Here is a 200226-nt window from a genome sequence, read left to right as displayed (position 1 = left end):
TTCAGATTCTACGGTTTCTTTCTTTTCTTCTTTTTCCGTAATTCGATTTTGTCCGCACCCTGTAAAAACAATAAGAACTATCAATATCATCGCAAATATCTTACATATGTAATAATTTCCCATAAAAATTTTTTTATTCTTCAAAATACTCATCCAATACTGTTGCATCTTTTTTAACAACATAACCACTTCCACCGATTCCTTTCACATTCTCAACCATACTGATAAGAAGAATTGGTTTGTCCACGCTTTTATCTGCCGTAAACACCGAAAACCACCCGATTTCTTTGCCAGAAGTATCTTCTTTCGTTGCCTTCAACTCGGCTGTCCCTGTTTTTCCAGCCAGCAAAATATCGTCACGATGTGCAGCATATCCGGTTCCTTCCGGATCATTTACAACACCTTCCACCCCTTGCATAATTTCTTCTACATTTTCTTTGCTAAACGCATTTTCTATCCATGTTTCACCGGATGCTTCTTCTTTGTATTTCAAATACGGTTTTATCATATTCCCTTCATTTAAAAATGAAGTATAAATACTTGCCAGATGTAATGGATTTACAAGAATCTGCCCTTGCCCATAACCACTATCTGCCAATTGTATTTCTGTTTCTATTTTATCTGTATTGGAATATGTTGATTCCTGCATCGCAATCTCAAACGGCATATCCTGATTAAATCCTATTTCATTTAAAGTATTCATAAAATTCTCACTACCAATTTTAAGAGCTGCCTTTGCAAAATAAATATTATCAGAATAGATAATTGCATTTTTCATAATAACCGGTTCATATTCATGAAGTGTTGTCACTTGATAAGATCCCCAAGACGAATCTTTCTGCCATGCCAAACCTTCATTTCCAAAATCTTCTTTTGGATCTATGCTTTCCGTTTTCAACCCAATTCCTGCCACAACTGGTTTAAATGTTGAACCAGGACACCATACTTGACGAAAACGATTATATAATGGCTTCTTTTCGTCTTCGTTTAATGATGTCCATTTCTCTGATGATAAGCCCCGTATAAATTCATTATTATCATAAGATGGGGTACTTACCAAAGCCAATACTTCTCCCGTATAAGGATTCATTGCGACAGAACACCCCGGATCTTCTTTAAACTGCTCGTATAATGATTTTTGCAAATCGGAATCTATCGTTAATCTTATATCCATACCATCTTCTTTAAAAATACTTGCAAGAACCTCTTTTACTTCCCCATCACTATCCAAAATCTTTATATCACAACCATCTTTTCCTTTTAATTGCTTTTCGTATAACTTTTCCACCCCAGATCTTCCGATTACACTTTCAGCTGAATATCCTTCCCCTGGATGATTTTCCAAATCTTCTGCTGTTACAGACTGTACATAACCAATTAAATGAGCTGCTGCTTCCCCTAACTCATAGGTTCTAACTTCCACATCTGATAGCATAACCCCTGGAATTTCCAAAAGTTTATTCTGACAATCCTGCTCCTCAAGTGTCTTTTCTTCTGGCTGTATTTTCATTAAATCTATTTCTTCTACTTTCGGAATAGTTTCAATTGGTACAAAAGAATCTTCTTTTACCCACTTTGCTGTGAGTTTGTTATTTATTGTTTCTACATCTATCTCTAATAACTCCGCTATTTTTTCAATAGATACATTCCTGTCTTCCAGCTTTCCCGGTATAATGCCAACTGATGTTGCTACTCCTTTTCCTGCAAGCATTTTACCATCTCGGTCTAATATTTCTCCTCTCTCCGCTTTTGATGTAGTAACACTTATTTTATCATCACTCTCTAAATCTGGAAAAATCAGGCTATCCTGCCATACTAATTTATATCCCTGTTTCGTCTTCTTCAGTTCCGCCATATTGTCAAATTGTATTGTTCCGGCAATTGTATTACATGATGTTTCATACGAAAGCGTAACTGTATCTGCTTTTTTCTCTTTCACAGCTATATGACTGATTTTAATGTCACTGACCTCTATTCCTTCGTATATCTTAGAATTTCGTTGTATGTATTCTTCTTTTGTCAGATAAACTTTTTCATCTGAATCTATCATAGTATACATTACTTCATATTCCTTTTTTTCAATATGGTTCATATATTCCACAAGTGTGTCTTCTGGTGATTCCGTTATCGTCCTTTTTAATAAAACACCTCCTGAAACAGCAATTACTGTTATAGCTACTATCAGCCCAAAAATCTTACAAGCGTAAGATTTTTGGATATTTTGCTTTTTTCGTCTATTTTTCATAGATATTCCTTTCTTCTAATTTTTTTGTTTCTTAAATCTTACGCTTGTAATATTTAAAAGTCAAGTCTATTTTCAGGAATTGTATACTCCAGATTCACCATTAGACTATCACACTTTTTCTCCTGCCTTTTAATATGCCGGGACACCGTATCCATAGATATTACTGCTTCCGATACGGTAACTCCGTCTTGCCACTTTATCCCCACTGTTGCCTTCTATGGTATTGACGGTTCCACCGCTGACACTCTCTACAATTCCAACGTGGTCAATCGTCCCATTATTTCCCCAGTCAAAGAAAATAATATCTCCTGCCACCGGGGTATAACTTCCGTCACGGAACCTACCTTTGCTTTCAAACCACTTCACACCGTCCGAACAAAGAGAAAATTTCGGAATGACTCCACTCTGAATATAACCGCTCTGGTCTGCACACCAGGACACAAAGCAGGCACACCACTCTACCCTGCCTCCAAATCCATACCATCTCCAATAAGTCGTTCCGCCTTTTCCTTCCTGCGATGCTGCCACCTGAACGATTGCCTGATTGCCGATACCTGTCGGGATTCTTCCAAATGCATAATACTGAAGCACATGTGGTACATACTGCTTGTCCCCATAACTGCTCCACCCCATTCTCTGTGCCATCATATCAGAAAATTCTGCTGCATTGGCAAGGGTATATCCACCTCTAGCTTTCGCCCATTCCAGATATCCATTTCCATAATTGTAGCTTTGCAATGCCAGTTTAATATTTTCCATATCCAGAGGATTTTTTACTCCTGCACGTTCCAGACAGCTTTTTATTTCCTGCACTCCGCAAGAAATCGAATACTCCGGATCTGTGATTCCATTCGGCTGTTTGGGATATTTTGTATTAAAACTGCCCTCTGAACACTGCATCGGGTCAAGTCCTCTCCCACCTGATTCCTGCATCATAATGGCTTTGATCAGTTCCACATACTCTCCAATGCCATATTGATTTGCATACTGTCGGATTAGTAGTTCGTGCATCGTACATTTTCATCAGTTGCCATACATTCTTCACTTGCCGGACAATACTTTTGACAACTTTCACACTGCTCCGTACAGCTTTCTTCTGACACTTTTTCAGCAATAATTCCAAGTAATTCACTCTGTTCTTTTTCCTCTTTCAACTGTGTTTCCAGAAAAATCTTCAACAGATCTTCGCTGTCTACATCGTCTTCCATCATCAAAATCAGTTCTTTCTTATACACAACCTTCAGCTCATATCTTGCAATTTTCATATCTTTTTTCACCTTCTATCTCTCATATTTTTCATGACCAGACATAATCTTTTTCTTGCTTTTTTCTCTCTTTGTAATTGCCAGATTTAACTTGATGCAGAGCAGATCGTTGTAATCTTTTCCTTGTTTTGGTGGTACATCTTTTATCTGATATTGCTTCGGAAGTACTGTAGAAATTGCTTTTGTGGCAAGTCTTCCAATACGGTCATTGTCCAAATGCAGAACGATTGTCTTCACCTCTGGATGCATTTTTAATGTCCTGGCCAACGCTGCAGGGACTTTACTTTTTTCAATTTCTTTTGCTGGCTGATAGACACCTGCCAGTGACAATAAATGTTCTCTCCTCCACTCTTTCCCGTCTAATTTCTGCAACGTCGCATAAGATAACAAATCAATGGCTGACTCAAACAGATGCACCGTATCATTGGATTTCTCTGCAAAAATGGAAAAAGAATAATTCTTATCCATTTCCCATTTGATATTTTCAAACTATCGTGTGTTCTGGTAGTGTAGGTGTTACCGGAAAAGTGAACTAATTCGTATGGCTCATAATTTTTCAGGTATGTGAGCAAGTCCATCCGCTTGACCTCCTGCACAACTGATGGTGGTATATATGGCATAATTTTTATCTCCTTTCCTGCCTTAGATTGATATTATTGGGGATAATATCCGGGCATGAAAATAGCCAGGCGATTCCTTGAGTTGGAACCATCTGGCTATGTAGATTTTATTTCTATTTTTTTACTATTTCTTCGACCAAAACTTCTATTCTATGTCTTGACATATTATCACAATCTTCTTTTATTTTTTCACAATACTGCAAGAATTTTTCAGCATCTGAATGATACAAAACATACATAATATTATAACACGTATGATATCTATCCTCATCCACATTGTCTACTGGAAAAGAAATTTTATTATACAAATTGTCTATCTCTGATATGATAATATCATGATAATAACTACTATCAAAATTATTTCTAAGTTTATATGAATACTCATAAGCCTTTTTCCCATGAGTTGTTTTTTTCAAATATCCCACATATGTCTCTATTAAAAATTTCATCATTTCTTTATTTTCTTCTTGATATATTCTTTTTGTCTTTTCCGATGACATGTGAAACAAATCATATGAATACGATAGCATTTCCTCTTTCCCATCTAAGACAGTTTTTTCCAGCATTTCTTCTAAAATATTTCTATATTCTGATAAAACACTTTCATTATTTTCCTCTAAAACATCACTCCAAACAACATACGCATCTGCAAATTCATTTAATTCTGCCAAACTCTTTGCTTCAAGCATTTTCTCTCTTAAAATAGGTAATACACTCCTTATTTCCTCATCTGACTTATAATAGTTAGGCTTATCTCCTAAATTAAGAAATAACTTGTATTCAGCCTCCAATTGTTCTACATTTAGTACCCCTTCCTCATAATATTTCAGTATCATTTCTACCAAATTTGTACTACACTTTATTCCATAAAGATATCTGCCAATTCTATGCTGAAGCATATTTCCAATCGTATTTGTCATTTTTTCTACAGAATCAGTATTATCAGAATCAATTTCTTTATAGTACAAGTTTTCTACACTCTCCACAACAACAGCAAAGCATATTAACTTTAATTCTTCTTTAAATTGCTCACTCATGTCACTATTACAAAACAATTTTACATCTTCAAAAAAACGTTGCGCCTTTTCGAGCGTCCGTAAATTTTTGACTTTATGGATTTCCAAGAATTTTTCAACAAAGTCTGCATGGATATTCATTTTACTCCATGTCACTTTCTCTGCACGTTCTGTAATATGATATATTCTTTCAATGACCTTTTCATTATACTTTTCAAATACAACTTTTTTGTCCGATTGTATTTCATCTGTATTCGCAATCACAATAACTTTTACATAATTACATTGCTTGAGTTCTTCTATAATTCCAAATATATCTTCCAAATTTATGTCATCACTCATTCTTTCCAAGTCATCTATTACAATAATATGAACAGAAGTAAACTCTTTTGACAATAATAGAAACATTTCTCTTTCATTGACTATACTTTGTACTGCTTCCTTTGCCTGACCAACTTTATCCCAGATTTTTGATGCGCCATCTAAAATATTATTAGCTATTTCACCTATTTTCCCACCAATATTATTCTTTAAAGCCAATTGAAATAAAGCTTCATGATATATTTGCCTAGTGTCTTTCAAACCAAACATTGATATTTTACAAACATTGGGATTTGCTTCTAATGCCTCATTTACCGCATAAGATTTTCCAATTCCCCATGTTCCATCAAATAAAATTGCTCTATACGGTAGATGATCTATGTCACTGATTATATTTTTTATATTATCTGCTTTCATACTGTATCTTTCCACCCCTATTTTTCATCTAACAACTTATCTTCCATCATCCTTCCGAATCTCATCAATAATCCGACCTATATTACACGTAATCTGTCCCTTACACTGATGAATATCCTCATTGATTTTCTTTTCCTGTTCAATAGCAATCTCTATATTTTTCGCCAGTTCTCCAATCGCAGCATTTTTCTTCGGATTGATTCCTGTTCTGGCAAGTAACAACTTATAGATAAATGTCTGATGTCCATCTTTTTCATTCTGGATAATCTGTTCAGCATTTGGCTCAATATCATCTTCGTATGAATTTTCATAATGTAACAACAGAAATAATTCAAATGCCGGATTACTAACCGCTAATATATTCTTCTTTTCACCTTCAGCTACCAATTCATCATAATCAAGTACCTTCTCTTCAAAAATGTCTCCATCAAATACAACAATCATCTTATCCCGTTCTTTATCAAACGCTATTTCTGGATTTTCTTTCTGATTTTCTGCAAACTCAATCAAACGTCTTGGAAATGAAATGTCCCTGTCTCCCTCTGTTTTTTCAAGTAACCGGATATCGATCAATGGATGAATATTTAACTCTTTTCGGATATCAATTAACTTTTTGAAATACCATGTTTCAGTATTTGCACCCTCACATATGAAAAAGTACTTACGATAAGGCTCAATCTGTTCTTCTTCATCTGTAGTTCTACTATTCCAATTCGTATAACTTCTTACTGGAGCCAAGGCTACTCCTCCTCTCTAAAGTCAAATGTTGAAAATACTGGTATCGCACCATACCTGCCTTCCAGATATGCCTTGCTCAACACTTTATCGTATCTCTCCTTGAAACGATCTAAGGAATAAATAGAGCTTGCATTTTCTGCGTTACGTTCTACAAACCAGATTTCATCCCTTCTAAAAATAGCCTGATCCATAATAGATGATTCATGTGTAGTGAACAATAGCTGCATACGCTGCTCATCATGTAGCTGCATAAACAATTGCAAAAATCGTTCTGTCAATTTCGGATGTAAGCTTCTCTCCAATTCATCCACAACATAAAGAACATCTTCTCGTTTATTCAACAGCATATCCATCAAATCGAATAATCTTCTTGTTCCATCAGACTCTTCATCAAAACCGAACTCATAAAATGACTTATTATGATGCAACCGGATTGTTGTAACCTTCGGTTCAGAATGTCCTTCAACTTCGATATTAAAGAAAGTTTCCTTCGACCTCATCGTCATTCTGAATGATGGTTCTTCCTGCTCTTCCATCCTATTTTTTACATGCTGTATCATCTTATCAAATACTGATTTCGGCAATGCATTTGATAACTCATCCAATGTAATTTCTTCAATTTTTACCTGGCTGATACCCGTATCAAATGTTTTAATCAATTTGTTAATCAGCTTCAGCGAATTATCATCATAATAATATTCCAAATCAATCAATGGCGTATCCGGTGTGATAATCGAAATATGATTCTGAATCCAATCATATACATCCCGGAAGAACAATAATTTAGATCGTGTGCTATATTTTTTTCCACGATTCATTTCTGTCAGGAACAAAGATGTTTCATTTCCTTCAAAATCATCTGCATAGGTTTCAAATTTATTTTTTTCTGTGTTTGTCAGCGTAATACCATCATTTAACACCGGACGTTTACTTCCTTCTCGTTCAAAGAGACATTTTGCTGAACCATTCTGATATAATTCATATAACCATTCTCTGGTTACTTTTCGTCTGCTTAAAACTGCGGAAAAACCATAGGCGTAAAATTTGTCACCTACAGTAATCTGAATTTCAAAACTACTTTCTCGTTCCTTATTCTCCTGCCGATTCTTACAAAACATCTGTGTAGCTTCTATCGGAATACCATTGCAGACACTATCTTTAAAAAATTTAAAGAACAATGCCAAATTGGTCTTTCCAGATGCATTTGCTCCATAAACTACTGCATATTTTAATAACTGGGTGCTTTTTATCTTTAACCTGTGATTTGCATTTGTTCGTATTTTATTTGAGGAAATCATTGTCAGCTCTGCTGCTTTATCAAAAGATTTAAAATTTTCAACACTTACTTTTACTAACATTCTTATACACCTCCACCTTTATTATATGTTTTACTCTTCTCTCAGTCAATGTAAATTTTCTTATTTAGAGAATCTTTCGTTATATATTGCCTTCTATTTTTATTTTTAACAATTTTATTTTGAGTTATGCATATAATATCAATGTATAAGTCAGCTTTTTGTAGCGACACTATTTTACTAATGCCGCTACATGAAATATTACAATAAATAAAAACTTCTAATTCTTTTTTCTTCTATCTTTCCCAATCCATCCTTCCTGTCACATTCAACATCTTTTCTTCTCGGAAACTGAGCATCTTTCCATTAGTTCCGCCGACAATGATATGATCCAGAAATTCTATCCCCAGTAGCTGTCCGCACTTCTGCAGCTTCCTCGTAACGATCATATCCTCTTTTGACGGTTTCACATTACCACTGGGATGATTATGAAGTCCAATGATTGCAGAAGCATTTGCCAGAATACTGCTCTTAAAGACTTCCCTCGGAATTACCAGCGAGACATTGATTGTTCCAACACTGACCAGATTCATATTGATTACCTGTCCATTATTTTTTATATTCAAGATGCAAAATACCTCTCTGTCATATTGGGATAGCTCCTTCGCCATTAATTCTACAACAGCCTGTGGACTGTCCAATGTCTGCTCACTATAAAGAGATGGTTCTTTTACCAAACGGATATTCACAACTTTCAATTCATTCTCCATTGTTCTGATCTCCTTTTGGAAATTCTACAACCAGAAGAACCTTACTCTCTGAAGATTCCACATATGATTTCAATTGTGATAATGTCATTTCCAAATATTTAGGTTGTTCCACCATAATCTGCTCCTTTCGTTTCTTCCCTTGCTTCTGTTTTCTTTGACAAATAGCTTATCACTTTGTTTGTCTTAATGCTTTTCTGTAACTCACTGATAATACACAGATCTGCTACATTCACTCCTGGCAAAGCAAGCATCTCATCCATCGTCATATTGACAATCTCTTTTTCCGTTCCATACCCAGCATCAAATAAACGCTGTAATACTTTTACTGCTTTCTGATTTTTTCCCATTTCATCATCAAAGGGCAGTTTATCGCTGCCCTTTGTTTTACTCCTCCTCTTCTTTCTTTTCTTCAATTCCTAATCGCTTAACCTGCTTCTTTTTATTCCAGATACGAACTCCGGTGATTCCGGCTGCCGATAATACCAGAATGGCTATCCATAAAGCTACATTTTCCGTATCTCCTGTTTTCGGAGGGTTACTGGTCTTTGTAGTAGTACCCGGTGTCTCTGGGGTTGGTGTTTCCGGTACTTCTTTGATAGTTACAGTCTGACCTTCATCGTTGATGTCCTTATGCTCTGTTACCTTTTTCGGTTCTTCCGGATTTGTCATATCATACAGTTCTTCAAAGGTTACAAGCTGCTTTCCTCCAAGAGTGCTGCCATCGAAAGTAAACTCAATCTGCACTTCCATGTTTTCCTTGTCCGCTGTAAATTCATAATCATTGGTAACTTCTTTGCCATCAATGAGCAGCTTTGCATTTTCTTCCTTAATCATCTGCCAACCGGACAACTTGTAGTTCGTACCGATTTCCAGACCTTCTAAAGTAACCGTATCCACAATTGTCAGATCTTTTCCGGCTTCGATTTCTTTCTTACCATTCTTATCAGTTGCTGTGGTATGAATCAAAATCTTTCGCTCGGTAATCAGGACTGTCTGACCTTCATCATCAATGTCCTTATGCTCTGCAACTTTTACAGGTTCTTCCGGATTCTTCAGATCGTATAATTCTTCAAATGTAACCAGATTCTGTCCGCCAAGTTCTGATGCATCAAACATATAAGAAATTTCTACTTTCATTTTTTCATTGTCAGCAACAAAGGTATAATCACTCTCCACACGCTTTCCATCAATGAGCAGTTCTGCATTTTCCTCTTTCAGCATCTGCCAGCCTTTTAACTGATATTTTCTTCCTTCTTCCAGACCGTCCAGCGTAACCGTATCTACAATCGTTACTTTCTTTCCTGCAACAATTATTTTTTCGCCCGTTTCTTTATCCGTTGCTGTGGTATGAATGGTAATCTCTTTTTCATACTCATCGGTCAGTGTTCCAAGGTCGATTGTTACTTTATTTCTGCTGACAACAACTTCAAATGCTGGAATCAATTTCATACCTTTGTTGGATTCACAAGCTAACTCCTCAATCTCATAAGTGTCATAAAGTAATGCACCTTTACTGTCATCCGGCTCAGAAGTTCCAAACCAGATACCGTCCTCACTTGTTTTCCCGACATTTGTATTTTTCTTATGAGACGCCCAATCGGAAACGGTTGAAAACTGACCATTTTTATCTGTCACTACGATATGGCTCTCACCGGTTGTCTTGCTAGTAATTTTGAATGGTACATTAGCCAGTCTCTTATGTGTGCCTACTCCAATCTTGACTCCTTCCAGATCTCCACGTTTAATCTGGTTGTAAATGGAATGGCTTTCATCGGTTAAATCCTCGATTTTTCCATTTTCTGTAACGGAAAATTCAATCGGTTTTGTCCCGGCAGTCAGATAACCTTCTGGTGCTTTGGTTTCTTCCAGTTTGTATTTACCATACGGAAGTAAATCTGCCGTCGTTGTTGCAATTCCGTCAATCCCTGTCTGAATCGTCTTAACTGTCTCGTTCTTTTTGTATAGCTTTCCTTCTACCAGAACTGAATTTTCGTTCAAAGAAATAATCGCAAATGCAGTATCTTTTAATGTGGCACTTCCTTGTGCTTTGGTTTCTTTTGTCTCCAAATCACGTTTCTGAATCTTCACACCACCTCGGATTACCTGATCAGATACGGAATACTGATTGCTTCCGGAAAGAACTGCAAGTTCTCCGTCCTCTGTGATCTGTGTCAGATACATTCCTTTTATCTGTTCTGTACTGTCTCCTGCCTGCATATAAGCTCCGTCCAGTAAATATCCGTTTGGTGCTTTTGTTTCTTCAACAGCCAGTGTTCCAAGTGGTAATACGCTTTTTTCATTCTGAGTGTAAAATGCATCTCCGGATACTTTGTAGGCATCTGCCAGTTTTGTCACATAATGAATGGTTCCGTCACTGTCTTTTTCTGCTACCGTCTTTGTAACCCAGGTACGTGTTGCTTTCTCCGGTAAGTTGTCTTTTGTATAAAGTCCGTCATAATAATGCCAGGTAAACTCTGCTCCTGCCAGTGCTGCATTTCCCTGTGCAGTTGCTTTTCCTATCTCCATATCAATCTTGAACAGGTCTACCAATGTTTCTGTCACTTTCGGAACATCTGAAACATTTAATACGGCTGTTTTTCCGGCTTCAACTTTCAGACTGCGTACTGTCGTATCCAGCTTATATCCCTTCGGTGCAGAAAGCTCTTTGATATAAACAGTCCCGGCAGTTACTTCCACCTCGTTCGTATCGCCATTTTCATTTGTGGTAAGTGTTCCAATCTGATTACTGCAATTCTGATCTGAGAATATACCAAAAGTTGCCCCTGCAATGGAATACATCGCATTTCCATTTGTGACAATCTCATTGGCGGTTGTCTTCTTTACTTTTGCATTTCCGACATTCAGTTCTGCCCAAAACTGTCCGATATCCTGTCCTTCTCCGGTGTAAATGTAACCGCCACATTTATATCGTCCCTTATTTGCCTTCACAAATGATTTTGCTCCTGCATACACCTCATTCTGAATATCCTGTGAAATCTCGGAATAGACTGCCCGGACATTATCGCACTGCCAGCCTAAATGCTCACTTAAACACTGCCACACAAGGCACTGTTCTAAGAGATATGCCTGATTTGCACTCAGGTTACTGTGACTGACTGCATACTGTTTCATATACTCAAGCGATAATGCCACATCTTCAATCTGATCCGCACTCATACTGGCACTTGCATCATGCCTGGTCTTATATCCATTTTTGAATCCGGTGTTAATATCTACACAATAGGCAGTTTCACCCTCTACTCGCATGTGTCCTTCGTTGAAAGTGCTTTTAATTGTTCCGTCATTCATCAAATGTTCTACATGTCCAACTCTCTCTGCGGATTCTGTCCAATACTGTGTTTCCGCTGCTTGAACCGATGTGATCGGTAATGCAGTTAAAATCGTGGTCAGGGCAAGAATCCCTGTACACACTCGTTTCCATATCTTCTTCATTTTCTACAATTCCTTTCTTTTCAATCAAAAAAAGACGTCCGTCTGGAACGCCTGCTGTTGCTTTATGCTGTTTGCTCCCTGTTGTCATGCAGGGTATTGGAATCTCCGACCTGCCGAAAGAGAAGAAGTTCCCGGCTCCTTATTGTCTTTTCGGCTGGTAATCTGCTGGTAAACCAAAGGGGTAGGGTGTGGGGAGGGGAAAACAGGAAAAAGCTGATTTCTCATTGACCGCCAACGGATAGACTTCTCCCCTGGTGTCAAAATGTCTAGCGTTCCCTGCTTTTTTCCTGTCTTCGGTATAATTCCAGTGCTTTGACAATGGTTTCTTCCATTTTCTGCTGTGAAGTTCCCGATGGGAAATATTTTTTCAGTATGTTCTTCGGAATTTTCCACTGTTCTACCTGATTTGGCTTTTCTTCTGCCATAATCGACAGTAACACATCTTCATTCAATCTGCCTTCTGCTGAGAATTTTCGGATTTTGATTGCCTGTGCATGACTTGGGGTACAAGCCTCCGACTCCATGGTGTCGTACAATATCTCCTGTTCCTCTTTCGGCAAATAAGACAGCTCTACCGCCGGACGCATGGCAATTTTCTTTTCATCAACCATTTCAAGGATTTCCGGGATAAGTTCTGTAAGGCGGATATATCGGCGGATTGTTTCTCGACTTTCTCCTGCTTCTTGTGCCAAAATTTCATTTGTCCGAAACTTTGACACCAGTGGTGTCGAAGTTAAATCTGTTCTCTTGCCTTGTCTATTCATTGCTTCTAATTTCATTTTATAAGCAAATGCTTTCTCTGATGGTAAGATTTCTTCTCTTTGAAGATTGCTGTCAACCATGACAATAACTGCTTCATCATCACTGAGATTCCTTACTATACAAGGCATATTCTCAAATCCTGCCAGTTCACTCGCCATTTTTCTACGGTGTCCGGAAATCATTTCATACCCACCTGTTGGCTTCTCTCTGACAAGTGCTGGAAGCAATACACCATGTTCTCGAACACTCTCGATAGTTTCCACCATCTTAGCGTCCATTCTTACCTTAAATGGGTGATTCGGAAAATCAGTAATATCAAAAAGAGAAATATTTTTTACATATTCCTGATTCTTCTGGTCTCTTTCTTCCTGTGTGGTAAAAAGGTCATCGGCTGAGGGAAGATTCATGTTTATTTCTCTGCTTTTCGCCACACTGAATCACCTCCCTCGTAAATTCTGCATACGCCTTTGCAACAGTTCCTTTTTTGTCATACTTATAAATGCTCTGTCCTGCTGCACTGCTTTCTGCTGCTGTGATAGCCACTGGAATAACCGTTTTAAATATCCGAATATACCTTCCATAATTCTCTCTAAGGCTATTTTCTGTTTCCCTTGCAAGATTCGTCCGCATATCTGCAAGCGTCAGCAATACTCCATCAATCTTCAGATTAGGATTTAGCTGTCTCTGTACCTTACCGATTGTTTTCATGAGCTGTGTCATACCTTTTGCCGGAAGATAATGAGCCTGCACCGGAACGATTACACTGTCTGCGGCAGCTAATGCATTGATGGTCAACATACCAAGACTAGGTATACAATCAATCAGGATATACTCATAATCCTTTTTCAAATCTGTCAGATACAGCTTTAGTGTCTGCTCTCTGCTCATGGCATTTACCAGTGATATTTCCATGCCCGATAACTCGATGTTGGTCGGAATAATGTCTACTCCTTCTTCATGGTGTAAAATGCCTTCATTGTACACAAACGGTTCATCTTGTAGTATTTTCTTCATTTGTGTATCCAACGTAATTGGAAAATTATCTGCATCAGTCCACCCTAAAGCGGTTGTTAAGTCTCCCTGTGGATCAGCATCAACCAATAATACTTTCCGCCCCTGATGTGCAAGACCGATTCCCAAATTCAATGTTGTTGTGGTCTTGGCTGTTCCTCCCTTCTGATTTGCAAGGGCGATTACTTTACACTTGGTCATATAGTTTCCTCCTTCCTCGAAAAATTTAATAGCCAATCCGTTTTGCGGGACTGGCTATGTATAAAAATGAGCATGAAAAAAGCCGACTGACTCGTAATTTGAATCAATCGGTTTTTCATTATTTGAAATTTTTATATAAACTAAATATCTTTTAAAAGTGCAAAAATTTCCTCTATATATTTTTTATGTGTTTCATACGTTTTGTTATTTAACAATTTCTTCTTTTCTGTTAATACAGTAACTTTTGCAGAACATTTCATATCTTCTTCAAAATCATTATAATCCATTGTAGCCAAAATAACTTGTGGAAGCATATTCATTTCAAATATCAATTTCAATATTTCTTTACTACTCGTATGACTTGCTTCTTTTGCTCTTGGCGAATCTACTACAAACGGAAATCTTATTGTACTACTATTTAAAGCATCCATTGTTTGGAATAGTCCTGCAACTTGAGCCAAAATAATTTTATTTTCAAGTGTTCCTTGTGCTTTAATTGGATTAAGTAATTTTATTTTTCCATCATATGCCGCATTCCATGCATCTAATTTAATAATATCTAGTCTTACTTCTTCTATATATTTTTCTTCTATTTCTTTTTTGTTAGGAAGTTTTCTCAATTTCTTATCAATTTCCTTAACTTGCTTTTCGCATTGTTTCTGTTGATATACATTATCACCCAATTGTTCATTAAAATGATTTACAGAATCCTTCAGTCCTCTTTGCCTAATATATACTTCATACGAATCCTGTGATTCATCATATATCTTTTCTTGCTTTTCTAATTCAGCCATAGATTTAACGTATTTTTCTTTATATTTCTCCAGTTCTGAGGATATAGAATTAATAATTAACTGGATTTGCTGGCACATATATGTTTCATTATGCACATTATAATTCGAGCGAACAATATCATATATTTCTTCATCAAACATATATCCACATTTAGGACATGTATGTAATATCATTTGTTTATTTTCTATTTCTGTATTAATTTTAATTTTTTTATATTCCTGTATGATTTCCAGTTGATGTTCATGTTGTGCCATTGTTGTTTCCAATGTTTGTATTTTATTACGCAAATTTCCAAGTTCTAATACCAATATAGAAATATTTTCTTTTGGAATTTGCAAATTTCTTTCCAATTCATCAAGATTATCTGCCGGTAACAAATTTTGTGTTTCTTCTAACAAAGCTTGTAATGTAATTCGGATTTTTTCTTCTTTTTCTTTAAGTTCCTCCTTTTTTTCTTTTATTCTATCTCTTTTTGCCATCAATTCTATTGTTTCGCGATTATATATATTCAAGTGATAATATAATGATTTTATACGATCGTTCTTCTTATATTGATTAAGATTTGAAAAGCTATCATACAATCCACTCCATCCCTTATCTTGATCTATATAATACGGCAAAAAAGTAAATACCGGAGGTGCTAACTCTATTTTCTTAGTTTCTTTATTCGGTAAATAAACCGCAAAAGAAAACAATTCTTCATATTTCTTAGGCAGTTCATACGAAGCACTTTTAGTTAACAATATCAAATTATTTTCTTCAAATAATGCATACCCCTTTTGAAATCTCGCTATTGTATAATTTTTTTCGTTTATACATATATTTACAATATAAACTTTCGTATTTTTATCCCATATATTGTCATAATCAATTTCTGCTCCCATTGCATAATAAAGGGATTTCAGCATCGAAGACTTGCCAACATGATTTTCTTGGCTAGTTATTACATTAAATCCCTTTTTAAACTTTTGAAAACGTGCCGTTTTTTCTTTTATGTCGGCTATTAATATGCTTTTAAAATACATCTCATTCATTACAATTTCCTCATTTCATTTATCACAATACATATAATTAATATTCTTATATAAAATTGATTGTAGATAATTTTAACTTTTGGATTTTCTATATACAATTTATCACATATCTCTCCTGTATATTCCCAAGCAGTCATTCCTGACTCTATTTCATTTTCTTCAACTAATGTACGAACTTTTAGAAAAATACTTTTAAATGATTCTGACCTTCCTTGTGAATCAGTCATAATTCTAGTATATTCGTATGATGCCTTATATTTTTCCTCATCGTTTAATCCTACTATCTGCTGTACTTCATCAAACGGTGGAATAGAAATAATCATTGCTTCATCAATTACTCTCGCAAAATCATTTTTAGAAATTCCTTTTTTACATCGTACATCATTATATTCAGCTTGTTCAGGCAACAACTCGTATTGTTGTCTTCTAGTTAAAAGATCTATCATTGTATTAAATATCGTTTTCACAGAATCCATTGTAATTTTAGGATATTTCTTATGTAAAAAAGTTCCCATTTCTTGTTCAACGATTTCTTTATGGCTAGGTATAGATAAAATTGTTCTCATATGAACAAACTTCGATAAATCTATATCTTCTTTCCTAATTCCCTTTTTATTTGCAATATCTTTTTTTATTTCTTCTATTGTAATCGGATTAAATTGATTAAAAGCCGTTTTTTCTGCTGTATATGATTTTGTCTCTCTCTTGTTTTTTCCATTTTCTCCTTTCATTGAGACCGATACTTTTAATGGACAATTTGTGATCAATCCCAATTCTTTTACAATCCATTCCGGTCTCTCCAATTGTGCATATAATTTTGTCAGCCAATCCTCTCTAATTGCCGTACTGATACTAATGGATTCTTCATTCGTTTTCATTTGATAATAACTTACTATTTCAGGATTACTTTCGTTCTCAAACAATGTTATATCATCATAATAATCCAAAACTAAAAGGTAATCTAAATTATCAAAAAACTCAATTGCCATATGAAGTGTCTGACTTACTTGCATTTCAAGGCGATTATAGGACATGCTTCCTGAACCGGTATCTACTGTAATATCATTTTTTATCAGAGCAGTGTTATTTGTAGGTTTTTTCTGACTATCTTTTCCATTTTTCATATGTTTCACTCCTACAATTATATATGTTTTATATTTTTATCTTATCATATATACTACTCATTTTCCATGAATCCAACGAATTTATTACATACCACTGTAGACTTACAAAAAGTTGAGAGTTCTCACACTACCACACACCGCAAATTAGGAAGTTACACTACTCCCCAACAAAATAAAACAGGCAATCTCCGCCTACTTATTTCAGAAGAATGAGGCGAAGTTTCACACGCCAGTTGGGGAATTGAAAGTCCCCAACTCACTCCCCAACTTTTACCCAATTCCATGCATAAATAGCGATAATTTACGATAAGTCAAAATTTATTCCCCAACACGCAAAAAAACCTTGAATCATCCCATTTTCATAGGAAATTCAAGGTTTTTCGTTGATTTACATGATAATAATACGGTTCAAATTCTTATGTGAACTGTAAGATTATGCGTTCATCTGAGCTGCAACTTCAGCTGCGAAGTCTTCGTTCTTCTTCTCAAGACCTTCACCTGTCTCGAAACGAACGAACTTCTTAACTGTCAGGTTAGCACCTGTCTCTTTTGCAACTTTCTCTACATACTTAGCAACTGTAAGATCTCCGTCCTGAACGTATACCTGATCCAGCAGACAAATCTCTTTCATCTCTTTATTAAGACGTCCGATCAGCATCTTCTCGATGATGTTATCTGGCTTGTTAGCATTCTTAGGATCGTTCTTAGCCTGAGCAAGAAGAATCTCTTTCTCTTTGTCAAGGAACTCCTGAGATACTTCATCACGAGATACATACTTCGGAGACATAGCTGCAACCTGCATAGCTACGTTCTTCAGGCATGTCTTAATCTCATCGTTGACAACATCTGTATCAGCCTCTACGAGAACACCGATACGTCCGCCACCGTGAATATAAGCAACGATACATCCGTCAGACTCAAGCTTCTCGAATCTTCTGATGTTAAGGTTCTCACCGATTACAGCGATCTTCTCTGTCAGAGCATCTTTAACTGTCTTAGATGCATCCTCATTCCAAGCCTCAGCCATGAATGAATCCATATCTTTAGAATCAGAACCGATTGCCTGATTAACAACAGCCTTAACAAATCCCTGGAACTCAGCATTCTTTGCTACGAAGTCTGTCTCAGAGTTAACTTCAACGATTGCTGCTGTCTTGTCATCACGAACTTCAGCCATAACAATACCTTCTGCTGCGATACGTCCAGCTTTTTTAACAGCCTTAGCTTCTCCGTTCTTTCTCAGAAACTCGATTGCTTCTTCCATGTTACCGTTTGTCTCGTTCAGAGCCTTCTTACAGTCCATCATTCCGGCACCGGTCAGTTCTCTTAACTCTTTTACCATACTAGCTGTGATTGCCATCTTTCATTTCCTCCTGTCGCTTGATACTTATTACTCTTCAACTGCCTCTGCAGCTTCTTCTACGTTCTCTTCGTATCCTGCTTCACCCTGTCTTGCTTCAATAACAGCATCTGCCATCTTAGAAACAATCAGTTTTACAGCACGGATAGCGTCATCGTTTCCAGGAATTACATAGTCCAGTTCTTCCGGATCACAGTTAGTATCTGCGATTCCGATAAGCGGAATACCAAGTGTGTGTGCTTCCTGAACACAGATTCTTTCTTTCTTAGGATCTACGATAAAGATAGCATCTGGGAGCTTCTTCATATCTTTGATACCGCCAAGGTTCTTCTCAAGTTTCTCCCACTCTTTCTTAAGCTGGATAACTTCTTTCTTAGGCAGTACATCGAATGTTCCGTCTTCAGACATTCTCTCGATATCTTTCAGGCGTGCGATTCTGCTCTTGATTGTCTTGAAGTTTGTAAGCATACCTCCAAGCCATCTCTCATTTACATAAAACATTCCGCAACGTTCAGCTTCTACTTTGATAGCATCCTGAGCCTGTTTCTTAGTTCCTACAAAAAGAATGTTTCCACCCTCTGCTGCGATATCAGCTACTGCTTTGTATGCATCGTCAACCATTCCTACTGATTTCTGCAGGTCGATGATGTAGATACCGTTACGCTCTGTGTAGATATACGGAGCCATTTTAGGATTCCATCTTCTTGTCTGATGTCCGAAATGAACACCTGCTTCTAAAAGTTGCTTCATTGAAATAACGCTCATGTTTCTTTCCTCCATTTGGTTTTTTACTTCCGCGCCTCTCATGTCCTATGAAACCGGTTTTTTTCGAAAACTTAGGCACCTTCACAGGTATCGTTGCGCGTGTTTTTTTGCGACCTTTGAATTTTATCATAAAAAATGCGTAAATGCAAGGTATTTCCTGCATTTACGCAACTTTTATGCAACATTCTGCATTTGTTAATTTTCACTATTCCTATATCTGTCTTACAGCACTCTTCGAACACACCTCAACGTACGATACTGGCAGTTAGAAAATTCTACAATACCTACACCTGGTGAAGAGGCATGGATAATACCGCCTGATCCGTTATATATACCAACATGACCGTAATAACACAGAAGGTCTCCCGCCTTTGCCTGCGATAACGGAATCTCTACACCACACAATGCCTGTTCGGAATCTACTCTTGGAAGTGATACTCCAAATGCTGCATAGATCTGCTGAGTGAATCCGGAACAGTCAATTCCATTCGTCAGGCTGTTACCACCGTATACATACGGATTACCGATAAACTGCCTTGCATACGCCACTACTGCTGCTCCGTCTCTTCCCTGTGGCGGCACATAACTGCTGTTATTAGACGATGAATTGTTGGAACTATTATTTCCACTGTTGCCGGAATTATTATTGGAATTCGAATTCGAATTACCTGAATTACTATTGCTGTTCGAATTATTATTACTCTGCTGTGTATTATTCTGAGTCGTATTCGTCTGTGTATTCGGAGCAGCCGCTGCTGCCTGCGCAGCTTCTTCCTGCGCTTTCCGCTCAGCTTCCTGTCTTGCAGCTATCGCATCCTGAATACTCTGATCCAACTGTGCGATCTCAGACTGCTTATCTTCCAGTGTAGCTGTAAGAGAGGCTTTCTCGCCCTCCAACTCAGTCTGCATCGTCTGCATCTGCTCATATTCATCCTGCAGATCATTCTTCATCGTCTCGACCTGCTTGGTGGTTGCCTCGTATTCACTGAGCTTATCCCTGTCATAGGAATGTACTTCTGCCACATATTCTGCTTTATTCAAAAGATCTGTAAAACTGGTGGATGAAAATAATGTCTCAAGCAGACTGCTATTCCCCTCTTCGTACATATACTTAATACGAAGCTTCATTGACTCATACTGCTCAGTCTGCTTTGCAGCAGCTTCCTCTAAATCATCTCCCGCCTTTTCAACCTCTTCCTGCTTCTTATCCAGATCAGCTTCAAGTGTATCAATCTTATCCAGAGTCTGTGTCAACTGTTCCTGAAGAGAACCAGCTTCCGTCTCTGCCTGATCTTTGTTCTTTTGCATATCTTCCAATGTAGTAGCAAAAACAGGTGACACGATCATGGAACTGATCAACAACGCGGTTAACAACGCCTGTACAATTCTATTCTTCATATCTATCCCTCTTATTCTGTTCTTATACTTAAATTACCCCTACTATACTTTTATAGCATACTACATTTTGCAGGTCATTTCAATGTATATTTCGTGTTTTGTAATACTTTTGTAACATTTTTATTAAGATATTTCTTTGTTCTCACTATATCCCGTCGGTTTTTCATCAATCTGCTTGATCTGCAAATAAATAATTGCCGCAATTGTTGCCGCTCCTACCGTAACCATACCGATCACACGAATATCTGCCATCATGCGGTCAAATACCTGATACTTCGTGGCAAAAAGTGCAAGCAGATTCGCCGTAACATGGGCAACAATCGGCGCAAGCACGGAACCGTATTTTTCACATAGCCATGCAAACATCAGTCCCATCAGGAATCCATATAACATCTGTACAAAATTGCCGTGAAAAATGCCAAATACTACTGATGTATAGATGATTGCTAGCTTCGCACCAGTATCTTCCCGCATTCTTCGGAACATCAGGCCACGAAACACCAACTCTTCAGCAATCGGTGATAAAATTGCAAGGCATACAATCTGTACTGCAAACGGCGCACTGTACATTGATGTAGCTGTAGTCTCATACGTAGCACTCAATGCACTCAGATTACCGATCAAAATCAAATTATTCAGCGCAAGGCTTGCGCCTCCTGCAAATACTACTACCAGCACGTATTTCCAAAGCGGTGCTTTCTTATTCGTTGCAACTCCATAGTATTTTTCACGGTTTCTGTCACGATGATACAGAAACAGCATCACCGGTATTACAACCAATGCTGTTACACCACTAATGATGGTTGTGTATTTCTGCATCATATTCATTAATTTCGTAGCAAACTGCATCATAGCTGCCTGATTCTCATATGCTGCCACCACTTCCTTCGTATGTGCATTCATATACTGGTACATCACTACCACTGCCGCCGCCATACTAACAGCAATCTGAATGCCCCATTCTATAATGAAAGGGCCCCATATGCGCCAGAACCTCTGGCCATAACTGAGGCGTGGCATATGCCCCGGTCTCTGTTGATTATTCTGATTATCCATAATGTATCTCTCTTTCTAAGCTGTTCTTTTATAAACATCTTTATCAAACTCTTCTTATTCTACTTCGCATAGCACAAATGTGCAATTAAAAATTTATAAACTCTTCATTGCTTTACATTCCCTGACATCTGAAATATAATAAAATAAAACGGCAGTAAAGGAGTATACAGTTATGGAAAATCAAAAGCAACGCGTATATGACGCATTAGACAAACTTGGTATTAAATATGAAGTCGTAGAGCATGAACCCGTTCACACCATGGAGGATATGGACAGACTCGGACTACCTGAAAAAGGAACCCTCTGTAAGAATCTGTTTCTCCGCGATTCCAAAGGCAAGCGCCACTTCTTAGTGACCGCTGATGAAAAGACTAAGATTGATCTCAAAGCACTGGGTCGTACCCTTGGAGCAGGAACTTTAAGTTTTGCTTCTGAAGAACGTCTGGAAAAATATCTCGGACTAAAACAGGGCAGTGTATCTCCTTTTGGACTGATGAACGATACTGATCATGCAGTAGAATTCTTCATTGACAAGAGCCTGAGCCGTTGCAAGAGCCTCGGTATCCATCCTTTGGAGAATACAGCTACCGTATTTCTGTCATTTAAAGATCTCGACAAGTTCCTCTGGAATTTTGATGTAGATGTAATTAAAATAAAGCTTTAATTTCCATTTCGGTGCCTGTGAGGCTTCCCTGAACCATTTCCGGTTTACCACCTCCGCGAGCACCGAATTTTTCTTTCAACTTCTGATTGAGCAGTCTCACATCTTCCGTTTTGCTTCCGATTACATATCGATAGCCATCCTGATCCGTTCCACCAAATGCGCCACACACAGATGCACCTCTTTCTAGCAACAGATTCACTATCTCTCTCAGGTCATCCCCGACAAGCTTCTCGTCAAAAACGCATACCGCACCGTCACCAACCTCTACTTCTGCTGCTTTATACTGAAGCCGCTCTTTTTGCATAGATGCCAGTTCCAGTTTCAGACCACTCTGTTCTGTCTTCAGCCGTTCCACGCCTTCTGCTATCTTTTCTTCTTTCTCACACAGCAGTGCACTGATCTGTTTTACAGACTGATGTTTTCTCTGATAATCTGCAAGTGCTCTTGCTCCACTCAGCATATGAATGCGCTCTCCACCTTTATAATTTGCCATGCCGACCAGCTTGATCAGGCCAATCTGTCCAGTGTATGCCACATGCGGTGCACAGCACGCGCAGAGATCCACACCCGGGATCTCAATAATGCGCACCTGTCCCTCAATCTCAATCTTGCTGCGATAATCCAGTTCATGCAATTCTTCTTTTGCAGGATACAGCACATTTACCGGAAAATTATGGAATATTGCCTGATTGGCTTCATTCTCAATCTCAAGAAGCTGTTCTTTTGTGATTGGTCCATTAAAGTCCATCGCACAGTAGTCGTCCGCCAGATGGAATCCCACATTGTTATATCCAAATCTGTGATGTACAATTCCTGACACAATGTGCTCACCACTATGCTGCTGCATCCGGTCAAACCGCTTCTCCCAATCCAGTTTACCATGTGCACTTTTTCCAGCTTCTATTGGTGCATCTATTATATGGAATATCACTCCATCTTTCTCTTTTGTATCTGTAACCCGGATCTCATCAAGATATCCGGTATCTCCATATTGTCCGCCGCCCTCAGGAAAAAAGGCAGTTCTGTCAAGAACCGCCTTGTATCCGTCTTTATATGGTTCACAGGACAATACTGTTGCATCAAACTCTGCCATAAAAGCATCTTCGTAAAACAATTTCACAGTATTTTCCATCATCTTCTCCTACCTTTTTCTTACATACGCTCCGGTGCTTCAAATCCCAGCACATCAATACAAGACTCCAGCACTTCCTTTGTAAGTGTTAACAGTGCAATATAACCTGCTTTCTTAGCCTCATCCTCTTCCGCAAGAATCTTGGTCTCATGATAGAAACGGTTAAATACATTGGCCAGATCATAAATGTATGCACAAATCTTGTGCGGAGCAGTCTCCATAGCGGCTGTCTTCATCACTGCATTATATTTGCCAACTTCCAGCATAAGTGCTTTTTCACAGTCTGCTGATGGAATATTGCAATGAATATCTTCCGTCACACCACCATTTTCTTTATATTTGTTCAGAATTGATTTAATACGAACGATGGTATACAGAATATACGGTCCTGTATTTCCTTCAAACGAAGTAAATCTGTCGATATCAAACACATAATCCTTGCCGGCCTGGTTAGACAGATCACCATACTTCAGCGCAGCAAGTCCCACTTTCTGTGCTGCTTCTTCAGCTTCCGCTCCCTCGATGGTGCGGTTATCTGTGATCTTCTGATACATTTTCTGATTAATCTCTGCAATCAGATTCTCCAGACGCATAACTCCACCTTCTCTGGTCTTAAACGGCTTACCGTCTTTACCGTTCATCGTACCAAATCCGATAAACTTAAGCTCTGTTGAAGCTGGAACAATACCAGTCTTCTTAGCGGCACGGAATACCTGTGTAAAATGCATCTCCTGACGCTTATCAGCAAGATAGACTACGCGGTTCGGCTTGTAATCTTCTTCTCTCTGGATCAAAGTTGCAAGGTCTGTTGTTCCGTACAGTGATGCTCCGTCCGATTTCTGGATCAGACATGGTGGAATCTCTTTGGTATCAGTCTCTTCTTTGACATCAATAACCAGGGCTCCATCATCTAAGCGTGCGAATCCATCTTTCTTGAACTGCTCCAACATATCCGGAATATACTTCTGCGCATCAGACTCACCTTTCCAGAGATCAAACTCTACATTCAGTCTCTGATAATTCTTCTTAATATCGGCAACGGAAATATTAACAATATGATTCCAGAGTGCACGATATCCTCTATGTCCATTCTGAAGCAGATAGGTCGCATGAAGCGCTTCTTCACGGTAATCTTCATGTTCTTTTGCATATCCGCTGGCTGTCGGATAGATCTCTTCCAGCTCACTGATGGTAAATGGTGCTTCTTCCGGATAATCTCCTGTATAAGACTCATCATAATACGGCAGCTCAGGTTTGCGCTTTTTAAGCTCAGTAATGATCAGACCCATCTGATATCCCCAGTCACCCAGATGAATATCGCCAAGCACCTTATGTCCCATCTTACGAAACATACGCTTTACACTTTCACCGATAACTGCTGAACGCAGATGTCCTACGTGAAGTGGCTTCGCTACATTAGGTCCGCCATAATCGATCACGATCATCTCCGGATTCTCTGCCTGTTCCAGTCCAAGATCATCATCCTCAGCCATCTGATTCACGTAATCGGCCACAAATTCTTCCTTAAGATTCAGATTGATGAATCCCGGCTTAACTGCCTCTGCTTTTGCAAAGCAGTCACTGCCCTGAAGATGTGCTACCACATCTTCTGCAATCATGATTGGTGCTTTATGATAAGTCTTGGCTCCCGCCATAGCGCCGTTGCACTGATATTCACACAGATCCGGACGGTTAGAAATGGTAACTTTTGCAAGTTCTTTTCCATATCCAGCCTGTTCAAATGCTTTCGCAATTTCCAATTCAATGAGCTCTATTATCTGCTTCATTCCTTTTCCTCCATTCGTATCGTCTAACTCTTCATATCATACCCACAATATCCCCGAAAGTCAAGGTGTGCACATTTCTCCGTTGCATTTTCCGAATGAATGTGCTAATATACTAGATGTCTCTGTAGCTCAGTGGATAGAGCGCCGCCCTCCGGAGGCGGGTGCGCCAGTTCGATTCTGGTCAGAGACGGTTTACAGGTATCGCATATGCGGTACCTGTTTTATTCTACAATCACATCACACATTTTCTCACTCTGTCATAATAATACGCATGATCCGACAGATATTCCTCTGCATTTACCTGGCTTCCATTAATTTCCTGAATCACGGCATTCAGTTCTTCTTTCGGAAGTGCTCCGCTCTCTGGCAATATGATCATCTCATGAACGCTGCTCGGCAAAATATAGAAGTTCTCTTTCAGATACAACGCAAGCATCTCCAGACGTCCTGGATATAACACTGCTGCCGCTCCAAAACTTCGCATTTGATTCGTCAACACATACATGCTTTCTTCTGCTGTCAGATGATCTTCTATCTCCTCCACACCAAGCATTTCCGTAAGCAATGCATACATATTGGTCAACTCATACGGCAATAACTTTTCTGTATTAAGCATTGCATTCTGATACAGATCTTCTGTACTTGTATTCCACCACTCAAGCTGTTCTTTTTTAATCAGCATCGCTGCCTGCTGCATCTGATGTTCATCCATTTCCAGCAACAAATAAAATACGATTGCCAGATCCTTCCACGGCATATACGGAACCTCACTGAGAAGCTTTTTGTTCTTCTCACGATTGATCAGACGATATACGATTTTATTTTTCACACCAGGAAATTCATAGATCCAGTCTTCTTTCCACGAATGCTCAATGCGTACCTTCTGATAGATCTTCATGATCTGCTCCGCTAATGTATGCATATCAGTCCCATATTGATACTTTTCATAAAATTCTTCCAGATAAATGGTTGGGGATATATTGATATTCTTCTCAGACAAACGGATACCACATCTTAAATATCCGTTATTCTTCAGAGTCTTCTGGACCGATACCAGCAGATTATCACTCACAAGACTCTTTAGTTCCAGTTCCATTCCGCTCACAAACTCTTCGTATGACATACAAACTCCTTTCACCCTGTTCCAGGCAGATTGCGCCATAATCATGGACTGCATTGTTCTACGCGAAATCGACTGTATAGATTTGAACAGCCGGCGATGCCGGCAAAATATTATGGTAAACTGATTATAAAAAAGCCCTGCACAAAATGCAAGGCTTTTTTTGATTCTTTTTTAATTAGTTAGCACGTGACAGATATTCACCTGTACGAGTATCGATCTTAATTTTTTCTCCCTGATCTACGAACAGCGGTACCATAACCTGAGCTCCTGTCTCTACAATAGCCGGCTTCGTAGCTCCTGTAGCTGTGTTACCCTTAACACCCGGCTCAGATTCTGTGATCACAAGCTCTACGGTGATCGGTGGCTCGATTGCAAATGCATTACCCTGGTAGAAGCTTACTGTAACTTCTTCGTTCTCCTTAACGAACTTCATAGAATCTCCGGCTTCCTCAGCGCTGATCATAATCTGCTCATATGTCTCATTGTCCATGTAGTTATAGAACTCACCGTCATTGTACAGGTACTGCATTTTCTTTCTCTCGATGTGAGCCTGCTCAAATGTCTCTGTAGGACGGAATGTTGTCTCTACTACACCACCGTTAATGATATCTTTCATCTTAACACGAACAAATGCTGCTCCTTTACCCGGTTTAACATGCATAAAGTCGATAACCTGACATACCTTTCCATTCACTTCAATAGTAATACCATTACGGATATCTCCTGCTGATACTTTAGCCATTACATAATCCTCCTTAAATTGCGCACTGCGCTTACGTTCTCAATCTTTTACCATTTTATAATACATATCATCATTTTTCAACCTTTTTTTCCCTAGCAAGGCTACGCTTGTAGAAAAAGAGCACAATCCTTTCAAGATATCGCTTTAAAACGATCTGTATCTCTTCCTTGGGGTTCATTGGTTTAACTAAAATGCTCGGAATACCGCTACGTTTTGCACCCCACACATCTGTAAATAACTGATCTCCAATAAATACAGTTGAAGAACGATCTGTTCCCATGATCTCCATTGCCTTAATGTAATTCTTCTTAGACGGCTTATGTGCATTATACACATAAGCTACCTGAATCTTTTCATTAAACATCTTTACACGCGGTTCCTTATTATTGGAAATCAGACAACACTGAAAACCAATCTTTTTCAATCGTTCAAACAGTCGGATTGCTCGATCATCTGCCGGTGCTCCATGCGGTACCAGCGTATTATCAATGTCGAAAATCAGACCTCTGTATCCTTTTTTATATAATTCTTCAAAATCGATTACATATGCAGAAACCATATATCGATCTGGATAAAATGCACGAAACATACTTATATCTCCGCTCTTGTCAGCTTCTGAACCAGTTCTTCACAAATTGTAAGCACATCCTTATCATCTGTATTCACTACGATATCAGCTGCTGCCTCATATTTTTCTCTGCGCTGTTCCATCAATTCAGATATACCAGCTACATTCTTACGCCCCTGCAAAACCGGACGATCATTGTTATCCTTTACACGCTCATAAATTGTTTCCGGACTCGCTGTAAGAAGAACCACCTTGCCATTCTTCTTCATTTCCTCAACATTGCGCTCGCGCATTGCTACACCACCGCCACAGGAAATGACCACATTTTTCTTATCCTGCATCTCGATCAGAAGATCTGTCTCGAGATTACGGAAATATTCTTCACCATAAGTAGCAAAAATATCCGGAATACTCATCTCTTCTCTGTCAGCGATTAACTGATCCATCTCAACGATTTCCATATCGAATACAGTGCTGAGGTAATCTGAAATTGTGGTCTTACCTGCTCCCATGAATCCAATCAGCACGATATTATAATCAAAAAGCTTTCTTGCCTGAATACGCTTACTGTTACGGCGAATACGACGGAATACATCTTCAATCTCATCACTGTATTTGTTGCCATCCAGCTTAATCGCAAGCTGTCTTTCCTGCTTTTCTTCCTGCTTTGGCTGTATGATAGACATGCCATACTCTTCCTTGTACGCCATGATCTTTTCTATGATTGAATTTCTCTCAACCAAAGCGTCAATGATCTTATCATCGCACAATGCAAGCTGCTCTCTGTATAATTCCAAATCATTCATTGCTGCTATGTCTCCTCCTGTTATTTTCTCTTTCGTCTAAAAGTCTGAATTTTCAGTTTTTAATTATATCAATTTTGCCACTGATACGCAACAAAAACTTACTCCTTATCCATTTCAAGAGCTGAATCATCAACAGATTTGCAAACGCAAGCACGCACATCCATGTTAAACACTTTGGATTCAGTGATACTGTCTGAAACATTCCGGATAATCCCGGTACATAGATTACTGCCAGAAGCATTACACTTCCCAACACAAACGCACCTGTAAGAAATGGATTATTCCAAAATCTTTTCGTAAATATTACAGTGTGGTCAGATTTACAATTGTATCCATGTACTAGCCGTCCAAGGCACAGTGTACCGAAAGCCAATGTTTTTGCGAGGATTACATTACCTGTTCCTGTTGTATTTTCACCTAGTCCAATTGTAAATGCAATAGATGTCATCACACCAATACATAAGCCTTCTACACCGATTTTCAACAAATTCTCCCCCTCCAGCAATGAGTTACTGCGCTTCTCCGGTTTCATTTTCATCGATGCCGGATCCTGCGGTTCCAGTCCAAGTGCGATAGCTGGAAGACTGTCCGTTAGCAGATTGATAAATAACAGGTGCACCGGAGCAAATGGTACCGGAAGTCCGGCAAGCGATGCGTAAAGTACCGTTAATATAGCACCTAAATTTCCTGAAAGCAGGAATCCAATGGAATGGCGTATATTTTCAAAAATACTACGCCCACGTTCCACAGCCTTTATGATAGTAGCAAAATTATCATCCGCAAGTACGATAGCCGCCGCTTCTTTCGCCACATCTGTTCCTGTAATTCCCATTGCCACACCAACATCCGCCTGTTTAAGTGCCGGGGCATCATTCACGCCATCACCTGTCATAGCTACAATATTGCCTTTCCGCTGCCATGCTTTTACAATTCGAATCTTGTGTTCAGGTGCCACTCTGGCATAGACTGATACTCGTTCCACATATTCTTCCAGATCTTCATCTGACATTCCATCAATATCTGCGCCTTCACACACCAGATCACCTTCCTGTAAAATGCCAATTCGCTTAGCGATTGCTGCTGCTGTAATTTTATGGTCACCGGTAATCATTACCGGACGGATACCTGCTTCGATACAGGACTGTACCGCCGCTTTCGATTCTTCTCTAGGTGGATCCATCATCGCTGTCATCCCCAGGAACACCAGATTCTCTTCTTCATTCTCATCCAGATCAGAATTCGAGTCTAATATACGATACCCAAACGCCAGTACTCGCAAACCATTTTCAGCATATGTCTGATTCTGCTGTTCAATTTTTCTTCTATCTGACTCTGAAATTTTATATTCCATTCCATCACGTGCAATTTTTTTCATAAGTGGCAGCATTCTGTCAACTGCGCCCTTTACAATCATTACCCGCTCTGCACCAGTATCATGAACTGTGGTCATCATTTTACGCGTACTGTCGAATGGTCTCTCACCAATTCGCGGATTCTGCCTTCTCACAGTCTCCGCATCTATGCCTGCTTTTGCTGCCATATTAATTAAGGAAGTCTCCGTTGGATCCCCAAGTTCTTTTTCCTCTGTACAGACCGCATCATTACATAACACACTATATATCATTAATTTTTGAAATTCCGGCAGCTGTCTGGTCTTCTCATATTCTAATGACATATCTTTTCCATCTGCATAGCAGGCTTCTACCGTCATTTTATTCTGGGTAAGTGTTCCTGTTTTGTCTGAACAGATTACAGATACTCTGCCAAGACCTTCTACTGCATGAAGTTTTCGGACAATGGCATGTTCTTTTGCCATCTCGCCTGTTCCCATGGATAACACAATTGTCACAATAGAACTTAACGCTTCCGGTATCGCAGCCACTGCCAATGCTACTGCAAAAAGAAATGCGTCTGCAATCCCCTCACCACGCCATACACTGACGCCAAACAAGATGCCACAGAACACAAGAATTACTACAGACAGCTTCTTTCCAAATTCATCAAGACTTTTCTGCAACGGACTTTTTTTCTCTGCCGCTTCATCCAAAAGTCCTGCAATCTTTCCCATTTCAGTCTGCATACCGATTCCTGTCACCAGAAATGTTCCTCTTCCAGCTGTAACAAAACTTCCGGCAAATACACGATCGGTCTGATCTCCCAGTGAATTTCCAATCGCAGCTTTATCCAGAGTTTTTTCTGCCGGAAGACTTTCTCCCGTCAACATACTCTCATCAATCTTCAGATCCATGCATCTCAGAAGTCTTCCGTCTGCCGGAACTCTGTCACCAGCCTCCAAAATCACCTCGTCCTCCATTGTTACTTCCGACGCTGGAATTTTGTTTACCTCACCGTCCCGAAAAACAGTTGCCTCTGGTGCAGAAAGTTCAGCAAGGCTATTGATTGACTGTTCTGCTTTGATTGTCTGTACAGTTCCCAGAATCGCATTCATTGTAATCACCACGAGAATCACGATACTGCTCTTAATATCACCCAGAAGTCCTGATATAGCTGCAGATACGATCAGAATGATTACCAGAAAATCTTTATACTGTTCCAGAAACACTCGCGGAATACTAAGTTTCTTTTTTTCTCTGATTTCGTTCATACCATACCTTTTCTGATTTTCCTGTGCTTGTTTTGATGTAAGCATAGTCTGTCTCCTTTCTCTGTCTGTCCAAAGCATGTGCATCCTCACAAAGATTTAAACACTTCTCTTGTAAACTCGCCATAATAATCGAGTAGGTACGATTCATGGCGGTTTATTGTACAAAAAAAGAGACTTTTATTGCACAACAACTGTACAATAAAAGTCTCACTATTTCATTGCGATACGGATGCTCTGCATCGTACTGACGACATCGCAAACATATCTGTCATAACAACTACTGCAACAAACAGATATGTCAGTTACTCCCTTTTACATATTTTCAGTATATCCTTTGTCAGGCTTATTTGTCAAGAACGGCTTTGATATCTTTCCGAAATGTCTTCCACGCATCTTCATTTTCTACAAAATATTTTGGACAATTCTTTCCTGTCACATCATAATGTCGGATCACATCATTCTCATTCAAGTCAAATTTCAAACATAACCACGCACAGAGCTGAACCATAGAGCGATATGTCGCATCATTGAACTTTCCTGTATCATCCGGATGACAGCACTCAATCGATACCGTATCATGATTCCTGGAGTTAGACGCATACGCTACTTCCCAGGTAGGCACACACTGTACAATCTCACCATCCAGTCCTACCACAAAATTACTACTTGCTTTCGTAATATGACTGTCCTTCAGTCCTTCAAAATAATTACGGTTATCCATTGCAGTAGATCCCGGATTAGCCGTATAGTGCACCACAATTCCCGTAATCTGGTCTGTTGCAGTGCCTGGTCGGGAATAAGGGTTCTCTGTAAGAAGTTCCACATCTATATCAGGCTTCACTGCTTCAATATCCTCTCCCGCATTTTCACTATAAGCTCTTTTGAATGGATTTACGCCTGTAACCCGCAGTACAACCAATGCCACGCAGAGGATGCCAAGTACTGCCATCCCCAGTTTCATATACTTTCTGAGACGGTTCTGCCTCTGTCTCGGAGTACACTGACGTTTCTTATAACTTCTCTTTCGTCTCTTAAACTTCATGTTTCTTCTCCTGTATACTCATAGTAACACATGTTTCGAAACATTTTATAAATTACTGCTTATGATTTTCTTATCTTTTACGTTCTCTACATAGCACCACAAGCTGTTATCTTATAAAAAACGATACATCGATGATGTTTTTAAAACCTCACCTTTCAAAAGCACCGGGTTTGGAAATTCACTGTGATGAATGGCATCCGGATAATTCTGTGTTTCAAAACAGATGCCACTTCGCTTACCGTAGATTGCTCCCGCTTTTCCCTGCTCATCATTCAGGTAATTACCTGCATATACCTGCACTCCCGGACGATCTGTATAGACTTCCATCGTAATTCCACTCTCATTACCGGTAAGTTCTGCCGCTTTGCGAAAACCGTCACCATTAATCGTCCAATTGTGATCATATCCATTGCCATCAACCAATGCTTTATAATTTTCTTCAATATCTCGCCCAATTACCTTTTTTACACGAAAATCCATCGGAGTTCCTTCCACTGGAATGATTCTTCCAGTCGGAATGGATCCCTTGTCTGTTTCTGTATATCCATCCGCATTTACCAGAAGTTCATGTGCAAGAATCGTGCCTGACTCATGACCGTTCAAATTAAAATATGCATGATTAGTCATATTCCAGATAGTGTCAGCATCACTCTCTGCACAATAAGAGATATAGAGACCATTATCCTCTTTCAGTTCATAAGTCACTCTCACGTTCATAGCTCCCGGATATCCCTGATCTCCATCTGGGCTATGCAATTCAAAAACGACATGTCTGTCATCCGCTTCCAAGGTCTTCCAGAGGCGTTTCTGGTACACATCAGGACCGCTATGAAGATTATCATTTCCCTTGTTTTTGCTGAGATGATATACATTTCCATTTAATTCAAATTCTGCTCCACCGATACGGTTTGCTACTCGACCTACGGTTGCGCCAATGGCTTCACCGCCAGCCTCATAGCCTGCCGCATTATCATATCCCAACAGAACATCTCTGATCTTTCCATTGGTATCCGGAACCAGTGCCGCTACCCAGGACGCACCATAATCAGACACATGCATCTCCAACCCATTATCATTCTTCAATACATATAATGACGTACTTTTACCATCTTTTATTACTCCAAAATCCTTTTTCATACTTTTCTCCTAATATTCGTAATATTAAAGAAACGGTGGGAATATCCCACCGTTTCCTGTAATCTGATTCTTATGCATCCACGCTGTAGTTTGGTGCTTCTTTTGTAATATGAATATCATGTGGATGACTTTCTTTCAGGGATGCCGCTGAAATCTTCACGAACTGCCCGTTCTGTTTCAGTGCTTCGATGGTAGGCGCTCCGCAATATCCCATACCAGAACGCAGACCACCGAGCAGCTGGAATACAGTATCTTCTACAGATCCCTTATATGCCACACGACCTTCTACACCTTCCGGTACCAGCTTTTTCGCATCTGTCTGGAAGTAACGGTCTTTGCTTCCATTCTCCATAGCTGCTATGGATCCCATACCACGATATACTTTGTACTTTCTTCCCTGATAAAGTTCGAATGTTCCAGGGCTCTCATCGCATCCGGCAAACATGCTTCCCATCATACATGCGTTGGCACCTGCTGCGATTGCCTTCGTGATATCGCCTGAGAACTTGATACCTCCATCCGCAATAATCGGGATGCCATATTTATCAGCCACTTCATAGCAATTCATGATTGCTGAAATCTGTGGTACACCGATACCTGCTACGATACGTGTTGTACAGATAGAGCCAGGTCCGATACCAACCTTGACCGCATCTACGCCTGCCTTAATCAGTGCTTCAGCAGCTGCGCCTGTTGCCACATTACCGGCAATAACCTGAAGATCCGGGAACTTAGACTTAACCATATCAACAGTACGGATAACATTTGCAGAATGCCCATGTGCGGAATCCATAACCACTACATCAACCTTTGCATTCACAAGTTCCTGTGCACGCTCCAGACAATTTGCAGTAATACCAATAGCCGCTCCGCAGAGCAGACGTCCCTGATCATCCTTTGCAGAATCCGGATATTTAATCTGCTTCTCAATATCTTTAATCGTAATGAGACCTTTTAACTTAAAGTTGTCATCAACGATCGGAAGCTTCTCCTTTCTTGCCTTTGCAAGAATCTTCTTAGCTTCTTCAAGAGTAATGCCTTCTTTGGCTGTAATCAGTCCTTCAGACGTCATAGACTCTTTGATCTTCTTAGAAAAGTCTTCTTCAAATTTCAAATCACGGTTCGTAATAATACCAACTAACTTGCCATTCTCTGTGATCGGAACTCCGGAAATACGGAACTTGGCCATCAGATCATTGGCATCTGCCAATGTATGCTCTGGTGACAGATAAAATGGGTCTGTAATAACTCCATTCTCTGATCGCTTAACCTTATCTACTTCCTCTGCCTGTTCCTGAATAGACATATTCTTATGAATGATTCCGATACCGCCCTGACGTGCCATAGCAATTGCCATACGGTGTTCTGTAACTGTGTCCATACCAGCACTCATCATCGGAATATTCAGACGAATCTTCTTAGTCAGGTATGTGGACAAATCCACTTGGTTTGGAATCACCTCTGAATATGCAGGCACAAGTAACACATCATCAAATGTAATCCCTTCTCCAATAATTGTTCCCATGATTAAACCTCACTTTCTCTTTATGTGTTAACAGTCATATTACAAAAAACATGACCAATTTGTCAACTACTTTTGCAAAAAAGTACAATCTGACTGAGATTTTATTGTTTCACTACCTTTCCCGGTACCTGTGATGCAATTCCGGCTAACATCTCTTCTCCCGGCTCAAACAATACTTTCTTCATTATGCCTTCCTCGGAAAATATCATGCCATATACTGGTTCATTAGAATATCCACTGGTAAAGTCACAAACTTTTACATTAGAATATCTCTTCAATACTTCTGCTGATTCCGGAGCCAGTATCACCAGATTCACCATATTTGCCTCAAATATATTCTTTCTGTGCTCTTTGTGAAAAATCTTGTCCACGTCAAAATATCCGTTAATATACTGATATTCATATTCCACATCGCAGATCCTCATCACCAGAAGTCCCAGCAACACAAACAGCAATACTAAAGCCAGAAATATCGGACTTTGCAAACTCATCACAGCTGAAAATACAACAAGCAGAACACAGAGTGCAATCCTGGCAAAATCCTTTCCGTCTCGTTTCTTTTTAACCATTTTTTCTACAAATATGTCTGCCATTTATTTCCTCCTGTCAGGTACTCTATCACAAGACATATAGAAAATCTTGAATAATTAGTTATATTCTACCACGTTATATATAAAAAGAAAACTCCCCTAAGGGAGTTTTCCTCACACAGAATCATCCGTGATTACATCATACCCATTCCGCCAGGTGCTGCCGGCATAGCCGGAGTATCTTCTTTGATGTTAGCTACAACAGATTCTGTTGTCAGCAGTGTAGATGCTACACTTGTAGCATTCTGCAAAGCACTTCTTGTAACCTTAGCCGGATCAAGGATTCCTTCCTTAACCATATCTACATACTCTTCTTTGTATGCATCGAATCCAATACCTGGCTCCTGCTCTCTTACTTTATTAATAATAACCGCGCCTTCGAGTCCTGCATTAGCAGAAATATGGAACAAAGGTGCTTCCAGAGCTTTCAGGATAATGTTAGCTCCTGTCTTCTCATCACCAGCCAGAGTCTCAGCAAGCTTAGCAACCTTCTTAGAAGCGTGAATGTAAGCAGATCCACCACCTGCGATAATTCCTTCTTCTACTGCCGCCTTTGTAGCTGCAAGAGCATCTTCCATACGAAGCTTAGCTTCTTTCATCTCTGTTTCTGTAGCAGCTCCAACACGGATAACAGCTACGCCACCTGCAAGTTTTGCAAGTCTTTCCTGTAATTTTTCTCTGTCGAAATCAGATGTAGTCTCTTCAATCTGAGTTCTGATCTGAGCAACTCGAGCCTCAATTGCATCTTTCTCGCCCATACCATCTACAATAACTGTGCTTTCCTTTTCAACCTTAACAGACTTAGCGCGACCAAGCTGATCGATCGTAGCATCTTTCAGATCAAGTCCTAATTCTTCAGAAATCACCTGACCACCTGTCAGTGTAGCGATATCTTTCAGCATCTCTTTTCTTCTGTCACCATAACCCGGAGCCTTAACACCTACAACGCTGAATGTACCACGCAGTTTGTTAACGATCAGAGTTGTAAGAGCCTCTCCTTCGATATCTTCTGCGATGATAAGCAGTTTAGCACCAGACTGTACGATCTGCTCAAGTAATGGTAAAATATCCTGAATGTTTGTAATCTTCTTATCTGTAATCAGAATGTATGGATCATCCAGTGTAGCAATCATTTTCTCCATATCATTAGCCATGTAAGCTGAAATATATCCACGATCGAACTGCATACCTTCTACCAGGTCAAGCTCTGTATGCATTGTCTTAGACTCTTCAATTGTGATAACGCCATCGTTAGATACCTTTTCCATAGCGTCTGCAACCATCTGTCCTACTTCATCATCACAAGAAGAAACAGCTGCAACTCTCGCAATCTGCTGCTTATCTGTAACCTTGCTTGACATCTCTTTGATAGCTTCTACTGCTACATCAGTTGCTTTCTTCATACCTTTACGAAGTACGATCGGATTAGCACCTGCTGCCAGGTTCTTCATACCTTCGTTAACCATTGCCTGTGCAAGTACAGTAGCTGTAGTAGTACCGTCACCTGCTACGTCATTAGTCTTAGATGCGACTTCACGAATGAGCTGCGCACCCATGTTCTCGAATTCATCTTCCAGTTCAATATCTTTTGCGATCGTAACACCATCATTTGTAATGAGCGGCGCGCCAAAAGACTTACCAAGTACTACGTTACGTCCTTTTGGTCCTAATGTTACTCTTACTGTATCAGCCAGCTGATTCACACCAGCTTCCAGTGCCGTTCTGGCGTCATGTCCATATTTGATTTCCTTTGCCATGATTAATTCCTCCTTATTCTACAATTGCAAGAATATCGCTCTGTTTAACGATAATATATGTTTCTTCATCTACTTCTACATCTGTGCCTGCATATTTAGAATAAATAACCTTCTGTCCAGGCTCTACATGCATCTCAACTTCTTTGCCATCTATAACTCCACCAGGTCCTACTGCAATAATCTCTGCCTGCTGCGGTTTCTCTTTTGTCTGTCCCGGTAATACAATACCTGACTTTGTAGTCTCTTCTGCAACCAGCTGCTTCAACACAACTCTGTCTCCTAATGGTACTAACTTCATTTTATATTCCTCCTTCAATAAAGTTCATTTATCTGTTAGCACTCACAAAAAGAGAGTGCTAAAAACTTTCTAGATATAAAATAGCACTCTCTCTTTATTTTGTCAACACACTTTATTTAGTTTAGACTATTTTTATAAAATCCATTTTCAATCTGAAATATCAGAATATTCCCTTCATCCCCCAGATAGCGTTCCAGGACCATGCCATCGCATTCTTCTACATTCTCACCATCGGTCAGCTTGCAGTTATATACTGCATCCAGAGAAATCACATCTACCTCTTCGCCTCGGAGAAGCATCTTTAACGTCTCCTGATCTTCATTACCGAATAATACTTTACAGTAATGTATCCGATCTTCCATCACTCCGTCTTCGAGGATCATCTGCTTCATCTGGAGCTCTGCTGAGCATCCTTCACACATCTCTCTGCCGCCTCCTTTTCCAGAAACAGTAAAAGGTATCAGTTGCCCGATACCCTTATACTTATTTTTCTTTTTCAGCTTTTATACGTTCCAGTTCTGAAAATACATGATCATTCACAACTTTGATGTAAGTACCTTTCATACCTGATGAACGAGACTCGATCACGCCCGCACTTTCAAACTTACGAAGTGCATTAACGATAACTGATCTGGTAATCCCCACTCTGTCAGCAATCTTACTTGCTACCAGAATACCTTCGGTTCCATCCAATTCTTCAAAAATATGAATAATAGCTTCCAGTTCCGAGAAAGACAGTGTACTGATCGCAGACTGTACAATCTGTTCCTTTCTGCTTTCCTCTGCACTCTCCTCATTTACAGAACGGAGCATCTCCAAACCTACAACTGTAGTACCATACTCACTGAGAATAATGTCATCAATCTCATACTCTGATTCCTGTTTGTATATAAACAGGGTTCCAAGTCTCTCACCGGCAATTTCGATTGGTGTGATCAATGCCTGATAACTCTTCGCCACTTCTTCAGAAAATCCAAGAGTCTCCAGATTGACATTCTCTTTGGTAGACAGAATGCCTAGAAGTCTCTCATTCAGCATCTCGTCAATAAACGCTCCCACTTCTCCGCGAAGAAGCTCCGTGATGATACCAACACCCTTGCAACATCCGATACCAAGCACTTTGCCCTTTTTACTGATTACCAGTGCATTGGAATCCAGAATATCTGTCAATACGCGGCAGATATCATTAAAGACCACTTTACTGGAGTTATTATTGTGCAGTAATTTGTTAATCTTTCTAGTTTTATCTAGCAATTGCACGCCCATTCATATCACCTTCCTTATATTGGATATAGTAGCACACAATTGTATCAATTTCAACTATAAAGAGTTGTAATTTGTATATTTTTCTGAATTTTCGGAATTAAACTAAAGTCTACTGAAAATTACTAGTTATCACTACTTTTTTGTTCTACATAGCCGCACTGTTCATCCGCACAGACAAGCTTATTGCCTTTTTCCAGCATGTACCCTCCACACTTCGGACATTTTTTCTCAGATGGTTTCTGCCATGACATAAAATCGCATTCTGGATAACCTTCGCATCCGTAATATCGTCTGCCCTTTTTTGTCTTGCGGTATACAATCTCCTTACCACATTTCGGACATGCAACACCCACCTTTTCCAGATAAGGTTTCGTATTGCGGCAGTCCGGGAATCCAGGACACGCCAAAAATTTACCGTGTGGCCCATATTTAACTACCATATTACGACCACATTCTTCACAGATTACATCCGTAACTTCATCCTCTATCTTGACGCTTTCCAGTTCCTTTTCAGCCTTCTTAACGGCTGCTTCCAGATCTGGATAGAAATTCTCGATAACAGATTTCCATTCCACTTTTCCTTCAGCCACGCAGTCCAACAGACCTTCCATATTGGCTGTGAAATTCACATCCACAATTGCCGGGAAGGACTCTTTCATAATATTATTGACCACTTCACCAATCTCTGTCATATACAGATTCTTACCTTCTTTTGCCACATATCTTCTGGCAATAATGGTAGAAATTGTCGGCGCATAGGTACTTGGGCGTCCGATACCAAGTTCTTCCAGCTTGCGCACCAGGGATGCCTCTGTATAATGTGCCGGCGGCTGTGTGAAATGCTGCTTCTTATCAAAATGATCACAAGACAGCTCTGAATCCTTATCTAATGACTTGAGCAGTACATTATTTTCAGGTTTCTCTTCTCCGGACTCTACATATACCGAACGGAATCCTTCAAACACGATCCGAGACGCAGCTACCGTAAACCGATATTTCCCTGCGCCAATCTTAACCGAAGTAGTTTCATATTTTGCTGCCTTCATGCGGCTTGCCACAAATCGTTTCCAGATCAGCTGATAAAGTCGGAACTGGTCTCTTGACAATGACTCTTTTACCATAGCAGGTGTTCTGGTAATATCTGTTGGTCGGATAGCCTCATGTGCATCCTGAATCTTCTTATCATCTTTTGCTGTTGTGTTGCCGCTTCCAACATATTCTTCTCCGTAATTCTCAGCAATATAAGACTTTGCAAGTGCATCTGCCTCTTCTGAAATACGGGTAGAATCCGTACGAAGATATGTGATCAGACCTACGGTTCCACTGCCTTTGATCGTAATACCTTCGTATAGCTGCTGTGCAATGCGCATGGTCTTCTGAGTGGCAAAGTTCAACGCATTCGAAGCTTCCTGCTGCATCGTACTTGTGGTAAACGGAACCGGTGCTTTCTTCAGACGTTCTCCCTTTTTAACATTTTCCACATAATAATCTTCATGTTCAAGCTCCGCAAGGATCTGATTCACTTCTTTTTCCGAATGAATGGTCATCTTCTCATCAGCAGTGCCATAGAACTTGGCTGTCAGCGGCTTACGCTCGCCTTTCACCTTAAGACAGGCATCAAGACTCCAGTACTCTTCCGGGATAAATGCGTTAATCTCTTCCTCACGATCGGCAATGATACGAAGTGCAACTGACTGCACACGTCCCGCACTCAAGCCCCTTTTCACCTTTGCCCACAGAAGCGGACTGATGCGGTAACCTACCACACGGTCAAGAGCACGGCGTGCCTGCTGTGCATCTACCAGATTCATATCAATCTCACGTGCATTCTTAATAGAAGACTTAACCGCATTTTTCGTAATCTCATTAAATGTAATACGATATGTCTTTTTATTCTCTAATTTCAGCGCATGCATTAGATGCCATGAAATAGCTTCTCCCTCGCGGTCCGGGTCAGTTGCGAGATATACTTTATCTGCTTTCTTTACTTCTTTACGAAGCTCTGCCAATATCTCCCCCTTACCACGGATTGTAATATACTTCGGCTCATAGTCATGCTCCACATCAATACCAAGCTGACTTTTTGGCAGGTCTCTTACATGTCCGTTTGATGCCATAACTGTATAATTGCTTCCAAGGAATTTTTTAATTGTTTTAACCTTTGTAGGCGACTCCACAATTACCAAATAATGCGCCATATTATCTATACTCCTTTAATTTCATGCGTTCAGAACGCTTTTATGCTTTTACAAAATGATTTCTGGATATCTCTCTGATATATCCTTTCATTTCCAAAGACACAAGGGCATGAACCATATCTGTTCGTTTCATCCCGCTTTCCGCCTGCAATGTATCCAGGCTCTTTGGAAACAAACCAACGGTAGCATACAACAATTTTTCTGGACTTTCAAGCACTTTTTCATTTTTCACCCGATCAGAAGGTGAATTTGTATGATTTTTTAACAATTTAAGGTCTTCCTGTTCCAACAGGTATTTCGGGCTCAGAAGCGGAACTGCACCGTCACTGATGATCCTGTTACACCCCTTACTGAGCTCACTGGTAACCGGTCCCGGAAGTGCATAAATCGTCTTTCCCTGATCCAATGCAAATGTTGCCGTGATAAGAGATCCGCTCTTTTCTTTTGCCTCCATTACCAATATCATGTCCGCAAGCCCGCTGATCATGCGATTTCTGGCTGGAAAATATTCCCGCAGCGGTGCTGTCCCCGGTGGAAGCTCCGACAGAATGCCCCCATGCTTCTGCAGATCTATGTAAAGTCCTTTATTCTCTTTCGGATAGCATACGTCCACGCCGCATCCAAGCACGCCATAAGACTCTCCCCCTGCCTCAATGGCTGCACGTTGCGAGATGCTGTCTACTCCCCTTGCCATACCGCTGATCACCTGCACTCCGGCAAGCGCCAGATTCTCTGCATGGATGATTGACAATTCTTCCCCATAAGGCGTACATCTCCTGGCACCCACGATGGCTGCTGTCGGTCTGTCTTCCGCCGGTAGTTTTCCCTTTACGTAGATCCCATAAGGCATCTTGATCAGATTTTTGAGTCTCTTCGGATACGCTTCATCAAACCAGGTAACAAGGCGTACTCCAAGTCTCTGACCCTGTTCATAAAGTTTCTCTACATCCTGTGTTCTTGCCCAGTTCTGCAAACGATCAATCTCCTCTGCCTTCAAAAAATGAAGCTGTTTTTTCTGTCTTTCTTCTATATAATATATCCCATTATACACTTCTCTGGCACTGCCCCAATGTTCCACCAGCGCACGCTTCTTATCATCCGTTAACGGGCGCATTCCAGCAAGCCACCATTCATACTTATATTCTTCCGTATCTCTCATACTCTTCCCCAATACTTCTTATCCATACTTCGATAAACAAGTGCCTCCTGCAAATGCGCTATCCCTATGCGTTCTTCTCCTTCCAAATCTGCAATTGTACGTGCCACCTTTAATACTTTATGATAGGTTCTCGCATTTAATGAAAATCTGTCATAAGCCTGTCGCATCATTCTTTTTTCTGCCCTTCCAAGTTCACAGTCTCTGATCAGACGTTCCCCTGAGAGTTCTGCATTATAGACAAACTCTCCGTTCTCCGCTCGATCCATCTGACGTTTTCTTGCTTTTTCAATCCTTCGTCGAATAGCTGCTGAGCTTTCTGCCAGTTCTTCCCTCTCCAGATCTTCATAAGCCACACCCTGTACCTCTGCACAGATATCCATCCTACCAAGGAACGGATAGCTGATTTTCCCCTGATACTGTCGAATCTGGGATATCGTACATGTGCACTTATTCAGGTCAGAAAAATATCCGCAGGGACACGGATTCATGGCTGCCACCAGCATCACATCTGCCGGATAAATGATCACGCCATGATTTCTGACAATCCGCACTTCCCGTTCCTCCAATGGCTGACGCAGCACCTCAAGTACAGATCGCTTAAATTCCGCCAGCTCATCCAAAAACAGCACACCTCCACTGGCGAGTGTAAGTTCACCGGGTTTGGGCCAGGCTCCTCCCCCTAACAATGCCGCCTTTGTCACTGTCTGATTCACCTCACGAAACGGACGTTCCATGACCAATGGCTGCTCTGACTTAATCATCCCCGCCACACTATATACTTTGGTAATCCTAAGGCTCTCTTCTCTGGTAAGAGCCGGAAATATCGTAGGAATCCTTTTGGCTATCATAGACTTGCCACTGCCCGGTGGTCCCACCATCAACAGATTATGTCTGCCGGCCACCGCAATCTCTGCAGCGCGCTTCATGCCAGACTGTCCGGAAATGTCCGCAAAATCTCCCTGTCCTGCAACCACTTCTCTCTCGAATAGTGTATCTGTCTTTTTGATACATCCAATGGTTTCACCTTGAAGCAATTGTCGAAATATCTCGCCCAGAGATTTAATACCACAGACGCGCACTCCTTCCACAAGCCTTGCTTCCCGTTCATTGGCAGACGGAACAACCAGACATCTCACCTGCTGTTCCTTCGCCTTTGCAGCAATTGCAAGCACCCCAGGAATCCCCTGCACACTGCCGTCTAAGCCCAGTTCACCCACTGCCATCACTTGTTCCAGACATTCCTGCTGTAATAAACCTGCCGCAGCTAACACCGCCAGTGCGATCGGCAGATCATACGATGTCCCACGCTTTCTCACATTGCCCGGCGACAGATTAATCACCATTCGTTTGGGTGGCAAAGCAGCACAGGCATTCTGGATTGCTGTACGTACACGCTCCTCTGCTTCTCGCACTTCCGCTCCCAGATAACCGACCATATGAAACAACGGCAGTCCGTTACTCACGTCAGCCTCTACCTGCACCGGTATGACTTCCATGCCACACATTGCCGCCGATAATACTCTACTGAAACTCAATCGCATCTCTCCTTCTATATTTTACCATTTTTCGAGTTGTCATAATCAGTATTCGTAGTTACATTTATACTATTCTTACGTTAACTCGTCAATATGATTTTTAGAAAAAACAAAATTTCAGTAGATTTGCATAATAAATCGTCCCACGGCAACCTGGTCAGGTCACCACAGAGCGATTTATTTTATCTCGTATTTTTCTAAAATGCTTCAAATGCCGTTAATACATTCTCTAAAGAATTATACTCAGATATTCCAATTTCACATACATAATCATCTTTCACGCAATAGATACATGTATACACGCTCCTAATAACAGCTTTCCTTTAGCAAAATATTCTACACCACTTATCTTTTTATGGAAAAGCACAAATCCTCCCATTTCCACATAAACTGTAAGTAAAAATGCGGTCAGGTGCTCACTGTGAAATCTTTTCCTCCTCCCCTAACAGCTGCCGAAGAACAGTATTATCTGCAAAAATATACCGAAGGAGACCTTGAAGCCAAGCACATCCTGATCGAGCATAATCTCCGGCTGGTTGCGCATATCGTCAAAAAGTATCAGACGCTTGGCGAAGACACCGAAGATCTTCTATCCATCGGCACAATCGGTCTGATCAAATCTGTGGTTACCTTCAATTCCGACAAAAATGTCAGGCTTGGAACCTACGCTGCAAGGTGTATCGAAAATGAAATTCTGATGCATCTTAGAAGCAAGAAGAAATACTTTCGTGACATTTCTCTGTATGAGCCAATCGGTATCGACCGGGAAGGTAATGAAATCCGTATCTTTGATATTATCGATTCTCATACCGATGATGCTTACAAAAAAGCCGTCCTCAAGGACGATATCAAACTTCTTTATTCCAAGCTGGAATCTCAGCTTTCTCCCAGAGAACGGACAGTACTGAAAATGCGCTATGGACTCTATAATGAGGCTGAATACACCCAGCGGGAAATTGCTGCAGAGCTTGGCATCTCCCGCTCCTACGTCTCCCGTATTGAAAAAAGCGCAATAGAAAAGCTGCGGCCCTATTTCTAGGACCGCAGCGTTATCTGCGTTAGTCTTCTTTTCTTCTCAAAATGTCATACTGGTCAGCATGACCTCCCAGATCAATATACAGCACCTGCTTTGGATGTGGTGCGCTCTCCTGCTCATTGCCATCCTCGTCTACGATCTTCTTCACCGTCACTTCGATGTTATCTCCGTTTGGCTTCATCAACTCGATTGTCTCTCCTACCGAGAACTTATTGCGCTGTTCGATGCGGTACATGCCGTCACGCTCTCCACCGATGATACCCAGATACGTATACTCTCTTACATAGGTATTGCTATCGTAAATTTGTGCTTCATCATCCGGTCTGCCAAAGTAGAATCCAGTTGTGAACTGCCTGTACGTACAATTACTGATCTGATCCAGATACCATGGCATATTCTTGCGGTAAAGTTCCGGATCTTCCAGATAATCATCAATCGCTTTGCGATAAGTTCTCGCAACAGTCGCCACATAAAGAGCTGTCTTCATACGACCTTCAATCTTAAAGCTATCGATTCCTGCATCGATCAATTCCGGAATGTGTTCGATCATGCACAAGTCCTTGGAATTGAAAATGTAGGTGCCTCGTTCATTTTCATAGACAGGCATATATTCACCAGGTCTTGTCTCTTCTACGACCGCATATTTCCAGCGGCATGGATGAGTACAGGCTCCCTGGTTGGCATCCCTTCCGGTAAAGTAATTACTCAGCAGGCATCTTCCGGAATAGGAAATGCACATTGCTCCATGAATAAAGCTTTCAATCTCCATCTCTTCTGGGATATTGGCACGGATCTCTTTGATCTCTGCCAGCGACAGTTCTCTGGCAGATACCACACGCTTTGCTCCCTGCTTCCACCAGAACTGATAAGTGCCATAGTTCGTATTATTCGCCTGTGTACTGACATGTCGCTCAATCTCAGGGCAGATCTCCTTTGCCATCTCAAAAATTGCCGGATCGGCAATAATCAATGCATCCGGTCCTAACTCTTTCAGTTCTTTCAAATATTCCCGCACGCCTTCAAGATCCCGGTTATGTGCCAGAATATTGACCGTTACATGGACACGCACGCCATGCTCGTGTGCAAATGCGATTCCTTCTTTCATATCGTCATGGCTGAAATTCTTCGCCTTAGCACGCAGTCCAAAGACTTCTCCGCCGATATATACCGCATCAGCACCAAATATAACTGCTGTTTTTAATACTTCCAGACTGCTGGCTGGAATCAATAATTCCGGATGTCTGCTCATTTTTCTTTCCTCACTGTACTATCTGTATCTGTTACTTCTCGGACGTTCTGCGCTTTACGCTAAGTGCAATTCCATCTCCCAACGGAAGGATAGATGTCTCATAGATATCACTGTGTTTCAGCTCAAATAAATACTCCCGCATACGGCTGTGGATCGTCCGGTTTCTGCGTTCGACCGCATATCTGGACTCAATCACATCTCCGTCCTGAAGTACATTGTCAGAGACCAGCACGCCGCCCTCCGAAAGAAGTCTTGTGACCTCTGGGAGATAATGGATATACTGTCCCTTTGCCGCATCCATAAATACAAAGTCATAGGGGCCCGCAAGCCCCTTCATAACTTCCAGCGCATCCCCCTCTAACAGAGTAATGTCCGATTCTTTCCCTGCCCTCTTAAAATTCTCGCGGGCAATCGGGATTCGTTTATCATAATTCTCAATTGTAGTAATCTTACATCCTGCCGGAGCATATTCACTCATAACAAGTGCCGAAAAACCAACCGCCGTACCGACTTCCAATATGTTCATCGGACGGTTCATGGTAATCAATGTCTTCAAAAAGCTCTTGGTCTCTTTCCGGATAATCGGCACATAGGTATCCAGTGCCTCTTTTTCAATCTCCTCCAGCAGAGAATTTTCCGGCGTCTCCAGCGAATGGATATAAGTCACCATTCTTTCATCTACTATCATTTCTATACATCCATAATGATCGGAAGGATCATCGGTCTTCTCTTGGTACGCTTCCAGATAAATTCATTCATCGTATCGCGGACAACAAGCTTGATCTTGCTCCAGTCTGCATTCTTCTGACGTCCCAGATAATTGCCAAGCGCTTCTTCCAATACGTGTCTGGCGTCTTCCATCAGACCTTCTGATTCTCTTACATATACGAAACCTCTGGATACAATATCCGGGCCTGCAAGCAACTGATTGGTACCCTTTTCCAGCGTCATCACAACAATCAGGATACCATCTTCTGCCAGATGCTGACGATCACGCAGTACGATATTACCAACATCACCGACTCCAAGTCCGTCTACCAGAACCTCGCCTGTGTGTACCTTATCTACAACCTTAGCCTCTTCTTCGCTTACCTCCAGTACATCACCGGACTGCAGCATGAAGATGTTCTCCTTCGGAATGCCAAGCGACTCAGCCAGTTTGGCATTCGCCTTTCTGTGACGGTATTCACCATGGATCGGTACTGCATATTTCGGTTTTACCAGAGAGTAGATCAACTTCAGTTCTTCCTGGCAGGCATGTCCGGATACATGTGCATCCTGGAAAATGACATTCGCGCCTTTTTCTGACAGTTCGTTGATGACACGGGAAACGGATTTTTCATTACCCGGTATCGGATTGGAACTGAAGATAACTGTATCATTCGGCATAATGGTAATCTTGCGGTGAATATCCGCTGCCATTCTGGACAGTGCGGCCATAGACTCTCCCTGACTTCCCGTCGTGATCAGTACTGTCTTCTCCGGCGGGTAATTCTTAAGCTGATCGATCTCGATCAAAGTTCTGTCCGGAACCTTGAGATAGCCAAGTTCCTGTGCCGTAGCAATAATATTAACCATGCTTCGTCCTTCAACTACAACCTTACGTCCGTATTTGTAAGCAGAGTTGATGATCTGCTGCACACGGTCTACGTTAGATGCAAATGTTGCAATAATAATACGGGTATCCTTGTACTCCGCAAATAAATGATCAAAGGTATATCCCACGGTACGCTCAGACTGCGTGAAGCCCTTTCGCTCTGCATTGGTACTGTCTGACATGAGTGCCAGTACACCTTTCTTACCAATCTCAGCAAAACGCTGCAGATCAATCGCATCACCAAATACCGGTGTGTAGTCTACCTTAAAGTCTCCTGTGTGAATCACAATACCTGCCGGCGAATAGATTGCAAGTGCTGATGCATCCTGAATACTGTGGTTTGTCTTAATAAATTCAATACGAAACTGTCCCAACATGATAGACTGTCCATGCTTTACTACCTTTCTGCGGGTAGAGCGGAGCAGATTATGCTCAGCCAGCTTCTTTTCGATAATACCCATCGTAAGCTTTGTCGCATAGATTGGCAGGTTAATTTCCTTCAATACATACGACAATGCGCCAATATGGTCTTCGTGTCCATGGGTAATCACAAAGCCCTTAACTTTCTTAATGTTGTCTTTCAGATAAGTAATATCCGGGATTACCAGATCGATCCCCAGCATATCGTCCTCTGGGAATGCCAGTCCGCAATCCACAACAACAATACTGTCTCCGAATTCGAAGGCAGTGATGTTCATTCCGATCTTCTCAAGACCTCCGAGCGGAATGATTCGCAATTTTCCGTTTTTCCCTTTCTTCAAACTTTACACCTCCATGTGTTATTACATCTGATCCTGATCTTTCTTCAGACATTCTTTACACTGGCCGTAAAATTTTAATTCATGATCTAACACATGGAATCCCGTTTCTTCCTCAATCTGACGCTCCAAATCGTCCAAAAGGTCATGTCGAAACGGAAGAACCTTTCCACATATATTACATATCAGATGATGATGGTGATGCTTTAATTCCCCGTTCAGCTGGTCACCAATCTCATACCTGATACACCCATCATCCAAATTAATACGATCCACTAACTGCATATTCAGCAGCAACTGTAATGTCCGGTAGATTGTTGCAAGACCAATCTCCGGATAGTCTTCCTTTACCAGGTCATAAATGTCCTCTGCAGTCATATGAGTGTCACGATGATCCGCAAGTACTTCTAATACAAGCAACCTCTGATTGGTCACTTTTAACCCTTTTTCTTTCAGTAGTTTCTTAAACTCTTCCTGACTTATCGCCATAGCACGCTACCTTTCGATGTCTACGTCCTCCAACAACTCCTCGAATATCTTAAATACAGCGTTCATTTCCACGTCGTCTTCTACAAATTCAAACACGCAGTCCTTATCCTCTGCATCGGATGTATCCTTTAATATCGTACATTCCGCATCCCCATATTCAGAATCTGTCACCAGAATGTATGTCACTCCATTAACCTTTGTCTGTTCCAGTACATAAAATTCCAGTTCTTCTCCATTCTCATCTGATAACATCGTAATCTTTTCCATCCGACACTTCACCTCTGTTCTAATTATCTTATCGAAAATTATCCAATCGAATCCAGGTATCCCTGCAAAATAAAAACCGCGGCAATCTTATCAATATACTGCTTACGGTTCTCACGTCTTACATTATTCTCGATCAAAGTACGCTCTGCTTCTACTGTCGTGAGACGCTCGTCCCACATCACGACTTCCAGCCCTGTACGGCGCTTCACCATCTCTCCGAACGCGAGAGCCTTCTGTGCTCTCTCTCCCAGATCATTATTCATGTGCTTCGGAAGTCCGAGAACAATCCTCTCCACCTCATACTCACTGATCAGTTCTTCAATCCGCGCACAGGTTTTGCGCAACTTATTCTCGTCCTTCCTCCAGATCGTCTCGACCGCCTGTGCCGTGATTCCAAGCGGATCGCTCATAGCGACACCGACCGTCTTCGATCCGTAATCAAGCCCCATAATTCTCATATACTATTCTTCCCATCCGAAATGCTTGATATACGTCTTCAGCATCTCTTCTACTAACTCGTCCCGCTCCATCTTCATAATCAGGCTTCTGGCTCCATTATAACTTGTGATATAAGTAGGATCTCCTGACATAATATATCCTACGATCTGATTCACAGGATTATAGCCTTTCTCGCTCAGTGCTTCATACACGATCTCAAGAATATCTTTTGCCTGAATCTGCGGACCGCTTTCTACCTGAAAAAACTGTGTGTTGGTTAAATCTTTCATATACTCACGTCCTCTCGAAATACTTCAACTTTATTCTACATGAATCCATTATAAAATTCAATCAATTATTTGCGAACGATTTTCGATTTCTACATTTATTAACTGATTTGCAAGATTTTCTTCCGTTTTTCGTCCAACTTTCACATACTCTCTCGTATGTCCGATCTGCCACGTCTCACTGTCGCGCTGAATCTCCTCTTCCATAAGGACTTCTACTGTCTGTCCGATCAGGCGGTCTTCAAATGCCTTTTTATTTACCTTGCCAAGAGCGATCAGCTGATTGCTGCGCTCAGTTTTCACAGGCTCCGGTACCTGATCCTTCATCTCGGCTGCCTTAGTGCCCTGACGTCTGGAATATTTGAAAATGTGTGTCTCATAGAAGTTCACTTTCTCCAGAAATGCCTTTGACTCCCGGAACTCTTCTTCCGTCTCACCCGGGAATCCTACGATCACATCAGTTGTAAGCGCAGGATGATCAAAAACCTCTCTCAACAGTTCGCATTTCTCATAGTATTCTTCTGCTGTATATCTGCGGTTCATCCGCTTCAAGGTTGTATTACATCCACTCTGCAAAGACAGATGGAAATGCGGACACATCTTCGGAAGTGCCGCTATCCCCTCTGCGAATTCTCTGGTAATAATACGCGGCTCCAACGAACCCAGACGAATACGCAGGATACCTTCCACCTGATGTACGGCACGGATCAGTTCCAGCAGATTTTCCCCGGTATCAATACCGTAAGAACTGAGATGGATTCCGGTCAATACGATCTCCTGATACCCATTGGACGCCAGTGTGTGCACCTCCGCAAGCACGTCCTCCATTTTACGGCTGCGCACCCGTCCTCTGGCATACGGGATAATGCAGTAAGAACAGAACTGGTTGCATCCGTCCTGTACCTTTACATTGGCTCTGGTATGTTCTGCCTGTCTGGACACACGCATTTCCTCATATTCATGGGTATGTGCAATGTCAATCAACTCTACCTGTGGTTCTTTTTCTTCTATTTTAGCAAAATGCTCATCCAGGATTGCGATGAGATCTTTCTTTTTATTATTACCGATGATAATGTCAATGCAGTCATCCGCTTTCGCACCCTGCGCCTGCACATAACAACCCGCAGCTACGACTACTGCATTCGGATTCATTTTTCTGGCTCTGTGGAGCATCTGTCTGGATTTGCGGTCAGCCATATTGGTAACCGTACAGGTATTGATCACATACACATCTGCGCCCTCTGCAAAAGGCACGATCTCATAACCGTTCTGCTCCAGCATCTCCTGCATTGCCTCGGTTTCATAAGCATTCACCTTGCATCCAAGGTTATGAAGTGCTGCTTTTCTCATAATTAGTTTCTCCTTGACTTTTCTACTGACGCCTTTTAATATGTTTATAGAATGTCAGATGCCACAGATAAGACATATATGACATTTTTTCGACATTTCCACATACAAAAGGAGGTAACAAGAATGAAAACTGTACAGATTTCTTTCGATACAGATACTCTTGCAAAGGTGAAATCATTTGTCAATGAAGTCACCAAGTTTGATAATGAATTCGATCTGGTTTCCGGAAGATATGTCGTTGACGCTAAATCTATCATGGGTATCTTCAGTTTGGACTTAACCAAGCCGATCACACTGAACATCCACACAGATGAGAACGTGGACAAGATCCTCGACACTCTGAAAGATTATCTCATCTAATCCATTATCATGTTGTTATAATAATATTATAATTAATAATGCCTGCGGATTGCTACATGCTTCACGCTCTCGCAACCATGGCATTTTTAAGAAGTGCGCCGTCTAAGAACGACGCACTTCTATTACTTCTACAGTATCAATTGCCGTCTGAACAAGCTCATCGATCTTCTCAGCAAGCTTCTCCTCTGACTTCTTGATAATATTGATATTCGGTTTGGTTACCGGATGTTTCGCCACAAAGATAGTACAACAGTCCTCGAACGGCTGGATCGATGTCTCATAAGTTCCAATCTTCTCAGACACTTCTACAATCTCCTGTTTATCAAATCCGATCAGCGGACGGTATACCGGCATCGTACATACTTCATTGGTAGCCGCAAGACTCTGCATGGTCTGGCTTGCCACCTGACCGATACTCTCACCTGTGATCAGTCCCAGACATCCGCTTTCTTCTGCAAAATGCTGCGCGATCTTCATCATATAACGACGCATGATAATGGTCAGCTCATCATGTGGACACTGATCGTAAATATATAACTGAATATCCGTAAAGTTAACCACATTCAGTTTGATCGGTCCGGCATATCTTGCCACGATTGCTGCCAGGTCTACAACCTTCTGCTTTGCGCGTTCACTGGTGTACGGCGGTGCATGGAAATAAGTTGCCTCCAGACCTACGCCTCGTTTTGAGATCATATATCCTGCTACCGGACTGTCGATTCCACCAGATAACAGAAGCATTGCTTTTCCATTGGTTCCAACCGGCATTCCACCAGGTCCCGGAATGATCTGTGAATAAATATAGATTTCATTGCGCACTTCAATGTGAAGCAGTACATCTGGCTTGTGTACATCCACGCGGATCTCCGGAAATGCATCCAGCACCGCTTCTCCTGCTTTGCAGTTAATCTCCATAGAGTTCAACGGATAACTCTTTCTGCTTCTTCTCGCTTCTACCTTAAATGTGATATTCTTGTCCGGATACATCTCATCCATGAATGCAACCACATCTTTTTTCAACTGATCAAATCCCTGATCTGGCTTGCGCACGACCGGACAGATCCCTACCAGTCCGAATACTGTCTGCAGACGTTCGATCACTTCATCACTATCGTACGCGCCTTCACAATCTACATAAATCCTTGCCTGTGACTTGTGTACTTCAAATTCTCCGTCCAGATCCTTGAGTGCGTAACGCACCTGACGCACCAACGCATCCTCAAAGAGATGACGGTTCTTACCTTTAATTCCAATTTCTCCGTATTTTAATAAAAATGTCTGAAATGTCATAGTATTTCCTTTCTCTTAATGTCTCGTATATCTTCTAAGCATCGGCACCAGTTCCTGCAGTGCCTGAAGTGTATAGTCCATCTCTTCTTTCGTCGTCATCTCTGACATACTGAAGCGGATCGTCGCATCCAGATATTCTTTCTTCGCACCAATTCCTTTCAGCACTCCGCTGATAGCAGGATGGTTTGATGCACACGCAGAGCCCGCGGATACGCAGATACCTTTGTCTTCCAGTGCATGCAGAAGCACTTCACTTCTTACGCCTGCAAATCCTACACTGATAATGTGTGGTGCACTAGTCTCATCATAGAGGCCATGAACGACTGTATCAGGAAGCTTCAGTACTTCTTCTACAAAATGCGACTTTATCTGACGCATATACTCCACCTTTTCTTCCAGATGATCGTAGCACATGGATGCCGCCAGCGCCATGCCTGCGATTCCCGGGACATTGTCTGTACCGGAGCGCATATTCTTCTGCTGTCCTCCGCCGTATATGATCGGACGAATCTTCACATGCTCATCAATGTACAAGAAGCCCACACCTTTCGGGCCATGGATCTTATGACCACTGACCGAAAGCATATCGACTTTTAACTTTTTCGGATAAATGCGGTATTTTCCAAATCCCTGTACTGCATCCACATGGAACAGAATATCTTTATTATAAGCCTTTACAATACTTGCTGCTTCCTGGATCGGCTGTACAGATCCAACTTCGTTATTCACATACATAATAGATACCAGGATGGTCTCCGGACACAATGCCTCCTGCAATGCATCCAGCTTCACTCTTCCGTAAGCATCCACCGGAAGATAAGTCACACGATATCCTTCCTCTTCTTCCAGAAAACGCAGTGTATTAAGAATCGCCGGGTGTTCTATAGACGACGCAATCAGATGCTTTCCTGCTCGTTTGTTAGCTCTTGCAGCCCCAATCAGCGCCCAGTTATCACTCTCTGTTCCTCCTGAAGTAAAGAAAATCTCTTTTTGCTGTACTTTCAGAATCTTCGCTAACGTATCTTTTGCTTCTTTTATATATTGTTCCGATTCCACTCCACGGTAATGCATGGAAGATGGATTACCGAAATCTTCACACAACACTTTGCGTACAAGATCGCCAACTTCATCATACGCTTTGGTAGTACCCGAATTATCCAGATATACTTTCATGATCTGTTCCTTTCCATATAATCTTCTACTATATAAAATATGATTACTTTTCTAAATGGTACATCAGGATCGATAATGCAGTAAGCCCGGCGGTCTCTGTCCGAAGGATGCGTTTGCCAAGTGTAATCTCACTTGCACCTGCCTCTTTTGCCTGCTCTACTTCCTCTTTTTCAAAACCGCCTTCCGGTCCGATAAAGATGCCTACTGACTGTCCCGGTTTCACGGATTCCATGATCTGTTTCGTCTGTTCCATACCTTCTGCCAGTTCATAAGGAATCATGACTACATCCAGCTCTTTGGATAGCATCAGTGCTTCATCGTATTTCAATAAGCCTCCGACCTTCGGTACAATACCTCTTCCTGACTGCTTCGCTGCACTTCTCGCAATCTCACCCCAACGCTCTACCTTTTTCGCTGCTTTCTTATCATCCAGACGTACAACACAGCGCTTCATCGCTACCGGAACGATCTTATATACACCAAGTTCTACTGCTTTCTGCACGATCAGTTCCATCTTGTCCCCCTTTGGCAGACCCTGGAACAGATAGATCTTAGACGGCAATTCCGTATCTACACTCTCCTCCTCCAGAATCGTGAGAACTGCCTGTGCATCCTCGTATTTTTCCACCTGACAGATATAATGGTGATTATTACCATCACTGATGCCAAGCTTCTCACCCGGACGCATCCGAAGCACATTCTTCATATGGTTAACGTCAGTTCCTTCTATGTAAATCTGATTTTCCTGTACCTGATCCGCTGTCACAAAAAACTGCTGCATGACTTCCTCCTGCTCTCCGCCTGTATGATTAATTCTTTCTGGCGGTTACTGATACCCATTCACCCTGATGGTTTACTTCCAGTACTTCAAGACCTGCTGCCTTCACTGCTTCTACCACAGTCTCTTCCTTCTCTTCGATAATACCGCTTGTAATATAAATCCCACCAGTCTTCAGATGATTCAGGATAACCGGAGTCAGTGGAACCAATACATCTGCAAGGATATTAGCAGCCACGATATCATAACGGTCATATCCAACCTGATCCTGTACCTCTTTGTCATCGATAATATTACCGATCATAACACGGTACTGGTCACGGCTTATTCCATTTACGTCCATATTCTCATGTGTCGCATCGATTGCACACGGATCCAGGTCTGTACCTGTTGAATGCTTCGCACCAAACTTCAATGCCAGCATACCAAGAATACCACTTCCGCATCCCACATCCAGAATCTCTGTATCTTCTGTTACGTATTTTTTTATCTGACGGATGCAGAGCTGTGTCGTCTCATGCATACCTGTACCAAATGCTGTACCCGGATCGATATGAATGATCATCTTATCCTCATCCTCCGGCTGTACATCTTCCCAAGAAGGGATAATCAGTACATCATCAATAGTAAACTGATGGAAATACTGCTTCCAGTTATTTACCCAGTCTACATCTTCCGTCTGAGACTCTTCGATCTCCATACTTCCGACATTCACATAGGTACCGATCTCTTTCAGTTCCTCACGGACTGCCTGAAGCATCTTCTCCTTGTCCTCATCCTCTTCCAGATAGAAGCTGATATAAGCCACGCCGTCATCCACATCGATCTCCGGCAGGATGTCCACAAACATCTGCTCCTTCTCTCTCTGGGTAAGCGGAATCTTGTCTTCCACTTCCACACCCTGGATTCCCAGATCCATCAGACTGCTGCAGACAATATCCTCTGCTTCTGTCGTTGTTTTAATTCTAAATTTATTCCATTTCATATGCTCTTCCACCTTTTCATACATATACGCAAACTGTTTTAATAGTAACATATTCTTTACAAATGTGTAAATACACCCTGCATATATTTAGCTACATTTCATAAAATCATCTACAAAAACCAGAGGTTCATGTCCACATTTCCATCGATCCCGGGCACCTGTCCGGTCTCTGTGTACTGCCACATGGAGATTTCATACGGACACTGCGGAAGTGGTTCATAATCTGCATACCATTTCTCGTAGTCAGTAAGCCTCGTAAGATCCAATGTAAATGCCATCCATTTCATATTGGCATAGATCATCGTCTCATAACCTGCCGCTTTCACCGCATCGCAGAATGTAATACAATGATCGGTAAATGCTTTGCCGTCCAGATTATCCGTTCTTGCCGTGTCATTCTTAATCTCTTCTGTATCATATACCACAGGCCCTTTGATGTCGTAATCCCGTATCCGCTCCAGCACAAACTGCGCCTCTTCTTCAGCTTCTGCCTGATTGACTGCCTGCGAGAAGAAATACACACCCACATCCAGTCCCGCTGCCAGTGCACCTTCCGCGTGGCTCCGGAACATACTATCCTCCACCAGTTTCCCTGCTTCTCCATATCCACGATATCCCAGGCGCACGATCACAAAATCTACGCCATAATCTTTCACCTGCTGCCAGTCCACTTCCGATTGATACTCTGATACATCAATTCCTAATCTGGACGCTATCTCTCCATCCTCATCCAGATAGATTTTCTTGCCATCCTGATCTTCGATCCTCGTCAGATCCAGTGTAATCGGCGGAATATCCAGAAGCTCAGCTTCGTATTCATTCCCCAGCACATCCACAAATCTGTAAGTATCTGTATCTTCTTCTATCTCCACGCCCTCGACTTTTTGCTCGTTATTCTGCTCTTCTTTTGTACTACAGCCACATATCAATGCGACTGTCAACAACATTATCAGTAATATCTGCATTTCACGCTTTTTTCTCATTATTCTTCCTACACTCTCTATTGCACACTGCACACACGCAGACATCCATCCGCTACCCGGAACCGGATCCGCATGCCTGCATAATCCATACCATAGATACGCTCCGGATCTTCCTGATAAGACGGTCTTGGATCCTGCGCAAGAATCTGCCTCAGCACTGCCCTTTGTTCTGCCGGCACGCGCATTTCAAGATCTCCGTCAAATGTTACCGTTAATCCATCATTTTTGTGCTGCTCCGCAAATCCACCTGCGGCATCCACCTTACAATCCACATAAGGAAGATACGGCTTCACATCATAAATTGGTGTGCCATTCATCATATCCACGCCCTCTACAAGTAATACGCTTCCTTCTTTTTCCGTATCACAGATTTCCACCAGACGAACGCAGGACAAACCGATTGGATTTGGTCGAAACGGAGATCTTGTGGCAAATACGCCCATACGAGTATTTCCTCCCAGTCTCGGTGGACGCACTGTCGCATGCCAATTCTTCTGCCTCACTTCCGAAAATCCCCAGAGCAGCCACAGATGACTGTAATCTTCCAGTCCACGCAGTGCCTCCTTTGAACGATATTCCGGTTCAAAAACAATCTTGCCTCTGGTCTCTGCCAGGCCGCTTTGTCTTGGCAAACCGAATTTTTCCGGAAAGTCTGTACGGATCACGGCAATCTTCTTTAATGTCAAATCTTCTGAATGTTTCTGCATAACGCTCTCCTGCTCTATCTTTCTTCTGCCATTCGTTTCCGTATCATGGCAATTTCTTCCTTATGACCGGCATCGTCAAACGGAGTTTCCAGGTAAAATGGCAGATCACGAAGTCTGGGATGCCTTAAGACATTCAACAATGACTCCATGCCAATCTCACCTTCTCCGATCGGTGCATGGCGATCCTTACGAGAACCAAACGGCATCATGCTATCATTCAGATGAACGGCACGTAAAAGATCCAGTCCGAGCACCTGGTCAAATTTCTCCAGCACACCTTCCAGATCATTTACAATATCATATCCGGCCGCAAATACATGACAGGTATCCAGACAGATTCCAATCTTTTCCGGATACTTTACTCCATCACGGATTGCTTTCAATTCCTCAAATGTCACACCAATCTCTGTACCTTTTCCACTCATAGTTTCCAGAAGCACGTGAATATTCTGGTCTGCCGTCACTGCCTGATCCAGTCCCCGGATAATATTCTGAATTCCGGCATCTGTACCAATCCCCGTATGGCTTCCCGGATGAAACACCAGATTCTCAATCCCCAGTTCATCCATGCGTTGAATATCCTCTCTGATTACCATACTGGCAAATTCATAAGTTTTCTCCGTTGCGCTTGCCAGATTCATAGTATATGGCGCATGGGCAAGAATCGGTCCAAAGTGATGTTCTGTTCTTATACTCTGAAACTTTTCTATCTCTTCTGATGTATATGTTTTATAATTTGATCCCCTCGGATTACGACTGAAGATCTGCATGGTATTCGCTTCCATCTTCACCACGTTTTCAGCAGTCTTCGCAATCCCTCCGGCAATCGACATATGTGTTCCTATTGTAAGCATTGTCTTTTCCTCCTACTTATTACAATAACATTTTTAGTATCCGGTTGCCACAAAATCATCGGAAATACAAACGAAAAAAGGAACCACAGATTTGTGATTCCTCGCAAGAATTTCTAACATTTTTCTATTATTTATTCGCAACATATACAATTCCGAATGCACCCGGTCCGATATGGCTGCCAATCGTCGGTCCGATCTCTCTGGTCTTGATCGTACCAAAATCCAACCCATTTTTCTGCAATGTCTGGATAAATGAAATACAGTTCTTCTTGTCCGCTGAATACAGAAAATATACCGAATAATTCTCATCCGGCATATCAGCCTCGACATATTTTATAATCTGGCGGAACACATTTTTATTACCACGCTGTTTTCCACATACTGCTACCTTTCCTTCTTCATCAATGGTTATGATTGGTTTGATACCCGCCAGTCTTCCGATACTTGCTGCTGTCTTAGAAATCCGACCGCCTTTCTGCAGATATTCCAGCGTATCCAGTCCTGCAAAAAGACGTACTCTCGCTTTTAACTCATCCAACGCTTCTGCAATCTCTTTTGCACTCTTTCCCTGATCGCGCATTCTTACTGCACGGTCTACTAACAGCCGGATTCCAAGTGTGGCTGACTTGCTGTCTACAATATATACGCCATCATGCTCTGCTATATCTTTCGCGATTGTGGCACTCTGCACCGTACCACTGAGCGCACCGGAAACCAGAATTGCTACAACGTCATCTCCATTCTCTTTTGCCTCTTCAAAACAATCTGCAAACTTTGCCGGAGACGGCTGTGATGTCTTAGGAAATTCCTTTTCATTCGTCAGTTTCACAAAAAATTCTTCTTTCGTAAGATCTACTCCATCGATATACTGCTCATTTCCGAATGTTACAGTCATCGGAATACAGGTAATCTGTCTCTTCTCAATTTCTTTCGCTGAAAAATCAGCCGTAGAATCTACAATAATCTGAACTGCCATAATCATCCTCTTTTCTTAATCTGTTTTTTTCTCAGTCGAGAAGACTCCCACCTTTTCAGGTGGTGAGTAATAGCAAATTTGTCTCAGTGGGAGTCCAATCTCTGACTGAGATAAACGCTCCGCGAGGATGCGCAGTGATTCTGATAGGAATATGTCAGCTTCGCTGACCAGAATCACGCGCCAAGTCTCACGGACGTTCGACTTGAATATTAATCTCATTCAAAGTTTCTCTCAAAATAGATGTTGAAATATCAACATGACTATGCTACTATAGCAGATAGTTGTTGATAAATCAACTATTTTTAATACGAAACGAGGAATTATTATGACCGATAGTTTTGAACTGCTGACCGGAGGTATAACCAGCGTCTATAAAAGTATACAGAAAATCAAGAAACTCTCCATGAGCGAAATCGGTCTGAAGGGTGTCCATGCCATGTGTATCTACTATTTATATACTACGCCAGATGGTCTGACCGCCGCAGAGCTGTGCATTCGCTGCCGGGAAGACAAGGCTGCGATTTCCCGCATTCTGTCGGAGCTGGAAAGCTTTGAAATGATCACCTACCAACAGGCAGGTCCGCAGGAAGGCAGAAAATACCGGGCAAAAGCTGTACTTACTGACAAGGGACGTGCCTATGCAGGTCAGGTCTCTGAACTGATCCGCCAGGCAGTAGATGCCGGACGCAATGGACTTACTATGGAAGAAACTAAGACATTTTACCGGGTACTCTATCACATTTCCGATAATCTGGAACAATTGATCTCTGTACTCGAAGAGAAAGGACAAGAAAACTCATGAATATATTCAAAAAGATATACTGCCGCGTATTTCAGACAGCATTCCGTCTGGCACTGCCAGTACTTCCTTATCGCAAACCGCAGATTGTAGGCAGTGTCCGGGAACTTCCGGATGTGATCCGCGGCAATCATTGCTCCTGTGTACTGATCGTTACTGACTCCTCCATTCGGAGCCTGGGACTGACCAAACGCCTGGAACATACATTAGAACGTGCCGCTATTCCATTTGTCATTTATGACGGAACCGTTGCAAATCCTACTACAATTAATGTGGCAGAAGCTCTGGAACTGTACCGCGATCATGCATGTGATGCAATCATCGGTTTCGGCGGGGGATCCAGCATGGACTGTGCCAAGGCTGTTGGCGCCTGTATCGCCCGTCCGAAAAAAACACTGGCGCAGATGAAAGGCATCTTGAAAGTACGTAAAAAACTTCCGTTGCTCATTGCCATTCCAACGACTGCCGGAACCGGAAGTGAGACAACCCTTGCCGCTGTCATCACCGATGCCGAGACGCGGCACAAATATGCGATCAACGACTTTCCATTGATTCCAAAGTATGCCGTATTAGATCCGAAAGTGACTTTAAGCCTTCCACCGTCAATTACAGCAACAACCGGAATGGATGCTCTGACTCATGCCGTGGAAGCATATATTGGGCGTTCCACTACTTATCACACCAGACGGGATGCGTTGCACGCTGTACAACTGATCTTTGAAAATATTGATACAGTCTACGCTGATGGCAGAAACGTCAATGCACGTCGTGATATGCTTCACGCATCATTCTATGCCGGCTGTGCATTTACCAAATCCTACGTAGGCTATGTCCATGCTGTTGCCCATTCTCTGGGCGGTGAATACAATGTTCCTCATGGGCTGGCCAATGCAATAATCCTGCCAATGATACTGGAATCTTATGGTAAATGCATTCACAAAAAATTACATAAACTTGCCATTGCCGCCGGCATCGCCGACAAAAAAATGTCAGACGCTGAAGCTGCTGAACGTTTCATAAGCGCCATCAAAGATATGAAACACCGGTTTGACATTCCTGACACAATCCCGGAGATTAAACAGGAAGACATACCTCGTCTTGCCAGGTACGCAGACAAGGAGGCCAACCCATTATACCCGGTTCCAGTGCTGATGAACGCCTCAGAACTTGAACTATTTTATGAATCATTGATGCAAATAAACTAAATTGTATTTTTTTATTGCGCAGAACCCTCTCTTCCTTTATAGTAGATAAATACGTGTATTGTATATTTATATCGCATATTAAGGAAGAGAGGGTTTATTTATGAGTAACAATTCACATCATCATAAGCGTGGCAACTTTACCGGCTCGCTGGGCTTTGTTATGGCCGCAGCCGGAAGTGCTGTAGGTCTTGGAAACATTTGGCGTTTTCCTTATCTGGCAGCTAAGAATGGAGGAGGTACCTTTATCTTCGTATACATCATTCTTGCACTGACCTTTGGTTTTACCCTGCTTATCACGGAGATTTCCATGGGACGCAAGACCAAACAGGGACCGCTTACCGCTTACGGCATGCTGAATAAAAAGTTCGCACCGACCGGATTCCTTGCATGGATGGTGCCTGTCATCATTCTGCCTTACTACTGCACCATCGGTGGGTGGGTACTCAAGTATCTGTTCGCATTCCTCACCGGAGACGGTGTAAATGCTGCAGCCGACGGCTATTTTACCGGTCATATTACCAGCCAGTGGTCACCGATCATCTGGATGATCATTTACATGGGATTGACCGCATTTGTTGTAATCAGTGGTGTTAACAAAGGTATTGAGAAATACAGCCGTATTTTGATGCCAATCCTGGTCATACTGATCATCGGTATTTCTTTCTTCTCATTGACACTGCATAACACCGATGCAGATGGTATCACACGTACCGGATTAGAAGGACTTAAGATTTATCTGATACCGAACTTTGAAGGTATGACAATCAAAGGATTTTTCCTGCTTCTGATGGATGCTATCGGACAGTTGTTCTTCTCCATCAGTGTTGCCATGGGTATCATGATCACCTACGGTTCTTATGTAAAAGACGATGTTAACCTGATGTCATCTATTAATCAGATTGAATTCTTTGATACACTGGTTGCCCTCCTTGCAGGACTGATGATTATTCCGGCAATCTACACTTTCTCCGGTATCGAAGGTATGTCGGCCGGACCGGGACTGATGTTTGTATCCCTGCCAAAGGTATTTGCTGCTATGGGTAAAGCAGGCATCGCAATCGGTATCCTGTTCTTTGTAACCGTTACCTTTGCCGCGATCACATCATCTGTATCCGTCATGGAAGCAATCGTATCCGGTCTGATGGATAAATGGAAGATTTCCCGTAATAAAAGTGTAGCCCTGTCACTGATCTACGCAATTGTCGTAGGTATCATCGTATGCCTTGGTTACAACGTATTCTACTTTGAACTTCCGCTACCGAACGGATCTGTAGCCCAGGTTCTGGATGTACTGGATTACCTCAGCAACATGATTATGATGCCGATCGTTGCAATTTCAACCTGCATTATGGTCGGATGGGTACTGGGAACGGATACTATTATCAACGAAGTTACCAAGAGCGGTGCCAAGTTCAGCCGTAAAGGACTGTACATCGTTATGGTAAAATACGTAACCCCGATTTTGCTGTTCTTCTTATTACTGCAGTCTTTGGGCATTCTGTAAAAACGATTATAATCAAAAAAGGAAGACATCACCGTTTTCACTGTGATATCTTCCTTTTTTTCATGACCTTATACACCTTCCAACGTAAATGGCGGGATGAAGCTCTCTTCTGCCGTATCTCCTTCCTGGATATACGCACATTCCACACCCAGATCTATGGCATAATCTACAAGCGCATCGTATTCCTTTTCCGTTACTTTTCTTCCAAGTTCCGGATACCTCACAGTATCCAGAGTCTCTAACGGCGTATACTGATTCATCAGGCTCATATAGACAGAATCGCCATACGTCTCATAGAGATACTGCACAATCCTTTTCGCCGCCTTAAGTTCTCCCGGAAGCAACAGATGACGTACGATCACACCCTTCTGAATCTTTCCGTCCATATCAAATCTGCATGCACCGGTCTGCCGGTACATCTCACGAATTGCTTTTTTCACAGTCTCCGGATAATCCTCTGCCCTGGAATACCGCAATGCCTGCTCACTATCCCAGTATTTAAAATCCGGCAGATAAGCATCGACCCATCCATCCAGCATAGCAAGCGTCTCTTCTGACTCGTATCCTCCGGTATTGTATATAACAGGCAGATGTAATCCCCGAACTTTGGCACATTTCAATGCCTCGATAATCTGCGGTACAAAATGTGTCGGCGTCACCAGATTGATATTATTTGCCCCCTTTTGCTGCAATTCCAAAAATATCTCTGCAAGCCTTGATATAGTAATCTCTTTCCCCGTTACGCTTCTTGACAGATCATAATTCTGACAGTACACACATCTGAGATTACAACCTGTAAAAAATACTGTCCCCGATCCTTCTTCTCCAGAGATGCAAGGTTCTTCCCACATATGTAAGGCGGCTCTCGCCACACGCAGATGATTCGTCTCCCGGCAGAATCCTTTTTCTCCATTATCCCGCATCACCATGCAGTGACGCGGACACAATACACATCCACTCATATTACTTTTTACAGCACTTCTTCATATATACAACACTGGCTGCCAGAGATACGATTACAACAACCAGATAAATCACAAATCCCATCTGTGTCTTCACACGCATGCTGACAGCAGATGCTGCACCGATCACAATAAAAGCAACTCCATATCCTTTCTGTGCCTTCTTCATATCATACAGCTTATTCCGCTGAGCAGCATCCTTATCATTCAAAAGGACATCTCCTCTTCCTGTCAGCATCATAAATCCAACGATCAGACAACCGATTGTAATAATCAGATCAAATGTTTCCATACTTTTCATCCTTTCATCTCATATCTAATTCCATAATATTTTCATGATACCTAATGCGCTTTCATTTGTCAAATGATGCAATAATTACAATTAATTTGTCATTCAATTATTTTGATCATCAAATCTATTGACGTAGTATCAGTTACCACTTATAATGTTTCTAGTTTCTAAATATTACAGCTATGTGAAAGGAGATTCTCATGAATCCTATTATAATCGTCGCTGAGACCGGTTCTGACATAACACCGGAATTAGCCGCTAAATACAATATTACTTTAGTACCGATGCACGTTACCTTTGACAGCCATACTATGGATGACGGTTCTTTCCCGGTTCAGAAAATCTGTGATTATTATAAAGAAACCGGTAAGCTTCCAAGAACAAGCGGATGTTCTCCGGATGACTTCATGCTGGTATTTGATGCCATCCACACCGCGCATCCGAATGCCCAGATTCTTTATCTGGCTTATTCTGCTGTCACCACCTGTTCTTACCAAAGCGCTGTAATCGCATCTGAGGATCGGGATTATGTGACAATGTTAGATACCAAACAGGTATCCATCGGACAGGCAGCCATCGTAATCGCCATTGCCGAATTATTGCAGAAGAATCCACACATGACTCTTTCTGAAGCTGTGTCTGCTTCAAAAGCACTCTCTGCCCGCACCAGAATGTGCTTTCTTCCAGACAACCTGGAATTTTTGAAAGCAGGCGGCCGTGTTAGTAATGCTGTCTGCCTGGGAAGCCGTATTCTACACATCCATCCATGCATTGAAATCCAGGACGGTAAACTGGTTGCTACTAAAAAGTACCGTGGCAAAATGAAAAAAATTGCCCGACAGCTGATCTTAGACTATATAGAGGATTATAACCTTGACCGCAGCATTCTGTGGTTTGTCCGTACTGTCGGTCTCTCCGATGATATACGGATAATTGCAGAAGAGACTGCAAAAGAATGTGGTTTTCAAAAGATTCAATGGCTTCAGGCGAATGGCGTTATCACAACTCATGGCGGACCAGCCGCCTTTGGATTGGCAGGATTTACAGAATAATAATTGCACATTGTTCCGAATAGGCGTAAACTGAATCTTATACATGATTTTACTCAAGGAGGATTCTTTTATGAGCTTAAATAATACGCCATCCGGCGAACGCATACATATTGGTCTGTTTGGAAGACGGAACGCCGGGAAATCCAGCATTATCAATGCAATCACCGGACAGAATCTGGCAATCGTCTCCGATATCGAAGGCACCACCACCGACCCTGTCATAAAGTCCATGGAATTACTGCCGCTTGGTCCGGTTGTTGTTATCGATACCCCAGGTCTGGATGATGTAGGTGAGCTAGGCGCACTTCGCATCCGCAAAGCATATCAGATGCTGAATAAGACGGATATTGCTCTGCTGATCATCGACAGCGGTTACGGTGTTACGGATGAAGACCTACGTATTTTAAAGCAGATTCAGAAGAAAAATATTCCTTATCTTGTTGTCTTGAACAAATGCGAACTAACAGAAGATCTTAATGCTCTGACAAATGCACTCGCTGTCTGTCAGGCTGATTCTGAACATATTATTCCGGTAAGTGCTGAGAAAAGAATTCATATTCAGGAATTAAAAGACCGCATCGCCAGTCTCGCCCCGGATCAGGATTCTGACCGCAGAATCGTTGGCGACCTGATTCATCCGTCTGACTTCATCGTGCTAGTCGTGCCTGTAGATAAAGCTGCGCCGAAAGGTCGTTTAATTCTTCCACAACAACAGACTATCCGAGATATCCTGGATTCCAGAGCAATATCCATTGTTGTTCAGGATACGGAATTAAAAGAGACCTTAGATTCTCTTGGACGAAAGCCTTCTCTCGTCATTACTGACAGTCAGGTATTCGGTCGCGTTGCCAAAGACACACCTCATGACATACCGATGACTTCTTTCTCCATTCTTTTCGCCAGATATAAGGGCAATCTAAAAAGTCTGGTAAATGGCGCACAGGCAATCGATACTTTGGAAGACGGTGACAAAGTCCTGATCTCTGAAGGCTGTACCCATCACAGACAATGCGGTGACATCGGTACAGAAAAGCTGCCGAACTGGCTGAAACAGCACACCGGAAAGAACCTCACTTATGAATTCACCAGCGGAACTGAATTCCCACTGGAACTCGACCAGTATAAGCTGATCATCCACTGTGGAGGCTGCATGCTAAATGAACGTGAAATGAAATATCGCATGAAATGTGCTGAGGATGCAGGCATCCCAATGACCAATTACGGAACAGCTATCGCACATATGCATGGAATACTGGAAAGAAGTCTGGAGGTATTTAATTATAATCTGTAGCATCAAATAATGGTTGTCGGTTAATACCGCTTTTTAGCTCCTGACACACAGGAAAGAGATAATCCCAGAGAATTCAGTCTTCTTAAGAACTGAATTCTCCAGTGGACTGTCTCTTCTCTTTTGTAACTCTTATTACAGGACGCAAACTCCCCTTGTTTGGATTTCTTGAAGCTCACCCTTCGTTAAATGGTTTTCTGCTCCTTTTCCCTTCGTATTTCTCAATCTCATAATGTAAAAAGCGATGGTATTTCATGATATTCCTGCCAATCGCATACAGCATGAATTCTTTATATACTTTTTCCTCTGACCGGTAGTTAAAATGCCAGAAGTTTTCATTCTCCTTGATATCTTCAAGGTGCCCCTCCATCTGGATTGACCTCTTCTTTCGTTTCAGGATTCTTTCTTCAATCTGGATATTCGTGTTGGATTCTTTAACATAGTTCCATTATAAAGCTATCTTTTTCTCTTTTCAGAGGATAAATTTCAGGGGCAGGAGTGACTCATGCGAGTCACGCTGCCCCTGTTTGGAACTATCATTTCTCGACAGCCCCTGTCTCTTCTTTATAGTATATATATTTTTTATTTACCATCAAATACTAACATTGCTCTCTTAATGTCTTCTTTCATTGCATCCATTGCTTTCAGGCGCAATGCTGAATAAAAGTATGGCTTGCCTTCTTCTACAGATGCGATATATTCTGCCGCTGCATTTCCGGCTGCCTTGTCCATATAAGTAAAGTAGTTGATCTTACGGACACCTGCTACGATTGCCTGATGGTAGTCCGCTTCACTTACACCGGATCCCCCATGCATGACTACCGGGATACCATCTGCCTTGGCACGTACATCTTTTACGATATCAAAGTTCAGCTTTGGCTCAGTAAGATAGATACCATGTGTGGTTCCGAATGAGCAAGCCAGTGCTGCGATACCTGTCTTAGCCACAAAGTCTTTTGCCATATCTGGATTCGTGTAGATCTTCGCACCATCTTCTTCCCCTGGCGTACCTTCACCAAATTCACTTTTCCCCATGCTTCCGAACTCTGCCTCTACGTCTGCTCCATAAGATGCCGCAAGCTTTACTGCTTCACAGGTAGTCTTAACATTTTCCTCATATGGAGTTGTAGATCCATCATACATAACTGCTGTGAATCCCATTTCCAGAGATCGCTTCAGATAATCTAGATCCTCACCGTGATCCAACATTACACATACCGGAACTCTAGCTTTCTTAGCGCGTTCTACCATGATAGGTCCGATTACATCAAGCGGGCACAATTCTTCATGGCACTGTGCATGCATTATAATAGTAGGAAGCTCCACTTCCTCTGCTGCTGCGATTGCTGCACAAAGGCTTTCAAGGTTCGGTGTGTCAAATGCTCCGATCGCAATTTTTTTATCTTCTGCTTCCTGCAGTACTTCTTTTAATGTTGCTAACATACTATACCCTCCTAATTATATCTCCATTCCTGGTAAGTTCGAAATACCCTTGTTCGATACCATAACAGTCGTTGCGCCATCGTTTCATTAGTAATCAACGTATGAATCAAATTATAGATTCCTTATTTTTATGCTTATTGCTTCTTTTATATTATTTGCTTCTTTTAGCCAGTTTCGACTGAATAATTTCGACATAAGCAGCAATAATTATTACAACGCCTGTTGCAACATATTGCCAGAAAGTATCTACTCCCGAAGTTATTAATCCAACCTTTAATGCTGAGAATAAGATTGCACCTATCACAGTTCCCGCTATTGTACCACGTCCTCCTGACATACTTGTTCCACCAATACATGCTGCGGCAATTGCATTCAATTCATATCCGTTACCGGCTGTAGGTTCACCACTTGCAAGCTTCGCAATTAATATCATAGCTGCTAGTCCTGACCCTACTCCGCATATAATATAAGCAACAACTCTATTTCTATCCACCCTAACTCCAGAAAGCTTCGTTGCTTCTTCATTACCTCCCATAGCATATACATAATTTCCAAATCTTGTGTATTTCAGCAAAACATGCGCAATTATTGCGAATACAATCAAAACAACAACCGAAGATCTTAAACCAACTGCAATTTTTCCATAAAATAAACTTCTAAAAGATGAAGCTACCCCTGAAACCGGAAAACCATCTGTAACAATATAAGAAATACCTCTATAGATCGACATTGATCCCATCGTTGCAATAAATGGCTGTAATTTCATATAAGAAACCATAAATCCATTGACAAGTCCTAATACAGCCCCAAGCAGAGCAGAGATAACAACTACACCCACAACGTTCATACCACCTGACGATAGTTTGGCTGCAGTTACGGCAACTAATGCCAAAATCGATCCCACAGACAAATCAATTCCACCCGTAATAATCACAAATGTCATTCCTATTCCCATCAATCCAAAAATAACCGACTGTTCAATAATATCGCTGATATTTAATACAGATATGTAAATTGGGTTAATAACTGTAAAAACTATCACAATCACTGCCAATGCTGCTAAAAGTGTTAATTCTCTTTCCATTTTTTTGAATTTATTTTTCATACCTTACACCTCATTTTCCTCTAATGCACATGTCAGAATCATTTGCTCATTAAATTCGTTACGATCAATTTCTGCTGTAATTTTTCCATCTTTCATTACATATATGCGATCGCTCATTCCCATAACTTCTGTCAGTTCTGAAGAAACCATAATTATTGACTTACCTTGCTCCAAGAGTTCCTCCATAAGTGCATATATTTCGGCTTTTGCTCCAACATCAATTCCTTTTGTCGGTTCGTCAAAAATCATAATGTCACCTGACGCAGACAACCACTTACCAAGAACAACTTTCTGCTGATTACCACCAGACAGATTAGCCGTCATAAAGTTAGGATCATTTGGTTTCAAATTAATACTCCCTAATAGTTTTGTTGCTTGATCTAGTTTTTTACGATGATTAATCAATCCATATTTTGTAAAATTCCCCAATGAAGCCAATGCCATATTCTCTCCATTACTCAAGTTGTAATTAAATCCTTGCCTCTTACGGTCTTCCGGAATCAACGCAATGCCTGACTTCACCGCATCTGTGGGATTTTTAATATTCACTTCTTTACCATGAATACTAATAGAACCTGTTTTTTTCTTGGAAGCCCCAAACACTGTGCGCATCACATCTGTCCTTCCAGCTCCAACCAATCCAAAAAATCCAAGTATCTCTCCTTTATATAAATTAAAATCTACATTTTTCACCATACCATCGTCAGAAAGATTATCAACACGCATAACTTCAACCCCTCTATCCACTCTGGATGGTTTTTGACGTGTCGCAAACATTTCAACATCACGCCCTACCATATTGTAAATCAATTTTTCCTTTGTCATATCTTTCATTTCAAATGTGCCAATATACTTTCCATCTCGCATAACTGTAGCACGATCTGCTATACGAAAAATTTCATCTAAACGATGACTGATATACAAGATAGTAATACCCTTTTCTTTCAACTCTTCTATTATTTCAAATAGTATTTCTGTTTCTTGTGTACTAAGTGATGCTGTTGGCTCATCCAAAGATAACACTTTCGAATTCAAATATAACGCTTTTGCAATCTGCAAGATCTGCATTTCACCATTAGTCAAATCACCCGTTTTATCAGTTGGCTTAATTGTGCAGTGTAATCGCTGTAATACTTTTTCAACATCCTTATTTAATTTCTTAAAATCAATTATTCCAAATTTTTTCGGTTCATTGCCCAATGCAATATTCTGTGCAACTGTCATCTCAGGAACCATATTAATTTCTTGATGTACCTTTGCTATTCCATATCGTATTGCGTCATTTGCCGTATCAAATGACATTTTTTCTCCATCAATCAACAATTCCCCATCTGTAGGCTGATAAATTCCATGTAAAATATTCAAAAGTGTTGATTTTCCAGCTCCATTCTCACCCAGAATTGCATGTGTTTCACCTTTTTTGATCGTGAAATTAATATCATTCAAAGCTTTTACACCTGGGAATTCTTTGGATATATGTCTGAACTCAATATATTGTTCCTTACTCATACTGTCCGCTCCTTCAATAACTTTTATCATTTTCAAATGCAAAAGGGCAGCCAATAATAGACTGCCCCGTCTTGCTGTTATTGGTAATTACTTACTGTATTCAGATACCCATTCAAGATCTTTCCATCCTACAATGTCAGCCTCCGGTGTATCAATATTATCACTTGACATACCAGCTACAGGAGTTGTAATATTCTCCGGAAGATTTTCACCAGCCAATGTACGAATAGCCTCTACAAGTGCAATTTTTCCTACATAATGTGGAAAATTATTTGTAGTATAATCCAAATCTCCTTCTTTTATAGAGGTAAGAGCCTCGGAAATAGCATCTGTACCACCAACGATGACTTCATCCATTTTATCCGCACCTCTAACTGCCTCTACAACTCCCATTGCCATAGTATCATTATTACAATAAATACCCTTCAGATCTGGATATGCTTTTAGCATAGTATCTGCAACATCCTTCGCCTTTGAACGATCCCAATCGCCATTCTGCACATCAACAACTTCAATATTCAGATCATTTTTTTCGAAGTATTCTGAAAATCCATTGGTTCTTTCTGGTGTGATTGGGTTGCTTGCAATACCAGTTATAACTGCAACCTGTCCACCTTCATCGCCTATCTTTTCAGCAAAATATTCCGCTGCTGCCTGACCTTCCGCATACGCATTAGAGCCAACACAAATATTTACATACGGATCATCTTTAAACTCTACCCATACTGGGATAACCGGAATACCTGCTTCCTGTGCACGTTCAATGCCAGGAACACAGTTAGAATCCGTGATAGGTCCTACAATAATCGCATCATATCCCTTATTTACCATATCAGTCATAATCGATAACTGGCCCTCATAATCTGTTTCCCCCTGCGGAGATACCGTATCCAATGTCACGTCAAAACCAGCTTCATTCATCTTATCAACTTCTTCTTGGATTCCGTCATCAACCATCTGCCAAAATTCATTTTCCAATGCTTTTGGAATAAATCCAATCGTCAGTTTTTTATCTGGAACTAACACTTCAGAACCCCAGAGTTTGTCAACCAATTCCATGTAATCTACTTTCTCTTCCATAGATCCATAATCCCATTGTTTCGCTTCCGTTTTGGTTGAATTGTCATTTGATTTTGCATCTGTGTCCGAACTATTGCTTCCACATCCTGCCATCGATGCAACCATTGCAACACATGTAACCAGCGCCATCAGAGTTACTAATCTTTTTTTCATGTTTACATCCTCCTTGATTTAATTTTTATAAGTTGCGACTCTCTACGCAGCTTCATTTGCCCGCAGCAAATAAAACTCTTACTTAACCTGACAAATCGTCCATCAAGAGGAATGTATAACCATTAAATTCCCAGACGGTCTGCCATTTCTATCACATCGACTATTGTCTTTTGATCCGTAATCAATGTGTCTAAATATCCACCATTGAGTGCCCCCAGAATAGAAGCAACTTTATGATCTCCATTTGCAATTCCAACAACATTTTTATGTTTTTGAATTTCATCCAAGCCAGTTTTTACAAAACGATCACACAATGGGTTATTACATATATTTCCATATATATCATAAAAATTAGAGCATATATCCCCGCACACATTACTGTTCTTTAATTCTCGAATTGTCTCCATATCATAGCGCATACTGGATTTACTGGCAGCTGTATTTGGCGTAGGACCGATTCCTACCAGCGTCAAATCTGAACTTCTGGCTTTATCTACTATAGAAGTAAATGACTTATCACTCATAATACTTTGAGCTGTCTCTGCCTTTTCGCATACAAACGGAGCGTTCATTACATATCCTGTCCCTTTGTATTTCCGAAGCAAATTCTGGGCAATCGTATTCGGCTGCATCTGCATTCCAATTGTTCCCTGCGCTCCTAACAAGGTATATACCTCAATATCCTTAATAAAATTACTGCCAGTGAGATAGTCCACCAAAATTTCCAGTGTTGCGCCCCAGGTAAGCGATATTTTAATTCCGTCAAACATTAAACTATCTACCATGCGAGCAGCTGCATATGCCACATCATGACATGTTCCCGAAAAAGAAGGAGCAATTTCTATATCTTTTAGATGAAATCTTTCTTTAGCCATCTCTTCCAGTTCAAGAATACCAATTGTATTATCGTGATCGACGATATCAATCCTCACTATCCCTTCATCCAGAGCTTCCTTTAATAATTTATTCAATGTTACTCTGGATACATTTAACGTATCTGCGATGTCAGCTAATTTCATATCTTTTTTATAGTAATAATATGCTGCCTTAACCTTTAAATCATGTTTATAATCTTGCGATAATGCCATAACACCCTCCTATATCTGCTGATTCTTATCAACTTCACTCTTGAATAATTTAATATATCGAATACATATAATTAAACCTTAATGCCGGGTGTTCAAAAAGTCAATATACATTCTGCTTTTCCTTTGTCAATTCGCATTATATGATTTATGTTTCATCTATTTTGTTTTTTCTTTTCTACGCACTGTACATTTGTAAACTTGATTTACGTTTATTATATATCTTTTTCTTTCATTGTCAATACTTTTTCACAATTTTACTATAAGTTTTCGTTTTATTGTTGCTTTGATTATTTGTATTATATGATTTTAGCTTTATTTCTCGACTATTTTTATGCATTTTGACACATCATACCATTTCAAGGAATAATATACTTTATATTTTTAACCATCTTGTATAGTGTAAATTGAATCAAATATTTATATATTGACTTTTCACTTTTATTGATATATTATTCATTTGTAAAGCAGTTTACTATTTTAAACTTTTTTAAAGGAGAGATGAAAGAAATGTATAAAACTTATAAAGAATGCACTTTATCCAACAAACAGTTAAAACGTATTAATCAATTAAAAAAAGAATCTCTCGATGTAGAGCAGGAAGTCTGCGTACAAAGAGCTCGTTATTTAACCGAGGCCTATCAGGAGCACACAGACGAACCTCTCATCAAACGACGTGCTTATGCTTTTAAAAATATTTTAGACAATATAGATCTATTTATTGAGCCAGGTCAACTGTTGGCTGGTAATCATGCTGCATCTCTACGAGCAGCATCTATCTTTCCTGAATATTGTGTTAACTGGATTTTTGAAGAAATTGACCAATTAGATAAACGTCCTGGGGATCGCTTTCAGGTTAGTCCAGATACTCGAAAAGAACTATTAGAAATAGCAGGATGGTGGAAAGGCAAAACTCTTGAAGACAGATGTCAGGCAACCTTACCTGCTTCTGTTAAAGACGCTTATCAAGCTTCTGTTTTATCAGCAAATGGAAACATGACTTCCGGTGATGGACATATTATGTTGGATTTCGAAAAGATTCTTCATTATGGTGCTCAGGGAATCATTGACGAAGCCAAAGATAATTTAGATGCCCTCGACCTAACAGTTCCAGGCAATCATTATAAACGTATTTTTTATGAATCTGTCATTATCACTTACGAAGGCATGATCGACTACGCTAAACGATATGTTGCATTAGCAAAAGAACTGGCTGCACAAGCAACAGCATCCGAAGAAAAAGCCAACTACTTACATATCGCTGATGTTTGCAGCCATGTACCACAATACCCGGCAAGAACATTCGCAGAAGGCGTACAATGTGTCTGGTTTGCACATCTTCTTTCACAAATAGAAAGCAATGGGCATTCTATGTCATTCGGTCGTCTGGATCAATATTTGTATCCATATTATAAGAACGATATCGAAACCGAAAAATGCACACAAGAAAAAGCCACCGAGCTCCTTGCATGCTTATGGATAAAAGCTTTTGGTGTTGTAAAAATCAGACCATGGAGCCATACTCGCTTTTCAGGCGGTGATCCAACCTATCAGAATTTGACGTTAGGAGGCATCACTCCTGAAGGAGATGATGCCGTAAACGATCTCACTATGATCTGTCTGGACAGCGTCAGTCTGACACGTTTAACCCAACCTAACGTTTCTGCACGTTTTAACGAAAAGAATCCACAGTCATATTTAGAAAAATGTGTAGAAGTAATCCGACTCGGCTTTGGTATGCCAGCAATGCATGGTGACCATGTTATGATTCCTTCTCTCATCAATCGTGGAGTTGCTCCAGCTGACGCTAATAACTATGCAATTGTCGGCTGCATCGAACCTATCATTCCAGGAAAATTTGGTTATCGTAGTGCCGGCATGAGTTTTACGAACTTTGCAAAAGTACTGGAAATCACATTGAACGGAGGTACTGATCCGCGAACTGGAATTACACTTTTAAAACAGGATAAAGATTTTGCTTCAATGACATCCACCGAAGAACTCCGCAAATATTATGATGCCCAAATGGCTTATGTTGTCAAAACACGCGTAATCGGTGAACACTGTATCGACTATGCCATCGAAGAGCTTGTCCCTGACGCATTTTGCTCAGGTCTGATTCAAGATTGTTTAAAACGAGGAAAGAACGCAAAAGAAGGTGGCAGTGTATATGATATGGTTACTGGTCCTGAAACAGGAATCACAAACGTTGCCAACAGCATAGCCGCTATAAAGAAAATCGTCTTTGAAGAGAAAAAACTTACACCAGCAGAACTGTTAAATGTTTTACACACAAACTTCGAAGGTGAAACTGGCGAAAACATACGTAGAATGCTCCTTAATAAAGCTCCAAAATTCGGCAATGACGATGATTATGTGGATAAGATTAGTTCCAGTGTTTACCTGTCTTTTATGAAGGAACAAGACAGATACCCAACAACACGAATTGGACGTGGACCGATTGGATGTTTAAGCTACCCATGTACAGCAACCATTTCGGGAAATGTTCCATCTGGACTTCCTGTAGGGGCATCTCCTGATGGACGAAAATCCGGTGAACCATTATCAGAGGGTTGCTCACCGTATCACGGAACAGATAAGCTTGGTCCAACAGCTGTACTAAATTCCATCGCCAAAATGCCAAACCACTTGATTACAGGTGGAAATCTGTTAAACATCCGATTAGCACCATCTGTAATGGTCTCTCACGACGGAATCAAAAAAGTTATGGGACTTATTCAGGCTTTCTTTGCAATGGATGGATGGCATGTTCAGTTTAATGTAACCTCTACCGAAACATTACTTGACGCAAAGAAAAATCCAGAAAATTATAAAGATCTGGTAGTACGAGTTGCTGGATATAGTGCTCTTTTTAATGATCTTGAAGAAAAAACAAAAGACGACATCATTGCAAGAACTGAACATGAACTATAATAACCGAGGTGATATATTGAACAATTCAATCAAAGGAATAATAAGCGAAATAGAAAGATATGCCGTTAAAGATGGACCAGGCATAAGAACTGTTGTTTTCTTTAAAGGATGTCCTCTCAAATGCATCTGGTGTGCTAATCCAGAAACTCAAAAGAATACTCATCAATTGATGTACTGGCCTACTCGCTGTATTGGTTGTAAAAAATGTATTCAGATTTGTCCCCAAAAAGCACTAAGCTGGAATACTACAGGTATAATGATCAATCGTTCCAACTGCATTTCCTGCAACGTGTGTACAAACACTTGCAATAGTCAGGCACTTACCATGTCAGGTGAACTAAAAAATGTAGAAGAAGTACTTGATACAATAAAAAAAGACAACTCTTTTTATCAGGTTTCCGGCGGTGGCGTCACTTTTTCTGGTGGCGAAGCAACATATCAGAAAGATTTTCTCATTCAACTTGCTCAAAGATGTAAAGATGAAGGTATCTCTACCTGTATTGAAACCTGCGGATATGCATCACAAGAAGTATATCAAGATCTTCTTCCATACATTGACTACTTTTTCTATGATCTTAAATTGATAAACGAAAAAAAACACACAAAGTATACTGGTGTGTCAAATAAACTAATTTTAAGTAATTTCTGTTATTTGCAAGATGCTGGTGCTGATGTAACCGTTAGAATCCCCATCATACCTGGCATCAACAACACCGAGTCCAACATCAATGATTCGATACACTTCCTTCTGGAGCATGCTCCAGGCTGTCATGTCAGTTTGCTTCCTTATCATCGTTTAGGAGCATCCAAATACGGCAAACTCGATATGCATTACAGCCTGGAGGAGTTAGCTCCTCCATCAGATGAAGAAATGCAATCGCTAAAAGATCTGTTTGTAAAGCATGGGTTTTATGTAACAATCGGAGAATAAGTTTCAGCAAAATATTGGAGGTAATTCTATGATTTTAGAAGTTGGTACAATTAATTTAGATCACATTATAACCTGTCAACATCTTCCAGAACCTAAAGAAAGTATTTTATGCAAGGATGTTACTCTAATGCTTGGCGGCAAGGGTGCTAACCAAATTGCTGCCGCCGGGAGGTTAGGTGCTGAGACGATATTGATCAGTATGATCGGTGAAAATGACCCTAATAATACAATTCTATTTCACGATTTGAACTGGGCAGGAGTAAATACTGATTTTATAGGCATTGCATCTGATATGTCCAGTGGATCCGCATTCGTATGTGTTGAAGACTCAGGGCAAAATGCAATCATCATAAACGTTGGTGCCAATGCAGCAATTACACCTGCGATTATCGATCAAAACAAAGCTTGTTTCGAAAAATCCGACGTATGTATCACTGAGTTTTCCGTACCAATTGATACTTGCGAATATGCCATAAAAATTGCAAAAGGAAATAACAATTTAACAATTGTAAACCCTGCCCCATATGCTGAAATATCAAATAACTTTTTCAAAAATATCGACATTATCACGCCAAACGAAATGGAGGCAGCTGATTTTTGTGGTTTTCCTGTAACAGATGAATCAAGTGCTTCTGAAGCATGTTACTTCTTCCATAGTAAAGGTGTTAAAAATGTTGTAATTACAATGGGACATCAAGGTGCTTTTGTTTCCGATGGACATTCTCAACTCATGATACCAAGTTATAAAGTCAACGCCATCGACACAAGCGGTGCAGGCGACTCTTTTAATGGTGGTCTCGCTTATGCCTGCTCTCTCAAAAAAGATATTTTTACAGCTGCCAAATTCGGCAATGCAGTAGCTTCTCTCAGTGTACAAAAAAAAGGAACAGCTCGCTCGATGCCAACCTTAGCAGAAGCCCTCTCTGTATACCACATCTAAAAAAGATTGCGCTTTATGCGCAATCTTTTTACCTGTCATATGCATTTACATATACAAATTCTTCGTTTTCTCTCTCCATCTGATATTCTTCATCAAGAATCGCATCTACAAAGTCCTGTCCACCAGGTTCGATTGCTGTCAGATGTACTTCTAATGCTTTTTCCACCTGCTGCACCGTCATATCATCCAGGAACACTTCTTCGCCTGTACGTAACATGTTAGACGGAATCAGAAGTGTCTCACCAAGATCCACCCCCTGTTCTTTATATTCCAACAGTTGTGTTACCAGATCCTGTCCCGTAATCAGACCGGATACGGTAATCGTCTCTCCAAAGAAATCATTGCGGATTGCATATACATGAACCACGAGACCCGGATATAGCTTCATCAGCTGCTCTGCAAACTGACAAATCGTCGGATACGTCAGCTTACCGGTAGCAATAGTCAGCGTACGTTCCATTGGCTTTCCTTCCAGATGCCTCACCGCCTCTTCAAACTCTTCGATAAAGAGACGCATCATGCCTACACCATTTTCCAGCTGAATGTACCCGTCATACCGCTCTTCTTCCGGAAAATCACGTTCTGCGGTAATATACCATTCATCACTGGCGTGAATAAAATGAAGTCCGTATTCTTCATAGAACTTCTTCTGATAGCTCTCGATCAGGTCAATAACCGCTCCCGCCTCTTCTTTGGTATATAACTCCAATGGATATAACCCATCCCGGTATTTGGTAATACCTGCCGGAACGGCCGACACACTCCGCATAAATGGCAGATACTTTGACAGATCCTCAATACTTCTTCTCAGTTCATCCCCATCGTTAACGCCCTTACAGCATACAATCTGACCATTCATCTCCACATGTCCTTCATACAGCTGATCCAGATATTTTAATTTATCACCTGCGAACCGATTGTGAAGCATCTTACAGCGAAGTTCCGGATTGGTACTCTGCACCGATATATTGATCGGCGCAAGCTGCATATGAATAATGCGCTCTACATCTTTCTCCGACATATTGGTAAGCGTGATATAGTTTCCTTGCAGAAATGACAGTCTGGAATCGTCATCTTTAAAATACAGGGTCTCACGCATACCCGGGGGCATCTGATCGATAAAGCAGAAAATGCATTTATTACTACAAGATCTGTAATCGCTCATCAGCCCATTGTCAAACTCAATTCCCAGATCATCATCGTAATCCTTATCAATCTCCAGCAGCCATTCTTCTCCATCTGCCTTGCGGATCAGCACTTCGATATAATCATCTTTTATATAGTAACGATAATCAAATACATCTCCGATTTCCTGCTTATTAATCCGAAGCAGCACATCGCCCGGTTCAATTCCCATCTCCTCGGCAATTGAACCCGGATAGACTTCTTTGATCAAATGTTCATTCTTCTTCAACTTATTCTCCTTGCTTAATCGCATTGATAATGCGGTTCACCAGTCCCACTCTATGGAATGGTGTCATCAGATAAAATCCATCTGCAGCCCCACGCAGTGCTTCTGCAATATCCAGGCAAAGCGCTACTGCTGTATCCTCCGCCTCTTCACGGCTCATTTCTGGATCATATCGGTTCAGAATCTCATCATTTACATGAATGCCCGGCATCTCATTCTTCATAAATAGTGCATTTCTGTAGCTGACTAACGGCATCAGACCACAGATAATCTTCGCACCCGTCATCTCTTTCAGCTCGATCACTCTCTGTACATCTTCCTCTGAGAATATCGGCTGTGTCAGGAAATATGCACATCCTGCTTCCATCTTTTTACGCATTCTGCCGGAAATTGCCCGGATATTATTACCTGCATAATTAAGCGCACCGCCATAATACACCGGCTGATCCGGGAATATCTCTTCATTCATGTGCTGCAGATATTCCATAAAACGGATAGAGTTTACATCAAATACACCGGTAATCTTGCCACGGTTATCCGGTCCCACCGGATCTCCCGTGATCACGAGAAAATCGCGTATACCATTCGCATGTGCACCCAATATTTCTGAGCGAAGACCAATCAGGTTGCGGTCACGCATTGCCACATGCGGCATCACAGAAATGTCTGTCAGACGCTTTGCATAAACAGCCAAAAGTGCTGCATCTGCCCTGGATCTTGCCAATGGTGAATCCGATACCGTTATCATATCCACTCCATTTTCCTTTAATGCATAAACTCCCTTACTGAATTTATCCATCTGCGCATCAAACGGCGCATCCAGTTCAACTACAAACACCTTCTCGCCACGATCTAACTTGCTGATAAAATCAGTCGGTGCTGCATTACTTACACTCTCTCCATCCGCATTTTCCTCTACAACCTCTTTTGGTTGAGGTGCCTGTCCACCAAGTACTTTTTTCAATGCAGCAATATGTTCCGGTGTAGTACCACAACATCCACCTGCAATATTAATTCCCAGTGGGATCATGCGTTCCATCTGCTTCGCATAATACTCCGGATCATCTCCATAATGCATTCTGCCGCGGAGCTCCTGCTGATATCCGGCATTCGGAAGCACACTTAACATACATTCCTTTGGAAATGTCTGCTTCTCCAAAAGTTTCCGAAGATGTGCAGCACCTACGCCACAGTTAAATCCAAAGACATCGACCGTCTCCATCTGACACAACTTATCAATAATCTCTTTCATTCCGAATCCATACTGGGTATACCCGGATGGATTCAAAGAAAACTGAACGATCACGACGGACTCTTCACACTGACTCTTACAATATTCTGATAATGGTTGAACCCATTTTAATTCCAACATCGTCTCAAGTACAAAAATGTGAATGCCTTCTGCCAGCATCGAATTTATAAGGAACTGATATTCCTTTATCGTATTCTCATCATCTTCTGTCACCGTCTGGCGGATTGGTCCGATCGATGCAGCAATTTCCACTTCACGACTGGATTCTGCTACCGCCTGTCTCGCACAGGCAATCGCTGCATGAATCGCTCTCTTGCATTCCTCCTGCTTCGGAAACATCAGATGATTCACTGCAAAGGTATTCGTTCTGATCAGTTCTGCTCCTGCCTTAATGTATGCCTTATGTATTGCAGTAATCTCCTCCGGATGCACAAGATTCGCTTCCTCTGCCTCCAGTTCTGTACCATACTGCTGATTATAATAAGTGCCCATTGCACCATCCATCAATAAAATGTGATCTTTTATCTTGTCCAATAATCTCATAATGCTCTCCTCTTCTGTCACATTATATGTTATAATAACATACTTTCTGACTGTTCACCAGATAATTAACAATGGATTTATTCAATCATCCGATACTAAACAAAAAGCTGTGCACCATTTTTGTACACAGCTCTTTCTTAACAAATTTTTCTAGAACCCTATTTAAGAATCCTTTCCTTCTCCTGCAAAATATTCTTTTGTCATCTTCACTACCGTACCAGACAGCAGGAATACTGCAATCAAGTTCGGAATCGCCATCAGTCCGTTAAATGTCTCCGCGATACTCCACAAAAGACCCAACTCAACAGTAGCACCAAGAATCGCCACCAACGAATATGCCACCATAAATGGCTTGATTACCTTTGCGTCAAACAAAAACTCAATACATCTTGCCCCATACAATCCCCATCCGAGAATTGTAGAAAATGCAAAACAGCACATTGCCACTGCAGTAAAAATAGATACCCAGTTACCATATGTTGCTGTGAATCCTGCAATCGTAAGCTCCGCTCCTGCTGCTTCACCATACGGAACAGACACACCGCTACACAGGATAACTAATGCTGTCAGTGTACAGATCACGATAGTGTCTGCAAACACTTCAAAGATACCGAAAAGTCCCTGCTTTACAGGCTTCCTGGTATCTGCACAGGCGTGTGCAATGGAACCTGTACCAAGACCTGCCTCATTAGAAAAGATACCTCTGGATACACCTTTCTTCATACTTAAGAAGAAACTTCCGATCACACCACCGGTTACTGCTGATGGATGGAACGCACCTTCAAAGATTGAAGCAAATACAGCCGGGATATTCTGAAAATGAAATACAACAACGCCAAGTGCAAGCACAATATAAAACACTGCCATAAATGGCACCAGACGCTCTGTAACCTGTCCAATCCTCTTCACCCCGCCAAGCAGGATCAAACCAACCAGAAACGTAATCGCAATACCAATAATCCAGTTCATTACAGGTACTGCATCTGTTGAAATCACATGATAATTCAAAAGTGCAGAATCAATTGCTGTCGTAATCGTATTCACCTGTGTGGCATTACCGGTTCCAAATACCGTCAGCACGCCAAATCCTGCAAACAGATACGCCAACCATCGCCAATTTTTCCCAAGTCCGTTCTTAATATAGTACATCGGGCCACCGACAAGGTCTCCCTCTGCATTGCGCTCTCTGAAATGTACTGCCAGCGTAACCTCAAAAAATTTGGTACACATACCGAGAATCGCTGATATCCACATCCAAAACACCGCTCCTGGTCCGCCGATAGCAATTGCTCCGGCTACACCTGCAATATTACCGGTACCGACCGTTGCTGCAAGTGCTGTACAAACTGCCTGAAACGGCGTCAGTGCTCCATCGGATGCCTCCTTTTTACGAAACATTCTTCCGATCGTTGTCTGAATCGCATATCCAAACTTACGAATCTGAAGAAATCCGGTACGTATACTCAAATACAGTCCCACACCAATGATACAAATCATTGCAGGAACTCCCCAGATAAAATCGTTAATCACACTGTTGACTGATTCAATTGTATGTAGCATCTTTTCAACCTCTTCCACTCTCATATAAACTATACGTTCATTTTTTTGTTATCATAATAGCATACGAAAGTAGAAAAGTAAATTTAGTCTTTTAATTAACCAGTCTGATACTTTCTTAACTTTTCATGGATAAAAGAAAAGGTCATACGCTATTGTTCACGCACAACCTTTTCTTCTCATTCATTTAATTCTTCATCCGTAAGTATTCGCTGCAGATGCATTGCCAAATATCCGATCTCTACTTTTGAGAACTGACAACGCATATCTTTTCCAAGCTTCTCACAGATCTGTGCTGCCATCTGAAACTCTTCCGGAAACTTCTGCCCCATATAATCATTCATATCCAGCTTCAGTACTTCGCCGCTCATCTGTCTCGCCACCATATAACGGACGTGATTCATCAAACGATTATAAGATAGGGACATGACATTCAGCTTCTTATCCAATACATTTTCCACATAAGACACACAGTCTCTGACCGCCTGCGCGATCTGCATTGCCTGGGATAATTCTTCTTTTTCGATTGCCGTATGGACATGAAGCGCAATATATCCCACTTCATGCTCATCCATATCAATACCCATTCTTTTCTTTAAGATCGGCACTACAGTCAGTGCCACTTTATATTCCGAATAAAACAGCAGGCGGATATCCTCTGTCAGCGGATTACTGATCGTCTCACCGGACTGGATACGTTTTACCGCATATTCAATATGATCTGCCATAGGAAATAATACGCTTTGATCAATCTTCCCAAAGACTCTCTCAGCTTCCTGCAACACCAGGTCTGCCACTTCCAGATATTCCGGCGGAATACTTCTGGCAAGCTTACTGGCACTGCCACGCCTGGTCGTCTCCTTCAGCGAATACATCGATACTTCATCCGGAAGCTCTACACGTTCCGTAACCTTCTTTCCAAATCCGATTCCTTTCGCCATGATCAGATATTCCTGGTGATCTTCCTCCTGGATTCCGATGATGGTATTGTGATTCAATACCTTGCTGATTCTGTACATCCGTTCTGCCCTCATTCTCTCCGGAGCTTCCTGCCTACTCGTAAATATTTACTGCAAACAGCGGTTCTCCCTTTTCAATCTCTCCTTCTTTCAACAGAGAAATCTTCTGATTGTCCGTCAATTCCGTACACAATATCGGTGACATCACTGACGGTGCATGTTCCTTCAGATAATCCAGATCCAGGCGCATGATCGGGTCTCCTTTTTTCAGCTTCGCACCCTGCTCTGTTAATATCTCAAATCCTTTTCCTTCTAGTTTTACCGTATCAATACCCACGTGGATCAATACGCTAATACCGTTATCCATAGCATATCCTACTGCGTGCTTTGTGTCAAATATAAAAAGTACTTCTCCATCTTCCGGGGCACACACAACCGGGTCTGTCGGAAGAACTGCTGCGCCGTCTCCCATCATGCGTTCTGCAAATGCTTCGTCCGGCACTTCTGACAGATCTGCTGCCACACCTTTGATCGGGCTTCCTATTGTAATACTCTTTACAAGCTTTTTCTCATTTGTCTTCTCTTCTACAGCCTTTGTCTCTTCCTGAGTTACTTCATGAGTTGCCACATCGTCCTCATCATCATTATTACCACATCTCTCCAGATAATCTTCCAGATCAGACTTGATCAGTGTAACTTTCGGTCCGTAAATAACCTGAACACCTTCGCCCTTACGTACCACGCCGGATGCACCGCTGGCTTTCAGTGTCTCTTCATTTACCAGAGACGGATCATAAACTGTGCAGCGAAGTCTCGTGATACAGCAATCTACATCAGAGATATTCTTCTTACCGCCAAGTCCTTTACAGATCATACGTGAGATAGTATCATCTTTTTCGCCTTTTTCAGAAGCACCTGCTCCACCATTCTTGCGGGCTTCTACATCACTTCTGCGATACAGTTTCACTTCTTCATCATCATTTCTTCCCGGTGTCTTCAGATCCATCTTGCGAATCATAAATCCAAACAGGAAATAATATACTACAAAATAAACCACACCTACGATTACGATCCAGATCCAGTTGGTCTTCGCATTACCCTGTAAAATACCAAACAGGAACATATCGATCAGTCCGCCGGAGAATGTCATACCGACACCAACTTTAAAGATATGCATCAACATATAAGCAGCTCCGGCCAGTACACAGTGTACACCATACAGAGCCGGTGCCACAAAGAGGAATGTAAATTCCAGAGGTTCTGTGATACCTGTCAGCATAGATGTAAGTGCTGCAGATAATAACAGACCACCAACTGCCTTTTTGTTTTCCGGTTTTGCTGCTTTATACATTGCAAGTGCTGCTCCCGGAAGGCCAAAGATCATCAGCGGGAATTTACCGGACATGAATCTTGTCGCTGATACTGCAAATTTTGTTGTAGATGGATCTGCTAACTGAGCAAAGAAAATGTTCTGTGCTCCTTCAATAACCTTACCGCCGACTTCCATAGTTCCGCCAAGTCCTGTCTGCCAGAATGGAAGGTAGAATACGTGATGAAGTCCAAACGGAATCAGCAGACGCTCCATGAATCCATATACCCAGGTTCCCGCATAACCGGAATTAAGTACCAGATTACCAACTGCATAGATACCGCTCTGAATTACCGGCCATACAAAGAACATCACGATACCGACACCTGTATACACCAATGCAGAGATAATCGGCACGAATCTTGTACCGCCAAAGAATGACAGTACCTGTGGAAGCTGGATCTTGTAATATTTGTTATGGAGAGCTGCTACTCCAAGTCCTACCAGGATACCACCGAACACACCCATCTGCAGGGATGTTATACCGCACACATCAGTCGTTGCACCACTGAGCATCTTATCGGCACCACCATTCAGGCTGATCATTGCGCTGATAGACGCATGCATAATGAAGAATGAGATTGCTGCTGCCAATGCTGCAACTTCTTTCTCTTTCTTCGCCATACCAATTGCCACGCCCATTGCAAATATGATCGGTAAATTTGCGAATACAATATTACCTGCTTCTGACATTACCTCAAAAATCGCATGGAAGACTGTTCCAGGTCCCATCAATCCAACCAGATGATAGGTCTCCAGCATGGTTTCATTCGTAAAGGAACCGCCGAATCCTAACAGAAGTCCTGCCACCGGAAGGATAGCAATCGGGAGCATAAAACTGCGCCCTACTCGTTGCAACACGCCAAAAATTTTGTCTTTCATTTCTTTCTTCTCCTCACTTTCAGATGACTGAAATCTGTGAAGGCTGCCTGACTTCCTGCATCCTGCGGATAAGTCATCTTGCTTCTTACATGCAAGCATGACGAAGCAATTCGATTTATCCACAAGGGTTCTGCATAATCACTTTTTGGTACAAAAAAAGGCACTAACCCTACACAAATTCCATTAAAATTTATGTATAGTTAATGCCTCGTTTTCACAAGTTACATACTATCTATTTGTTAAATTACCATACATAGTCTGACTTGTCAACACATTTATCTGTGAAACAGACCTTTTTTTACATACGCTTCACTTGATACGGATACCAGTTCATATCCGGTTGGCTCGATAACTTTGCGGATTTGATCTTCCGGAAGTTCCTCTTCGCTGATGATCACGGTCTCATTCTTTGAGTGAGAAGAATTCACTTTTTTCACTTTAAATGCATTGCGGATTGCTTCATTTACGTGAGATTCGCACATACCGCATGCCATACCGTTGATCTGTAATGTTGTTTTTACCATGATGTATTCCTCCTTACCGATAGCATCCAGATACTACTGGATCGAGGTTACTTTGTAATCCTGATCTTCTACTGTTTTCTTCAATACTTCATCCTGCACATCACTGTTCAGTGTTACCACTGCTGTGCCTGCTTCGTGGCTGACTTCTGCGCTGTCTACTTCTGCCAGTGCTTCCAATACCTTCTTCACTCTTGCCTCACAGTGTCCACACATCATACCTTCGATTTTCATTGTCTTTGTCATAGTAGTTCCTTCCTTTCCTGATTCCATTTCTGATTCTTCTTGAGAATCGGTATTCATTATTGTATCTTTAATTATTGCAGACTTGATCTTTTTATCCCTTGACGCATCATGCAGCCTGCAGAAGTTCAGCCGCAGTGCATTGGATACGACGCAGAAGCTTGACAGGCTCATTGCCGCCGCTCCAAACATCGGATTTAACGTCAGTCCAAAGTGTACCCATGCCCCCGCTGCCAACGGTATGCCGATAATATTATAAATAAATGCCCAGAACAGGTTCTCATGAATATTGCGGAGCGTTGCACGGCTCAGACGGATTGCTGCCGCTACATCACGCAGCGAACTCTTCATCAATACGACGTCTGCAGCATCGATTGCTACATCCGCTCCGGCACCGATTGCGATACCCATATCTGCTCTGGTAAGTGCCGGCGCATCATTGATACCGTCTCCAACCATAGCGGTCTTCCCCTGCTCCTTCAGCTTACGGATCACGCTTTCCTTACCATCCGGAAGAACCCCTGCGATCACTTCATCCACACCTGCCTCCGCACCAATGGCACGGGCAGTACGCTCATTGTCTCCGGTCAGCATGACTACATGGATTCCCATGTTCTTCAGCTGACGGATTGCTTCACGGCTGTCTTTCTTAATGGTATCCGCTACAGCAATCACACCGATCAGTTTATCATCTAATGTAAATAATAACGGTGTCTTACCTTCCTGCGCCAGACGATTGCAGATCTCCTGCATTGCCTCTGAAAGACCGCTCTTCTCTTTGATAAAAGTCATGCTTCCGCCGACGATCCTCTGACCGTCAAGTACAGCTGACAGACCATTTCCCGGAAGTGCGGTAAAGTCCTGCACCTCCAATTTATCTACTGACCGCTCCTGACCGCGCTTGATCACTGCTTTTGCCAGTGGATGCTCACTCTTCTGCTCCAGTGCATACGCTACTGTCAGTAGTTCGGTCTCGGAGATACCCTCCACCGGTATCAGATCCGTCACTACCGGCTCACCTTCCGTAATCGTCCCGGTCTTATCCAGTGCAACAATCTGCATCTTACCTGTCTCTTCCAACGATACCGCTGTCTTAAAGAGAATACCGTTCTTTGCTCCCAGTCCATTGCCAACCATGATGGCCACCGGTGTAGCCAGTCCAAGCGCACATGGACAACTGATTACCAGTACAGAAATACCTCTGGCCAGCGCATATGCAAATTCTCTTCCAAGTAATAGCCACACGACTGTTGTAATACATGCAACGGTAATAACTACCGGCACAAACACACCCGATACTTTATCCGCGATCTTGGCAATCGGTGCCTTGGTCGCAGCCGCATCACTGACCATACGGATGATCTGTGACAATGTGGTATCCTCACCGACACGGGATGCCTCACAGCGGATATAACCAGACTGGTTCATCGTTGCTGCTGATACCAGATCACCTTCTGCCTTATCCACCGGAATACTTTCTCCGGTCAACGCTGCCTCATTAACTGCACTTGCGCCTTCTAGCACAATACCATCTACGGGTATATTTTCACCCGGACGAACCACGAAAATATCTCCTTTTTTCACCTGTTCGACCGGTACGGTTACTTCCTCACCATTCTGCACCAGTACTGCTGTCTTTGGTGCCAGCTTCATCAGACTCTTCAACGCATCTGTCGTCTTGCCCTTAGATCTTGCTTCCAGCATCTTACCCACTGTGATCAGTGTCAGGATCATAGCTGCTGATTCAAAATAGAACTCATCCATATACTTCATCACGCCCGCCATGTCTCCATGCACTTCTGCATCCGTCATCAGGAATAACGCAAACACGCTCCACACATAAGACGCCATTGATCCGAGTGCTACCAGTGTGTCCATGTTCGGCGATCTGTGCCACAGGCTTTTAAATCCATTAACAAAAAACTTCTGGTTAATAACCATAATGATTCCTGCAAGAATCATCTGCACAAGCCCCATCGCAACATGATTCCCTTCAAACCAGGACGGCAGCGGCCAGCCCCACATCATATGTCCCATAGAGAAATACATCAGCACTGCGAGGAATCCGATCGATATGATCAGACGCCGTTTCAGCACCGGTGTCTCTCTGTCTTTTAATGCGTCTTCGTCCGCAGAAGCACTTCTGCTCTCAGCTTCTGCACCTTTCAGAGAAGCCCCGTAACCGGCTTCCGTTACCGCGGCAACAATACTGTCCGCGGATGCCGTGCCTTCTACTCCCATGGAATTAGTCAACAGACTCACGGAGCAGGATGTAACTCCCGGCACCTTCGAAACAGCCTTTTCCACACGCGTACTGCACGCCGCACAGCTCATACCCGTCACTGTATACTGTTCCATTTCTATCCTCCTGTCTTCTTTGTGCTACCTATTTCATCAGTTTTTGAATCGTGGCGATCAGTTCATCCACTACTTCATCCTTGCCATCCCGGATATCCCGTACCACACAACTGTGAATATGTGCAGCCAGAAGTTCCCTGTTGAATCCGTTCATCGCAGCGCTCACCGCCGATGACTGGATCAGGATGTCATTGCAATATGCATCATTCTCTATCATTGTCTGAAGTCCTCGTACCTGTCCTTCGATCCTCTTTAATCTGTTCAGAAGCTTTTTCTTCTGTTCCTCTGATCTGCTGGTGGTCTTGGCACGACAACATTTCTTTTCTTCCATATCAGTATTCTCCCTCGTTTATCAGCTGATTATAAGTTGTCCAACATCATTTCATGAAAGCATTACATTTTCTCCAATCAAATATACCCCCCGTGGGTATATACACATGATATACCTACAGGGGGTATCTGTCAATACATTTATTGACGATTTATTCTCTTTACTGATCGCAGTCTTTCATGGTCTTACCCTCGCCGGTCAGACCTTCAAAGTCTTTTACAAATGCATCAACCGCTGCTGTGATTGCTACGTTATTGACAAATCCATCAATCACAGACGGTGCAACGGTTGCCGCTTCTATACCATATTCACACAGTTCCAACACCTGCTGTGAATTCTTAAAGCTTGCCGCCAGTATGCCACAGTCCAGTCCATGAATCTCAAAAATATCCTGAATCTCCTTTGCCACACCAACACCGTTATATCCCATATTATCGATACGATTCACATAAGGTGCTGTGTAAGATGCTCCGCTTTTTGCTGCAAGATATGCCTGCATCGCTGTGTAAATCGCAGTTCCTGTAGTACGGATGCCCTCTTTCTTAAGTGCCTTCATCGCTTTGAAGCCTTCTGGAATACAAGGAATCTTCACATATGTGTTTTGTCCCAATTCCTTTACAATACGATGTGCATCTTCGATCATGCCTTCTGCATCTTTCGCAATCACCTGCACGTGAAGATCAGCTTCCTCGCCGATAAACTCTCGGATCTCTTTTAATACGTCATATGGCTGTCTGCCTGACTTCGCCAGAATCGATGGATTCGTTGTCACTCCATCAATCGGGTACAGATCATATAATCTGCGAATCTCATCAATATTTGCATCATCAATCAGTAATTTCATTTCACTCTTCCTCACTCTACCTTGTCAGTATCAACATGCTGCACAGTCAGTATAGCACAATTACGCAGTCAATCGAAACCCTTTTCCAAAAGTTTCACTGCTCTTAGTGATCATGATGAATGCAGAATCATCTGTCTGACGGATAAATCTCTGCAGGATCACTGCCTGACGGCGATCCAGCGCACATAAGATAACCTTTTTATTTTCATGAGAATAGCCGCCCTCTGCATTGTAAAGAGTGGTACTTCTGTTTAATACATTCTGAATAAAATCGCAGATTGGTTCCGGATCGGAACTGATGATCGTAAAATACTTGCACAGACGCATCTGATCCATCGTACGATCTACGAAGATTGATTTTGCCAGCAATCCACATACAGAGAATAAACCTGTACGTACATCAAATGCGATAAATGAAAGTGCTACGATTGCAACATCAGAGATCAGCAGCGCGGTTCCGATATCAATTGTCGTATATTTCTTCAGTATCATCGCAACAATATCCGTACCACCACCGGATGCATCTACGTAAAACAGCATTGCCGCTGCAACTGCCGGAAGAGCAATCGCATAGGCAAGCTCCAGCATCGGCTGATTGGTAAGCGGTGCGCTGATCGGCATCATCTTCTCCATCAGGCTCAGCACTACGGAGGACAATACAGTAGCATAAGCCGTCTTCAGTCCAAAGCTTTTGCCGAGCACCGCAAACCCAATTACCAGCAGTGCCAGATTAATCACCAGGTTAATCTGAGCTGCTGAGATTCCAAGAATCTCATTTAACACTACCGCAAGACCGGAAACTCCTCCAAACGAGAAATGATTTGGGAATTTAAATGCATAAATCCCCAAATCCATAATGATCACTGCCAGTGTTATTACTATATAATCTTTAAAAAGTTTGATTGCTTTATTACTCATAACCGTTCCACCTCTCTGGAATCCATACTTTCTCTTCCTATATACTAGAGTAATACACATTCTTTCTATTGTGAAACAGTTTTATCCTAGTCCACGCTACAACATTTTTATTGTAGATGGATCATATTGCTTTCTGACCTCTTTTTTCATAATTTGAATCAGTTCATGCATTGCCTTCGTCACGTATTTTCCCTTGCGGTATACTACGGATACTTCCATATGTGTCCATGGATATTTCAGCCTAAAAAGCTGCAGTTCTCCGAGACTGTTATCCATAAGCAGCGTATGAAGAAGTGACGTCGGATAAAATGCAACACCGATGCCCGCCGCACACATTTCACCTACCGTCTCAATATTCTCCGTCTCTACCACTGTATGCGGTTTCATATTTTCCTCTTTGAAGATCTCATCTGCAACATCTCTGGAAATGTTGCCTTCTTTATTTAACAAAAAGGACATATCTTTCAGACAGCTGATCTTACCTGTCTGGATCAGGGTATTCCGAATGTAATCTGCTTTCTCCTTTGCCAGCTTCTTGAACAGATCCTCGGAGATAGCAAGCACCACATCCTCTTCCGCCAGTTCCGTGAATACCATATCTTTAGCATCTTCTGTGCATGGTCCTACCGCCATATCAATCGTCTCATCCCGCAGTGCCTCCCACAGTTCCCTGGTATTGCCCTCCAGAATATGCACCTCAATTAACGGATACTGCTCCATGAACTCCGGTAATACTTTCGGCAGGATCAGCCGGCCTCTGGTGTGCGAAATACCGATGGTCAGCTCGCCACGCTTTTCTTCCTTAACTTCGCTGATCTCCTGCAACATTGCCTGATAGCTGTCCTCCATCTGAACCGCATATTTATAGAAGATCTCTCCCGCTGCTGTAAGCTTCATCGGAGTCTTCCGGTCAATCAGAGAGATCCCTACATCCTTCTCCAGCGAAGCAATATGATTACTCAATGCCTGCTGGCTGATAAATAACTTCTCTGCCGCCCTGGTAAAATTCAATTCTCTTGCCGCTGTAATAAAATACACCAGATTCAAATGATTGATCATAAGGATAGTTCTCCTTTTTTCTTCTTCGTCTCATAGTCTTTCAACGATGCGATCGCTTCCTTCGATAATGGGAATAACGCTATCATATTAAATATTGTCATAAGACCGATTCCCACATCGCCAAGATCCCATACAAAGGTATAGGCTGCCTGACATCCGACGAACAGCATCACCAGTGCCAAAATCTTATACAATGTCTGGGACAGCCAATTATCGCCAAACAGATACGCCACATTACTGCGCGCATAAAACAGAATTCCAATAAAGGTTGAAAAGCTGAACAGCAACAGCATCACGGCAATAAATACAACCCCGGCCTGTCCCATATGATATTCCATAGCAGACTGCAGCAGATCCATACCTGCCAGTCCGCTTACGGTCTCTTCCGGTGCCAGAAGCATCAGCATGGCTGAGCAGCTGCAGATCACCAATGTATCAATAAACACGCCCAATGCCTGCAACAATCCTTCCTTTGTCGGATGATCGATATCTGCCGCTGCCGCCGCGCAAGGTGCCGAACCGGATCCTGCTTCATTTGAAAACAGTCCACGTTTAACTCCATTCATGATCACAGCACCAAAGCCGCCCGCTGCTACCTGACGAATACCAAATGCCTCTGCAAAGATCCGTTCAAAGATTGCCGGAAGCTGTCCCACATTTTTCAAAATGATAAATACCGTTACAAAGAAATAGCATCCAGCCATAATCGGAACTACCACATCCAGTACTTTTACCGTCGCATTCTTCCGAAGTACGATCACCGCTGACACTATAGTCAATGCAACGGCTGTCCAAAGTGTCGGAATATGAAATGCATTTTTCAATGAAGTGGATACCGAATTACCGATCACCTGACTGATCCCACACCAGCAGATCAATCCGGAAATAGCAAACAGTACGGCCAGTACAGATCGTTTCAGCTTCTTTCCCCGTACACGTTCTGCAAGAGAATGCAGAAAATATGCCGGGCCTCCCCTATAACCGCCATAAAGCGGATCTTTTTCTTTGTATATCTGTGCCAACGTTGCCTCAATAAATGCGGTAGCCGAACCTACAATTGCAGTTACCCACATCCAGAATACGGCACCGGCACCTCCTGCTGACACAGCCGCTACAACACCTACCAGATTTCCCATGCCGACTCTGGTGGCTGTTGATACGATCAATGCCTGCAGTCCGGAGAGTCCATCCGATTTCTTCTCCGTGGATACGGTAATCTTAATCATATCCGGGAAAAGACGGATCGGCAGAAACCTTGTCCTTATCATAAAGAAGATTCCAGCTGGAACAAGAATCAGTACCAGCAGAGACAGCGCCACTGAATTTCCTCCGGGAAGCGGGATCTTCACCAGGTCTCCCCATAGGAAATTATATATCCAATACACTATTTTCATTATACAAACCTCTCTCTTTCACATATATATATCAATACTTTACACTATTAAAGCGATAATATCAACACCAATTATTGACAACCCCAGTACAGCACAGATATAATAAGATTTAGGCATTTTAATTGTACTTTTTTTCTGAAAGGAATTTAATAATTATGAAACAGGTTATCTTAACAGGAGACCGTCCGACCGGGCGTCTCCATGTAGGACACTATGTAGGTTCACTGAAAGAACGTGTCAAGCTTCAGAACTCAGGAAAGTTCGATGAGATTTACATCATGATCGCCGACGCACAGGCTCTGACAGACAACGCTGAGCATCCGGAGAAAGTTCGCCAGAATATTCTTCAGGTTGCACTGGATTATCTGGCATGCGGTATTGATCCTGAGAAGGCTACTATTTTCATCCAGTCCATGGTTCCGGAGCTTACAGAGCTTAGTTTTTATTATATGAACCTGGTGACTGTATCCCGTGTACAGCGTAACCCTACGGTAAAGGCTGAGATCCAGCAGCGTAACTTTGAAGCCAGCATTCCGGTTGGTTTCTTCTGCTATCCGATCAGTCAGGCAGCCGATATTACTGCATTCCGTGCAACTGCTGTTCCGGTTGGTGAAGACCAGATGCCAATGATCGAGCAGTGTAAGGAAATCGTTCACAAATTCAACAGCGTATACGGCGAAACTCTGACAGATCCTAAGATCGTACTTCCGGACAATCAGGCATGTCTCCGTCTGCCAGGTATCGATGGCAAAGCCAAGATGAGCAAATCTCTCGGCAACTGCATCTATCTGTCTGACGAAGCGGATGACATCCGTAAGAAGGTCATGTCCATGTTCACAGATCCGAACCACCTTCGTGTCGAAGATCCGGGACAGGTAGAAGGCAATCCGGTATTTATCTATCTGGATGCATTCAGCCGCCCAGAGCATTTTGCAGAGTTTCTGCCAGAGTATCAGAATCTGGACGAGCTTAAGGCTCACTACTCCAGAGGTGGACTTGGTGATGTTAAAGTCAAGAAGTTCCTGAATAACGTTCTTCAGGCTGAGCTTGCTCCGATCCGTGAGCGCCGTAAGATGTGGGAGTCACGCATTGAAGATGTATATGATCTTCTGAGAGTCGGCAGTGAAAAAGCCCGCGAAACTGCAGCTTCTACACTTCATGATGTACGTCACGCTATGAAGATCGACTACTTTGAGGACAGTAACTTACTGAAATAAATTCAAAAGTACTTATAAAAGCCATCGGCATTCAATAGAATCTGCCGATGGCTTTCGTAATCTCTTACCGTATAAAATTGGTCGGTGTCTTCGGCTCTGTCTCCGGCAGTCCGAACTTCTCTTTTCCAAGCTGGATACTCTTCATCAAGAATGTCATATTCCGTGCAAGTACGCGCATGGTCTGCATTCCTTCCAGATCCCTGCTTGCCTCTCCCGGTGCTGCACCATGTACACTGTTCCAGTACTGGCTGGACGCAACCGGCATACCTGAGATGGTAAAATACTTATTCAGCTCATCGAATGTTGCTGATAATCCACCTCGTCTTGCTACTACTACGCCGGCCCCCACCTTCATGGTTTTGGCAAACCCGGTGCTGTGGAACAAACGGTCAAGAACCGCAACCAGAGATGCATTGGCAGATGCATAATACACCGGACTTCCTACAACCAGTCCGTCTGCCTCCTCAAACTTCGGTGCAATCTCATTTACCAGATCGTCATATACACATTTACCAAGCTTACGACAGGCTCCACAGGCAACGCATCCGCGAATGGCATCATTACCAATATTCACGATCTCTGCCGCAACTCCCTCCTGCTCGAATACTTTCTTCATTTCCTGCAGCGCTGTGGCTGTATTGCCCTCTTTGTGCGGGCTTCCGTTGATCATTAATACTTTCATCTATATTGCCTCCTTTATGTAATATCTATCCTCTATTCTTCTGAATCCGTCTGAAATCTGGACAAATGCTCATACGGCAGAATCAAACGTCCCCGATACAGTCCGCATCCGTCATTTACATGGCTGTTATCCGTGGCTGCAAACATATTCACATCGAGATCTTTCATTTGAAGATTCAGAAGTTTCATGCCACGTTCGTAAGCATCATCAAAATACCTGCATTCACCTTCCGGGATCGCCTCTCTTCTGGATCGGTCTTTCTCCTGAGCCTTTTCATAGAGTCTGTGATTCGCCGAACCGATCTCCGCCACATCGTCCATTTCCTTCGTCCGGAGCTGCACCTCCACATAACTTCTGGAACTGTTATCATAGAATGTAATATGCAGCGACTGGTACTCATTGACCCCATTATGAGAAATATAATCCCGATAGTAAGGATGGACCTCCTCTTTTAAAAACGGTGAAGTACTCTCCATGATTCCCCCTGTAGGCTCCGCAGTAAATCCACGTTCTTCCAGAAACTCCGGCAGAATATTGGCAATCTGATATAGATACTCTAATTCCCGTTTTTTCCTGTCTTCCTCTGAATCCGTATAACATTTCGGTAACGAAATGACAATACGATAAGCAATAAAATCCCGGAAACAACTCAGTCTGTCTTTCAGCTGAGCCACAGATGGATAACTGCCGTATTTTTCATAATAATCATAGATATATTCCACAATATACCCATTAAACTTCTCTTCTGCCCGGATCAGAGATTTGATCCGCCCCCGGAAAGTAAATGCAAGAAATGGATATTCCTTCGCCATATATCGATAAAATTCCCGTATTTTCTGAGACTGCGCAGTCAGGAAATCATTATGCTCCAGCATTTCCTGGATATGAATCAGAAAATTACTGTGAACCAGATCAATCTCATTATGATTAACTTTGGCATCTTTTCTCAGATCCCTGATGTAATTATTCAATATCCGAAAAATGGTACTTCCGGAATAGAGATAATCATTCAATGTTACCATCTTATCACCTTCCGTCTTCTGTTACTCCACTTTCAGTGCATTCGGGTAAATGCGCTGAAGTCTGGCATCATCAAATCGCTCATCCATCGTCTGCTGCCAGCTGTATGTGGCTTTCACATCATGTGCTCTCTGATCACTTCGTACTAACGCCATGATCGAAACTATCATATTACAACACATAAATACAATCAATATCCAGGTCAGAATTTTACCGATTTTCATCGGTATTTTCTCAATCCAACCGGAAATAACCGGATATAAAAGTTTCAGCCACACGACTGCCGCAATGCCCCAGAAAAAGCAATACAGCAGATTGATCCTGCCGCCCAGATTGAACGGAATATCGCTGTAATCCCAGAACACCTTACCAAATACGATCTCTGAGAACACGCTACACAGATACTCATATGCTCCTCCCAAAAAAGTGCCTGCCATAAATATGTATCGATCTGATCTGTCACGATACCGGTAAAGCAGCATCGTTGCGCCCGCAATACCAAGTCCCCAGACTACACTGAACGGTCCCCAGACCACACTGCTCCTGCTCATCCAGACACCTCCGGTGATCCTGCAAAATATCGTCTCTACGATGTCTCCTAAAAATGCACCGATCAGAAACAGCCAGACAATCTTATAAAATCCGCAGCCATAAGCAAATACAGTCGAAGACATCTCATCTCGCTCTGCCTTTTCAGCCAGAATCTCCGCACGTTTACCTTCTTTCTCCGGATAAGCTCTGCGGATACGGCGGTCGATCCATCCATAGATCTTCCTCTCCAGATTAGAGCTGATACCAGTAAGCCACGAGTCAACTGCTTCCCACTGTTCCATCCTGCGGCTTCGTCCTGACAGAATAATCAGCGTCGCTGCCATATCAAGTACCAGCACACCCACCAGCACCCACAGCACTATCCTACCGACTGTATATGGCAACAGATGGTAGATGTCTTCCAGCAGCGGATTCCCCCAACGCATCATAACCGCACCAAGTGCTCCCCACAATACAGATGCAGACAGACAGATATATCCATCCAGATTCCATTTACGATTTGAATAATCCCACCATCTCTCATGGTACATTCGCTCAATCATATGACCTGCCACCCATTCAATCACGGTAGCCAGAATCATACACTCAGCAAACAGCCAGAAACCCTGCAGTTCCTGGCAGAAAACTGTTATCACCGTCAATGCCACACCGTAGATGATACAAAACGGTGCATTGACAATACCTCTGTTTGTAAATTTTCTCCGACTCAGTGCTGCCGAAGCAGTCTCCAGTACCCAGCCAAGGAAGCTGGCACTGAAAAAGAGCCAGAGAAGCTCATATCCTGTGTACATTTATTCTTTTCCTTTATTCTCTTTCTTCTCACGAATCTCCCGAATCGCTTCCCGCACTGCCTCTTCTTCCTCTTCCTTGGCAATCTTACCAGCCAGCGATACCGTGCTTACTACATTACAGATCAATATTAATGCCAGCGGCACCAGAATCATCGGGATAAACATCAACGGATTCGCAGCCAGTCTCGACAGCTTGCCGATCAATGTTGAAGAACCGACCACCTTTCCGACCAGATATCTGGAATCCGCCGGATAGGCATCGATGACATTATTGCCATCTCCTTTGGTCTCATAGATATAATGGTCATCCTCCTGCTGAATCGACACTACGCGATGTGTATTAACTGCCCCATCCAGTGCCGGGTCTGATGAATAAAATGAGATCACATCTCCTTCTTTAATCTCAGAGGAATCTGTCTTTTTCACCAGAATCATCGTATCAACACCATACGTTGGCTCCATACTTCCCGTTGTAATGCGAAGCGCCGAATATCCTGCAATATTCGGTGCTTCTCCTGGTTTCGTCAATAATACAATAATTAATACAACAACTGCCAATGCAATGACCAGTACGGAAATAAGATTCATCAGAGCAAAAAATGCTTTCTTTATCTTCATTTCTCATCATCCTCTTTGGTCTGCTTACGGTCACGTCGTTCCTGAAGTGTCTGTACAATATAGCGTGACAGACTGTTTGCTTCAGCCTTGGCAATTGCCTTTTCTTTTTCTTTCTCCGCAGCCAGCATACGCTGTACAGCATCTGCCGTCTCCTGCTTCGCACGTTCAATTTCATGCTCTGCGTCTTTACAGATGGCTGCAATCTGCTGCTCTGCGTCTTTATGTATGACCGCAATCTGCTGCTCTGCATCCTTGCGCACAGCTTCAACTTCCTGTGCAGCTTCTGCCTTCACTGCCTGAATCTCAGCATCCGTCACATCCTTTGCTGCCTGTGAGCGAATATCCCTTATTGCCCTGGCTGTCTGGTCTCTTCTGTCTCTTTTCTTGCAGCAAACCTTTTCATGTTTCTCAATTGAGCATACATATTTTATTATAAAAAATTATTCTTTCATACGCAACTATTTGAAACGGTGTTTTTTGTTTTCATAACAAAAAATAGCAAAAAAACAGACAGTCACTACTGCGACTGTCTGCCATAAATAATACTATCGCCCATTGAATTAACTGATAACTTAATGTGTTTTCCGAGAAACTAGATTATAAATTCTGCCCCCCCCCCGAAATTCACTGACTTTTCATACAATTTTTTAATTCCCTGTCCTTCTTTATCCTTGGAATCGAACATCTCATTGCCTTCTGCGTATACAGTGTTATAGATGTCATCCTGTATATCCTTGAGGCACTCCAGAAGCAACGGATTAAATATGCCACATTCTCCATTAAAGATCATCTTCATCGCTGTCTCATGCGAGAAACTCTTCTTGTATACACGCTTACTTACCAGTGCATCATATACATCCGCAAGTGATACCACCTGTGCCGAAATCGGAATCTCTTCCCCTTTTAGACCATCCGGATAGCCTCTTCCGTCATAACGCTCATGATGCCATCTGCACACCCGATATGCAGTCTTAACCAAAGGCTCATCCTGATACATGGTCAGTTCTTCCAGGATTGAAGCTCCGATCACAGTATGCTGCTTCATGATCTCAAATTCTTCATCTGTCAGCTTGCCACGCTTGTTCAGAATCTTATCATCAATACCGATCTTACCAATATCGTGAAGGGATGATGCCATCACGATTGTCTCGCGATCCTGCCAGGTCAGATCATACTTATCCGTCTTCTGCACAAGTCTGCTCAGGAGCATCTTAGTCAGTACGTTGATATGCTGTACATGTGCTCCGCTTTCTCCGTTACGAAACTCAACGATGTGGCTCAGAATACCGACCATGATCTGACGGTTCTGCTCCTTGTCTTTCATCTGCTCTGACAAAATGGATGTCAGACGCCTCTGCTTTGCATACAGCTTGATCGTATTATACACACGTCTGCGCACAATCATAGCATCATACGGACGTCTGATATAATCGGATACTCCCATCTCATATGCTGTTCTGATAAAGGTATTCGAATCCTCACTGGATATCATGATAACCGGAATATCATCGATAATCCCTTTACTATTCATCTTCTCCAGCACTTCAAATCCATCCATAACAGGCATCACAACATCCAGAAGAACCAGTGAGATCCGCCGGCCGTACCTGGACAGCATATCCAGTGCCTCTTCGCCATTCTCTGCCTCCAGTGTATCAAAATTATCCTTCAGCATCTCACACAGAATGGCTCGGTTCATCTCCGAATCATCTACGACCAGGATACACTGATCAGACTTCTTCTTACCTGCAGACAGCACTGCATGCTCTGGCATCTCTATAATTCCCCATTCCGTCGAAATCGAATTCTTATGTGTCTTTGCCTGATACATATATCTATCTGCTCTTGCCGCGACGTCGCAAATCGCCTCATTCTTCGCCATGACGCCGCCGATGCTAACCGTTATCTGCTGATTATGGCTGTTCGATACTTCTGCAGATGAGATCAGTCTTCGGATCTCTCTGAGCTTTCCATCGAAGTTATCCTGAGAAATGCCAGGCATCACCAACAGAAATTCATCGCCGCCGATACGCACCAACGAATCTGTCTTACGGATCAGATTCAGGATCACAGATACCTCTGTCTTTAAAATCCGATCTCCGATATCATGTCCGTATGTATCATTCGCCAGCTTAAAATCATCCAGATCAAATATTGCAACACCGGCAGACAAGACACGTTTTTTCAAGTGCTCCTCATAATAGCGTCTGTTATATGCTCCGGTCAGCGCATCTGTGTACAAGGCTTTATAAAACACTTCTGCGTCCTGACTCTCCTGACTGTCGATTGCATTCTCCATATTGCTGTCTGAATCATCAAGAGTCTGGATCAGTTCCATAACATACGGCTTACCATCAATCTCCAGATATCTGGCAGTCACTTCATAAAGCTCTGAGCCTATATATTTAAGCTTCGTCTTCTGTCTATGTTCTTCTATTGACATCACAGACACACAGTCTTGGCAGTACTCACCACCGCCAAGGCATGACTCACGCCAACATGCATCATCTGAATTATCCACGCACAGCTCATCTCTGCTCAGTAAACGCACTTTACTATATACTTTTGAAAGGATGTCCATCTCCATCCTTGCCTGTTCCATCGTTCTCTTGATGTCTGTCCTCATTGTCTATCCTCTGTTCTCGTTCTGCCATCTGCGAATTGCATTCTCTGTTCTCTGATATTCTCTGTCAACTGCCGCCTGAGATGCTTCACTTCCTTCGATCACGCGCCCCCGCAGATCCTCTGTAAGCTGCGCACTCACTTCATACAGTGAACTAAAACCCAGATTCAGACAGACACCTTTTAATGTATGTGCGCCGCGGAATGCCGTCTCTGCATCTCCGGCTGCAATACCATCTTTTATCATCTGATAACTTTTATCATCCAAAAAGCGCAGTGTAAAACGTTCTACCAGGCTGTCACTGCCCATACGCCGAAGTACATCTTCATAATCTGCGCCCATTTCTTTGTAACATTCTTTAATATCCATTTCTTCCTCCTGTATTCCCGATAACTCAAGAAGTATGATGATAAAAGTCTAACTACCGAGAATGTGTGTAAATCTCAATTTTTATTATAGTCTATCGCAAAAGCTATCACAAGTACAACTTTCGCAATGTTCAGCCAATGATCAAGCTGATCATTTTTCCGCCTTTTTAGGCAAAGATAATATCACTACAGCACCAATAATACCGACAAATCCAAGCAAATCCATCACCGAAAATGCCACACCCATAAATAATACAGATGCGATCGTTGCCGTCAACGGCTCTACAGATGCAAACAGACTCGCTCTGGATCCGCCGATCAGGCGCACTCCTTCCATGTAGAATCCGAAAGAAAGTACTGTTCCTACAATAATAACCACACCTGTACAGAGAAACGTCTGCCAGTCCCAAGTAATAAGCGGTGTGGTATTCCACGGTCTCACAAACGGAAGCAGGGCGATGCCGCTGACCAGCATACCCCATCCTACGATTGCAAACGTACTGTACTCATCCATCAGATTACCCGGAAGCAGGTTATAGAATACCGTTGCCACTGCTGACATAAGTCCGAGCACCAGGGTTGTCTTAGAAATGCTGAGTTCTGTTAGGTGTCCATGCGTTGCAAGCAGGATAATTCCGCCAAAAGCAAGAATCAGAGCCACGCGCTCTGACAGCTCCGGAAGCTTTCGATTACGGATGGACAGATATATCATGATCATAACCGGTGCCGTATATTGAAGCACTGTTGCGATGCCCGCATTGGAATCGTCCACTGCCATATAATAAGTCATCTGGCAGGCAGCAATACCGATCACGCCATACAGGATCATACGAATCGTATGGCGGGCATTCTTCCACACCCGAAAAGTATCTTTTTTCTGCTTCATATAGACAGTTGTTAACAGTATCAGTCCGGCAATGATCAGCCGGACATTAACCAGCCACTGCGCCGTCATCCCTTTATGTTCAAATGAATACTTGCCAAAGACGCCTGCAAGTCCCCAGAACACGCCGCCCATCAATGTAAGTGCTGTTCCCCGCATGGTCTCACGCCGCCTCATTTTCTCTGACATTTCTATATTAGTATTTTCCACTTTAACCCTCTCACTCTCTTTTGTAATTACACACTGCATTTATTGTAGCAAAAACGTATCTGGAATCCAACCCTCATTTTCGACGCGTTTTCATACTTTCTGTCATTGACAAGCCTTCATCCTTCTACTATAGTTAAATAAATATGCATTTTTTACATCTGCATGGATTATAGAAAAGAAAACGAGGTCATTGTATGAATCTGTTAAAAGAAATTCTTATATTAGTGATCGGCTTTGTACTGCTGATTAAAGGTGCTGATTATTTTGTGGAAGGGAGCTCTTCCGTTGCCAGACGTCTGAAAGTACCGTCTCTCATCATCGGTATGACGATCGTAGCAATGGGTACCAGTCTCCCGGAATGCGCAGTCAGCGTAACTGCTTCCCTGGCAGGCAATAACACTCTGGCTGTCAGCAATGTAGTCGGTTCTAATATATTCAATCTGATGGTTGTCTGCGGAGTCTGTACACTGTTTGCTCCACTGACTATTAAAAAGGATACATTACAGAAAGAATTCCCACTTTCCATCCTCTGTGCCATCCTGCTGATGTTTCTCGGATACTTCGGCATGACACTGGGACACGTAGAAGGTGTGATTCTCCTGATCATCTTTGTCGGATATCTCCTGTGGATGATCCAGGCTGCCAGAACTGCCCGTAAAAAGCATATAAAAGAACGTCTGATGACCGAAGAAGTGGAATTTACTGAAGATGATATTGATATTCTTCCGGTCTGGAAATGTCTGATCTTCATCGTCGGTGGTATGATCGCCATCAAATACGGCGGTGACTTTGTTGTAGATGGTGCATCTGTGATTGCAGCAGGGCTCGGTCTCAGCCAGACACTGATCGGCCTTACTATCGTAGCTACCGGAACTAGCCTTCCGGAACTTGTCACTTCCATTGTTGCAGCGCGCAAGAATGAAGTAGACATGGCACTTGGTAATGTCATCGGTTCCAACATTTTCAACATCTTATTTGTACTCGGCATCGCAGCATCCATCAGTCCGGTTGCGTTTCTGTTGGAGAATATCATCGACATTATTATCCTGGTAATCATGAGTCTGATCGTCATGGCCTTTGCATGGACTTCCCAGACGATCAAACGTAACGAAGGCATCATCATGCTGGTGCTTTATGCTGTTTATCTCGTGTACATCTGTATACGATAATAATACTTTGCTTATTCACCATTATCTGAGCATATATTCATTCAACTGACTTCTCTTGTCGATATTTAACTTCGTATACACTGTAGACAGATGTTGTTTGACTGTACGCTCGGATAACCGCATATGCTCCGCAATCTCTGCATTGCTCCATCCTCTGCTCGCCAACATGGCAATGGTGAATTCTGTTGTTGTCAGATTATCCGCCACTTCTTCATTGGTATCTGAATTATGGATCCTGCGCCATCCATAACTGAACCGGTATGTAATCTCGATAATTCTCTTATAATCTTCCGGCCAGTCATCCCGCATACAGGTCTCGATCAATCCCTGCAATAACCCATGATGTTCTCCGATACCCTCAATCAGATCGTCTGGTCTGGCTGTCTCCCATGCATCCATAAAATACTTTTTAGCAAGCTCGGTTTTTCGAAGATTCATGGCATCCATAGCTCCCATCAGATCCAGATAGATCCGTGCGATCGGATAGGTCTTTGTGCTCATACTCTGACAGGCCTGTACTATTCCTAAGGACTGTCCATATTCCTGCTTCAGGTACGCTTCATGCGCCATTACGTAGCATCCCCAGAACCGCATTCCTTCCGGAAGGAAACGGATGCTCTCTGCCATGTTCGGAAGTCCGTCTGTCGGCAGATGAAGAAGCACCCTCGATGCACCGCCTATAAATGCCAGCAACGCCTTATTCGCCTGATCTGCATGTTCATACTGTGCCAAGCTCTCCTGCAGGCGGTCCAGCCCTCGCCTCGCATCACGGATATGATTAAGCGACAGATTCGCAAAGGAACAGATCAGACAGGCAGACATCCGAACCATCGCATTCTCGTGATTCAGATATGGGCTGGCATATTCTACCGCCTTCTCATGCTGTCCACTGAAATAATAATACTCCGCATATGCCATTTTCTTCACATCCGGATCTGTCAAGGACTCTATAAACTCCATACATGTTCCCGGTTCAAATGCAGTATTCATCAGAAGCATAGGAATGTATTCCTGAACTGTCATCGTCATTGGTACTGCAGTCATTTCCTCTGCTGTAACGTTCTTCATCTCGTTCCACCCCCTTGTATATTATAATTATAACATATTTTTTCCTGCTCACCTGTGCAAATCGTCCGTTTTCGTCTGATTAACCGTCCCCTTCCGGTAATGCGGCGGTGCATAGATCACGGAAAGTTTCAGCGGTATCTTGCCAATATTAATGATATTGTGCCAGTTTCCCGATGGTACAAACACTGCATCTCCGCGGCACATACTCTCCTGCAGATCCATACATTTTCTGCGTCTGCCAACCTTCACGATCGCATTGCCCTGCTCCACTCTGATATACTGATCCATGTCTTTATGAAACTCAGGTCCTGTCTCTTCGCAGGCAGAAATACTCATTACCGTCATCTGCAGATAACATCCTGTCCATACAGCTCTCCGATAATTCCGGTTCTGTATCGTGCACTGCTCCGCATTAACTACATACGGATTCATGCCATAATCTCTCTGCTCTGCACATTTCTCACAGTTCATGCCATGCCTCACATTTTTCTTCTCAATTTAAGTATATGTATCTCACTGGAAAATGTGTCCGCGAAGGGCAAATGCTTTAAATTCTTCAATAAATTTCTTCATGTTCTCTTCCTTGTACCTTATGATAAGTTTTCCTTAATACACAGTGTATCTCACAACAGATACATTTTCAACTTCTTCATTCCGGTTGACTCATACTGATATTTTCAGTATAATCCAATAGAACTTTACAACACACGGAGGATAATAAATATGGATTTTCGTCAGATTGCTATGATACAGAAATTAAAATCCGATGTGAACCTCTTTCGGGCTAATCATCCGAAATTTCCGATGTTCCTGAAAGCGGTATCGCAGGATGCTATAGAGGAAGGTTCGATCATCGAGATCAACGTCACTACGCCAGAAGGTAAAAAGTACTGTACCAATGTCAAGCTGAAAGCAGACGACATTGCACTGTTTGAATCACTGAAATCAATACAACAGTAAGAAAATAGGAGGAATTTCCCGTTTAAGTGAAATTCCTCCGTTTAATCACAGACATACTTTCTTTTTTCCTTTACTCATCTTCTCCGCCTTCCTCTCGCGCCGGAATCCCCACTACATATACGAAACCTGCTCTATATATTCCTCCAATGTTGGAAATGACAGATCTTCTCCCATGCACACTGCCAACATATCATCACGCAATGCCTTTGCCTCCATTGATTCCATATGCTCAAGCTCCTGCATAACATCCTGACTCTTTTTCAGCAGATTCTCTGGAACATTATCCCATTTTTCATGGAATCTCCTGCACCGACAGTATAATTCCTTATCTGCAAGATATGACCGCATGGCCTCTACCATATACTTCGGGCACCCATTCATATCCATATGCCGGATCACATTTTTCAGATCAATCGCATCCGATAATGCATCATGACATACCTCATTGCCCAGTCCGCACAAATATTTCAAGTTCGCAATTCCAATACTGCGCAGTTTCAGTTTTCGGGAATAAATCACTTCGATATCCTTCATCATACGAAGCATACGATTTACGATTTTTCTGGACTTTTTTGAAATCATCTCCCGATACTCCATAAGATCTCTCTGAATCACGATCTTGTCCGGTCCCCATACGAAGATATGCTCCACCTCATGCTCGTCCAGCTTTTTACCAACTTGTTCCATCACTTTTTCATAAGATGGCGCATGCCTAAGATCCTTTTCTGTAATTCCTGTAAGCTCCCGGAATTTATCATGCAATTCGCCTTCCATATGAATGTATGAATGAAATCTGTCCACTTCCTCAAAACCACCGCGACAGATTACCATTCCAACAGATACCAGCTTCGCCGGGCGTCCATGTTTCTGCTGTGTTGTTACATATTCTGTATCCAGAAATGCAACTGTTTCATTCTTTAATATATCCCATACAACCAGAGTCTCTTTGGGCTGCTCTTTTCTATATGTTCTCTTTTTATGCTTCATCTTTGTCACCGCAAAGTCCTCCCAGTATATAATCTCGTATCACTTTATATGCCTCATACAATTCCTCATAATGAACACGGCAATTCGCCGGACTGGTCGATGGCAGACAGATAATCTCCCGCCCGGTCTCTTCCTGACAATACCTTTTATATAATTGTGCCGCTTTCTGCCCGGTTGCAAATATTGCCTGAATATCAGCTTCTTTTAATATCCGGTTCATATCATTCGGCTCCGGGTTACGGATACTACTGTCGTCCGCACCATGTATCTCACAGCCTGCCAGCACATCCCATACCGCAATATGATTCCGCAGTGCAAATGCAATCTTCTCTTCCTTTGTCTCTGGTAAAGCCTCTCCGCACACATCCGAAACAACTTTCCAAAAACGATTCCTCGGATGGCCATAATAGAATCCCACTTCTCTGGACTTTGGCGATGGCATGGTGCCAAGCATCAATACTTTGGAATCCTTATCATATATCGGTTGAAATTCATGTGTCACATGTTCCATTTCGTTCATTTTCTTCTGCCCTCATAGTCTTTTATCTGCCTGTTTTCTTCTCCATCTTCGACAGACTCCCATACATGGTTCCTGGTGCAAGCACAATCTCTCCATCAGTAAGTTCTTTTACCTTTCTATGTATCGTAGTTCGATATACAAAGCATATCGCACTGCGATATAATTATCAATAGTCTTTAGTTGTTTTTGATTGTTAACCAATCACGCGTATGTGGTTGACAATCTGTTTTTCACGTGCTAAAGTAACATAAGAATAATAAAAACGAAACGGAGAATGAAAATGAATCTTAACAATACTCAGGAATTACAAAAGAATAAAACCTATGCCTTGACAGCAACCGCTCTAATGACTGCTGTCACCTGCATTCTCGCACCATTATCTGTTCCAATCGGTCCGGTGCCAATATCACTTACCAATTTTGTAATTTTCCTGTCTCTCTATTTGTTGAACTGGAAAAAAGGAACTTTAAGCCTTCTGATTTATCTGTTACTCGGACTTGCCGGTCTTCCTGTTTTCTCCGGATTTGCCGGTGGAATCGCTAAACTCGCCGGTCCGACAGGCGGATATATCATCGGCTTTATCCCAATGGCAATTGTTGCTGGTATAATCATTGACAAATTTCATCAGAGATGGATTCAGATACTTGCTATGATTATCGGAACAGCAATCTGCTATGCATTCGGAACCGTGTGGTTCTGCTTCCAGTCCGGATATACCGTAGCTGCTGCTCTTGCAGTCTGCGTCATTCCATTTATCCCGGCTGACCTGATTAAGATTGTTATTGTAACAGTAATCGGACCAATGATACGGAAAAGATTAGGAACTGTAATTGAATAATCCCCCCTTATAGAAAAGGTGGATCTGCCGAATATTCAGCAAATCCACCTTTTCTTGTTATTATCACTTTGTATTTTCATCATTCGTAATAGTCTGCTCTAGATACAACAGCCGCCAAAATAACAGCCATGCCAACTATCTTTTTCATATTTTTGCCCATTCCTTTAAAACTCCTGTGCTTTTGTTTCTATCTTTCCATTATTTCTTACTTTATTTTTTCTTCCCACTCAGCTTCTTTGAACCCTGTAACGACAAGATCATCACCCACTACCAACGGACGTTTTACCAGCATTCCATTGCTAGCTAAAAGCTTCAACTGCTCGTCCTCACTCATAGTCGGGAGCTTATCTTTCAGCTTCATCTCTTTGTAAATCATACCGCTGGTATTGAAAAACTTCTTAAGCGGCATGCCGCTCTTCTGATACCATTCTTTTAATTCTTCATATGTTGGATTCTCCTCAACAATATGACGTTCCGTATATTCAATCTCGTGACTGTCCAACCATTTCTTTGCTTTCTGGCAGGTTGAACACTTAGGATACCAAATAAATAACATATCAATTTCCTCCAATCCGTAAATCACTTTGTATTTTCATCATCATTTCTCAGGAAGATAATGTCATCTTCGCCATAATTTTCTCTGCCGGTATACGTCACCGTCAAATTCACATAAAACTTTTCTTTCTCTTCCTCGGTCATTTCATCTATACGGTCATCAACATTTTTCTCGTAATATTCCGCTCTGTCATTGATGTCTGTAGTCTCAGACTCAAGCTGCTCTACATCCAGGGGCTGAAACGCCGAATCCGTATCCGTAGCTTGACTACAACCTGTAATTGCAGATACAACGGTCATAGAAATAATCGCCATGGCAGCTATCTTTTTAAAATTGTAACCCATTCCTTTAAAACCGCCTTACTTTTTCTGCTACTATCACCTTAAAAATCAAATTAACAACTAATTCTTCGGCATCTTCTCTTTTTCCACATAATGAATAAATGCTTCGATTTTATCAAATATTATATCCGAGCACATCCGATCATGAAGAATATCATGAGTTGCATCATTCATACAATAAATCTTTGTATTTTCATTATTTTTATGATATGCATGATACACCTTAGCAATACCCTTACCGAATCCGGCAACCGGATCTTTTTCTCCATAGATAAAAAATGTTGGTATCGTACTGTTATTTGATATCATTGCCTATAACTGCATACCCTTTGCTTGTAAAATATACATCACTCGCATGATGGAAACTGTCCTATCATCATTATCTACAATATATAGAACGCAATAATCATCTACTGGAACAATATGAAGTCCACGACTTTTCCACGGTTCTCTATCATAAAAACGATAGCGCTCTGGCATATCGTCAAGACTCATAATACACCTTTCGATTCTGTCCAACTGACCACTGGCATTCTCCGGTGACTGCAGTTCGTAGGCAATATATTCATATATGTTACGAATATCATTATCAGCCTGATCTGTAATTTCAACAGTGTAAATCATAGGTTATAATCCTTACGGATGTCTGCAAAAACTGCACTTGCTTCTCTTGTTCTTCCTGCTTTGATATCCGCATATCCTTTCTCAAGTTCTGCATTCAGTTCTGCTTCTGATAAAGCCGACATATCTACAGGACGAGAAGATGGAATTTTCACTTCAAAAGGAAGTCCTCTCTGAAGAATTATCTGTTTATAAAACATATTGATAGCATTGGATGCAGGAATACCAAGTGTGGACAAAATGCTTTCCGCCTTTTCTTTTACCTCTGGTTCAATACGAACATAAAGATTCGCTGATTTTGCTGCCATATAAAACACCACCTTTCCGATATTTTTATATTCATATTATAATCGATTGTGCGTACAACAGCAATACTACCTTCAAAATTTACAATCTGTTCATCAAAACTTATCAAAGTCCTCCTTACTGCATTTCCACCCAATTCTATTAGGAAACTGCTGAATAACTCGCCTCCAAATCTCCCGAACATTCAATCATGCATAAAATGATGAATAAATTATCAAGGAGCACATGCAAAAGCTGAAAAACAGCCACTCAAGCACCGCCTGAGCCGTTTTTCATTCCCATTGAGGGGAATTACCCTCAAATGGGCATCGCTTCAACCTTGTCCGTTCTTTCTACAAAAACAGGTCAACGGCTATTTTTAGACCTAACTAATGGTCCAGTTTCCATGCACTCGGCCTTTTTATGTTGGGAAATTCGCATTAAACAGAGAAGTAATTCTATTACTTCTTCGCATTCTCCTCCAATTCCAGCATGTACTTATCAAAGTCGGACATAAACAATCTGTCCTGAATAACACGATATTTTTCAAATTCGGTCTCGGCTTTTGCCTTGGCAATCTCTACTGTGATCTTGCCTGCATCCTGAAGAACCTCTCTGTCATCAGCCATCAGAAATAGATCCAGACGCTTTGCCCAGTCCTCCATTGTCATAGGAATATGACGTTCTGCACGGTCCTCCGCCAGATCCAGATAAGCTGAAACAATACGCTCTAGTGAACGCATTTCCTGCTCAGAAAGATAATTCTTCGCAACACTCACATCACTTTTTACAATCTTGCCTTCCGGTGCTGCTGCCGTATGTCCGTGAACTGCATAATGCAATATCCGTTATCTTCTGATAGAATCTACGCTCAGACAAACGGATCTCACGAATCTGCTCAAGCAAACGGTCAAAGTATTCTGTTGTGAGCACAGAACCACCATTTTTCAAGCGCTCGTCATCCATAACCCGTCCTTTGATGGTATAGTCCTTTGCAATTTGATTAACCCATTTGCGAAACTGTACTGCACGCTCAGAGTTAACCTTAAAGCCAACTGCAATGATCATCTCTAAGGAATAGTGATTTGTGCCATAGCTTTTTCCGTCAGCGTCAGTTATTCAAAATTTTCGAATAACTGAATCCTCCTGTAGTTCGCTATCCTCAAATATTTTCTTAGCCATCTCTCTTTCAGCTTCATTACCGTCATCCATAAACTGTGGATATAAAAGATGAGGTGTTACCGGGATAGCATTTTCATCAACAGCGAATCTGCTGTATCGTTTTGCATTTTTTACATTGGTTTTAACATCACCTGCATACGGACTGCACACATACACCAAAGGAAGATGGGCAGCCTTTTTATCAGCTGCCATTTCCTCACGGTGGATGTTGGTAAGAGCCTCGTATGTGGTCGGGTCAAAGTACCCTTCGTGATTAAACTTATCAACACCCATATCTTTTAATCCTCCTGTTCAATAACTGGTAAGATACCTTCATTCTTCAAAAGATCATAAAGGAAAAGTCTGCCCTTCTGAGTCCAGTAGGTATGCATCACACTTCTGCTCTCATCGATTGCATAGGTACGGGACTGTGTGTATCCGCATTCTGCATACTGCTGATATAAAAGCCAGGTCTTTCTGAACTTATACTGAACTCCAAGTTCGTGAAGAAGTTCATTGAACTTTCGACCACTCATACCGTAGTCCTTTGCAATCTGTGTAATAGGAACTGTGTTCTTGTTCTGTAAAATAAGGTCATAGTAGCTTGCCTTTGGCTGCATCTCTGCAATCTGCTGACGCTGAACAAGTGCCAGACATTCAAGCTGCTTTCTTCTTTCACGTTCTTCCTTAAGCTGTGTGAGTGCTGCAATCGCAAGATCAGGATTTTCCAAGATTTCATCAATGGCATACATTCCATGCTTACGGATAGTCGGAAGAACCTCTGCCGTTACCCAATGTTTGAATTTCTTCGCATTAGGCATTTTGCTGGAAAGGATAAGGCTGTAAAGTCCGGACTCATTGATGATGATGGTTTCCTTATCCTGGTTACCATCAAAGATCATGACCTTGTGTCTGTCCTCTTCATCTACATGGCGATTGATATCTCGACTACCGTTCTGGTACCCGAGGATGTCTGCTACATCCTTACCAACAAACATAACCTCACCTTTTACAGTTGCTGTTCTTACAGAGCCAAACTCTGTGCTGTTAAATACTTGTAATTCCATACGAATTACCTCCTTAAATAATTTCTTGGAGGTGTCACCCTCCTACCTGGTAGCCTTGGGAGAAGGGTTAAAAGGACGTTTTTGAAAAAAATTTTTTTAATTTGTTGATTGCACGTCTGTAACGATGACTGACATTATTGGAATCATCACTAATTTCTGCTGCATACTCACCAACGGTATAACCGTCAAGGGCAATAGCAATTACCATATCTGCCTGTGCAGGTTTAAGAAGACTTCTCAAAGTTTCACAGCACTCTTCGTATTCAAGCTGGTTATGTACTCCATCAATAGAACTGTTGAAGGCTGACTTATCAGCTGCTCTGAACATAATTGCCTCTTCTGTATTGACCTCAACTGTACCGTCCTTGCTCTTCATATAAGCGTTGCCAGTATGACGGTCATGCTTGTGCCAACTGTTGTAATCGGGCCTGTTGAATCTCTCTTCGATTACATCTTGGATTCTTTTTTCGTAGTCTTCCTGACTTTCTTCTTCTGAAATGGAGATATTTAACCATTTCTCCAATTCCATGTTTTCGACCTCAAGGGTCTGGTACTCGTTCTCATAACGAATCTTGATTTTCATAAAGTTCCTGCCTTTCTGCCTGGTTCTTGCAGAAGGGCACAGGAAACAAATAGGGTCGGTGCTTATAGAAGTACCGACCCATGAATTGCCTAAAAAAAGAGCATAAGGAAATAAGGGTACTTCTATCGCACCTTTCACAGGTTGCCCTGTGATCAATGCCGATATCTGTATCCCAATGCCCTTATAGCTAATCAGGCCTTGTGATATTATTTTTTAAGTGCCTCTGGCACTGAGATGGATACACATTTCTGTGTATCCATCTCAGTGTCAGGTGTTTTTATTTATAGTGTACACTGGAAATTTTTCTCGTGATGGACACGCCATGTCCGCTGAAAACTGCCGTAAAACACAAAAAAACCGGAGTTACCTACTTTGCCTATAAAGGCTTTTGTAGATAACTCCGGCGGTTAGCTCCTCGATTCTTTACGGGGCAGTTTGCGGTAGTTTCTAATTCATTCTTTTGCTGCTTTCATTATTGCTTGATTTACTTGGTATTGCATGTCTTCCCAAGAAATCGTTTCAAACTTATTTTTATTTATCTTTACCTCAAGCGTCACATCATCTCCGTTTACAATAACATTGCAGAAACGAGGTGGTATATCTTTGTCGCTGTGAAGATTTCTAATAGACGTCTTTATCAATCAACTCAACCTCCTTCTTAGAATGGCATTTCATCCATGTCATCAGCTATATCATCCTTCATGAATGCATCAATTGCATACATCACGTCATTGTTTACCTTCGGATGTTCCATACGCTCCTTTACAGTTGAGAACAGTAACTCAAGAAACGGAGCAACTGGTGTATCATCCTGTGAGGCTACCAACAATTGACTTCCCTTGGACGGTACATACATCCAGGCTTCTTTAGCAGCTGTAGAAGAATCTCCAACTTTATGAACGCTCTTCTCAATATCCATAAGATAAAGAGTTGTTCCATTTTTTAATCTAAGATTAAAACAATCTCCGGCAATATATGTCTTGGGACCAAAGGTCTTTGAATTGAATACGATTCTAGTTACTTCCTGCGGATATTCACAGTCTGTCTCCTCATAAAATGTTTCTTCTGCAAACAGAGGATGGTATACGAAACCATTCATATCCGGCTCCATTCGATTCAAATTAAACGCTGTCTCTCGATTCCAATCGAGCCTATCCTTTAATGTATCTTCCTTTAATTTATCGAAGAAACTTGTAATATACTGCTCTGTCGGTGTAAGTCCAGTAAGATCGACAGATATCAAGGTATCAACACTAACCTTAAGAAGCTTTGCTGCCGTTACAACAAATTCCATACTCGGCTCGGATGTATTTCCATCCTTCTCCAGACGAGACATATATCCTAATCTGATTCCTGCTTCCTTTTCAATCTGGCCTATTTTAACATCTGGATTTTGACGTAATAATTCCCGAATATTTGAAAAACAAAGCGTTTTATTAAAATTTTTACATTCACTTAAGTATGACTCCAACTGAGTAAGAAAACCTGCCCACTGAGTACGTTCCTTATTCAGTACATCCAGACGATTACGTATGCTCTCCTCCGTTCCATATTCTTCGATAAGATCATAGCTTTCCTTTGATGATGAACTTTGCTCCGTGCGTTCCCACCTTTGCAGTGCATCCTCAAGTTCTGCAAGATGGCTATTTATATCATCTAGTTTATCTTCTACCACCTGCTTTTTATCCAAGATTTCATCTTTATTGCAGAGTCCCATACCCGCAGTTGCTATGAAACCACGCATTATGTCTACATCTTTGATGTCGCTAATTTTAACATCAGCTAATTTTCGTTCTTCTGACATAGCAGTGTCTCCTTTGCATTTTGATGATATTATTATACACCATTCACATTTTTTGTCAATATATGCAATACCACTTTTGTTATTGCATATATTTGCAATCAAGCTTTCTTTTTTTGCTGCATAGTAAAAAGACCCGGAAGTTTTCTTCTTCCAGGTCACTCTAGCAACGGACATGGCATGTCCGTTTTTTTATAAAATAAATTTTTAAATTGCTACATCATATTGCTCAAGATATTCTTTAACAGCCCACAGTGGTTCCGGGTACTTCACATGTAAGGCTTCACTAATCCACTGATGTTCTGGATCAAACGGTTTCAGCTTACATCCCAAAACATCCAACAGCTTCTCGCTTATCATTGGTGGCAAGTTAAGCCCGAAACAAATCAACACAGCAGTGTTCAGATTCGGAGCTGTTTTCCCTTTAACGGTACGGCTGATTGTTTTCGGATCTCTATCAATCAAGTCACCGAGATCCGTGTATTTCATATTTCTCCAGTCTAGCAACAACTCTATGCACTGCTCTGGATCGTCCGTCATCTACTTTCGAATATTCAGCCACATGATCATAATTATGCCCAAACAGCAGAACAATACCAAGTGTCCTATCAACAGGCTCGTATTTATATAGTCAAATATGAAGCTGGTGGAGTGGAAGCTTTAAGAGATAACCGTGGCAAACGAAAAAGTCCCAACGAGATGAGTGAATTAGAAAAGCTGCGTGCTGAAGTTAAAATTTTAAAAGCAGAGAAAGCACGTGCTGAAATGGAAGCATCTTTCTTAAAAAAACTCGAAGAAATAGAGAGGAGGCGGGGCTAAGCCTGATTCGTCATGAACATATATATCAGGCAATCAAAGAAGAACACGAAGAACATAATTATCCAATTGCTGCACTTTGTAAACTTGGCAGAGTTTCCAGAGCCTCTTACTATAAATGGTTACATAGAGAAATTCCTGAAAGTGAACAAAAGAATAGACTTATTGCTGATGAGATAGAAAAGATTCATACAGAGTCACCAGATAAAGGCTATCGAAGGATCAGAGATGATCTGGAACGATATCATGGTATTGATGTAAACGATAAACGTGTGCTACGCATTTGCCGTAAACTTAATATAAAATCAACTATCAAGTATTCTAACAACGGGTGCACAAGACAGGCTCTCGTAAAAATGATCGAAGATTATATAGATTACTACAACAATAAACGCTTGCAAAGGAATCTCGGAATTTTAACACCAATGGAAAAACACAAAATTTACTTGCAAGCTGCATAAAACTGCCAGCAGATAATTTCTACTGGCAGGAAAAATTTATATTTTTTCAATTGTCTACTTGACGGGGAACAGTTCATTTACCCACTGTGCCGACAGCTTCTTTTCTATCGCTTCCGGAGTTGTTTCCAACAGTTCTGCAATCTGTGCGATTGCTTCCTCTCTGTTTTCTAACTTGCCTGGAACGATTCCAACCGAAGAAGCTATACCTTTTCCTGCAAGGACACGTCCGTTCCTATCCAGAATTTCTCCTCTTACTGCCTGTGTAGTGGAAACTCTTACTTTATCTGTAGAAGTCAGATTCGGAAAAATCATGGAATCATCCCAAACCAACTTATATCCATCTTCGCCCTTTAGGAAGAGTGCTTCATTCTCAAAGCTGATATTTCCTGCAACTGTATCAAAAGAAGTCTGGTAGGTTACCGCCATTTGCTCCTCATCATATGCAATAATCTAAACAGCCATATTCTGGACTTCTATACCTTCATAAATAGCTGAATTTCGAGTTACAAAATCCTCCTGACTGACATTCCTCGATGCCTCAATATGTAGCATCGCATACATTTCTTCATACTCCTGTTTTGGAATATGATCCATGTACTCCACCAGAAGTTCTTCTGGTGTCCTCCAGGCATTTTCCTTTGTTGCCAACATTCCTGCCACGCATACTGCAGAAATTACCGCAGCTATTCCTATAATAGCAATCGCAATCCATAGGAGCCTGCTTCTTGTTTTCTTTCGCTTGTTTCTGCTTTTTCCTTTCTTCATATTGACCCCCATTCATTTTGCTTTGCTGATATGGTAAATAACAAGTCAAGCGGCATTCATGCTTGCATGAAATGCCATTTGACGAGTATCTCCATTGAGACGATAGTCGAAATGGTCATATTCTATTTTCAATGTACGTTATATCCTCAAAATATTACATTCGTAAGATTTTGATGTAAAAAAATTTCTCTTCGTTTGATGTATCATATATTATACTATATATTCCTCCTCTCTTTTTATTACATCAGTAAGATTTATAAGTCAAGTTATCTTTATACAAAAAGGCTCCCGCCAGAAGGTATCATACATTTTCACAAAATTGATACCTTTTAGCAAAAGCCTATTATTCAGCAAAGTCTCAAAACACCCCTCTGCTATGATATTCAAATGGTTCATTCATAAGGCTACAAAATACACATCCATTTTTGCTCCTTAATATCCCACAAACCGCAGAAAATCAAGGTTTCTTTGAAAGCAGACAAACCGTTTCAATATTCCCCTGAACTTTGATTTTATACTGCATAGCGAAAGTGACACTATTAACTTAAGGGTGGGGTAAACACCTTAACCATTTGAAAATTCCTTTTAATGTTACTACTTTACCCTGTCCTCGGCAGGATCAACTGCATACCAATGTTCTGCATTTCGCCTACATTCTAACACAGGTATTCTTTTTGTCACTTCACGTTTCGTGCTTCCATCACTACGAAGAATTTCTCTCCATTCCACTGGTTTATTATAATATTTCATTTTGCCCCCACATTGAGGGCATCCTTCAATATGTATTTTCTCTATGGTCAATCTATTCCCATAACCACTAATTGCAAAATTGAAAAACAAAGGATGTCTCGTTTGCTTTTTAGCAATTCTTCTAAGTGTAAAAAAGATTAAAAATAAAAATACAAATATTATAAAAATAATAGAATATTTCTGCATATCTAAACTTATTGTATTTCCATTCATCCCTCTAAAAAAGCAAACTATACTTTTTACTATTTTGGCAAACGGAAATATTCCTACAATTGCAATAATAGTGCTAATCCATGTTAAAACAGCTAAAGTAAATGGACTACGCCATTTTGGTTCTGGATCATAATTTGCCGTCTTTTGCTTCTCTTCCGAGATATTATTGATAATATCTCCTGCTGCAATTTGAGTTTTTCCTGTAAAATTCACATTTCCATTGAAATTATTTTGCTTATACTCTTCTTTTCTTCTTCTCATATCGTCATCTTCCTTCTTGTATGATAATTAGGAAGTTAATTATCACACGTTTCCTTTCTTTTAATATCGTGGTTCAATACAATTCAGATACTATGGACTTTTGATTTTTCCCTGTAGCTTGACTACTCGACTGGAGTGTATTGCCGCTACCTTTATCTGAATTGTTTATCAGCTGGATGTTGCCGGAGTGTTTTTCACTCAGAGTACTTATTTCTATCAGGTCTACGATGATAATCGATGGTGGATATCATGGTATCAGACTTTAGGAAAGAGAGGTACAACCTCATGAAAATTTATGTAGGCATTGATATTGCCAAGCTTAACCATTTCGCCGCTGCGATTTCTTCCGACGGTGAAATAATTCTTGAGCCGTTCAAATTCACAAACGACGCTGATGGCTTCCAACTGCTGGTCTCTAAGCTCGAATCATTCGACAAGAACAGCATCATCATCGGTCTTGAGTCAACGGCACACTACGGTGACAACCTTGTTCGATACCTTGTTGCTAAGTTTTACCAAGTGTGTGTGTTGAACCCCATCAAAACCTGTCAGATGCGTAAAAACAACATTCGCAAAACTAAGACAGATAAGGTCGACACATATGTGATTGCTAAAACTCTTATGATGCAGGATGACCTCAGATTCATCGGTTTCTATGACCTCAATATGATGGATCTTAAGGCCTTGGGGCGCTTTCGGCAGAAAACCATTAAGCAACGCACCCGATTGAAAATCCAACTGACAACCTATGTTGATCAGGTATTCCCGGAGATTCAATATTTTTTCAAATCCGGTCTGCATCAGAATGCTGTCTATGCTCTTTTAAAAGAAGCACCTTCTCCAAAAGAGATTGCTTCCATGTATATGACTCATCTGGCAAATCTGCTCAAAGTGAACTCGCACGGACACTTTACTAAAGAGCAGGCCAAAGAATTAAGAGTTCTCGCACAGAAGTCTGTCGGTGCTAACGACAGCGCTATATCTATTCAGATAACTCAAACCATTCAACAAATCGAGTTACTGGATAGCCAATTAGATACGATTGAAGCTGAGATGACGGATATCATGAAATTCAATGATTCTGTCATCATAACCATTCCTGGTATCGGTTATATCAATGGTGGGATGATCCTTGGTGAAATAGGTGATATTCACCGTTTCTCCAATCCAAACAAGCTGCTTGCTTTTGCAGGGTTGGATCCTTCTGTCTATCAGTCTGGTAACTTCCAGGCTAAGACAACAAGAATGTCCAAACGTGGCTCTCGTGTCTTACGATATGCCCTTGTAAATGCAGCTTGGAACGTTGTAAGGAACAATGTAACCTTCAAGGCTTATTATGATGTCAAGAGGGCTGAAGGCCGGTCTCACTACAATGCACTTGGGCACTGTGCCGGCAAGCTTGTCAGAGTCATCTGGAAGATGCTCACTGACGAAGTAGAATTTAACCTCGAATAAGAGGTCTGTATACCAATATCGATAGATTTTGAAAAAGCACCTTAAGGGAGCTCTATTAAAGTTACCCTTTTTTACCACCGATATGAAAAAGAAATTTTTTGCTAATTTATGGTTGACTTTTCATAGCTGGTCTCTTTTGCGAAAAGGTATCCCTTTTGCCAAAATGTATATCAACAATTCCAAAAATCTTACCCCTGGGGTAAATCCGTTTCCGCATGTGTCTTCTGCGGAAACTGAAACACACAACCCTTTTTGCCCCAAATCGGCGCAATCCTTTGATTTATTGGGCTTTTCTTGACAGAAGGCACACCGTCTCAACGTGTACTGTACTCGGGAATAAATCGATGCACGCGATCCTTTCCACTCTATACCCTCTTCCCTGCAGCATCTCAAGATCTCTTGCAAGACTGGTCGGCTTACATGCAATATACACCAGTCTATCCACGCCAAAATTGCAAATCTTCTCCAGTGCCTTTGGATGTACGCCGTCACGCGGTGGATCGAGCATGATCAGATCTGGTACTTCGCCCAGTTCATCGATTACTTTTAGTACATCACCGGCCCAAAATGAGCAATTATCCAGTCCGTTCAGTGCCGCATTTTCTTTGGCTGCCTCTACTGCTTCTTCTACGATCTCTACGCCAACGACTTTCTTTGCGACTGGAGCAAGGATCTGTGCGATGGTTCCGGTTCCGCTGTACAGATCGAATACGACTTTATCTTTGGTGTCTCCAATATATTCTCTTGCTTTTTCGTACAATACTTCTGCTCCCAGCGAATTAGTCTGAAAGAATGAGAACGGTGTGATCTTGAATTTCAATCCCAGCAGTTCTTCATAGAAATAATTCTGTCCGTAGATGATCTCGGTTCCTTCGTCTTTTACCACATCTGCCAGACTGTCATTAGAGGTATGCAGAATGCCTGCGATACTTCCTTTCAGTTCCAGATTCTGCAGTGCTTCTGCCCATTTCTTCATATCAAATGCATCCGACTCTGTTGTCGTTACCAGATCGACAAGAATCTGTCCGGTCTTTACAGCTTTTCGTACCAGCAGATGACGGAAATATCCATCGTGACGCATTTTATGATAATACGGAAGTCCACTCTCTGACGCACACTCTAATGTACAAGTAAGAATCTTACGGAAATCCTGATCTACAATCTGACATTCCGGCACATTGACAATATCATGAAAACTTCCGCGCTTGTGCATACCGAGTGCCAACGGTCCGTCTTTATATTCATCACCAAATGAGAATTCCATCTTATTGCGATATTCGCTGATTGCAGGGCTTGGACTGACACCTTCCCATACATAATCACCGTTAACAGCCTCATCCATCATGGCTTTAACCTGTTCTTCCTTCATATGAAGCTGACATTCATATGGTAATGACTGATACGTACAGCCTCCGCAAGCTCCAAAATGCGGACATGGTGATGTCACTTCGTCCGCTGACGGCTCCAGCACTTCCAAGAGTCTTCCTTCTGCTTTGCCTTTGCGCATCTTATTAATCGATGCCTTCACCTTCTGTCCCTGTATGGCATTTTTTACGATCAGAGTCTTTTCCTCTCCCTCGACTTTCACAATTCCTTTATTCGGGAAATCTACCTTCGTTACAATTCCTTCTACGATCTGTCCTTTTTTCATCTTCTATCCTATCCATTTCCTCTATCTTAATCATCGTTCAGAGCCACTTCCAAAATGCTTCGCATTTCATCAGTGTGCGTATCCACCACATAGAATCTCAGTTCAGGGATCTTGTTCGTGTAAACACGACACATCCCTGAACTGAGATTCTGCGTGGCTCTGAACGATACAAAAAGGCACTTCAATCGAAGTGCCCTTTGCATCTGAACTGTCTAACTATACCTGATCCTCTTCGTTGAAAAAGTCATCATCGAAATCGTCTTCAAAGTCTTCTTCAAAATCTTCCAGATAATCCGGTGTCAGGAAACAGTATACTGCATATGCGATACCTGCTACTGCTGCAACTGCTCCGATAATAGCCAGAATCATAAGAATGAACTTACAATTCTTCTCATCTTCCTCTTTCTTGTGGATCAGTTCATTTAATTTGGAAGTAGCCAGAACTTCCTCAAGCTTGTTCATGTTCATATTCATGCTCCCGCTCCTTTCCGCTTACCATGTATTGATGATGCCGGGATTCAAAGCCCAGCTATGATGTGTTTATTATAACACCTAAGCCTGCCGATTACTACTTTTTTTAACAAAATATACCCGCAATTCTTAACGGATTTCTTAATCAATTTTCTGCAGTCTCGCAAATGTTGCAAACATCTTTTTCTGACCTGCCTGATCAAACTGTACAGTCACTTCATAATCTCTTCCGCCCTCTGTGATTGCGGTCACAAGTCCATCTCCAAACTTCATGTGACGAACTCTGTCGCCCACGTCATAGCCAGGTCCTTTGCCGTCTGCGACCTTGAACTGCTGAATCGGTTTTGCCTGAAATGCTTTCGTATGGAAGCTTTTCTTTGCCTGCTGATATGCTGTCTGTACCGGTGGTTCCGGTTTCTCATTCTTAAATGCATCTCCATCGGATAATAGCTCAACCGGAATTTCTTTTAAGAATCTGGACATCTTATTATACTGCATTTCACCACGGATCATACGTCTTCTTGCATAGGTCAGCGTCAGTTCCTGTTCTGCTCTTGTGATTCCCACGTAGCAAAGTCTCCGTTCCTCCTCAATCTCGCTCTTATCGTCCGAAGTGATGCACATATAACTTGGAAATACGCCATCTTCCATACCTGCCAGATACACCTGTGGGAATTCCAGTCCTTTTGCACTGTGAAGTGTCATCAATACCACGTAATCGCTGTCCTCTTCCAGACTGTCGATATCAGCTACCAGCGCCACTTCCTCCAGAAATCCGCTCAATGTTGCCGTTTCTCCCTGGTCTTCGCAGACCTCTTCGTATGCAATAATCTTATTCTTCAACTCATCGATATTTTCAATACGTGCTTCTGCTTCAATCTCGCCTTCACCCTTCAGTTCTTCCAGATAACCTGTTTCTTCCAGAATCTCATCTACTAATTCAGATATTTTAATCCGTTCTGCATCCATTTTGAAATGCTCAATGAGTGCTACAAAGGATTCCATTTTGGATGCGCCCCTGCCAATATTCGGGATAAATTCTACTCCCATCAATGCTTCATAGAATCCCAGTTCTCGGGCAAGCGCATACTCCTGCACACGATTCACACTGGTTAGTCCGATACCGCGTTTCGGCACATTGATAATACGGCGGACTGCGATATCATCTTTAGCATTATCGATTGTCTTCAGATATGCCAGTACATCCTTGATCTCCTTGCGGGCGTAGAAATTGATACCGCCCACGATCTTATATGGAATATTCGCTGTAACAAATTTCTCCTCGAACAGACGGGACTGAGCGTTGGTTCTATAAAGAATTGCAAAATCATTATAATTTGCCCCATTGCCACGGGTCTTTCTGCAGATATCATCTACAATAAACTCTGCCTCATCATAGGCAGAATCAAACTGGCGGAACTGAATCTTATCGCCCTCGTCATTATCCGTCCACAGCGTCTTATCCTTTCTGCCGCGGTTATTGCGGATCACGGCATTGGCCGCATTCAAGATTGTACCTGTAGAACGGTAATTCTGTTCCAGTTTGATCACTTTTGCATCTGAAAATACCTGCTCAAAATCCAGAATATTACGAATATTAGCGCCACGGAATTTGTAAATAGACTGGTCATCATCGCCAACCACACACAGATTACGATACTTCGCTGCCAAAATACTTATAAACTGAAACTGTACCGTATTCGTATCCTGATACTCATCCACCATGATATAACGAAATCTTTCCTGATAATACTCCAGCACATCCGGCTGTGTCTGAAACAGCTGTACCGCTTTCAACAGCAGATCATCAAAATCCAATGCATTGTTGGCACGCATCTGTTTCTCGTATTCTTCATATACCGTTGCGATCTTCTGCCGTCCGAAGTCACCCTCTGCTTTCAGACGGTACTCCTCCGGCGTGATCATTTCATTCTTTGCTGAAGATATGGCTGATAAAAGATTACGTTCTTTAAATACCTTCGTATCAATCTGCAGATATTTGCATATATCCTTCATCAGGGTCTTCTGATCATCAGTATCGTATATAGTAAAACTGTTGTCATAGCCAAGCCTGTCTATGTATCTTCTCAGAATCCGCACGCAGGTTGAATGAAATGTACTTACCCAGATACTTTCTGCGCCAAATCCTACAATCTTATCCACACGTTCCCGCATTTCACCCGCAGCTTTGTTTGTAAATGTGATTGCCAGTATATTCCATGGGTTTACACCCTTTTCCTCGATCAGATATGCGATCCTGTGGGTAAGCACTCTGGTTTTTCCCGATCCTGCACCTGCCAGAATCAGGAGCGGTCCTTCTGTATGCTGTACCGCCTCGCGCTGAGGCGGATTCAGTGTCTCCAAATCTATCATATTATTCCTCACAATTTCTCTTTATTCTACAATCCAGCAATGAATATCGGATGCATTGGCATATTGTTCCAGATATTTTTTACCATATTCCATTGCTTTTTCCAAATCCTGACTATCAGAAAATGAATAGATCAGTGTCAATACTTCCGTTGCATCTTCTGTAATCATCGCACGCTCTGAATCACTGGTGGAGCTTCCAATTGCTCCCTCCGCATCTGCAAGAACCGGCAGACAGTCAATCTTAATCTCTTCTTTTCCGATTCCTTTATATGTCTCTCCATCTCTTCCAATACGGAATATCAGCTGATCTGCAATCTTGTTGCAATCATAGGAGCCAACAGAGAAGCCAGATTCTATAGAGATCAGATTATTCACATCCACAACTGTATTCACCTCATACAGACCTTTGCCCTGCCCAATTCGCCGGATCAGCGCTTCAGAGGATACTCTGTAACGGCTCGGATCTTTACCAAATTCCTTGTATGCAAGACGTGATTCCTTAATATTCGGTATATCATTCACACCATAATCAAAGATAGCGTCTCTGGTCTTTTTAAAAACATCTTTCTTCAGATATGACCACATATCTTCATTTTTCTTTTCTACTTTCACCTGGTACTGTAAACATCCAACCCTGGTCTGCGGCCATTTTTCTTTCATGTCAGGATCTATCCTAAGACTCTTCATTATATCTTCCTCCAACCGAATACTCACTGACTCATTCTCATTGAATGCATCGTTGCTGTGCTTTAACAGTATACCTCAGTTTAACTTTCCATTCAACCGGAAAAGCACCCGGAGCCTGAGCCCCGAGTGCCATTCATAAATGTCCTTATTCTTTTAATTCCGTCTGATTTTATGCGGAAATGCTGTTTCCGGTATACAACTGGTAATATCTTCCTTTTTCCTCGATCAGTTGGTCATGCGTACCACGTTCAATGATCCGTCCCTGCTCCAGTACCATGATACAGTCGGAATTGCGTACAGTAGACAGTCTGTGTGCAATGACAAATGTTGTCCGTCCGTGCATCAGGCGATCCATACCTTCCTGTACGATCCGCTCTGTTCTGGTATCAATGGAACTTGTCGCCTCATCCAGAATCAGTACCGGCGGATCTGCGACTGCTGCCCTCGCGATCGCAAGAAGCTGTCTCTGTCCCTGGCTTAAGTTCGCTCCGTCTCCGGTCAGAACTGTGTTATAACCTTCCGGCAGTCTGCGGATAAATCCATCTGCATTGGCAAGTTTTGCTGCTGCGACAACCTCATCGTCCGTTGCATCCAGGCGGCCAAACCGTATGTTGTCCATAACCGTTCCGGTGAATAAATGGGTATCCTGCAGTACAATACCAAGTGATTTTCTCAGATCAGATTTCTTAATCTTATTGATATTGATGCCATCGTAACGGATCTTACCATCCTGAATATCATAAAAACGGTTAATCAGATTGGTGATCGTCGTCTTACCGGCTCCTGTTGATCCTACAAACGCAATCTTCTGTCCCGGTTCCGCAAATAATTTGATATTATGCAGTACGATCTTATCATCTGTATAACCAAAATCCACATCGTTAAATACCACATTGCCCTGAACCTCTACATAATCGGTTGTTCCATCTGCCTGATGAGTGTGTTTCCATGCCCAATGTCCGGTACGTTCGTCCGTCGGTACCAATTTTCCATTCTCTTCTTTTGCATTTACCAATGTCACATAGCCGTTATCTACCTCTGGCTCTTCATCCAGCAGCTTGAAGATACGCTCTGCTCCCGCAAGCGCCATAACGATCGCATTTAACTGCATACTGATCTGGTTGATCGGCATACTGAAACTCTTGTTGAATGTCAGGAAACTTGCCAGACCGCCAAGTGTCAGTCCACTGATTCCATTTAACGCCAGCACACCTCCTACGATAGCACACACCACGTAGCTGACATTGCCAAGCTGTGCATTGATCGGCCCCAGAATATTAGAAAATGTATTCGCACGGTCTGCACTGACATACAGTTCATTGTTCAGTTCCCGAAACTTTTCTTTGCTTTCTTCCTCATGGCAGAATACTTTTACCACCTTCTGGCCGTTCATCATTTCCTCGATATAACCATTTACTGCACCAAGATTCTTCTGCTGTCTGGCAAAATATTTACCACTCTGTCCAGTCGCTTTCTTGGTAAAGAACAGCATAATGCAGACCATGATAAGTGTAACTGCTGACAGCGGAATGCTCAGGATCAGCATACTGATAAAGGTACTGATAATGGTAATTCCGCTGTTCAGAAACTGTGGAATACTCTGACTGATCATCTGACGCAGTGTATCAATATCGTTCGTATATACAGACATGATATCGCCATGTGCATGCGTGTCAAAATACTTGATCGGCAGTTTTTCCATATGGCTGAACAGATCTTTTCTCATATTATGAAGAGTTCCCTGTGTAATGTATACCATGATCAGATTGTAAATGTATACAGACACTACACCCACTGCATAAAATACTGCCACCTGACCAATCGCTTTTGCAAGCGGTGCAAAGTTCGGATGGTCAGTCAGCAGAAATGGCGTAATGTAATCGTCAATCAGCTTCTGCATAAATAAAGTTCCCTGTACATTTGCGAGCACGCTCACAAAAATAAGGATCACAACCAGAAAGAACTGGTACTTATAGTTCTGAAACACATAAGACATGATCCGCTTAAAAATCTTGCCCGGATTCTTAACATTGGACTTCATGCCCCGCATCTGTCTTGCATTCTGTGCCATCTTACTCACCTGCCTTTTCATCAAAATCTCCGCCGCCCTGTGTCTGCGACTCGTAAATTTCGCGATAGATCTCATTCGTCTCCGCCAGTTCCTCATGAGAAGCAAATCCATCTATACATCCTTCATTTAACACGATGATACGGTCTGCATCCTGAAGACTGGAAATGCGCTGGGAAATGATAATCTTCGTCGTATTCGGGATCTCTTCACGGAATGCCCGCCGGATGTTTGCATCTGTTGCCGTATCTACTGCACTGGTACTGTCATCCAGAATCAGAATCTTCGGCTTCTTAAGCAATGCTCTTGCAATACACAGACGCTGTTTCTGACCACCGGATACGTTACTTCCGCCCTGCTCTATGTAGGTGTTATATCCATCTGGAAAGCGCTGGATAAATTCATCGGCGCAGGCTAACTTGCATGCACGGATGCATTCTTCTTCACTGGCGTCCTTATCACCCCACCGCAGATTCTCAAGGATCGTTCCGGAAAACAATACATTATTCTGAAGTACCACGGATACCTGATTACGCAGGACTTCCATAGCATAATCCTTTACGTTGTGACCGCCTACGATCAATTCACCGTTCGTCACATCGTAGAGACGGCTGATCAGATTGACCAGACTGGTCTTGGCACTTCCGGTCGCTCCCAGAATACCGATAGTCTCACCGGACTTGATCGACAGATTAATGTCTTTCAATACCGGAGTCTCACTGTCTTTGAAATATGCAAAATCCACATGTTTAAATTCAATTGTACCATTCGGCACTTCCATGACCGGCTGCTCCGGATTCTTTAATGTACTGGTCTCATTTAATACTTCTGCCACTCGGCGTACACTTGCCACACTCATGGAAAGCATGACAAATACCATCGACAGCATCATCAGACTCATCAGAATATTCATGCAGTATGCTAACAGACTCATCAGTTCGCCTGTGGTCAGTGAATTCGACACGATCATCTTAGCACCCAGCCAACTGATCAGCAGAATACAGGTATATACAGTCGTCTGCATCAGCGGTGCGTTAAGAATTACGTTCTTCTCCGCACGTACAAAGATCTTATAGATATTCTCACTTGCTTTCTGAAACTTTGTGGTCTCTTCACCTTCTCTTACGTATGCCTTAACCACCCGAATTCCGGATACATTTTCCTGAACCGATGCATTTAACTCATCGTATTTCGGAAATGCCATCTGAAAATATTTGGTCGCATGGCGGATCAGACAGAATAAAATCACGCCAAGGATAATGACCGCACAAAGGTAAATGCTTGCAAGTCTTCTATTGATTAAAAATGCCATCGTCATGGCGCAGATAATGCTTGCCGGTGCACGCATGGACATACGCAGCGACATCTGGTATGCGTTCTGAATATTGGTAACATCTGTCGTCAGACGAGTCACCAGACCTGCTGTGCTGAAACGGTCAATATTTGCAAATGAAAATGTCTGAATGTTATTAAACATTGCCTCCCGCAAGTTTCTAGCAAGTCCCGCACTGGCCTTCGCACCGTAACGTCCGCCTGCCATACCGGCAAGCAGTCCCAACAGTGCTGCTACAATCATCAGCCCGCCTACTTTGTATATATGATGGATATTTCCCGCATTCACTCCCTGATCAATGATTGATGCCATCAGAAACGGAATAAGCATTTCCATCAATACTTCCAGGATCATATAAATTGGCGTTGCGATCGATGCACGTTTAAATTCTTTCACTTCTTTCAAAATTGTCCGAAGCATATTCTTCCTCCTCTCCACCAACCTGTATTCGTATCAGATTCTTCTTGATTTTCGTCATGATTCGATACAGACTGTCCAGTTCTTCTTCTGTAATATCTATCACCTGTTCTTTTTCCAACATTGAAATCAGGTGTTCCATCTGCAAATGATTCTCCTCACCTTTTGCCGTCAGACTGACACACTTTAGTCTGGCATCTCCCGGTACGGATCTGCGCTCTACATATCCCTTCTTCTCCATCAGCTGTATAATATTGGTTACTGTAGATCTTCGGATATCAAATGTATGCTCAATATCCTTCTGACAGATCACCCTGCCTCTGTTCTCATACAGATATCGCATGATCCAGCCATGCATCAGTGTTACTTCATCCAGACCTTCCGCACGCACACGAGAACTCAAGTTACGAAACATCAGACGATCTATCTGATGGATCATCGGTCCCAGCGGAACATCTCTGGTAATTTCTTCAAATTTTCCACATTCACAATTGTGCATAACACCACCCCTTCTCTATATCGTCTTCCTTCATTTCTGTTAGTCTCCTAATTGTTCGTTGTCTAACAATTAGACATTGAACATTATTTTAAATCCATTATTTTAAATAGTCAAGTATTGTTTTAACTGTTTCAAAACAAAAACAGCGGACCTATTTCTGATCCACTGTCTCTATAAGTTTCTTTATTTCTTCGTCTTCTTTGTAGATAATGTCTGTTTTGCCAATGCTGTCTTCTGCCTTTCAGACACGGATGTCTTTCTAGGTGCGGTCACATGCTTTTTCAGATACACTGCGCTCTCCGCAGGCAAATCAAGATGCAACCCTCCAATCTTCGTCCGGATACTCTTCTTCTTTTTCTCTGTACCACCATAAATATCCCAATTACTGCTTAACAGAATATCATAGGTGCCCTCTTCTGTTTTAAAGAAATAATCCTTCTGCTCAATACCAGAGAAATTAAACACTGCAATAATCTTCTCATCTCCGCTACTACGCTCCATTGCATAGATACACCTGCTCTCCTGATGGCAGTCGAGCCATCGGAATCCCTCTGACCGGTAATCCCATTTCCAGAATGCCGGATGCTTCAGATACAGTAAGTTCAACTCTTTCATGAATCTTTGAAAACTGTCATGGATTGGATATTTCAAAATATCCCAATCCAATTCCCGCTTCTCATCCCATTCCCTGAGCTGTCCCAGCTCATTGCCCATGAAGTTCAATTTCTTACCCGGATGCGCATACATATACATGGCTAGCGCTCTTGCCTGCGGAAACTTCTGCTCATATTCGCCATGCATTTTCTGGGCAATTGTAGCTTTGCCATGCACAACTTCGTCATGTGACAGTGGAAGGAGATAATTCTCCTCCGGATAATACATCATAGAAAATGTCAGCTTATGATATGCGCCACCACGGAATAACGGATCTGTCCGAAAATAATCCAGCGTGTCATTCATCCAACCCATATCCCATTTATAATCGAATCCCAATCCACCTTCCCATACTGCCTTGGTTACATTTGCATATGCTGATGAATCCTCCGCTACCAGAAGTATTCCCGGATGTCGTTCTTTGAGTCCCTGGTTCATATGGCGTAGAAATTCTACACCGTCCCGGTTCACGCCACGGTCTTTATTGCCCTGCCAGTAGATCAGATTGCTGATGGCATCCATACGCAGTCCGTCCATATGATACTCCTCCAGCCAGTAATTCGCACAGGATTGAAGGAAACTTCGCACCTCGCCTCTGGAATGATTAAAATTACAGCTTCCCCATTCACTCTGTCCTACATCCTGATGCGGATATTCATACAGAGGTGTGCCATCGTAATTGGCCAGCGCATATCCATCTACTGCAAAATGCACTGGCACAAAGTCCAGAATGATTCCAATGTCCGCCTGATGCAGCTTATCCACCATCTTCTTCAGATCCTTTGCTGTTCCATATCTGGACGTCGGTGCATAGAATCCTGTCGCCTGATATCCCCAGGATTCATCACACGGATGTTCATTTAACGGCATTACTTCGATATAGTTATACCCATTTTCCTTCAAATATGGAATCAATAGATCAGCAAATTCATCATACCGATACCAACCATTCTCATCCCTTTTATTCCGTTTCCAAGAACCCACATGTACTTCATAAATATTCAACGGTGTCTCCCGGCAGTCTGTCCGTTTCTTCATCCATTTCTGATCATGGAACTTATATCCCTGCATCTTCCGTACAAGTGTCGCATTATTCGGACGCAGCTCCATCTCATAACCATAAGGATCGCAGTGATCGATCACACTGCCATTCTGAGTGTAGATCCGATACTTGTACATCTGTCCTTCCTTCACACCTGGAATCCTGCATTCCCAGAAGTTCTGGTCATATCCCTGATACATCTCCCACTCCTGCCAGCCGTTAAATTCTCCGATTACCGCTACGCGCATTGCGGCTGGCGCAAATGTTCGAAATACCGCTGTGTCCCCCTCGAATGAACATCCCAGATAACGATACGTATCAAATATTTTCCCTGTGTAATATCCATACAAATCCATATAATCTCTCCATTCATACAACATCCCTAAGAATCTACTATCATCATATAATAGATAAGATTCATTTTCCACCATCATTTCTTCACCTGTGTCTAATTTATATATTTCCGTGTCTGTGTCTGGTTTCATCGGACGATAAACAAAATTTCGCTTGTCATATGGTTTTCGATACTATATAATATCCATATTGAGGTGATTATAATGACGATTGATAAAAAAGATATGCTGAACAGCATTCTGAACAGCATTTCCAGAATTGATTATATTAAACCGGAAGATATTCCGAATATTGACCTGTATATGGATCAGGTTACTACATTTATGGAAGAGGGTCTGGAACGTACCAAACGTTACCCTAATGACAAGATTCTGACCAAGACGATGATCAATAACTATGCGAAGAATAATCTGCTTCCGCCCCCGGTTAAGAAAAAGTATACTCGCGAGCACATGCTGATGCTCATATTTATTTACTACTTTAAGAATCTTCTATCAATTAAAGATATAGAGACCTTATTTGCACCGATGACGGAGAAATATTTCGGAAATGATGAAGGTCTCTCCATGACCGATATATACAAAGAAGTATGCGAATTTGAGAAAAACAGGATTGATGTCACAGCCAAAGATATCGCAAGAAAATACCGTGATTCACTGGAGACATTTACCAATATGCCGGAAAGCGAACAGAAAGATCTGCAACTCTATTCATTTATCTGCAGCCTGGCTTTCGATGTCTACGTAAAAAAACAGGTAATCGAAAAACTCATCGACCAGATGCCGGAGCCGACACATAAAAATAAAAAATAGGATGCCAGAAGTATTCTCTGACATCCGCACTTATACAAAGGAGACAGCTTATTCGCCGTCTCCTTCTTCTTTTTCATTCTCTTTATTAATTCGCTCAAATACCATGTCATATCCGTCATTGCCATAATTCAGCGATCGATTTACGCGGCTGATCGTTGCGGTCGATGCACCGGTCTTGTCTGCAATCTCCAGATATGTCTTCTGCTCTCTCAGCATCTTCGCCACTTCAAATCTCTGCGACAATGATAATAACTCATTAATCGTACAGATGTCTTCAAAAAATATATAACACTCTTCTTTATCCTGCAGGCTTAAGATTGCCTTAAAGAGATAGTCTACCGCTTCGGTTCTGATCTTCTTACTCATAAATAATTATCTCCTTCATATCAGACTTCATGACTATTACATTTTAGCACACTAAATTTGTAAAGTCCATAGTTATCCTTATAAAAAGCCAGAATATACTTATGTTTATACCTTTCTTTCTCTGATATTACATTTTCTTCATTCAGTATAACATAGAAAATGTTTTCCCGACACATACTAAACATACTTTCAATTCAGAAAACCAGGAGGTCTTATTATGAAGCCACATACCAAATCGAACATCACCAAATCTACTCACTCCATTTCATCTGACCAGAAGTCCGGTCAAATGCACAATCAGAAAATCATTGATTCCTATGATTATCTCGCCAATTCTGCATCTACGCAGGACTGCACCGGATTAATTCCTTCTGCTCCACAGAGCAAAGCAGAACTGGAATCCTACGAAGACGTCTATCACTATCAGCCACCAGTCATGAAATCTACTCACCACAGGAAAAAGGCGGACTCCTGACATCCGCCTTTTGTATGCTATAGTTCTTTTTCAGTCTATTACTGTATTGCTTTCTCGGCAAATTCTGTGGTCACAAGATCTTTGTAAGGTGCACGTTCAGTCAGTTCGCCTGCATCTTCCAGAATATCCTGTAGCAGATCAAAGCTGTCTTCTTCAAAGACCAGATCTGCTTTCCAGGTATCCTGCTCATAATATCTGGTCACAATCTTTGTAATTGTCTCCAAATCTGTCTCATCAAACTGTGGTGCGATCACCTTTGCAATCTCTTCCGGTGAATGAGCCTGCACATAATCCATGCCCTTTTGAAGTGCATTTACAAACCCCTGAATCACTTCCGGATTCTGATCCAAATAGCTCTTCTTCGCTGAAAATGCAGTGTATGGCACATAGCCGCTATCCGTACCAAGTGATGCTACTACATAGCCCTTGCCCTCCGTCTCCAATGCAGTCGCACTTGGTTCAAATTCCACCGTATAATCATATTTTGACTGATCCCCCGCAAATGCTGCTGCAGTAGATCCAAAATCGATGCTCTGATCAATATTTACTTTCGATGGTTCAATGCCATTCTGACGCAGAATATACTCAAATACCATTTCCGGCATACCACCTTTTCTGCCACCGATTACATCCTTACCTTTCAGGTCTTCCCATTTAAAATCTGGTTCATTGTCTCGTGCCACAAGGAAATTACCGGCCCGCTGAGTAAGCTGTGCAAAATTCACCACATAATCTTTCGCACCCTCATTGTAGGTATAAATGGACGCCTCCGAACCCATAAAACCGATATCTGCTTCCCCGGAGATTACTGCAGTCATCGTCTTGTCAGCTCCAAAGCCAGTAATCAGCGTCAGGTCAATGCCTTCATCCTCAAAATATCCTTCTTCAATCGCCACATACATCGGAGCATAAAAGATAGAATGTGCCACCTCATTCAACGTTACAGACACTAATTTCTTCTCTTCTGTTTCTTTTGTATCTTTTACTGTCTGACTGAGCTCCGAAGATTTATCAGAACCACAGGCACATACCATGCTAACCACCATCGCTGATGCCAACAACAAAGAAAGCAATTTCTTTTTCATAAGAACCTCCCGTAAAATAAACTTCTCGTTTACCATATGCTGATTCTTATCATTTGTGCTTTTCTGCATGACGAACCCTTATATAACACAAAAGCTCTGTCCTTTTAAGACAAAGCTTTTCTGCATATACCTAACTCAGGAAATTCTCGATAATTACATTTTCCGCTTCCGCTTCTGTCATTCCTAATGTACGGAGCTTCAAGAGCTGTTCATCATTAATTCTGCCAATCGCAGCCTCATGTATAATTGCCGCATCCACATGCTCTGCCTGAATCTCAGGAATAGATCCTACATGCGCCTGGTCCATAATGATGGAATCACACTGAATATGTGCATGGCATTTATTTCTTCCCACAGCTTTTGGATGGAATGTCTGTAGAGAATGCCCCTTACAGACGGAGCGTGATACGATCTGTGCTGATGAGCCGCTACCCTCCAGACACACCTCAATATTAGATTCTGCCTTCTGTTCTCCGTCTGTCATCAGCTTCTCCAATACATAGAGTTTTGCACCCTCCGCCAGTTCAACATTCGTCTCACGCACAGTAGAGTCCACACCTTTAATCTGTGCAGTGTCCATAGTAAATACCGAATTCCGGCCAACCTCAATATTTGTCACAGGATTCAGCACACGACTTCCAGTACCATTACCTTCTCCATAATGCTTCTCCTCATATTTTACATTTGCATTTTCTCCAATATGAAAGGTATGAATGCCATCATGACGGCTTTCATTGCAGCCACTGTTATGAATGCCACAGCCCGCCACGATCGTTACATCTGCGCCGTCTGCCACATAGAAATCATTGTAGACCAGGTCTGTCATTCCCGATACACTGACCACAACAGGAATAAATACCCTTTCTCCTTTGGTATCTCCATCGATCAGAATATCAATCCCCGGTTTGTCCTCTTTCTTACGAATCTTGATATGCTCACTGTCTCCATGACACAATGCGACTCCATTCTGTCGGAGATTATAAGCACCCTTCTGTGCAAATTCTTCACTGATCCGATTCAATACTTCCTGTGTCGTTGCATCTAACTGTACCATTAGCAAGCACCTCCTTCCATACCTGTTACGCATTTCTGACATTTTTCCTGCTGAAACAGGCTTGGAAGAACATCTTCGCTCTTACCAAACTGCTTTACTTTTCCATCTTCAATCACCATAATCTTATCTGCCATTCGGATAATTCTCTCCTGGTGCGAAATCAAAATCAGACATTCTTTCTTTTCCTGATGGATCTCTTCAAAACGTTTGATCAACATCGAAAAACTCCACAAATCAATTCCTGCTTCCGGTTCATCAAAAATGCTGACTTTATGTGCCTTAGCAAGCACAGTTGCAATCTCCAGACGTTTCATTTCTCCACCGGACAATGTACCATCCATCTGACGGTTCATGTAGTCTGCCGAGCATAGACCTACAGAAGACAGAAGTCTGCAGCTTTCTTCTTCTGTCAGTTCCTTTCCTGCCGCAAGAGACAGCATACGCTTCACAGTCATACCCTTAAATCTCGGCGGCTGCTGGAATGCATAACCAATTCCTGCATTTGCACGATGATCAATATCATACTCTGTTATATTCTCCTGATCCAGAAAAACCTCTCCGCTATCTGCCTTTTCAATTCCTGCCAGCACTTTAGCTAGCGTTGACTTGCCGCCGCCATTAGGTCCAGTTATAACAAGCATCTCTCCATCTTCTACCTGAAAACTGATATGATCCACCAGACAGCGTTTTTTACCCTCTTCATTTACTTCAAATGTAAGGTTGTCTACTTTTAACATAGTCTGTCACCTCATCTGTATTATTTGTTCCACTTTGAACTGTACTCTATCTGGAAGAATCTGTCAACTTACACCCCACAACTGGCAAATTCTCTTGACATTTTTTATATTTCTCCAGATACTATTAGCAGAAAGGCAGGAAATGAATATGAATAACTATATTAGTGATAAAAAAACGCAGCGCAATGAGATACGCAATCGCCTCCAACAATCGACACTCACTTATTGTTACTCCTCCGATCAGCACATTTTCCAATCCATCATTACTCTTCCAGAATACCAGAATGCATCCATGATCTTCTGCTATGTCAGTGTCAAAAAAGAAGTGGACACACGCAGACTACTTAAACAAGCCTGGGCTGACGGCAAACGCACTGCTGTTCCGCGCTGCATTGACAAAGGTATCATGGAACCTTATGAAATCACATCATTTAACGATCTGATTCCCGGACTCTATAACATTCCAGAACCAGCTAAGCACTGTCCACTGGTAAATCTGGCTGACATTGACTTTGCTATCGTTCCCTGCCTCTCATGCGACCGCAAAAAACGACGGCTTGGACATGGTGGCGGGTATTATGACCGGACACTTGCTAAACTTACTGCTCCATCCGCGGCACTCTGCAGAGAACAGCTACTACTTGACGAAGTCAGCTGTGAAGAACATGATCAATCTGTGTCTATCCTGATTACGGAAAATACCATCTATCGCTAAAACGGTCGTCAAAATTCTGATCCTATGCGGGCTCCCCCATCCGTAATACCAAAAATTAAAGAGCATCCTTTATCGCACAAGCACGATTCAGGATGCTCTTATAATTATCTTCGCTTTCTTTATTTCTTACAGGAAGATATATTTCAGAATAAACAGTACAGCCAGTACATACATCAGACCGCTGATCTTTTTATCTTTTACCTTTCCGGTAATCAAATTCAATGCTACATATGAGATAACTCCCATAGAGATACCTTCTGAAATACTGTAGAAGAACGGCATTGCCAGAATACAGATATAGCAAGGAATTGCTTCTGCAATATCATTAAAATCAATATTAACAACATTGGTCAGCATGTAGAATCCTACGATGATCAGAGCCGGTGCTGTTGCAAATGATGGAATTGCAAGGAAAATTGGTGACAGGAACAGTGACAATCCGAAAAGGATTGCTGTTGTAACCGCAGTAAGTCCTGTTCTACCACCTTCTGTTACACCAGAAGCACTCTCCACGAATGTTGTAGTTGTAGATGTACCAAGTACAGCTCCTGCAGTTGTTGCGATTGCATCTGCAAGGAGTGCTCCCTTGATCTGTGGAAGCTTACCTTCTTCATCCAGCATATTAGCTTTAGAAGATACCCCGATAAGCGTTCCAATCGTATCAAACATATCTACAAACAGGAATGCAAAGACAACCACTGCAAAGTCCAATGTAAATATACCGTCAAACTGGAGTTTGCCAAAAATCGGTGCAAGACTTGGGATAGAAAGTCCGTTGCTGAAATCTGGCAGTAAACTGTAACAGCTGACATCCGGGTTCGGTACATATAGACCTGTAAACTGGCAGATAATGCCAAGAAGCCATGTGATCAAGATACCCCACAGGATATTACCCTTTACATTTTTGATTACCAGAATACCAGTGATCACAACACCGATAATTGCAAGAAGTACCGTAATACCAACATCAGAAGCAGTTGCCTCCAGACCTGTTGATGAGTTATACCCATCCAGTGAAAACAGCTCTACTAAAGTTGCTCCACCGATTACAATGTGTGCATTCTGAAGTCCGATAAATGCAATAAACAAACCAATACCCACACTTACGGCTGACTTCAGATTCATTGGAATCGCATTAAAAATCTGCTCACGCACATTGGTAAGGGATAAGACAATAAACACAATACCCTCTACGAATACGGCTGTCAGAGCTATTTGCCATGTATAGCCCATTCCCAGTACAACTGTGTATGCAAAATATGCATTCAGTCCCATACCAGGAGCCAGTGCAAACGGATAATTTGCAAGCAGTGCCATCAACAGTGTACCAATCAGAGATGCCAGTGCAGTTGCAGTAAATACAGCACCGTGATCCATACCTGTAGCCGACAGGACATTTGGATTGACAGCTAGGATATACGCCATTGTCATGAATGTTGTAATACCGGCAACGATCTCAGTTCTGACATCCGTACCGTTCTCACTTAATTTGAAAAATTTTTCTAACATGTGTCTCCTCCTTTTTCTCTCACTCATGTTCAAAAAATAAGATATATTTAGCATAACAAAACAGGTCCATAAAGTAAATGAACCTGTTCATTAGTTATCCTTATTGCTATTTATAAGCACTATTTCAATTCACGGATATGTTTACGAAGTGCAAGAATCTGAGAGGGTGCTACTGACAGTTCATCAATACCCATATTAATAAACTGCTCCGTCATGGACAAATCTGCTGCCAAATCACCACAGATACTAATCCGCTTGCCTTCCAGATGTACATTATTCGCCACAATACGAATCATCTTAATCAGGGCTGGATGCTTTGGATTATAATATCCTGCAATTCTCCGATTAGTACGATCCATTGCCAGTGTATACTGTGTCAAATCATTCGTTCCCAGACTGAAGAAATCCATCTCTCTTGCCAGTTCTCCACTGATCATAACCGCTGCGGGTGTCTCAATCATTACCCCCACCTGGATATTCTCATCATAAGCAATCTTCTCTTCGTAAAGTTCACGCTTTACCTTTTCAAGTACATTCTTTGCAGCAATCGCTTCTTCAATTGAACTGATCATCGGAAACATAATTGCCAAATTGCCATAGACCGATGCTCGAAGGATCGCTCGAAGCTGTGTCTTAAACATCTCTTCCTTATCTAATGACACCCGGATACCACGATACCCCATTACCGGATTATTCTCTCCCAGAATCTCCATACAGTCTACTGCCTTTTCACCGCCGATATCTGCTGTACGGATTACTACACGTTTGGTTCCCATAGATTCTGCGGCAAGCTTATAGATTTGGAACTGCTGATCCTCCGTCGGAAATCTGCTTCCGGATTCCATGTAAATAAATTCACTTCGAAACATTCCAACACCATTGGCATCGTTGCGAATCACATTCTCAATATCTTCTTTGCTGGTAATATTAGCGCTGACATCAATCTTCTGTCCGCTCTGCGTTACATTCTCCTTGCCTTTTAGGCGCTCCAATGTCTCAGCCTTATGCTGATTCATCTTCTGCTTTTCCTGCATTTTGGTCATTGTCGTCTGATCCGGCTCAATATATACCTTGCCTTCAAACCCATCAATAATGACCATCTTACCCTCGTATTCTTTTTTTAATGCCTCACCGATGCCGATAACTGACGGAATCTCTTTCGTCCGCGCAAGCATAGCCGTATGAGAATTAATCGTCCCATACATAGTCACAATACCAAGTACTTTGTTACGATCAAGCTGTGCTGCTTCACTCGGATACAGATCCCTGGACGCCATGATAAAAGTATCATCTGTCAGAAGTTTCTCCCTGCGGACACGTGACAGAATACGCAAAATACGTGTCGCCACATCATGCACATCTGCTTCATGTCCTCTGACATAACTTGCCTCGCGCGGTGCATATTTTTCAATAAAGCGGTTCGTTGCTTCTTTTACTGCATACTCTGCATTAAACTTCTGGTTCATAATAATATTATTGACACTGTCAATATACTCCACATCTTCCAGAACCATCAGCTGCATCTCAAACATTGCCGCATTCGCCTCGCCAATCTCTCTGGTCATTTCCGCATATAATTCTTTAATTTCCTGAACTGCCTTCTCACATGCTTTTTTAAATCGAAGAACTTCCTTCTTTGCATCCTCTACATAGATCCGGCGAATCTCTTTTTTTCCTCTTTTATAAAAGGTAAGCCTTCCGACTGCAATGCCTTCGGCCACCTTTTTTCCAGTCAATGTAATCATATTCTACCGTCCTTTTTTGTGTCTCTCTTTACTTTACACGCTGTCGCAAAATGCGTCAAGCAAAACAATATTTCCTTACTGTATCACCTTGTTAATTTGTCACATTTTCCAACGTGTTTTCGTTGACTTTTTTAGTAATACATGATAATGTTAATTGGAATCTTCTATAGATTGTTTTCAATGTATCTATAGGTGTTTTTCAAATCATATTATGGAGTATGGAGGTATTGCAATGAGCAAGGGTACAGTAAAGTGGTTTAATAATCAGAAAGGCTACGGCTTCATTTCTGATGAATCCGGCAACGATGTGTTTGTACACTATTCAGGCATCGCTATGGATGGATTTAAATCATTAGAAGAAGGTCAGGCTGTTGAATTTGATGTAACAGATGGCGCCAAAGGACCACAGGCTGTTAACGTTGTTAAATGTTAATCAGCACCGCATTCAGATCGGTAATGTACCTTTTATTTATATAAATTTATTGACTTTTTAGGTAAAGATTAAATTAATATGTAAAAGCATACATGCGAATGCGCAAAAGAGGCATCGCTCAATCATTTTTCAGATGATTCTGCGACACCTCTTTTTTTGTTTTCATCTATCTAAGTAGAATCGATAAATCCAGTAGACCATCACAATCCATGATATCAGACTCTTCCTTAGCTTATACGTTCGCGCTATATGCCTCGTCTGCGCTATATACAGTGAATCCGCATCCTGTCAGAATATCTACGACTCTGCCTGGCTCATCACTCTTAAGTACCGCTGCCGCATCAATACCATTAGCAAACGCATACATATACTCAATATTGATCTCACCTTCTACCAACTGATGCATTGCCTTGGACAAGGATCCTGTAGCATGCGCAACACGAAATGCAATCACATCTGTCAACATTGCAGTAATTCCTGCTTCTTTTAGTACCACACGTCCCTTGTGAGGATCGGACACAATCATACGCAGCATGCCATAGTCAGCGGTATCTGCAAGGCTCAGTGCTACAATATTAACTCCACCTTCGGATAATACTTTCAGCACATCGTCTAGACGTCCTGCTCTATTTTCCAAAAATACAGACAACTGCTGTACTGTATAACTTATACTCATAATCTCATTTCCTCCTATTACAGATTTCTGTTATCAATGACACGTTTTGCCTTACCTTCGCTTCTCTCGATTGTCTTAGGCTCAACCAGTTTCACTTTTACTGCTACTCCAAGTGCCTGTTTCAGCACAGCTCCGACTCTTTCTCTCAGAGCTTCCATCTTACGGATCTCATCAGAGAAGTACTCTTCTGTAACCTCTACCATAACAGTCAAAACATCCAGATTATTCTCACGGTCTACGATCAGCATATAGTGAGGTGCAACCTGTCCACCCATAGACAGCAGCGCAGTCTCAACCTGTGTCGGGAATACATTGACTCCACGGATAACCTTCATATCATCGGTACGTCCGGTGAACTTCTGGATTCTTGGAAGAGTTCTTCCACATTCGCATGTGCTGTGATCGATACTTGTCAGATCTTTAGTTCTGTAACGAAGTAATGGCATACCTTCTTTTGACAATGTGGTAAATACCAGTTCTCCTGTCTCCCCATCTGCACATGGTGTATGGTCTGCCGGATTCAGTACTTCCGGATAGAAATGATCTTCGCATACATGCAGTCCCTTGTGATGAATACAATCCATAGCCACTCCGGGACCTGTAATCTCACATAATCCATAGATATCAAAGGTATTAATATTAAAGATGTCTTCGATCTGCTTACGCATCTCATCTGTCCATGGCTCTGCGCCATTAATACTTGTCTTCACCTGCAGACGGTCAATGACTCCCATTTCCTGGGCAGCCTCTGCCAGATACATCGCATAAGACGGTGTACATGCAAATGCAGTTGCGCCAAAGTCTTCCATACACATCAGCTGACGCTTGGTATTACCGGAAGACATCGGGATTGCCATCGCTCCGAGAGCACGTGCTCCAAAGTCCAGACCGAGACCTCCTGTAAAAAGCCCATATCCATAGCAGATATGCAATCTGTCTTCTGCTGTAAGTCCTGCCATGGTAAGTCCTCTTGCCACACATTCTCCCCATACTTCTACGTCCTTATTTGTATAAGAAGCAAGTGTCAGCTTACCGGTTGTACCGGAAGTTCCTTGTACACGGGTGATCTTCTCCTTCGGAACAGCCAGCAGTCCAAATGGATAATTATTTCTCAGATCTTCTTTGGTTGTAAAGGGAAGTTTTGTAATATCTTCAATCCCCTTGATATCTCCAGGCTCCACTCCCAGATCATCCATTTTCTTCTTGTAAAATGATACATGCTCATATACATTCTTCACCTGTTTTACCAGGCGTTCACTCTGGAGTGCGGACATCTCATCCCGGCTCATACGCTCAATTCGTTCATCTCTGTACTGTTCTTTCCAGTCTTCTAATAATACCTTTGCCATCTTTTCTCTCCTTTGCCTATCAATGATGCTGACATCTATAAATTATATCCCACATCAAATGCCTTTTTATTAATGTCAATTGTCTTCGGAGGAACAGTATTCTCAATTACCTGATACCACTGTTCTTTTGTAAAGTCCATATGCTGTGCTGCAATTCCCAGTACAACCAGGTTAAATACGCGTGAATTCTCCAGTTTCTTAGCTTCTTCTGTCGCATTGACTGTGTAGACCTTGTGATCTTTTTTCAGATCCTCAATAATATTCTCCGGATATTCAGCAGCCCCGATTACTACCGGCATCGGATCGATACGCCAGTCATTGATAATCAGCACACCATCTTTTTTAAGAAAATGTGCGTAGCGTTTGGCTTCCAGTCTCTCAAATGCGATAATCACATCTGCCTGTCCTTCCTCTACGATCGGCTCAGCTACCTTTTCTCCATAGCGTACAAATGTAACTACACTTCCACCTCTCTGCGCCATGCCATGTACCTCGGAAAGTTTCACATCATATCCGGATGCAATGGCAAGTCCTCCGAGAATACGGCTGGTAAGCAGAGTTCCCTGACCGCCTACACCTACGATCATAATATTCTTTGTTGCCATTATTCTTCACCTGCCTTTACCAGTTCTATCGCATTAAATTTGCACAATTTCTCACAGAGTCCGCATCCTGTACACATTGTATCATCGATATAAACAGTACCATCTGCATTCTTTGTCATTGCCGGGCATCCCGGTTTCATACACATACCGCATTTCTTACATTTGTCAGAGTGAGCAGTGTATAACGGTTTCTTTTCCTTACTGAGAAGCACACATGGTGACTTTGTGATAATCACAGATACTTCGTCCTTTGCCACTTCTTCCCTGATGGTCTTCTCCAGTGTTTCAATGTCAAATGCATTTACCTCAACGACATTCTTAATGCCCATTGCACGACAGAGTCCCGGAATATCAATCGCGTAAGTCGGATCTCCCATCAGAGTCTTACCTGTAGCTGCATGATCCTGATGCCCGGTCATACCTGTCGTCGAATTATCGAGGATCATAACCGTTCCGGTTGCCTGATTATAGACCATGTTCATCAAAGAATTCACACCGGTATGTAAGAATGTAGAATCGCCGATCACAGCCACCCAATTCTTAATATATTCCTTGCCTTTTGCCTTTTCCATACCATGCAAAGTTGAAATACTGGAACCCATACACATGGTCGTATCTACTACGCTAAGCGGTGCAACCGCGCCCAGTGTGTAGCAGCCAATATCACCTGCTGCATGCATCTTCAGCTTCTTTAATGTGTAATATACACTTCTGTGCGGACATCCAGGACAGAGGATTGGAGGTCTTCCCGGTACTGCTGCCGGCTGATCGATCTCCAACGTTTCTCCAAGAATTCTTTCTCGGATCATATTTGCACTGTATTCGCCCTGTACAGTAAAGATATCTTTACCGACGCACTCAATGCCCCATGACTTCACCTGCTCCTCAATAACCGGATCCAATTCTTCGACAATATAAAGCTTATCAACTTTTGAAGCAAAATCTTCGATCATCTTTCTCGGAAGCGGGTTCACGAGACCCAGCTTACAGACAGATGCATTCGGAAGTGCTTCCTTTACATATTGGTACGGAATACCACTGGTGATAACTCCAATCTTCGTATCATTCATCTCTACACGGTTGATCGGCAGTGTGTTAGCTGCCTCAGCCAGTTCTTTATTGCGCTTCTCAATCTCTATATGGCGAAGTTTTGCATTACCCGGCATCATAACCGTCTTGCGGATATCCTTTACATATGGTTTATCTTCCGGCACCTTACGATCCTCCAGGGTAACCAGTCCCTGAGAATGTGCCAGTCTTGTAGTCGTACGATATACGATTGGTCTGTCAAACTGCTCACTCAGTTCAAATGCCATCTTAATATATTCTTTTGCTTCTGAACTGTCAGAAGGTTCGATTACCGGAAGCTGTGCTGCGCGGGCAACCATCCGGGTATCCTGCTCATTCTGCGAACTGTAAAGTCCCGGATCATCTGCCACGATAATAACCAAGCCTCCATTTACTCCCATATAAGACACGCTGTATGCAGGGTCTGCAGCTACATTAAATCCCACATGTTTCATACAGGACATAGCTCTTGTTCCTGCAATAGATGCTCCTACTGCTACTTCAGTAGCTACTTTCTCATTCGGAGACCACTCACAATATAAGTCTTCTTTATATTGTACCAAATATTCGCTAATCTCAGTACTTGGTGTACCAGGATATGCTGCTGACACTTTGACTCCAGCCTCATAAGCACCTCTGGCGATTGCTTCATTACCAAGCATGATCACTTTTTTAGATTCTGCCATCTCATTCATCCTTTCTATTCCGTAATATTACGGATAATACTTAATTTAGTATATCACAACACTTTTATAAGTTAAAGCATTAATTTGCGAAACGAGTGTTTTTACGATTTCCAGACAAAGACCGGAATCGGAGGCTGATTTACTCTGTTGAAATACTGATTCACAATCACTGTATATGTTTTTGCCGGAAGATTTTTCAGATATTCCATCAACCGATTTTTCTCTTCAAATCCAGTGTCTCCACCACTGTAAATGCACAAACACATCATTCCGCCTGACTTCAGGAGGCTCAGTCCTGCTTCCACCGCCTGCACACTGGTCTCCGCTCTGGTAGCAATCTCATGATTTCCTCCTGGAAGATAACCAAAGTTAAAGCAGATCAGATCAACCGTCTTTTCGCCGGCATATCGCGCCATATGCTCATGCCCATCAAGGATCAGTTCTGCACGACCGATGAGGTTCTCATTTTCCAGTCTTTTCTTTGTATAATCCAATGCAACTTCCTGAATGTCAAATGCAATCACATGTCCCTGTTCTCCTGCAAGTTCACACAAAAATGCCGTATCTGCGCCCTTTCCCATAGTAGCATCAATATATAATCCTTCCCGTTTCGCCTGTGTACGAATAATCTCATGACACCATTCTGTAATCTGTGAATACTTCATATCCTCACCATATTTATCCTTCCGCTGTATTATCTATGATGCTTACGAATTGCTCCGTGCTATGCACTCTCACAATTCGATCCTGACATTGTTATATATTATACCTCTATCTTTTCCCATCAGGCAACGGTTTCCGGTATTGATTTCGGTCGGAATCTGACGTATGATATTAGATGGGTATAAATAACAATCAGAGGGAGTTTCATACATGAAAGAATGTACATATTATGATCTTTTGGGCGTTCCCATGGATGCAACGGATGAAGAAATCACCAACGCAAAGAATTTCCTGGTGAAGAAGTTGCACCCTGACGCCAATATAGACAGCAAGTTCGATACAACAACTTACATTCAGAATATTCTGTATGCTTACAGGATACTGAGTAATCCGGACAAACGCCGTGTATACGATCGCCGTATCCGTAATCCGATCCGCAGACGAACGCCTGGCGAAAGCAACCGTTCACGCCAATCCGGACCATTATCGCCGAACTTTGCACCATTCTGGGAAGCAGCTAATAAGTTAAACGAACTGACTGTCATGGGTGCAGAAGTGCTCTATCCAAAGTCAGCGCACAAGCTCGATATACGCAAGCTTGCAGGACGCAAGGAGACGGAACCGGAACGGCTTGCAGAATTTGCCGAACTTGCCAAAAAAGCCAGATCTCATATTGAAGTTCTGGAATCCAGTGGAATTCCGAAGCAATACTGGCACTCACACGCCATGAACTGGATGCTCTTCCAGTGGACACAGAACCGGGAATTCGCCTATGGCATGCTCTGTGCCATGTACGATAACTATCTGGAGCAGAATAAATCTGCCATAGAAAAGAAAAAAATACAGGGACAGATCAGCCAGTTTCTCCAGATTTTGGACAAGATGACTGCCTGTCAGTAGATTTCAGTCAAAATATTGACAGCAATACCGAGACACAGGAACGGTCCGAGCGGAAATTCCGCTTTCCGTCCTGTGTTTTTTATTATCAGAAGATACAGTACGTACACTCCTGCTGAAAAAATCCCCGCTGCCGCCGACCACAGGATATGCCTCCATCCAAGCAGTGCCCCGGCTGCACACATAAACTTCACATCTCCCCCTCCAAAACTGCCTGGCGCAAGCACCGTAATTCCAAGCATTGGCGCACTAACACACAAAGCTCCCAGCATCCGTTCCGTCAGACTCACTGCAAATATTTCTGAAAAAGCCAGCTTCTGACATATCTCGAAGTCAAATATCTCCGCACTAAAAAAGACGGCATCCGAAATGACTGCCAGTGCTGCGATACACCCGCAGCACCAGTTCGGAATCTGCCGTCTTCTAATATCTGTATAACTTATCACCGCAAGGATAACCAGAAAAAGTACACCCATAACGTCACCCATAAACCGTTCTCTTTTCGTATCGTATTTGAAGTGCATTTATCTTATCACAACATATACGACACGTCAACTGAATCCACTTCTCTGATCAACAATTATTTGCGCCTCAACCCTGCTATTATTTATGCCGCTATTCTGCGGTTATTGTAAAAAAACATACCTACTGCCATTGCACAGATGACTGCGTAGCCAATCCAGCTTAACAGATCCGGAATCTGACCGAATACAAAGAATCCGAGTCCTGCTGCGAATATGATCTGCGAATAATCGTAAACTGAGATTTCTTTTGCCGGAGCACAGCTATATGCTGCCGTAATGGTAAACTGACCACCTGCTGCCGCAAGTCCTGCTGCCAGCAGAGTCCCGATCTGTGTCAGACTCATATAGTGGTAATCAAAGATTAGAAACGGCAAGGTCACCAGACAGGAAAATGCTGAGAAGAAGCACACGATAAACGGTCCTTTCTCGCCATGCAACGTTGCTTTTCTTACGTAAGTATAGGCAATACCGGCCCCCAGACCTCCCATCAGACCGATCACCGATGGGAACAGATCCATATTGGAAAATGTCGGCTTAATTACTAGCAAGCTCCCTAAAAATGCTCCGATCACGAACAGCGCCTGCGGCACATTTACCTTTTCTTTTAATACCAGGTAGCTGAAGATCACTGCGAAAAACGGCGACATCTTATTCAGCATGGATGCATCCGAAAGCACCAGATGATCGACTGCATAATAATTACACAAGATTCCCAGTGTACCACAGATCGACCGGATTAAGAGATACTTCAGATTCTCTCTTTTACACCGGAACGGTATATCGTTCTTCTTTAATATGATCATTGCAAATACAAATGCGACCAGATTACGAAAAAAGCTTTTCTGTATAGACGGCAGGTCGCCTGCTGCCCGGACGAACATGTTCATCAGGGCAAAGCAAAATGCCGAGCATATAATATACAGAATGCCTTTATAACGTTGTTTCTCCATGTTTAAACACCTCTTATATTTACCATTATAAATCGAACAGGCTCAACTGATTACTCTCCGGCAGATCACCGAAAATTCCCAGATCATTCATCAGATCGATGACCGTTTTGCTGACCTTCGTCCGCTGACGGAAATCATCCCTCGACAGATATGGTCCGTCTACCGCTGCTGCTTCTACCGCTTCTGCCGCAATCTCACCCATACCGTCAATACTTGAAAAAGGCGGAAGCAGTTTGCCATCCACAATCTCAAAACGTGATGCCTTTGATTTGTACAAGTCAATCGGCAGAAATTCAAATCCACGTGCATACATTTCCTGCACGATCTTCATATCCTTCAGCGTATCCTGTTCCTTTTTCGACAGTGAATCGGACCGTTTCTGGTAATCACTCATATAGAAATTCAGCCGTTCTTTACCCTGACACATCAGTTCATAGGAAAATGCATCTGCTCGGATACCAAAGTATGCCGCATAATACGCCAGCGGATAATTGATCTTGCAATATGCAATACGGTACGCCATCATAACATACGCCGCTGCATGCGCTTTCGGAAACATGTACTTGATCTTTTCACAGGACCAGATGTACCATTCCGGAATGCCATGTTCAATCATATCTTCTTTAAACTGTGGCCACTCCTTGCATTTGCCCTTGGCAACAGTACCCTTACGGACGCGCTCCATAATAGTAAACGATTCCTCACTGTCCATTCCTTTATTAATCAGATATGTCATAATATCATCACGGGTACAGATTGCGGTAGAAATCGTCGCCTTTCCGCTTCGGATCAGTTCCTGCGCATTGTTCAGCCATACATCCGTACCATGTGACAGACCGGAAATACGGATCAGGTCAGACAGCGTCTTTGGCTTGGTATCCACTACCATCTGAATAACGAAATCTGTACCGAACTCAGGAATACCAAGACATCCAACCGGGCATCCTCCAATATCTGACGGCTTAATACCAAGTGCCTCCGTACTCAGGAACAAGGACATTACACCCTGATCATCCAGTGGAATATCTGTTGCATTAAAACGGTTATCTGTTTCATTATATTCATTATCCATTGCCGGAGAACTGATATATTCTTCCAGAGTCTTGATCATGGTCGGATCATCGTGTCCAAGGATATCCAGTTTCAGCAGGTTATGGTCAATGGAATGGTAATCGAAATGAGTGGTTACGATATCCGTTGTCATATCATTAGCTGGATGCTGTACCGGCGTGAAAGAATTAATATCCTCACCCAGCGGAAGGACGATAATACCTCCCGGATGCTGACCGGTACTTCGTCGGATTCCGGTACACCCCTGTACGATACGGTCAATCTCGCATACTCGTTTTCTGGAATTTCGCTCTTCGTAATAATTCTTTACGAATCCATAGGCTGTTTTCTCTGCCAGGGTACCGATCGTTCCGGCACGATAGGTCTGCCCATCACCGAAAATAACCTCTGTATACTTATGTGCATTACTCTGGTAGTCACCGGAAAAGTTCAAGTCGATATCAGGCTCTTTATTACCTTTAAATCCAAGAAATGTCTCAAACGGAATATCGAATCCGGCTTTCACCAGCTTCTTACCGCACACCGGACAATTCCGGTCCGGCATATCCATGCCGCATCCTCCGGCGTACTTCTTCACTTCTTCGGAAGCGAAATCACTAAAGTGGCAGTGATCACAATAATAATGCGGACTCAGCGGATTAACCTCCGTGATACCTGCCATAGTCGCTACGAATGAAGATCCTACCGATCCTCGCGATCCTACCAGATAGCCGTCTTCATTAGACTTCCATACCAGTTTCTGTGCAATGATATACATTACGGCGAATCCGTTGGAAATAATCGAATTCAACTCTCGTTCCAATCGTTCCGTTACCACTTCCGGCAAATCTTCTCCGTACATCTCATGGGCTCGGTTATAGCAGATCTCCCGCAGCATTCTGTCTGAATCCGGGATAACCGGCGGACACTTATCCGGACGAACCGGCGCGATCTTCTCTACCCAGTCAGCAATCATATTAGGGTTATCAATGACAATCTCATGTGCTTTATCCGAACCAAGATATTCAAATTCTTCCAGCATCTCTTCCGTCGTATGCAGATACAGTGGTGCCTGATCATCTGCATCTGAGAATCCTTTACCTGTCATGATAATCCGACGGTAGACCTCATCCTCCGGATCCAGAAAATGCACATCACAGGTAGCAACAACCGGCTTATTAAATTTCTCACCAAGCTTAATGATTTTACGGTTGATCTCCCGCAGATCTTCCTCACTGTTGACCTTGGTAATACGGTCACTGCCAATCATAAATTTATTATTGCCCAGAGGCTGTACTTCCAGGTAATCATAGTAATCTACAATCCTTGCAATCCGTTCTTCAGACTTGTCATTCAGAATTGCCTGATACAATTCACCCGCCTCACAGGCACTTCCTAAAATCAGCCCTTCCCGATATTTTGAAAATTCACTCTTCGGAATACGGGGCTGCCTTCCGAAATACTCCAGATGCGACTTGGATACCAATGTATACAGATTCGTCCGTCCGATATCATTTCTTGCCAGAATGATCGCATGATAAGACGGTAACTTACGGATAGAATCTGCATTATGCTCTCCGAAATGATTTAGTCCTTTCAGATCATAGATGTCTCGTTCTTTCAGCATATCAATAAACTTTACAAAAATCTCTGCTGTCGCTCCCGCATCATCCACCGCGCGGTGATGATTCTCCAACGAAATATTCAACGCTTTCGCCACAATATTTAACTTAAACTTCGACAATGTCGGCATCAAGATACGCGCCATCGCTACCGTATCCACAGATGTCAGATCTGGTGTCATGTCCTGATAACGCATATTCTGTTCAATGAATCCTACATCAAAGCTGGCGTTGTGTGCTACCAACACCGCATCTCCTACAAATTCCAGAAACTGCGGTAATATAGTCTCAATATCCGGTGCATCCATAACCATCTGATCGGTAATGCTGGTTAACTGTGTGATCCGGAATGGAATTGGGATCTTAGGATTGACAAATGTACTGAACTTCTCTGTAATCTTACCATTTTGCACTTTTACCGCACCAATCTCGATAATCTTATCTGCGATTGGACTAAATCCAGTGGTCTCCAGGTCAAACACCACAAACACATCATCTAATGTCTGTCCTTTTTCATTGATCGCCACTTCTTTCAGATCATCTACCAGATATGCTTCCACACCGTAAATAATCTTAAACGGATCGTCTTTATCCAGACGTTCTATGTAATGATTAGCGTCTGTAAATCCCTGTACCACACCATGATCCGTGATTGCAATCGCTTTGTGTCCCCATCGGTGCGCCCGATCTACAATGTCCGTCACATCCGACACACCATCCATATCACTCATCTTCGTATGGCAGTGCAGTTCTACCCGCTTCTCCGGATAGGTATCTTCCCTGCTGGTTGTAAAATCCGGAATCTTACGAATGCCCATTACCGAACCGATAGTCAGCTCGCCGTCGTATTTATCAATAGTCGTCACACCTTTGATTTTCAGGAATGCGCCTTTCTTAATATCTCCCAGAAGATCTGGAAGCTGTTCATTCCGCACAAACATCTTTACCATAATGGTATCTGTAAAATCCGTTACTGCAAAGATCAGTATCGTCTTCTCATTACGGATTTCCCTGGCTTCGAAACTGATCACCTTTCCACGGATGGTAATCTCACCCATTTCTCCAACGACCGTGCTGAGTTCAAGCGCCGCATCATCAAAATCACGTCCAAAAATCATATTCGGATCATCCGACTTACGATAAGAAAAACTACCACTTCTGCCGCCACCACGCCATTTTTGACTATTGCCGCCGCTACTGTTATTACCAGTTCCTGCAAATTGCTTCTGCTGTTTTGCTTCTTTCTCTTTTGGCTTGTCGATCGTCGCTTTTTCTTTCTTCTCTGCCTTCTCTTCTTTTTCCTTTTCCTGCTCTGCTCTCTCCTCATGCAGTGCATGATTCCGCTCCATAATGGCATTCACTTCCTGCTGCAGTCTGGATTCATTGAACTTCAGCTTGCTATCCTTCACTTCCTCATATTCTACCTGAATCTCCACCGGAACATGAAAGCGCTCTTCAAAGACATTACGTATCAATGAGACGATACTTTCCTGTTTGCCATGGGCAATTACCGTATCCTTTAGCTTCAGACAGATGGTCTTATCATTTTTCACCGTATACTCTGCCGTCTTCAGCATATTGCTCTCCACCACGCTGCGTTGCGCAGCTTCCAACATCAGGCTGTCATAGTATTCTCGCATCAGATTCTCTGGCGTATACTGTTCTGACAGCTGAAAATGCTCAAAAATCGTCACTCTCACAGGCACTCTGGCAAATAACTGGTCTTTGATCATACCTTCCATCGAATAAATATGTCTTTTCTGGATCAGATGATCTGAAAACAAAAATACATTAATAAAATCTCGCTGTCTGTTGGTTGAAACCTTCTCCACCTGTACGCTCTCAAACAACATTCTGATCTCTTCATTTACTTTTAATGTTGGAAATACATCAAAAAATATCTTACTCATCTGGCCAACCTCTTACATAAAGACCCCTCTACTGGCATTGGTTCTCCACCTGCTCCTGTAGAGGGGTACATTCTCTTTATTTTCTTACAAATGTCAACTGATCACCATATTCCCGCTCTGTCAGTGTCATCTCATCCTGCTCTACACTGTAATCATAGCTGGATGTAATCTGATCTGCTTCATTCTTCACAGTTTCCTCTGTGAGGGTACCGTCTGAATTATCTAAAGCCTTCTGAATCTCCGCATCATCTACTTCAATCGTAATCGTCTTCTCACTGCGATCAATGGTGTACTTCAACTGAAGTTCCATATCATTACCATCCAACGCTCCCGGCACTTCCATAACCATAGTAGTACCACCTTTAATCTTCAATGTCATATCGTTCTCTTCATTCACCCAGGTTCCTTCTAATGGGTTCGAGTGAAACATCCGAAACAGGAAAAATACTGCAATTACAATAATCAATATAGAAGAAATTGCCATCACAACTTTCCATTCTTTGCTTCTTTTTACTTCTTGTTCTTGTGTAAACATATATATATCCATCCTCTCGGTATCTTTTCCTTATATTCTATCCATATTCGGACAGAATCTGTATATAAATTATAATTTTTTTTGTATCTTGTGTCAACGGCGTTTCCGATTACTTTGCTTACAGTACATTTCTACCATCTCAAAATGTGCCGTTCCGCAACTTTGTTGCGCAACACAGTTGCTATTCGACACATTTCAACTTTCTTCTCATAGTAACTGGTAAAATATGTAAAAATTATTTACTTGATGATCAAGACTCACTATCCCAGGAGGTAATCGCATGTCTCTCCCACAGAAACTTAAGACTCTTCGCGCAGAACACAATATGACACAGGCAGAACTTGGCAGACAGATTAATGTTGCAAGAGCCACGATCGCCGGATATGAAACAAGAAACCGTCAGCCTTCTTATGAAAAGCTGACAGCCATTGCCGAAACATTCCAGGTATCCGTTGATTATCTATTAGACAGCACCGATGAACCAATTGTGCTCCATTCCATGCCTGAAGCCGAAAGAATGCTTGACAGGCAGATTTTTCAAGTGTACCGCACGCTTTCTCTTGCTGAGAAAGAAGATGCTTACGAGTATCTGTGTTTCTTAAAGCAACGTGAGCAGAAACATTAAACAACCCTTCACAATTATATATTCATAAGCTTGTCGGTGCTTCTACTTACCCAAAAAGCGCTCATATACATAAGCATTTGCTTCTTTTTCCTGACTGTCATCTAATGGTGACAGATCAGCACTTCCATATTTCCGTTCCAGAGCTCTTGCGAGCAACCAATCGCAGACTTCTGGATTCTTCGGAAGCAGTGGTCCGTGCAGATAGGTACCAATCACATTCTTATAAACCACTCCTTCATAACCACTCTCACCATCATTACCAGATCCATATAGCACCTTACCAAATGGCTTATTACCATTAATATAAGTACGTCCGCCATGATTCTCAAATCCGACCACCGGCATCGATACCAGATCGCTCTGCAGTACGATATTGTCAATCAGACGTCCTTCGCCCTGCTCTGTGTACAGATCTACCAGATCCAGCCCCTGGATCACTCCCTCTTCTGTCTTATAATACTTGCCAAGGAGCTGATAGCCGCCACATACTGCGATGACCACACCCCCATCTTCCACATATTCTTTAAAATCAGACTGAATCTCCTGCAGCTTCTGACACACGATCATCTGCTCTCTGTCAGATCCGCCTCCAAGAAGCACAATATCCACTTCAGAAAAATCAATTTTATCTCCCAGATTAAATTCCTTCGTCTCTGCTTCAATCCCTCTCCAGATACATCTCTGCATCATGCATGCAATATTGCCGCGGTCTCCATATAGATTCAGAAGATCCGGATATAAATGTCCAATCGTAATCTTTCTCTGTTCCATTATTTCCGTTCCTCCAATTTCTTCAATACTACTCTGGTGCTGAAAAGCGCTGTGTAATTCACCAATACATACAGATTGCCACATCCATTTTCCACACGTTCACAAATTGCGTTCTCTACATCTGCACTCAGCATTGCCGGAATATCTACATATTTCAAACGCAAGCGCATATCCTGACAACGAATTCCACTGACAGTAATAGAATTGATGTTCTCATCCTTAAATCGGTCAAAATCCACATCCCACAACCATGAAATGTCTGTACCATCCTGTGCATTGTCATTGATCACAATAATAATATCCTTCTGAGTCTTGTCCTGCATAACCGCAGAAATATTCTGATTAAATCCCGCCGGATTCTTCGCCAGGTTCAGGATAATCTTCGTTCCTTTCATATGGAACTCTTCCATACGTCCATTTTCCGGGTTAAACTTTGCAAGCATATCATTAAAATGCTCTGCGTCAAGTCCCGAACTGCGCACTGCAGCGTAAGCTGCCAGAATATTACATACATTATAGAAGCCCTTGTAATTCGCTGTAATCTTACGTCCTTCTACAACAAACGACAGCTGATCCCCCACCTGCACATCCGTTGCATTGTACCGTAACGGCGGACGTTTAAAATCACATCCTGTACATGCGTAGTCCCCTAGCTGACTGTAATGGTAGAAATTATAATGAAGCAGAGAACCGCATTTCTTACAGAAACGTCCCTCTCGGATCTCATGAGAATCCTTATCCTCCACTACTTTTTCACTGATACCATAAGTAATGTATGAATTGCCGGCATCCATAGCAAGAAATGCTGACAATGCATCATCACCATTTACAATCACTTTCATATCAGGAGCCGTCTGCATCACTTCACGAAGCAGATTCATGGTAATATCAATCTCTCCGTACCGATCAAGCTGATCTCTAAACAGATTCGTCAGCACCATGTAATCCGGCTTGAAATATGGAAACACTCTTCTGGTAGATGCCTCGTCAATCTCAATACTTGCACAGTCTGCATCCAGCTTACCATTCCATCCGGCTGCCAACACAAACGCTGCCACTACACCATTCAGCATATTCGAACCGGTGTGGTTACAGACCACCTTCTTACCTTCTGCTTCCAATGCTGCACACAGCATATTATTCGTCGTAGTCTTGCCATTGGTTCCGCATACTACAAAAATATCTCCTCTTACCTGAGCAGCCAGATCCGACAAAATACTCGGGCAGATCTTCAGAGCAATCTTGCCAGCCCATGTCACACCCTGTCGGTGAAAAATCTTTACACTTGCCTTCTCTGCACATTTCGCAGCCCATATTGCTATCATTCTTCTTAATTTCATCTTAGTTTCCTCAATCTTTTATTGATAGAGTTAATTGTACTGTATTGGATGTTTCAAGTCAACCAATCCCATTTGTTATAACATTCACAAAAAATGCTCAGAAATCGCAAAATGTTTGTATTAATTTGACATTTACAACAAAGAACCCTCATGATAAGATATAACCATAAAAGCGATGGACAAATAATTAACAAGAAAACATGAAAGATATCGCAAGCCAACAACGGCGTCCAAGGACGCATGATTCTGGCAGTCAACCATACTACCTGTTAGAATCATTATCCTTTTATTCATACAATAGAATCCTTTTAAACAAGTGCTCTGGCCTCTCCTCTCGGCCGGAGTATTTGCGTTATATAGACAATTTTTCCTATTATCTTTGTAGTTTTTTAAACAAAGCTTCGCATCCTTCTACCACATCGCGGTAGGTTTCGTCAAAATTACCTGTATACCATGGATCTGCAATGTCTCTATCTGATCCTGCAAATTCCAACAGCTTGTGTACTTTGCCCTCCGGATCACCACCTGCTATACGCTTAATATTACGAATATTAGCAGAATCCATACCGATCAGATAATCATAATTATCATAATCTTTCCTGGTCATCTGCACCGCACGATGCTCCAACACAGGGATGCTCTCCCGCTGCAACTTACGGATCGTACCATAATGCGGACCATTGCCAATCTCCTCTCGGCTGGTCGCTGCCGAATTGATATAAAAATCATTCTGTAAATCGTGTCGGTTGACCATGTCCTGGAACACAAATTGGGACATGGTTGAGCGGCAGATATTGCCGTGGCAGATGAAGAGTACTTTTATCATTGTTGCATAACCTCGCATTTCTTAGTTTTTCTTGGTATTTCGAGCTTTGTAAGCCCTTGTAAATTTTTGCTTTCTGGCATAACCTGGTTTATTTTCGCATAATATCGTCAGCAAAAGGTGTAAAAATGGGTTAAAAATTAACTGTATAACACATCACATTTTTATCCGAATACTTGCTTCAACACTTCTACAACATCCTCATTTTTCAGCCCAAATCTTTTCAATGAATTTTGATCAAATGGTTCCTGCTCCAACAAGTCAATAAAGCTATGTATATCGGCATCTACTGCTATCGGCAATTCTTCTACTTTTTCAAGCATAAGCTCCGAAGCAATACGCAAAACATCTTTCTTATGCTTCTTTATGTCACCGGAATCTACTTTATCTCCTAAGTCTTTTTGCCTTTTTAAATCAAGATACGCTTTTGCTTTAAAAAGAATGATATATTCTGGTCTTAAAACAGAAAGGCCTTTTCTCACTTCTTTTCCATTGAGAAGTGCCTTATAGTAATCATCATTTAAAAGAATTGCTGACAAACTGGAAACTTCATCATCAATATGAATTGGAGTAATTCCTTTCGCATATTTTAGTTTAAAATCACTTCTACAAAACAATTCGATCATTTTCGGAAAGTTATCGTCTTCTGGCTTATCAAATCTATAAAATTGAGGGTTGCTACCGTTTGTCGCTTTGTTTCTATATTTTCCATCAACGATAAACTTCCAAAATTTTTCTCCAAACTCCGGAGTTAATGCTTCAACAATCAAAACCATATCCAGATCTCTTGTAGCCCTGAAATTTACTTCATTGCTTTCAAACAGAATATCACAGGCTGCACCACCTATTAAAACATACTGTTCTTCATAATCTGCAAAGTACTTCTGAAATGTATCTAATCCTTTGACCATACATATTCCTCCAACATCTCATTAATAGAAATATCTACCCGTTCCTCTTCTTGCTCTTCTCCTGTAAGTGACAATACTACGCTCAAGGGATCTTGAAATCCTTTTCCTAAAAAATCAATGAAATATCCCAGTTCCAAAACAACACAACCAATTTCTTCCAATTCGCTCACTTGTTTTTCCACTTTCACTCCGCTAGCTTTCAGTTCTCTCTTTGTTACTGCATAAGTAGGATAAACATTATCTGACAAAAGAGAATACTCACATAAAGCAGAAATACCTGCTTTCTTTTCTATTTTCATATCTTCTCTCAGAACAAATCTTCGAATCACTGGATTTCTTAACACACGCTCAATCTGCTGCCATAATTGTTTTCGGTCATCCGGAATATTGATAACTCTTGATTTACCTTTCATGCCCAACACATCAATATTTAAATATTCCAGTTCATCAAAACACCGACTTGCAGATTTTGTTGACACTCCTATTCGTTTCGCTGCATCAGATACTTTCACTTCATTCCATCGTTCATAAATAGCCATCAGGAGCATTTTTTGCGTCAAAAATGATATCAAATGAACTGGTGCCAATTCTCTTTCATTTTCCTTACTCAGCAAATATCCAATAAATGGGAGAAATACCTGCTTCCCTTCTATTACAAAAGGAATTCCTTCTTCCATCATTTTTTCCTTTATATAAAATGTTGTTCGATCAAGAAATATTGCACAATTTAATCCTGTCATTTTTTCTACGCCAGCTCTGTCTCTACGTAACATAACAAGTCCGACATCATCTTTTGGATGAATAGCCATCCATAACGCACCATTCGTCTCTACTGTAAAAATATCATACCTTCCACGATATACTAACGGAAGCTTTTTATATACCTCTTTATTCTCCGTCATTATTACATTTTGCCGTAATATTTTTTCCAAAAATTCTTTCATATCAATCACCTTTTTATAAATGTGACTCTTTTTACGTCGCATTTATAATTTATCATATGTTATTTGATTTTTCAAGCAACATGTAATTACACAATCTAAAAAAAGACGCAAGATCCATCCCACGTCTTTACTATTCTAACTATACCGATCCGATCTTCCAAAGGTATAAATAAGGTGTAAATTCTACGTTTCCATCCAAGAAACCCAATAAAATCAAGGCTTTTCACTCCGTCCCTTAAACACTGCTGTGGCAGATAAAAAGCACTTTTATCATTGTTGCATAACCTCGCATTTCTTAGTTTTTCTTGGTATTCCGGGCTTTGTAAGCCTTTGTAAATTTTGCTTTCTGGCATAACCTGGTTTATTATCGCATAATATTGTCCGCAAAAGGTGTAAAAATCCACTACCTTTTGATAACCAACAGACTACAATTCCGTATATTTCGTCGCATTTCCTTTTGCTTTATCTACTGGATACTTTGCTTTATTCTGCTTCATCTTCATATTCACGATTTCATCTGCATCAAGTTCCAATTTATCAAGAAGATTTTATGAATAAACAAGTACATCTGCCAGTTCTTCTTTTATATGCTGCAGATTATACTCAGTATCACTCCATTGAAAACACTCCAACAACTCTGCTGCCTCAATCACAATCGATTTTGCAAGATTTGCGGGAGTATGAAAGTGTTCTGTATGTATTTTTTATAATTTCATCTGCAACCCGATCTGCTTTTTCTTTATCTTTCTTTGCTAGTGTTTTTATTCCTTTCAAAGAATTATCGGTCTTTGCACGTTTTGTGTAATCTGTAATCACTTTCCCGTTTTCAAATCGCATATCATCACCAATAATGACACCCGTATAATCGAATTCTAGTCCTTGCGATGTATGAATACATCCAGCTTCATGAACTGACTCTTCACTGATTGCAAATGCATCTCCGCCATTTAGATTCCAGCTTATGGAATAATCTCCAATCTCGATATCATGGAAATTTGTATTATTTCTGGTAGCCTTCAGCCAGTTCCAACAATAGCCTGCGAGAATTCTTGCTCTATTTCTTGCGCAATTCTTTTCAAGCACAATTGCTTCCATTTCTGCAGGTGTATCACAGATGCGAATATCGTAATCAATTCCGTCAAGATCATAATTTGCTGTTTCACAGATTTCCAATGCCTGATCTAACCATGCCAGGTATCCATCTGAACCATTACACCGGAACTGAGAAACATGCTGCATTTTTATAATTTCTGACTTTTCCAAAGCCGCCCACTTCTCTATTTCAACTACACTTCCAATATCTGATAGTGTAACCCTCTGACTTTCATCAATAAAAAACACACTACAAGCAGCGGCATAAATGATTTCTTTTATCTGGTTCTCTCCCACATTTTGGAACATACCGGATTTTTTATTAAGCCGGTGGGCTTCATCAGCATGTGTCAAGCAAGGGCGGAAAGATTTTTCTGCCATATTTTTTAATGGCAGAATATCCGTCAATTAATCAGGAATTATGCGGTATTTCATGTGTCTTGCTTTGAACCAACAATATCCATCGCTAATCTGATCCACGGTCATATCCTCTTCGTCAACAAAGTAAACAAAGTCATCCCAGATAATAACTGTTGAGCCGTACCAATAAGGATCGCATTCATCTGGATCTCTGCTTGAAATATCATACTCAACATCTCCCCAGAACCACACTTCGACCTTGCAACCCCAAGTACCATCAAATTTCACATATAAACTACCATCATCTTGTAGCTTACATTCTTGTATGCAGGCATCATGGAAACCACCTGATGCCCATTCCAAATTTTCTATATCTTTTTGCGTGAGGATTTCCTGCTCAGGCTTGTACTCATATCCAGCTCCAACCGCCTTGCATTTTTCAAATACGCCGTCAGGGAATAACCCACTATCTATAATCTGATCTGCAACCTCTCTTGGAAGAAAATCCACTCCTCCAACACCATCCTCATCTTCTATCCAGCCTTCTTGGCCACTCTCAATAATAAGAATCTGTGGAATCAGATATTTTGTATTAGGTTGCATAGCAAACCATTTAATAAGATGTTCACCTGCTTCATCCCATACGACATAATATGGTGTATGAATGCTTTCAAGATATCTCTGATAGTCATCCTTAGACTTAACATCCTTATAATATCCAAATACCGGTGATACGTAATACTTTCCATCACCCTGTCTGACTATAGCATGCATTCTAACCACTTCCTTCCAATCTTATTTTTATACGGGAGCATATCCAATCTTATTAACTCCAATTATTCCCCTCTTAAGAACAGTAATATCAATAGTTTCATATTCTGCTCTCTGAATCTGTGTATCAATAGCAGTGGTATTTACTCCAGTTCTTGATACTTCCGCTCTCGGAACAGGGATTGTATGAACTCCCATCTCATGAAGGATTTCTTCCGGCAGCTCATAATTCTGCTCTACAAGACCAAAACAAGTAAATCCAGTATCAACACAGAATGAAATAAGTTTCTTCTTTCCAATGTTAAGAATACTTTCATATACAACCTTCTGTTCATCCAACATAACGAATTCTTGGTTCCCTTTAAGCATATTTAAAAGTGCATCTTGAAGTTGTTTAGAAGGTTTAATTTTTCCATGTTCAATTTTCAGCAGTGTATCCTCTTTATCACCTGTTACAATTTGCTTTTTGATAAATGTACGAAGAGCCTCCCTTTGCCCATAAGTAAATGCAGGAGTCTCTTTCATAATATCCTGATACCTGCATAAATAAGCATGTATTCACCCCACACATCATATTGTTTTGCTCAATTTCAATATATAATCCTAAAATAATCCAAATACGCTTTATACTTGTCCTGTGCGGTCAAGCAGGTATCTGTCAGATAGCCTTTTTCGTTGTCCCATTCCTTCAATCCACGATAATAGAACATCTTCAAATTGTCCTCAATAATGAACGGAACGATATTATACTTCAGACACTCCTTAAACATGATTAATCTGCCCACACGCCCGTTGCCGTCCTGAAACGGATGAATCCTCTCAAACTTCGCATGGAAGTCCAGAATATCCTCAAAGGTCTTTTCTTCTTTGGCGCTATATTCTGTCAGCAAGGCCTTCATTTTATCGCCAACTTCTTCCGGAAGAGCTGTATCCCTGCCGCCAACTTCATTCGGAAGTTTTTTATAATCACCAACAGCAAACCAATCTTTTCTGGAATCGCTGGTGCCATTTTTCAAAACCAAGTGAAGTTCTTTGATGAATTTCTCCGTCAGAGTTGCTTTCGCATGATCAATAATTATGTCGATGCAGCGGAAATGATTTGCCGTTTCAATCACATCATCCACATTCAGCACTTCTTTTTCTACGCCAACAGTATTAGTTTCAAAGATATATCTGGTTTGATCGTGTGTCAGACAGCTTCCCTCCATATGGTTAGAGTTATAGGTCAAATCAATCTGTGTTTTATGATAAATCCCTCCGGAATATTTACTGGCCTTCTGCTCTTTTAGAATATCCAACAGAGTAATCGGTTCTTCTTTTCTTTTGTTGGTGCGCTCCGGTTTCTCTGCGTTTTCTGGAATATTCCATGTCTTACCAGTAAGAAACGCATCGTTCACACGTCCTTGGGCGCAGTAATTTCTAACACTGCGCTCTGACACATTCCACTTTTTCGCTATTTCAGTAACTGAAAGATATCGCATCTATGATCCTCCACCATAAAATCCATCAAAAACTACGTTAATCTATTACATAGTATACCACGTCATCGGCAAAAATATCAACAGTATTCAAGTTGAACCACTACGCTTTTTGCCGATATAGGAAATACTGCTTCTGAATATAGAAAGCCGGACTCCATCGAAAATGAAGTCCGGCAAGACATTATCTATATACGATTTCTTCCAACACAATTTCTTCTGCCCGCTTGTGGATGCTGTTCATGTCTCTAACTCAGGCCATCTAATCACTGGCTTTTAGATACTCTCGGTGCATCCGCCTATATTTCCCGATGGGCGTTCCTCACGGGGAAGCTTTAATGTTTCACCAACACTATTTTATACGTGCAGATTTTTCTGCATCTCTTCTTTAAATTCTCTTCCTTTAAACAATATCAGTGCTACAAGAAACAGGAAACATATTAACGCTCCAAACATACTTACTGTTGGATTTTTCACCACTTTGCATAAGAGTAAGATTACCGGAAGGATCAATCCGTATCCGGCAGCCATAATTTCGTAAATAAGATACTCTCGCACAGGGCTTTTCTGCACTTTGGCGGTTACAAACATCGCTGCAAGTGTAGATACACTCATGATCGGCAGCACAAAATCTACAGACCAACTGTGCCAACCGGTCTGCGCATCCCAGATAAAGCAGATAATGGTACCGATAAAAAGCTGCCACATCGCATTTTTCAGCAGGTTATAGCGTTTAAAAAATCCAATCGATGAGGCAATCCACATTGTCACAATGCCTCCGGCTGTAAATAAGGTCCAACGAATTCTAGGATGGAAATTAAACTCCGTAACAAGCATTGCTGCAACAATTGCAATGCACAGAAAGCTATAAATTTTATAGACTTTCATTTCCTGTTCACTTGGCTTACCTGTCTTTGGAAATTCAGGTTTTACTTTTTCAGATACAATTCCCTGTTCTTTTAACAAGCGATAAAAGTTACGTTCAATGTTCACTGTGTCGTATCTGGATGTAAATGCAAATGATAATTTATCCTGGAAAGAACACAAACACAATTCAAGCTTAGGAGTGTTTGTGTACACACCAAATCGTTCGATATAAGGCGCATAACTCGCAGGCATTTTAACCGTACTCATATTAGAGAAGATTGCTGTCGTGTTCTTCTCTGAATATTTTGCCCCGGCCTGAATACATAGATTTTTCAATTCCAAAGGTGCAAGCCTCAGAATCGGATGCAATTCCAAAGCGAGCAACTCGCTGATATGCGCTGACATCTTTTCTTTTGTCAGTTCTGTCTCAAAAAATTCTTTCGTATATTTCAGTATTGCCTCAAAACTTTGATCTTGTGTGGTAAAATTATATCCCGGCTCAATCCAATTAAAAAAGTTCAACATCGATGAAGATGGGAAAAACTTTCTTAAGTTAACCGGAACCATTAACACGACCGGCTTTTTCTTTTGCATCTTAGACATTTCTTCATTTATTGCCATCATAAATAATGCTGTCAAAAAGATTGTCATAGATACACCGAGTTCCCTGCTCCGCTCCAACACTGCCTGAACTGAAACAACAGATTCATGAACATGCAGATGATTTCCGTCTTTCTTTTTTCTCCGTATCTGGAAAGCATGTAGTTTTCTTTTTTTCGGTCGTTTCTGATCTTTTGAATAATATTTCAAAAAACTATCATCTTCTTGATCTTGTACCGTCATATCTTCTGGTAACAATGAAACTTGTTCTAATCCATCTTCTTTGTGAATAAGATAGAGATAATTTTTTACCAGTTCTTTTAAAAATTCTGTCGCTCCTGTGCCATCTGTCAATACATGGAACACTTCGAAGTTGATTCGTTTTTTATAATAGGTTACTTCAAAAAGCAGGGTCTTCTTATCCTTTATATAGAGTCTGCTACAAGGCTCTTTGTACTCTTCCTTTACAATCGGCCGTAAATTACATGGCTCAAGATAATGCCAGAATAATCCTTTGCGAAGCACCATCAAAAACGTAGGAAATGTTTCTATCGTCTGATTCAATGCTTCCTGCAAAACGTCAGGATTTACTTCTTCTTTCAATTCACAGTAAAAACGAAATACTCTCGTATCCTTTTTATTACTGGCAGCAGAATATAATTTTGCTGCATTATCTAATTTTCTCCAACGTGCTTTTTTCTTACTCACAGTGTTTCCCCTTTCAGAAATTCATTGATATAGGTGAAACTTTCCTGTACATGAAGCTGCTTGATCCCCAACGCAAAATATCCGTGTAGTGCATCTTTGATCCGATGTATCTCCACATGATTGCCAGCCTCTTTTAAGCGCTCCCCATACGCTTCCCCTTCATCTCGAAGCGGATCAAATTCACATGTAAGAATCAACGTATCCGGTTGATTCGTTAAATCTTCTGCTATGTATGGTGCAAAATAAGGATTCTTCTTATCCTCTTCATTTCTCGCATAAAGATTAATATAATCTTGCATTTTCCCAGCTGTCAGAAGATAATCTGTTCCATTTTCCTTAACAGATGGAAATGGTGAATTCTCCGTATAATCATTATATGTAGCCGGATAGATCAGTATCTGTCTGTTCGGCCTAAATTCTCCGCGATCTCTAGCCATCAAAGATAATGCTGCACAAAGATTCCCTCCGGCACTATCTCCGATCAATGTAATATTTTCCGGTTTTATGTTGAGCATAAAATCACCGGAATATAAAGCTTTGGCAACCGCATAACAATCTTCCAGACCAGCCGGAAATTTATCTTCCGGTGCCAGTCTGTATTCAACTGCAACTACATACTGTCCGGTTGCATTAGCAAGTCGAGCGCAAATTCTTTCATAATTATCAATGCTCTCTGTTACCCAGCCACCGCCATGTATAAACAAAAGTAACTTTTTATCTTGAGTATTATGCTTCTTTTCTTCACTCTCACGAAAGCTCTTTTCAGTTGGAAAGAAAATACGAATCGGAACTGCATGACTCCCGTTATATATTTTCTCATCTATTTTTTTATAAAAAATCTTCATTGGATCCAATCTTTTTAAATCTGCCATATGACGAAATGCTTCCACTTCTACACCATCAAAGGATAATGCTTTTAAAATTTTCTTTGCAGTCTGATTGATCAATACTATATTCTCCTTATATTCATTCTTATGTCTATAAAAGACTACGAGCCTATTATATCATAAAGTGCTCTATATAGTGAATTTAATATTGAAAAAGCACCAGTCAACTAGATGACTGATGCTTCTAACATGTTTCCATCTTACAAGTTACAAGTGATCTTCCACATATCCGTATACTTAACATCATTAAACCGCTAATTTCCCACATCCTTTTTATTTCTCAAAAACTATGATACAATCATTAGAAATAGCCACCAAGATCCAAGGAGGAACACAACGTGAAGAAAAAACGGATTCGAGACTTTGGAATTGTACCCGGAAGAGTGAAAACAGGAAAAAGAAATACAATTACGGATGTACCTGGTGTACTGGTAGGACATTGTACTGTGAACATGGAAGAAAATCATACCGGTGTGACCGTGATCGTCCCTGGACCGGACAATGCATTTACACATCACTATACGGCGGCAGCCTATGTCCACAATGGATTTGGAAAAAGCGCCGGTCTGGTACAGTTAGAAGAACTTGGAACCCTTGAAACACCGATTGCCCTTACAAATACGTTAAATGTCGGAAAGGTTTGGGATGCGCTTGTCGGTATCGTGATCGAACAGTGCCAGAACGATGGGCTGGAACCCATGAGCATCAATCCTGTCGTTGGCGAGTGCAATGATTGCCGGATTAACCAGATCCAGAAACGTGCAGTTGGTGAAAAAGAAGTGCGACAGGCTTTTGCGGCTGCTACTGAAGAGTTCGAAGAAGGGGATGTAGGCGCCGGTGCCGGTACCATCTGCTACGGCATGAAGGGTGGAATCGGATCTGCATCCCGCGTGATCTGTATTGGTGAAAAGGAATACACCATCGGCGTTCTGGTTCAGTCAAACTTTGGTGCGACCGAAGATTTTATACTGAACGGAGAAGCTGTTGGTCCAAAAATTCTGGAATGGAAGCAAGAAAAGAATGATATGGCTGCCTCCGAAGAAGACAAAGGTTCCATCATGAGCATTCTGGCTACTGATCTCCCATTAACAAGCCGTCAGCTCAAACGGATTTTGAAAAGAACAGGGGTTGGCATTGCACGAACCGGCGGTTATACAGGACATGGAAGCGGAGAAGTCATGATCGGTTTTACAACCGCAAACCGGATTCCGTCCGGTTGTGAAGAAGAACTGCTTCATCTATCAGCAATTCCGGAGCATGTGATCAACCGGGCTTTTCTCGCTGCAGCAGAAGCTGAACAGGAAGCAATCTTAAATTCCATGACGGCTGCAAAACAGACACGTGGAAGAAAGGGCGAGCTGTATTACAGCCTTGCAGAATACCTTAACGATAGGGAGCCAGAATGAATAGTCTGATGATATGCGACATTTTTATGCGCCAATAAGCGGCTGGTCAAAAGCAAACAGAACTTCGTTCAGTTCAATCACATTGTAATTCCCATTTACCAGGAAATACTCCACAATCACATCAAACTTACTGCTGTGAGAAAGGGCAAACCCTGCTCTGCTAATAAAGTCTTTTGTTTCATCAACATCCAGTTCCAGTGCAAAGGCGAAGGCCAGTGCAGTTGTCTTAGATGGCCTATAATCCATATTGTTTCGGATTTTTGAGAACAGCTTTCTATCCACATTTGCCTTTTTGTAAATTTCAGAGTCCTTCTTTCCGGTACGGTCAATCAGTTGTAGGAGTGTTTCAGAAAAGCCTGCATCCAGATCGTTAATCAGCTGCCCCCAATCATCAGAATCCATCGGTATAGCTGCTCCTACAGACATATCAGCGCATTCCTGTTCTCTTATACGCCTTGTTTCAAGACGAGAACCATACATGCTTTCCGTTCCATATTCATCAAGCTTTTTGCTGCGGATATAGTTTTCGTCAATGTAACTGTTAACGGATTTGAACAGTTTTTCCGAAAGGGCAAATGCTTCCTTGCCAAACACAACCAGGTAAACCTGCATTTCATTTTCCAGCAGGAAAGTACTGATCTCACGAACCGCTATTTGCAGAGCGAGAGGTTTCGGAAATCCGTAATTGCCTGTAGCTATCAAAGGAAATGCAATAGATTCGCACTCATGCTCCTTAGCCAATGTCAGGGAGTTCCTATAGCACGAAGATAAAATCTGCTCCTCTCTGTGACTGCCATCCTTCCAAACAGGTCCTACGGTATGGATAACATACCTGGCATCCAAATCAAATCCTGGGGTAATAGCTGCATCACCAAAATCAATACAGCCGATTTTCTGTCTTGCCACCAACAACTCGTGTCCGGCTTTTTTATGTATTCCGCTGTCGACGCCAGAGCCGATGACAGGATTGGGATTTGCAGTGTTTACCACCGCATCTACCTGCATATTTACAATATCATTTCGTACTATTTCAAAAGGCATAGATGACCTCCCTGTTCAGATTCTGTTTTACCGTCATAAACACAGATTATCGCTCCAATCTAAGATAAAGTATACTTCTTTAGCGGAACAATATCAATGATAACGGAATAATACAGCGTGAATAATGAATTCTGATTCTGCATTTTGGACAGATTCTTCAAATTGTCTGTTTTAGGACAATTCAGACAATCTGGATATATGATAAATACCACCTAAGTCTTATTATAATAATAACGAATAGAGATTCTCGAGAGGAGGAAAAAGAGATGTCTGATTATAGTGAAATCGAGAAAAAAGTAGGTACGAAGGTAGTAGAGGTTCATCCAAAGGCTGATACAGAAGGTGTTTATACTGTACTGTTTGAAAACAACCTTGAAGAAGAGTGGACATTTAAGGATGGTCACTGGGAGTTCATTGCATAATGTTTAGCTTAATAGAAAAATTCCTGCTTACATAGAGAGCAAAGAGCCTCTATGTAAGCAGGAATTTTTTCTATGTCATATATTGATATGGACAAAATCTTCAAATAGGCATATTCTATAAATGTGTGGTACTAAAGAAGATGCATCAGGAGGAATTGTCTATGTCTATGTTAACGATGAAAACAATCATGCAAACCTTTAGCGAGATGATCGAAGAAATGCCCTTTGACAAGATTACTGTGCTGGCTCTTGTTAAAAGGTGTGAAATCAACCATAACACTTTCTACTATCACTTTCAAGATTTATATGAGTTGCTTGATAAATGGATACAGTATGAAATAGATAAACTGGTCAAAACACTAGAAGATCCAACAGATTTAAAAGCCGAAATGAAAGCGATATTTCAAGCATGTAAGGAATACCCTAAGATTATAAATCATATTCTCTCTTCGCTATCCAAAGAACAACTAGAATACCACTTCTTTATTAAAACAGAGGATTCAATCATCAAATATATCAAAAAGCAGTTGGAAGATGCAGGAAAATATCTTTCAGACGAACAAATCCAATCTACGGCCGAATTCTGCAGATTCGCATTAGCCGGATATTTCCTTAAATTTAATTACATGCAGCCTAAACCTGACGTAGATGAATATGTTAATCACTTCGAGTGGATATTCGATGATCTTGTCCACTGGACACTTGAATCGCGAGAATAGTTGTTTTCTTTTTGATAACTATAAGCTACGGAATACACAACGTTTTCTCGGCTCAAATCATATTCTGTTATCTAATAAGAGCTGATAATTTTTTGCCACACAGCACTCCCAATATGCAACTACAACAGCTTAATAACACATACGCTCCTCCAGCTGTATATTGATTATCCTCAAACAAATTGTATGCTTCTAAAGAAAATGTTGAAAAGGTTGTAAAACCACCACATACCCCTGTTTTCCAAAACAATATCGTATTTTCCGATACCTCATTCTTACCGCTTGCGATACCAACAACAAATCCTATCAGAAGCGCTCCCATAATATTTGTCGCCAACGTCAGAAACGGAAATCCGCTTTTAACAGGTATAAGGCTTATCGCATATCGGGCCATTGCTCCCACAGCTCCACCCAGGGCTACAACTAAGAATTCCATTTGTTTCACATCCTCCTCATATAATTAAGTCTTTTTGTTGAAATCACAGGCTTTTCAGCCCTTTAAAATTTCGTTTTAGGTAACTATAGCATCTTCTCTCTTCACATGCAAATCCATCAGACCTATGGTATAATAAGTGCAATAATTTCACACAAAAGGAGTATCTATATGAGTAACATTGAAATAAACAGAAAAAATATCGCCGATATGCCTTTGGGTCTGTATGAAAAAGAACCCTTCTCTATGAATACAAATGTTGAAGAACTCGAATGCAATGTCTGGGGTGGCTATTATGAAATGGATATGACCACGGCTCAGATATCCTTCAATGACAATAACTCTCTTACTGCCTATGGCAATTTCATCACTGAATTCATCAGCGGCTGGGCAGAACTTCTCTCCAGAAAAAACTCTATATCCGAAGAACTTTTTCAGGAAGAATTCGCTGCCTGGAAAACCGAGATTTTCGAAAAAGCCGAACAACTCGATACCATGGAGCGGATTCGAAATGCAAAGAATGCGGAGACTATCTAAAATCTCCGCAAATATTTACCATTTTTCCAAATGCCTTTCTTTTTCCCACCCGTATGAAAATAGTACACGCCTTTCCCTTCAAATGTACCATTCATAAAAGCGCCTTCATAATGATCTCCATTCGTATAATTCAGCACACCCTGACCTTCCGGCTTGCCATGCCGAAATTCTCCCTGATATTTATCACCGGAAGCATACTGTAACACACCAGAGCTGCATACCATTCTGCTTCCGTAATATGCATTGTTTCCTGAAGAAATGCTTTCGCCATATCTGTCAATTCTTTCTGCCAGCCAATCACGTAAGCTGTCACATCATCCACATACAGCACATTGGAACACATAATACTTCCGCCCAGGTATCGTCTGACTTTTTCCTTTACAAAATCCGTATAATACAAATCACAGGCACCATATAAATGACAGATCTCATGGATAAATGTATTGCATTTTTCTCCATAAAAGACTGTGGCATATTCTTCGCCCTCTCCCAGCGCAACCTGCCTCGAGGCAAAAGACCTCTCCTCATATCGGAATAGAAAAATCACAGCTACATCATCAAATCGTTTTTCATTTTTAAAGTGATTACGCAATTCTGTGATTGATGCATACTTCGTATTCTGCATCACCTGTTTCACCCAGGCATTCGACATACCAAGATCTACATGCACATCGCTCTTACTGCGAAATACAAAATTCCGGATATTCAATGTCACATTTTTCTTGCCCGCTTCCTGCATCAGCCAGGATGAGGTCTGGCGAATCGTATTGACCACCGCATTTTCATCCGCAGCACTCCACCGCCCTGCCTGTTCATCCACAAGAATATAGCAAAATGCCACATTACCCCTTAATTCCTTATTAATTCCTTTGTTTTTCCCTTTTAAAAATATACTATTATCCAACTATCTTATACTCCGCTTCGAATATTTCTAGTACCATTTATAATTGTAACACTTTTTAAGTTACATTTATAAAATAGTTCTTTCCCCTATCACTTTTTCATATGCCGCCAGCACATCTGCGCTGAACAACACAAACCTCACAAGTTCTATCTTGCCAGGATGCTCTCTGATAAATTCCTTCACTGTATCGACCGCAACAACTGCTGCCTTATCTATCGGATAACCGTAAACACCTGTTGAAATAGCAGAAAATGCGATTGTCTTAATTCCATGATCTACCCCACATTGCAGCGAATTGCGATACGCATTTGCTAACAGCTCCGGCTCACCATCATTACCTCCATACCAGATCGGTCCAACTGTATGGATTACATATTTACAAGGCAGCTTATATGCCTTGGTAATCTTGGCTTCCCCTGTATCACAACCATGTAAGGTACGACATTCTGCCAGAAGTTCCGGACCAGCTGCCCGATGAATCGCACCATCCACGCCGCCACCGCCAAGCAAACTGTTATTCGCTGCATTCACGATTGCTTCCACATCATCAACTTTTGTAATATCTCCCTGTACTGTCTGTATACAACAATTCATACACAATACCTCCTTGCATTCATCATAACACCTTATCCTATTATAGCAAAAGCCGCAGCTTCCGCCACGGCCTTTATTCATCTTATTGCCTGCATTACAGCCATGAGGCTGATCCCCGGTCAATTAGTTTAACACCTTAACCTGTTTCATGGATTTCAGCATATCTCTATACCTGAAGAAAAGTTGTCCATTCACACATGACCATTCAAGAACAAAATCATTAACGATTCACAATTCAAAGTTTAAACAAAATCCAAAACGATTAACAGCTCTTATACTATCCATCCTAATAGAATTTGCATATTCTTCACGTAACTTAACCCTGTTACAGGGAAACTAAGTTCGGAATTTTCGTAATGCAGGCAATATGATTATGCTATCTCGATAAATGTGGTTGCATTGGACACTTTGATCTGCGTATCCAGTTCTGTGAGCAGAATATTCCGCTTCTCTTCCAACATGTCGACCTTCTTCTTTACATCCAAAGGATCCACAAGTTCAGTCGTATTCTCCTTCATATATGCATCAACCACGCCTAACGGCTTGTCATCCTTTGCTTTCGCATCGCGCCCTAAAATGCTCAGACGCATACTCTCGGCTGTGGACTGAAGCTGTCCGTTCTTCATATCACAAAATTGAACCCGTTCAGAATATTCATGATTCAATTTGTTCTTCAGTCTTCCTTCAAAGTCCGCCTCTCCATCATAAGCATCCATTCCACGAAGTCTGCTTCTGAGTGAAATAGCTCCTGCAACCGTGAATGTTCCATAGGAAGTATTAACTTCTGTCTTCGCATTGGACTCCACAATAGCAGCGTCGATCAATTGAAAGCGCCTGATCAGATCGTTGATCTGCTGGTATGCAGCTTCTGCTTCCTTTGCATACTCTGCTTTATCAATTCTCTTTGCATATACCTTATCCTCATTCGGCTTAATCGTATCTACAAAGCTGGCCTTCGCAATCTTATCATTGATCTTCTTCACTAACAGATCTCTCTCATCTAAAGCCTGTGTTACTAATATCTTCTCGCTCATAAAAAATCCTCCCTCACAATCATCTCTACCTGCTTCATAGAAATCATTGTAAGGGAGAATGTCTCACTTGTCATTGAACTTGTAGTATAAAAGCATTTGCCGTACTCTCTCCGACAAATTTATGCTGCTTTATTAAGTCTTTCGTAATAAGCACTAATACGTTCACATTGTGAATCAGACTTATACGCAAAAACATTGTCCCTATTCCCACACACCAAATCATCTATCGGCATCTGAAACAATTCACTGAGTGCATACAGATTATCAATCGTCGGCATGCTAAGTCCATTCAGCCAATGATAGACACTCTGAACACTTCCGAGTTCCAGATACTGCTGGACATCTTTTATAGATAATCCACGCTCGTCCATAATTCTTCGCAATCTGATTCCGGTTCTTTTTCTGTCAATAATTGGAAACATAGCTCGCCCTCCTATTTTTGATGTATTCTATATGTTTTCTGTATGTCTGCACTTCGGGAATCCTGTACATCCCCAGAATTCACCGAATCTGCCATTCCGTCTCTGCATAGGCAAATGACATTTTGGACAAATCCTGGTATTATTTTGCACCTTCAACTGCTTACCTGCAAGCTCTTTTCCCAAATATTCAAATATTTTCTGATTCATCCTGCAATCGGCAAGCGCTCTGTGCGCACCCTCCGTAGAAATTCCATAATGTTCCGCAAGATCGGATAATCTCCGATGCTTCCAATCCGGAAAGACTTTCCTGGCAAGTCGGAGCGTATCTATGTAATCATTGGAAATGATCTTCCCCAGATAACGTTCACAATCTCGATATATAAACGCCATATCAAAACTGCAAATATTGTGCCCGACCAGAGTATCATCCTCTATGAAATTCACGAAATATTCCAACACACGGTCAAAATGAGGTGCATTTCTCACCATCTGATTCGTGATATTATTCACCATACTTGCCGCATACGGAATCGATTTACCCGGATTAACCAGATGGCTGAATTCATCTACTACCCTGCCATTTCTGACCTTCACCGCCGAAATCTCAATCACCTCATCCGTATTACGCGAAATGCCTGTAGTCTCCAGATCAAACAACACATAATCAGGTGTGTAATTATATAACTGCTTTCCTTTTGTATTTCCTAACATCCGTATTTTCTACCTTACATAATAAACGTAATTATCTTTTCTTGGCGCAGGCGCATTGGCTGGTGCAGCTGTGTATCCAATAGCACAATGTCCGATGCCTTCATAATTGCCTTCAATGCCAAGATCAGCAAGAATCTTCTTACCAAATTCTGACTCAAACTCTTCCTTCGCTCTGTGAACCCAAATACTGCCAAGTCCAAGACTCGTTGCCGCATTCAAAAGATTCCCCATCACAAGCGATCCATCATACTTATATGTCGGAATATCCTTATCCGCAAGAACAACCAGAATCACTGGTGCTCCATAAAACGGATCTGTATCCGCTCCCATAATCTTCGCATTCTCTGCAGATAACTGATCTCTTAATTCCTTATTCGTTACCGCAATAATAATAGAACTCTGTCTTCCCATGCCAGATGGTGCGTAAGTTCCGGCTTCGATAATCGCCTGAATGTCCTCTTCGGATACCATTTTCTCGCTGGTGAAATTTCTACAACTTCTTCTAGATTCTAAGATTTTTAATGTGTCGTTCATTTTTCTGCTCCTATAAATTTAATAATTCTGTATAGATATTTCGCCTATACCTTATCACGATTTTCATTATTTTGTTATCTGTGACGCTTACTCTGATGAGCTTGCGTATGTGCTAAAATGTAATTGCCAACAATTATATTTGCACGTGGATATGGGGACGTAATCCTCATCAAGTTCAAAAAACGTGAATAGTACAAACTTGTCAAAATGACAATACTGTAATACACGGGTGAATCTTGCTCTGGTTGCAACATATTGGGAAATAAACATATAAGCCCCAAATGGGGCTTTCCCAATTTTAGCCTATTATTGTCTTTCTTACGAATAAGAGCTTAAAAAGTAGCCGTCTAGACAGTATATTTTTACTATAGAATTAATTTTATTGAAACCACAGATAATTCAATTATTTTCAAATATTTTCTTAACATGCTCAATACGAAATAATCTAAATAAGCATAACATCTTTGCCACCATGAATTATTATTGCACTTCCTCGTTTCATTAACTTCTCTTCCTCCGGCTGATGAAATCATGTTTTACGCCAAACATTAAAATGTGTGATTTGCAAAACGAACGAACTCATCTTGACTTATTCTTATCCCACTTTTTGCCAAACGAGAAGACCTTTTTGCGTATATAATATCTAGCATGATTCTTTTCTCATTTTCCATTCCGTAATGAATTTTTCGATGACATAGCGGACAAAGGCAAACAATGTTCGAATATATATCTAAACTAACCGTAAATTGATCCTGTAAACTCATTGGCAATGCATGATGACCTTCCATATATGGTTTATGAGTACTCTCTGCAATAAATGTTTCGTGTTTACTATTTAACTCACATTTATAATTTGCCAGTTCAAAAGCCTGCATTCGTAAAACCCCTGATCTTTTCCATATTGTTTTAGTAATCGTCAGATTTTGATCCTTTGACACTGGAACATCAAATGTTTTAATTTTTTCTGCAATCTCAGAGAATCCCTCTCCACTCGCAAATCTGCAATAATTATTCAACCCCGCACTGTACATTCTTCGGCCGCGTTCATTTGCTTGTATAAAATCTGGATCGCTATAAAGAATATCCCTAAGTTGAAATAGGGTATCTATATCAGCAATCTCATAGATATTTTCCCGAACCAAACTTTTTTCTTTCAATCGTTTGGAAATATTATTAAGTGCATCAAAATAATGTTTTACAGTGCTTTGACTATTTTTTCGAATATCAGTAAGGTAACGTGCATAATATTCTTTTAAAATACTGCCATGATTGGCATTTTTTCTATGTAGTTCTATAAAAACATCTGCCATAAACATCACCCTTCAAGCATATAAATTATACTTTTGCTGAATACCATCCACGTTTTATGCGTATCAATAATCCTTTTTTTACCATCGTCGATAACAATACATTGCCGCTGCCAACGGTAATTTGCAAAAGTTCAACTATATCCTTATTTGAAAAAGAATCATTTTCTTTCGCATATTCCAAAACTTTTTCCTCTTGACTAAACGGAGGTAAGTCATCTTCTCTGTTAGCATTCACGTACCTTGTAGATACTCCATGGGAGATTCTGCGAATCACTTGCTGCTCTATCAATTTTTTCAAAATAGCACTGGCTTGAACAGCATTGATCCCCATATTTTCCATCACATCTTTCTTGGTGAAATAGACATTATGGTAAGCAAGTGCTTTTACAATTTCTTCTTGTTGTTGTTCCAATATATCAAAACAGTTCAACATAAAATCTGCCATCGTCTTAATAACTGGAATAGAAACTGAATTTCCTAACTGCTTATATTTTTGAGCATCATTTGTACCTTCCGGAAAGCTGAATGTTTCACTTTCATCAGCATCAAGAAATCCATACCCGATAAATCCTTGTAAACGCCCCCATTCCATCGGAGTCATAACTCGTATACCTTCTGAATTAAGCCGCGTTTTCTTTCTTGGAATCACTTTTCCAGCAATGCCTTCTTTAGGTTGATATATGAGATTTCTCTCTTTTCCCGAACCGCCTGTTGCAAGAATAGTGTTTGCAATTGGATGTTCCCCACCTTCTTGATTAACAACGCAATATCCAAACCCATGTCCTTTTTCATGTTCTCGTATCTTGTGACGCTTGAGCGTCTCCAGATATCCTTCGGCCATATAATATTTGTCATCAACTTCTGTTTCCAGTATTGCATTTACATCCTCAAAAACAACCTCCGTACTTTCTGTCGGTAACTGTTCAGTCAAAAGTTTAATAGCATTTCCATATTTTTTCTTACTAAATGCCATAATATATGCACGTGCTCTGTTTTGGGGCACCCCAAAATTTTTCGAATTCCGAACGAACGAAGACCTATCGTATTGGTAGTTACCATTCTCATCCAAAGAAACCCCGATAACACGATAATCAAGCTCATCTTCCAACGTTTTTACAATTGTATTAATTGTGTTTCCATGATCATGAGAAATCAGATTATCAACATTTTCAAGAAAAATCGCTCTTGGTTTTGTTCTGGAAATAATATCCGCAATATCAAAGAAAATAGTCCCCCTTGTTGTATCTCTAAATCCCAATTGCTTTCCGGCACGACTAAATGCCTGACACGGAAAACCGGCAAGTAATACGTCATATTCTGTGCTATCTAATTCCGTTTTAAACTCTTCGGATGTCAAATCATTTAAAGCATCATCACCGAAAAGATGCTTGTATGTTTTTGCCGCAGATTCATCAATTTCAGCCGATCGAACGTTTTGAAAAGATCCTGTCATTTCAAATCCACGCCTGATTCCACCTATGCCTGCGCACAAATCTATGGTTTTATATATCATTATCAGCTCCTTGCAACAACGAAACGACTTGAATTCCGCTTAGATCAACTGTATAGGTGATTTTTGTAATTCCTACAGGTAACACACCACCCTTGAACGACTCGGTAGTAACACGCGGAAAATCATCATCAATTTCGTAATCTAACAGATCATGTAAAACGAATGTTTTCTTTCTTGAACTCATTCCATTTTCAAAACCCATTTCTTGTAATTTCTTTTCAATGGAAGAGGTGTTATACCCCAGTTTTGAAATATCATCTATCACAGAGTCAATTGAAACACCTGTAAAAAGCGAGGGTTCAAACTGGCACAGTACTAAATGTAATGGTTTGTTTTCTGGTTGTAATTGAAAATAACTACTAATTGTCACTTCTCTTTTATCTCGCACAATCGTAGATTTCACTTCCACAAACTTTGATTCCATTTCAATGTCATAGGAAGCACGGTCTGGACCATTCCAACTTATATCTTCTCCAAGAGGGATCATTGTTTTCAGTACAACCAACTCACCCAACACATCATATATTCTTGGGTCTATATTTTTGTTACCCAGCATTTTCTTCCAGCTTCTCCACCATTCCAACGGAGATTCCATGATTTTCCCTCTATTTTCTCCGTTTGATCCAGGTGTCACCAATGCCGCACACAATGACGCAAAGGTTTCTTCTATGACTGCAGAAGAAGATGTCAATGTTAATGCTCTCCGTACGAAACCGCCTTCAAACACAACTTCTTTACTGACAATACGAGCATTCGCAAAAGCCTCGTTAATATCTTCAGATCCCTCGATCGCTAATACGACACCATATTCCTCGGAGTTTAGAATAGTCCAAGCAGGATATCCCATTTTTTCTAAAGAATCTATACTATGTGCATAACCTGGAATATCTGTATTCCAATTATTGAGGATTTCCTCTACTAATGTCATTTTCGTCTCCTCCGTTTTCTCTCAATTCTTCAAAAAGTCTATGTGCATATCCTTTTTCACCGCCTGGAGTCAGTGCTGGTTCCACATTCACACACTTCGCATTATTCAACTTTGTAAACGCTGCAAATTCTTTAGTTGAAGCTTTATTCGAAGCCGAATACTTTGCATATTCGGCAATCATTGCCCTATAAAGCATTAAGCGATATCCTCTTCCCGGTGTCTCGATTAACTTATTGATATTATCTGTTTTATTGTTTTTCAAAGCATTATATGTCTTCAACTCTGTTCCTTGCCAACTAAGGAATACATACCACCAGAGACTTTTTAACCAGATCCTGCGGGTTTGTGCATAAAATCTCTTGTGATTCAATCTTCCACCTGCATCTTTTACTGCTTTTTCAGGATTCGGATATCGCAGATATGTAATATCTGGCATAACTTTAACCGAAATGTATCTCCAAAAATCATCATCATTCGCTTGTACAATCGAAAAATCCTTTCCGATCGGCAATAACGAATATATTTTTAATCCAACTTTCAGATCCACAGGATAATCCATCTTACCGTTAGTTTCTTGTAACCCTTCCTGAAAAGCAGCTAGTAGCTCATTCCGAAAATCTACGAATGATTCATCAAATTCGGAAACAGAATCATACTGCTTCCAATGATTTACAAGATCATCAAATTCCATATCGTCATAATTATCAAAGGCGGATATTATTCTTTTCGCTTCATCTCTTGATAATGTTTTGAATCGAACCATTACTTATCCTCCTCTGTCAGTTTTGCTCTTAGATTAATTTGCAAGGTCCTTAATAATGCCTCTGGAGATTCGAAACGCAGCTCCGTCTTATTACACTCTCCGATAAATTGGTGCAATATACTGCATATGGAATTGACCTCTAATCCAACATCATTTCTTGTTGCTTGCAAATCTTCTTCACTGAGTCTTTCAAATATCATTAAATATGATGTTGCCAAAATATCAATCAAAAGATCTACATTCTTAATATTTCCATCAGTCATAGGACATGCAGAATAATAAGGATTTAAATAAATACAAATATTATCTTTTGTAAATTTTTCCAGGGATTTAGGATCCTCCCACTGCGAAAACTCTATCCACCATAAAGGCTCTTTATCCGAATACAATTCTTCAATCGGAAATTCCATATTTATACTGTCAAAATCTACAACAATATCATCTAATTCTCCGATAGTGACGCCTTCTTCATTCATAAGTTCTTCTTCACCGTCAAGAATTTCGGATGCGGATTTTTTTACATATAAACACACCGATAACTGAAGATCACCTTCTATTTCTCCTGGATTAAAAGTGTGTTCGAAATAGCACATTCTTCCTGCTGCAGTTGTTATATCACTATTCGGCAGAACGAGACCCGTTTGTGTCAGCCTGTTATTTGTCCATATGATACATATTCCAATTTCAGCATTCTTACAGGCGATCCCTTCCGCTCCGAACAAAAAATCGGGATATACAATAGATACTTTCTTTTTGAAAGTAATACCGTCTTGAGCAAGGCTCCACATATCAAGCGGGTCGGTAATTTTGATTACTCCTGCTCCTTTTTTTTCGCCTCTTAACGGAGATTCCATATCGTTCGGATAGTAAAAAAATTGAAACTTTTCAATCATACATCCGCTTTTTTCCATGAGTTCATCCGTCAGATACGGATAAAATTTTAAATTGTCCATTATCTCCCTCCGTATCAAACTACCTTGAATGAAAAGCTATATCTTTTATCTCGCGCATGTATTTTTAATATTCCTCTGATTTCAGGAGCAAGAACATGCGACTTAATTGCAAAAGATGTGAATTCACTACAAGTATCAGCTTTTCCCATTTTGATTTCTATCTTTTTACCGATATGTTCCGAATCTGATGAAGTACACACACACGCCTCTTCGCAATCCTCTTCTCCACCAGCTAGCCTAAGGGTATCTACCGATACAGACAAAAGCATAGCGGGATAAGGTGTTCCGATATCTCGTTGCCAACTGATCGGATCAATTCTTCCACTCTCCGATTCTATGACCAGTTCGATATTTGTATCTCTTTTGCTGTGAGCCAGTTTGATACAGTATTGAATTTCCAAATCATTACCTTTAAATTTGAAATCACTGAACTCATACGTTAAATTTCGGCTCGAACCACCAGATCCTCCTTGACCACCACCGCCTCCTTGACCACCAGAATTTTTCTTTTTCTCATACCCTATTCGAGGCATCAATAATTTGCCGAGTTTTCCCGATAATCTACTTGCTGTAGCATCAACCCGTTTTTCTTCATTTCTGTTCTGCACTTTAGTAATTTGATTAACAGTATTTTTACGAATTCTCGATACAATAAACATTTTTGCGGGATCAGACCATCCCATGTGGTCCGACGCTTCGCATGAGCGTAAATATTCTCCCAAATTTTTCCCAGCATGCTCCTTTACATCAAGATTTATCTTTAAAATCTTTTGAGTATCCGGAACAAAGAACGCAAAAATAAAATCATCTTCACTCTCCGGCCACGTTATACCTTTCACCCATTCTCCAGAAACACAATACTCGATAACCATTCCGGGATCTCTGGTATACATGACCATCGGTTCATTTAAACCACCTTCGGCTTCAAATCTTCCACAATATACATAAGGAGATAATGACATGACATCAGCATATAGTTGCTGTTTCGATATCTTAGAAACTGCAACATATCCCGCTGTACTCCCCTCCTCAAAATAATTGAGAATGTTTACTGCCCTTGTAGATATTTCATAATTTACTTCAGGTGTATACTCCGTCTTGTAAGTTTTTGCCAAAGCTGTCGTATACATTTCCTGAACCATCTTGAAGAACGGAAGCATGTCATTCTTTCGTATCGGTTTTCCATTTACAGAAACATGTAACCATTTCTTATCACTACAAATTTTAAGCAATTCTCGATTATGTATTTTGGGTGCATACCATTTCTGTATTGATAATTTTAAATACTCTTCAATATCGCTTCCCCAAACCGATATAAAATGCTCGTAAACATCATCTGGAAGACCAGATTCCATCGGTACGATATCTTCCAATAACTTTTTTGAGTCAATATACGGAATGATAATAGAAGTTCCGGTTTCATCTTCTTTAAACGGAGTAATATGGAATACGTCCAAAATTGCATTAATAAATTTTTGATCGGTTACCGGCAAAAAATCCTCGCCATCCTCATATCCCCACCACGCTTTTCCAGCAGATTTTTTATTAATCTTGTTCAAAAGCGCAGAGTCTGTACCGTCTGCATTTTTTCCATACTCATCTTCTACTAAAGTTATGATTAATCGGGACTCAAAACCTTCATCTGTCTTTACCCTAGAATAAAATACGACTATTCCGATTCCTACACGATAATAAACACTTTTTCCAAATCCCCAATTTCCACCAGCTCTTTCTTGTGTCTGTCTCTTCCCAGTATCAAAAATCAACTTAAAGAAATTGCCATGGTCTTCACCGATAATATCAGCTTTATGAATCGGACCGGTTAAACCGCAAGTTTTGGTATCTCTGATTTCCAAAAATTGCGCTTGATCACTCGGAAATAACTCATTCAAAGAAGTATCCAGTGCCGTCATAAAAGAATTAAAATCCTTCGGGCAAAAATATCCTGTTGTAAAATTAACCTTAAAGCTATCTCCCGCTTCTTCTAATGATGCATCTGAGCTATTCTGAATCGCTTCTCTTACAAGAAGATCTAATAGCGGCACATAATCATTTTGAAGTGACTTCAAAGTCACACTTCCATATGAAACTCCGTGATTTAATTCAAGAATTTTATAATCAAGCATTTTTAAACTCCTTTGTATTTATTCTGGAAGTCTTATCGTTATTGACCGTGCGTGAGTACCTCCGCTTGGCTCACCTGACACAATAATACTGAAACCGATAATATCAGCATTTGAATTTATTTTTGTTCGACGTCCTGCTGCAGTTTCTTTTCCAAGGTCTTTATCGATTCGATACAAGAGTAACAAGGGCTTATCTTCTACACCCAAACCACCTCTGTTTTGAATGATAGAAGATCTCTTTTTTACGGTCTCTTTATATAATTTCAATTCATCGGCACTTAATTTACTGATTTGAATATCGCTAAGTGCATCTGTTCCCGAACGCAATGAACCGATATCTATGTAGTCGCTTTGTTTCGTTTTTTTTGAACGTTCAATCTTTCCGACTTGAATGTTGCCTACATTCCATTTTGATGTAGCTTTTTTATCTCCTGCAACAGCAATATTCCACTGCAAATATTTACCTTCTTGATTCATCATCTTCATCCACTCCAAAAATACAGGAATATCAGAATAGAGTGATGAGCATTCATATATATGATATTTTTCAGCTCCAAAGAATTCTTTTTCCAGGATTGAAAAATCGATATCATACCAAACAAAGGCAGATGAAACCGCTTCGGATTGTACAGCATCACCTAGCGATCGCAAAAAACTCTCTGTTATTTTAATGTTGTGACTCAGATAACTATCATCTTCAAATCTCGTTGTTTCGTAACTATCACCGCTAAAATCAAAGTCACATTCAACTGCATTTTGCGATTTATTTTTTGATGTTAATAAAAACCTCGCAATTGTTGCCGTCGTTGTTATTTTCGGTCCAAACTGACTAGGGCTTCTACCCTTAAGCATATAGTCTTCAAAAACAGCTTTAAGTTTCTCATCAATCTTTTCCAAAAGCTCAAATTTTTCCTGTACGGTTTTCGGCATCCAGATTCTCTGAAGTAATTCATACCCCTTTCGATAACCAAACCATCTTGCCATCTGCATCAACGAATCAGCTTGATTTGAATTTCGGCCAAAATATGTACAAACCAATCCCTCTATTGTCAAGCCCCTGGCTAATGTATTACCACCCATTATGATAAAGACTGGTGCCTTTTCTATGAGTTTTAAAGCATGGTCATCTGGGTAAACTATACGCAAATAAGTTCCGTCTTCCGCAACTTTATTTGCTCTACAGTTGTCAACACATAAATGAATTGCGTTATCTGTATAAACCTCTTCTTTCTCGTCTCCCATTTTGATATTTACTACATTATTGATAAGCACTTCTATATCATCTTTGATTTCATCAAACTCTGGAAAATGATCATCTATCTGATCCAACAAACTATATTCGGAATAACAAATTCTAAGCTTTTCTAAAGTTAATTTATCCTTTTCATTTTCGTATACCTCACCACATGTATTGATTATTGAGCCAGTAACCTTCTCACTCTTCAGCCATGCCTTTATCACTTCATATTCTTCAAAATGTCCGTTTTGAATAGCTGTTGTATGAATCAACATACTAATTGGTTTCTTATGACCTCTATTTCTCAGTACTGCTGCTGAACACAAAAACCAGCAAATTGATTTTTTTAATTCTTTAGGAATTGTAAATGAGTACCCGTTGTGGAGATCTTTAAGCTCTGAGATCTCCTCCTGCGGAATATCCCGAACAATGTCCAACCCTGGGTAATTCTCATCTTCATCACTACCAAAAATAACTTTTCCTCCGAAATATTCCTTTGATTCAGGTAAACTGCATATAAAATCTTTTGGGTAAAGAGAAGGCTCATATGCCTCATTCAGTACATTCGCATATGGCGTAGCAGTAAAACTAATGTAATTCATTGCCTGGAACGGCGCAGATGCAAGTGTTCCGTCTGCATTATTACCGTTCACTAAATCCATTATCAGTTGATTTACAGCAGTTCTTTCTATTAATTCCTCTTCGGTTTCGTTAATATCTATTTTCCTGGTATTAATGCTTGCTTGATCCGCTTCATCGTCTATTACGAGAATTCGCAAACGCGCTGCTTTAGCTGGATTGGCATGCAACCATGTAATTAAATTTCTTAATCGGGTGGAATTTTTTAAACACACAGTAACGTATCTATGCATCCACTGCCCAGCTGTTTTCCCGTTTTGAAACAGATTCAATTCCAGGTTATCTGACATGTATTTTTTACCGCTTTGTACGTCTACCATGTAATCGGGATTTCCGGTTTTATCAAGAATATGCCAAGCCACTCCGCCTGAAGCCAATAAATCATGCATAAATCGATCTCTTGTTTGCTTTCGTAGATTATCGATTGTCCCAGACAGAATTATTATGTAATTCCAATCATAATGTGCGACCATTGTTGCAAGCCCGATCATATTTGCAGTCTTTCCCGACTGAACACTTCCCATTACCAACCCCTTTTTCGGTCCGGTAACTCTCGTATCACGCAAGATATGGTTTAATATCCAATGAGAATTTTTTTCTATCTGAGTTACAGCATTATCACTGATTCGTCTCTTTCCATCCTTTTGCCCTAACAAATACTTCTTATATTGCGTCCACGGTGACCCTGGATCGGTTGGAATCGGCAAAGTTGTCCCCGCAGAACCATTAGACAACCCATAGGGATCAGCGATTGCACTATAGCCCTTTTTCATTTCATCAATGAACTCAGACCACTCTCTAAATTCCATATCTTCCGGAAGAATCAATTCATCATCACGAAGCCGAATAAATTCATTTTTTGCTTCGTCGTCGATTGAAACACATAGCGTTTTCACATCATCCCAGGAGTATCCATCTGTAATTTTCTCTGAAACCCATTTTTTTGCTTCGATATATTTTTCAGATGCGTAATCGCTCATTATCGTCCCTCCCATATCTGTTGAATTGAATCTGCACACTCTTTTGTATGTTTTTTAATATCGTTACCCCAAAATCGGAAAACAACCCAACCGGAATTTTCCAAATACTCCGTGACTTCTATATCTCTTTGCATATTTCTTTCAATCTTTGCAATCCAAAAATCACGGTTGCTTTTTATATCATTTTTTCTGTTATCCCAATCGTATCCGTGCCAAAATTCACTGTCACAAAACACAGCGATTTTCTTCCCCTTGAATACAATGTCTGGTTTACCCATTATGGTTTTTACATTCTTTTGATAACGCAAACCACGATTCCATAATTCTTTTCTTAAGAGCATCTCGATTTTTGAATTCTTATTTTTAACTCTACTCATATTGTAGCTAATTTGCTCTTTTGTCTTTGCCATCGATACTGCTTCCCTCGATAATATTGTTTATTCTTTAGAAGATTTAATATATTTACCACTCTTAATTCTCTGATCCTTCGGCTTCTCAGCTTCTTTCGGAACAACCCAAAAGGATCCGATTTTCGTTGCACCTGGGATTCTACCTTGACTACATAACACCTGTACTCTTCTAACTGTAATTCCCCATTTTTCAGCCGTCTGTTTCAATGATAAATATTCCATATATTTTTCCTCTACGTATTTTGATCAACCTATTGAAGATTATATACTAAAAGGCGAACAAAATCAATTTTATACTGTCAGTTTCCACTGACACCTAAAATGATTTTTTTATTCCACCGTCCGCTTATGAGGAATATACGACTCCAACTGACCTTCACCTTCATATCGTATTACGTTCAATGTATCATAAAAACGTCGTATTCCTGTATTCATTTCCAATGTTAGAAAAACATATAACAATACCAAAAACAAAAGCAACCACAAAAGCAACCACTGAAAGACACGTTTCTACGCGCCTTCCGATGGTCAAAACTGTTATTTCTTATATTACCGTCTACTGGATCCAGCCACTTGCCGAACAGCTCTCTCTTGATCATAATCCTCTTTCCGCTATAAAGATACCACTTGACACCTTCGTGATTATTGATGATTTCATGCATCTTTTTAGCTCCAATATGGAAGTAAGCTGCCGTTTCATCCACAGTGAGCGTGTAATGCTCATAAAATAGTACTGATTTATCCTTCTTCGCCTGATACATTGTTATTCTTGCCATACAACAAATTCCTTTCTTGCCTTTTTGAAGTGCGTACATTTTGTATTACAACACATTTTGTATTTTATTGAACTCCCATTATACCAAAAGTAGCTGTCCAATAATCAGGACAGCTACCATCTTTCTATAAACATTTACAATTTTCTTCTTTTCCCTACTCATGCTCTTCCAGCTTAAATGTCGGCATTAACTGCAATTTATGCAGGTTAATCGCATGCATCCGGTCAATCTTCTTCTTTATCTCTTCGTCTTCGCACTCGCCGGTCAGTACATAATGATCCAGTGTGGCGTATGTGAATCCGATCTTGTCCTCATCGGTCATTCCGCTGAGTCCGTCAGACGGTGCTTTCTTGGTCAGTCTCTCTGGGATTCCAAGTACTTCACCAATCTGGATAACTTCGTGTACGAGCAGATTAGCGAGCGGGCTGAAGTCCCCGGCAGCATCGCCGTATTTGGTAGAATATCCGATATAATCTTCGGAACGGTTACAGGTATTTACCACACGCCCACCATTTGGAAGTGCCTGAGCGATTGCGTAGAGTGTGCTCATTCTGAGACGTGGCGGCATATTGATCATGGAATCGCGGGAAAGTTCATTCGTATGAACGGTGTCGCTTTCTGCAAGTGCTTTGTTTACTGCACCTGATAATCCATCTGCGCCGTCCTTGATATTGACAGTCACATTTTTTATACCTAACAGAGATACGATCTCCTGTGAATCACTGATGTCACTCTGTACTCCATTTGGCATCATAACGCCGACTACACGGTCTTTTCCAAGTGCCTCTGCCAGAAGCGCCGCAACCACGCTGGAGTCTTTTCCGCCGGACACCCCAACAACGGCATCACAGTCTGGACCGTTTTTCTTGAAATAATCTCTTATCCATTCTACAATTTCATTTTTTGTCTGTTCAGGATTTTTAAGCATTTTCGTAGTTCCTTTCTTGAACCTCTCATTATTATCTGAATCAATTATACCAGAATTTCTAATATATTTCCGCATGCATTTCCTATTTTCTATCTGCAGGATACCGTCTGTATATTTACGTATATTTCTTTCTCGACAGCCATTTCTGGTCGATACATTTCACTTCGCCGTCAAACCGGATATGCAAATGTACACCGCCGGATCTCTGGTTGATCTTTTCTACCACACCGTTACCGAATTTTGGATGTGTAACGGTATCCCCAAGCGTATACTGAACAACCTCGTCCTTCTGCTTCTGTGCAGTCTGCAGACGTCGGTAAGTATCCCGGATCGGCACGGATTTGTCGTGGATCCGGTTCTTCAATGCTTTATCGTAATTGTGATTCATCAGTGCTTCGCCGGCTTTGTAATAAGGCGTCGGCGCAGCGCCTACAAGTGAGCAGCAATATTTCCATGCGCTTCCGTGCGTTCCTGTCTGCCATTTATACTGTTCGGGTATCTGCATATTGTACTGCATATAGTGTGCATACTCGTGTTTGAACAGATCTATACGGTCTTCTTTGGACAGTGGATTCTTGACTCCATATGCAATAAAAAGAAGTGAAAAATGAAAATGTTCCTTTTCATGGGCGCTCCGTCTGGTATAGGAGCCCAGACTGTCCGTATCAAATCCAAATGCCACCGGCACTTTCGCTCCGTTCAGATGGAACTTTTTATCCAATTCTCCATATAGATTTTTGATCAACGCGGTAAGGATCGGGATCTCTTTCTGCAGACGCTGACGCAGAAACTGGTCTTCTCTGTCATAATATGTCATGTTCTATTTTCCTTCATGTTCGATTCTCTCTATTATTTTCCGGCACATGGATCAGCCCACGCTATATGCCCACAATGCCTGTATCTGTGATGCCAGTTCTGCATAATCCCATTCTTTGTTACTGTTTGCTTTGCTGTTAGGATCATGCAACAGTATCTTACCGTCCTGCGATACACCTGTCAGCACCATAAAATGTCCATTATCGGTAAATGTCCCAGGTCCGACGACACAGATGATCGGCTTACCTGCAGCAAGTTCCGCTTTTATCGTATTTTCATCCAGCATGATGGATTCCGAGTGAAGTCCCAGTTCGCCGGCAAATGTCTCCATGATCGTCCACAACGAGCCTTCTCCGTTCACATAATAGCCTTCTGCATCCGCTCTTTTTGCGACCTCATAGGGATTCATATCTGTCTTTCCTGTCAGGCCACTGTAAACCATAGACAGGCAGGTAGGGCCACAGCCTGTGACTGCCATAAAATTATCGCCATACTGTTCGTATCCCCAACGCTTATCCCATTGCAGGAACAGCGGAATCGTGCCCTGCTGAACCTCTGCGGAAATGTCTCTGTTAACAGAAGCGCTGTCATAATCAAGATAGCCTTTGACAAAATCGATGGTCTCCGGATTGCGCTCTGCAAGATCCAGCAAAGTCTCCGGACAGCCGGCTGCTGCCAGCTTCTCCCGGTCAAATATATCTTTTTTATCGGACTTATCTTTCTTAGACTTGTCCTTCGCTTCTTCCACTTTCTTTGCCGCTTCCTGTGCCTTATTCTGTTGATTTTGCCACAAAGCCAGACTGATAACGGAAGCCACAATCACCAGCATCAGAATTGCAACTCGTCTTTTTCTCTCTTTTCTTTTCTGGCGGTTTTTTATCTCCATGAACTACTCACCTCTATCACCTATCCAGGTATGTTACCTCTTTCCCAGCTGCCAGAATGCCACCGCACTGGCTGCTGCCACATTCAAAGAATCCACGCCTTGTGCCATCGGAATCTTAACCGTATAATCACAGAGTCCCATCGTCTCCTGCATCAAGCCGTCACCTTCTGTGCCAAGGATCACCGCAAGCTTCTCTTCCTGCATCAGATCCGGATCATCAATGCTGACCGAATCATCCGTCAGTGCAAGTGCCGCTGTCTTATATCCCATCTGTTTCAATTCAGTAATTGCCTGCTTAGGCCAGAATATTTCCCGCTGACATCGGATCTCATTCTCATCCTGAATAAACGTCCACGGAACCTGAAATACCGTTCCCATGCTGACTCTGGACGCTCTCCGATAAAGTGGATCACTGCACCCAGGTGTCAACAAAACTGCTTCCATATGAAGGGCTGCCGCTGACCGGAAAATAGCTCCCACATTGGTCGGATTCATGACATTTTCCAGAATGGCGATCCGGCTCTTACCCGCACACAGTTCCAGATAATTCTGAAGTGGTCTGCGGCGCATCGCACAGAGCATTCCTCGGGTCAGTTTGAATCCCGTGAGCTTCGCAAGCACATTAAAATCTGCTGTATAGATTGGAATATCCGTATTCTCATATCTTCCAAGAACCTGTCCGGTTTCCTCATTTTCTTCCAGCTGTCTCTGTTCCGCCAGCACTGACACAGGTGTATAGCCGGCATCCAGTGCCCTGCCGATTACCTTCGGGCTTTCCGCAATGAACATTCCATCTTCCGGATGATCTTTATTCAGAAGCTGTGCTTCCGTAAGTCTTGCGTACACATCAAGCTCCTGTGCGTTAAAATCTTTGATTTCTATTATATTTAGCATAATTTACTCCAAAAGTCTATTCTCCGGCGGTACATTTCTCATAGGCAAATAATGCCGCTCCCAGTGCACCGCAAAGCTGTGCTTCGTCGCAGATATAGAGTTTTGCTCCGAGTTTTTCCTCTAAAGCGTTGATGATACCCTGGTTCTTCGCCACACCACCGGTCATCATATATTCTCCCGGATTCTTCTTGCCGAGACGGGCTGCAAGTGCACCTACCTTGGACGCAACGGATACATTTAACCCATGGATAATATCTGCCACATTTTTATTCTGTGCTACTAATGATACCACTTCTGACTCTGCAAACACAGTGCACATGCTGGAAATTACGATATTTTCTTTCCATTCCAGTCCTTTGGTGCTCATTTCTTCTAATGAAAGTCCCAGCGTTCTTGCCATCATTTCCAGAAAGCGCCCTGTTCCTGCCGCACATTTGTCATTCATCAGGAAATTCGTTACCGCACCATGCTCGTCAATACTGATTGCTTTGATGTCCTGACCGCCGATATCAATGATCGTCCGCACATTCGGATTCAGATAATGCGCACCCTTTGCGTGGCAAGTGATCTCCGTAATGCTGTCATCTCCACTGTCAATATAAGCGCGTCCGTATCCGGTCGTTACGATCCGCACGATATCTTCTTCCTGTATTCCGGCTTTTTCTACTGCCGCTGCAAGACTCTTCTCTGCACTCATCATTGCCCCGCCACCGGTCGGAATGATCATCGTTGATTTAATCTTACCATTCTGATCAATAATCACCACATCGGTACTCGTGGAACCGCTGTCGATTCCCGCTACATAATAAACTCCTGATTTCATCTTCTTTCTTGCCTCCTCGCTGATGCCTGTTCCCGGATCCATATCTTCCGATCCTTCAATTGTTTCTGAAAATGCCTGAATTCTGGTCAGTAGCTGTCCTGCGCTCTGACTCGTGAAATCAGTTTCTATCTTAAGAAGCGGAACCTTGATATTTTTCTTGATACTTGCATATTCAAATCCATAATAATCACAGAATTTAATCGTGTGGTAAATGATTCCTTTCAGATCCGGATCCAGATACAGCTGATTTCTTCTGGTGCTGTTATTCATTCGGAAACATGGCATCTGTGCCAGAAGTGCATCCGCATATGCAAGAAACATGGCATCTTCGTCCATGGTCTCCATCTCTTCCGGCAGCACGGCCAGTCTACGACCACCTGTACAGGTCAGGTTATCAACCTTCATCTGGATGTTGTCCTGTATCATGTCTTCCAGCACACCACTGACACGCACACCCAATACACCAATATATGGTTCTCTCTCTTTCTCTGATTCCGCAAATGATCGGAGAAAGAGTTCTTTATCAAACTGCTGTCCGGAATATGCTTCATATGCATCCTTTAAACGGTGAATCGCTCCGGCGAATTTGACCTTTTCGCATTCGTTATCTTCATGCGGAAGATCCAGCATGTATAAGAATTTGCATTTACCGGTACTTGCTACAATATCATATACCCTGCGCATGGAATCACAGCAATTGACCAGCACTAACTGATCTGCTTTTCCTTCCAATATCGCCTGTATCACAGATTTACCAAATCCACACAGATTCGCATGTGCGATCTGGTCCGACATTTCAAAATTCTCCGGCATTTCTTCCAGGACTGCACATTCTTCTCCAAATCCCTTAAAAAGTTCAATCGGAGTATATTTACAGACGTAATGTATCATGCTTTTTCTCCTCCTTACCTTCTTCTAACATTTCCACAAAGGCCTGAAGTCTCGTAGATACCTGACCGTCACTGGTATTAGCAGGGTTACATCCATCTCCATCCAGGATCATAGTCGGAAGTCCGGCTGACTCCAAAGAGTTTTTAATCAGACTGGATGCGCCGATGGTTCCTTTGCATCCCCAGTGTGCAAACAGGATTCCGCCGTCAGCTTCTGTCTCTTTGGCAAGTCGTTCCGCCATCTGAATCCGCTGACTCACATCACCATTGTAAATGCAATAAACCATCTTTTCTGCCATGGCTTCATACGGATCCTCCGCATGCATCTCCCGAAATCCGTCTGCCACAAAATCACAGGCGCTGACGTGCATCTTTTTACTATAATTAAATACATCCTTCACCGGCTGCTGAAGAAACGGCATAATATGCATCCAGAGCACATGAAGTCCCTCGCCTTTTGGTGCTTTCTTCACATCCTCAAATAACATTTCCGTGTATTTCACAGAGGCCTCTGAGCCAGATAACAAGTGGCACATAAAGATAGCATACAATTCATTTGTCAGGGATGTCACAGGATCATGATCTTTGCGCAGCACCAGCTGTCTCTGATAATTTGCAGCTGCCTTTTTACTGTTAGCAACTGCCTGCTGCACCGCCTCCTCGGAGATCTTTTTTCCGGTTACATTTTCCAGAAATTTCTTCATATCCCGCAGCTGATCCGCTACGTATTTCACAGAAGCCTGATTTTTTTCATATGGCACATCTATATAAAATCCAGGTAATTCGTTCTTCTGTTTCAGATAAGGAAATGTCATCATATTGCCATCACAGGCAAGATTCGTATAAATAGTGCACTTTGGTGTCGGCACAAGACCGGTTAGTGCAGCTCCCAGAAAGACTCTGTGATAAGAGCACATGGTCTCCGGGAATCCCTCTTCCTCTGTTCTTCGCAAGAATGCCTGCTCACATCTGGTTCCTGCTATAAAACATGACAACGCTTCTACTGAATACGGTGTCAATCCTGCTGCCGTCAATAGTTCTCCCGGCACAAAGATACTTACCATCGCTGCATTTTCAGGCTTTGCAAGCGCCTGGATAATATTACGCATTACAACTCTTGCTACGTACTGACCAGACGATGGTAACTCTTTATCCGGAAAGAAGCATAATCTTTTTTCCTGCAGACGATATCCTGTCAGGAGAAGTCTGCGTGCCTTCTCCGGATCTGTCAGGGCTTCGCTCCCTACTTTATCTCCAAATTTCTTAATAATATCCATTCTTATTCCTTCTTTTCTGTCTTATATTTCAAGCAAACATAGCTTACCAGATTCCCATCACATGCTGCATGATCAGACTCACAACGGTAATACCTGCCCAGCAGGATGCTCCGAGAATGATCGGCTTACCACCGGTCTTAATCAGCTCAATCACATTACTGTTAAGCCCGATTGCTGCCATTGCCATAATGATCAGGAACTTGGACAGCTCTTTCAGTGGTGCGAATACATCCGCACTCACACCCATATGGATGCATATAGTTGTGATGATTGCTGCAATCACAAAGTATAAGATAAACATCGGAAATGCTCTTTTTAAGCTGAATCCGTTTGTCTTCTGATTATCTTTTGCTGCCTGCTTTGCCCTGATCGCGGATAATCCCAGAGTAATCGGAATAATTGCAAGGGTACGGGTAAGCTTTACGGTTACTGCTTTATTCAGCGTCTCGCTTCCGAGATTCCACATACTGTCCCATGTCGATGCAGCCGCTGTTACGGAAGATGTATCATTGATCGCTGTTCCGGCAAAGATTCCAAATGCTCCTCCCGATGCGGTATCGAAGCCGATGACTTTTCCTAATATTGGGAAAAATATCGCTGCGAGCACATTAAAGAAAAAGATAACGGAGATCGCCTGTGCCACTTCATTATCATCCGCATCAATGACCGGTGCTGTTGCCGCAATTGCAGATCCGCCACAGATAGACGATCCCACGCCTACCAGAATTGATGTATTGGACGGCACATGGATGACCTTGCGAAGAATCCACGCAATGATCAGGGATGTACTGATCGTACATACGATAATCGGCAGTGACTGTTTACCGGTCTGGAGAATGACTCCCAGATTCATTCCAAATCCAAGCAGCACAACCGCTGTCTGGAGAATAATTTTAGACGTCCATTTAATACCAGTCTCTGCATTTCCCTTATTTTTCCATACCATCGTAATCAGCATGCCAGCGAGAATCGCAATCACAGGACCGCCGATGATTGGAAATGTCTTACCGAGAAGCCAGGACGGTACTGCTATGATAAAGCAGGTTAATATGCCCGGCAGTTTTTTCTTTATTGATTCCATCATAAATACCTCATTTCATTTTAGATCTCTTTTTTTGCAACATTAGGATTATATCACTGGACACCAACAATTTGAATACTGATAATAAAATATATAGTCACTCATTTTTTCATAGCGACTTGTATTTCTATCATATATAAGCTATACTATTTTCGACATATGACGGAAATATTTTGGAGGACTGATATGGCAAGACCAAGCAAATGTAGAAAAATATGTTCGGAACCTGTATACGACAGTTTCAGACCCGAAGGATTCCCTTCCGATGGTACAATCTGCCTGACACTGGATGAGTTTGAAGCTATACGCCTGATTGACCTGGAACATTTTACACATGAAAAATGTGCAAAACAAATGGAAATCTCTCGCACAACCGTTACAGAAATCTATGAATCTGCCCGATACAAAATTGCAGACAGTCTGATTCACGGAAAAACTCTGCTGATATCCGGCGGACATTATCGCCTGTGCCAGGGTGATACTTCTTCACATTGCTTTACTCGATGCACATCAGCGTACGATTCCGTCGCAACATCAATCATTGAGAAAAAGGAGAATGGAGCTATGAGAATTGCAGCAACTTATGAAAATGGTATGATTTTCCAACATTTCGGACACACTGAAACCTTCAAATTGTACGATATTGAAAATGGACAGATTACAGGAACACAGATTGTATCCACTAACGGCCAGGGACATGGTGCATTATCCGTATTTCTGACACAGGCACAGGTTGATATCTTGATCTGCGGAGGCATCGGTGGCGGTGCGCAGGCTGCACTCGCTGAGGCAGGGATCAAATTATATGGCGGCGTATCAGGCTCTGCCGACGAAGCAGTCACTGCATACCTTGCTGACGAACTGAACTATAATCCTAATGTTCAATGTTCTCACCACAGCCATGACCATTCCTGCGGTGAGCATCATTGTGGCGAAAATAAACACGGCTGTTCCGGTAACCACTAAGCGTCTTGGAGTCGATATCATAGAGAACGGCGTCGCGATGGAGCGTAGCAACCTAAATAATCAAATATAGTTTAAATAGTTTTCAAAAACTGTTTTTTTGTTCATTTTTACATCTAGACATATTCACATAAATGTGTATAATGTAAATAAATCATCATTGTTTTACACACTTGTTTTCAAGTGTTTTTAGCTGACGAAGCTAAAAAAATAATAATTTGACCGACGAGGTCTCTCTGGCTTGCCAGAGTAGGGTATGGTTAGCGCCGTACCCTTTATTTTTTATAAGATTTCAAATACCACAATCCGCTCCCTCGGATCATCCCCTGGGAAAAGATCACGACAATCGATTTCATCTACAAATGACAACTCGTCTACTGTCATCAGGTATGCGATATACTCATCTGATGGATAATAGAAAAACAACTGCATGGATCTTGGACATGCATAATATGACTCCAGGATCCGTGCAATGACTTTCTGAAGTATCTCTACTGAAAATGGATTAAAAAAGTAAGCACAGTCTACCGACTCCGGCACCTGATAATATTCCGCATTTGCCAATTCAAATGTCACCCTGCCTGAAGACACTGCTAACGTATGATTCTCCGCTGCCTTTTCATATATCCGTTCATCATATTCAATTCCGATAGATGCACATCTCGTCTGATAAGACAGAAAAAAATCCACACGCCCTTTACCACATCCATAATCAAGCAACGTATTTCCTTTTCGCATATATCCGGCATTCGCCAGACGCTCCAGTACCGAATATGGAGTCGGTTCATAGGGATATCGATACCTGTCCGCATTGGAGTCATCCCGTCCCATTGTCCGAATATGCAATAACTTATCCCATCTTGTCTCGTTCTTATCTTCTTTCATCATTATTCATTAACAGCCATCGAATTCCTTTGGCAAGCCTCTTTCCCGAATCCGCAAAATGACCTCCCGCATTCCATTCCAGAATCACCTGCTCTGCCAATGGATCCGCCCGTAGTATCCTTTCCTGTTCTCTGGTACGTTCTCCCACCGTTGCCATCACTTTATTCTTTGTCTTCTCCTCTTTTCCACCAAGGCTCAGGTACACTCTACATTTATGTTGAAGCTTATGTTCTCTCACATAAACAGCCCAATCTTTGAACCACATAGAACCCGAACAGCATACGATTCCTGAAAACATATCACATTCATATGCTGCCCATAACGCAAATAAGCCGGCAAGAGAATATCCCGTCAGCCAATATTCGCGATCTTTCACATCATATGTTTTTTCAATGTATGGAATACATTCCTCTGTTAGCCATCTCAGAGTATTCCTGCCTTGTCCGGCAAATCTTTCTGTTCCAAATGCTGCTGGTGCTTCCCAAGGTGAAAAATCCCGGTTCCAGTCTTCCACCTGAAATGCCACAAGCAGAAAGTCATTCTCCGATACTATTTCTAACAGCTCTTCCCATAAATGTTCCACTTCATGCTCCTGATGTGGATACATCCCCCAGAAAATAACCGGACCTCCATGCCCGTGCTCTGCTATATGCAGTTGTATTCCATCTACAAAAGTCTCTGTCATCTCTATATCTTTTCTACTGAAACAATCATTACTTGCCACCATTCTTATCTTCATCTTTCTTTAAAGCATCTGATACATTGCCATAAATTTCTGCCATATCCTTTGGTAGCTTTGTCACCAGATACATGATTGGGATAAGGAAAAATGTTGCCCCCAAAGATATTGCTAAGAAAAGCTGACCATACGGATTGCCTGCAATTAACAATATAATGGTGATTATATAAAGTACTGGTATTATAATGGCACATACCAAAGCCAGGATTTGTCTAAAATTCATTTTTCTTTTCATAATGTCTATATCCCTTTCATTTTCTTATTATCAATACCATGCATCTTCCCAATAATCATACGCATCGTCATATCCATCGTCATAGTCTCCATCTCCAAATTCCTCTGCCCACTCCTCTGCAAAATCATCTGGATCATCATAATCGTATACATCATAAGGATCTGTTCTTCTGGTGGACGCATTACCGCTTGAGGTTGATGTATCAAAGGAATCGCCACCAAGTCTGCCACCTGCAGTAGATGTATTACTTGAACTTTCTGCAGTCTCAGGCTCCTCTTCTTCCTGCACAGCATTCACTGTCACTCCACCAACTAAAAGTTTTGACTGCCCGTTGCTGGTATCCAGACAGTATTCTGTTCCCTGATGTCCTTTGATATTAATTGCACTACTGCGATCTGCATTGCCAATATATACGGTAATTGTCTGATCTCCGTACTCTATGTCATGATTATGGTCTCCCGGTGCATGCCCTTCGTTCATCACATTCTGTTCATTCTCCATCAGCCGGATAAATGATTCATAACTTCCGTCTTGCGTGTCTTCCGCATAAATCTGATCAATACTTTCGCTACTATAAGATACTGCATAATAATATGTATAATTTACTTCCTCACTGCTGGTATACTTCTTAAAAATATCATCTGTCAAGTCATCGTAAGTAACTATAAGATCATCCACACCTGCCAAACGCATCTTATCCTGTAACTGTGACGCATATTCTTCTATATAATCTTCCGCTTTGGCATCTACTTTTTTCTGTTCAGCGGCTATCTTTTTTTGTTCTTCCTCATACTTCCCTGCTTTATACTTTGGATAAGCACCCTGTGACAAAAACAACAGCACGATTATCACTGTCATAGATATGAGAAATACTTTCCCTTTCTTCTCATCACTCATTGTGTTCCCTCTCATTCCTCTTCATCCCCTGAACATGATCCACGGGTTAATCAATCATCGTAATGATTCCAGTTTTATGTCCATCTTCTTCTGCAATCTCTCTTTCACATCATCCCTTGCAAATGCTGTCTCCACCGCATTCTGCATCATTTTTCGAATCTCTTCATCACTCACGCCATACATTTTTTGCACAAATTCCAGTTCTTTTGTGAGACTGGTATCGCTGACCGTCCGGTTATCGGTATTAATACTCACTTTCAGCCCTGCATCCAAGAACTCTCGAAGCGGATACCCCGCGGTGCTCTGCACCGCTTTCGTCTGGAGGTTGCTGATTGGACACATTTCGATACCAATACCTTTCTTTGCCAACTCAGACTGAAGCTCCTGATGTCCACGCATGGCAATACCATGACCAATACGCCCAGCTCCTGCTTCTACCGAGTCAATGATATTCTGAACATTTCCACACTCGCCTGCGTGAAGCGTAAATGGCATGCCAAGTTTCTTCACAGTCTCAAATACATCCATAAATTCAGACATGGGATACAGTGCCTCTGCCCCAGCCAGATCTGCTGCACAGACACCGTCGCCCAGGTATTCTCTGACAATTTGGAGCATCCGCAGATTCTCCTCTGCGCTGTGATGACGCATGGCACAGGTGATAATTCCATATTCTACACCAAAGTCCTGCTTTCCTTTATTCATACCGGCAATGACTGCTTCGATCACCTTCCTGCAATCCATGTCCGAGGTCTCGGACAACAATGGTGCAAAACGTACTTCCGCATAACACACATTTTCCTGATACATACTACGAAGCACATCATATCCTGCTTCCCGAAGACCTTCCTCATCCATCAGACATTGTCCCGGAAGGTCGAATTTCTCCAGATACTCGTTGAGACTCCGGCAGTCATCTGATACGCTCAGTTCTTCCTGCGATACCTTTCTGCCAAGTCTCTTTTCGATAAAGTTCCTACTCAGCGAACCGTCTAAATGGCAGTGAAGTTCCACTTTCGGTAATGCAACTAATTCGTCTCTCGTCATAATTAATCACCTCTCATCACTTTCTTTCATAATCCCCTGATATTCATCCAGCACATTAAACAGCATATCGCCTGAACACACCGGTACTTCTGCCGTCGTTCCGCCAAACTTCTCATATCGATACAGATCTTCGGCTCTCGTCAGCACAAGCACCGGAATCACCTCGTATTCCGGTCCGAAGATCACTTCCAGATACGGACTGTACTTTGCTGCCTGACTGAGTTCGTCCGGATCAATCTTGTCTTTCATTTTGAATTCCAACGAGAATACATAGCGATCCGTGACCACTAACACATCTGCATAAATGCGAATATATCTGGATCTACGGATTCTCAGTTCAAATACGATCTCCCATGTTTCATATTCTTCTTTGTCTGCTCCTATAGTATCCAGATCCGCAAATAAACTACACATGACTTCTCTGGCATCCCGAAACGAATGAAACAAGCCTCTGGTGTCATTGAGATTCCGTCCGATCCTTCTGCATCCCGCAAGCAGCATTTCAAACCATTCATCTTCAGTAAGCTCCAGAAATTCTTTTACCGTTCCATAATATCCGCTGTAATCCACAAGTCCAAGATGAGGACGTCCCTGACGGATTAACGCATGCCATCTGTAATCCTTGTCCTGGTAGCAAAGATCCCGCATGTAGGGAGATCGATAAAGATAATGGTTCACCGTTTTACGGTCAATATGCAGTTCCTTTGCTATATCTCTGGCACGGATTCCTTCACCGGATGCGATCTGTGAATAAATACCATACTCTGTTCTATCTGTACTCATATCATTTATTTTCTACAATATCCGATTTTATCCCGGATTCTTTCTTTCATCTTAACAACATTTTAATCCATGCTATAATAATTGAAAAGTAAAATGTTACATACGCTAAGAATGAAACGGAGGGATATCTTATGAAAAGTATACTTGGTTACACCAGAACATCCTTAGATACCTTTGATGAACGCCCATTCTGTCAGGTGGACAGTCTGGTGCTCTCCTCCATCGCATATACATTTTTCCCAAAAGAAATACTGCCTGAAGGAGACTGGAACGGCATTCACTTTGCAGATCTTTTGAAAGCAGAATACTTTGAACAGATGTTCCATGGTATCTGGAACGGCAAAAGCTGTCTGGAACTGTTGATTGCACTGGCATGCAGTCCAAGATTCCGCGATACCTTGATCTGTGGCTATACACAGAAATACGATGCCGCAACGGAAAAACAGTTCTCAGCAGTCACGTTCCGACTGACTCCAGATACGTCATATATTGCTTTTCGCGGTACTGATTCCAGCATCATCGGCTGGAAAGAAGATTTTAACATGGCTTTTCAGGATCCGATTGCCGGACAGCTGGAAGCCATCCGCTATCTTCACGAAGCTGCCAGTCATTTCCCTGGTATGCTATATCTTGGCGGGCATTCCAAAGGTGGTAATCTGGCGGTATATTCTGCGGTAAAATCCGACCCGTCAATCCGCAGACGGATCCTTGACGTCTATTCCCATGACGGACCTGGATTCTTAAAATCTTTCTTCGAACTGCCGGAATATGAACAAATGAAAGATCGGATCCACAAAACAGTGCCGCAATCTTCACTGGTCGGCATGCTCTTTGAAACACAGGAAGATTATAAAGTTGTAAAAAGCCGGGCATTTTCTCTGTTTCAGCATGATCCCGCCAGCTGGGTGGTGAATGGAAACGATTTTTCCTATGCGGATCACCTGAATTCCGGAGCCAGACATATGGATGAGACGCTGAATACCTGGATCCTTGGGCTGTCACCGGCAGACAGGGAACGTTTTGTAGATACGCTGTTTGAACTTCTTAATTCTACCGATGTATTCTCTACCGAAGAACTGGTGCAGAACTGGTCTGCCAATCTTCAGATCCTGATGCAGGCAGCAAGAGCTCTTGATCCGGAAAGCAGAGAATTTCTTCAGCGCACAATCCGCGATCTGTTTACCATCAGTCTGAAAACGCTTCCGGAGCGTTTTCGCAAAAAGTAAACTGGACTGGTCATTTTTATAATAATTGGCTCTTTATCGCAATCCACTCAAGTAGTAAAGTATGGTCTAACAAAAAGATAAGAACATGAAAGAAGGAAGAGACTATGAATACAAACTTGAAGAAAATCGTAATGGCAGCTTTATTTGCCGCATTGGCTTGTGTGGCTACAATGTCAATCCGTATCCCTACTCCCGGAACAAACGGATATATTCACCCAGGTGATGCAATTGTAATCCTCTCTGGTGTAGTACTTGGACCTGCATGGGGACTTCTTGCAGCCGGTATCGGATCAGCTATGGCTGACCTGCTTGGTGGATATTTTGTATATGTTCCGATTACATTCGCAGTAAAAGGGCTGATTGCACTGTTTGCAGGACTTGTTTACCAGAAAATGGCTACAGATAAGAAGAAAAAGTACATCGCTGTTCTGATTGGCGGCGTAATTGATATCGTGCTGGTAGCCGGTGGATACTTCGTTTGTGAATATTTCCTGTACGGCGCATCTGCAGCGGCAAGTATTCCGGCTAACATTATTCAGGGCGTTGGTGGACTGGTAATTTCTATCATCCTGTATCCAATCCTGATTGCCATTCCTGATATCAATCAGATGGCTTCGCCGGCAAAGGCACAGTAGTTTTGTTTAAAGTATCTTAACGCAGATATAAAATAAGTGTATAATAAGGAAGCACACGATTGCAGTATGAATATTCACCTGTAACGTGTGCTTCTTTTAAGCTATACTGATCAAAAGGAGCAGGTAAATGGACAACAACGAACAGAATTTTATAAATATTGTCAATGCAACAGAAAATAACCTGAAACATGTCTCATTAAAAATTCCAAAGAAAAAGATTACCGTCTTTACCGGTGTATCCGGATCGGGTAAGTCTTCCCTTTGTCTTGATACGATCGCGGCAGAATCAAGAAGAGAACTGAATGTAACATTTCCAAGTTTTGTGCAGCAGTTTTTGCCGAAATATGGTCGTCCGGAAGTAGAGCGCATGGAAAATCTTCCGGTCACTATTGTGATCGATCAGAAAAAGCCGGTAGCAAATTCACGGTCTACAGTCGGCACTTATACCGACATTTATGCCTTGCTGCGTCTGCTTTTTTCACGTGTCGGAAAACCTTTTGTCGGATATTCGGATAGTTTTTCATTCAATCATCCCAGTGGAAAATGTGAACGCTGTGAAGGTCTTGGCGTCGTAACAGAGTTGGATATCCACAAGTTAGTAGATTTTGATAAATGTTTAAATGATGAAGGTGTTATCAAATGGCCGGCATTTACAACAGGTGCCTGGAGATGGAAACGATATGCTTACAGCGGCTTGTTTGATCTGAACAAAAAAATAAAGGATTATTCAAAAGAAGAGATGGATCTGTTTCTCTATTCTCCACAGATCCGTCTTAAAAATCCACCGGCCAACTGGCCAAAAACTGCGAAATATGAAGGTATTTATCCACGTATGTACCGCAGTATCATCCGATCCAAGTAAAATGTACCCTATAGATTGGACAGTTTGAGTTTTTAAAACCCTTACCATTAGACAGT

Annotated in this window: 192 protein-coding genes, 1 tRNA gene and 6 pseudogenes; 33 read left to right on the top strand and 166 right to left on the bottom strand. The window is 41.6% G+C overall.

From position 1 onward, the window contains the following. Positions 1-133 precede the first annotated feature (133 nt). The 18 genes and pseudogenes from DWZ93_RS09515 to DWZ93_RS09430 all read right to left on the bottom strand — a co-directional run bounded on the left by DWZ93_RS09515 (position 134) and on the right by DWZ93_RS09430 (position 21646). Positions 134-2245: a penicillin-binding transpeptidase domain-containing protein gene (locus tag DWZ93_RS09515; RefSeq protein ID WP_055171570.1), complete on the bottom strand. Its 2112-nt coding sequence runs from the start codon at positions 2243-2245 to the stop codon at positions 134-136. A 129-nt stretch (positions 2246-2374) separates the two neighbouring features. Then, positions 2375-3253: pseudogene (locus DWZ93_RS09510) on the bottom strand (lysozyme family protein); the annotation flags it as partial. Continuing rightward, positions 3241-3510 carry a hypothetical protein gene (locus DWZ93_RS09505; RefSeq protein WP_118384194.1) on the bottom strand — a complete coding sequence of 90 codons (270 nt, stop codon included), beginning with the start codon at positions 3508-3510 and terminating at the stop codon, positions 3241-3243. The pseudogene DWZ93_RS09510 and the gene DWZ93_RS09505, both read right to left, overlap by 13 nt. 15 nt (positions 3511-3525) lie before the next feature. Further along, positions 3526-3978: a toprim domain-containing protein gene (locus tag DWZ93_RS09500; RefSeq protein WP_330421756.1), complete on the bottom strand. Its 453-nt coding sequence runs from the start codon at positions 3976-3978 to the stop codon at positions 3526-3528. A gap of 265 nt (positions 3979-4243) precedes the next feature. Then, positions 4244-5884, bottom strand: a complete 1641-nt coding sequence (locus DWZ93_RS09495; RefSeq protein ID WP_118452736.1) for a P-loop NTPase fold protein — start codon at positions 5882-5884, stop codon at positions 4244-4246. 36 nt (positions 5885-5920) lie between these two features. After that, a complete protein-coding gene (locus DWZ93_RS09490) occupies positions 5921-6622 on the bottom strand; it encodes an RloB family protein (RefSeq protein WP_024852958.1) in 702 nt (233 codons plus the stop codon). 2 nt (positions 6623-6624) lie between these two features. Further along, complete coding sequence (locus DWZ93_RS09485) at positions 6625-7980, bottom strand: AAA family ATPase (RefSeq protein WP_118452735.1); 1356 nt, start codon at positions 7978-7980, stop codon at positions 6625-6627. A gap of 233 nt (positions 7981-8213) precedes the next feature. Beyond that, positions 8214-8687, bottom strand: coding sequence for a JAB domain-containing protein (locus DWZ93_RS09480; protein WP_118452734.1), 474 nt, complete (start codon positions 8685-8687; stop codon positions 8214-8216). Positions 8688-8785: 98 nt separating this feature from the next. After that, positions 8786-9034, bottom strand: coding sequence for a hypothetical protein (locus DWZ93_RS09475; RefSeq protein WP_199665924.1), 249 nt, complete (start codon positions 9032-9034; stop codon positions 8786-8788). 37 nt (positions 9035-9071) lie between these two features. After that, entirely contained in the window at positions 9072-12140 is a 3069-nt protein-coding gene (locus tag DWZ93_RS09470; RefSeq protein ID WP_118452732.1) for a VaFE repeat-containing surface-anchored protein, read from the bottom strand. 266 nt (positions 12141-12406) lie between these two features. Then, positions 12407-13309, bottom strand: coding sequence for a ParB/RepB/Spo0J family partition protein (locus DWZ93_RS09465; RefSeq protein WP_330421759.1), 903 nt, complete (start codon positions 13307-13309; stop codon positions 12407-12409). After that, positions 13287-14114 (bottom strand): ParA family protein, encoded by an 828-nt coding sequence (locus DWZ93_RS09460; protein ID WP_118452730.1) that lies wholly within the window; start codon positions 14112-14114, stop codon positions 13287-13289. The genes DWZ93_RS09465 and DWZ93_RS09460 overlap by 23 nt, the downstream gene beginning before the upstream one ends. A 140-nt stretch (positions 14115-14254) precedes the next feature. Beyond that, on the bottom strand, positions 14255-15943 hold the full coding sequence (locus DWZ93_RS09455) for a hypothetical protein (RefSeq protein ID WP_118452729.1): 1689 nt from the start codon (positions 15941-15943) through the stop codon (positions 14255-14257). Continuing rightward, on the bottom strand, positions 15943-17067 hold the full coding sequence (locus DWZ93_RS09450) for a dsDNA nuclease domain-containing protein (protein WP_118452728.1): 1125 nt from the start codon (positions 17065-17067) through the stop codon (positions 15943-15945). The genes DWZ93_RS09455 and DWZ93_RS09450 overlap by 1 nt, the downstream gene beginning before the upstream one ends. A 433-nt stretch (positions 17068-17500) precedes the next feature. After that, on the bottom strand, positions 17501-18427 hold the full coding sequence (gene tsf, locus DWZ93_RS09445) for a translation elongation factor Ts (protein ID WP_118452727.1): 927 nt from the start codon (positions 18425-18427) through the stop codon (positions 17501-17503). 30 nt (positions 18428-18457) lie between these two features. Then, positions 18458-19192 carry a 30S ribosomal protein S2 gene (rpsB, locus tag DWZ93_RS09440; protein ID WP_147590763.1) on the bottom strand — a complete coding sequence of 245 codons (735 nt, stop codon included), beginning with the start codon at positions 19190-19192 and terminating at the stop codon, positions 18458-18460. 222 nt (positions 19193-19414) lie between these two features. After that, entirely contained in the window at positions 19415-20590 is a 1176-nt protein-coding gene (locus DWZ93_RS09435; RefSeq protein WP_118452726.1) for a C40 family peptidase, read from the bottom strand. 123 nt (positions 20591-20713) lie between these two features. Beyond that, a complete protein-coding gene (locus tag DWZ93_RS09430) occupies positions 20714-21646 on the bottom strand; it encodes a CPBP family intramembrane glutamic endopeptidase (RefSeq protein WP_118452725.1) in 933 nt (310 codons plus the stop codon). A 172-nt stretch (positions 21647-21818) separates the two neighbouring features. Between DWZ93_RS09430 and DWZ93_RS09425 the strand changes: the two genes are divergently transcribed. Beyond that, a complete protein-coding gene (locus DWZ93_RS09425; protein WP_118382336.1) occupies positions 21819-22310 on the top strand; it encodes a prolyl-tRNA synthetase associated domain-containing protein in 492 nt (163 codons plus the stop codon). Here DWZ93_RS09425 and DWZ93_RS09420 read toward each other — a convergent pair. Next, positions 22294-23445 carry an alanyl-tRNA editing protein gene (locus DWZ93_RS09420; protein ID WP_243061246.1) on the bottom strand — a complete coding sequence of 384 codons (1152 nt, stop codon included), beginning with the start codon at positions 23443-23445 and terminating at the stop codon, positions 22294-22296. The genes DWZ93_RS09425 and DWZ93_RS09420 overlap by 17 nt on opposite strands. Positions 23446-23462: 17 nt before the next feature. Beyond that, positions 23463-25229 (bottom strand): arginine--tRNA ligase, encoded by a 1767-nt coding sequence (argS, locus tag DWZ93_RS09415; protein WP_118382334.1) that lies wholly within the window; start codon positions 25227-25229, stop codon positions 23463-23465. Between the two features lie 118 nt (positions 25230-25347). Here argS and DWZ93_RS09410 point away from each other — a divergent pair. Next, a tRNA-Arg gene (locus tag DWZ93_RS09410) sits at positions 25348-25419 on the top strand. 42 nt (positions 25420-25461) lie between these two features. On the opposite strand, the gene DWZ93_RS09405 is transcribed toward DWZ93_RS09410, so the two are convergent. From DWZ93_RS09405 to DWZ93_RS09330, 16 genes are all read right to left on the bottom strand, one after another. Then, the gene (locus DWZ93_RS09405) at positions 25462-26352 is read right to left on the bottom strand and encodes a DUF5688 family protein (RefSeq protein ID WP_118452723.1); all 891 of its coding nucleotides are present in this window, start codon (positions 26350-26352) and stop codon (positions 25462-25464) included. A 175-nt stretch (positions 26353-26527) separates the two neighbouring features. Then, a complete protein-coding gene (gene efp, locus DWZ93_RS09400; RefSeq protein ID WP_118452722.1) occupies positions 26528-27094 on the bottom strand; it encodes an elongation factor P in 567 nt (188 codons plus the stop codon). A 70-nt stretch (positions 27095-27164) separates the two neighbouring features. Next, on the bottom strand, positions 27165-27683 hold the full coding sequence (locus DWZ93_RS09395) for a YqeG family HAD IIIA-type phosphatase (RefSeq protein WP_118452721.1): 519 nt from the start codon (positions 27681-27683) through the stop codon (positions 27165-27167). 2 nt (positions 27684-27685) lie between these two features. After that, the gene (locus tag DWZ93_RS09390; protein ID WP_118452720.1) at positions 27686-28468 is read right to left on the bottom strand and encodes a shikimate kinase; all 783 of its coding nucleotides are present in this window, start codon (positions 28466-28468) and stop codon (positions 27686-27688) included. Between the two features lie 52 nt (positions 28469-28520). Further along, positions 28521-31118: a cation-translocating P-type ATPase gene (locus DWZ93_RS09385; protein WP_118452719.1), complete on the bottom strand. Its 2598-nt coding sequence runs from the start codon at positions 31116-31118 to the stop codon at positions 28521-28523. Between the two features lie 298 nt (positions 31119-31416). After that, entirely contained in the window at positions 31417-32115 is a 699-nt protein-coding gene (locus tag DWZ93_RS09380; protein WP_118382329.1) for a peptidoglycan recognition protein family protein, read from the bottom strand. A gap of 111 nt (positions 32116-32226) precedes the next feature. After that, the gene (locus DWZ93_RS09375; RefSeq protein WP_118452718.1) at positions 32227-33252 is read right to left on the bottom strand and encodes an aldose epimerase family protein; all 1026 of its coding nucleotides are present in this window, start codon (positions 33250-33252) and stop codon (positions 32227-32229) included. Positions 33253-33322: 70 nt separating this feature from the next. Beyond that, complete coding sequence (gene guaB, locus DWZ93_RS09370; RefSeq protein ID WP_118452717.1) at positions 33323-34777, bottom strand: IMP dehydrogenase; 1455 nt, start codon at positions 34775-34777, stop codon at positions 33323-33325. 101 nt (positions 34778-34878) lie between these two features. Next, the gene (locus DWZ93_RS09365) at positions 34879-35370 is read right to left on the bottom strand and encodes a DUF6106 family protein (protein WP_118382327.1); all 492 of its coding nucleotides are present in this window, start codon (positions 35368-35370) and stop codon (positions 34879-34881) included. A 131-nt stretch (positions 35371-35501) separates the two neighbouring features. Then, a complete protein-coding gene (gene groL / locus DWZ93_RS09360) occupies positions 35502-37124 on the bottom strand; it encodes a chaperonin GroEL (RefSeq protein WP_118382326.1) in 1623 nt (540 codons plus the stop codon). A 13-nt stretch (positions 37125-37137) separates the two neighbouring features. Continuing rightward, positions 37138-37422 carry a co-chaperone GroES gene (locus tag DWZ93_RS09355; RefSeq protein ID WP_118382325.1) on the bottom strand — a complete coding sequence of 95 codons (285 nt, stop codon included), beginning with the start codon at positions 37420-37422 and terminating at the stop codon, positions 37138-37140. Positions 37423-37538: 116 nt separating this feature from the next. Continuing rightward, the gene (locus tag DWZ93_RS09350; protein WP_118382324.1) at positions 37539-37844 is read right to left on the bottom strand and encodes a hypothetical protein; all 306 of its coding nucleotides are present in this window, start codon (positions 37842-37844) and stop codon (positions 37539-37541) included. A gap of 61 nt (positions 37845-37905) precedes the next feature. After that, positions 37906-38688: a GTP-sensing pleiotropic transcriptional regulator CodY gene (gene codY / locus DWZ93_RS09345; RefSeq protein ID WP_118382323.1), complete on the bottom strand. Its 783-nt coding sequence runs from the start codon at positions 38686-38688 to the stop codon at positions 37906-37908. Positions 38689-38810: 122 nt separating this feature from the next. Beyond that, positions 38811-40886, bottom strand: a complete 2076-nt coding sequence (gene topA / locus DWZ93_RS09340; RefSeq protein WP_118452716.1) for a type I DNA topoisomerase — start codon at positions 40884-40886, stop codon at positions 38811-38813. Positions 40887-40926: 40 nt separating this feature from the next. Further along, a complete protein-coding gene (gene dprA, locus DWZ93_RS09335; protein ID WP_118452715.1) occupies positions 40927-42045 on the bottom strand; it encodes a DNA-processing protein DprA in 1119 nt (372 codons plus the stop codon). Beyond that, entirely contained in the window at positions 42042-43586 is a 1545-nt protein-coding gene (locus DWZ93_RS09330) for a YifB family Mg chelatase-like AAA ATPase (protein ID WP_334294760.1), read from the bottom strand. The genes dprA and DWZ93_RS09330 overlap by 4 nt, the downstream gene beginning before the upstream one ends. 415 nt (positions 43587-44001) lie before the next feature. On the opposite strand from DWZ93_RS09330, the gene sigK reads away from it, so the two are divergent. Next, the gene (gene sigK, locus DWZ93_RS09325) at positions 44002-44619 is read left to right on the top strand and encodes an RNA polymerase sporulation sigma factor SigK (protein ID WP_118452713.1); all 618 of its coding nucleotides are present in this window, start codon (positions 44002-44004) and stop codon (positions 44617-44619) included. Positions 44620-44638: 19 nt separating this feature from the next. Here the strand turns inward: sigK and DWZ93_RS09320 are convergent, their stop codons facing one another. The 8 genes from DWZ93_RS09320 to mtaB are packed head-to-tail and all read right to left on the bottom strand — an operon-like array spanning position 44639 to position 51051. Beyond that, on the bottom strand, positions 44639-45865 hold the full coding sequence (locus tag DWZ93_RS09320; RefSeq protein WP_118452712.1) for a peptidase U32 family protein: 1227 nt from the start codon (positions 45863-45865) through the stop codon (positions 44639-44641). Positions 45866-45896: 31 nt separating this feature from the next. Then, positions 45897-46553, bottom strand: a complete 657-nt coding sequence (locus tag DWZ93_RS09315) for an O-methyltransferase (RefSeq protein WP_118452711.1) — start codon at positions 46551-46553, stop codon at positions 45897-45899. A gap of 2 nt (positions 46554-46555) precedes the next feature. Continuing rightward, on the bottom strand, positions 46556-48223 hold the full coding sequence (locus tag DWZ93_RS09310) for a ribonuclease J (RefSeq protein WP_118382318.1): 1668 nt from the start codon (positions 48221-48223) through the stop codon (positions 46556-46558). A gap of 21 nt (positions 48224-48244) precedes the next feature. Continuing rightward, positions 48245-48709 (bottom strand): Fur family transcriptional regulator, encoded by a 465-nt coding sequence (locus DWZ93_RS09305; RefSeq protein ID WP_118382317.1) that lies wholly within the window; start codon positions 48707-48709, stop codon positions 48245-48247. A gap of 6 nt (positions 48710-48715) precedes the next feature. Beyond that, positions 48716-48976: a DUF1292 domain-containing protein gene (locus DWZ93_RS09300; protein WP_118382316.1), complete on the bottom strand. Its 261-nt coding sequence runs from the start codon at positions 48974-48976 to the stop codon at positions 48716-48718. Positions 48977-49014: 38 nt separating this feature from the next. Next, the gene (gene ruvX / locus DWZ93_RS09295) at positions 49015-49434 is read right to left on the bottom strand and encodes a Holliday junction resolvase RuvX (RefSeq protein WP_118452710.1); all 420 of its coding nucleotides are present in this window, start codon (positions 49432-49434) and stop codon (positions 49015-49017) included. Between the two features lie 3 nt (positions 49435-49437). Further along, positions 49438-49704: an IreB family regulatory phosphoprotein gene (locus DWZ93_RS09290; protein WP_118382314.1), complete on the bottom strand. Its 267-nt coding sequence runs from the start codon at positions 49702-49704 to the stop codon at positions 49438-49440. 57 nt (positions 49705-49761) lie between these two features. Then, entirely contained in the window at positions 49762-51051 is a 1290-nt protein-coding gene (mtaB, locus tag DWZ93_RS09285; protein WP_118382313.1) for a tRNA (N(6)-L-threonylcarbamoyladenosine(37)-C(2))-methylthiotransferase MtaB, read from the bottom strand. A gap of 123 nt (positions 51052-51174) precedes the next feature. Here mtaB and DWZ93_RS09280 point away from each other — a divergent pair, with 123 nt between their 5' ends. Then, positions 51175-51411, top strand: a complete 237-nt coding sequence (locus tag DWZ93_RS09280) for an HPr family phosphocarrier protein (protein WP_118452709.1) — start codon at positions 51175-51177, stop codon at positions 51409-51411. Between the two features lie 102 nt (positions 51412-51513). Here DWZ93_RS09280 and thiI read toward each other — a convergent pair whose 3' ends face one another. The 8 genes from thiI to DWZ93_RS09240 all read right to left on the bottom strand — a co-directional run bounded on the left by thiI (position 51514) and on the right by DWZ93_RS09240 (position 59157). Further along, positions 51514-52701, bottom strand: a complete 1188-nt coding sequence (thiI, locus tag DWZ93_RS09275; protein WP_118452708.1) for a tRNA uracil 4-sulfurtransferase ThiI — start codon at positions 52699-52701, stop codon at positions 51514-51516. 15 nt (positions 52702-52716) lie between these two features. Beyond that, entirely contained in the window at positions 52717-53874 is a 1158-nt protein-coding gene (locus tag DWZ93_RS09270) for a cysteine desulfurase family protein (protein WP_118452707.1), read from the bottom strand. 43 nt (positions 53875-53917) lie between these two features. Next, positions 53918-54655 carry a 16S rRNA (uracil(1498)-N(3))-methyltransferase gene (locus DWZ93_RS09265; protein ID WP_118452706.1) on the bottom strand — a complete coding sequence of 246 codons (738 nt, stop codon included), beginning with the start codon at positions 54653-54655 and terminating at the stop codon, positions 53918-53920. A gap of 28 nt (positions 54656-54683) precedes the next feature. Continuing rightward, a complete protein-coding gene (gene prmA / locus DWZ93_RS09260; protein WP_118452748.1) occupies positions 54684-55637 on the bottom strand; it encodes a 50S ribosomal protein L11 methyltransferase in 954 nt (317 codons plus the stop codon). A 110-nt stretch (positions 55638-55747) separates the two neighbouring features. Next, positions 55748-56620 (bottom strand): glycoside hydrolase family 25 protein, encoded by an 873-nt coding sequence (locus DWZ93_RS09255; RefSeq protein ID WP_118452705.1) that lies wholly within the window; start codon positions 56618-56620, stop codon positions 55748-55750. A gap of 17 nt (positions 56621-56637) precedes the next feature. After that, positions 56638-57327, bottom strand: coding sequence for a tRNA (N6-threonylcarbamoyladenosine(37)-N6)-methyltransferase TrmO (gene tsaA, locus DWZ93_RS09250; protein WP_118452704.1), 690 nt, complete (start codon positions 57325-57327; stop codon positions 56638-56640). 14 nt (positions 57328-57341) lie between these two features. Then, positions 57342-58181 (bottom strand): deoxyribonuclease IV, encoded by an 840-nt coding sequence (locus DWZ93_RS09245; RefSeq protein WP_118452703.1) that lies wholly within the window; start codon positions 58179-58181, stop codon positions 57342-57344. Between the two features lie 127 nt (positions 58182-58308). Further along, on the bottom strand, positions 58309-59157 hold the full coding sequence (locus DWZ93_RS09240; protein ID WP_158574306.1) for a DegV family protein: 849 nt from the start codon (positions 59155-59157) through the stop codon (positions 58309-58311). A 325-nt stretch (positions 59158-59482) separates the two neighbouring features. On the opposite strand from DWZ93_RS09240, the gene DWZ93_RS09235 reads away from it, so the two are divergent. The 3 genes from DWZ93_RS09235 (at position 59483) to DWZ93_RS09225 (ending at position 62665) form a co-directional block, all read left to right on the top strand. Next, positions 59483-59959, top strand: a complete 477-nt coding sequence (locus DWZ93_RS09235) for a MarR family winged helix-turn-helix transcriptional regulator (RefSeq protein WP_118452701.1) — start codon at positions 59483-59485, stop codon at positions 59957-59959. Then, complete coding sequence (locus DWZ93_RS09230) at positions 59956-61161, top strand: iron-containing alcohol dehydrogenase (RefSeq protein WP_118452700.1); 1206 nt, start codon at positions 59956-59958, stop codon at positions 61159-61161. The genes DWZ93_RS09235 and DWZ93_RS09230 overlap by 4 nt, the downstream gene beginning before the upstream one ends. Positions 61162-61261: 100 nt before the next feature. Next, positions 61262-62665 (top strand): sodium-dependent transporter, encoded by a 1404-nt coding sequence (locus tag DWZ93_RS09225; RefSeq protein ID WP_118382301.1) that lies wholly within the window; start codon positions 61262-61264, stop codon positions 62663-62665. 68 nt (positions 62666-62733) lie between these two features. Here the strand turns inward: DWZ93_RS09225 and DWZ93_RS09220 are convergent, their stop codons facing one another. After that, entirely contained in the window at positions 62734-63627 is an 894-nt protein-coding gene (locus DWZ93_RS09220; RefSeq protein ID WP_118452699.1) for a radical SAM protein, read from the bottom strand. Between the two features lies 1 nt (position 63628). Then, the gene (locus tag DWZ93_RS09215; protein WP_158567067.1) at positions 63629-63919 is read right to left on the bottom strand and encodes a DUF3784 domain-containing protein; all 291 of its coding nucleotides are present in this window, start codon (positions 63917-63919) and stop codon (positions 63629-63631) included. Between the two features lie 200 nt (positions 63920-64119). Here DWZ93_RS09215 and DWZ93_RS09210 point away from each other — a divergent pair, with 200 nt between their 5' ends. Beyond that, entirely contained in the window at positions 64120-64971 is an 852-nt protein-coding gene (locus tag DWZ93_RS09210; protein ID WP_118382298.1) for a DegV family protein, read from the top strand. 70 nt (positions 64972-65041) lie between these two features. Beyond that, entirely contained in the window at positions 65042-66262 is a 1221-nt protein-coding gene (hydF, locus tag DWZ93_RS09205) for a [FeFe] hydrogenase H-cluster maturation GTPase HydF (RefSeq protein ID WP_118452698.1), read from the top strand. Between the two features lie 172 nt (positions 66263-66434). Here hydF and DWZ93_RS09200 read toward each other — a convergent pair. The 6 genes and pseudogenes from DWZ93_RS09200 to DWZ93_RS09175 form a co-directional block, all read right to left on the bottom strand. Beyond that, a pseudogene (locus DWZ93_RS09200) lies at positions 66435-66695 on the bottom strand (transposase); the annotation flags it as partial. A gap of 146 nt (positions 66696-66841) precedes the next feature. Continuing rightward, positions 66842-67702, bottom strand: coding sequence for a class II fructose-bisphosphate aldolase (locus DWZ93_RS09195; RefSeq protein WP_118452697.1), 861 nt, complete (start codon positions 67700-67702; stop codon positions 66842-66844). Between the two features lie 151 nt (positions 67703-67853). After that, entirely contained in the window at positions 67854-68807 is a 954-nt protein-coding gene (locus DWZ93_RS09190) for an ABC transporter permease (protein ID WP_118452696.1), read from the bottom strand. 3 nt (positions 68808-68810) lie between these two features. Further along, positions 68811-70316, bottom strand: coding sequence for a sugar ABC transporter ATP-binding protein (locus DWZ93_RS09185; RefSeq protein ID WP_118452695.1), 1506 nt, complete (start codon positions 70314-70316; stop codon positions 68811-68813). Positions 70317-70403: 87 nt separating this feature from the next. Next, on the bottom strand, positions 70404-71549 hold the full coding sequence (locus DWZ93_RS09180) for a substrate-binding domain-containing protein (RefSeq protein WP_118452694.1): 1146 nt from the start codon (positions 71547-71549) through the stop codon (positions 70404-70406). A gap of 122 nt (positions 71550-71671) precedes the next feature. Further along, a complete protein-coding gene (locus DWZ93_RS09175; RefSeq protein ID WP_118452693.1) occupies positions 71672-72637 on the bottom strand; it encodes a sugar-binding transcriptional regulator in 966 nt (321 codons plus the stop codon). 498 nt (positions 72638-73135) lie between these two features. Between DWZ93_RS09175 and DWZ93_RS09170 the strand changes: the two genes are divergently transcribed. Genes DWZ93_RS09170 through DWZ93_RS09160 form a run of 3 tightly spaced genes read left to right on the top strand, consistent with a single transcriptional unit; the run spans position 73136 to position 77439 of the window. Beyond that, on the top strand, positions 73136-75568 hold the full coding sequence (locus tag DWZ93_RS09170) for a glycyl radical protein (protein ID WP_118452692.1): 2433 nt from the start codon (positions 73136-73138) through the stop codon (positions 75566-75568). Beyond that, the gene (locus DWZ93_RS09165) at positions 75558-76499 is read left to right on the top strand and encodes a glycyl-radical enzyme activating protein (protein WP_158574305.1); all 942 of its coding nucleotides are present in this window, start codon (positions 75558-75560) and stop codon (positions 76497-76499) included. The genes DWZ93_RS09170 and DWZ93_RS09165 overlap by 11 nt, the downstream gene beginning before the upstream one ends. A gap of 28 nt (positions 76500-76527) precedes the next feature. Next, positions 76528-77439 carry a ribokinase gene (locus tag DWZ93_RS09160; RefSeq protein WP_118452690.1) on the top strand — a complete coding sequence of 304 codons (912 nt, stop codon included), beginning with the start codon at positions 76528-76530 and terminating at the stop codon, positions 77437-77439. Positions 77440-77467: 28 nt separating this feature from the next. Here DWZ93_RS09160 and DWZ93_RS09155 read toward each other — a convergent pair whose 3' ends face one another. The 12 genes from DWZ93_RS09155 to DWZ93_RS09100 all read right to left on the bottom strand — a co-directional run bounded on the left by DWZ93_RS09155 (position 77468) and on the right by DWZ93_RS09100 (position 93080). Next, a complete protein-coding gene (locus DWZ93_RS09155) occupies positions 77468-78877 on the bottom strand; it encodes a DUF512 domain-containing protein (protein WP_118452689.1) in 1410 nt (469 codons plus the stop codon). Next, positions 78855-80645 carry a bifunctional homocysteine S-methyltransferase/methylenetetrahydrofolate reductase gene (locus tag DWZ93_RS09150; protein ID WP_118452688.1) on the bottom strand — a complete coding sequence of 597 codons (1791 nt, stop codon included), beginning with the start codon at positions 80643-80645 and terminating at the stop codon, positions 78855-78857. The genes DWZ93_RS09155 and DWZ93_RS09150 overlap by 23 nt, the downstream gene beginning before the upstream one ends. A 162-nt stretch (positions 80646-80807) precedes the next feature. Beyond that, on the bottom strand, positions 80808-82205 hold the full coding sequence (locus DWZ93_RS09145) for an alanine/glycine:cation symporter family protein (RefSeq protein WP_118452687.1): 1398 nt from the start codon (positions 82203-82205) through the stop codon (positions 80808-80810). Between the two features lie 176 nt (positions 82206-82381). Continuing rightward, the gene (locus DWZ93_RS09140) at positions 82382-83221 is read right to left on the bottom strand and encodes a PRD domain-containing protein (protein ID WP_118452747.1); all 840 of its coding nucleotides are present in this window, start codon (positions 83219-83221) and stop codon (positions 82382-82384) included. Between the two features lie 34 nt (positions 83222-83255). After that, on the bottom strand, positions 83256-85412 hold the full coding sequence (locus DWZ93_RS09135) for a PTS transporter subunit IIABC (RefSeq protein WP_118452686.1): 2157 nt from the start codon (positions 85410-85412) through the stop codon (positions 83256-83258). 275 nt (positions 85413-85687) lie between these two features. Then, a complete protein-coding gene (locus DWZ93_RS09130; RefSeq protein ID WP_118382293.1) occupies positions 85688-85936 on the bottom strand; it encodes a heavy-metal-associated domain-containing protein in 249 nt (82 codons plus the stop codon). Between the two features lie 33 nt (positions 85937-85969). Next, positions 85970-88534, bottom strand: a complete 2565-nt coding sequence (locus tag DWZ93_RS09125; protein WP_118452685.1) for a heavy metal translocating P-type ATPase — start codon at positions 88532-88534, stop codon at positions 85970-85972. 28 nt (positions 88535-88562) lie between these two features. Beyond that, complete coding sequence (locus tag DWZ93_RS09120; RefSeq protein WP_118382291.1) at positions 88563-88865, bottom strand: metal-sensing transcriptional repressor; 303 nt, start codon at positions 88863-88865, stop codon at positions 88563-88565. Between the two features lie 160 nt (positions 88866-89025). Further along, complete coding sequence (locus DWZ93_RS09115; RefSeq protein ID WP_118452684.1) at positions 89026-89709, bottom strand: fructose-6-phosphate aldolase; 684 nt, start codon at positions 89707-89709, stop codon at positions 89026-89028. A 60-nt stretch (positions 89710-89769) separates the two neighbouring features. Then, positions 89770-90627, bottom strand: coding sequence for a YitT family protein (locus tag DWZ93_RS09110; protein WP_118452683.1), 858 nt, complete (start codon positions 90625-90627; stop codon positions 89770-89772). A gap of 96 nt (positions 90628-90723) precedes the next feature. Then, a complete protein-coding gene (locus tag DWZ93_RS09105; protein WP_118452682.1) occupies positions 90724-91686 on the bottom strand; it encodes a LysR family transcriptional regulator in 963 nt (320 codons plus the stop codon). Continuing rightward, entirely contained in the window at positions 91683-93080 is a 1398-nt protein-coding gene (locus DWZ93_RS09100; RefSeq protein ID WP_118382288.1) for an alanine/glycine:cation symporter family protein, read from the bottom strand. The genes DWZ93_RS09105 and DWZ93_RS09100 overlap by 4 nt, the downstream gene beginning before the upstream one ends. A 155-nt stretch (positions 93081-93235) precedes the next feature. On the opposite strand from DWZ93_RS09100, the gene trpS reads away from it, so the two are divergent. Next, a complete protein-coding gene (gene trpS / locus DWZ93_RS09095) occupies positions 93236-94297 on the top strand; it encodes a tryptophan--tRNA ligase (protein WP_118452681.1) in 1062 nt (353 codons plus the stop codon). 64 nt (positions 94298-94361) lie between these two features. On the opposite strand, the gene DWZ93_RS09090 is transcribed toward trpS, so the two are convergent. The 8 genes from DWZ93_RS09090 to DWZ93_RS09055 all read right to left on the bottom strand — a co-directional run bounded on the left by DWZ93_RS09090 (position 94362) and on the right by DWZ93_RS09055 (position 102044). Continuing rightward, the gene (locus DWZ93_RS09090; RefSeq protein ID WP_118452680.1) at positions 94362-94979 is read right to left on the bottom strand and encodes a flavodoxin family protein; all 618 of its coding nucleotides are present in this window, start codon (positions 94977-94979) and stop codon (positions 94362-94364) included. 32 nt (positions 94980-95011) lie between these two features. Then, positions 95012-96001, bottom strand: coding sequence for a guanosine polyphosphate pyrophosphohydrolase (locus DWZ93_RS09085; protein ID WP_118452679.1), 990 nt, complete (start codon positions 95999-96001; stop codon positions 95012-95014). A gap of 21 nt (positions 96002-96022) precedes the next feature. Continuing rightward, on the bottom strand, positions 96023-97342 hold the full coding sequence (locus DWZ93_RS09080; protein WP_118452678.1) for a putative ABC transporter permease: 1320 nt from the start codon (positions 97340-97342) through the stop codon (positions 96023-96025). Then, complete coding sequence (locus DWZ93_RS09075; RefSeq protein ID WP_118452677.1) at positions 97343-97960, bottom strand: signal peptidase I; 618 nt, start codon at positions 97958-97960, stop codon at positions 97343-97345. It abuts the gene before it with no gap. After that, complete coding sequence (locus tag DWZ93_RS09070) at positions 97957-98277, bottom strand: hypothetical protein (protein WP_118452676.1); 321 nt, start codon at positions 98275-98277, stop codon at positions 97957-97959. Before DWZ93_RS09070 ends, DWZ93_RS09075 begins: the two co-directional genes overlap by 4 nt. Before the next feature lie 275 nt (positions 98278-98552). Continuing rightward, a complete protein-coding gene (locus tag DWZ93_RS09065) occupies positions 98553-100586 on the bottom strand; it encodes a diguanylate cyclase (RefSeq protein ID WP_118452675.1) in 2034 nt (677 codons plus the stop codon). 3 nt (positions 100587-100589) lie between these two features. Continuing rightward, entirely contained in the window at positions 100590-100952 is a 363-nt protein-coding gene (locus DWZ93_RS09060) for an Hpt domain-containing protein (RefSeq protein ID WP_118452674.1), read from the bottom strand. A 150-nt stretch (positions 100953-101102) separates the two neighbouring features. Further along, positions 101103-102044 carry a DMT family transporter gene (locus DWZ93_RS09055; protein ID WP_243061244.1) on the bottom strand — a complete coding sequence of 314 codons (942 nt, stop codon included), beginning with the start codon at positions 102042-102044 and terminating at the stop codon, positions 101103-101105. Positions 102045-102238: 194 nt separating this feature from the next. Here DWZ93_RS09055 and DWZ93_RS09050 point away from each other — a divergent pair, with 194 nt between their 5' ends. After that, positions 102239-103213, top strand: coding sequence for a calcium/sodium antiporter (locus tag DWZ93_RS09050; protein ID WP_118382280.1), 975 nt, complete (start codon positions 102239-102241; stop codon positions 103211-103213). Between the two features lie 21 nt (positions 103214-103234). Here the strand turns inward: DWZ93_RS09050 and DWZ93_RS09045 are convergent, their stop codons facing one another. Then, positions 103235-104281 (bottom strand): response regulator transcription factor, encoded by a 1047-nt coding sequence (locus tag DWZ93_RS09045; protein WP_118452673.1) that lies wholly within the window; start codon positions 104279-104281, stop codon positions 103235-103237. 48 nt (positions 104282-104329) lie between these two features. Then, positions 104330-104752 (bottom strand): cupin domain-containing protein, encoded by a 423-nt coding sequence (locus DWZ93_RS09040; RefSeq protein ID WP_118452672.1) that lies wholly within the window; start codon positions 104750-104752, stop codon positions 104330-104332. Positions 104753-105004: 252 nt separating this feature from the next. Between DWZ93_RS09040 and DWZ93_RS09035 the strand changes: the two genes are divergently transcribed. After that, positions 105005-105241, top strand: a complete 237-nt coding sequence (locus tag DWZ93_RS09035; RefSeq protein WP_199665920.1) for a hypothetical protein — start codon at positions 105005-105007, stop codon at positions 105239-105241. Positions 105242-105352: 111 nt separating this feature from the next. On the opposite strand, the gene DWZ93_RS09030 is transcribed toward DWZ93_RS09035, so the two are convergent. Both DWZ93_RS09030 and DWZ93_RS09025 read right to left on the bottom strand, forming a co-directional pair. Further along, complete coding sequence (locus DWZ93_RS09030) at positions 105353-106228, bottom strand: exonuclease domain-containing protein (RefSeq protein ID WP_243061253.1); 876 nt, start codon at positions 106226-106228, stop codon at positions 105353-105355. Beyond that, complete coding sequence (locus DWZ93_RS09025; RefSeq protein ID WP_199665918.1) at positions 106218-106748, bottom strand: DNA-deoxyinosine glycosylase; 531 nt, start codon at positions 106746-106748, stop codon at positions 106218-106220. The genes DWZ93_RS09030 and DWZ93_RS09025 overlap by 11 nt, the downstream gene beginning before the upstream one ends. Before the next feature lie 280 nt (positions 106749-107028). Between DWZ93_RS09025 and DWZ93_RS09020 the strand changes: the two genes are divergently transcribed. Further along, the gene (locus DWZ93_RS09020; protein ID WP_118452669.1) at positions 107029-107586 is read left to right on the top strand and encodes a biotin transporter BioY; all 558 of its coding nucleotides are present in this window, start codon (positions 107029-107031) and stop codon (positions 107584-107586) included. A 205-nt stretch (positions 107587-107791) separates the two neighbouring features. Here the strand turns inward: DWZ93_RS09020 and DWZ93_RS09015 are convergent, their stop codons facing one another. The 11 genes and pseudogenes from DWZ93_RS09015 to DWZ93_RS08960 form a co-directional block, all read right to left on the bottom strand. Further along, entirely contained in the window at positions 107792-108142 is a 351-nt protein-coding gene (locus DWZ93_RS09015) for an arsenate reductase family protein (RefSeq protein WP_118452668.1), read from the bottom strand. 23 nt (positions 108143-108165) lie between these two features. Continuing rightward, positions 108166-108486 (bottom strand): hypothetical protein, encoded by a 321-nt coding sequence (locus DWZ93_RS09010; protein WP_118452667.1) that lies wholly within the window; start codon positions 108484-108486, stop codon positions 108166-108168. A gap of 57 nt (positions 108487-108543) precedes the next feature. After that, entirely contained in the window at positions 108544-108792 is a 249-nt protein-coding gene (locus DWZ93_RS09005; RefSeq protein WP_118452666.1) for a hypothetical protein, read from the bottom strand. A gap of 3 nt (positions 108793-108795) precedes the next feature. Beyond that, a complete protein-coding gene (locus DWZ93_RS09000; protein ID WP_118452665.1) occupies positions 108796-109107 on the bottom strand; it encodes a type II toxin-antitoxin system RelE/ParE family toxin in 312 nt (103 codons plus the stop codon). Continuing rightward, on the bottom strand, positions 109104-109412 hold the full coding sequence (locus DWZ93_RS08995) for a type II toxin-antitoxin system RelB/DinJ family antitoxin (protein WP_118452664.1): 309 nt from the start codon (positions 109410-109412) through the stop codon (positions 109104-109106). Before DWZ93_RS08995 ends, DWZ93_RS09000 begins: the two co-directional genes overlap by 4 nt. 438 nt (positions 109413-109850) lie before the next feature. Next, positions 109851-110763, bottom strand: a pseudogene (gene rhuM, locus DWZ93_RS15260) (RhuM family protein). 86 nt (positions 110764-110849) lie between these two features. Beyond that, entirely contained in the window at positions 110850-111617 is a 768-nt protein-coding gene (locus DWZ93_RS08980) for a phage antirepressor (RefSeq protein WP_118452662.1), read from the bottom strand. A 67-nt stretch (positions 111618-111684) separates the two neighbouring features. Further along, entirely contained in the window at positions 111685-112200 is a 516-nt protein-coding gene (locus DWZ93_RS08975; protein ID WP_118452661.1) for a hypothetical protein, read from the bottom strand. 452 nt (positions 112201-112652) lie between these two features. Next, positions 112653-112841, bottom strand: a complete 189-nt coding sequence (locus tag DWZ93_RS08970) for a hypothetical protein (protein WP_118452660.1) — start codon at positions 112839-112841, stop codon at positions 112653-112655. Positions 112842-112858: 17 nt separating this feature from the next. Further along, positions 112859-114004 (bottom strand): helix-turn-helix domain-containing protein, encoded by a 1146-nt coding sequence (locus DWZ93_RS08965; protein WP_118452659.1) that lies wholly within the window; start codon positions 114002-114004, stop codon positions 112859-112861. Positions 114005-114208: 204 nt separating this feature from the next. After that, positions 114209-114490: a hypothetical protein gene (locus tag DWZ93_RS08960; protein WP_118452658.1), complete on the bottom strand. Its 282-nt coding sequence runs from the start codon at positions 114488-114490 to the stop codon at positions 114209-114211. A gap of 30 nt (positions 114491-114520) precedes the next feature. Between DWZ93_RS08960 and DWZ93_RS08955 the strand changes: the two genes are divergently transcribed. Next, on the top strand, positions 114521-114820 hold the full coding sequence (locus tag DWZ93_RS08955) for a helix-turn-helix domain-containing protein (RefSeq protein ID WP_118452657.1): 300 nt from the start codon (positions 114521-114523) through the stop codon (positions 114818-114820). Next, complete coding sequence (locus tag DWZ93_RS15330) at positions 114775-115278, top strand: IS3 family transposase (RefSeq protein WP_442873179.1); 504 nt, start codon at positions 114775-114777, stop codon at positions 115276-115278. The genes DWZ93_RS08955 and DWZ93_RS15330 overlap by 46 nt, the downstream gene beginning before the upstream one ends. Before the next feature lie 54 nt (positions 115279-115332). On the opposite strand, the gene DWZ93_RS15155 is transcribed toward DWZ93_RS15330, so the two are convergent. From DWZ93_RS15155 to DWZ93_RS08940, 3 genes and pseudogenes are all read right to left on the bottom strand, one after another. Continuing rightward, a complete protein-coding gene (locus tag DWZ93_RS15155) occupies positions 115333-115590 on the bottom strand; it encodes a hypothetical protein (protein ID WP_330421758.1) in 258 nt (85 codons plus the stop codon). Continuing rightward, positions 115576-115929: pseudogene (locus DWZ93_RS15150) on the bottom strand (NTF2-like N-terminal transpeptidase domain-containing protein); the annotation flags it as partial. The gene DWZ93_RS15155 and the pseudogene DWZ93_RS15150, both read right to left, overlap by 15 nt. A 708-nt stretch (positions 115930-116637) precedes the next feature. Next, a complete protein-coding gene (locus DWZ93_RS08940) occupies positions 116638-117267 on the bottom strand; it encodes a hypothetical protein (protein WP_118452656.1) in 630 nt (209 codons plus the stop codon). Between the two features lie 285 nt (positions 117268-117552). On the opposite strand from DWZ93_RS08940, the gene DWZ93_RS08935 reads away from it, so the two are divergent. Further along, positions 117553-118722 (top strand): IS110 family transposase, encoded by a 1170-nt coding sequence (locus tag DWZ93_RS08935; RefSeq protein ID WP_118452743.1) that lies wholly within the window; start codon positions 117553-117555, stop codon positions 118720-118722. Positions 118723-119002: 280 nt separating this feature from the next. Here the strand turns inward: DWZ93_RS08935 and rlmD are convergent, their stop codons facing one another. The 8 genes from rlmD to glgB form a co-directional block, all read right to left on the bottom strand. After that, positions 119003-120373, bottom strand: a complete 1371-nt coding sequence (gene rlmD / locus DWZ93_RS08930) for a 23S rRNA (uracil(1939)-C(5))-methyltransferase RlmD (RefSeq protein ID WP_118452655.1) — start codon at positions 120371-120373, stop codon at positions 119003-119005. 216 nt (positions 120374-120589) lie between these two features. Continuing rightward, entirely contained in the window at positions 120590-120835 is a 246-nt protein-coding gene (locus tag DWZ93_RS08925) for a DUF4366 domain-containing protein (RefSeq protein ID WP_118452742.1), read from the bottom strand. A 150-nt stretch (positions 120836-120985) separates the two neighbouring features. After that, positions 120986-123217 (bottom strand): DNA helicase PcrA, encoded by a 2232-nt coding sequence (pcrA, locus tag DWZ93_RS08920; protein WP_118452654.1) that lies wholly within the window; start codon positions 123215-123217, stop codon positions 120986-120988. Positions 123218-123238: 21 nt separating this feature from the next. Beyond that, complete coding sequence (locus tag DWZ93_RS08915; RefSeq protein WP_243061243.1) at positions 123239-123877, bottom strand: B3/B4 domain-containing protein; 639 nt, start codon at positions 123875-123877, stop codon at positions 123239-123241. Positions 123878-124073: 196 nt separating this feature from the next. Continuing rightward, the gene (locus DWZ93_RS08910; RefSeq protein WP_199665916.1) at positions 124074-125975 is read right to left on the bottom strand and encodes an ABC transporter ATP-binding protein; all 1902 of its coding nucleotides are present in this window, start codon (positions 125973-125975) and stop codon (positions 124074-124076) included. Between the two features lies 1 nt (position 125976). Next, positions 125977-127725: an ABC transporter ATP-binding protein gene (locus DWZ93_RS08905; RefSeq protein ID WP_118452651.1), complete on the bottom strand. Its 1749-nt coding sequence runs from the start codon at positions 127723-127725 to the stop codon at positions 125977-125979. Beyond that, entirely contained in the window at positions 127688-128221 is a 534-nt protein-coding gene (locus DWZ93_RS08900; protein WP_243061240.1) for a MarR family winged helix-turn-helix transcriptional regulator, read from the bottom strand. The genes DWZ93_RS08905 and DWZ93_RS08900 overlap by 38 nt, the downstream gene beginning before the upstream one ends. A 183-nt stretch (positions 128222-128404) precedes the next feature. Then, positions 128405-130273, bottom strand: a complete 1869-nt coding sequence (gene glgB / locus DWZ93_RS08895; protein ID WP_118452650.1) for a 1,4-alpha-glucan branching protein GlgB — start codon at positions 130271-130273, stop codon at positions 128405-128407. Between the two features lie 201 nt (positions 130274-130474). Between glgB and DWZ93_RS08890 the strand changes: the two genes are divergently transcribed. Further along, the gene (locus DWZ93_RS08890) at positions 130475-131083 is read left to right on the top strand and encodes a DUF1836 domain-containing protein (protein ID WP_118452649.1); all 609 of its coding nucleotides are present in this window, start codon (positions 130475-130477) and stop codon (positions 131081-131083) included. Between the two features lie 48 nt (positions 131084-131131). On the opposite strand, the gene DWZ93_RS08885 is transcribed toward DWZ93_RS08890, so the two are convergent. Continuing rightward, positions 131132-131449 carry a YerC/YecD family TrpR-related protein gene (locus tag DWZ93_RS08885; protein WP_118382255.1) on the bottom strand — a complete coding sequence of 106 codons (318 nt, stop codon included), beginning with the start codon at positions 131447-131449 and terminating at the stop codon, positions 131132-131134. A gap of 217 nt (positions 131450-131666) precedes the next feature. On the opposite strand from DWZ93_RS08885, the gene DWZ93_RS08880 reads away from it, so the two are divergent. Then, positions 131667-131924, top strand: a complete 258-nt coding sequence (locus tag DWZ93_RS08880) for a hypothetical protein (RefSeq protein WP_243061239.1) — start codon at positions 131667-131669, stop codon at positions 131922-131924. 38 nt (positions 131925-131962) lie between these two features. Here DWZ93_RS08880 and DWZ93_RS08875 read toward each other — a convergent pair whose 3' ends face one another. The 3 genes from DWZ93_RS08875 to DWZ93_RS08865 all read right to left on the bottom strand — a co-directional run bounded on the left by DWZ93_RS08875 (position 131963) and on the right by DWZ93_RS08865 (position 134800). Then, positions 131963-133009, bottom strand: a complete 1047-nt coding sequence (locus tag DWZ93_RS08875; RefSeq protein ID WP_118452740.1) for an ABC transporter substrate-binding protein — start codon at positions 133007-133009, stop codon at positions 131963-131965. Positions 133010-133139: 130 nt separating this feature from the next. Further along, positions 133140-134063 (bottom strand): SufB/SufD family protein, encoded by a 924-nt coding sequence (locus DWZ93_RS08870; RefSeq protein WP_118382205.1) that lies wholly within the window; start codon positions 134061-134063, stop codon positions 133140-133142. After that, entirely contained in the window at positions 134063-134800 is a 738-nt protein-coding gene (locus tag DWZ93_RS08865; protein ID WP_118382204.1) for an ABC transporter ATP-binding protein, read from the bottom strand. Before DWZ93_RS08865 ends, DWZ93_RS08870 begins: the two co-directional genes overlap by 1 nt. Positions 134801-134948: 148 nt before the next feature. Here DWZ93_RS08865 and DWZ93_RS08860 point away from each other — a divergent pair, with 148 nt between their 5' ends. Beyond that, positions 134949-135515 (top strand): 5-formyltetrahydrofolate cyclo-ligase, encoded by a 567-nt coding sequence (locus DWZ93_RS08860; protein ID WP_158574304.1) that lies wholly within the window; start codon positions 134949-134951, stop codon positions 135513-135515. A 126-nt stretch (positions 135516-135641) separates the two neighbouring features. Here DWZ93_RS08860 and DWZ93_RS08855 read toward each other — a convergent pair whose 3' ends face one another. Next, positions 135642-137024, bottom strand: coding sequence for an NCS2 family permease (locus tag DWZ93_RS08855; protein ID WP_118452647.1), 1383 nt, complete (start codon positions 137022-137024; stop codon positions 135642-135644). Positions 137025-137143: 119 nt separating this feature from the next. After that, a complete protein-coding gene (ptsP, locus tag DWZ93_RS08850) occupies positions 137144-138769 on the bottom strand; it encodes a phosphoenolpyruvate--protein phosphotransferase (protein WP_118382201.1) in 1626 nt (541 codons plus the stop codon). 232 nt (positions 138770-139001) lie between these two features. On the opposite strand from ptsP, the gene DWZ93_RS08845 reads away from it, so the two are divergent. Further along, complete coding sequence (locus DWZ93_RS08845) at positions 139002-139202, top strand: cold-shock protein (RefSeq protein ID WP_118382200.1); 201 nt, start codon at positions 139002-139004, stop codon at positions 139200-139202. Positions 139203-139434: 232 nt separating this feature from the next. Here the strand turns inward: DWZ93_RS08845 and DWZ93_RS08840 are convergent, their stop codons facing one another. From DWZ93_RS08840 to DWZ93_RS08820, 5 genes are all read right to left on the bottom strand, one after another. Then, entirely contained in the window at positions 139435-139878 is a 444-nt protein-coding gene (locus tag DWZ93_RS08840) for an amino acid-binding protein (protein ID WP_118382199.1), read from the bottom strand. 17 nt (positions 139879-139895) lie between these two features. Next, on the bottom strand, positions 139896-141227 hold the full coding sequence (locus tag DWZ93_RS08835; protein WP_118382198.1) for a phenylacetate--CoA ligase family protein: 1332 nt from the start codon (positions 141225-141227) through the stop codon (positions 139896-139898). A gap of 35 nt (positions 141228-141262) precedes the next feature. Beyond that, complete coding sequence (locus DWZ93_RS08830) at positions 141263-141832, bottom strand: indolepyruvate oxidoreductase subunit beta (RefSeq protein ID WP_118382197.1); 570 nt, start codon at positions 141830-141832, stop codon at positions 141263-141265. Beyond that, positions 141832-143586, bottom strand: coding sequence for an indolepyruvate ferredoxin oxidoreductase subunit alpha (gene iorA, locus DWZ93_RS08825; RefSeq protein WP_118382196.1), 1755 nt, complete (start codon positions 143584-143586; stop codon positions 141832-141834). The genes DWZ93_RS08830 and iorA overlap by 1 nt, the downstream gene beginning before the upstream one ends. Positions 143587-143687: 101 nt before the next feature. After that, entirely contained in the window at positions 143688-144281 is a 594-nt protein-coding gene (locus tag DWZ93_RS08820) for a tRNA (mnm(5)s(2)U34)-methyltransferase (protein WP_279220012.1), read from the bottom strand. A gap of 178 nt (positions 144282-144459) precedes the next feature. Here DWZ93_RS08820 and DWZ93_RS08815 point away from each other — a divergent pair, with 178 nt between their 5' ends. Then, positions 144460-145149 (top strand): J domain-containing protein, encoded by a 690-nt coding sequence (locus DWZ93_RS08815; protein ID WP_118452645.1) that lies wholly within the window; start codon positions 144460-144462, stop codon positions 145147-145149. Here the strand turns inward: DWZ93_RS08815 and DWZ93_RS08810 are convergent. The 4 genes from DWZ93_RS08810 to DWZ93_RS08795 all read right to left on the bottom strand — a co-directional run bounded on the left by DWZ93_RS08810 (position 145143) and on the right by DWZ93_RS08795 (position 151737). Then, positions 145143-145634, bottom strand: coding sequence for a prepilin peptidase (locus DWZ93_RS08810; protein ID WP_158574303.1), 492 nt, complete (start codon positions 145632-145634; stop codon positions 145143-145145). The two genes, DWZ93_RS08815 and DWZ93_RS08810, sit on opposite strands and share 7 nt — an antisense overlap. A 119-nt stretch (positions 145635-145753) precedes the next feature. Beyond that, complete coding sequence (locus tag DWZ93_RS08805) at positions 145754-146620, bottom strand: DMT family transporter (protein WP_118452643.1); 867 nt, start codon at positions 146618-146620, stop codon at positions 145754-145756. 25 nt (positions 146621-146645) lie between these two features. Beyond that, positions 146646-151202 (bottom strand): PolC-type DNA polymerase III, encoded by a 4557-nt coding sequence (locus DWZ93_RS08800; protein ID WP_118452642.1) that lies wholly within the window; start codon positions 151200-151202, stop codon positions 146646-146648. 76 nt (positions 151203-151278) lie between these two features. Continuing rightward, a complete protein-coding gene (locus DWZ93_RS08795; protein ID WP_118452641.1) occupies positions 151279-151737 on the bottom strand; it encodes a hypothetical protein in 459 nt (152 codons plus the stop codon). 280 nt (positions 151738-152017) lie between these two features. Here DWZ93_RS08795 and DWZ93_RS08790 point away from each other — a divergent pair, with 280 nt between their 5' ends. Next, positions 152018-152362, top strand: a complete 345-nt coding sequence (locus DWZ93_RS08790) for a helix-turn-helix domain-containing protein (RefSeq protein ID WP_118382191.1) — start codon at positions 152018-152020, stop codon at positions 152360-152362. 42 nt (positions 152363-152404) lie between these two features. Here the strand turns inward: DWZ93_RS08790 and DWZ93_RS08785 are convergent, their stop codons facing one another. From DWZ93_RS08785 to DWZ93_RS08720, 13 genes and pseudogenes are all read right to left on the bottom strand, one after another. Next, positions 152405-153133 (bottom strand): type 1 glutamine amidotransferase, encoded by a 729-nt coding sequence (locus DWZ93_RS08785; protein WP_118382190.1) that lies wholly within the window; start codon positions 153131-153133, stop codon positions 152405-152407. Further along, entirely contained in the window at positions 153133-154473 is a 1341-nt protein-coding gene (locus tag DWZ93_RS08780) for a Mur ligase family protein (RefSeq protein ID WP_118452640.1), read from the bottom strand. The genes DWZ93_RS08785 and DWZ93_RS08780 overlap by 1 nt, the downstream gene beginning before the upstream one ends. Before the next feature lie 132 nt (positions 154474-154605). Next, positions 154606-154842: pseudogene (locus tag DWZ93_RS15325) on the bottom strand (CagY family CD-EC repeat-containing protein); the annotation flags it as partial. Between the two features lie 4 nt (positions 154843-154846). Beyond that, positions 154847-155299: a low molecular weight protein-tyrosine-phosphatase gene (locus DWZ93_RS08770; RefSeq protein ID WP_118382375.1), complete on the bottom strand. Its 453-nt coding sequence runs from the start codon at positions 155297-155299 to the stop codon at positions 154847-154849. Positions 155300-155460: 161 nt separating this feature from the next. Beyond that, entirely contained in the window at positions 155461-156207 is a 747-nt protein-coding gene (locus DWZ93_RS08765) for a hypothetical protein (RefSeq protein WP_118452639.1), read from the bottom strand. Next, on the bottom strand, positions 156192-157151 hold the full coding sequence (locus DWZ93_RS08760; protein ID WP_118452638.1) for a hypothetical protein: 960 nt from the start codon (positions 157149-157151) through the stop codon (positions 156192-156194). The genes DWZ93_RS08765 and DWZ93_RS08760 overlap by 16 nt, the downstream gene beginning before the upstream one ends. 425 nt (positions 157152-157576) lie before the next feature. Further along, positions 157577-157852, bottom strand: a pseudogene (locus tag DWZ93_RS15245) (nucleotide pyrophosphohydrolase). Beyond that, entirely contained in the window at positions 157797-158552 is a 756-nt protein-coding gene (locus DWZ93_RS08750; RefSeq protein WP_243061248.1) for a DNA/RNA helicase domain-containing protein, read from the bottom strand. The pseudogene DWZ93_RS15245 and the gene DWZ93_RS08750 overlap by 56 nt, the downstream one beginning before the upstream one ends. Positions 158553-158651: 99 nt before the next feature. Continuing rightward, entirely contained in the window at positions 158652-159386 is a 735-nt protein-coding gene (locus DWZ93_RS14975; protein ID WP_243061237.1) for a hypothetical protein, read from the bottom strand. A gap of 18 nt (positions 159387-159404) precedes the next feature. After that, positions 159405-159899, bottom strand: a complete 495-nt coding sequence (locus DWZ93_RS14845) for a hypothetical protein (protein WP_199665914.1) — start codon at positions 159897-159899, stop codon at positions 159405-159407. 65 nt (positions 159900-159964) lie between these two features. Next, positions 159965-160855: a Fic family protein gene (locus DWZ93_RS08735; RefSeq protein ID WP_118452637.1), complete on the bottom strand. Its 891-nt coding sequence runs from the start codon at positions 160853-160855 to the stop codon at positions 159965-159967. Positions 160856-161209: 354 nt separating this feature from the next. Beyond that, the gene (locus DWZ93_RS08725) at positions 161210-163027 is read right to left on the bottom strand and encodes a DUF6320 domain-containing protein (protein WP_118452636.1); all 1818 of its coding nucleotides are present in this window, start codon (positions 163025-163027) and stop codon (positions 161210-161212) included. Beyond that, a complete protein-coding gene (locus DWZ93_RS08720) occupies positions 163024-163974 on the bottom strand; it encodes an alpha/beta hydrolase (protein ID WP_118452635.1) in 951 nt (316 codons plus the stop codon). The genes DWZ93_RS08725 and DWZ93_RS08720 overlap by 4 nt, the downstream gene beginning before the upstream one ends. Positions 163975-164252: 278 nt before the next feature. Here DWZ93_RS08720 and DWZ93_RS08715 point away from each other — a divergent pair, with 278 nt between their 5' ends. Further along, positions 164253-165320, top strand: coding sequence for a P1 family peptidase (locus tag DWZ93_RS08715; protein ID WP_118452634.1), 1068 nt, complete (start codon positions 164253-164255; stop codon positions 165318-165320). Between the two features lie 24 nt (positions 165321-165344). Here the strand turns inward: DWZ93_RS08715 and DWZ93_RS08710 are convergent, their stop codons facing one another. Then, positions 165345-166361, bottom strand: a complete 1017-nt coding sequence (locus DWZ93_RS08710) for a macro domain-containing protein (protein ID WP_118452633.1) — start codon at positions 166359-166361, stop codon at positions 165345-165347. A 266-nt stretch (positions 166362-166627) separates the two neighbouring features. On the opposite strand from DWZ93_RS08710, the gene DWZ93_RS14725 reads away from it, so the two are divergent. Together DWZ93_RS14725 and DWZ93_RS08705 are read left to right on the top strand one after the other, a co-directional pair. Next, the gene (locus tag DWZ93_RS14725; protein WP_158567060.1) at positions 166628-166783 is read left to right on the top strand and encodes a hypothetical protein; all 156 of its coding nucleotides are present in this window, start codon (positions 166628-166630) and stop codon (positions 166781-166783) included. A gap of 161 nt (positions 166784-166944) precedes the next feature. Beyond that, positions 166945-167502, top strand: coding sequence for a TetR/AcrR family transcriptional regulator (locus DWZ93_RS08705; RefSeq protein WP_158574302.1), 558 nt, complete (start codon positions 166945-166947; stop codon positions 167500-167502). Positions 167503-167569: 67 nt separating this feature from the next. Here the strand turns inward: DWZ93_RS08705 and crcB are convergent, their stop codons facing one another. Further along, a complete protein-coding gene (crcB, locus tag DWZ93_RS08700) occupies positions 167570-167935 on the bottom strand; it encodes a fluoride efflux transporter CrcB (RefSeq protein WP_118452631.1) in 366 nt (121 codons plus the stop codon). Positions 167936-168103: 168 nt separating this feature from the next. Here crcB and DWZ93_RS08695 point away from each other — a divergent pair, with 168 nt between their 5' ends. Continuing rightward, entirely contained in the window at positions 168104-168469 is a 366-nt protein-coding gene (locus tag DWZ93_RS08695) for a hypothetical protein (protein ID WP_118452630.1), read from the top strand. Here the strand turns inward: DWZ93_RS08695 and DWZ93_RS15320 are convergent. The 24 genes from DWZ93_RS15320 to DWZ93_RS08570 all read right to left on the bottom strand — a co-directional run bounded on the left by DWZ93_RS15320 (position 168466) and on the right by DWZ93_RS08570 (position 191898). After that, complete coding sequence (locus tag DWZ93_RS15320; RefSeq protein WP_118382372.1) at positions 168466-168693, bottom strand: hypothetical protein; 228 nt, start codon at positions 168691-168693, stop codon at positions 168466-168468. The genes DWZ93_RS08695 and DWZ93_RS15320 overlap by 4 nt on opposite strands. Beyond that, a complete protein-coding gene (locus tag DWZ93_RS08685) occupies positions 168600-169373 on the bottom strand; it encodes a hypothetical protein (RefSeq protein WP_118452629.1) in 774 nt (257 codons plus the stop codon). Before DWZ93_RS08685 ends, DWZ93_RS15320 begins: the two co-directional genes overlap by 94 nt. Before the next feature lie 66 nt (positions 169374-169439). Continuing rightward, complete coding sequence (locus tag DWZ93_RS08680) at positions 169440-169967, bottom strand: O-acetyl-ADP-ribose deacetylase (RefSeq protein ID WP_118452628.1); 528 nt, start codon at positions 169965-169967, stop codon at positions 169440-169442. A gap of 371 nt (positions 169968-170338) precedes the next feature. Continuing rightward, positions 170339-171001 (bottom strand): hypothetical protein, encoded by a 663-nt coding sequence (locus DWZ93_RS08675; RefSeq protein WP_118452627.1) that lies wholly within the window; start codon positions 170999-171001, stop codon positions 170339-170341. 119 nt (positions 171002-171120) lie between these two features. Beyond that, on the bottom strand, positions 171121-171423 hold the full coding sequence (locus DWZ93_RS08670) for a helix-turn-helix domain-containing protein (RefSeq protein WP_118452626.1): 303 nt from the start codon (positions 171421-171423) through the stop codon (positions 171121-171123). 27 nt (positions 171424-171450) lie between these two features. Continuing rightward, a complete protein-coding gene (locus tag DWZ93_RS08665; protein ID WP_118452625.1) occupies positions 171451-172134 on the bottom strand; it encodes a 3'-5' exonuclease in 684 nt (227 codons plus the stop codon). A 9-nt stretch (positions 172135-172143) separates the two neighbouring features. Next, the gene (locus DWZ93_RS08660; protein WP_118452624.1) at positions 172144-172668 is read right to left on the bottom strand and encodes a nitroreductase; all 525 of its coding nucleotides are present in this window, start codon (positions 172666-172668) and stop codon (positions 172144-172146) included. A gap of 548 nt (positions 172669-173216) precedes the next feature. Then, on the bottom strand, positions 173217-173978 hold the full coding sequence (locus DWZ93_RS08650) for an HNH endonuclease (RefSeq protein WP_118452622.1): 762 nt from the start codon (positions 173976-173978) through the stop codon (positions 173217-173219). Positions 173979-174003: 25 nt separating this feature from the next. Beyond that, a complete protein-coding gene (gene dcm, locus DWZ93_RS08645; protein ID WP_118452621.1) occupies positions 174004-175491 on the bottom strand; it encodes a DNA (cytosine-5-)-methyltransferase in 1488 nt (495 codons plus the stop codon). Then, positions 175481-176419, bottom strand: a complete 939-nt coding sequence (locus DWZ93_RS08640) for a PD-(D/E)XK motif protein (protein WP_118452620.1) — start codon at positions 176417-176419, stop codon at positions 175481-175483. The genes dcm and DWZ93_RS08640 overlap by 11 nt, the downstream gene beginning before the upstream one ends. After that, positions 176391-177182: a DUF6339 family protein gene (locus DWZ93_RS08635; protein ID WP_118452619.1), complete on the bottom strand. Its 792-nt coding sequence runs from the start codon at positions 177180-177182 to the stop codon at positions 176391-176393. The genes DWZ93_RS08640 and DWZ93_RS08635 overlap by 29 nt, the downstream gene beginning before the upstream one ends. Next, on the bottom strand, positions 177182-178135 hold the full coding sequence (locus DWZ93_RS08630) for a hypothetical protein (protein WP_118452618.1): 954 nt from the start codon (positions 178133-178135) through the stop codon (positions 177182-177184). Before DWZ93_RS08630 ends, DWZ93_RS08635 begins: the two co-directional genes overlap by 1 nt. Before the next feature lie 14 nt (positions 178136-178149). Next, positions 178150-180261, bottom strand: coding sequence for a hypothetical protein (locus DWZ93_RS08625; protein ID WP_118452617.1), 2112 nt, complete (start codon positions 180259-180261; stop codon positions 178150-178152). An 18-nt stretch (positions 180262-180279) separates the two neighbouring features. After that, a complete protein-coding gene (locus tag DWZ93_RS08620) occupies positions 180280-183117 on the bottom strand; it encodes a Z1 domain-containing protein (RefSeq protein WP_158574301.1) in 2838 nt (945 codons plus the stop codon). Then, positions 183117-183527 carry a very short patch repair endonuclease gene (locus DWZ93_RS08615; RefSeq protein WP_118452615.1) on the bottom strand — a complete coding sequence of 137 codons (411 nt, stop codon included), beginning with the start codon at positions 183525-183527 and terminating at the stop codon, positions 183117-183119. Before DWZ93_RS08615 ends, DWZ93_RS08620 begins: the two co-directional genes overlap by 1 nt. Before the next feature lie 27 nt (positions 183528-183554). Next, a complete protein-coding gene (locus DWZ93_RS08610) occupies positions 183555-183749 on the bottom strand; it encodes a helix-turn-helix domain-containing protein (RefSeq protein ID WP_118452614.1) in 195 nt (64 codons plus the stop codon). A gap of 221 nt (positions 183750-183970) precedes the next feature. Further along, positions 183971-184303, bottom strand: a complete 333-nt coding sequence (locus DWZ93_RS08605; protein WP_158574300.1) for an excisionase — start codon at positions 184301-184303, stop codon at positions 183971-183973. A gap of 154 nt (positions 184304-184457) precedes the next feature. Beyond that, entirely contained in the window at positions 184458-185231 is a 774-nt protein-coding gene (nadE, locus tag DWZ93_RS08600) for an NAD(+) synthase (protein WP_118382371.1), read from the bottom strand. A gap of 115 nt (positions 185232-185346) precedes the next feature. Further along, entirely contained in the window at positions 185347-186048 is a 702-nt protein-coding gene (locus tag DWZ93_RS08595; protein ID WP_118452612.1) for a hypothetical protein, read from the bottom strand. Positions 186049-186099: 51 nt separating this feature from the next. After that, a complete protein-coding gene (locus DWZ93_RS08590; RefSeq protein WP_118452611.1) occupies positions 186100-186933 on the bottom strand; it encodes a C39 family peptidase in 834 nt (277 codons plus the stop codon). A gap of 33 nt (positions 186934-186966) precedes the next feature. After that, on the bottom strand, positions 186967-187827 hold the full coding sequence (locus tag DWZ93_RS08585; RefSeq protein ID WP_118452610.1) for a TrmH family RNA methyltransferase: 861 nt from the start codon (positions 187825-187827) through the stop codon (positions 186967-186969). Positions 187828-187843: 16 nt separating this feature from the next. Next, positions 187844-189541: an acyl-CoA dehydratase activase gene (locus tag DWZ93_RS08580; protein ID WP_118452609.1), complete on the bottom strand. Its 1698-nt coding sequence runs from the start codon at positions 189539-189541 to the stop codon at positions 187844-187846. Further along, positions 189522-190817, bottom strand: a complete 1296-nt coding sequence (locus DWZ93_RS08575) for a 2-hydroxyacyl-CoA dehydratase subunit D (RefSeq protein WP_118452608.1) — start codon at positions 190815-190817, stop codon at positions 189522-189524. The genes DWZ93_RS08580 and DWZ93_RS08575 overlap by 20 nt, the downstream gene beginning before the upstream one ends. Before the next feature lie 43 nt (positions 190818-190860). Next, a complete protein-coding gene (locus DWZ93_RS08570) occupies positions 190861-191898 on the bottom strand; it encodes a YeiH family protein (protein ID WP_118452738.1) in 1038 nt (345 codons plus the stop codon). A gap of 186 nt (positions 191899-192084) precedes the next feature. Between DWZ93_RS08570 and DWZ93_RS08565 the strand changes: the two genes are divergently transcribed. Then, a complete protein-coding gene (locus DWZ93_RS08565) occupies positions 192085-192864 on the top strand; it encodes a DUF134 domain-containing protein (RefSeq protein ID WP_118452607.1) in 780 nt (259 codons plus the stop codon). A gap of 279 nt (positions 192865-193143) precedes the next feature. Here the strand turns inward: DWZ93_RS08565 and DWZ93_RS08560 are convergent, their stop codons facing one another. From DWZ93_RS08560 to DWZ93_RS08535, 6 genes are read right to left on the bottom strand one after another with little or no spacing between them, the layout of a single operon-like run. Then, positions 193144-193749 (bottom strand): class I SAM-dependent methyltransferase, encoded by a 606-nt coding sequence (locus tag DWZ93_RS08560; RefSeq protein WP_330421749.1) that lies wholly within the window; start codon positions 193747-193749, stop codon positions 193144-193146. Beyond that, positions 193733-194473, bottom strand: a complete 741-nt coding sequence (locus tag DWZ93_RS08555; protein ID WP_118452606.1) for an alpha/beta hydrolase — start codon at positions 194471-194473, stop codon at positions 193733-193735. Before DWZ93_RS08555 ends, DWZ93_RS08560 begins: the two co-directional genes overlap by 17 nt. Then, a complete protein-coding gene (locus DWZ93_RS08550; protein ID WP_118452605.1) occupies positions 194460-194720 on the bottom strand; it encodes a hypothetical protein in 261 nt (86 codons plus the stop codon). The genes DWZ93_RS08555 and DWZ93_RS08550 overlap by 14 nt, the downstream gene beginning before the upstream one ends. Before the next feature lie 30 nt (positions 194721-194750). Further along, positions 194751-195632 (bottom strand): hypothetical protein, encoded by an 882-nt coding sequence (locus tag DWZ93_RS08545; protein WP_147364663.1) that lies wholly within the window; start codon positions 195630-195632, stop codon positions 194751-194753. Positions 195633-195671: 39 nt separating this feature from the next. Continuing rightward, positions 195672-196664 (bottom strand): adenosine deaminase, encoded by a 993-nt coding sequence (gene add, locus DWZ93_RS08540; protein WP_118452603.1) that lies wholly within the window; start codon positions 196662-196664, stop codon positions 195672-195674. 6 nt (positions 196665-196670) lie between these two features. Next, positions 196671-197447 (bottom strand): helix-turn-helix domain containing protein, encoded by a 777-nt coding sequence (locus tag DWZ93_RS08535; RefSeq protein WP_118452602.1) that lies wholly within the window; start codon positions 197445-197447, stop codon positions 196671-196673. A gap of 131 nt (positions 197448-197578) precedes the next feature. Between DWZ93_RS08535 and DWZ93_RS08530 the strand changes: the two genes are divergently transcribed. From DWZ93_RS08530 to DWZ93_RS08520, 3 genes are all read left to right on the top strand, one after another. Next, positions 197579-198673 carry a DUF2974 domain-containing protein gene (locus DWZ93_RS08530; RefSeq protein WP_118452601.1) on the top strand — a complete coding sequence of 365 codons (1095 nt, stop codon included), beginning with the start codon at positions 197579-197581 and terminating at the stop codon, positions 198671-198673. Between the two features lie 104 nt (positions 198674-198777). Beyond that, positions 198778-199308: an ECF transporter S component gene (locus tag DWZ93_RS08525; protein ID WP_118452600.1), complete on the top strand. Its 531-nt coding sequence runs from the start codon at positions 198778-198780 to the stop codon at positions 199306-199308. Positions 199309-199435: 127 nt separating this feature from the next. Then, positions 199436-200170, top strand: a complete 735-nt coding sequence (locus DWZ93_RS08520) for a hypothetical protein (RefSeq protein WP_199665912.1) — start codon at positions 199436-199438, stop codon at positions 200168-200170. Positions 200171-200226 lie beyond the last annotated feature (56 nt).

This window comes from Dorea sp. AF36-15AT, from assembly GCF_003477705.1.
GTDB lineage: Bacteria > Bacillota > Clostridia > Lachnospirales > Lachnospiraceae > Claveliimonas > Claveliimonas ammoniilytica.
Note: the sequence above shows the minus strand (reverse complement) of the source record. Positions and strands in the feature narration are given on the sequence as shown.

Coding starts and splice junctions, on each gene's coding strand:
- trpS (WP_118452681.1), top strand. CDS start 93,236: ATGAAACAGGTTATCTTAACAGGAGACCGTCCGACCGGGCGTCTCCAT.
- pcrA (WP_118452654.1), bottom strand. CDS start 123,217: ATGATAGATTTGGAGACACTGAATCCGCCTCAGCGCGAGGCGGTACAG.
- DWZ93_RS08805 (WP_118452643.1), bottom strand. CDS start 146,620: ATGGAGAAACAACGTTATAAAGGCATTCTGTATATTATATGCTCGGCA.
- dcm (WP_118452621.1), bottom strand. CDS start 175,491: ATGATATATAAAACCATAGATTTGTGCGCAGGCATAGGTGGAATCAGG.
- hydF (WP_118452698.1), top strand. CDS start 65,042: ATGAGCTTAAATAATACGCCATCCGGCGAACGCATACATATTGGTCTG.
- DWZ93_RS08625 (WP_118452617.1), bottom strand. CDS start 180,261: ATGCTTGATTATAAAATTCTTGAATTAAATCACGGAGTTTCATATGGA.
- DWZ93_RS09140 (WP_118452747.1), bottom strand. CDS start 83,221: ATGTACAGAATCAGCAAGGTATTGAATCACAATACCATCATCGGAATC.
- DWZ93_RS09470 (WP_118452732.1), bottom strand. CDS start 12,140: ATGAAGAAGATATGGAAACGAGTGTGTACAGGGATTCTTGCCCTGACC.
- DWZ93_RS09110 (WP_118452683.1), bottom strand. CDS start 90,627: ATGAGTAATAAAGCAATCAAACTTTTTAAAGATTATATAGTAATAACA.
- ruvX (WP_118452710.1), bottom strand. CDS start 49,434: ATGAGAATTATGGGGCTTGATTACGGATCGAAGACGGTCGGTGTCGCT.
- DWZ93_RS15155 (WP_330421758.1), bottom strand. CDS start 115,590: ATGATTTTTCCGAATCTGACTTCTACAGATAAAGTAAGAGTTTCCACT.
- DWZ93_RS08630 (WP_118452618.1), bottom strand. CDS start 178,135: ATGGACAATTTAAAATTTTATCCGTATCTGACGGATGAACTCATGGAA.
- DWZ93_RS08800 (WP_118452642.1), bottom strand. CDS start 151,202: ATGAGTAAGATATTTTTTGATGTATTTCCAACATTAAAAGTAAATGAA.
- DWZ93_RS08525 (WP_118452600.1), top strand. CDS start 198,778: ATGAATACAAACTTGAAGAAAATCGTAATGGCAGCTTTATTTGCCGCA.
- groL (WP_118382326.1), bottom strand. CDS start 37,124: ATGGCAAAGGAAATCAAATATGGACATGACGCCAGAACGGCACTGGAA.
- DWZ93_RS08900 (WP_243061240.1), bottom strand. CDS start 128,221: ATGCACAATTGTGAATGTGGAAAATTTGAAGAAATTACCAGAGATGTT.
- DWZ93_RS08925 (WP_118452742.1), bottom strand. CDS start 120,835: ATGAACAAGCTTGAGGAAGTTCTGGCTACTTCCAAATTAAATGAACTG.
- DWZ93_RS09085 (WP_118452679.1), bottom strand. CDS start 96,001: ATGGTAACATTGAATGATTATCTCTATTCCGGAAGTACCATTTTTCGG.
- DWZ93_RS09435 (WP_118452726.1), bottom strand. CDS start 20,590: ATGAAGAATAGAATTGTACAGGCGTTGTTAACCGCGTTGTTGATCAGT.
- DWZ93_RS09090 (WP_118452680.1), bottom strand. CDS start 94,979: ATGAAAGTATTAATGATCAACGGAAGCCCGCACAAAGAGGGCAATACA.
- DWZ93_RS09165 (WP_158574305.1), top strand. CDS start 75,558: ATGAACTATAATAACCGAGGTGATATATTGAACAATTCAATCAAAGGA.
- DWZ93_RS08570 (WP_118452738.1), bottom strand. CDS start 191,898: ATGGAATCAATAAAGAAAAAACTGCCGGGCATATTAACCTGCTTTATC.
- DWZ93_RS09305 (WP_118382317.1), bottom strand. CDS start 48,709: ATGGCGATAAGTCAGGAAGAGTTTAAGAAACTACTGAAAGAAAAAGGG.
- DWZ93_RS09130 (WP_118382293.1), bottom strand. CDS start 85,936: ATGGTAAAAACAACATTACAGATCAACGGTATGGCATGCGGTATGTGC.
- DWZ93_RS09425 (WP_118382336.1), top strand. CDS start 21,819: ATGGAAAATCAAAAGCAACGCGTATATGACGCATTAGACAAACTTGGT.
- DWZ93_RS09450 (WP_118452728.1), bottom strand. CDS start 17,067: ATGAAAAATGGAAAAGATAGTCAGAAAAAACCTACAAATAACACTGCT.
- ptsP (WP_118382201.1), bottom strand. CDS start 138,769: ATGATTACATTGACTGGAAAAAAGGTGGCCGAAGGCATTGCAGTCGGA.
- DWZ93_RS08980 (WP_118452662.1), bottom strand. CDS start 111,617: ATGGAATTACAAGTATTTAACAGCACAGAGTTTGGCTCTGTAAGAACA.
- DWZ93_RS08880 (WP_243061239.1), top strand. CDS start 131,667: ATGAAGCCACATACCAAATCGAACATCACCAAATCTACTCACTCCATT.
- DWZ93_RS09025 (WP_199665918.1), bottom strand. CDS start 106,748: ATGAACGAAATGGAACATGTGACACATGAATTTCAACCGATATATGAT.
- DWZ93_RS08545 (WP_147364663.1), bottom strand. CDS start 195,632: ATGAGAGGGAACACAATGAGTGATGAGAAGAAAGGGAAAGTATTTCTC.
- DWZ93_RS08815 (WP_118452645.1), top strand. CDS start 144,460: ATGAAAGAATGTACATATTATGATCTTTTGGGCGTTCCCATGGATGCA.
- DWZ93_RS09290 (WP_118382314.1), bottom strand. CDS start 49,704: ATGAAAGATTTAACCAACACACAGTTTTTTCAGGTAGAAAGCGGTCCG.
- DWZ93_RS09075 (WP_118452677.1), bottom strand. CDS start 97,960: ATGAAGATAAAGAAAGCATTTTTTGCTCTGATGAATCTTATTTCCGTA.
- DWZ93_RS09505 (WP_118384194.1), bottom strand. CDS start 3,510: ATGAAAATTGCAAGATATGAGCTGAAGGTTGTGTATAAGAAAGAACTG.
- DWZ93_RS08915 (WP_243061243.1), bottom strand. CDS start 123,877: ATGAAAGAAAAATGGCCGCAGACCAGGGTTGGATGTTTACAGTACCAG.
- DWZ93_RS08795 (WP_118452641.1), bottom strand. CDS start 151,737: ATGTTTACACAAGAACAAGAAGTAAAAAGAAGCAAAGAATGGAAAGTT.
- DWZ93_RS09265 (WP_118452706.1), bottom strand. CDS start 54,655: ATGCAGCAGTTTTTTGTGACAGCGGATCAGGTACAGGAAAATCAGATT.
- DWZ93_RS09495 (WP_118452736.1), bottom strand. CDS start 5,884: ATGAAAGCAGATAATATAAAAAATATAATCAGTGACATAGATCATCTA.
- dprA (WP_118452715.1), bottom strand. CDS start 42,045: ATGAGAGATACGGAAGAATATAAGTATGAATGGTGGCTTGCTGGAATG.
- DWZ93_RS08520 (WP_199665912.1), top strand. CDS start 199,436: ATGGACAACAACGAACAGAATTTTATAAATATTGTCAATGCAACAGAA.
- DWZ93_RS08605 (WP_158574300.1), bottom strand. CDS start 184,303: ATGGCAAGAATAACAATGTATCAGGCGAAGAAGGATAAATCAGTACTA.
- DWZ93_RS09390 (WP_118452720.1), bottom strand. CDS start 28,468: ATGAATGATTTGGAATTATACAGAGAGCAGCTTGCATTGTGCGATGAT.
- DWZ93_RS08615 (WP_118452615.1), bottom strand. CDS start 183,527: ATGGCAAAGACAAAAGAGCAAATTAGCTACAATATGAGTAGAGTTAAA.
- DWZ93_RS08965 (WP_118452659.1), bottom strand. CDS start 114,004: ATGTCAGAAGAACGAAAATTAGCTGATGTTAAAATTAGCGACATCAAA.
- DWZ93_RS08890 (WP_118452649.1), top strand. CDS start 130,475: ATGACGATTGATAAAAAAGATATGCTGAACAGCATTCTGAACAGCATT.
- DWZ93_RS08770 (WP_118382375.1), bottom strand. CDS start 155,299: ATGATAAAAGTACTCTTCATCTGCCACGGCAATATCTGCCGCTCAACC.
- DWZ93_RS08610 (WP_118452614.1), bottom strand. CDS start 183,749: ATGGAATATTTATCATTGAAACAGACGGCTGAAAAATGGGGAATTACA.
- DWZ93_RS08870 (WP_118382205.1), bottom strand. CDS start 134,063: ATGGTACAGTTAGATGCAACGACACAGGAAGTATTGAATCGGATCAGT.
- DWZ93_RS08750 (WP_243061248.1), bottom strand. CDS start 158,552: ATGTTCCAAAATGTGGGAGAGAACCAGATAAAAGAAATCATTTATGCC.
- DWZ93_RS08940 (WP_118452656.1), bottom strand. CDS start 117,267: ATGAGAAGAAGAAAAGAAGAGTATAAGCAAAATAATTTCAATGGAAAT.
- DWZ93_RS09155 (WP_118452689.1), bottom strand. CDS start 78,877: ATGCGATTAAGCAAGGAGAATAAGTTGAAGAAGAATGAACATTTGATC.
- DWZ93_RS09175 (WP_118452693.1), bottom strand. CDS start 72,637: ATGGCATTATCGCAAGATTATAAACATGATTTAAAGGTTAAGGCAGCA.
- DWZ93_RS09180 (WP_118452694.1), bottom strand. CDS start 71,549: ATGAAAAAAAGATTAGTAACTCTGATGGCGCTGGTTACATGTGTTGCA.
- DWZ93_RS08585 (WP_118452610.1), bottom strand. CDS start 187,827: ATGCTAAATATAATAGAAATCAAAGATTTTAACGCACAGGAGCTTGAT.
- DWZ93_RS08660 (WP_118452624.1), bottom strand. CDS start 172,668: ATGAACGACACATTAAAAATCTTAGAATCTAGAAGAAGTTGTAGAAAT.
- DWZ93_RS09030 (WP_243061253.1), bottom strand. CDS start 106,228: ATGAAGCATAAAAAGAGAACATATAGAAAAGAGCAGCCCAAAGAGACT.
- DWZ93_RS09135 (WP_118452686.1), bottom strand. CDS start 85,412: ATGAAAGACAAAATTTTTGGCGTGTTGCAACGAGTAGGGCGCAGTTTT.
- DWZ93_RS08995 (WP_118452664.1), bottom strand. CDS start 109,412: ATGGCAGCAAAATCAGCGAATCTTTATGTTCGTATTGAACCAGAGGTA.
- DWZ93_RS09190 (WP_118452696.1), bottom strand. CDS start 68,807: ATGAAAAATAAATTCAAAAAAATGGAAAGAGAATTAACACTTTTAGCA.
- DWZ93_RS08960 (WP_118452658.1), bottom strand. CDS start 114,490: ATGAAATACACGGATCTCGGTGACTTGATTGATAGAGATCCGAAAACA.
- DWZ93_RS09515 (WP_055171570.1), bottom strand. CDS start 2,245: ATGAAAAATAGACGAAAAAAGCAAAATATCCAAAAATCTTACGCTTGT.
- DWZ93_RS09405 (WP_118452723.1), bottom strand. CDS start 26,352: ATGTCATACGAAGAGTTTGTGAGCGGAATGGAACTGGAACTAAAGAGT.
- topA (WP_118452716.1), bottom strand. CDS start 40,886: ATGGCGCATTATTTGGTAATTGTGGAGTCGCCTACAAAGGTTAAAACA.
- DWZ93_RS09365 (WP_118382327.1), bottom strand. CDS start 35,370: ATGGCAGACATATTTGTAGAAAAAATGGTTAAAAAGAAACGAGACGGA.
- DWZ93_RS09080 (WP_118452678.1), bottom strand. CDS start 97,342: ATGTACACAGGATATGAGCTTCTCTGGCTCTTTTTCAGTGCCAGCTTC.
- DWZ93_RS08550 (WP_118452605.1), bottom strand. CDS start 194,720: ATGAAAAGAAAAATGAATTTTAGACAAATCCTGGCTTTGGTATGTGCC.
- DWZ93_RS08680 (WP_118452628.1), bottom strand. CDS start 169,967: ATGAATTGTTGTATACAGACAGTACAGGGAGATATTACAAAAGTTGAT.
- DWZ93_RS08595 (WP_118452612.1), bottom strand. CDS start 186,048: ATGACATATTATGACAGAGAAGACCAGTTTCTGCGTCAGCGTCTGCAG.
- DWZ93_RS08670 (WP_118452626.1), bottom strand. CDS start 171,423: ATGTTTCCAATTATTGACAGAAAAAGAACCGGAATCAGATTGCGAAGA.
- DWZ93_RS09040 (WP_118452672.1), bottom strand. CDS start 104,752: ATGAACTGTGAGAAATGTGCAGAGCAGAGAGATTATGGCATGAATCCG.
- DWZ93_RS08560 (WP_330421749.1), bottom strand. CDS start 193,749: ATGATGAAAGAAGATAAGAACGAGACAAGATGGGATAAGTTATTGCAT.
- DWZ93_RS09460 (WP_118452730.1), bottom strand. CDS start 14,114: ATGACCAAGTGTAAAGTAATCGCCCTTGCAAATCAGAAGGGAGGAACA.
- DWZ93_RS08935 (WP_118452743.1), top strand. CDS start 117,553: ATGAAAATTTATGTAGGCATTGATATTGCCAAGCTTAACCATTTCGCC.
- DWZ93_RS09020 (WP_118452669.1), top strand. CDS start 107,029: ATGAATCTTAACAATACTCAGGAATTACAAAAGAATAAAACCTATGCC.
- DWZ93_RS09420 (WP_243061246.1), bottom strand. CDS start 23,445: ATGATGGAAAATACTGTGAAATTGTTTTACGAAGATGCTTTTATGGCA.
- DWZ93_RS09150 (WP_118452688.1), bottom strand. CDS start 80,645: ATGAGATTATTGGACAAGATAAAAGATCACATTTTATTGATGGATGGT.
- DWZ93_RS08650 (WP_118452622.1), bottom strand. CDS start 173,978: ATGGCAGATGTTTTTATAGAACTACATAGAAAAAATGCCAATCATGGC.
- DWZ93_RS09065 (WP_118452675.1), bottom strand. CDS start 100,586: ATGAGGACAGACATCAAGAGAACGATGGAACAGGCAAGGATGGAGATG.
- DWZ93_RS09100 (WP_118382288.1), bottom strand. CDS start 93,080: ATGAAAATAGTGTATTGGATATATAATTTCCTATGGGGAGACCTGGTG.
- DWZ93_RS08620 (WP_158574301.1), bottom strand. CDS start 183,117: ATGAGCGATTACGCATCTGAAAAATATATCGAAGCAAAAAAATGGGTT.
- efp (WP_118452722.1), bottom strand. CDS start 27,094: ATGGCTAAAGTATCAGCAGGAGATATCCGTAATGGTATTACTATTGAA.
- rlmD (WP_118452655.1), bottom strand. CDS start 120,373: ATGAAAAAAGGACAGATCGTAGAAGGAATTGTAACGAAGGTAGATTTC.
- thiI (WP_118452708.1), bottom strand. CDS start 52,701: ATGACATTTCAGACATTTTTATTAAAATACGGAGAAATTGGAATTAAA.
- codY (WP_118382323.1), bottom strand. CDS start 38,688: ATGGGCGTGCAATTGCTAGATAAAACTAGAAAGATTAACAAATTACTG.
- DWZ93_RS14725 (WP_158567060.1), top strand. CDS start 166,628: ATGTCTGATTATAGTGAAATCGAGAAAAAAGTAGGTACGAAGGTAGTA.
- DWZ93_RS08530 (WP_118452601.1), top strand. CDS start 197,579: ATGAAAAGTATACTTGGTTACACCAGAACATCCTTAGATACCTTTGAT.
- mtaB (WP_118382313.1), bottom strand. CDS start 51,051: ATGAGAAAAGCAGCACTTCATAACCTTGGATGCAAGGTGAATGCTTAT.
- DWZ93_RS09255 (WP_118452705.1), bottom strand. CDS start 56,620: ATGAGAAAAAAGCGTGAAATGCAGATATTACTGATAATGTTGTTGACA.
- DWZ93_RS08535 (WP_118452602.1), bottom strand. CDS start 197,447: ATGAGTACAGATAGAACAGAGTATGGTATTTATTCACAGATCGCATCC.
- DWZ93_RS09195 (WP_118452697.1), bottom strand. CDS start 67,702: ATGTTAGCAACATTAAAAGAAGTACTGCAGGAAGCAGAAGATAAAAAA.
- DWZ93_RS08785 (WP_118382190.1), bottom strand. CDS start 153,133: ATGGAACAGAGAAAGATTACGATTGGACATTTATATCCGGATCTTCTG.
- DWZ93_RS08555 (WP_118452606.1), bottom strand. CDS start 194,473: ATGGTGGCAAGTAATGATTGTTTCAGTAGAAAAGATATAGAGATGACA.
- DWZ93_RS09215 (WP_158567067.1), bottom strand. CDS start 63,919: ATGGAAACATTTGATCTGATTATTACAATCGGTTGTCTGATCGTTGGA.
- DWZ93_RS09500 (WP_330421756.1), bottom strand. CDS start 3,978: ATGGATAAGAATTATTCTTTTTCCATTTTTGCAGAGAAATCCAATGAT.
- prmA (WP_118452748.1), bottom strand. CDS start 55,637: ATGAAATGGAATAAATTTAGAATTAAAACAACGACAGAAGCAGAGGAT.
- DWZ93_RS09430 (WP_118452725.1), bottom strand. CDS start 21,646: ATGGATAATCAGAATAATCAACAGAGACCGGGGCATATGCCACGCCTC.
- argS (WP_118382334.1), bottom strand. CDS start 25,229: ATGAAGCAGATAATAGAGCTCATTGAATTGGAAATTGCGAAAGCATTT.
- DWZ93_RS08875 (WP_118452740.1), bottom strand. CDS start 133,009: ATGAAAAAGAAATTGCTTTCTTTGTTGTTGGCATCAGCGATGGTGGTT.
- DWZ93_RS09125 (WP_118452685.1), bottom strand. CDS start 88,534: ATGGAACAGTATACAGTGACGGGTATGAGCTGTGCGGCGTGCAGTACG.
- DWZ93_RS09015 (WP_118452668.1), bottom strand. CDS start 108,142: ATGTTATTTATTTGGTATCCTAAGTGTTCAACCTGCCAGAAAGCAAAG.
- DWZ93_RS09160 (WP_118452690.1), top strand. CDS start 76,528: ATGATTTTAGAAGTTGGTACAATTAATTTAGATCACATTATAACCTGT.
- DWZ93_RS09465 (WP_330421759.1), bottom strand. CDS start 13,309: ATGAATCTTCCCTCAGCCGATGACCTTTTTACCACACAGGAAGAAAGA.
- tsf (WP_118452727.1), bottom strand. CDS start 18,427: ATGGCAATCACAGCTAGTATGGTAAAAGAGTTAAGAGAACTGACCGGT.
- DWZ93_RS09170 (WP_118452692.1), top strand. CDS start 73,136: ATGAAAGAAATGTATAAAACTTATAAAGAATGCACTTTATCCAACAAA.
- DWZ93_RS09145 (WP_118452687.1), bottom strand. CDS start 82,205: ATGCTACATACAATTGAATCAGTCAACAGTGTGATTAACGATTTTATC.
- DWZ93_RS09105 (WP_118452682.1), bottom strand. CDS start 91,686: ATGATCAATCATTTGAATCTGGTGTATTTTATTACAGCGGCAAGAGAA.
- DWZ93_RS08810 (WP_158574303.1), bottom strand. CDS start 145,634: ATGGGTGACGTTATGGGTGTACTTTTTCTGGTTATCCTTGCGGTGATA.
- DWZ93_RS08855 (WP_118452647.1), bottom strand. CDS start 137,024: ATGTTAGAAAAATTTTTCAAATTAAGTGAGAACGGTACGGATGTCAGA.
- DWZ93_RS09315 (WP_118452711.1), bottom strand. CDS start 46,553: ATGATAGTAGATGAAAGAATGGTGACTTATATCCATTCGCTGGAGACG.
- DWZ93_RS09060 (WP_118452674.1), bottom strand. CDS start 100,952: ATGGATATTAAAGAATGTTACAAAGAAATGGGCGCAGATTATGAAGAT.
- DWZ93_RS09230 (WP_118452700.1), top strand. CDS start 59,956: ATGAATATATTCAAAAAGATATACTGCCGCGTATTTCAGACAGCATTC.
- DWZ93_RS09320 (WP_118452712.1), bottom strand. CDS start 45,865: ATGAGCAGACATCCGGAATTATTGATTCCAGCCAGCAGTCTGGAAGTA.
- DWZ93_RS08845 (WP_118382200.1), top strand. CDS start 139,002: ATGAGCAAGGGTACAGTAAAGTGGTTTAATAATCAGAAAGGCTACGGC.
- DWZ93_RS08665 (WP_118452625.1), bottom strand. CDS start 172,134: ATGTTAGGAAATACAAAAGGAAAGCAGTTATATAATTACACACCTGAT.
- DWZ93_RS08780 (WP_118452640.1), bottom strand. CDS start 154,473: ATGAAATTAAGAAGAATGATAGCAATATGGGCTGCGAAATGTGCAGAG.
- rpsB (WP_147590763.1), bottom strand. CDS start 19,192: ATGAGCGTTATTTCAATGAAGCAACTTTTAGAAGCAGGTGTTCATTTC.
- DWZ93_RS08640 (WP_118452620.1), bottom strand. CDS start 176,419: ATGACATTAGTAGAGGAAATCCTCAATAATTGGAATACAGATATTCCA.
- nadE (WP_118382371.1), bottom strand. CDS start 185,231: ATGCTTAAAAATCCTGAACAGACAAAAAATGAAATTGTAGAATGGATA.
- tsaA (WP_118452704.1), bottom strand. CDS start 57,327: ATGCAGAAACATTCAGAAGATTTGACATTAAAGAAGATTGCCGTGATC.
- DWZ93_RS08735 (WP_118452637.1), bottom strand. CDS start 160,855: ATGCGATATCTTTCAGTTACTGAAATAGCGAAAAAGTGGAATGTGTCA.
- DWZ93_RS09330 (WP_334294760.1), bottom strand. CDS start 43,586: ATGCGATTGAGTTTCAGTAGAGTATTATCGGCGGCAATGTGTGGCATG.
- DWZ93_RS09045 (WP_118452673.1), bottom strand. CDS start 104,281: ATGAAGAACGTTACAGCAGAGGAAATGACTGCAGTACCAATGACGATG.
- DWZ93_RS08635 (WP_118452619.1), bottom strand. CDS start 177,182: ATGGTTCGATTCAAAACATTATCAAGAGATGAAGCGAAAAGAATAATA.
- DWZ93_RS09185 (WP_118452695.1), bottom strand. CDS start 70,316: ATGAGTAAGGAACAATATATTGAGTTCAGACATATATCCAAAGAATTC.
- DWZ93_RS08975 (WP_118452661.1), bottom strand. CDS start 112,200: ATGAAAATCAAGATTCGTTATGAGAACGAGTACCAGACCCTTGAGGTC.
- DWZ93_RS09235 (WP_118452701.1), top strand. CDS start 59,483: ATGACCGATAGTTTTGAACTGCTGACCGGAGGTATAACCAGCGTCTAT.
- DWZ93_RS09010 (WP_118452667.1), bottom strand. CDS start 108,486: ATGGGTTACAATTTTAAAAAGATAGCTGCCATGGCGATTATTTCTATG.
- DWZ93_RS09485 (WP_118452735.1), bottom strand. CDS start 7,980: ATGTTAGTAAAAGTAAGTGTTGAAAATTTTAAATCTTTTGATAAAGCA.
- glgB (WP_118452650.1), bottom strand. CDS start 130,273: ATGGATTTGTATGGATATTACACAGGGAAAATATTTGATACGTATCGT.
- DWZ93_RS15320 (WP_118382372.1), bottom strand. CDS start 168,693: ATGGTATGCAGCTCTGGTGTGTTACAGTATGCTTCCGGTGATAAATAT.
- DWZ93_RS08710 (WP_118452633.1), bottom strand. CDS start 166,361: ATGCCTTTTGAAATAGTACGAAATGATATTGTAAATATGCAGGTAGAT.
- DWZ93_RS09120 (WP_118382291.1), bottom strand. CDS start 88,865: ATGGAAGAAAAGAAATGTTGTCGTGCCAAGACCACCAGCAGATCAGAG.
- iorA (WP_118382196.1), bottom strand. CDS start 143,586: ATGGCAGAATCTAAAAAAGTGATCATGCTTGGTAATGAAGCAATCGCC.
- DWZ93_RS08695 (WP_118452630.1), top strand. CDS start 168,104: ATGAGTAACATTGAAATAAACAGAAAAAATATCGCCGATATGCCTTTG.
- DWZ93_RS08830 (WP_118382197.1), bottom strand. CDS start 141,832: ATGGCAACAAAGAATATTATGATCGTAGGTGTAGGCGGTCAGGGAACT.
- DWZ93_RS09210 (WP_118382298.1), top strand. CDS start 64,120: ATGAATCCTATTATAATCGTCGCTGAGACCGGTTCTGACATAACACCG.
- DWZ93_RS09375 (WP_118452718.1), bottom strand. CDS start 33,252: ATGAAAAAGGATTTTGGAGTAATAAAAGATGGTAAAAGTACGTCATTA.
- DWZ93_RS08790 (WP_118382191.1), top strand. CDS start 152,018: ATGTCTCTCCCACAGAAACTTAAGACTCTTCGCGCAGAACACAATATG.
- DWZ93_RS09350 (WP_118382324.1), bottom strand. CDS start 37,844: ATGTGTGAAGGATGCTCAGCAGAGCTCCAGATGAAGCAGATGATCCTC.
- DWZ93_RS09380 (WP_118382329.1), bottom strand. CDS start 32,115: ATGAAGTTTAAGAGACGAAAGAGAAGTTATAAGAAACGTCAGTGTACT.
- DWZ93_RS09005 (WP_118452666.1), bottom strand. CDS start 108,792: ATGATATCAAATAACAGTACGATACCAACATTTTTTATCTATGGAGAA.
- DWZ93_RS09280 (WP_118452709.1), top strand. CDS start 51,175: ATGAAAACTGTACAGATTTCTTTCGATACAGATACTCTTGCAAAGGTG.
- DWZ93_RS09480 (WP_118452734.1), bottom strand. CDS start 8,687: ATGGAGAATGAATTGAAAGTTGTGAATATCCGTTTGGTAAAAGAACCA.
- DWZ93_RS09240 (WP_158574306.1), bottom strand. CDS start 59,157: ATGGCAGTTCAGATTATTGTAGATTCTACGGCTGATTTTTCAGCGAAA.
- DWZ93_RS09270 (WP_118452707.1), bottom strand. CDS start 53,874: ATGAAAGTATATCTGGATAATTCGGGTACTACCAAAGCGTATGATGAA.
- DWZ93_RS09475 (WP_199665924.1), bottom strand. CDS start 9,034: ATGGGAAAAAATCAGAAAGCAGTAAAAGTATTACAGCGTTTATTTGAT.
- DWZ93_RS09115 (WP_118452684.1), bottom strand. CDS start 89,709: ATGAAATTACTGATTGATGATGCAAATATTGATGAGATTCGCAGATTA.
- DWZ93_RS08705 (WP_158574302.1), top strand. CDS start 166,945: ATGTCTATGTTAACGATGAAAACAATCATGCAAACCTTTAGCGAGATG.
- DWZ93_RS08885 (WP_118382255.1), bottom strand. CDS start 131,449: ATGAGTAAGAAGATCAGAACCGAAGCGGTAGACTATCTCTTTAAGGCA.
- DWZ93_RS08580 (WP_118452609.1), bottom strand. CDS start 189,541: ATGATACATTACGTCTGTAAATATACTCCGATTGAACTTTTTAAGGGA.
- DWZ93_RS09455 (WP_118452729.1), bottom strand. CDS start 15,943: ATGAATGAGATGTATTTTAAAAGCATATTAATAGCCGACATAAAAGAA.
- add (WP_118452603.1), bottom strand. CDS start 196,664: ATGACGAGAGACGAATTAGTTGCATTACCGAAAGTGGAACTTCACTGC.
- DWZ93_RS09220 (WP_118452699.1), bottom strand. CDS start 63,627: ATGAGTGGATGTGTATTGTGTCCGCGTCACTGCATGGTGATGCGGGAT.
- DWZ93_RS09035 (WP_199665920.1), top strand. CDS start 105,005: ATGGATTTTCGTCAGATTGCTATGATACAGAAATTAAAATCCGATGTG.
- crcB (WP_118452631.1), bottom strand. CDS start 167,935: ATGGAATTCTTAGTTGTAGCCCTGGGTGGAGCTGTGGGAGCAATGGCC.
- DWZ93_RS09000 (WP_118452665.1), bottom strand. CDS start 109,107: ATGATTTACACTGTTGAAATTACAGATCAGGCTGATAATGATATTCGT.
- DWZ93_RS14845 (WP_199665914.1), bottom strand. CDS start 159,899: ATGAAAGAGACTCCTGCATTTACTTATGGGCAAAGGGAGGCTCTTCGT.
- DWZ93_RS09225 (WP_118382301.1), top strand. CDS start 61,262: ATGAGTAACAATTCACATCATCATAAGCGTGGCAACTTTACCGGCTCG.
- DWZ93_RS08905 (WP_118452651.1), bottom strand. CDS start 127,725: ATGCTTCGGACAATTTTGAAAGAAGTGAAAGAATTTAAACGTGCATCG.
- DWZ93_RS08840 (WP_118382199.1), bottom strand. CDS start 139,878: ATGAGTATAAGTTATACAGTACAGCAGTTGTCTGTATTTTTGGAAAAT.
- DWZ93_RS08865 (WP_118382204.1), bottom strand. CDS start 134,800: ATGTTAAAAGTAGACAACCTTACATTTGAAGTAAATGAAGAGGGTAAA.
- DWZ93_RS09355 (WP_118382325.1), bottom strand. CDS start 37,422: ATGAAGTTAGTACCATTAGGAGACAGAGTTGTGTTGAAGCAGCTGGTT.
- DWZ93_RS08835 (WP_118382198.1), bottom strand. CDS start 141,227: ATGGCAAAGGTATTATTAGAAGACTGGAAAGAACAGTACAGAGATGAA.
- DWZ93_RS08760 (WP_118452638.1), bottom strand. CDS start 157,151: ATGAAAGAATTTTTGGAAAAAATATTACGGCAAAATGTAATAATGACG.
- DWZ93_RS08575 (WP_118452608.1), bottom strand. CDS start 190,817: ATGGATATTATTAAGAAATTTGGAGATAAAGTAGGGAGCGAAGCCCTG.
- DWZ93_RS09050 (WP_118382280.1), top strand. CDS start 102,239: ATGAATCTGTTAAAAGAAATTCTTATATTAGTGATCGGCTTTGTACTG.
- DWZ93_RS08590 (WP_118452611.1), bottom strand. CDS start 186,933: ATGGAGATAAAAAACCGCCAGAAAAGAAAAGAGAGAAAAAGACGAGTT.
- DWZ93_RS08565 (WP_118452607.1), top strand. CDS start 192,085: ATGGCAAGACCAAGCAAATGTAGAAAAATATGTTCGGAACCTGTATAC.
- DWZ93_RS09245 (WP_118452703.1), bottom strand. CDS start 58,181: ATGCTTACAATAGGAACACATATGTCGATTGCCGGAGGGATTGCGAAG.
- DWZ93_RS08860 (WP_158574304.1), top strand. CDS start 134,949: ATGAATAACTATATTAGTGATAAAAAAACGCAGCGCAATGAGATACGC.
- DWZ93_RS08765 (WP_118452639.1), bottom strand. CDS start 156,207: ATGGTCAAAGGATTAGATACATTTCAGAAGTACTTTGCAGATTATGAA.
- DWZ93_RS08910 (WP_199665916.1), bottom strand. CDS start 125,975: ATGGCACAGAATGCAAGACAGATGCGGGGCATGAAGTCCAATGTTAAG.
- DWZ93_RS08675 (WP_118452627.1), bottom strand. CDS start 171,001: ATGAGCGAGAAGATATTAGTAACACAGGCTTTAGATGAGAGAGATCTG.
- DWZ93_RS09300 (WP_118382316.1), bottom strand. CDS start 48,976: ATGGAAAAGATTACGATGTTATCAGATGAGAATGGAGAAGAACTGGAA.
- DWZ93_RS09395 (WP_118452721.1), bottom strand. CDS start 27,683: ATGTTTCGTGCATTTTATCCAGATCGATATATGGTTTCTGCATATGTA.
- guaB (WP_118452717.1), bottom strand. CDS start 34,777: ATGGGAACAATTATTGGAGAAGGGATTACATTTGATGATGTGTTACTT.
- DWZ93_RS09385 (WP_118452719.1), bottom strand. CDS start 31,118: ATGCTTACATCAAAACAAGCACAGGAAAATCAGAAAAGGTATGGTATG.